This window comes from Dyadobacter luticola (genome assembly GCF_005860805.1).
In the GTDB taxonomy this organism is placed as follows: domain Bacteria; phylum Bacteroidota; class Bacteroidia; order Cytophagales; family Spirosomataceae; genus Dyadobacter; species Dyadobacter luticola.
The window spans coordinates 2,263,861-2,494,546 of sequence record NZ_VCEJ01000002.1; the positions used below are offsets into that span (position 1 = coordinate 2,263,861).

Below are 230,686 nucleotides of genomic sequence, written 5' to 3' on the forward strand. Positions count from 1 at the left end.
AGGTAATGCGGTGAGACAAACAGCTGGGCGGCCACATCTTCCACTGAAGGCAGGCCTTCCTCGCTAACCCTGTCGCTGTCAAAATAGTCGGTCAGGATCCGTTCGAGTTTTGCAAGTAAGTCGTTGTTGATATGCTTCCTGGTGATAAACTGCCTGTTATAAAACCGGTCGGCATAATTCAGGAGCACTTCGACCATCGAGATAATGATCTTTTGACTAAACTGGTCGGTATTTACCTGGCATTCTTGCGCAATGCTCTCGACGACCCCGCCCAGCAACTTTTCTTCTTTCTCAGACACAAAAAGGCCCTCATAAATTTCGTAGGAAAAAAAGCCGTAGTTCTTAATCGTCTTTCCAAATGGAAGGTCCCTGAGAAAATCGGGATGAATGAGCAGTATCCAGCCTTCAAGCGCATTGGCGTTAGTGGAAAGTATCTGACCGGGAGAAAAAAACGACACCTGACCTTCATCGAAATCCACATAGTTCTGGCCCTTCCGGATCTTTCCATCGAAACGTTTGATCAGGATAACAATGTAAAAATTGTACATCGCCTTCTCCGCAATTTCCTCGGTATAATCGCCCAGGTCTTCGCAGTTGATCACGCTTATCAGTGGATGGTGTGGCGGCGCTGTGCCCAATAGTTTATGAAATTCGGGGATGGAATTGTAGGTGGCCATTCCTTTTTTCTCTGCTTTCATAACAAACCGTATAACTTTTTAAAGTGTGTTTAAATCGATGACAAACCGGTAGCGCACATCCCCTCTGACCATTCGCTCAAATGCCGCGTGAATATCTTTCGCATTTATCAGTTCTACATCGGCCGTAATATTATGTTCAGCACAAAAGTCGAGCATTTCCTGGGTTTCCAAAAGTCCACCCGAGCCCGAACCAGTCACAGATTTGTTTCCTGCCAACAATGAAAACGGCGATAAGCTGAAAGGTTCGACAGGGATTCCGACACAAATGTGCGTTCCGCCGGTTGCTAAGAGCCCAAGATATAAATTTAGACCATGCGGAGCGGATACACAATCGATGATGAAGTCGAATGTCCCTTTCACGGCATCGGCATCCGAGGCATTGCTCATATCGATAAAATGATGGGCACCCAGCTCAAATGATGCCTCGCGTTTATCGGGCGAATTGCTGAGCACCGTTACGTCCGCGCCAAATGCCAGCGCGAATTTGACGGCCATATGCCCCAGCCCACCGAGCCCCAGCACAGCAAGTTTATGGCCTTTGCCGACATTCAATCTGCGAAGCGGAGAGTAAGTCGTAATTCCGGCACAGAGTAATGGCCCTACTCCTTTGGGATCGAGATTTTTTGAGACACTTAATGCAAACTTTTCATGAACGACCATGGTATTCGCATAACCGCCATAAGTTGGCAGCCCATCCTTACCCAGACTGTTATAGGTCCATACAGCCCCGTTTGTGCAAAGATTCTCATGATCGTGACCGCATTCCTTGCAAGTCCCGCATGAGTCGACCATGGTACCAACGCCAGCCCAGTCGCCCTCAGTAAATTTTTTAACGTGCGCTCCCACGCTGATAATCTCACCGACGATTTCATGCCCCGGCACCATGGGGAAGATGCCCGGATACCAGTCATTCCGGATCTGATGAAGGTCGGTGTGGCAAACCCCGCAATACATGATCCGGAGCTGGACATCGTGAGGCCCTAAGTCTCGAAGCTGAAACTCCCAGGGTGCCAGGTCTGCCTGCGGATCCTGGGCTGCGTAACCTTTTGCAATGATCATAGTTGCTTTCTTTAACCTTTGGAATGTTGATTTAAAACATTACAAAGGTCAGTGCCGGAAAGCAAATGAAAGTAACCCAATCGGGGCTTCTTGTAACACTTTCGGTTTGGACAATTAAAGATAGGTGAGTCTATTATTGACAAGGGACGGATGTATCGAAGGTACCTGTAGCATGACGAGACGAACCACCGCTCGCTCATGGGCACATTTCACATCTATTCCAACATCGTATATCTGATATTCCGGATCGCGACCGGGCCGTGATCACCCTGAAACATCAGTGGCCCGAGCGGGCGCTCGTCTTCGAATGCTGCTGACCGCGTGGGGCCGGTTACTTCAACATTTTCCTGAACTACGACATCATTGAGCAGGACTTTTATAAATTTCGCGTTTGTGATTTTCTTTCCGCTTTTGTCGAATCGCGGGGACTGGAAGGTAATCTTGAAATGCTGCCACGCTCCCGGCTCCTTGCAGGCATTTTGTTTGGGAGCAAAACCTTCGAAGCCTTTTTTGGGAGACCGGCTTTCGTCCCAGCGCTGGTAAATGCCGCCGCAATCGTAAAATGCTGGCGTTTTCACTCCCCAGCTATCAAAAATCTGCACTTCGTACCGGCCTTGCAGGTAAACGCCCGAATTGGATTGTTTGGCGACGGCAAAATCAAATTCCAGTTCAAGATCGCCATGCTGCATTTTGGTAAATAAATGTCCGGTATCCGGCTTGACGGGCAGGGCGAGGACAATTCCCATTCCCGGTTCAAAGCTTTTTTCGTCGGAAGTCGGACTGAAACTGACACTTTTGGCCAGCTTCCAGTTGCTGGTTGTTGGATCGAATTCGCTCAGACAGTTTAAAGAAATGGTATGTGAGCCGGTTCTCTTCTGCGCCGCACTTTCTAAAGAATAAAAAAGTACGATGCAGAACAGGCCGATGAAAGTAAATTTCATTTGTAAAAAAGTGGGTTTAGGTTGATATGGTACTTTATTGCCAGCTGAGCAGCTACACTTTGTATTTCCTGTAAAGCTCTCCCCAGGGTTCGCGCATGACGCGGGCACGCATCAGATTTGCCGCGAAATTATCTACAAACTCCTCTTTTTCCGGATTCCATTTCAAATCCTGGTTGAGCAGCAGGGCAATGTTACCCAAATGTGCAACCGTGACCGAGCGATGGCCGATTTCTGCCGGCGCGGCTGTCGGTTCTTTCGAAATTACGCAATCGACAAAGTTCTTGTAATGATTGTCACTTTTATACAAATGAATTTCCTGATCACCGATCACGGTCGTATCGATCTTCTCGGGCGTAACTTTATAACTGCCTCTGGAAACCCAAATCTGGCCTTCCGAACCATGGAATGTTATGCCGCGAGGCGCCACTGCAGCATCCGAGCCCACGATCAATTTCACCCCGTTTTCATAAATGCATTCAAAATAAAACTCCACCGCCGTATTCCAGACCGGATCTTGCGACCACTTTGCTTTGGCATTTTTCACTTGTACTGGTCCGGTATGATCGGTGCCAATCCCCCACTGCGCAATGTCCAGGTGATGCGCGCCCCAGTCGGTGACCATCCCCCCCGAATAATCGAGGTTCCACCTGAAATTGACGTGCGTCCTTGCCGGGCAATAGGGTGCTTCGGGAGCCGGACCGAGCCAGGTTTGATAATCAAAATCTTTCGGTACGGCCGTCGGCGCGGTTTGGCTGCCCGTTTTCCCAAAATCAGGAGTACCGCCAGGCAGGCCGCAGACCACCTTTTCCAGCTTCCCGATCCGGCCATTTCTCACCAGTTCACAAGCCCGGAGAAATTCTGGTCCGGAGCGTTGCTGGCTGCCTGTCTGGAACACTACACCATATTTTTTCACAGCGTCACTCATCGCCCGTCCTTCTGAAATGGTAAGCGATAAAGGTTTCTGGCAATACATGTGTTTGCCGGCTTTGGCCGCCATCAGCACCGGGATCGAATGCCAGTGATCGGGCGTGAGCACCGCTACGGCGTCAATATCCTTGCGATCGATCACTTCCCTGAAATCAAGAATTCCTTTGGTCGATTTATAAGTCTTACCGTTCTCTTTGGTATAAAAATCATCCACCAGCTCCATCAGGTATTCGCGCCCGCCGACTTTTCCATCCCAGTAACCCGTGCTTTTTTTATTGACATCACAAATGGTGGTGACCTGAACACGCTTGTCGGGAAGGAAACCTTTTACGTCATTTTCGGCCTGGTTTCCTGCACCAATAAATGCCAGGTTGATCCGGTCTGAGGGGCTTACAAATCCATTTTTCCCCAATGCCGAAGCGGGGATCAAGGTAGGGAATGCAATCGCCGAGGTAGCAGCACCGGCGGCGTTTCTGATAAAAGCTCTTCTTTTCATATTCATTTATTTAGTCGGATCCATGATCCCCATGTCTGTGTCGGGATTTTCCGGTATCCAGGCATTGAGTACGGCCACACTCAAATTTATATGATATGGGGCTAATAGCAAGTATTTGCTATTGTGCTATGTGTATCATTTACTGTCTTTTGCATTACAACTTACTGTTTGTAGTCTTACATCCGCGTTGGAAAAAAAGAAGGCACTGACTGCTGTAGGGACCCGTCATAAGAAATTTCACAAAAGACTTTACTACGCTCGGATGAAAACCATAAACTTCTACTGTACATTTTTATTGATCTTCTTGCTTCTGGCGGGCAGCAGCAGCATTCACGCACAAAGCTATTGCAGCTCTATGTCTTTCAATGCCGGCTATGGGTACATTTCCAATGTGACAGCAGGGACACTAAACAACTCGTCTAACTATGGCCAAACAGGAGGGCCGGGATCCACGGTTGGTAAATATTCGGATTACACAACGCTGGTGGCAGCTCCGGTTTTTTATCAGTCAACTGCCGTTTCTTTTTCGATATCAACGAGTGGAAGCCCCGTCGTCAACTCAACGACAATCTGGATCGATTTCAATCACGATGGCACCTTTGAGAATTCGGATGAAAGAGTATTTCAATCAGCAGTACCAACTCCCATCAATGGAACAGTCACCGGTTCTTTTACAATTCCTGCAACGGCATTAACCGGCACTACCCGGATGAGAGTTGTCAATAATGCCGGTCAGACACCCGTAGCTTCTGCTTGCGACACTTATAACGCGGGAGAAACCGAAGATTATATCGTAGACATCGAACCGATGCCCGCATGCAGCGGTGACCCGATTCAAACTAAAACAATCGCTACACAAGTCCCTGTATGCCCGGAAGCCAGGTATACCTTTTCTCTGAGCCCTGCCATCTACACGACTGGCAACACGTATCAGTGGTACAATAAAAACGGACCGATTGCAGGAGCCACCAGTGAAACATACACCGCCACAATCACAAGTCAGGATAGTTTTTATTGTGATGTAACCTGCCCCGATGGAGCAAAAACAACAAGATCAATTCCGGTTCCGGTCACGATATGCTATTGTACTTCCGCCGCTGAGCCTTCGGAAGCATTGGAAATACTGAATGTAACAGCAGGAACATTAAACAATTCTACCGCCCTTTTTCAGCCCGGCGGACCTGCATCTGTACCGGGAAGTTATTCTGACTTTACGCCTCTGGTAGCTGCACCTGTATTCAATCAGTTAGCCACCATCCCGTTTTCAGTATCCGTAGGCGGGTTTGGCTATTATAGCTATAATGCTATCTGGATTGACTACAATCAAAATGGCACTTTCGAAAGTCCAGGTGAATATATTCAGCTCGAAACAGGCTTTGCAGCTTTTACCGCTACCGGCTCTTTCACTATTCCTATAACCGCATTAACAGGTATAACCCGAATGCGGGTCATCACCAGCGAAAGACCACTCAGCTCTGCCTGTCAAAATTACGAGCGCGGCGAAACAGAAGACTATCTGATCAACATTGTACCACCTCCTGCCTGCAGCGGCAGCCCGGTTCAAACGAAAACCATAGCTACTCAAAATCCGGTTTGCCCCGTGGTAAGTCTTACCTTCTCACTCAGCCCTGATGTAATCACTTCCAATAATACCTATCAATGGTATAATGATGCGGGTCCGATTGCTGGCGCTACCAGTGACACATACACTGCCACAATCACAGGTGCTGACAATTATTACTGCGCTATAACTTGTCCTACCGGGGAGAGCACAACCAAGTCGACACCCTTCGCTGTGCAAGGTGCTTACCTGTATTGTCCCTGTACCTCCATTTCGGACGATGCAAATTCTGCCGACATAGCGAATGTTACGGTAGGCGACTTAAATAATTCCTCTACTTGCGGTTCAACCGGTGGACCGGGCTCTATACTCAGCAGATATTCAGATTACAGCTCCCTGGTTGCCGCGCCGAACCTTACGGCAGCAAATACCTTCCCGGTATCTATTGGAATAACAAATTGCGGAGGTTTCAATACTAGCCAAACCTCCGTCTGGATTGATTTTAATCACAATGGAAGTTTTGATGCACCAGAGGAAAGGGTGTATCTATCAGCCAAATACGGTTTATCGGATTATACTTTAACGGGATCTATCACAATTCCGGAAACTGCTCTGACAGGCTTAACGCGCATGAGAGTCATACACGGCTTGGGGGATGTGGCTGAATCTGCCTGCGGAGCCTATATTACAGGTGAAACGGAAGATTACTTTATAAATATTCTGGCTCCAACTTGCAGCGGCACTCCCACCCCAGGCAGTACAGCCGCAGATCAATTCATGGTGTGTACCAATACAAAGGTCGATCTTTATTTAACATCTCCCCCGACAATCACGGATGGTATTACCTATAAATGGTTTAAGGACGACGTTCTTATTGAAGGTGCTACGGATGCCACATACAGTACAGTCGTAACTGCAACAGCTACTTTTCATTGTGAAGTAACTTGTACCAACAGCGGACTGTCTGCGTCGGCAGAACCAGTTACCATTTACGTAAATCCGGTGTTTCTCCCAACAGCAGCCACGACCAATACACAAGATGTGGCCGCAAACCCGCTGGTTGCCAATAATTGTGAATATATAGCCAAAGTAATGCCTACAAGCGGCTTTACGGAAGCGACGGTCAAGAGCTGGCTGGAAACAACCCCGCCTTTCGGCCATGTTCCTCGGCATTATGAAATTACACCAAGCACCAACGCAAACACGGCAACTGGCATGGTAACTTTGTACTTTTCACAAGCCGATTTTGACGCCTATAACGCAACAATCAGCAGTGGCTTTTTACCAACCGGTCCAAATGATAACTCAGGTATCGCCAACTTCCAGATCGTTAAATTCTCAGGAACCAGTCCGACAGGCTTGAACTATCCCGGGCCGCCAACTTATATTCCAGGCGGATCAAGCTCTTGGAATTCGGAGGATTATACTTTTGTTTGGAATTCAAGCAATTCCATTTGGGAAGTTACATTTCCAGTATCCGGGTTCAGTGGCTTTATCGGGAAATCAATTGGACAAGCTTTGCCGGTTACATTAATTTCTTTTACAGGGAAAACAGTCGAGAAAATCAATCAGCTTACCTGGAAAACCAGCTCAGAAGTTGATTTTAGCCATTTCGAAGTTCAAAGGAGCGTAGATGCAAAAACGTTTGAAAAAATAGGCGAGCGGGTGCCGGACGAATCACGTATTTACTCTTTCGTAGATCAAAATGCACCCAGCGGAAAAGTATATTACCGCCTGAAAATGATTGATCTGGATACACGGTACAGCTTTTCGAAAATGATTGCATTGGGAGGTGATACCGAAAGCCCCGTAATTAACAATTTTTATCCCAACCCCACTACCAGCAAAGCCTATATCGAAATCAATACCACTGAGAAGGGCACATGGAATATAACGCATTATGATCTGACAGGAAGGGTGTTATCGCGTAAGCGCAAACTTTTACAGGCCGGGTCGAACATCATTACGATAGACAAGTTGTCTCCTGGTGTAAACATTTTAAAGTTTGACAACGGAAGTCTTTCTGAAACCAGGAAATTGATAAAAGAGTAATTTTTGCACGAATATTAAGAGGTTAACTCAGATCCGTTCTTCAAAGCAATTAGCATATAGTTCCTTGCGAAAGTAAGGAACCATATTTGTTTCTGTTACGCTCACATCAGGTTGAGAAAATAGATAAGATAGCGTCCAGCCAATGATCTGCCATTTCGGCCGCCTCACAGTTGCTCCAAATTTTGATCCAAACTTACCACGACCTATCTTACGGAAATCCCGCAAAAGAAGAAGCTAAGCCGTTATTATGAGATTTATTTATTGCCTTTTAAGCCTGATCTACATTTCTGTTGGAAATATTTATTCGCAAGTAGGAAAGCTGCCGACGAAATGGACGAAGCAAGCAATGGAATCTGCCATGCCGTTCAGCGAATACCCCCGGCCGCAAATGCAGCGCAGCGACTGGATGTGCCTGAATGGCAAGTGGGACTACCAGGGTGGCCCGCAGCTTGCTACCGCGCTCAATCCATCAAAACCGATTGATTTTGACCGGCAAGCGCAGCAAATTCTGGTGCCCTATTGCCCGGAGTCGGTTCTTTCCGGTATCGAGCGGAATCAGGAAGTGAATATGTGGTACCGCAAACGGTTTGAAATCCCGGCTTCCTGGAAAGGAAAGCAGGTCATGCTTCATTTCGATGCCGTGGATCACGATGCCACCGTTTTTGTTAATGGCCAGAAAGCAGGTTCACATGCAGGCGGTTACGATGCATTTAGTCTTAATATCACGCCTCACTTAAAGGCCGGAAATAATGTTTTGATCGTTGCCGCCCACGACCAGAATGACGGTAGAACGCCGTCAGGTAAAAATGGCCCGAGAGGCGACTATACCTTCACTTCGGGTATCTGGCAGTCGGTCTGGCTCGAACCAGTCAATACGAAATACATCAAAAACATCCGTCTGCTTCCAGACCTGGAAAATAGCCGCTTAAAAGTGCTTGTAGATGCCGATCAGGGTACGGTGACGGCCGTCGCCTTAGAAGACCAGAGGGTGGTTGCCCGGGCGACGGGTGAGTCGGGTACCGCATTTTATATTCCCATCCCTAATCCCAGGTTGTGGTCGCCGGATGAGCCATTTTTATATGATCTTAAACTGAGTTTGCAAGACAAGAGCGGAAATGTAACCGACGAGATTGTCAGCTATTTTGGCATGCGGGATGTCAGGTTAGGAAAGGTAAATGGTGTTGTCAGGCCTTTGTTAAACGGGAAGTTTGTCATGCAGGTTGGCTTGCTGGACCAGGGCTACTGGCCCGACGGCATTTTGACCGCACCCACGGAGGAAGCGCTAAAATACGACATTGATTTTACCAAAAAGGCCGGTTTCAATCTGATCAGGAAACACATGAAAACCGAGCCGCAGCGCTTTTATTATTGGGCTGATAAGTTGGGTTTATTGGTTTGGCAGGATATGCCGGCGATCTGGTATCAGGACGAAGACACATTAAAAACACGCACCACGTTCCGCACCGAGTTGAAGGCTATCATTGATGACCATTACAATTCCCCTTCAATTATTACCTGGGTGCCTTTCAACGAAAATTGGGGCGCCTTTGACGTGAAAGAAATCACCGACTGGGTCAAACGCTACGATCCCTCCCGGCTGGTCAATGGAAATTCGGGTTTTAATAATAATCCAAGTTATCAAAAAGCCTATGGAGATCCCGGAAACGGGGATTTCGTCGATACCCACATCTATGTCGGCCCCTATAAAGCGTCTGTACCGGACGAGAAACGAGCTGCTTCTCTGGGTGAATTTGGCGGCCTGGGTCTTTTTGTCAGAGGTCATATGTGGCCTGTCGAAAACAATGCGTATGATTATGAGCCAACCAGGCAGGCGCTCACCGACCGCTATGTAATGCTGATGGATCAGGTGGAACAGTTGATGAAATACAAAGGCCTGAGCGTTGCTGTTTACACACAAACGACCGATGTTGAGCATGAAGTCAATGGCTTATTAACTTACGACCGTGCGGTTGAAAAAATGGATATTGAAAGAGTTCGGGAGGTGAATCAGGCGGTGATCGACGCTGGAAGTAAATTAAAATAAACAGAACGCAGGCTGGTTGAAGAAGGTATTTTTATTTCCTTTTTAAAATGTTCGGAAAGAATGCAGCTACCATTCAACCACATTAAAAAGACACTTTTAAGCGAAGGTTATTTTACTGCCGGGATCGTAATCGTTTTCCTTTTATTAGAAGTATACATTTTACTATTCCGGCACATTGCGCATCAAGCAGATCTGGAATTATATTATCGCGTTGCATTCAATATTATAGAGGGGCAAATTCCTTACCGTGACTTTCCGCTGGAATATCCTCTATTCGCATTAATACCGATCGTCATTCCTGAAATATTTAATCATTTCCTGGAAGGTAATTTAAATCAGTACACTGCTTTCTTCGCAGCTCAGAATATTTTGCTGGGAATTGGAACCGGCATTCTGGTGATAAAAACAAGCCGTTTTGACTCAAAATCGAGAAGTTATCGATTTGCATTAATTTTTATTCTTTCGCTCCCTATTTTCCTTTTTCGCTTCGATCCTTTTCCGGCATTTCTTTCAAGTCTGGCGATTTTTTTCATGAGCAGAAAGCAAATTGCATCCGGCTTTGTTTGGTTGATATCCGTCGCTGTAAAGCTTTATACGGTGATTTTCTTTCCAATTCTTGCTCTATATTACTATCTCAGCAAGCAATTCATAAGTGCATTTAAACAGCTTGCAGGAATGTTGCTGGGTTCGGTTTTGGTTTCAATAGCATTAAGGTGGGTAGGCGCTGATAATGCTTTCGATTTTTTAAGCAATCACGTGCAGAGAGGGATTCATCTGGAAAGTCTGGCAGGAGGATTAATACTGTTGCTGCAGTCGGCGGGCGTCGGCTCGGTAAAGATTCAGCACGATTTCGGCGCTATGCATTTGCAAACAGCCTGGTCGTCGCCGGTTTTACAGTTTATTAAACTTCTCACACCATTACTTTTCGTATCGCTGCTTGGATATATTGGGTTGATTTTCAAGCGGGAAATAAATGTTCAGGGCAACATTGCTCTTCAAACAATTCTTATCGCATTTAGCACACAGCTGCTGTTATTTATCATTCTCAATAAAGTATTCTCCCCGCAATATCTTGTCTGGCTATTACCCTTCATTCCTTTTTTAGATCGTAAAACCTTCATCATTTTCACCGCCACATTAATGTTAACAATCCTGATTTTTCCGGGCAATTATTATGATTTGATTTTAATGAAGACTTATATGGTGATAATGTTAAATGTGCGGAATGTTCTGTTGATTTGGATGTTTGTCAGGCTTCTGAATTTACTTAAAAACAGCAGGCAAAACGGCGAACATTTTTTTCGTACACCGGGTTGAGATGCGCTTCACAATATCTTCATAAACGCAACCAACCCCTTCTTCTCCCCATCCGTCAAATCCAGCTTATCAAAAGGCAGCGTCTGGTTTTCCAACTTAAAACCTAACCCATTTCCCCCGCCCCGGTCGTAAAAATCCACCACTTCTTCCAGCGTTTTGAAAACACCATTGTGCATGTATGGTGCCGTCTTCGAAATGTTTCTGACCGTCGGGGTTTTGAAGGCGTGTAGGTGCGGGTCACGTTTGGTCAGCAGGAATTTTCCTACGTCCGGGTCGATTTCTTTGCCGGCTGCAGTGGCGGGGGTACCGAGGACTTCGCTTTCGGTTTCCTGGTAGGCCGGCGGCACGGTGCCGTTGAACAGCGGGAAAAAGTGGCAGGTGGCGCATTTACCTTTACCCATGAAAACATTAAAACCCAGCCTTTCTTCAGAAGTTAATGTACCCGTCTGGCCGCGGAAATAGCGGTCGAGTTTTGAATTCAGAGAAGTTAATGACCGGATATAGCTGGCGATGGCGTTTTTCAGGGTATGTTCGTTGACGCCGTCTTTATAGGATTTGGCAAATAATGCGGCGTACTCCGGCTCTTTTTTCAATGCTTCAACCGCCTCGGGCAGCGAGCCGTGCATTTCCTGCTCGTTGCGGATCACGTCACTCGCCTGGTCTTCCAGGAACGCTACCCTTGAATCGGCGAACTGGACGGCCTGGTAGGCGGAATTTAACAAGGTCGGCGCATTCCGGGCGATGCGTACGCCGTCGAAACCTACTGCAAAGCTTTTCGTTTCGCCATCGGTAAATGCTTTGTCGGGCTGGTGGCAAGTGGCGCAGGTGCGACCATTTTTTCCGGATAGAATCGGATTGAAAAACAACATTTTGCCCAGTGCAATCCGATCTGGCGTGGAATGCTGCTCGTCCAGGTTTACAAAATAGTCTGAGTTAAAAATCGCAGAATCGGTCAATGTTTTGGCGTCTGGCGATAGTAACCTGCTTTCCGTAAAAACAGCAATTTTTAATGCTTTTTGTGTATCCAATAACAAGCTACTCAGTGGGTTGGCTTTTTGTTTGATAAAATCCAGCCGGTCGAATGCATTGAAATTTTTTGCTTTCTGTAAGCTATTTATCGCATTTTCAAAGGTGGCTTCCAATCTTTGTGAAAGCACTTGATCATGTTTTTCAACACTGTAAAAACTTAAATGCTGCTGCAAACTTTCCAGCGCGCTCGCGGCTTCGGGGAAAGAATGAAATGCAACCGGCGAATCGAAACCGGTAATACCCAATGTTTGAATGCGGAAAACTTCCAGACGGATCGCATCGAAAATATGGCTGTCGGTCAACTGGTTACCTTCCGAAATCTTACGGAGCCGGTTCACATTGGCGCGGATCACGGCGGCGTGCTGCACGGCATCCGCGTAGTTTGAAGAATCGTCGCCGGGAAAAACCAGTTCTTCCAAAACCTGAAAACCTTCCGGCTGATTGACCCGCAGATCGTCGTCCACTTCCGGAATGTTCGGACCATTGAGCGCCTTGGTGGTTTCGGGACTGTAATAGGCCGAGAGAAATTCCACACGCTTGTACGCAAGCCGCGCGTGCCTGAATGCTGCCTGCACATCCTCAGCCGGTTGGCGGTTTTTAATGAGCGTTTGCATTTCACTGACCGCGCTGTCGAGCCTGGTGATATCTTCCATAAACTGCTGCTTCACAGCATCTGTGGTCGTCACTTCCGATTTGCAGCCCTGAAAGGCAGCGACCGAAAACAGGGTCAGGCAGGCAGATAACAGTATTTCCTGGAAATGCTTTTTAAAAAATAGAAAGCAATGTTGAAAAGTCTTGGCAGACATGGATTTTCTAACAGATTGGGATAAAACACGAAAACGCCTGACGGGAAATCCTGTCAGGCGTTGTAAAATCACAGTTATTAACGTGGCAAACCTTCGATCAGGATAAGCTGGCTGGCCTGGTTTTCGGCTTTACGCACCGATCCGCCGTCCACACCCTGATACTTCGCATCTCTCCATGTATGTGCCTGGATACCAAGCATAAATGTGTTCGGGCGACCGGTTACATTCGATACGTCGATCATACCGCTCGATTCCCATGAACCCAATTTTGAAGTTCCGCCTACATTGTATTTTGCAGCGTCGGCTTCATTTCTGCGGTGGTCGATTTCGAGTACCGGTACCAGATTTTTCGTATTCAAATTGTACTGATACACATAACCGTCATGTTTTTCGTCGCCGTAACCATTCGGATCTTCCATGATGTAGATGTAATTATTCGTTACACAAACATTATCAGGATCCTGAAATGTATTTGCGATGCTGGTTTTGTCGTCGCCGTCGAGCAAAACTTCCAGTTTACCTTTCGAAGGATCGTTGGCATCCAGCACCAGGTGGTAAATGCGGCCATACTTCGAGCGGGAATAATCAGCATTCACACCAGAATTATCCTGACCAGTCACTGCAAAAATCACTTCACGGCTGTTTGCGCCGCCGCCTTTGCGGTAATCCACATCTTCCACGCGGCCAAATTTGATCGCTTTCAGATCATTCACTTTTGCATTGATCTGCGCACCAGTCAATGTTTTGTGGTCGTCGATTTTTACAAATTCAACATTGTAAGACGAACCTACTTTCATATCCATTTCAGTCTGTTTGTCGTCGCTGCGCTTCAACATATACAGTGAACCATTTTCCAGGTCACCCACTGTATTGGACATATACATGGCTAATTGTCCACCATTTACATCCGAATCGTCATCGCCGATCATGATTACCGTTTTGCCTGGATAGGCTGTTTTTGGCAGCGGAAGGGCATTTTCTGCGCTCCATCTTCCTAGTGCCGGTACTTCGCGTGAAACGCTTGCCTGATTTACGCTGGCATCCACATTCAATGCATGAGTCCGTGATTCCTGGCCGCTTTCACCGCAGGTCAGGAACAAAGGGCCGAAACCGTGCTCCAAAGGCGTAACCAATGTAGCCGAGCACAAGCGCCACGTTCCACCATCCGAATTCAAAACATACTCCCCTTTTACAGGCTTGAATGCTTTGTCCAGCGTGATGCGCGATACCGCGAAATTGTCTTCATTGTTGACCAGGATGGTGTAGTTTCCGTCCGGGTTCTGGAACAAGCCAGCGCCATCGGCCGAGCCGCCGAAAACGTAGTTGGGAGATTGTTCGAGCACGTCGTCGCTGCTGAGGAGCGAGAAAGCTTTGGCATTGCCTGCGCCTGGGAGTAATTTGGCCAGTACCGGCGTCACCGAGCGGTTTTGCAGGGTAATGTCCGGGCTGTCCGGCATGCGATGATCTTCACAGCCCGATAATACGAGCAGACTCAAAAGAGCCGTTGATGGTAGTAGAAACTTCATGGTGAGTATGGACTTGTGTTATTGAGGCTGTAAAAATAACCTAAGCCCTCTTGCCCAAAATGAAGGGAATGTTACGTCATGTTACCTGGAAATTAAATCATTTTTTCCCGCGCAAAATACATCTTCTGACAACCTGGCAGCGTATGTTTACTGGTAGAGTTTTTTAGTTAAAAAAATATCATTTCAAATACAGCAAACAATTTAAAATCAGTAAAATATGAAGATCGCGCAGCTCTTTTTTTCGCTTCTGTTTTTATACTCCATTAACGCATGCAGCCAGGACCGCAAGAAATCCGGTTCCGAAAAATCTTCTTATCCGGTGTCGAAATCCGATGACGAGTGGAAGAAAGTTTTAACGCCGGAAGCTTACTCCATCATGGTGAAAGGCGGCACCGAAAGACCTTTCCAAAACCCGTACTGGAACAACCACGAAAAGGGATATTATGTAAGCGCCGCTACCGGGGATACTTTGTTCACTTCCGATACGAAGTTTGAATCGGGTACCGGCTGGCCGAGCTTTTACAAACCCTACAAAGACAAAGCCGTTAAAGTGGTAAGCGACAGATCATTAGGCATGGTGCGTGACGAAGTGGTAGAAAGCAAAACCGGCCTGCACCTCGGCCATGTTTTCGATGACGGCCCGCGGCCGACCGGCAAAAGGTATTGTATGAATTCCTACGCCTTAAAGTTTGTCCCTGCCAGTAAATAAAAAAAGTGCCGCCAGGCACTTCTGATATCGTCGCCCCGGGTTAAAATCCGGGGCAATAAAGTCACTGCTGATTAATACTCGAACTCCTTTTTTACCTTTTCAGCCAGTTTTTCCACCTTGCCTACAAAGTTCAGGCACTCTTCCTCACTCATGGTCTCCACGGTATGACGCACGGCGTTCATCACCATAAAACCGTCTTCATCTCTTTTTACACCTTTTTGATTGGCAATTCTTTGCAGGTCGGCCCAGTCTGGCGCCAGCTCTTCTGAGAAATATTTGGGATCAATAATGTTAAAGTACGAGGACTGCGATTTAAGCTTGTCTTTGAGGGTAGCTTTGGAGTCCTTCTTTAATGCATCGACGAACTTAGACAACTCGATAAGCGCGAAAACATTCGACTTTTTCATTTGTGATAACGTTGAGGGAGAAAACATTTAACACAAATTTAAAAATGATTTAGGTTTTACGACATTCTAAGACAAATTAATTACACAAACTGCTAAAAATCATAAAACTTCTCCTAACCTTCATTTCCAGCTAACTGTCAGGACGTGCCAGTTGCTATCGACAGTGTAGGCGAGGTCCATCTCATTCACCTGACAAATGGTTTTGACCAGCGCCAGCCCCAAACCGATGGAAGAAGAGTTGGTACTTACTTTTCTGAAACGCTCGAACATTTGCTCCGGCGCCACTTCGATGGGGTTACCCGTATTGCTCACAACCAGCTTGCCTGGTTCCAGGGAAATTTTAATCGTACCCTGATCCACATTGTGTCTTATCGCATTGGTTAGCAAGTTATTGACCAAAATTTCGGCCAGCGCCGCATTCATCACCGGCCCGGTCGGTACCAGCGAAGTCTGCATGTTGATCCGGCGGGTTTCGATCAGATCTTCCAGGTCGCGGAGCTTGCGGTTGATGATGGTAACCAGGTTAATTTCTTCGTTTCCGGCCAGGAACTGGTGGTTTTCAATTTTGGTCAAAAGCAGCAGCACATTGTTCAATTTGCTCAGCCGGTTGGCCGCCTCGCTCACTTCCAGCAGCGACATAATCTGCGGCTCACGCAAGGTTTCGTCTTGCAGCAACCCTTCAATTTTCGACATAATCACCGCCAGCGGCGTCTGGATTTCGTGGGCGGCGTTTTCGGTAAATTCTTTGAGGTTTTGGTAAGTTGTCGCGAGACGGGCGGTGAGCTGGGAAACGGATTTATTCAGCTGGTCAAATTCAATCGTCGGCTCTTTGGGAAACTGTAAAATTTCATGCGTTTCCAGCTTGTAGGCATCCAGACTGCCAAGTGTTTTGTAAAACGGCCGCCACACACGTTCCGAGAGCCAGTTGTTCAATAACAAAAGTAAAATCAGCAGCAGCGCCGCGATGAATGTCACCGTCATCACCACCGCCGAGAGAAGTTGCCGCCGCTGGATCAGCTGCTTACTGATCGTGACGCGGTACCATTGACCTTCGACTTGCTCATAAAATGTGAGCTGGCGGTACGGCTGAAACTCGCGGGTGGTTTTGTCAAAAAGCGTATTATCGGTGAGGCTGGGCTTGCGCGGAAAACGCACGGCATTGAGCTGCAAACTGTCGCCGAGTTGGAGAATGTACACTGGAAGCCGGTCGATGTTGCGAAGCTGCCAGCTCACTTTTGCCTGGCTGCTGAACAACTCCTGGTTCACCTCCCGGTCGATCAGAAAACGCACCGAAACGTAAAATAGGCTCGCGCCGAGCACCAGTGCGATGATGGATGCAAAGATGTGGTAGCGAAAAATCCGGATCAGCAGCTTCATTTTTCACTGAATTTATATCCCACGCCATACATCGATTTGAGGTAATCGGGGCAGCCTTTGTCCATCAGTTTTTTTCTCAGGTTTTTAATATGTGTGTAAATAAAATCGAAATTATCCATCAGATCGGCGTCGTCGCCCCAGAGGTGCTCGGCGATGGATTCCTTCGTCAGTACCCGGTTTTTATTGGATATTAAATAAATTAAAAGATCGTATTCCTTGCGTGTCAGCACAACCTCGTGCCCGGAAACCTGCACCAGATGCTGCGCCGGATCAATTTTAATTTCACCGAAAACAATGTTCTGGTTACCCTGAAAACTCCGTCGCCGGATCACCGCCTGCACGCGTGCATTGAGTTCGGAAAGGTGAAAAGGTTTGGTAAGATAATCGTCCGCACCCAGGTTCAACCCGACGATTTTATCATCTAGGGAATTTTTGGCGGAAATGGTAATGATACCTGTATCGGGATATTTCCTTTTCAATGCGCGGATCACGTCGAGGCCGCTGCCGTCGGGGAGCATGATGTCCACCAGCACGCAGTCGTAGCGGTAAATGCTGATCTTCTCGACGGCCGTTTCGTAGTCCGGCGCCCACTCGCAAATAAAATTTTCGCGCTGGAAGTAAGTGACAATACTTACTGCCAGCGCTTTTTCGTCTTCAATCAGTAAGAGCTTCATAGACTAGCGACGTCCACCTCTCATGCTGCCGCCACCGCCATATCCACCACCGCGACTAAAACCTCCGCCACCATAACTTCTCACCGCGCCGCCACCATTGTAGCTTCTTCCGGCACCGTTATAGCTTCTCATAGCGCCCCCATTGTAGCTTCTCGAAGAATTTCCGTTATAGCTGCGGCTGTAATTCTGCGAAGGCACCGCCGACCGGTAACGATAGCTTTGTGATTGCATCCGTCCGGCATCGTAAGTCCTGCCATATCTGGCCCCATTATAAGACCGGGATGACATAGCCGGGTTGAAATGTCTTACCGCCGCGTAATTAAATCCGTTTCTTCCATAATAAACCCTGCGTGCGCTCAGTGTATTGCGGTAGTAGTTGCCGTAAGTCCGGTACAGATGTGGGTAGTAACGGTACGCACCACCGAAAAACCAGTTAGAAAATCCGATGGACGGATAGCCGTACAAGCCCATTCCGTAATACATGCCGCCACCGAAGCCAAATGCGCCCGGGTACCACATCGCAGAGCCATACCAGGATGGATAGCCAAACCAGTAAGAATAAGGGTTGTTGTAATAATTGACTACTTTATCGCCAGTCGGCGCGGGGTAGCTATAACCTTTATTTGCCGAAGCATACTGCTGTTTTGCATCATTATATTCCTGCAAAGCCTGAGGGTCCTGCGACAGATCGTGCTCATAGTTAGCCAATTCCTGCTGATCGTCTTTTTGCAATTTATCGTGCAAATCGGCGAGGTTTTCGCGGGTGCCTTCGGGGTCACTTTTGTATGCATCACCCAGGCGGGCAGTCAAATCGGCGTGGTCACTCAGGATCGACAGTACATCCGGCATTTCTTCCAAAGTCCTGAAAGCATCCTGCGCTTCATTGTTCAGCGGGTTGATCAAATCCTGAAATGCGGTTACAGCCTGTTCATTCAGATTGTCAACCGTTACAAGATCCGAATGATGGTTGTTATACAATTTCCAGGCGGCTTCTTTCAGCTCCGGCGAAGCGTTCGGAGCGTTGGCTACCAGCCCGTCGGTCCGTTCTCTTGGTTCTCTTTTGGGCAAAGTCGCCAGCGAGTGCATCAGCTCAGGATATCTTGAAACCTGGTAAAACCACTCCTGTTTTTTCTGCGGATACCCGTCAATGGTTTCCCTGAATGCCTGGCCGGTGTTGTCGCGAATCTGCGCCAACTTGGCCAGTACATCGGGATATTGCGTAGCAGTCAGGATGTTATTTCTGACGTCTTCATCATATTGGGCCACCAGCGGTTCAATGCTTTGTTTAACCCGATTTTGCGGCTGGTCAGACAAATACTGCTGATCACTATTATTATTAGATTGACTGTCCTGGCTGAAACCCGGGAAGGAAACTGCCATCAACCCGACAGCCAATGTTAATGTTGGAAACAAGCGAAATTTGAAGGTCGAATCCCGGCGGCCTGCCTCTGCTAAATTGCCTTCTGCTAGCGGTTTCATATCCTTATGAGTTTAATTTTCCTACTCTTTTTTAACTGATTAAAGGTAGCACAGGAATCTGTTGAAATTCTGTACTACCCTTCAATCTTAACCCTTTACGCATTCATTTTTTTAAATTCTGTCCGGAAAATCCCGCATCAGTTTTTTGACACCCTTATTAATCCTTTTGTCCAGATTATTCGGGTTGCTGGCGTCGCCGGAGACTTCTTTTTGCCAGATAATGTCGCCGGTTTTAGCATCGACCAGGTCCAGTACCAATGTGCCGTCGGTGGTGTTGGTGGTGCGGTTACCATAACCGTACCCGCCGCCGTAAGGCATTCCCCAGCCGTAAGGATAACCCCAACCGTAGCGGGCAAAACCCATCATCGGGTAACCCATCATCGGATAGCCGCCACCTACATAATTGCGGCGCACGCGCTGGGTATACGTGTGAAATTGCAGTAACAAATCCGGGTTTTGCGTATCTCGCGTCAACCCTTTACTTGCCAAAGCCTGATCGAGCGCTTTTTGGATCCGCTGACGCGAATAGTTGCTGCTGTACATCGGGTTCTGGTTTTTCTTCATGTCCGGCACGATCCAGTTATAAGTCCGCGCTGGTGCGTTGTTCACTGCTTTTGGCCTGTCGTTACCCGCAAAAACGATGTTGCTCAAAACAACAAGCAATCCCAAAAACATCAGATTCCTTTTCATTTTTTTAGAGAAGATTATTTTTAAAAAAAACTCCAACTCACAATCCAACAGCATAATATTGAGTTTCCTGATTACCGGGATATACCCCCTCCATCATGACGCCTCCCCTCTTTCCTTCCAGCACTTTAACCGCCTCTTCCACGCTACCCACCGGTGTTTTATCTATTTTAGTTATAACGAAACCGTCCTGCATATCCGTATTCTGACGGACTTTTCCAGGGTTGATCTGGCTTACAATTACGCCTTTTTCAATCTCCCAGGCCCTTTTCTGCTGGCCGGTCAGGTTTTGCAATTCAATGCCCAGGTTGTCGAGCGTTTTCACGGCTGCGCTTGCTTCCAGCGATCCGGTATTACTTTTCAAAACCACCTTCACCACTTTGTCGGCACCGTCGCGGTTCACATTCACCATCACGGCATCGTCTGGTTTATGCTGCGCGATTGCTTCCTGCAACTGAGGCACGCTTTCGATCATCTGTCCGTCGATCTTAGTAATGATGTCACCGACTTTGATACCGGCATCACGTGCAGCGCTCTGGTCGGCAAAACTTTCGACGCGCACACCTTCATTCACTTTCAGATCATAGGTTTTCACTTTTTCGCCATCCACTTCGCTGATACCCACACCCAGGTAACCACGTTTCACAGAGCCGAATTTTGAAATATCCTCGACTACTTTGTGCGCAATGCTGGAAGGTACTGCGAAGGAATACCCTGCAAATGAGCCGGTCTGGCTGGCAATCGCGGTGTTGATACCAATCAGGTTACCGTTCAAATCCACCAGCGCGCCACCAGAGTTACCAGGGTTCACCGCCGCGTCAGTTTGAATAAAGGACTCGATCGGGGCTTTTGAATTCTCACCTAAAATATTGATGCTCCGACCTTTGGCACTCACGATACCCGCAGTCACCGTTGAAGTCAGGTTGAAAGGGTTACCCACGGCCAGCACCCACTGTCCCACTTTCACGCCTTCCGAGCTTCCGAATGAAAGTGCAGGCAAATCTTTGGCTTCAATTTTGATCAGCGCAATGTCCGTATTCGGATCAGTGCCAATCACTTTTGCTTTATAAGTACGTTTGTCGGCCAGGGTCACATCCAAGGTTTCAGCTCCCTGGATCACATGGTTGTTGGTGACAATGTATCCGTCGGGATTAATGATCACGCCGGAGCCGGAAGCCTGGGCTTTCTGGCCGCGTCCGCGCTGCGGGGTGTCTCCGCCAAACGGATTGCGGCCGCCGAAGAAATCTTTCAGCTCATCCGGAATTTCCTGCTGGCTCACAGTCCTTTCGGGTTTCAATGTGGACTTGATGTGCACCACCGCCTTCGTGGCTTTTTGGGAAGCATAAGTAAAATCGGCCGGGATCATGGCTACATTTGGCCCTGTATTTTTTTCATCAAAACGGGCTTTTACGATGTTCGGATTGGTATCGACCCAAGCCGTCAAGGTATCGGGCTTGCGGAAATGCTCATAAGTAGCAAAGGAAGTTCCGCTTACAAAGGCCACAGCAAACGCCGCCGCCGCAATTTTCTTAATATGAGGTTTTACAGACATTGTTGGGTTTGAATAACAGGTTGATTACTGAGTTTGTTGATTCAAATTTGCAAAGTCATTCTGGTGGGATTTTGGGGACAATCTGAAGGAAATCTGAAGTTTGCTCGAAAATGACATTTCTGAAAAAACTTTTTCCTCTTACTCCTAGGGGTTTTCGTCAGGTAGTTGCCTTTAGTGTGTAGACGCCAGGATAACTTATGTATAAACGCTTTACCGATGAACAGTTAGTGGAATCGCTCCGGCTGGGGAATGAAAAAGCCTTCGAGGAGATCTATCAGCGGTATTGGTACCGGCTGTATACCATTGCTTACCAGGAAACCGGCACCCGCGAGGAGGCCGAGGAGCTTGTGCAGGATGTTTTTGAAAATCTCTGGTACAAGCGCGAAGAATCTTTCATTAAATGTTTGAAGGCTTATCTGATCGTTTCCATGAAACACCGGGTGACGAACTACATTAAATCCGCCATCACCCAGCGCAAGTACCAGGAGTATCTGATCCTCCATGAAATCCGTCAATCGTATGGTACCGAGGAAATTGTAAATTTCTCGGACTTGTCGCAGGCGGTGGAGGAAGTGATGAAAAAGCTGCCTGAAAAAACCTGCGAGGTGTTTCGCATGAGCCGGTTTGAAAACAAATCGGTGAAAGACATTGCCGAAATGCTGAGCCTCACCGAAAAAGGCGTGGAATACCACATTACCCAGTCCCTCAAAGTGTTAAAAGACCATTTGAAATACTACAACTCAGACAATTAAGAACTGAAAAGCACAACTGATGAATCAACACGATTTCGATATACTATTACAAAAATACCTCGCGGGGGACTGCGATCCGGAAGAAGAGCGACAGATCCTGGAATGGTCCGAAAACGCATTCGGCCATGGTACGGCGGCGATTACGGCCACGGAACAGAAGATAGTGGAGCGCAGGATCTGGAAACGTATACGCACATCCGCACTTGGCAAAAAACCATTTTTGGTAAGTATTGGGTGGCAGTGGCTGGCGGTAGCAGCGACGGTGGTACTTGTTTGCGGGGCCGCGCTGCTCATGCCCGGTTTTTTTTCGCAGTTCAACCGCAATGTTTCATCCAATGCAGCCGGGTCGGAATTAGCATTGAAGGATTTTATAAAAGTGAGTAACAAAGGCGGCCAGCCTAAAAATGTTTCGCTGGAAGACGGCACCCTTGTAAAGCTCACGCCGGAAAGCAGCCTGAAATATCCCCGCCATTTTGACACCAACAAAAGGCAGGTAGAGTTAGAAGGAGAAGCTTTTTTCGATGTTCAAAAAGATTCGACGCGACCATTTTTTGTCTATACCGGCGAGCTGGTGACGCAGGTTTTGGGTACCAGTTTTAATGTTAAATCCTATACAAACGCCAAAACGATTGAAGTGAAAGTGGTGACGGGTCGGGTTTCAGTTTATGAAAACGAACAAAAAGCGCCGCATAACCGGAACGGTGTGATACTCAAACCGAACCAGCAGATCACCTTTGACAAGGAGTCGAAAAAACTGGTACCCGAGCTGGTGGAGGAACCGGCTTTGCAGGATGTGCAGGACAAGAAACTGGAAATGGTTTTTGAAGATGCGACTTTGCAGGAAGTGCTCTCGGTGATCCAGAAGGCTTTCGGCGTGGAGATCGTCGTGGAGAAATCGACATTGAATGATTGTATTTTCACCGGCGACCTCACCGGCCTGCCGCTGCACACGCAACTGAGGTTTATCTGCAAGTCCGTAAATGCGAGCTACGAGCTGCGGGGAACGACCTTTTTTATCAAAGGCGACGGCTGTAAAAAATAAAATCCTAAACCCAAAACCTGCCTATGTAGCATCCGGCACCACAAAAAAAGCCAACAATGTTGCGAGCATTATTGGCTTCGTAAGAGTCCGTTTCAGAACGCCAATTCTGAACTGGAAGCTAGTGTTAATGAGTCTGTAACAATTCAAAAACATTTAAAATTATGCAAAAAAATGTATCTGTCAAACGGTATATAACCAATGTCATGCGAATAACTGTTACGCAGTTACTGCTTTGTGCGCTGTTCTGTGACCTTTCTTTTGCGGTGGATACGCGGGCCCAGGAGGCGCTTCGGAAGGAGATTTCCATACAAATGGAATCCGCCGAGATGCGTCAGGTACTGGCACGGATCGAAAAGCAGGCGAATGTCAAGTTCATTTACAGCCCCAACAGCATCCAGGCACGCCAGAAAGTGTCGCTCAGTGTTGCAAAACGCCCGCTTTCCAGCGTGCTCGACCAGCTGCTGACGCCCATACAGGTTTCCTTTGAGGTAGTGGATTCGCGGATCTTGCTCCATAAAAAACCGCTGGAAGCCCTGGCCATACCCGTCGCACACGATCTTGACAAAACCATTTCCGGTATTGTTTCCGACGATAAAGGCGAAAGCCTGCCCGGCGTGAGCGTGATCATCAAAGGCACCCAGCGCGGCAGTATCACGGGCACGGACGGTAAATTTGAGCTGGCCGTACCGGATGAAGGCACGACATTGATATTCAGTTTTGTAGGTTATGAAAGTCAGGAAATCGCCGTCGGCACCCGCACTACCGTGGACATTACCCTGAAAGCCAGCATCAAAGCATTGAGCGAGGTGGTGGTGGTAGGTTATGGTACCCAAAAGAAAACTTCGGTGACTGCTGCCGTGTCCACCTTAAAAGGAGATCAACTCTCCGCGACGCCACTTACCAACCTGAGTAACGGACTCGGCGGACGCATTTCGGGGGTGATCGCCAAGCAGGCTTCCGGCGAGCCGGGACGTGACGGTTCCAGCATTTTCATCCGCGGCGTTTCTTCGACAGGAAACAACCAGCCGCTGCTTGTGGTTGACGGTATTCCAAGGAATTTCCAGCAGCTCGATCCCAATACGATTGAAACATTTACGGTACTGAAAGATGCCGCCGCCGTGGCGCCTTATGGTGTGGCTGGCGCAAATGGCGTAGTACTCGTGACGACCAAGCGTGGAAAAACGGGCACGCCTTCGCTGACTTACAATGCGTACGTAGGTTTCCAAAACCCGACGGTAATGCCGGATTATGTTTACGGCTATGATTATGGTTTGCTCAAAAATGCTGCCGCCAGGGCCGCCGGGCTGCCGGTACCTTATACCGATGAGCAGTTGCAGAAATTCAAGGACGGTTCCGACAATGATTCCTATCCTGCCAATAATTATGTAAAAGAGCTCGTCAACCGGAATGCGATCATTACCTCGCACAACATTGAGCTTTCGGGCGGCGCGGAGCGGATTAAATATTATGCAAGTCTGGGTTACCAGTATCAGGCAGGTATGTGGCCTTCTACCAATAATAAAAGGTACAACCTGGCGATGAACCTGGACGCGCAGGCGACAAAAACCACCAAGATATCTTTCAATTTGAACGGACGGGTCCAGAAATCGGAATATCCTTCGATCGGCACCTCGCGGATTTTTGAACTTGTGGCCTACGCCCATCCGCAAAACGGGCCGCTGTTTTTTAGCAATGGTTTGAATGGTACTTATGTGACCGGCAGCATTTATAACAGCGGTTACCAGAAAACCAATACCACGGCATTGTACTCGCAACTGTCTGTGGAGCAGCAGCTACCATTCATTCCCGGACTTTTTGCAAAAGGTACTATCGCGTACGACCCGGCCACGACGATGGATAAAATCTGGACCGCGCCGGTGCATCTGGCAACCATTAACCCGGTCACCAAAGTCATCACCGACGGTGTTTTTGGTGCGGCAAAAGCATCTTTGAGCCAGAATTACAAGGAGTCGCACCAGCTCACTTACCAGGCCAGTCTCAACTATGCCCGGGCATTTGGTAAAAGCAATGTGGGCGCGCTGGCCGTTTTTGAAGCCAAAGCCAATGATACCATCGCCCTGGGAGCTTCGCGCCGCAACTACAACCTCAACATTGACGAGCTGAACATGGGAAGTTCAAGCAATGCCGACGCGACGACCAACGGAACGTCCAGCTTCGGGCGGCAGATGGGCCTGGTTTACCGGGTTACTTATGATTATGCCGACAAATATCTCTTCGAAGCGAGTGGCCGATATGACGGCAGTTATTATTTCGCGCCGGAAAACCGGTTTGGTTTCTTTCCTGCGTTTTCGGTCGGCTGGCGGTTATCCGAGGAAAATTTTATCAAACAAAATCTGCGCTGGATAGACAACCTGAAACTCCGCGGCTCCTACGGTGAAGTGGGTGCGCTGGCTGGTAGCGCGTTCCAGTTTATGAGCACATACAGCGTCGCCGGGCCGGCTTATGTCATCGGCGGCAGCGCGGTTCAGGCGATCCGCGAAAGAAATCAGCCCAACCCCAACATTACCTGGGAACGCGCGAAGAAAACGGACATTGGTTTGGAAGGAACATTCTGGAAAGGCCTCCTGAATGCAGAAATCGACTATTTCCACGAAAAGCGCTCCAATATGCTCGTCGCGCCAGACGTGATCGTACCCTCGGAATACGGCATCGGGCTGAGCCAGGTGAATGCGGGGATCATGCAGAATCAGGGGATCGACCTCTCGCTGGGATCGTCGTACCGGTTTTCGTCCGACCTGCGCGTTTCACTGAATGGTAACCTGACTTACGCCAGAAATAAATTACTGCAAGTCTTTGAAGCAGGCGCAACTTACAACAACCCCAACCGCCGACTGACCGGAAAACCGCTCGGAACACAGTTTGGCTTCCACTCCCTGGGACTTTTCCAGGTAGCTGATTTTGACGATGCGGGAAATCTGAAACCGGGTATTGCCGTGCAGCCCTGGGGTGCCGTGCAGCCGGGCGACATTCGCTACGAGGATATGAATAACGATGGCAAGATCAACGACGACGACCGGACGCGGATCGGTGATGCCGTAGCGACGCCGCGCATCATTTATGGTGTTTCGCCAAGTGTTCAGTTCAAAGGTTTTAATCTGGATATTTTATTTCAGGGTGCCGCCAAAACCAACTTTTATTACTCCGGCAGCGCGGCCTGGGCATTTTCAAACGGCATGGGCGCGGTGAAGGAAACATTGGATTACTGGACACCCGAAAATCCCGACGCCACCTACCCGCGCATCACCAACGCACCGACGACCAACAACACGCAGACGTCGTCATACTGGGTCGGCGACGCGAGTTACCTCCGGCTAAAAAGCGCCACATTATCCTACTCGATCCCGGCAGATGTGACGAAGAAAATCAGAATCCAGAATGCGCGGGTATATGTTTCCGGACAGAACATCTTGACTTGGACCAAGTTGCGGAATTTTGATCCTGAAATCACTCAGGTAAATGCGTGGAGTTATCCGCAGCAAAAAGTAATGTCAGTTGGCTTGAATGTTACCTTCTAATCCTAAAACCCACCGATCATGAGACTACACAGGTTTACGAATTTGAATGGTAAAATCATTTTGCTGTTCATAACATTGAATATTTTTTCCTGCAAGCAATTCCTGGATGTGACCCCGAAAGACCAGATTTCGGACGATGCCGTTTGGACGGATACAGGCACTGCGGACCTTTTTTTAAACAATGTTTATTCCGGAATCGCGGGGCCTTTCAACACATTTGACCCCTGGGAAAATTTCACCGACAATGCTATGAATGGTGTGAATGGTCTGGCCAGCAGGGTTTTGTATTCGCCTGCGGTTTACACACCCAATGATGCGCCCAACTGGTGGAGCCAATATGCTAACATCCGCCGGGCCAATGTTTTCATTGAAAAGGTAACTGCCTCTACCCTGCCGGAAGACTGGAAAAAGCCGAAGATCGCCGAAGCCCGGTTCCTGCGCGCCTATTTTTACCAGCTTTTGTGGACGGCCCACGGCGGCGTACCGATCATTACCAATGCTTTGGATCAAAACAAGGAAGGTGACGGCATTTTCAGGGCTAGAAATACGGATGAAGAAACCTTCAAATTCATTGTGGACGAATGTGCGGCAATCCTGAATGACCTTCCCCTCAAAGCCGAGGCAGGCCGCGTTTCAAAAGCTTCTGCGCTGACATTGAAGGGTTTCTGTGAATTGTTCTGGGCAAGTCCTTTGAAAAATACGACAAATGATAAAGCCCGCTGGGCAACAGCCGCTGCTACCAACAAGCAGGTGATCGACCTCGGTTCACATAGTTTGTTTTCCAATTATGAAACTCAGTTTTATGAGGATAATAACAACAATGTGGAGGTAATTTTTGCCAAACAATACCTTGGTGGAACTGCCCTAGGCAGCGGGAAGGAAGGCCTGTGGGGACCGTGGATCGTGGGCGGCGTGCAAAAAGCGTATGGCGGCGTGGACCCGACCCAGGAACTCGTGGACGAGTATGCGATGGCGAATGGTCTGCCGATTACCGATCCTGCCTCGGGCTATGATCCACAAAAGCCCTATACCGGCCGCGAGCAGCGATTTTACCAGTCGATCGTGTACGATGGTTCTTTCTGGACGGGTGCCGAAATGGTCATGAAACAGGGCGTCGGTAGCCGCAATGCCACGGATTTGAGTAATACCAATGAGGCCACGAATACCGGCTATTATTTGCGTAAAACCCTGAACCCCAAGTATGCAGTGAACGGAAACAACCAGCTCAACAGTGGCAGCTTTATCATTTACCGCTACGCCGAAGTACTGCTCAGCTATGCCGAGGCACAAAATGAAGCCGTCGGCCCGGATGCGTCGGTTTATACCGCGATCAATCAAATTCGTACGAGATCGGCTTTGCCAGCATTGAAAGCCGGTTTGACACAAGCTGAAATGCGGGTAGCGATCCAGCGGGAACGTCGGGTGGAGCTCGCATTTGAAGAGCGGCGCTGGTTTGATTTGATCAGGTTAAAACTGGCTGAGAAGAATCTGAACGGCACATTGCATGCGATGAAAATTGAGGTAGTGGGTGGAAAAACGGTCTATACCGTGATCCCGGCGCCGGAGGGCGGCAAAAAGTTTTATCCTGAAAAAAACTATCTGCTGCCGATCCCGCAATCTGCTATCAATCAAAACACTAAATTGGTCCAAAACCCGAATTACTGATCTGATGCGTCGTAAACACATTTTAAATATTTTGCCTTTTTGCGTATGCCTGCTCGCCGCGAGCAGCCGGCCGACCGTTCACGAAGTACCGCCGGAAAAAGCATTGGCGACATTGCAGGTCGCGGATGGTTTTCAGATTGAAATGATCGCCAGCGAGCCGCTCGTGGCCGATCCGGTGGCGATGGAAATCGACGAGGCCGGGCGCATGTATGTCGTGGAAATGCACGGGTATCCGCTCGATAAAAGTGGTTCGGGTAAAATAAAGTTGCTGACGGACACCGACGGCGATGGAAAAATGGACCAGAGCGTGGCATTTGCGGAGGGATTAATGTTACCGACCGGCGTGATGCGCTGGAAAAAAGGGATCCTCGTCACTGACGCGCCGAATGTGCTGTATTTGGAAGATACTGATAATGATGGCAAAGCGGATGTGCGCGACACGCTGGTGACCGGTTTTGCATTGTCTAACCCCCAGCATAATCTCAATAACCCGACGCTCGGGCTGGACAACTGGATCTACCTCGGCCACGAACCGGCCGTGACGACGCAGACTTACAAAAGTGAGTTCGGTGACCGGGGCGGCGATGTGTATTATCCTGATAAACAGAACACGCCGCGCCTGCCCGACAATGCCCGCGGCCGGAGCGTACGCATGCGTCCCGACCGTGCGGGGCTCGAAATTTTGTCAGCCAACACGCAGTTTGGGCACACTTTCGATAATTGGGGAAGGTACCTGCTTGTGAGCAATGCCAACCACATTATCCACCAGGTGATTTCGGCGGCGTACTTAAATCGTAACCCGAGTTTGCTGGTGTCGAATGCAGCGCAGTCGATTTCGGACCATGGTACTGCGGCGGAAGTTTTTCCGATCACGCAAAACCCGCAAAACCAGCTCCTGACCGACCTGGGCGTTTTTACATCGGCTTGTGGATCAAAAACATATCAGGGCGGCATTTTTCCGGCTCCTTTTGACAGCGTGATGTTCGTAGCCGAGCCGGTGAGCAACATCATCCATGCCGACCTGATCCGCGACAAAGGCGCCACCTTCACGGCGAGCCGGGTTTTTCAAAACAAAGAATTCCTCGCCTCGACCGACGCCTGGTTCCGCCCGGTGAACATGTACATTGGGCCCGACGGCGCGCTGTATGTGGTGGATTATTATCGCCAGATCATCGAGCATCCGGAGTGGATGGCGGACGATGTGGTGAAATCGGGCCAGCTTTATAATGGGATGGACAAAGGCCGGATTTACCGGATTTCACCAAAAGGTACCGCCAAAGCGAGCTGGGCGAAGGATTTGAAAGCCGCCAACTGGACGAATGCATTTTTATTGGAAAAACTTGCCGACAAAAACATCTGGTGGCGGCGCAATGCCCAACGTTTACTCATCGACGTAAATGATAAAAACAACATTGCCGGGTTAGAAAAAATGGTTTTGGAGGACAAAAACCCGCTCGGCCGCCTGCATGCGATGTATACTTTGGAAGGTATGAATGCTTTGAAACCGGCGCTTTTGGTGAATGCTTTGAAGGATAACGAAGCCGGTGTGCGGGAGAATGCGGTGAAACTATCGGAGCCTTTTTTAAAAGATAGTAACCTGCAAAATGCGCTGGTATCCTTGCAGAATGATCCGTCTGCAAAAGTAAGGTATCAGTTGCTTTGTACGCTCGGGTTTCTGGATACGCCAGAAGTCATAAAAGCCAGGGAAAATCTTTTGTTTAAAAATCTGGATGATCCCTGGATGCAGGTCGCGGCGCTATCTGCGGTACCTTCTGCCAAAAACAATTTGTTGGGCGAGGTTTTGAACCGATATCAAAAAGGAAATCCTGCCTATGCTTCGCTCGTTGAAAAACTGAGTACGATGACTGGAAATGGCGGCACTGCGCCCGAGATTAAAGCAGCAATCAGCCGCGCATTAAAGCCGGATGCAGAAAATAAAGGTTGGCAGGCTGCTGTTTTGCAGGGATTGTCTATTGGTTTGAAAAACAACAAAACGGCGATGGCTTCTCTCAAGAGTGAGCAGGATTTGCTGGTGAATGCCGCGACGGAAAACGCTTCTCCGGCCGTGCGGCAGGGCAGTATTCAGCTTTTGCAGGTTGTAGGCATATCGGAAAATGCGACTACGAAAGCCGGTGTTTCAAAGGCGCTTAAAATTGCATCGGACAAAAATCTGAATGTTGACAATCGCACCGCGGCGATCAACTTTTTAGCATTGGATAATCCTAAAACCCACGCCGAAACGCTCAAAAAACTCATCGCCCCCACCGAGCCGCTTCCGGTGCAGCTGGCGGCATTAAAAACATTGAGCGCAATCCCGGATAATACGGTAAGTGTCTTTGTCACAGAACAATGGCCTTCGCTGACCCGGGATGTACGCAATGCGGCGATCAATACTTTTATGACAAATGAGTCAAGGATTGCGCTGCTGCTGGATGCGATTGAGAACAAAACCATTGACCCGTCGGCCATCGGCTGGCCCCGAAGCGTGGGGCTAATGGCGCAGGGAAATGCGGCTTTAAAAGCACGGTCGAGAATGTTGCTGACGAAGAAGGACGATGGCCGGGCGGAGGTGATAAAAGCTTATATGCCAGCATTATCGATGACCGGTAACATGGAAAATGGCCGCATGGTTTTCCAGAAAAACTGCTCAACGTGTCACCAGATCGGCGGAAAATCCGGCACGGCTTATGGCCCCGACCTGGGCACGATCCGCAACCGTCGTCCCGAATCGATCATGGGCGACATTCTGAACCCGAATTTGTCCATCGCCGATGGCTTTGATATCTGGTCCATCGAAATGAAGGAGGGCGAGCCGGTGCAGGGGCTCATCGCTACCGAATCGCCAACTGCATTGACGGTCAAAAATTATGGCGGGCAGGAAACGGTTGTCGCCCGAGCTAACATTAAGTCGCTGAAAGCATTAGGTATGTCAGTAATGCCTGCGGGGCTGGAAAATCAGATCAGCCAGCAGGAGATGTCAGACTTGCTTTTGTATTTAAAACAGGGCAAACAGGACACTGCCGCACATTAAGGTTATTATTTTATTTAAACTAAAAAACTGAAAATATGGCCTTGGATCGTCAGGCATTTTGTATCCCAACCAGAACCAAACTTATCCTAGCGTTGCTGGCAATATTGTGCTGCGCGAGTGCGCCGGCTATTGCAGTATTCCGTGCGGCGGTGGTAAAAGTGGACATTACGCCAACCGATTCACAATATTTGCTCGGCTACGGCCCACGCAAATCGGAAGGGGTTTATGATAAAATTTATCACCGGATCGTGCTCATGGACGACGGCGTGACGCAGTTTGCAATCGTCTCTTCCGACCTCGCGCTGGTAGCGCCTTCGGAATATGATAAGGTGGCGGCAAAACTCCAAAAAGAATTAAAAATCAATCCTGTGAATTTTTGGTGGACATTTACGCATACACATTCGGCACCGGAAGTTGGCCCGCCGGGGTTGCCAGCCGTGTTTTTGGGCGACCGCTACAAGCACGATTTTGACAAGGTATATACCGAAATGGTGGAGCAAAAGCTGATCGAGGGCATTGCAGAGGCCCGGAAAAAGCTTGCTCCCGCCAAACTCGGTACGGGCTGGGGTTTCGCCTCAGCCAACATTAACCGCCGCGCGAGACTGGCAGACGGCAAAATCACCTTGGGCATGAACCCCGACGGTCCCGTCGACCGGCGCATCGGGCTGATCCGGCTTGAAAAAGAAGACGGTAGCCTCCTTACCCTGATCGCGAATTATGCGATGCACGGCACCGTCTTCGCCGCAATCACCGAAATCAGCGCGGATGGGCCAGGTATCGTGGCCGAATATGTGGAAGAAAAACTGGGCGTGCCGATGTTGTATATCAATGGCGCAGCTGGCAACATTGCGCCACTTTACAGTCAGCAGGAAGCGCCGAGCGGGAAAAGGGTGTTGCCGCAGTTCAAGGTGATGCTTGGGGATAAAATTATCAAAGCCAACAAAGACATTCTGGCAATGACTTCGGACGTGAAATTGCGCACGAGCGTCATGACGGTGGAAACGCCGAGGAAAGCCGGGCTGGGCTGGACGGATGATATGCTGAACTACACCAGGACGACCAAAGAGGGCATTAACCTGGTAAAGCTGCCCGTGCGGTTTCTGAAAATCAATGAAGATATCGCGATATGGAGCGCCCCGCTCGAACTTTTTTGCGAGGTTTCCAATGAAATCCGCGACCGCTCGCCTTTTCCGGTTACGATGTATTTTGGCTACGGAAATGGGTGGCTGGGCTATATGCTGACCGAAAATGAATACGCGCAGGGCGGCTACGAATCGACCGTGACGCCTTACTCGCCCAAAGCCGCGCAGGACCTGACGGACGCGGTCATGAATTATTTACAGGGAGAAATGAAAAAACCTTGACCAAATGCTTAAAACAATGAAAATGTCATCACTGAAATGTTCCGCCTATTTATTTGCTGTCTCCATTTTAATGTTCTGTCCGGGGAAAACTTTGGCGCAGAAAGAGACATTTAAGTGGCCGGAAGGGAAGAAAATCGCATTAAGTCTTTCATTTGACGATGCGCGCGGAAGTCAGGCTACGACCGGGATCCCGTTTTTAAATCAATACAATGTAAAAGGCACATTTTACCTGGTACCATCGGCGGCTGAGAAGCAGCTGGAAGGTTGGAAAAAGGCGGTAGCAAGTGGGCAGGAAATTGGGAATCACTCCATCAACCATCCTTGCTCGGGCAATTTTCCCTGGGCGAGACCGAATGCTTTGGAAGGTTACACTTTGGAGAAAATGAAGGCTGAGCTGGTCGCGGCGAACGATCAGATCTATAAAATGCTGGGCGTGAAGCCGGAAGTTTTTGCCTATCCCTGCGGCGGGACTTTTGTCGGTCGCGGTGTGAATACCAAGAGTTATGTCCCGGTGGTGGCGGAGTTGTTCCTGACAGGTCGCGGCTGGCTGGACGAAGGGCCAAATGATCCGCAATTCGGCGATTTCGCGCAGCTGACCGGGATGGAAATGGATGGGAAAGATTTCGAGCAGGTACTTGCGATGATCGAGCAGACGCGGCAGAATGGTCAGTGGCTGGTTTTAGCCGGGCACGAAATAGGCGAAAGCGGGAGTCAGACCACGCGGTTATCGATGCTGAAAAAGCTGATTGAATATGCGCAGGATCCTAAAAACGGGATCTGGCTGGCGCCGGTGGGGACGGTGGCGAAGTATGTGAAGGCTAATCGGAAATGACACTGTGTATTAATGGCTTTGTCAGCCTGAGCGCCGTCGAAGGCCGTTACTGATGGGCACTTTGCTATTTGCACTGTGCTCACCGGCGAAGGCCTTCGACCGCACGGCGGCACGGTCCGCTCAGGCTGACAATGTTACGCTGCAACCGCCTGAGCAACAGGCCGTCCTATCTGCACATTCACCTGGATTTTAATCTTCTCTCCCAAAGCCAATCCGCCGGTTTCAGTCAAAGCATTGAAAGTCACGCCGAAATCCTTCCGGTCGATGGTCCCGGTTACTTCGAAACCGACTTTGATGTTGCCCCAGTTATCCTTTTCCGTACCGCCGTATTCTGCGTCGAGCTCCACTTCCTTCGTGATACCTTTGATGGTCAGGTTACCGATCAGCTTGTAGTTATCGCCACTCACTTTCTTGAAAGAAGTTGATGCGAATGTGAACTGCGGGTAAGTTTCCGCTTCAAAGAAATCTGCATTTTTCAAATGTTCGTCGCGGCCAGGCTGCCCGGTATCCACGCTGTTTACGTCGATGGCAAAAGTGATTTCCGCATCTTCAAACTGGTCGCCATTTGTCAAAACCTGACCGCTGAATGATTTAAAAGAACCTGTCACCGTAGAGATCACGAGGTGTTTTACCTTGAATAATACTTCTGAATGCAGGTTGTCTACATTCCAAACTGTCTTTTCCATATCTGAATATTTGATGTTTCTACAACAAAATTAATCGTAACAGAAACACGAGATCGACCAGTATTATAGAGGTTAGCGATACCCTGGGGTATAGTACATTTCCCAGAAGAAAGGATTTTTATTCTAACCGGATATTTCTTTTATTTACTAACTCACCTACTCACAACTTCACTTATGCTCCGGTTTTGCCTGCTTTTTTCTGCCGTTTTTTTGCTGGTCAAGAATGTATCCGCCCAAAATGGGTATACCTCCGATGACATGATTATCCAGAGGGTATCCGATCATGCATTTCAGCACATTACCTACCTGCAAACACAAACTTACGGCAAGGTACCCTGCAACGGAATGGTGGTTTTTGACAAAGGTGACGCCATCATTTTTGACACGCCCGTGGGTGATGCCACTTCGGCAAAGCTGATCGATTGGGTTGCCGACAGCCTGCATTGTAAAGTGAAAGCAGTGATCGCGACGCATTTTCATGAAGATTGCGTAGCGGGTTTAAATGAATTTCACCGCCGCAACATTCCTTCTTTTGGAACAAACAAAACGATTGCTTCGGGGAAGGCTGCAAAATTCCTGGTTCCGCAAAAGGGATTTGATAACAAGCTGGAACAGAAGGTGGGAGACCGGAAAGTAGTGACAGAATTTTTCGGCGAAGGCCATACCCGCGACAATGTCATCGGATATTTTCCCAGTGAAAAAATCATGTTCGGCGGGTGCCTGATCAAAGAAGTGGACGCAACAAAAGGTAATCTCGCCGATGCCAATGTGGACGCCTGGTCAGCCACGGTCACGAAAATAAAAACGAGGTACCCCGATGTGAAATTTGTGATACCAGGCCACGGAGACTCCGGCGGCATTGCGCTTCTTGATTACACCATCAAACTTTTCCAGCCAAAGTAAGGGACCTGCATCGCTAACAAAATGTATAGCGTGAAATTTGCACAGTGCGGGCTCCGATTTTGTTTCCAGAACAGACAAATTAATTTTTGAAAGCGATGGAAAATCAAATTTTGAACCGGAAACTGGTCAATATAAAAACCCCAAAAAGAGAACAAGGCTTCCTCGGCCCTGATCATATTGCGCGGGCAGTGGTAATGAACGACTTCACAAACAGCGATCCGTTTATCATTTTGATGGACGATTTTCTGGATAAAAAAGACGGCAAGCCAGTCGGCGGCCCGCACCCCCATGCCGGTTTTGAAACCGTTTCCTTACTATTGGAAGGCGAAGTCGGCGACTCGGCGCACATGATGAAAGCGGGAGATTTCCAGATGATGACGGCTGGCAGCGGCATCGTCCACACGGAATCCATCGACCGCGAATCGAAACTGCGGCTGCTGCAAATGTGGCTCAACTTGCCCAAAAAAGACCGCTGGACAACACCCCGCGTACAGGACCTGACATTTGAAAATGTACCGAAAGTGTATGACAAAGGATTGGAAATCAGGGTTTACAGCGGATCATTTGCAGGTGTTACTTCGCCGGTAAAAAATTACACGCCGGTAATCATTGCCGATATCCAGCTGCAACCCGGCGCAGAAACCATGCAGATATTGAAGGCTTCCTATAATGCATTTTTATATGTCATCGAGGGTAGTATTGAGGTGGGTGATGAACATAAAGCATTGCAAGATGGCCAGATAGGCTGGCTCAACAAATCAACCGAAGAAGGCGAAAGCACTTTAAAATTAGCAGCCGGGGCTAATGGCGGTCGGGTGGTACTATACGCTGGCCAGCCTCAAAGCGAGCCGATCATTTCCTACGGACCATTTATCGCCGACAAAGAGCAGGAAATCAAAGACTTGTATCGCGATTTCCGTCACGGCAAGATCAAGCATGTTTCAGAGTTGCCGGAAGAGCAGCGGTTTATGTATTAAACTTGATCCGCAATTAATGTAGTACACAATAAGCGCTTCTTAACCAGGGGCGCTTTTTTTTGTTTTACCGATAAATATTTCATCTCCTGCCGCAGGATAATTGGAGGCGCGCACAAGGCATTTTCGGCACACATAATTATGCCTTTCAAACTATCATTGCAACCCATTCCACACTGACACCGCCGTAAACCGCCTTCATGAATAACAATTACCTCAAAAGACATCAGGAGAATTTAGAATCTGCGAAGCTGTTGATTTACAGTCATTCGCACTATTGTAGTAGCGTGCATTGTTCTTATTATGCAGTATTTCAATACTTGTTGCACATTCACAAAACCAGGGATACAAAGATTTACCAGAACAGAGACAGGCTCGGAAACGTTGGGTCGCATGAATTGATTATAAAAGAGACTTTTTCGTTATTGCAAGCGAATGATAAAAAATCGGCAGATATCTTCTGGCGTGAAATGAAAGCGCTAAAAACCATGAGAGTGGCCTCGGATTACAAGGAAGCATATATTGATTTTACAGCGAGCAACAGTTCACTGAAAATGGCAGAAAATTTGATACATACACTTTCCAGCATTTTTAACCGATAAAAAATGAGAGGCGAGAAAAAATTGATCATCAAGATAATTGACAATCTGGCGAGGAAACATCAGGATATGTCTTTCAAGTATGGCTACAACGAGTCTTTTGCAGAGCACATTATTGAGGTGGAGCCGCTTGAAAGGTATAAGGCGGATGATTATATGGTCGATGAATGTGATGCGATCTCAAAATTTATCTCAGTCTATCCAGACAAAGAAATTGCCTTTGTGCATAACGATCTATTTTTGAAAGTCGAAAATCCGACCTACCACATCGGGCCAAAATCAGCCAATACAAAATTGCGAGCAATGCATTCCCCGGCAAGATCCTTTTGGTCAAACCTTGGCAGGGCACTGGGATTTTAACCGAATTTCAAAAAAGTCTTTTGGTCTCTTTCCACACACAGTCCTCCTACCCTGTCTCTTTCTTCCCAATAAGCGTTTTCAGCTCTGGGTGCGACATATTCAAAATTTCCTGACTACGATGCTTACCCACTCGTAGTCAGGATAATTCAAGAACCATTCTTTTTAAATTCTTAGTTCTTTTCCAGTTGAGTCAAAATCTGGCTCAATTTATCATAAATCAACGAAAGGTGCGGGCGGCCGCTTGGCGTAGTACCATTAGTGTTGTTAATTGCCTGCAAAATCAGGTTTTGCTGAGCCAATTGCAGTGCTTCAAATTTCGTCAGGTCAGGATATTTTTCCTGAAAACCTTCTGCCAGCTCATCGAGATTGTGGGAAGTCATTTGATTGGGATTTATGGGTTGATAATGCAATTACTCAACCCGACAACACCATCCCAGCCGTGCTTCGTTCCTCATTTGCGCTCTTTAAACCAGGGTTGAAATGTGGGCTACAAAAAAAAAGAAACCATGTTCTTTTGAATCATCGCTTTGTCGCTCGCGGAAGTGGCCAATTTCAGGGCAATTTCGAAATGTGCCAGTGCTTTCTCGTTATCCAATCCTGTATACAAATGTCCCAGCAGCGAAAAATAGAAATGATTTTCCGTCAGTTTCAATTTTTCCGCTTCAACAATTGCCTGCTTTTTACCCCTCGATTTGGCGACGGCGTAAGTACGGTTTAATGCGGCAATCGGTGAATATTCCAGGATCAGCAGGTTATTATAAAGGTCCAGAATGTTCTCCCACTTTTCGGGCGTATCTTCTTTTTGCGTATGCCAGTAAGCGATACCGGCTTCGAGATGGTATTTTGAAACTTCATTTCCGGTCGAAGCGGCTACCAGAAAATGTGCCCCCTGCTCAATCAGTTCCCGGTTCCAGAGTGACTCATCCTGATCTTCATATAAAATAATTTCACCATTTTCATTCATTCGCGCCTCGAAACGCGACGAGTGAAAACACATTAATGACAGTAGCGCATTCACCGCAGGCTTGTTCGTACTATCATTCAAAACTAGCAGATAAGTCAACCGCATCGCCTCGGCACAAAGGTCCTTGCGCAGCGTGGCATTTTGTGAAACCGAATAATATCCCTCCGAAAAAAGCAGATACAGCGCAGTTAGGACATTGTCCAATCTTTCTTTGATTTCAGCAATCGTCGGTTGCTCAATCTTGATAGCGGCGGATTTCAGCTTTTCCTTTGCCCGGTTAATCCTTTTATAAACAACTTCTTTATTGGTCAAAAACGCATCCGCGATTTCCTGGATCCCAAACCCGCAAAGCAAATGCAGCGCAAGCGCCACCTGTGATTCGGCAGAAATAACCGGATTACAGACCGTAAAAATCACCGCCAACTGACTGTCCGTTATGTTCTTATGCGATAAATCAATTTCAATTTCCTCTGAAAACGAAGTCTCGTATCTGACCCTATCAGCAATTTTTTGTTCGAACAAAGAATTCCGTTTGAGGTAATTCTTAGTCTTGTTTTTGGCGACGGTATAAAGCCAGCCAGCCGGATTGTCGGGGATTCCGTGCACGCCCCACAGCTCGGTAGCGGACAAAAATGTATCGCTCACAATGTCCTCTGCCAGCTCAACATGCTCAATCCCAAAGCGGTAACAAAGCACGCCGACAATGTTCCGGTATTCTGTCCTGAATAAATGCGGTATGAGAACCTGTTCTTCCATGGGTCAAAAAAATGCCTTCGCAAAATACGAAGGCATTCATTCAGTTCATTGCGGGGAGGGCATCGCCATGCGCACTTCCACCGTCGCGCCCCATTCCAGTACCGGGCAGCCTTTGGCAATTTCGACGGCGTCCTCATAACTTTCGGCCCGGATAAAGAACACCCCGCCGATCGATTCCTTGATTTCGGCATAAGGTCCGTTGATCACAACATTGTCTTTTTTGATCACGCGTCCACCCAAATCCCAGCGTTTGGGCGGCGCAACCAGCTTGTTTTGAGCAGCTATGCTGCCGATCCAGTCCTGGAAAGGCTTGATCGCGGCCTGCATTTGTTCCGGCGACGGGCTTGCATCTTTACTTGTAATGTCGCGGTGGATAGCTAAAAGGAATTCTTGCATGTCTTTGGCTAAATTGTTAAGAATGAAAAGATTAAAAATGATCTATTAAATATCGATCAACCAAACATCCCTACCTGGTAAGTCCCCGGTACATTCGGGAAAGAAATGTTGAGCCGGTTCCAGGTGTTGATGGTGGTTACAACCATGGTCAAATCCACAAGTTCTTCGTCGGAAAACTGCTTTTTGGCTTCATTGAAAACTTCATCAGGTACTTCACATTTTGTTACCGCCTCGGCCCAGGCGAAGGCAGCGCGCTCGCGATCTGTATAATAGGGTGATTCGCGCCAGGCGCTCAGGCCGTAAAGCCGCTGCTCGGTTTCACCTTTTGCCCGCGCATCTTTATAATGCATATCCAAACAATAAGCACATTGGTTGATTTGTGATACCCGAAAATTCACCAATTCATGCAAGCTCGCTTCAATGGTCGATTTTTTCAAGTAAGCGCCCATGCCGAAAAGTGGTTTCAAAGCATTTGCCCCTTTTTCCTGGATATTCAGTCGTTGTTCCATTTTTGTTTTTATTAATGTTAAAAACAGAGGACAATCGGATTTTCAGGATTGGACAAGTTTTGAAAAATATTTTTGAAAAAATAAAAAAGCAGCCGGAAAGGGCTGCTCTAATCTTTTAATCAAACAAAACTGGAAAATAAATTAACCTAACTCCTCTAAAACCCTTTCCAGCAAAGCCTTCGTCTGCCTGATGCCCTCATCATTTGTAGGCTTACTCATATCGCCGCCCATGTCCCGCATCAGCCCGCCTTCATATTCGACACCAACAATGCCGCCTGACCAGCCCGACGCTTTGATAATGTTGAACATTTTGATAAAATCCGTTTCCTTATCATTGCCTTTGTCGTCGAAACTGTGCGTTTTCGCGCTGATACCTTTTGCGTAAGGCATCATTTTCTTCACGCCTTCGTATTTTTCGTGTTCTTTTACGCAGGTCGTAGCCATAATTCCTTTCAAATCCATGGTGGCCGGCTTGCTTCTTTCCGCGCAGAAATTGCCGAAATCAGGCAGCAGACCTTTGTTTTTGGCAGGAAGCTGTTTCATCACACCCACCAGCCAATCAGGATCGGTGGATACGCCGAAGTGATTTTCCACGATCACATTAATTCCCGCTTTGCCGGCAAATTCCAACAGTTTTCCGTAACCGTCCACCGCAGCAGTCGCCAGTTGCGCCGGTGTCCCCTCTTCTTTTTTTCCCGATAACATGGCCATCGCATCGCCGAGGTTCACGCGAATGGATGTGCAGCCCAAAAACTTGGCGGCCTCTACCCAGGGATAATGTGCCTCCACTGCCTTTTTGCGGGCGGCGTCATCCAGGGCAGTCAGGTTTTCACCGTCTACCATGATCAAATGGTTTTTCATACCCAGGTCGTCGCAGCGCTTTTTCAGCTCATTGAGGTAAGTCTGGTCGGTGTGTTTGTTGTTGAAAAACCCGGAAACGTATTCGAGAATGCTGATATCATAATCGTTTTTCGCGCGGGCCGGAAAATCCATATTCGTCATTTTGCCGCCGTAGAGTTCGGAAGCAAAAGAAAATTCGGCGAGCGAAATGTCAAATGTAAACTTGGCAGCTTTGTTTTGGGCAAAAAGTGAATCCATAGATGCGAGGCTGAGACCTGCGGTAGCCAATCCAAGCTGGCTGATAAACTGACGACGGTTCGAATTCATAGGATTAGTTCAGTTAAAATCGGAGACTATTTGGTAAGAAATGTGATTGAAAACGGGACGAACAGCGCGCCTTTTGCATTGTCGTTTTTAAATACAAAAACCAGGTCGCTGACGCCCGATTGAGGCGAAATGGGTACATTGTACAGCTTCGGCGGCTTGCCGGAAGTCAATGCATTCGGGTCTGACGAAGGCTCGACAAATTCGGTCTTACCCAGCAGTTCACCGTCGGCGGTCCCTTTATGTACTTCAATAATTCCGCCCTGCGCATTGAGCTGCTCTTTCGGCGCGGCAATGACCATACTCAGCCCGGTTACATCAGTCAGGTCAATGTCTTTGAAAACCGCGGAAGTATTGGGCGTGGTGACAATCAGCAGGTTATTTTCGCCCATTTTAAACCGCATTGCATTTTTGGCCTCGTCCGCATTTCCAAAAAGCAGCGTCGGGCTCTTTAACGTCAATGTTTTCTCCGTCACCTGCGCAGGCATTCCGTTCGCACCATTGTCTTTATACGAAGCCATGATTTTGAAAACACCTTTATTCGCATCAGCACCGTCGGGAATTTTTACAACTACCTCACCGGAAGGCGGTAACATTTGTGCAGGACCTTTTTCATTAGCCAAACTAAGAATGTATTTGACCATCTGCCCAGCCTCCGGCAAACCGATCGAGGGATGCGCCGACATTGCCGTTTCGCCCCAAACACCTGCGCCGCCTTTGATAATTTTATCCGAAAGCGAAGCCACCGCACCATTGTCAGCCTTGTATTTCGCCGCCACATCAATAAATGCCGGCCCGATCGACTTTTTGTCCTGGAAATGACAAGCCTTGCAATCGCTTTTTTCAATTAACGCTTTTCCGGCCGTGAATGTGACCGGCGCTTCCTGGTGACCGCCCATATCGGCTTTTGGTTTGTCCTCAGCATCCTGGTAGGCGGCCGTGATCTTTACTTTTGAGGCGTCAATTTTCTTATTTTCAAGACTGCCGTCTTCCTGGTCGGACACATTTACCTTGTATTTCACCGGTTTATCAGGAAAAAAGAAGGTTTTGTTACCGCCCGTCAATTCCAGCGAAACCTGCGGCGGATCATTTCCAGCCTGGACGGTCATCGATTTCGAATCTTTCAAACCCTTCGAATCCGTTACCGTCAGCAGGACATTGTATGTCCCTTTTTTCTTGAATGTATAGGTCGGATTCGGCTCTGTGAGAATAACCGGGGTGCCGGCCTCAGAACTGATTTTCCACTGATACTGCAAGCTATCATTATCAAAATCTTTCGTGCCTTCCGACGACAATTTGACCGTGAAAGGCAGCGCTCCGGCACTTTTATCCGAAGCGGCTGCCACGAAGGGTTTGCGATTTCCACCATTGTACTCAATCCTGACCAATTTGGATTCGGGATTTCCCATAAACCAGCCCTGACCATATTCCAAAATGTACAAATCACCATTTGGACCGAAAGCCATGTCGATCGGATGTTCCAGTTTCAGGTTGGGCAGGAAGCGCTCCATTTTAACGTAATCGCCTTTTGGACTGAGCGTTACCGCAATAATCCAATCACGCATCCACTCGTAAATGAAGAGTTTTTTGTTGTAATAATCCGGAAAAGCCCGTTTGGCATTTTTAAAACCATCATTGTAAAATACCGGCCCGGCCATCGCACTCCGGCCACCCGATCCGAAGAGCGGAAACCGCTTTATTTCAGCTGCCGTATACCACAAAAAGGCTTTTTGCGCTGGCGGCAGCTCTTTCAAACCTGTGTTATTAGGAGAATCATTGACCGGTTTTTCAGGATTAAATTTTTCACCCGACTTTTTCGTCTCAAAATCATAGTTCCAGTAAGCTTTATTGTCCCCGACAAAATACGGCCAGCCAAAATTTCCAGCCTTCCTCGCCTGCCCGAATTCATCCTCCGCAGCCGGCCCTAACCCACTGGAATCCTTGCCTGCATCAGGCCCCACGTCGCCCCAGTACAGGTAACCCGACTTTTTATCGACTGAAATGCGGTACGGATTCCGGTGGCCCATCGTGTAAATTTCCGGGCGGGTTTGCGGCGTGCCTTTTGCGAACAAGTTGCCTTCCGGAATTGTATAGGAGCCGTCAGCCTCAGGGTGAATGCGCAGGATTTTGCCGCGGAGATCATTGGTGTTTCCTGACGATTTCTGGGCATCAAAAGGACTTCTTCCCGGACGCTCGTCGATCGGCGCGTAACCATCAGAAGCGCGTGGACTGGTATTATCACCGGTGGACAAATACAAATTCCCTTGCGCATCCCAATCGATGGAACCGCCTGTGTGACAGCAGTTATCCCGCTGAACCGGAATTTTCAGGATCACTTTTTTGGAATTCAGATCGAGCGTATTTCCTTTCAGCTCATATCTTGCCAGAATGTTTTCGGGGGTCGTGCCGGCGGGAGAATAGTAGAAATACACCCAATGATTTTTGGTAAAATCCGGGTCAATGTTCACGCCCAGCAGGCCATCTTCCGCCTCCGAATTGTCGGTATATTTCGTACTGACCGGTATAGTCGCTATCACCGACGTCTTTTTAGCCACAGGACTATACAGTTTCACTACCCCATGCCGCTCGATAAAAAGCACCCGCTCATCCGGCAAAATCGCCATTTCCAGCGGCTCGTTGAGATTTTCGGTGAGGACAACTTTTTGAAAACGGTTCTCCTCGGGCACTTGTGCGGCGAGATGTAGGGAGATCAAAAAAAGTAGGATGCAAGTATAGGTTTGTTTCATATAGGATTGGTTTATTGTAGTTGTCGTGCTTCGACCGCCCGGCGGCCCGGTCCGCTCAGCATGACATGAAATTAAATGACATATTCCAATAAAAAATTGAAATAATTCTTTCACAATGATAAAACAAAAATATCATTGTGTAAAATTTACGCATTGATATTTTTTGACAACGCTTAGTGATAAATGGATCAGGATTTAAAAGCTTATTTTGCCAAAACCCTCGCCGAAGTATCGATTGACTGCGTAATCTTCGGCTTTCACGCCGGAGAACTAAAAGTGCTGCTGTTGCGCTGGAAAGAAACGGATGGTTGGAGCCTGCCTGGCGGACGGATTTTCAAGGAAGAATCACTCAATGCTGCGGCGGTGCGGATCTTGCAGGAGCGGACAGGCCTGACGGAGATTTTTCTGCACCAATATTACACATTCGGAGATACCAACCGGAACACGCATTTCACCGAAATGGAGCTTTTGGAGCGATTGGAGGGATTTTTTGGTAAAGGAATATTTGACGAACTGCTGCACAACCGGGTAGTATCTGTCGGCTATTTTGCGCTGGTTGAATTCGCTTTGGTACAGGCCACGCCCGACTGGTTCACCGACGAATGCCGCTGGTGGAACATCGCCGACGTCCCAAACTTACTTTTCGATCACAATGATATGATCACCAGTGCATTACAGGCTTTGCGCCAGCAGATACGCAACCAGCCGATAGGTTACGATTTGCTTCCCGAAAAGTTTACCATGCCGGAACTCCAAAAGCTATACGAAACGATTTTGGACAAACAATTTGATCGAAGGAATTTTCAGAAGTTATTGATGAGCTACGACATTCTCGAAAAGTTGGACGAAAAGCGTGTCGGGGTGGCCAATAAGTCGCCGTTTTTATATCGGTTTGATAAGCAGAAGTACGAGAAGGCGATACATTCGGGGATTTCTTTTTCGATGTGAGGAAAACGCATTTTGTTATGCGCTTCCCTCAGCATTAATCACTTATGCAATGCTTTCCGCACTGCCGGAGCCACTTTATCACCAAAAAGCTCGATAGATTTCATCAAATCAGCATGCGTCGGAGCACCCACGTCGCAATGCAGCAGGAAGCGGGTGAGGCCGAACATTTCCTGATTTTGCAGGATTTTCTCCGTCACTTCCGACGGGTCGCCGACGAATAACGCTCCGTCGCTGCTGCGGCCACCTTCGAATTGTCCGCGCGTGTAGGGCGCCCAGCCGCGGCTACGACCGACACGATCCATTTGAGAAGCGTAATTCGGGAAATATTTATCGGCCAGTGCGCGGCTGTCCTCCCCTACCAAGCCATGTGAGTGCGTCGCCAGCTGCATTTTGGCTGGATCGTGGCCTGCGTTGAGGTATTCTGTTTTGTATAATTCAAAAAACGGCTGGAACTGTGACGGTCTGCCGCCGATGATGGCAATGATCAGCGGAAAGCCCAGTTTCGCCGCACGTACTACCGACGCTGGTGTCCCTCCGACGGCGATCCAGATATCCAGCTTACCACTGGCGGGGCGGGGCAAAACCTCCTGTTTGTCCAAAGCAGCGCGGTATTTTCCTTTCCAGCTGATCGTTTCTGTTTCGTTGATTTGTTTCAGCAAGTCCAGTTTTTCGGAAAACAAACCATTATAATCGTTCAAATCGTACCCGAAAAGCGGGAAGGATTCAATAAAGCTGCCGCGGCCCACGGTGATTTCGGCGCGACCATTTGAAAGCAGGTCCACAGTCGAAAAATTCTGGTATACCCGCACCGGATCATTGGAACTCAGTACCGTTACGGAGCTGGTCAGCTTGATTCTTCTGGTAACCGAGGCGGCCGCAGCAAGAATTATTTCCGGACTTGAAACCGCGAAATCGGGCCGGTGATGTTCGCCGATCCCAAACACGTCCAACCCAACTTCATCTGCCAGCTTGATTTCTTCCAGCATATCCTGCAAACGCTGCTGCGACGATTGAAACGATTTTGTAGCCGCATCAAACCCCAAATCCCCAAACATACTTATTCCTAATTCCATGATTTTTTCAGTGATCGATTGATAGTAGGGAAAGATGAGTTTGGGCTGAGAAAGTTCCCACGGGTGAGAGGCTGTGCGGGACGCGTCCTTCTGAAAACCAGGAATATCTTTACATTTGAAAAAAAGACACCCAATCCCAATGCGACCTTATATTTTTGGTCAGAAATGGTTGCTTGGTTTTGCCCTGGCGCTCATTTATATTCCTTTGCGGACTTACATTAATGTTCCGGAGCATATCTGGGAGATTACATTTAAGAAATTCCCGCTCTTTTGTATGGAAATCGTTATCAGCACGATCTTCTACACAAGCTGGATCTATCTGGTTGACTGGGGTTTACAGAAACTGGCCAAGTTGACCCATACTGAAAACTCGCTCGAATTCAAGCTTTCCAACCAGCTTATTACCCTGGTGCCAGCCATCCTGATGGCCATTTTATTTAACATGATATTGAGCTACACCTGGCGCATGATGGACCATTTTTGGAGTCATTTACCGCCCAGAAGCCACCTACCTTCCCCGCGTCCCGCAATCTGGCTCATCTGGAAACGTGCCAATGAAGCATTGACCATCCTTGCTTTGATTGCGGCTTACTATCTCTGCGTCAACAACCAGGTGCAGGAAAAGCTGAAAAAGCTGCTCCTCGACTCTGAAAAGCTGGAAAAGGAAAATATGAGCGCCCGGTTCTTAGCATTAAAAAACCAGATCAGCCCCCATTTTTTGTTCAACAACCTCAGTGTGCTTTCTTCACTCGTCGAGTCGCGGCCGGAGAAATCCAGCGAGTTTATCCAGCAGCTTTCACTGGCTTACCGGTACATTCTAGAACAGGCTGAACTTCACCGGATTAGTTTAAAAGAGGAGATCAAATTTCTGGAAACTTACACGTATTTGCTGCGAACGAGATTTAAGGATAAGGTAGAAATTGCCGTGCAATTGACGCCGGAAGATCTCGAACGTTACTCGGTGATTCCGCTCACTTTGCAACTTTTGATCGAAAATGCGGTAAAGCATAATACCATGTCGGTCAACAATCCGCTCGCAGTCAGTATTTCAATTATTGAGGGTATGCTGGTAGTGAGTAACCCGCTGCAATTGAGGAAATTGGACGAGCCGACGACGGGGCTGGGTTTGAAAAACATTATAAACCGCTACAAGCTGCTGCTCGACAAACAGGTGGTGATTGATAAAACGGGCGGCTTTTTTATTGTAAAAATTCCATTGATACCATGAATGTGCTGATCGTTGAAGACGAGGAATTAAGTGCCGAGCGGCTGCAAAACCTGATCCTGGGCATCGATCCGACCATCTGCGTCCTGGCGAGCATTCCTTCGGCATTTGAAGCGATTGCCTACCTGCAAAACCCAGCGAATATTCAGCCAGACCTCATTTTCCTCGACATTCACCTGGAAGACGATAACGGTTTCAAGATCATTGAAAGCCTGGATTTGCTGATTCCGATCATTTTCACGACTGCTTTCGACGATTATATGCAGAGGGCATTCAAGGCACACAGCATCGATTATCTCCTGAAACCCATCAACCCGCTCGAATTACAGGCATCTATATCAAAATTCAAAAGATTGCAACCTCAGCAGCAGACACTTAGCGAGACGACACTCGCTGAAATCTTGCCTGCATTAGCACCAGCGAACAAGTATAAAGACCGTTTTCTGGCGACGGCCGGCTCCCGGATTTTCAGTTTCAAAACCTCAGAGATCAGTTATTTCACGATCGAGGAAAGGGCTACATTTCTCCGCTTGTTCGACGGGCGACATTTTGCTGTGGAATACAGTCTCGAAAAACTCACGCAGCTACTCGACCCCGCCGACTTCTTCCGCGTCAACCGTACCCTTTTGATTTCTATGAATGCGATCCGCGACATTCACGCCATTTCGGCCGGGAAGCTTAAAATTGACCTGAATCCAGCTATGTCACAGGATGTTTTCGTCAGCTCCGACCGCATCACCGAATTCAAAAACTGGCTAGGCAAGTAACCTGGCTTTTACTTCCACCCTAGAAAAAGGCCTTTCCGACTCGGAAATTCGGCCTTCCGCTATTTAAAATTTCGATTGACGGGTTGATTTTTAAAATTGGTAGTGAAGAAATCCATGTCACTATGTCAACAATCCAGTTTAATGCCCGCAAGAAATTTCATCTGCTGCAAGCCAAAACCAGGAATTGGGAGACCAAACCGGAACATCTCGAACATTACAGGATCATTTTTGTCATGTCCGGGGAAGGAAATTTTATCCTGGCCGATCAGATCAGAAATTATGCGCGGCACGGGATTATTTTCCTGAAACCCGGGCAGCGGGTCATTTTTCAGGAGGACAGGGAGACAGAGGTTTTTATGATCGCTTTTGACACTTATCTCGCAGAAGATTTTCAAAGAAAAAAAGCTTATACGCCTGATTTTGCGGATACCTATAAGCAGGCCGAAAATCTTTGCAATGCGCCCCGACTGATCCAGGGCAAGGCGCTTCAAAATGAGCACGATGAACAAATGATCAATTATCTGATCAGTCAAATGTCATTTGAAGTGATCCAGCGGTCGGTTTCACATGTGAAATTGATCCAGGGAAGCGTCGATTTGTTTGTGACGATTTTGGCGCGTAACAATTTTGCCAGTAAGAAAATCGACGAAAAAGCTTCCCAGCAAACCGTGGCCGACGGCATGATCGAGTACCTCCGCCAGGAGCTTCACCAGAACAAAAGTATCCGCATACCTGAGCTGCTGATGCGCTTTAACATTTCGGAAGAAGCTGCTAATCTGTGCATTATGAATAAAACCGGCATGTCACTTCGGAATTTTATTTTTAAATACAAAGCAGATTTATTTAAAAGCAGGATGCTGAAAATTGACGTGCTGGAATTGTCGCCATACCTGCGGCCACATTAAAATTCAGATTCGCTGCGAAAAAGGATTTTTTATCTTTGCAAAAAACGGTGCATTCGTTTCGAAATCAGAGATATGCAAATCGTCCCGTCGCCTTCTCTCACCAATCTGGTCAGACATTTCCTGATCATTGAAACCGATTTAACGCAAAGACTACGCATTTTTTCGGACGGAAATACCGGCATCGTCTTCAACTACGGCGACCCGCTCCTGCACGAAAATCCACTTAACGGTGAAAAATCACTGCTTCCCCAAAGTTTTCTATACGGCCAGCTCGACCAGTACCAGCATGTTTTATCGACTGGAAAAGTACGTTTACTGGCTGTGGTACTGCATTCTCAAAGTCTTTCAGCCATACTGAGTATACCTGCTTCCGAACTAAAAAATCAGCTGCTTGATTTGAAATATTTCTTCGGGAATGATGCAGAAAACATTCCTGAGAAAATTTTTGCAGCCGATCATGTTGCAGAGAAATGTGCAGTGGTTGAGCATTTTCTAATACAGCAAGTTCAAAATACCTATATCGAAAAATCAGTGGCTGGCCGGGCTGTTCAATTGATTCACCAGCATCATGGAAATTTACCTGTCTCGCAGTTAATGAACGAGTTACAAGTCGGTGAAAGAACATTGCAGCGGATTTTTGACGCGCAGATCGGACTTTCACCGAAGCGGTATTCGGGCGTGATTCGTATGCAAAAGTTTTTGAAATTACTCCGCAAAACCTCGCCAGGAGCGCACATTGTAGATCCGGTTTTTGAATGTGGATTTTACGATCACGCGCATTTGATCCGGGAAATGAAGCAGCTTTCGGGCATTACGCCGCGTCAATATCTCGGTCAGAAAATGCTGGCGGCCAATTTTTTTCAGATACCTGCCTGAAAATGAATTCGTGACGGGTTTGTACAATTTTGGTAAAGCTTCAAGACCTAATTTTGAGGCGCTACCAAAAAAATTCAGTCATGAAACCTCTCAAAATAGCGACCGCACAATTTGAAAACCGCAGCGGTGACAAAGAATTTAACCTTGAAATGATCCGCCAGCTTTCGAAGGAAGCAGCTGCAAAAGGCGCGCAGGTGATTGCTTTCCATGAATGTTCGGTTACCGGTTACAGTTTCGCGCGGAACCTCTCGCGGGAACAAATGCTGGAAATTTCGGAAACGATTCCCGATGGTCCCAGCGTTCAAAAGTTGATCAATATTGCGCGGGATTGCAACATCGTGGTCCTGGCCGGACTTTTTGAAAAAGATGAAGACGACAAAATGTATAAAGGTTACGTCTGCGTCGATGGAAATGGCCTGATTGCGAAGTACAGAAAACTGCATCCTTTTATCAATCCGCATTTAACGCCCGGTGATGAATATGTGGTTTTTGATCTTTTTGGCTGGAAATGCGGCATTTTGATTTGCTACGACAACAACATTGTCGAAAATGTGCGCGCCACCAAACTCCTCGGCGCCGACATCATTTTCATGCCGCACGTGACGATGTGCACGCCGTCGACACGCCCGGGAGCTGGTTTCGTCGACCCGAAGCTTTGGTACAACCGCCAGGCCGACCCGACATCTTTGCGCCAGGAATTTGCTAGTTTGAAAGGTCGCGCCTGGCTCATGAAGTGGCTGCCGGCGAGGGCGTACGACAATGCGGTCTACGCCATTTTTTCCAACCCGATCGGCATGGATGATGATCAGCTGAAAAACGGTTGCTCGATGATCCTCGATCCGTTTGGCGACATTATCGCCGAATGCCGCGAGCTGGACAATGCGATTGCCGTCGCCACATTAACGCCTGAAAAACTGGAACTGGCTGGCGGTCACCGATATCTGCAAGCACGTCGGCCTGAGTTATATAGGGACATCATCGGCCAGGAACATGCTTCGGCGCAAAAAGTCGTCTGGATGCAGGGGGCTGATCAGAAAGCGTGATTATTGGCACCGGCCGGTCCACTTATCCAGATCACGTTTTTTAATGATCGCGTCAAATCTCAATGATTTGGCTTTCGGGCAAACATTGGTCGAAAAGGCTTTTTGCGACATCATATCTGTGTATTCGACGGCAAAAACAGGTTTATCCTTTGTAATAAAAACCTGCATATCCTGCTGCCAACCCTGATCGAAAGCATCTTCGGTCAGGGCCCAGTCAAACTTCGCGCTAAACTCCGGCGCCAGCTCAGGCACATTCTTCTGACCGATACCCAGGCCATTTTTATGCGCCATTGTGATCAGAAAATCACAATATTTCCGGGTATCACTTTCGCTGATCGGAAATCCGGTTTCATTGCTGTAACTGTCCAGATTATCCGGTTCAATTGCATCGAAGCCCTTCTGAATGATCATATTAAACCGTGAATTCAGCCAGGGTTTCAACTGATCAATCCGCCTGATATCCAGCCACTTTTCATCCGGCCACTCATCATACACTTTCCCGACGACGGCTTTCGGCAACAAATGCACATCCGGCCGGTCATTTTCAATCGTCCCCACAGACAAATACGCGATCACCTTCTTACCCTGTGCGTGCAGGGCCGCGACCTGCTCCTTGGTCGTAGTGAAAGCGTCCACATCCACGACATCGGCATCAAACTGGTCTTTATCCTCCAAATCTGCCAGATCCCAATCAAAAGAAACCCCTACCTGAGGCTTCCACCAATCGGTTTTATCAGAAGGTAGCGCAGTGCTGTCAACAATGTTGACCGTATCAACGTCAATCCCGTCGCTGCTGCACGAAGTGGCTAAAATGATTGGAAGAATTAAAATCAGGAGGCTTTTGAGTGCTTGCATTGGAGAAAGTAACGCGGGGTTGGTTGAACGTCTGGGTTAAACGTTGCGGCGCGTGCTGTTATTTTCTGTTGGGTGCAGGTCGAAGATTGAAATCGATTACTTGGCAAAGGAATGCGGGTATTTACCGCGAGATAACTTCCCGACTGCACTGCGCTCAGTCACATCATAACCCACTCAACTTCAAAGAATTAGGTGGAACCATTTGCCAGAGGTCCTTGCGAAGCTGCTGGATTTCCTGTAATGCCCGGCTGCCGAGGGCAGTTACTTTGAACATGCGTTTGCGCCTTCCGCCCCTGTCGGTACTTGCGCCGCCTAGCTCGGATTTCACGAAACCCTTTTCTTCCAGGCGAATGAGTGTGTTATGCACCGTCCCGAATGTCACGCTGCGGCCGGTATGTTCTTCCAGCGCCTGACTGATCGTGACGCCGTAGCCCTGCCCGTCGAGGATCGCGACCATCAATAAAACCACTTCTTCAAACTCGCCCAGGTAAGTCCGCCGCATGCGTTTTGCTATTTGTTTCTATTTTATCGAACAAACTTGTGCCAAGGTTTGAAAATCGGCTTTCTGAGCAATCGAGGTGGATTTTTGTTTATTTTGATAGAATGCATTTGTTCAACTGGGGACGGAGAACGTTCGTTATTGGACAGTGTTTGCGGTAAATTTTCGTTCGCATTTTCTTTTTTAGTCAAAACAAAAAATTCATGTCCGAAGCCACCCAGCACCCCGAAGATCTCCAAGCCTCCTTTATCCGTGCAGCGATCTGGTATGGAGATCTTGCTGAGGCGGATGCTATTTTGGCGAAAAATCCGGAATTGGCGGGGATGAGTGTTTTTACGGCGGCGATTTTAGGGAATGTTGGATTGGTTCATGATTTTTTGGCCACAGATAGCACGAATTACACGAATACGGCTGCGCCGTTTGGGGGAAATGCGCTGGTTTATCTTTGTATGTCTAAATATTTTAGACTCAATACTGAGCGGAGCGATGATTTTCTGGCTACTGCGCGGCTCTTTCTCGAAGGAGGCACCGATCCGAACTCAGATTTCTGGAGCACAGGAACTTATCCTGAATTTGAAACTGCATTATATGGAGCGGCGGGCATTGCACACCATGAAGGGATGACGAGGCTACTACTGGAATTTGGCGCCAATCCGAATGATGAAGAGGCCGTGTACCACTCGCCGGAGACGGATGAAAATGGTGCGATGAAGGCATTGGTCGAAACCGGAAAGGTTACGCCGGAAAACCTGGCGCTGATGCTCATCCGCAAGCACGACTGGCACGATTACCACGGCGCAAAGTGGCTGCTCGAACAAGGTGCCGATCCCAATCTGATCTGGCACGACACCTCACCGTTTCATCATGCACTGGCGCGGGTCAACCACATTGCATTTTTCAAGCTACTACTCGATCATGGCGCGAATCCGGAAGTATCGGTCGGCGGAATGACGGCGGCGACAAAAGCGGTGCGTCACGGCCGGGCGGATGTGCTGACGGAATTGCACAAACGCAACATTCCGTACACTTTGAAAGGCCTGGACAAATTGATCCAGGCGTGTGCGTTCGGCGATGTGCCAGAAGCGCAGGCGATTGCGAATGGTGCGCCTTATCTCGTAAAAAACCTGTTGGCGATGGGCGGCGAGCTGCTGGCACGGTTTACTTCCTGCGGTAATGCTCAGGGCGTCAATATGCTGCTGGATATGGGCATAAAAGTGGATGAGCCTTTTGAAGCCGGCGACAACTACTGGGAAATCCCGAAAGGTAGTCTGGCTATCCACATTGCCGCCTGGCTGGCTTATCCCGAAGTGATCCAACTGCTGATTTTTCGCGGTTCGCCTATTGAAACGCCGGATGCAAATGGTGCTACCCCGATGGACCTGGCCATACGCGCCTGCACGGGTTCACATTGGATGGACCGGCGGACGCCCAAATCGGTGGAGATACTACTCCGGGCCGGGGCGAAAGCAGATCACATTTCGCTTCCAACAGGTTATGCGCCGGTGGACGAACTGTTGGGCGCTGGCACGAACGTACCAAAGGATCCGGAAGATTAACCCGCTTATTCTATTACAAAACTTACGGAAAATATAATATTGCCGGGATTGCGCCGCACCCGAATTTTTCTAAATTTGACCGCACAAAGCGTGTCAAAACTATAAGCAAACTATTAATTTTTTGTAAAATGATGAAAGCGAAGCATTTACTATTAGCCATCCTGACCATCTGTCTTTTTTCTTTGACCTCGTTTAAAACATTCGCTGCGGATGAAATCGTTGGCAAGTGGAAATACACCGTTTCCAATGTGCCGCCGGAGTATGAGACAGGCGTCATGACATTTGAACAAAAAGATGGAAAATTGACGGGTTATCTTGGCGAAGCTGAGAAAACGGAATTTAAGGATCTGGTTGTAGATCAGGGAAAAGTGACATTCAAAATGGATTTCCAGGGCGGGACGCTTACCTTCACATTGGCGCAGGCAGGCGACAAACTTTCCGGTGTTATCGTCGGTCAGGACGGCGAATATCCCATCGCCGCGGTGAAGGAAGCTGCGAAAAATTAGGGCTTGATTTTTCAAGCTTTCAACTATTTTATTTAATAAAAAAGAATGTCCGCTGCTGATCTTTAATGTTCAGAATCGGACATTCTTTTTGATGAAAATGTACTTAATCAGCTCAATAACATTGAATTAAGATCCTGGTATAATTTTAGAAATTACAGATTCAGATACCTGAATTAGCCATGATCAAAAATTACTTTAAAATCTCATGGCGGAACATGCTTCGCAACAAAGCATTTTCCGCCATCAACATTGTCGGCCTCGCTCTTGGCGTGGCCGCTTGTATTTTAATCCTCCAATATGTTGCCTTCGAGCTCAGCTACGACAACTTTCACAAAAATGCGCCGAACATTTACCGTGTCCGGCAGGACCGGTACAACGAAGGCAAGCTGAGTACGCAGTGGGCAGCCGGCGCCTATGCCGTCGGGAATTCCTTCAAGGACGCCTTTCCCGAAGTGCAGGATTACGTCAAACTTTTGGGCCGCAATAACAGTCTGCTCGATTATGGCGACCGCAGTATCAAAATCGGCCGGTTCTATGTTGCGAGCCCGTCGCTGTTCACAATGTTTTCTTTCCCGCTGGTGGCCGGAGATCCGAAAACGGCTTTGAAGGAAACCAACACGATGGTCGTCTCGGAATCTGTCGCGAAAAGGCTCTTTGGCAACGAAAATCCAATCGGCAAAACTGTTAAAGCCAACAAACGCAAACCTTTTAAAATCACGGGGATATATAAAGATATGCCCGCCAACTCACACCTGAAATCAGAGATATTTGTTTCCTACGCCACTTTCAAAGCCGATGTAAAACCCGACGACCCGGATCAGGCCTGGCAGTGGGACGGCTGCCTGACGTATATCCAGCTACGGCCCGGCACCAATCCAAAAGCTTTGGAAGCCAAGTTTCCCCCGCTAATCGACAAATTGGCTGGCGCGGAGCATAAGAAATACAGATCGGCGGCGATATACCTGCTGCAACCGCTGCGCGACATTCACTTATATTCTCACCTGATGATGGAAGCCGAGGCCAACGGAGATGGCAAAACCGTGTACCTGCTGCTTGGAATCGCGTTTTTTATTGTCGTTATCGCCTGGGTCAATTATGTAAACCTGGCTACGGCGCGGGCAATTAACCGCGCCAAGGAAGTGGGTGTGCGTAAGGCGGTGGGCTCTTTGCGGAGCCAGCTCATAGGGCAGTTTATGACGGAATCCGTTTTGTTGAATGCTTTTGCAGTTGTTTTGGCACTGATACTTGTTGCGCTGGCGCTGCCTAAATTCAATGAGATTTCGGGCCAGCAGCTGTCCTTTGGTTTGTTAAAAAGCAAAATGTTCTGGTTGCCACTGGTTGGGCTTTTTGTGGTCGGGGCGTTCTTTTCGGGCATGTACCCGGCGTTCGTGCTGTCTGGTTTCAAGCCGGTTTTGGTTTTAAAAGGCAAAGTAATGGCCACGCGTCAGGGAATTGTCCTCCGCAAATCGCTGGTTGTTTTTCAGTTTGCAGCTTCGCTGTTTTTACTGGTCGGAACGCTGGCGGTATTTCAGCAGATCCGCTTTATGCGCTCGCAAAGCCTGGGCCTGAACATTGAGCAAACCCTGGTGGTTAACCCACCGATTGTCGCCGATGATTCCACTTATATGCGCCAGCTATCGGCTTTCCGCGATGAACTGCTGCGCAAATCCAATATTAAAGGCGTGACCGCTTCCAGCGTAGTACCTGGCACGGCTTCCGACTGGAATGCGGGTGGCATCAGGCTGAAAGGCACCGATGAAAGTCAGGGCAAACAATACCGGGTTATTGGTACAGATTATGATTTTCTCAAAACCTATGACTTGAAACTGATCGCCGGGCGTAATTTTTCCAAAGATTTTGGCACCGATCCCAAAGCAGTGATTTTCAATAAAATGGCCATTCAGCAGTTAGGCTTTCCGAACCCGGCGGATGCGATTGGAAAAGAAATTGATTTCTGGGGTGATGTTTTTACGATTGTTGGTGTGACAGATAACTTTCACCAGCAGTCTCTACGAGATGCTTATGAACCGCTGATCATCAGGCTGATACCAGATCTGCGTGGTTACTTTTCCATCAAACTTTCAGGCGGGCAGGCCAGTGCCGCCGTGGCTTCGATCCGCGAAGAATGGAACCGGTTTTTCCCGGGGAATCCGTTCGAATACGAGTATCTCGACCAGCATTTTAATGATCAATATAAAGCAGATCAGCGTTTTGGGCAGGTTTTCGGGATCTTTACCGGTCTCGCCATTCTGGTTGCTTGTCTCGGCTTATTCGGTTTGGCATCTTTCACCACCGCCCAGCGCACCAAGGAAATTGGTATCCGCAAAGTTCTCGGCTCTTCGGTTTTCGCGATCGTCGAAATGTTGTACCGCGAGTTTGTCGTCCTCGTCGCGATCTCCTTCGTAGTCGCCACGCCGCTCGCCTGGTATGCCGTAAGCCAGTGGCTCGATACCTACGCTTTCCGCACCGACATTCAATGGTGGCTTTTCCTGGTGCCGTTTGTTGCTGTGCTGCTAATCGCCTTAATCACAGTTAGTTTTCAAAGTATCAAAGCTGCGCTGACAAACCCGGTGACCTCGCTGCGAAGTGAATAATGTTACTTCTTACCAACTGAATTTCAACAACGAAACACCCTGCCGAGGAAGTGACATTTGAATGTTGGCCAAACCATTTTTTGGGTTGATCCACTCCGGCGAAGTCAATAATTGCAGTTGCCCGGCTTTTTCAAGCTGGGCAATTTGCGCTGGTGTGGGGGCCTTTGGTGAACCCATTTTTTTCCAGGCTTCATAAGCATTACTGTTCTGATTATCAATGCGGTAATGCTGCATTTGGATCCGCTGCGACGGTAGCCCGGCGATTTTAACTTCTACTTCGACGTCCCCGCTGGGCACATTATCATCATGATAATTCCAGACCATAACTGCTGCGGACCTGGCATTTTTGGAAGCCAGTGCATTGATATCCGCTGCGCCCCGTACACTTTCGTCCCGAACTTTTTTGTAATCATAAGCCAGGTTTTGTTTCACCTCGGCACGGTTTCCCTCCATCATTCCATACATTCTGAAAACATTCAGCACCGGCTTATCCACCCCATTTGTCGCCAGGTCCCGGAAGCCGCGAAACCACGCCTGGTCTTCAAATTCAAACGCCCAGGTCACTGCGCCAAGCAGGTTAACTCCCCGATTTTCAGCCAGATCGAATTTCCGCGCGAAGGATGCGGCTGTGTAACTAGAATACATCGTACCATTCCGATAAGCATTTTGCGGGTGCAGATCTTCCGAGCAAGCCGCACATCCTTCCGGGTCCGACTCGCCGATAATGATCGGTAACTTTTTCAATGTTGGAAATGACGCTACGGTTTCAAAACCTTTATCAATGTCGCGCAGCTGCGTGCCCATATTCATTTGTACATGCCCCTCCACCACTTTCGGCGCACCTTTCGCATGAAATGTGATAAAGTCGATCGGCGAGCCGGTTTTGCCGGTGACGTAGTTTTTGCCTTTGGTGACGTGTTCCAGGAATGTTTGCAAAAATGCCTGCGCTTTGTCCCACGAAGGTCCGGTCGTTCCCGGGCCGCCCATTTTGGCAGTCGGCAGGGCACGCTTTACGGCGTCGGCGGTGTAGTCGTACAGCTTAATGTACTCTTCCACAGTACCTTTCCAGTAACCAATGTTCGGCTCATTCCAAAGTTCCCAGTACCAGCTTTCCACTTCTTTTTGCCCATACCGCGCCACCGAATGTTTAACCCACTGAAAAATCAGCTCCGCCCATTTTTTATAATCATTAGGCGGATAAGCCCAGCCCGTATAAATGTCATTGTAATTATCGCCCGGCTTCCAGAAATGCCGGTAAGGCTGCGGTTTGGACGATAGCGCCTCAGGCATAAAGCCGATCTGCGCAATCGGATGCATGCCGCGTTCAATGTAAGTATCAAAAATTTTGTCTACAATCGTCCAGTCGTAGACTGGTTTTCCATTTGCGTCCTCGGTATAAGCATTGGTCGAACCCCATTTTAATGCAGCCGTCCCATCACCTGTCACCAGCAAACTATGCGCCCGCACATACACCGGCACCTTGTTCATCTGCGAGATTTCAGACAGCAGCTTTTTACCATCCTTCATATACGTATAGTTCGGCTCGTCATACCCAAACCACGCCCAAATCGGTTTCAGCGGCCCTTTTGATTTCGCGAGGTCTACTTCAATGGTGACTTTCTCCGGATTTTGGGCAAAAGAAGTGGTTTGCAGTCCGGAGAATAGGATAAGTGAGAGGGTTAAGGTGATACTGCTTTTGATAAACATATGGGTGGTTTTCTATGATATTCTCAAAAACAGAATTCACATTCAGTTTACTCTTTAAAAAAATGCAACCGGTGCATAATCCGTTGTGACCGCTCCATCATTGGTTTGGGTAGGGTTCCGCGTATTCAACATTTTAAAGCAAAGCAAAATAAGTAAAAATGACTGCAAAAAAATGCTTCGCAACGATGAGTCTGCTCTCCATTTTTCAAATCTTCTTTTCCTGTTCTGATAAAAAACCGGGTGTTACGGCTGCTGCGGGCTACTATTTTTATGATGAAAAATGGCACTACTATGGTGGATTCAGTAATGCATCTTATCTGGAAATTTCAGGCGCAGATACTGCTAGTTTTGAAAAGCTGGACGGAACATTTCCTCTGGCGACTTATGCCCGCGACAAAAATCTGGCTTACTATAATGGAAAAGCGATTCCGGGTGCTATTGGGAAATCGTTTTCGCGCATCAAAGGATATCTTTCCAAAGACGAGGCGCATGTTTTCTATCTATCGTCGATGCTGTCCGATGATCCAACGCATTTTGAAATAGTTGACGAAAATGTCAGCCGGGATAGCAGGCATGTATTTTGGGGAGACCATGTTATTTCCAAAGATCCGGTTCGTTTCAAACCGATTGGGAAATCGGCTGGACTTTCTTATTACACAGACAGCAAGGGAGTTATAGCCAACTCAAACCGACTTTCTGGCGCGGATGCAAATACATTTCAAATCCTGTCTCACGGCTATTCAAAAGACAAATCGAATGTGTTCTTAATCGACGGCGTCGAGCTGAAAACAATTAACGAAGCTGATCCTGCGACGTTCAAAGTGCTGAATGCCTACTATTCGTTGGATGCAAAGTACGTTTTCTGGAATGGTTTGATTTTAGAAAATGCCGATCCGGCTTCTTTTAGAATTTTGAATGAAGAGGTGCATTGCGGCGCCGATCACCAGCTGGCTTATCACCGGAATGTTTTTATTCCAAACGCGGATCCCGCCAGTTTTCCTAAAAATAAGCCGTGCAAATACTGTACGGACGAGAAAGTGGTATTTGAATGATTTAAGCCTTCATCAGAATGTAGAAAAACATTTCAGTCCTGATCCTGAAACCGAGCGATTCATAGATTTTGATTGCCCGCTCATTGTCTGCTTTGGCGTGAAGAAATGGTGTTTCTCCTGCCTCCTGGATGCGGTTGACCTGCCGTAGCAAAAGTCGGCGCGCATAGCCTTTTCCTAAATGTTCGGGATGCGTGCAGACTGCGCTGATCTCCGCGAAACCTTCCGGATGCAACCGCTGGCCTGCCATCGCGATCAACTTATCGTTCTCAAAAATCCCCTCATAATGTCCAAAGTCGATGGTTCTTGGAAGAAAAGGACCCGGATTGGTCAGTTGAGTCAGCGCCAGCATTTCAGGAATATGCGCCTCAGTGAGTTGCAGCGGCTCAGGCCCGTCGAAAAGTGGTTTTTCGGGGCCTTCATAAACCATTTGAAAACCATCCACTTTGGAAATCATCTTCCACGGCGCGGTAATTTCAGGGTTTTCAGTAGTTACCAAAATGGCAACCCGGTCATGATAAGGAAGTCGTTGATGCAAGTCCAGCAAATGTGCTTCCGTGGCAGAAGCGAGCGCAACGAAAGGTGAAACGTCCGGCAAAAAATAAGCAGAATGTTCGCTGGCAGCACCTAAATGTTGGTTTGCAGAGGACAGCGCATGCCAGGCCGGATTATCGAGTACATGCTTCATTTGACGACAACTTGTTTTCTGATATCCACCTTCGGGCCTTTCACCCTGATGATATACTGCCCCTGACCCAGCTGGCTCAGCGATACGCGGACACGCTTTCCAAGATTTTGCTTTTGCGTGATCAAAACCCTTCCAAAAATATCATAAACCGTCAGTTCCGCCTCGGCGATTTCATCCTTTGATTCCACATAAATTTCACTGCCGGTAGTGGCCGGATTTGGAAAAACCACCAGGTCAGAAACTTCTGCATTACTGATCACAATATCGTCGGAATAGGGCGAGTAGCATGTCAGCACGGTTTCTTCTAGTGTAAATGTCTGAGCTAACCTTCCGGCATATACTCCGGCGAGGTCGGTTTGCAAAGTATCCTGCGTCGCATTCAGGATCAGCTGGTCTTTTTTCCAGACGTAAGTCGCGCTTTCGATCCTTTCGCTGGGAATCAAGGTAATGTCAAAAGGTCCGATCTTTTCGATCGCTGGTTTCAAAAGTTCTTGCTGAACCACCACCGATGTCCTCGCAGATTCATCAGACACGCAGCCCAGCACATTTTCACTTTTAACAAAATACTCGCCCGAATGCTTGACCTTCAAGGAACTACCGGTTTGCACAGCGTCATTTTCACCCTGCGCGTACCAGCGATACTTGTCACTTCCAGCCTCGATGCCCAATGTCAGGGAAGAGTCGGCGCATATTTGCCGCGAGCCGGTTTGCAATAAAATTGGTGTGACTGGCTTGATAGAACCCTTAACTTCAATCCGCTGCGAACGCACCGTATTGCCATACTGGTCCTTCATTTTTGCAATATAAATTCCCGGCGAAGCGATCGTCAACGACCGGCCCGACTGCTCTGAGAGATTCCCCTCCTGGCCGAGCGACCAGTCGTACTGGCTGTACTGCTCAGGTAAGGACAATGTCAGTAAACCGTTGCCGGAATCGCAGTTCACCGTCACTTTCGGCACCTGCTGGCCTCCGAGCGGATTGACCTGTTTCAAAAAATTCTCCGTCAGCACATTATTCCAGGCGCTGGCCAGGACATTCAAGGCATCATTTCCGTAAAAGTGCGTACCGTCAACGCGCGTAGCGGGCAGGTCGTCCGTCTCGGGACCCGGGTAAACAATATCACTTAATGATTGAATGACAGCATTTTGTGCTGCAACAATATCTGCGCTGGTGGTAGACACGCCCGATCCGTTGGCAATGCGGGAAGTGCGGGAAACGATCCAGGGGATTTTGGTATTGGTATCAGCGCCCAGTTTTTTGATCACGAATTCAAGACTGGATTTGAACTGATCGTAACCCAAATGCACCGGGTAATTATCCGATTCGCCGAGCATCCACAAAATGGCCCTGGCGCCATACTGGCTGGCATAATGCTGCGTCGCGATCCGGAGATTTCCGTAAGGCATCTGATCGGGCAGGTAGTAGCTATCGGAATAAATGCTGGTCGTCGGCAGTCCCTGGCTGCTCGTCACCCAGTTCAATATCGAGGTGCCCGACCAGGCTGTGTTGATGAAAAGTACAGGAACATTCAGCTTTTTCGTCAGCATATCGCCCAGCATTCCCCAGCACCACGCCGTATTTCCGTTAGGCCCAAGCACGTGCTCGCTGTCTTGTAATTTTAATTGCTGGAATGTGGCAGCGGGCGGATCGCCTGCGCTGTTATTAATTTCGTTGTTGTAATTGATGTAGTTAACGCGGTCGTCGGAAGCGCCGGGCGGCAGTGGAAATTCTTTGAGCAGCTCGACTCCCTGGGCATTGGACTGGCCGGAAATGATGAACACTTCACCCACGCCCATTCTCTCAATTTTAGCGGTCCCGATCACATTGCCCGCCAGCGAGCCACGTACTTCCAGCGAGTACCAGCCGCCGATTACCGGAAGCGATCCGTTGAAAACGCCGCCTTTCGGTTGGTTTTCCAAAACAGTCCAGCCAGTTTCTTTACCTTGCCCATCAGCGACCGGCACTGCACGGGCTTCAATTTTGTCTACCTCAATCGTAAAACTGCCTGTCACCGGCACATTCGCCTTCCCGTCGTTCTGACGCTGGAAAATAGCACGTTCGGAAGGAAATGTGACCTGCACCTGGGCCGACACAAAGTGTGCAAAAAAACTAAAAACGGCTGTCAGGCAAACAAAACGCACCGCACCAAAAACTTCGGACTTCAAAATAGCCATCTTAATGAAAATGATAACCCGCCAGCCGGAAGCCAGCGAATTACAAAAATACATTCTCCCGATGTTTTTTCCGTTGTGTTTTTATCAAACGTGCTGAAAAAAATCCTAAATGGAAAAGTTTAAAAAAAATCATTTTACGGAAAACATACTGCTAACTGCCTCATTTGCGTGATTTTTCATCGCTATCACAACAAAATAGTACCCTCGCAGCATTCTGAGAAAATTTCTATTTGTCCAAAATATTTTCGCTACCGGTAAAAAAGCGGATTCCGATGAGTTCTGAGAAAATGACGTTAAATTTTGCCGGTTTCGCTGCTTTCTCCATGTTAAAATCAGATGGAAGCAACTGGACGCAGCTTTTGGCAATTTTTATTTTTGCGCCGGCCACCGTGCTCGGCGGCGCATTTGGTTTGAAGCGGAGCAACAATTAACATTTTATCAAATCACTGACCTTGAACCCGGTGCAATATCATCAGCACTTTTTGCCGGTATTTTGGATCTGACGAATCCCAGAATGCAGAGCCGGTTTTGGTTCGATAGGCAAATTCCACCGAAACCTTTATTTCATCCCCCTCCCAAACCCCACCCGGCGCGGTGTTGGACAAGTTAAAAGATTCAAGTATATGCTTACTCTCATCTTTCGGCGTAAAATCTATCCGGTCGATCTGATGCCCGTCTTTCGTCCCCAGCAAACCCCGAACATGGTCATTTTCCACACCTAACTTGCTCTTAACCTGCGCAGTTCCCTTAAATTCCTGCGACTCCGGATAGTCTTGAGGCACATAAGTAGATGCATCCCAGCGCTCTTCCTCCGGTTCAAAAATTTCCATCGTCAACTGCTTGGTCACCCCGTTCGGGTCCACGAAACTCCCCTCCCACTTGCCCAGTAAATTCTCCTTACCATAAGCCCAGGGCCGGTCAAACCGATGCCGCCAATACTCAAATCCCAGAAACGCCCCCATCACGACGCATATCATAATGATTCTTCTAATGCCGCTTTTTAGCATGGGGTTCGGTACCTAATATCACAATGGTTACAAGCTGCCATTTTCATAATATTTAAATAAAAATCACAGCCTGTCCCAGCCCGAATGCCGGGTAACCCTGCCTCCTGCAATCCTGGCGCCAGCATCCGCATCGAGCAAAATTTCACAATTCGGGTGCATCTGAACAATCGACGCCGGAATGTCCGTCGTAACCGGACCCCAGATCGCCTTTTCAACCATCTCGGCTTTGTGTGCGCCTTTTGCGATCAGGATCAGCTTTCGGGTATGCATAATGTTCTTGATGCCGCGGGTCAGCCCGCCCAGTTCCGTGCCTTCGGGTACCTGCGTTTCGCGACGGACGCGCGCCTCGAAATCCGGGTCCATCGGTGATACCCAGGTTTCACTTTCAAAAGGCGTCCCCGGCTGGTTGATCCCAATGTGTCCGTTTGCGCCTAACCCCAGCATTTGTAAGTCGGCCCCGCCCCGCTCGGCCAGCCGCTGCTCGAATAAAATCGCTTCCCGCTCAAAATCGTCGGACATGGTCGGCGGCATAATAAAATTTTCTTCCGGGATACCCAGCGGCCCGGCTATTTGGTTGAGGATCATGGTGTAACAGCTGCCGGCATATTCCCGCGGCAAGTTTGTCAGCTCGTCCACATTGAAAAGTGTGATCCGCGAAACATCAAAAGGATATTGGGCATAAATATGGGAAACGATCGCGTGCATCTCGATCGTGGTCTGGCCGGTGGAAAGCCCGATCACCGAATCCGGTTTTTCCAGCATCTGACCGATAATACGCCACGCCGCGGTAACATTGAACTCCTGCTCGTTTTTACAAATGGTAATTTTCATGAGGTATGGATTGGCCTTTCTAATTCGAAAAAGCCTTTTATGAATAAGGTAAATGTTCTTTAAAAAACGTATCGATCGCCTCCGCTGCTTCCTGTTCGTCCTCACCGTCGATGATAATGCCGATTTGGTCGCCGCCTTTTGTGGCCAGGGCCAAAATGTTCAGCACGCTGTTGAGGGCAATGGTTTTGGCACCCGTTTTCAGGCTGATCGTGGACTTGAATTTTTTCACCAGCTTCACCAGCGTGGTAGCCGGCCTGGCGTGAATTCCTTCCGGCGCGAGAATGGTGTATTCTTTTGTGATCATGTAAAATTGTCAGGGGATCATAGTTCGTAGATAGGCCTTAATTTCTTCCGAATCGCTCATTCTTTTGACCCGCTCAAACACCACCTTCGCGTCCAGAAAACTGCATTTAATGATTGCATTTTTGATCATTGGAATAGAAATCGCGCTCATGGAAAATTCCCGCAAATCCATTCCGATCAGCAGCAACGTGGCCAGCGGGTCAGCGGCCAGCTCGCCGCACATCGAAACATGCAGGTGGTGCTCATGCCCCTGCTCGATCACGTAGCTGATCAGCCGCAACACCGCAGGATTAAAGGGATCATACAGGTTGGAAACTTTATCATTCAGGCGATCGACAGCCAAAGTGTATTGCACAAGATCATTGGTACCGATACTAAAAAAATCGACCTCTTTCGCCAGCATATCCGCCATCACGGCCGCAGAGGGCACTTCTATCATGATACCTACTTCTATATCCGGCTTGAAATCAATGTTCGCTTCCGCCAGTTCCACCTTCGCCATTTCCAGCACTTTCTTGGCGTCCCGCACCTCCTGCACATGGCTGATCATTGGAAACATAATCCGAAGATCACCGAAAACACTGGCCCGCAAAATCGCTTTCAACTGTGTGAGAAACAGCTCTTTCCTATCCAGCGAAATACGTATCGCCCGGTAACCGAGAAACGGATTTTGTTCTTTTGGTAAATTAAAATAAGGTAAATGCTTATCCCCGCCAATGTCGATCGTGCGGATTGTAACCGGTTTATTCTGAGACTTTAAAGCAACTTTTTTATAAAACTCAAATTGTTCATCCTCCGTCGGCATCGACTCCCGGCCCATAAAAAGCAGCTCGCTGCGCAGCAGTCCTACACCTTCACCGCCATTTTCAAAAACCAGATCCATGTCCGCGGCTTCGGAAATGTTGGCGACCAGCGTAATCTTTTGACCATCCGTGGTTTTAGCGGAAACATCTTTCAATGCTTTCATCAAACCCAGCTGCCCTGAATACTGCTCCCGTCTCTGCTGGTAAATCCCAAGCGTTTCCTCGTCAGGATTGATGATCATTTCGCCCGATAAACCGTCCAGGATCAGCAGATCGCCCTGGTTAATGTGGGACAAATTGTGGCCCAGGCCCACCGCTGCGGGAATTCCCCTCGCTTTGGCGACAATCGCGGCGTGGGAAGTCGGGCCGCCTACGATCGTAGCAAAACCCGCCACATGGCGGATGTCCATCGAGATCGTATCGGAAGGTGAAATGTCCTGAGAGATCAGGATCGAGCCGGGTTCAATTTCATGTGGTGCGGCTTGGCTGACCTGTCCCAGATTTCGTAAAATGCGTTCGCCAATGTCCTCCATATCCGCGGCACGGCTGCGCATATATTCGTCCGTCATCGCCTGAAACATCACCACCAGCGCTGCAATCACTTCGATCAGTGCATCATTGACATTCTTTTTTTCGCTACTGATTTTGGTATGGACATTCTCCCTGATCTGGGGGTCGCCCAGGAATTCAACCTGCGTTTCGAGTATCGCAATGCTCTCTTCGGTCCAGGTATCGTCGGCCTCCGAAATCAGCGTTTCCACTTCCTCGATGGATTTGACAACCGCCTTGTCGAACTTACTCATTTCGATCGCCACGGCTTCCTCATTATCGAGCAGCAAACCCGTGAGGGCCGCTTTTTGCTTGTAAATCACATGCGCCTTGCCGATGGCAATCCCCGACGAAACGCCGATACCTTTGATCATTGTTGTTGCTTTCAGTGCCATCCGTTTTCAGTTAAAAAGGCCCAATACACTTCCCACAAAACCCAGCAACAGCAGGCCGATCAGCAGATATGTTGTCTTGATATTTTTCCTGACAAAATAATAAACCAAGAAGGTTAATGCGAGAGGTAGAATGTTCGGAACAATCTGGTCCAGAATACCTTGCACCGGCACCGCAGCGTCGGAACTTCCGATTTTCAGTGGTGTTTTGATGGACATCAGGAGGGCCGGCATGGCACCTACCACCGTCAATCCCAGAATGGATGAGCCCGATTTCAGTTTGTCCATCACATTACTTTTGGACAGCTCCTGTAAAAAACGCGTACCCGCCTCGTAGCCGATAAAAGCCAGCTTGTAGCGCAGCCACAAATGCGGAATGTTGAAGATTAGTAAAAAAAGCACTGGCCCCAGCAGGTTACCATTTAAAGCCAGCGAAGTACCCACACCCGCCGCGATTACTTTCACCGTACCCCAGAAAAATGAATCGAAAACCCCGGCCAGGGGGCCCATCAGCCCCAGCTTCACGGAGTTGATCGATTCAGGATCAAAATCCGGCTCGCGGCTGTTCTGCTCTTCCATCGCAGCGGAAATCCCGATGATCAATGTAGAGCCGTGCGGGGCGGTATTGAAGAACTGTAAGTGTCGTTTTAAAGCTTTGGACATCGATTCGCGGGTTTTGTATAGTTTTTTCAAAACCGGAATGATCGAAAATGCGAAGCCGGTATTTTGCCAGGTTTCAAAATTGAAATTCGCTTCCAGAGCCATCGACCGGATGAAAAGGCTGCGGATATCTTTTTTGGTTAAAACTGAAATCGCAGGTGGCGTAAGTACCGCAGTTTCTTCATCGTCAAAATCATCGAAGTCATCAAAATCGCTATCTGACACCGCCGGCGCTTCTTTGTGCATCATGCCCGTCACGATCAGCGCAATGATCACACCCAAGCCACCGATCGCGATCATAGGTAATTTGAGGTAGCTCGTGAGGATAAATCCCAGAAAAAAGTACGGGGCGACGGTTTTGTTGAACATTAAATTCATCAGCAGCGCAAACCCCAGCGCGGGCAGCATATTCCCGGCCACGCCCAGCCCGGCGTGCACCCAGGGCGGGATCGTTTCTACAAATGTCCTGATCGCATCGGAGCCCAGCAGCAGCGCGAGCAATGTTACCGCGCCCATCAATAAAGGTTTGAGCAGGCCTGACAAAATGTGCAGCCGCTCTACTTTTTTGTAATCACCGTCGTCCGCATATCTCGCAAATTTTTTATTCAAAACCGGCCTGAAAATAAATAACCCGCTGATAATCATCTCGGCCAGGATCGAAATCGGCACAGCCAAAGCTAATGCTACCGCCGCACCTTTACCGGAAATAATGGCGAATGCCGTGCCCAGAACGCCGCCGGTGATCACGTCGGGCGGTATTGCTGCGCCGACCTTAATGTTACCCATAAAAATCAGTTCCAATGTTGCGCCGATGACTACGCCCTGCTGCAAATCGCCCAGCACCAGCCCTACCAGCGGCCCGAGGACGAGCGGCCGGCTCAGCAATGTGGTGCCGAGAAAATCTTCCGAATGCCCAAACATAGCAATCAGCGTCAGGAGGACGTAGGTGGTCGTTTCCATCAGAGGGTATCTTCTACGAGCAGGATCTTATCCGTCGGCACCTGCCTGATTTCCAGGTTAATGCCCTTCAAAAGCAGCTCTCGGATGGAGGCAATGTCGGCATCATTGACGGATACCGCTTTGGAAATCGGGCGTGAACCTTCTTTCGCACGGATCCCACCGAAGTTGATCGATTGCAGCTCGGGCAACTCGTCGGCCAGCTTCGCCGCGTCCTGGATACAATCTACCAGAATGAAAATTTTCAGGTTTTTGGCACGCTCGTCCGTGATAAATGTGACCGCATCCGTCAGCGATTTGATGAGCAGCTTCGCCGACGCCGGTTTGGCGAGGTTCATGGTCATTTTCAGAAAATCGTCTTTGGCCACCCTATCATTCGCCACTACCAGACAATCGGCCCCGAGGGCGGGAGTCCAGGTAAGCGCAACCTGACCGTGCACGAGCCGGTCGTCTATCCGCAGTAATTTAATCATCGAAATCGTTCTCTTCTTTGGGGTTTAGTATTTGATTTACATAAACGATCTGTTCCTTTGCGGCCTCGATCGCCTGGGCAATGATGTCGGTCACCGGTTCTTCCTCGTCGGCCAGCAATATTTCGATCAGCAGCGGCAGGTTAAACCCTGATACGATATGTACATTCGGCTTAAATGCTTGCTGCTGCGCCACTTGCCTTAGTAGCTGGTTCGTCACACTTCCACCCATCAGATCAGTAAAGGCAACCAGCTCGTCTTTTTCACCAATATTTTCGAGGACTGCTTTCAGTTCGTCCTCAATACCCTTATTTTCCTCCGAATAAGCCTGTATCAGATACACATTTTCCATCGGACCAATGATCAGGTCGAGGGAAGATTTGGCGCCGAGGGAGAAAGTGCCGTGCGTGGCTATGAGGAATTTTCGCATGGAAAAGATACTTTTGAATATTCTGCCTTTGTAATACGGCAATACTTTATATTCTGTACAAAGGACCAAGTAGCAACAATTTAACCGGAGATTTTCACAAATAGCCCAAATTCTCTTCGGGTAAGTATAAAATTAACTAACAGTCATTTTCATGAAAAAATACGCTTCCCTTTTTGCCTTTATCCTGACATTCAGCTGCGCCTTCACCGATCTCCGGGCCAACATTATCATTCACGTCAACCAGGTAGCATTTGATAGTAAGGGTGCCAAAACAGCCGTGATTTCAGCTAATCCGGGTGAGTTGGGTATGGTCAAAGAATTTGAACTGTTTTCTTCAAAATCAGTAAAAAAAAAATTCTCCGGAAAGCTTTCGGCAGCGATGAAAATGGAGGAGTGGTTTCCGGGTAAAGTATATTATCGCATCGATTTTTCCTCTTTTGTTAAACCTGGAAAATATAAGATCAGGCTGAATGTCAAGGGAGTAACCCATGTTTCCGACGAATTTACGATCGGCGACCAGGCGCTGGAAAAAATGCTGGTGCCTGCTATCATTCATTATTTCAATAAACAAAGGGCAAACAAGCCGGAGGAGCTGGTGGCTGACAAGAACATTCAGTTATTCGGCACTGAAAAAAAGGTGGACCTGCGTGGTGGCTGGGACGATGCTTCGGGGGATATCAGCAAGTATTTTTCACATCTGGCCTATGCCAATTTTATGTCGCAGCAGCAGATCCCGCTCTGCACCTGGTCGATGGAAAATGCCGCTGAGAGCATTCCAAAGCTGCTTTCACAAATAAATGTCCTGGATTCGATGAAGCGGGAAGCGCTGTACGGGGCGGATTACATCGTGCGGTCGCTGTCTGACGAGGGCTATTTTTACATGACCGTTTTCAGCTATTTCAATCCCGATCCGAAAGCGCGCCGCGTGGTGGGCTTGAATGCCAACAGCGTCACCACCGACAAATATCAATGTGCTTACCGCGAGGGCGGCGGCATGGGTATCGCTGCGCTGGCCCGCATTTCGCGCTGGAAAACGAATGGTGACTTCACTTCGGAACAATACCTGGCCGCGGCCAAAAAGGCATTCGCACATTTACAGGTCAACAATTTGAAATACTGCGACGACGGCAAAGAAAACATTCTCGACGATTACTGTGCCTTGATGGGCGCCACGGAACTCTGGATGGCCACCGGCGACGCCGAATACCGGCAGGAAGCCAGAAAACGGGCGAATAACCTCACAAAACGCTTATCCCCAGCTGGTTACTTCATCGCCAATGATGCCAACCGACCCTTCTGGCACGCCTCCGACGCCGGTCTGCCGATCGTAGCATTGTGCCGGTACCTCAAAATTGAAAATGATCCCGGCTTCCGCACGGCGGCTTTGAATACCATTAAAAAAGCATTGGACTACAACCTGAAAGTGACCGGCGAAGTGAGCAATCCGTTTGGGTACGCACGCCAGTCATTTTTGTTTAAGGATAAGGTCAAAAACGGCTTTTTTATTCCGCATGAAAACGAAAGCGGCTGGTGGTGGCAGGGCGAAAATGCGCGATTGGCTTCACTGGCAACCGCCGCTTTGGAAGGACGATAAACTTTAATCGCCGTCAATCCAAACATTGACATAAAGGATTCGCTGGTCACATTTGCTTCGCGGCAAATATCCTGGATATTGGGCGGTAACCCGTACGAGGCGTGTTTTATGTACAAGTTCGGCCGGAACAACATGCCGTATATGAAATCCATGTACGGCCACGGCTCCGAGCGCGGCGGCATTTCCAATGGTGTTACGGGCAAAGACGGCAATCCCGACGGCAGCGGCATCGACTACAAAACCCAGGCCGAAGGCAACGAGTGGCGCTGGACCGAACAGTGGATCCCGCACGCAGGGTGGTTTTTAGCAGCGTTGACGGCGATGAGATCTGAGTAGCCTCAGCGCACCTTCACCATCCGGGATTGCGTGGTGGTTCTGCAATTGGAAATGCTTCAACCTAGTTGAGAATGACCATTTTACTGGTTTGTACCAATCCATTTTTTTGAAAAACCCCCACCTGGTAGGTACCATCCGGCAAACCTGACACTTCCACATTTCCTTTCGGCTGGCTGACCTCTTTCACCACTTTACCTTCGGCATTATAGATCCTTATCCATTCAATATCCTCATTTGCCACACCCCTGATCCCTATTTCTCGTACGTGCACTGCCGGATTTGGGAATAACGTCAGCCCGGCTTCATCGCCAAAACGCAGGTTGCGGATCGTGCTGTAAGCAAATGTACCGTCGGTATCCACCATTTTGAGGCGGTACAGGTTATCGCCTTTCGCAGGATTTTTATGGGTATAGGAATAGTTAGTAAATGTGGCGGCATTTTCAGCAGCGGCAACGCGGCCAATGTTTTTCCAGGCCTTGCCGTCGGTACTATGCTGTATTTCAAAGGCTTCACTGTTGATTTCAGAACTCGTCTGCCAGGTCAGGTATGCCGAATTTTCCTTTTTGTTTGCTTCAAAAGAAACCAGCGTCACCGGCAGCGCCCCCGCCGATTGACCGGAAACGAAGAACCCGCTAAATTCCGTAACCGCGAATTTGACCATATAAATGTTGCCGTCGGGGCTGGTCGTCACCTCCACATGGTCGATTACTTCCATTTCGCCGGAGTAGGTTTCGGGCAAACCGCTGGCGCTGGTGCCGTGGTAAGCCACCACTTTCAGTTTTGCCGGCAGCTTTGCATTATGCGAGTTTCCGTATGCGGCGTTGTAATCATCAAATTCCTGTTTGGTAAAAAGCAAAGTCACATTACCGACCATATTTCCCGACAAAACCTGCTGGGGCGTAATGTCTATATATCTTTTAACAAACACTTTGGTACCCGCAACCAGCGTCGGTGTGTTAGCCACGCGACTTGTAACGAGCATATTTGCGATGGTCGGCCCGTCGGTAGGCTCGATGAATGCGAGTGTCTGGCAATCCTTCGAGAATGCGGTTACCCCGCCGAAAACGAACAAATCAACCGATTGCTCGCCCGAAGCCAGGCTGGTCGCCTCGGGGATACCCTGAAACTCATAGGCGCCCATATCAATATTCGCATTAAAAATCCGCTGATTTCCATTCAGGTCTCCCGTCACAGGCGGCTCGTCGGTACCGTAGCCGCGGTTGATGGCCGGCGAGCAGGGTTTAAGGGTAAAATCAGAGTTTGGGTCGGTAAACTGCGGATCGATCGAGCCGTCCGGAACACCCATAGAGTCGTCCGCGGCCATACCCTGTACAATGCTGGTCGTAATTTCGAAACTGGTATTCACTTTGAAAAGCCCCGAACTGTTGCCCGAAATGATCGAATTCAGGATGCGCGAAGATGCCGGCGAAATGATTCCGATCGCCCCGCCTGTCGGTGCCGTATTTCTGGAAACCGTGCAGTTGATCATCGTCATGTCGTAGCCATCGCTCATGATTGCCCCGCCGGTTTCGGTAGCCGTATTTCCGATAAAAAGACAGCTGTAAAGATAGGAATACGCATATTCCGAGCTTCGCACCGCACCGCCGCTGCCGTCGAGCGCATTGTTCCCGGAAAAAATCGTGCTGTAAATGCTGACAAAACCGTCCGAATGAAAAATGGCGCCGCCGCTCCTGCTTGCCTGATTGTCAACAAAGGCGCAGTTGGTGATTGTCATGGAAACGCCAGCGAGATACATGCCGCCGCCATTTTCTGCCGAGCCGCCTTTGATCGTAAACCCGTCGAAAATGTCATCCACGCTGATGTTGTTATACAGATTCGTAATCACGCTCGCGCCATTTCCTTTGAGAATGGTAGCGCCTGCATCGTTTCCGCGCTGTATCGGCCTGGGACGCTGATCCGGGGCAGATTCGTTTCCGGCAAACCCGCCATAAAATTTCACGCCGTGGATCAGGTAAAAAGATTCTCCCGGGCCAGGCTGGTATTCTCCTTTCGCAACCCAGATCTCATCGTCCTGCGAGGCAGCATCCAAAGCTTGCTGCAAGGTGGGGAAAGCTGTTTCCCAGGTTAAACCGTCGGCATTTTCGGCTGTGTTTGCTGCATTCACGCGCCATTTTACCAGTGGTACCACCTCAAAAACACCGAGGTCAATTCTCGTACTCAATGTCCGGTTGTTGGCGGAAAGGTCATTGGGAAACTCACCATCGCCGGGGAAAATGTTCAGATCCGTCGCCGGGTCGCCTGCATTGATGGCGGGGCTGGTATTTCTCTGGCGGTAATTATGGTCGGACGGATTTTCAAACTGCGGATCGGCATCGATAATCTGCGTTCCGCCTGAAAATCCGCCCTGCACCAGCGAATATGCCACCACTGGTGTCCCGTCAAAAGGCGCTATGGCGCTGATACTGCTTATACCGCCAGCCGCCGCGTCGTCGGTATTGCTCCAGATAATCGTATTCCGGATCTGCGGCGAAGAGTTGCCTGCGTTCGCGATCGCCCCGCCGCTTCCTTCCGCGGCGCTACCGCTTGTGCTGTTTTCGGTGAAGGTGCAGTTGGTTAGTACCGGTGAAGAATTCTCATTAAAAATCGCACCGCCTGCACCTTGCGAGGAACCTTTTGCTTCATTTAAATAAAACAAACTTTGAATGATCGCCGGGCTGGAGTCCTTGTTATAAATCGCCCCGCCCCTTCCCTGCTCCCTGGCCGGGTCGGTTTTGTTATCGGTAAAAATGCAGTTCACGATCGTCGGAGATGAACTTACATTATACATGCCCGCACCCACACTCACCCCGTCTGCCAGAAAACCGGCACCTCCGGCAATGTAAAACCCGTCCAGCCGGGCCGTATTATCAATTCCGTTATTGTAAATCACCGTGTTGCCACGTCCTTTCAGCGTCGTGCGGTTATCCAGCACATTGCGGCCTAGGGGGCTATCTTCGAAGCCATAAAATCCGCCATAAACTTTTACCCCGCTCACCATCGAAAAATAACCGCCGTCGGTTTCTGGCTGATAGTCAGCCTTCGCCACCCAGATTTCCTTCACGGCAGGTTTATTGCGGGCGGCTTCGAAAGCAAAGTAGAGCTGTGGAAGTGCGCTATCCCAGCTGCCGCCGCTACCCGGCGAGTTCACGTTTTTATTGACATATAAAATCCCGTTTGCATCCGGCGTAGCTTCCGCTGCCGGATCGTACAGGCTCACGGTACCATCGATCACCAGGTCGTCGATTTCGGAATATTGCTGATTCCGGTCATTTCCGTTGGTGACGGCGATTTTGATCGTGATGGTATTCCGCAGCTTCGAGACAGTCACCGAGCGGGTAGCAGTGAGCAGGTTATTATCCGAACCAAAGGATGCACCGTAATTCTGCTCATTGACCTTGATCTGAAAAGTGGCGTTATCCCCGGATAACTTTTTAAAGGAAATGCTGGTAATCTCGGCCTGATAACGTTCCTGCATGGTCAGTGTCAGGACGTACGTGTGGTTTTTCCCGACTATGGCCAGGCCGTAATTGTTGTTGACCGGCCTGTAATAAAGCGATCCGCCCTCCGAATTCCAGGAGGCAGTTATCCTGCTGGAAATCGTCTGCGGGCTATTAACATTCTGGTTGTTGAAATTGTGGCTGTAAAGCTGCCCAAATGCCTGCTGAGGAACCAAAAACCCCATCAGCAATGTCACGAAAAGGGTTTTTAACAAAAAATAAAAATAAGCGTGTAAAGGTTTTGCTCTCATAGAAGTTGCTGGTTTGGTGTGAATAGTCTTAGAATTAGTGGCAGCAATATTCGGCTGAGCGCAGGCAAGTAATTGTCAATTTTTTACCAAAAACTATTCAATTTTCGTCAACACATGAATTCAGATTGGCTTTTTCGCATTAAATTGTGGATCATACCAACATTGAACACACTCGACCGGGCATCCTCTTGAAATACACATTCCGCACGCTTGTTTTATTCTTGCAAATCTTCATTTTCGGGGCGGCTTGTCATTTATCGGCGCAGCCCGTTAGCTTCCCGAAAGCCGAGGTGATTTCTGCCAAACAAGGCTTGCCGCAGGGATTTATTCCGGGAATTGTGCAGGATGCGCAGGGGATGATGTGGATTGCGACGCGGAACGGGCTTTGCCGGTACGATGCTCAGCATATCAAAGTTTTCCACCAAGCCTCGCCCGACGAACCGTCACTTTCTTCGCTCGGCCTCGAAAGCCTCAAACCTGGTACCGATAAGAAAATATGGGTGCTAACTGACCAGGGCGCACTGGACCTTTTCGACCCATTCACCGAAACACTGGTGAACTATTCAAGACAGGCATTTTTTCAAAAAGCATTTGGTAAAAGACTCATCAAGAGCATTTTCCCCGACCGGCAAAACAGGCTCTGGTTTGTGTCGGACACCGCGGACCTGGCGATGGTAAATGTAAAAACCAGACAAATAAGACGGTTTTGGGATGAAAAAAATAATGCAGGCCTGGTTCCCGGGAAGGTCCGGGATATTGCGGAAGGCCGCGACGGAAGTTTGTGGTTCGCGGCGAGAAAAGGGATTTTTATCCTGCCAAAAAATACTACACAACTCACCCGCTACGTATCTGCTGATCCGACATTTAAAAAGATTGAAACCAATACGTATGCCCTGACTGAACGTCCCGACGGTGCCGTGCTGCTCCTGTCGAAACAGGGAATCAGTAAACTGGACCCACATTCCGGCAAGCTGACGCATTATCCACTCCCGCCCGACCAGAAATCGGAGTACGAGCACAGTATTGTTCTGGACAGCAAAGCCAATGCTTATTTTTTCCGGATGACAACGCTTTTCCGGTTCAATGATGCAGACGGTGTGCAGGCATATCCGCTGATGGAGGAGGGTTTTTCCGAGTTTAAAAGTCTTTATATAGATCATTCCGACGTGCTTTGGGCAGGTACCAACGGGCAGGGCGTACGGAAATTCAATTTGCGGGCGGCTTACTTTACTACACTCCCCTACCGCGAATCTTTTGTGCCCGATCTGCTGAGACAATGTTTGAAACTGCCTGAAAGCCAGGTAGCTATGCTTCCGGAAAATCTGTTTAGCTACAATTTCAGGTACACTTATGATAAAGCGCAAAACCTGTGGTTCAGCTGCGGACAGACGCCTTTTTACAAGGTGAATTTTAAGGATAAAACAATGGAAACGGTTTCGTTTCCGGTTAACATTGCGCGCTCGGAGCGGTCGGAAATGGCGATCAGCCTGGCCACGGATCCCGATGGGCGGATCTGGGCGCTGTACGATTCTTTGCTGGTGTACTATGAAAACGGGCGGTGGCAGGATTTCGAATATCCGGTGCGCCCCGGCATCGAATCGGCTACGATGCAGCTGGTAGCCGATCGAGAGGCGCTTTGGGTGGCAACTTCCAACCGTGGACTTTACCGGATCGACCGCACTTCCGGCCAGATACGGCGTTTTGGCCACATAGCGGGTAACCCGAATTCTCTAAACAATGACAATGTTTACTGCCTTTTTGCCGATCCTCAAAATCCCGATTTGCTCTGGCTGGGCACATTTGGCGGGGGATTGAGCCGGTTTGACAAGCGCACAGGTTTGTTTAAAAACATCACCAGCCAGGACGGGCTACCCAACGACGTGGTGTATACCGCCATTCCAGACCACCTGGGTAATGTGTGGGCGGGTACTAATCAGGGCCTGGCGCAGGTGAATGCCCAAACTTTTAAAATCCGCATTTACACGCGGGAGGACGGACTTTTGGCCGACGAATTCAACCGGTTCCACGCTTTACAACTGCCCGACGGACGCATATTTCTGGGCGGGATTGAAGGAATCACCGGCTTCGATCCGCGCAAAAGTTATGTCGACCATTTTCAGCCCGCGACACTGATCACCGGCATTTTGATCAACAATACACCTATCGAGAATAATCGTGCTCCGGTTACGGCTATCGAGGAACTGGACCTGGATTTCAATCAGAACTTCCTGACGGTGGAATTTGCGGCGATGCAGTACAACCGCAGCGACAAAATCCGTTACCGCTATCAGCTTGCCGGGCTGGACGAACATTGGATCGAAACCGGGAATCCTGTCACCAAGTACACCGACCTTCGCCCCGGACATTACATTTTGCGTCTGAACGCTTCCAATACGGAGGGAATGTGGAGTAGCCAGGTCCGGACTTTGAAAGTGGTGATCCATCCGCCGTGGTGGCAGACCTGGTGGGCTTATATTTTGTACGCGATTGGCACGGCCACACTGATTTACTGGTTTTTGCGGGCTTATACCAACCGATTGAAACTGCGTCAATCGTTTATTTTAAAACAAAAAGAGCTGGAATTGATTGACAAAGAATCGCGGCAGCTGCGGGAGCTGGACGAGATGAAGACGCGCTTTTTTTCCAACATTACCCACGAGTTTCGCACCCCGCTGACATTGATTCTCACGCCGGTGGAGCAAATGCTTGAAGAAAACCGAAAAACCGAAGACCTCAACCGCCTCGGCCTGATCGACCGGAATGCACATCAGCTTCTGGGACTTGTAAACCAGTTACTGGACCTATCCAAACTGGAATCCGGCACGATGAAAGTGACCGAGTCACAGAGTGACCTCCATAATTTTGTGAAAGAACTTGTCGGCTCATTTCAGGATACTGCCGACGCCAGACATATCAGCCTGACCTATGCCTCTGAAACCCTCGCGACAGCCTATCATTTCGACCACGAAAAATTGGAACGCATCCTGAACAACCTGCTCTCAAATGCGCTGAAATTTACCCCGGAAAGCGGGCGGGTGAATGTTCATTTGGCAGGACATTCAAAAGGTATTACCCTCATCATCAGTGACTCCGGTTCAGGGATTCCTTCTGAAAAGTTAGACCATGTTTTCGAAAGGTTTTATCAGGTCGATTCTGAAACAGGCTATCGCCAGGGCACGGGCATCGGGCTGGCGATTGTGAAGGAGCTGGTTGAAATCCAGCACGGGAATGTGCGGGTGGAAAGTTTGGGTAAAGATTTGGGGACAACATTTACAGTGGAGCTACCTTACCGGGCGGCGGTACTGGCGCGGCAGGATGCGCCGGTTTTTGACGATAACCATTTGTCCGACAAAACATTAGATATACGTGCGTCAAACTCGGATTTGAAGATCCTACTTGTCGAAGACCATTTGGAACTGGGGGATTTTATTGCGGATAATCTGGGCAAACATTACCAGTGTTACCGGGCCGGGAATGGTGAGGAAGCTTTGAAAATCATGTCCGGGCTGATGCCAGACCTGGTGGTCAGCGACGTGATGATGCCGGTCATGGATGGTTACACGCTTTGCGGAAAGATCAAATCCGACCTGCAAACCAGCCACATTCCGGTGATCTTGCTTACGGCAAAAAGTACCGCTGAGAGCAAACTGGAAGGCCTGTCGCTCGGCGCCGACGACTACATTACCAAGCCTTTTCACCTGCACGAGCTGGAACTGCGAATTAGAAATACGCTTGAAAGACAGCGCAGGCTGCGGGAAATGCTGCACGCAAGTTTCACCGATGACAAACCTGCCGTAATCCAGCCCGAAAAAGCCACCGACCCTTTCCTGACCAAATTATACAACATCCTTGATGCCCAGCTGGAAAACACGGATTTTGGTGTGAATGAGTTGATTGCCGAAATCGGGATGAGCAGCAGCAGCCTCAATCGCAAGCTCAAAGCCCTCACGGATCTTTCCGCCGTAGAACTCATCCGCAACTATCGTCTGAAAAAAGCCGCCGAATACCTGGCAGCTGGCACCGGCATTTCCGAAACCGCCTACCTCGTGGGTTTTGACAACCTATCCTACTTCGCGAAGTGCTTCCGCGACTTGTTTAAAATGTCCCCGCGGGATTTTGCTGGGAAGGTAAGTAGTTGATTTTTAGACGGTATTTCTCCCAAAAGCCACACTCAAAGCATCCACAATCATATCACACTCGTCTTTTCCAATCACCAGTGAAGGCCGCATCGAAATCGTCTTCCACTTGCCGGTCACCTGCTTCGCCAGCGACACCGCCATTTCAATCGCTTCGGAGCCGCCGGGACAAAATAACACCCTCCTGAGCTCAGGAGGGGTTATTTGAATCAACTTCTTGGCAAGTTCAACCGCAGGAATGTTGGAAATCTTCAATGTATCTTATTCTTTATCCCACCAAACATGTGTTTTCAAATCGTCAGCACCCAGCCAGCTTACCGCCACTTTGTAGTTGGCTTCATTGATCCGCAATTCATCCGCGGGATACAATATCCGCCGCGGAATGTAACCCGGCCCCACCGGCCCTACCGGAATTTTCGGGAAGCCAGTCCGTCTCCACTCCGACCACGCTTCGTAACCCACTAGATACAGGGAAATCCACTTTTGCAGCGCGATTTTTTCCAGCTTCTGTGCCTGGGTTCCAGCATAAGCCACGGTCGGCTGCGTGTAATAGCTCGCCGGAGGAAGAATGCTGGCAGGCGTCAGTTTCAGGTAAGAAGTCGCATAGTTGCCTGGAATGCGGCTGCTGTAATATTTGAACTGGTCTTTGATCCCATTCAAATAATAGGTTTCCGCCGCAGCTGAACCGCCTGAGATATAGCCTTTTTCAGCAGCTTCCGCCAGGGTAAACTGCACTTCGGAATAACTGATGATGATACCCTGCCCTGCCGTCGGCGAAGCCAGGTCCGGCGAGTACTGGATCGACATCCACAACATGCCTGAGGGCGAAGTCGCATTGTTGTCCGGGAAGTTTCCGATACCATTTAAATCACCTGCGTACACAAACTTCGAAGGATCCGGACGGTTTCCATTTCCATCAATCGCGCTGCTGGCCGGAGTTGGTAAAGCGTAGACGTACAGGCGGTTATCATTCATGGATTTCAAATAATCCACCAACTGTTTCGAAACTTTCGTGCTCGTCCCGCCATTTCCTGAGCGGTAAAAGGGCGATTCGTTGGAAGGTCTGTCAGCCAGATATTGCAGTGCGGCCTGGTCTTCATAGGAAGTAAAAAGCGGATATTTTGTCGGATTTTCAACAATCGCTTTCATCGCTGCGGTCGGGTCAACTCTTTTGGATTGACGCAGTAACAACCTCAGCTTCAAACCATTTGCAAACTTTTTCCAGTTGGTCATATTACCGTTGTACAGAATGTCACCGGTCACAGGCTCGTTGGTACTGCCCAGCAAACTGTTCGCCTCTTCCAGATCGGCCAGCAAGCCTGCGTACACATCCTGCTGCTGCTCGAATTTCGGCGAGCTGATGCCCGTCAACTTCGCATTGGCAGCTTCCCGGAAAGGTATCGGGCCGTACAAGTCGGTCAGATTTTGAAACAACCATGAGCGCATGACCAGCGCAATGCCTTTGTAATTACTCTGGTTACGGGTTTCGGAAATGCTGATAATTTCGTTCAGATCACGGATATAATCGTAATAATTCCAGAAAAAATAGCTGCTCGCATCCGAGCGCGCCCAGTTGGAAAAGTTACTTGCATAATCGGACGCCAGCAGGTTGGCGGCAATGCTTCCGCGGGTGTAGGAATTGTCCAGATGATTATTCACCGAGCCGCGGATCACATTTGGCAGCAGCAGGCCCACATTCGTCACCTCGTCGGGTGAGTTAGGGTTTGTATTAATTTCTTCAAAATCCTTCGTACAGCTCACGGCCGACAGCAAAATAATGAAGAGTATATAGGTTAGCTTTTTCATGATTTTCAGGATTTTACATTAAAAATTAAGGTTCAGGCTCACACCCATTTCGCGCGTCGAAGGCGTACTCATGTTTTCAAAACCGGGTATCAAACCATTGCCCGCCGTCGCCGTAGCCACTTCCGGATCAAAATGCCGGTTGCTTTTAGGTGTGATCAGGAACAGGTTGCGGCCTGTGACCGAAATCCGTGCTCCTTTGATGTATTTACCTGAAATCCATTTGGTTGGCAAAGCATAACCCAGTGAAAGCTCACGCAACTTGAAGTAAGTCGAGCTGAAAAGCTGCGCCTCCGAAATGTGGTCCAAAGGTTTTTTGATAAAATACCGGGCATTGGTGCCATACACACCCTGGCTGTAAGTGCCGTCGGTGCTGGTATTATTTGGCTGAAAAGATCCATCCGCCATTTGAGCCGCGCCTGGAATGTAGTATGGATTGTCGTATTCGGTGCCCGGAGCCCTTGCCGAGCGTCCCAAGGCACTTTCTTCCAACTGACCTGCACCAGCCGCTTTGTTGAAAAATCTGGAAATAAACTCTCCTCCAAATTGTCCGCCAAACATGAAGTTCAGGCTGAAACTTTTGTAAGTCAGTTGGTTATAGAAACCGGCGATCCAGTCGGGATTGTAGTTACCCAGGTACATGTCTTCGGTAGTCGGTCTTGGATAGGCATCATTAAAAATAATCACCTGCCCTTTCATCGGACCATCCGGCACGCGCTGGTAACCCGGCCCCCAGATCGCCCCCATTTTCTGACCGACCCTTGCCTGGATCGAAGCGTCTTCGCCTGGCGCGGCCTGCACAATTTTATCTACTTCATCGCTCAGCGCCACCACTTTACCTGCATTGTGGGACCAGTTAATGTTGAAATTCCATTTGAAATTCGGCGTGCTGATCGGCGTCGCATTGATCATCACTTCCACACCCGTATTCTTCACCTTACCCGCATTGATCTGGCGTTGAGTTGCTCCTGAACTTTGCACCAGCGGCAGGCTGATGATCTGGTTTCTGGCGCTGATATCGTAATAAGTTACATCCAAGCCGAGGCGATTATTGAAGAAACCAACCGCTGCACCGAACTCGTAAGTCGACGTAATTTCAGGTTTCAAATTGGCATTCAGCAAGGTACTCGGCCCCACAAGCGCATAGTTATTGCCCCAGGGACTCGCATTGCCATACGTATTGTAGATCGAATACGGTCCGGTATCATTGCCGACCTGCGCCCAGCTACCCCGCAACTGCGCCGAGCTGATGCCTTTGGGGAGGTTCAGGATACTTTTCAGGTTGGTATTGAGGCCGACGGACGGATAAAAATAAGAGTTGCTGTTGATCGGCAGTGTGCTCGACCAGTCATTCCGCGCATTCACATCCAGGTATACCAGGTCCTTATAATTGAGGTTAACAACCCCGTACAAGCTGTTGATCCGCTTTTTGTAGCTGCTCGACGAGCCGGTCAGCGGGCTGGCGGTATTTTGAATGGTATAAATGCCGGGGATCAAAAGCTGCGGCGCAGTCGTGGATTCGCTATGGCCGATGTTATCGAAACGATTACCTCCGAAAGATACCGTGTAGCCAAAATCGCCTTGCTTGATTGCATTGGTGTAAGTCAGAAGGAAGTCCGTATTTCTCTCTTCATTTTTAATAGAAGTCGTTGAAAAAGAACCACTTTCCACATCCACTGTACTCACTGCCCAGCGCATCGGACGGAAATCATTATACAAATCCGTCGCCGAGCGAAGTTTCAGTTTCAAATGATCATTGAATGCATATTCCAGCGCAATGTTTCCGTAAATGCGGTCCTTGTTCTGGCCCTTGGTATCCTCGTATTGCAGGAAAAACGGGTTATTGTGGTTCTCGCCATAATTGTATTGAAACTGTCGAACACCTTCCAGCCCTGGCTGCCAATATTTTTTCAAACTGTTGATGTTCACATTCCGGCCCATCCAGGTAAAAAAGTACATGAATGTGTTGCGGCCGTAACCATTATCCGGGCGGTTATTGCTGTTTTGTTTTACGTAATTGATGTTGATAGAGGAAGTTAGCCTTTTCGTCAACTTGTAGCTACTGTTCAGACTTACCTGGTAGCGTTTCAGATCATTATTCGGAATAACACCTTTTTCATTCAGGTTTGTGAGGGAAAGCCGGTAGTCCCCGTTCTCATTTCCGCCGGTGAATGCCAGGTTGTTATAGTATTTTTTCCCTTGTGTAAAAAAGTCCTTAATGTTGTTAGGCTGTGAAACCCAGGGGGTTCTGAGCACATCGCCGCGGTTGCTAATCGCCACGTCGCCGCCGCGGAAGCCGTTGGTAGTAGGTGAATCAAACTGCGCCTCGGTGGTGCCAATGTTCATCCGCGGCCCCCAGCTTTCGTCATAATCGTCATTGTCCCCGTTCGGGTACGCCGACCAGCTCGCACCGAAGTTCGAACCTTCATATTTACCATTGTTTCCCTGCCCAAAATCATTCTGAAACTTCGGCAACCGGCCCACTTCTTCCACAAAAAGGTAAGAGTTGAAGCTCACGCCCAACCCTTTGCGGTTGCTGCCTTTTTTGGTGGTGATCACAATCGCACCCCGCGCCGCCCTCGAACCGTACAACGCCGCCGCAGCTGGTCCTTTCAAAACGTTAATCGTCTCAATGTCAGCCGGGTTGATTTCCGATGCACTATTTCCATAATCCGCACTGCCCGAGTTACTCGTGCCATCATTACCCACGGGTACGCCATCAATGATAAACAAAGGCTGGTTGCTCATAATCGAAAGCGACGATTCCCCGCGGATCGTGATCCGTGAAGAAGAGCCTACCCCACCCGCGCTGCTAATGTTCACCCCGGCAATTTTTCCCGAAAGGTTATTCACAAAATTCGTAGCCGGCGACTGGTTCACCACATCACCCGTGATCTGCTGAGTAGCATAGCCTAACGATTTTTTCTCCCGCGTAATCCCGAGCGCAGTTACCACCACTTCGTCGAGCACATTGGTATCTTCCATGAGTGTGACGGTCACCGTTTTCTGGTTTCCCACCGTCAGTTGCTGCGATATATAACCGATAAAAGAAAAAACCAGCACATCCGTCTCCGCATCTACGCTAATGCTGAACGTACCTTCTCCATTTGTAGCGGTACCTTTCTGACTGTCTTTCACCACAATATTTACCCCCGGCAAGACCTGTCCTTTGCTGTCCACTACCTTACCCTTTATTTCAATAACTGCCGACGGGCGCGAGACAACATCTAATAACGGTTCACGCTTATACGCAGCAGTTTTCTCACTTGAATTGGTCAGCATTCCGCTTTTTCCGGCGGGTAACTTTCCGTTACCCGGGCCAGCCAGCAGCGGTTCGGACGTGGCGGCCAGGATGCCCAGGGCAACAAGACCGTACCTCATCATCAAAATCGGTTTGGCAAACGTTGGTTTCATAATATATGGGTTTATTGTGTTCAATGCTCCTGCTGGCCCCGTTTTGGACAGGGAGTACGCGCAAATGTTTGGGCGATGAAAACCGCTCGTGAACCGCTGACTCTATGTTATATCTTGATACCGCTCTGCAACTGAAAGATACTATTGTTCAGTAATATTTAACCAATAGTTTCTCAATTATTTACAAATGCGAAGTTATGGGATTGAGATGTGTTGGAGGTTATGGGAATGTTAATTAATACTTAACTGTTCGTAAGGCGAAGAAATCGTTTTCTGAACTTATGTTCGTGATGAGCATTTCATAAAGCAAAAAGGCTCACCTTTTTTAAGAGCAGCAAGCACCGTTCACTCACAACCCCGTAATCGTATACAAAACCGTCGTCGTGTAAGTCTTCACAGGCAACGTAACCGACAAGCCCTCAATCTTATACTGTACCGGAACATTGTCGCGGCCGAAGCCCAGGCCGAGGAGACCGTTGAAGAAGAACTGGGGGGTGGAGGACAGCAGGATGTAGTTGGTGCCGCCGGAAATGGTGACCAGGCCAGTGCCGTCGCCGGTGCGCCTGACGGATAGTTTGAGTGCGGAGTTCCAGTTGGAGGTGGTGCTCATTGAAACGCTTACTGTCCAGACTACCAGCGAATTAATTTTGATTAATGTGTGTGAGGCGCCGGTGGTTTCGGTGTGTTCGTAATTTTTTCCCGCGCTGGTGATGGTGGATGATAAGGTGGGCACCGACCAGGTCCCGCCGGTAGAACTGTTGGATATGGTGATGCTCTGGCTAAAAACGCCCAGACTGCACAGCCACAAAAAACCGGTCAAAATGGCCTTTTTCATCAGTTATCGACCATCGTATAACGCACCGTCACACTGCTCGTACCACTTTTTACGCTGCTGTAATTCTGGATTTCGAGCGAGTATTTCAGTTTATAACCACTTGATCCGTAAGTATTTCCGGTATATGCACCTTTGCGGAATTGGAACTGCCTACGCCAATTGCGTTTCCGGCTTCCGTCGGGGCGGTCATGTTTAATGTTACATTGGTCGAGCTGCTATTTAGAATGTCGATCAGCGCTACAGAAGGCATTGAAATGCTGACATTTACATTGGCCGTACTCTGCCCCGCAGCCTTAAAAGGCGCACAAAACAACTGCAATATGTACAGCCCACACCTCATTTTTTGACCGATACTTCAAAACTTTTATCCGAGAAATGTATCCGCTTTTCATTCGGCTTCACCCGGAAAACCACATTCATATTTTTATCCATTTCCACATCTAGCGGCCGACTGGCATCTTCAATCACAAAGCGGTCCTGGTTGCCAGGCACAAATGCCGAGATTGTCCAGTTTCCGGGTTTCATTTCCTTGAAAGAAAAATAACCGTCCTCATTTGGCTCGGTCAGGAAGCTGGTATTTTCACTCGAAAGCTTAATTAAAACAGTCGGCTTATCATTAAAAACGGCTGATAGACCATTCTGGCCCGGTTTTACAAAATCCACTTTTCCCACGATCGAGCCGGTGCGGGTAAACGGAATGTCCACTTCTTTGGTACTATCGGCCTTCACATCGAGGTACATCGGAATGGTAATGTTAGGAATGACGCCTTCTTCGCGGGATTTGTTCTGGACGACGGCAAGATAGTAGCGGTCGGGCGCGATGCCTTTGAAAGAAAATTGTCCGGTACTGTCTGTCAGGAACTTATGGCTGCCCAGCTGCACCAGGTTGCCTGCTTTTGAAAATCCGGTCCCGGTCAGCCTGCCTCTCACAGCGCCCACATTGCGTCGGCGTGACAAAGGTACATTCAGTTTTAAAGCATATTTAATGGTAAAAAAAAGTGTGTTCTGGTCCCGGTTGCGGACATTCGGAATGTATGAACGTCCGCCTGTAAACGTCATCCGGTGATGTTTTAAATCCAGCACGACCGACGCATCGACATAACTTCTTCTGACAAAAAGCTCGTCGGGCGCGTAGTTGTTGCGGTACATAAAATTGGCGTACAAATTCTGTTTCACATTCACACGCGCATTTCCGCCATAAAAAAACAGGTTTTCGATCACGTCGGAAGTCGAAAACTTGCTGGTATGCTGGTGCTCAAAATAACCGCCGAGCCACACCGAACGAAAGAAACGGAATGCGGGCTGGACCAGGTTTGAAGATGATTCTTTCCTCGCTGTATTATCTGAAACCAAGTGATTACGGGAGTAGCCGTAGCGTCCCTGATAATACATCGTAAACTTCTCTGAATCAAAGTTATAGGAGACATTTCCAAAATTTTCGGTGTAGTGAAATGATGCGGGTGTCTGCCTGTCTTGTCTTTCCTGAGTGGAATAAAATACAAAAAACCGGTTCCGCCGGTTGTGCTGGTAGGAGGCAAAAGCCATGTAGCTGCGGTCTTTCGGCGAGATGCTGTAAAATGTGGCGTCAAGGCTTGGGTTAATGTCGGAGAAGTTGCCGGTTATGCCCAGCGTCAGTTTTTTGGTTATGTTAAACCCAATGTTGTTGTTGATTAAAAGACTGTTATGATAAAAACCATAGAAATTTTTTCCTGCATAAACCAGGTTGCTGGACACATTGATCCACTTGCGGTTGAGCTGAAATCTTGCGAAAGCGCCGTAATCGGTTTTTTGTTTGGCATTACCTACTACAAATTCCGTTTCCAATCTGAATGACGGCTTTCTAATCTCGCCTGAAATGCCTGCCAGATTGGACCAAAAATGTTCATTGCGCAAAACCACATTTTTGGACATATAGCTGAGTGCCAGCCCGGATGTTTGCCCGATCCTGAAATTCATCCGGCCGCCGTACGATTGTTTTTGGGTTTGGGTAAATCTGGCGTTTTGAAAAAACAAGGTATAACCCAGCTTTTTAAATTGCTGCTCCACTTTCGCGCCACGCCCAAAACGCCCGAATTCCATCAGATTATTGAGTTGCAAAACATAATCCCCGACCGAAACGACCGTCTTCTTTTTGTACCGATATTCCAGCGAATACTGGTCGTAGCCGCCGGCAGCCGGGAAAACGATCTGGTTCGGGCCGCGTACAACAAAGTCAATGTGGTGTTTTTCATTCTGGTCGAGATACCCGCGGCCGTTTGCAAAATACTGGTAAGCAATGCGGCTTTTCCCACCATAATCATAGTTTAGATAACCTCCACCTACTTCAATTGGCAAACGAAACCACGGGTCGATCTTTTTTATCCTGGAAGAAAAAACCGGCACCGCAACTACTTCATAAACATTCATTTGCAGGTCAGCAGCTTGCACTTGCAGGTCGGAGGAACTTTCCCAGGCATTTTTATCGGTAAATGGGATTACCTGCGTAACCTCGACATTGACCTGGGTATCCGGTTCCAGGAGCAGGCTGTCCTTTGCATTCCGGATTTGCCCGCGGTTGGTTTGGAGGTGGAATTTTTCAGCTTTGTTGCCTGAATTCCGGACCAAGTACTGCACCCGCAAAGTATCGCCTTCCCTGACAAACTCCGGGTGGTTCACAACAAATATCTCGAGTTTTCTGACTTCGCGGACGGTAATGGTCACCTTGGTTTCCACTACGTCGGCGCCGGACTGGATCTTGAATCGGATCACAAAATTCCCGGCAGTCACTTTCTCGGGTGCGGCAATCACAAAAAAATACCTGAGGTGATCCTGGGCGGTCACCCTCTCCGGTCTGCGCTGGGAAAGTAATTTCCAGTTTTCCGGAAGGGTAACCGACTCCTGAACCGAGTCTAACAGAGGATTATTGGATTGTACGTCAAAAAACAAGGTAAAATGCCCACCCGGATCAACCATCCCCGGCGTATTTGATAACCTGACCTGTATGGGCGCCTGGCCGAACAATTTCAGATTGATCAGAAAAACAAATATGAAAACGAGGCGGGCCAATGTGTGTTACTGTTATTCAATCTGTAACGAAATGTTCGAACCGAATAAATCCTGCTTGGTATCTGCGATAATGACGCAGTCGTATTTTCCTTTTGGTTGCGGAAGAACCCGCTACTACATTAATGTCGACGCCGTCCACGAGCGCGCTTGTTTCAACTTCCACTCTTTTCGTTTTTACGCCAGCCTGGATGGATGAATAGTTCAGCCAAAGTGTGTTGTTGTCGGCAGGTACCGCGATTTTTTCCCCGGCCTCGGTAGGGGCAATAAAGGAGGCGCTGATGTTTTTTGTTCCACTCGTTTCAAGGTCCAGAAGTGCCACGGTCGGGATCACTACAGTGAATGATGCTGGTCAATGTTCGTGTCGGTTTGCGCATAGCCGGATAGTGAAAAACCAAGACTAAGAACCAACATGATGACGGTAACGGAGGTAGATTTTACTAACTGCCCGAAAAAAATTATTTCCCCATGATTTCCCGGCGATGCGCAGTACCCCAGTGATGCAATTCTTCCAAAACCTTTTCTATTGATTTTCCGTGATCGGTGATGGCATATTCAACCGTCGGCGGGAAGGTATCGAACACCTGCCGCGTAATGAGTTTATTGGATTCTAACAATTTCAGTTCCTTCGACAAAGTTTTGTCCGTGATGCCCGGAACCTCCTTCGAAATCTGCTTGAACCGCCTGCTCCCCGACGAAAGGGCGAAAAGGATCAGCATTTTCCACCGTCCTTCCAGGGTGTCCAGCGCATCTTTGATCGCGAGTGCATTCATGGGGCATTTTCCGTCGCTCAGCATTCTTTTCCGGTTGTTGGTTAATCACATTACTATCCATTTGGAAAGCGCTATCCAAAGTGGAAGTGCTATCTCACGGAAAGTAAAGGTAGCTAGTTTTGCGGCATACCTCAAACGCATTTCAAATGTCAGCAAAAACAACACGTATCATCGCTACCGTACTTCTGGTTATCCCAATCATCGTTCTTAGCATCGGCGGCGTCATGAAAATCCTTGGCGCCGAACCCGAGATGGTGATGCAATTCCTAACCAAAGCAGGCTTCGGCCCCTACATCACCCTCCTCGGCCTCACCGAGCTCACCATCGCCGGCCTCCTCATTTACCCCAAAACCAACAAAACCGGCTTCCTCCTCGCCACCAGCTACTTCGCCGGCGCACTCTGCCTGGAAATCTCTGGCGGTCAGCCTACGGCTTCGGTGGTGTTTTTGGTGATGTTATGGGTTTCTATGTTTTTGAGGAAGCGGGAGGTGTTTGTTTGAGGGGGAATGTCCACTTTTCCTGCGGTCGGTTTCAGTTTTCCTGCGGTTCACATGCAGCGGAAAGGTCATTTTATCTTTGGAAAATCATTTTCAAACTAAAACGACTGCATTCGTGGAAACAACTCTTATCACCCAACTTAGCAAAACATTCGAAGAAGCAGCTCATGAGCAGGACGGCGTTGAATACTGGCTAGCCAGAGAATTGCAGGAATTGCTCGGTTATTCAGAGTGGCGCAACTTTTTAAAATCCGTTGAAAAAGCAAAAGAAAGTTGCAAAAACGCCTCTGAGAGCATCCAGGACCATTTTGTTGACGTCAACAAAATGGTCTCCATCGGTTCAGGTGCGGAGCGAAAACAAGAGGACATCATGCTCACACGCTACGCCTGCTACCTCATCGCGCAGAATGGTGACCCTAAGAAAGAGCAGATCGCTTTTGCGCAGAGTTACTTCGCAATCCAGACACGCAAGCATGAATTACTGGCAGAGCGCATTCAAATGATGGAACGTTTGCAGGCCAGGGAAAAGCTGGCGGCCACAGAAACGATCTTTTCTAAAACGATCTTCGAACGAGGTGTAGACCACAAGGGTTTTGCGAATATCAGGAGCAAAGGCGACAGCGCATTATTTGGAGGTTACAATACCAGTGAAATGAAACGTAAGTTAGGCATAACAGAAAGCCGTCCGCTAGCCGATTTTCTGCCGACAATCACCATTTCTGCCAAACAACTCGCTACCGACATTACAAATTTCAATGTTAATAAAAGTGATCTGCGCGGTGAAACACATATTTCGGAAGAGCATGAAAAGAATAATACGGATATCAGGGACTTGCTAGGCAAGAGCGGTATTAAACCCGAGGAACTGCCAGCAGAAGAGGACATTAAGAAACTGGAAAGAAAAGTAAAATCAAATGATAACAAACTGCTGAAAGACAAATTGAACGTGCCGAATAAAACCAATAAATAAAGTTTTCGACTTCCCTCAAATCAATATCTTTACAAAACTCAAACGCCTAAACCGACACCCATGAGCGAGATTAAGAAAGAGGATATCAAGCAGGAAGTATTTGATCTTTATGACGATTATGCGCATAACAGGCTGGAAAGGCGTGATTTTGTGCAAAAGCTTTCGGCTTATGCGGTCGGCGGCATTACGGTGGCATCCCTGATGAGTTTTTTGATGCCTGACTACCATGGTGCAGTCAAAATCCGTGCGAATGATCCCAGGCTGCAATCCGATTATATCACTTACGATTCGCCCAAAGGCGGCGGGAAGATTAAAGCATTGCTTTCCAAACCGGCCGATGCGAAAGGTAAGCTGGGCGGCATTATTGTTGTCCATGAAAACCGCGGCCTAAACCCGCACATCGAAGATGTGGCTAGGCGGGCTGCATTGGCGGGATTTGTTTCGATTGCGCCGGATGCCTTAACACCGCTCGGTGGTTACCCTGGTAATGATGACGACGGCCGGACCATGCAGGCCAAACGTGATCGCAATGAAATGAATGAAGATTTTATCGCCGCTTTGGACTACCTGAAAAACCATAAAGACTGCAATGGAAAGATTGGCGTGGTCGGTTTTTGCTTTGGGGGCGGCGTGGCCAATATGATGGCAGTGCGCGTGCCTGAACTGGCGGCTGCGGTACCATTTTACGGCGGACAGCCAGCAACCGAAGATGTCCCAAAAATCAAAGCCCCGCTGCTGATACATTATGCCGGCCTCGACACCCGCATTAATGAAGGCTGGCCTGCATACGAAGCTGCTTTGAAAGCTAACCACAAAGAATACACCGAATATATGTACCCCGACGTGAACCACGGCTTTCACAATGATACCACGCCTCGCTACGATAAAGCGGCTGCTGAACTGGCCTGGAAACGCACCATTGACTTTTTTACAGAAAAATTGAAAGCCTGATAAGCTGACGCTGGTAACAGGTTTTCAGCCGGATCACCGACATGTCGCCGCTGGAATACCGCAGCAGGTATAATTGGGAGGCGATCTTGATTTGAATCAGGTGCCTGATTGGAGGCAGTTTTCTATTTTCGTTTTTCCAAACAAACAAAATCATGGAACACAAAGCGTTATCGATCCGGCCATTTATTGGCGCGAAAAACTTTGACATTTCAAGAAGCTTTTATCGCGACCTGGGTTTTGAAGAAGTAGAGCTCGGGCATGATATGTCACTTTTTAAGGTTAGTCAGCTGGGATTTTATTTGCAGTCCGCCTACGTCAAAGACTGGATCGACAACACAATGCTTTTCCTGGAAGTGGACGATGTAAACCGGTACTGGAACGAACTGGTGGCACTTAACCTGCCTGAAAGATACGAGGGCGTGCGCCTTACCCCAATTAAAACGGACTATTGGGGCAAAGAATGTTTCTTGCACGATCCCTCAGGTATCCTCTGGCATTTCGGCGAGTTTTTAAAAAAATAACAGACCAGATTATTTCAACAAAAAACTACTGCGCACGCAGATAGCGGACCGGATTTGCGATGGCCGCTTTTAAAGCATGGCCTAAAACCGTTAGTGCAGTAATGATAGCCATCAAACCCAGCGCGCCAAAAACCAGCCAGCCGCTCATTTCAATGCGGTGCGCATATTGCCGCAACCACATGTTGGTAATCCACCAACCGAGCGGCGCGGCGACCACGAAACCGATGAGCATCAACCTGCTGAATTCTCTTCCAAAAACCCACAATAATTGCCCGGTCCGTGCGCCAAGTATCCTGCGCATCCCGATTTCTTTCGCACGGTTTTCGGCCATGAATGTGACCAAACCGTAAAGCCCCAGGCAACTCATGGCCACCGCGATGAAAGCAAAAATCTGTACAAAACCAGCCAGTAACCGCTCCATTTTTGTAAATGAATTTAACAGATCGTCGACGTTGTCCACTTTGTAAAGCTGGTCGGGTAAGGTGGTATCCCATACTTTCCGGACGGCTTTTTGGGTTTGGCTGGTAACATTCGGTGTGAATGTCAGTATTGCCATGGTGGTATGTTTCGGATCGTGAATGAGGGTGGCGGGGAGGATAGGCTGGTGCAGGTCGACGACACGAAAATCTTTTACCACGCCGACAATGATCCGGTCGGCATCTTGTATGCGCAGGCGTTTACCCACTACACTGCCGGCGGGCGCGACGCCGAGCTGCCGCACCAATGTTTCGTTCACCACTACCTCGCTGCCGGTGGTGTCGGCCACATTGAAATTGCGTCCTGCGACCAGTGATAAACCGAATGTCGAGAGGTAATTTTCATCCACGGCCCTGACGCGCGTCTCGAAAGGTTCGGGCTGGGTGGCGGTGTTGTAGCTGAAAGAACTTGGGCCACTGTACGGCGAGGCCGGCGGATCACTGGCGAAGCTGACAGACTCGACACCAGGCAGTTGCAGCCAGCTTTCGCGGAGCAAATCACGGGGCACATCCTGCTGGGGAAGCCACACGACCTGTTTATTTTTATGCGAAAATCCCCAATCCACCCTCTGCATGTGGCGAAGCTGCGCGGTGATGACGAGCACGACGATCAGGAAAAGCTGCGCGAGCAAAAATTGCCCGACGATCAAGGTCCTGCGCATTGTGAAACCTCTTACTGCACGCGTCAACTGACCTGCAATCGCCTTTTTTGGATCAAAACCGGACATCACCCAGGACGGGTAAAGCCCAGCAAGCAAAATGACTGCCGCGATGAGCGAAGCAAACCAGAGCAGCGCATTGGGCCTCAATAATTGCAGGACGGAAATGTCGGTATGCAATGTGGGATCCTGGTTGTTCAATGTTTGGTTCACGACCGGCATTGCCAGCTGCGTCAGTAACAATGCGACAAAAACCGCCGCAATCGTGAGCAGCGCGGTTTCAAACAGGAAATGTTTTAATAATTGAAAGCGGCTGCCGCCCACTACTTTACGGACACCCACTTCCAGCGCCCGACGCATGGCCTGTGCGGTGGCGAGATTGATATAATTAATGCAGGAAGCGAACACAAGCAGAATCCCGACGGCCATCAAAGCATATAACACTGGCCGTGGCGCCATGCCGCTCCGCTCGTGGTTGAGATCTGCGAGCGGGAAGAATTGAAATGCAAAATGCGACGCGTCTTCCTTAGACAAATGCTTTTTTAGGACATTGTCCAAAGCGCCTCGAAGCTGCTGCGGATTTGCTCCTTTTTTGAGCAAAACAAAACACATACTCTACAATCCCTGCCAGCCAGACAATGCAGCGGGCGACTCTAAGACGGGAATCGTGGCGTAGGAAACCAGGCCATCGTAGCGCAGCTGGGTGTTACCTGGTGGATTTTTCATAATGCCGGTCACGGTAAGGTCCACGCGGTTATCGAGCCTTAAAGTGCGTCCGATGGGAAGTTTTGTGTTAAAATATTTTTGGGCATACCGCTCGCTGAGCACGATGGAGTTCGGTGCAGATAATGCTGTCTTCGGATCACCGCTGACCCATTCCACACCGAAAAGATCGAAATATTGGGGCTCGGCATATGCCATGTTGCGGGCCTCATTGAATTTTTTCGCCCAGCCGCCTTTGCCATTTGGAATGCTGATGGTGCGGCCGAAGAACGTTTCCAGCCTGACAGCACTTTCCACAAAAGGATATTCCTGCCGCAGTACTTCGGCCAGCGGCCGTGGCGCGGCGTCGGTTTGCATGACCTGCTCGCGCTTTACGTCGGTCACCACCCAGTACGACCGGTCCATGTGCGGATGGTAGCGGTCGAAGCTGAACATATAATTGACGACCATGAAAATCACCAGGCCACTCGCCAGTCCAAGGCTCAGGCTGCCGACGCGGATAAAATTTGTCTGCCGCTCGCGCCAGACGCGCCGCCAGAAAAGGGTCAGATAATGTGATAGCATAGGTTCGGTTTAAGGATATAAATTACATTACAAATACAATTATATATAAATAAACTACATATAAAAATAAACCTAACTAATTTATCGCTGGCGTAACTTTTTTGGAACCCAGGTATGGCCCTACTTTGGAAATACCTGCGTCCGCATTCTACATTGGTTTTTTTCGCCTTGCTCCTTGCGGGAGCGGCCCAGTTGCTGACATTGATTGATCCGGTGATTTTCGGAAAAATCATTGATCAGTATAGCACCAATAAAAATCATCTTTCTGAAAATGAGCTGATCAGCGGCGTTACCCGCTGGCTTTTGCTGGCGCTGGGCATCGCGGTTTTGGCGCGGCTATCCAAGGCCGGGCAGGACTACATTACCCGAAAAGCCGTGGCACGCTTCGGGATGTATATCTTCAATGACGGGCTGAAACAGACATTGCGCCTGTCTTTCCAGGAATTTGAAGAGAGCCGCAGCGGGACTACCTTGTCAGTTTTGCAGAAAGTCAAAACCGACGCCGAGCGGTTTATCAACTCTTTTATCAATGTGCTTTTTTCGTCGCTGGTCGGTGTCGGTTTTCTGGTTTGGTACAGCATTAACCGAAACTGGCTGCTTGTACCGGTGTTCTTTGTCGGCGTGCTGCTGCTGGGATCACTTACCGGGCTGGTTTCCAAGCGGATCAAAGGAATTCAAAGGTCGATCAACCGGCAAACCGACCGGCAGGCGGGCGTGATTACCGAAAGTTTGCGCAACATTGAATTGGTGAAAAGTCTCGGACTGACATTCGCGGAGATCCGGCGGCTGAATGCTTTAACGCTGGGCATTTTCGAGCTGGAAATGCAGAAGGCGAAGAAGGTCAGTTTCCTCTCTTTTTTGCAGGGAAATATGCTGAATCTGCTGAAACAGTCGATTTTATTCATTTTGCTCTGGCTCATTTTTCGCAAAGTGCTGAGCACCGGCGAGCTGATCGCCATGCAGTTTATATCTACCGCCATTTTTACGCCTTTGCAGGAGCTGGGCAATATGATCATCCTGTACCGCGAAGCCGATGCGTCTTTGAAAACATTTGATTTACTGATGCAGAAGCCCGTCGAGAAGCGTCCGGAAAATTCTATTGAACTAGGCAAACTGGAAAGTCTGCGTTTCAGTCACATTGTTTTCCGGCACAAAACCGCGGGTTACAACGCAATTGACGACATTTCTTTCGCGGTATCGCTTGGGCAGACAATTGCTTTTGTGGGGCCATCGGGCTCGGGAAAATCGACATTGGTGAAATTGCTCGTCGGACTCTATACGCCGGTGAGTGGCGAAATATTTTTCAACGAAACACCCGCGACTCAGATTCGCTACAACCCGCTACGGCGGCAAATCGGCTTTGTGACGCAGGATACGCAATTGTATGCCGGTACCATTCGTGATAATCTATTACTTGTAAAACCCGCTGCAACCGATGAGGAAATCGAGGAAGCCCTGCGAAAAGCTTCCGCAACAGCATTGGTCGCCAAAGCTTCCGACGGGATTAATACAGTTTTGGGAGAAAACGGGATGAAGCTTTCGGGTGGCGAGAAGCAGCGGCTTTCCATCGCGAGGGCATTACTTCGCAACCCTCAGCTGCTTATTTTCGATGAAGCTACCTCCGCGCTGGACTCCCTCACCGAAGAAGAAATCACCCACACGATCCGCGAAATCTCCACCAGCCGCCAGCAAATGACCATCCTCATCGCCCACCGACTTTCGACGGTCATGCATGCGGATACGATTTTTGTTTTAGAAAAAGGAAAAATTTCGGAGTCCGGCTCGCACGACGAGTTACTGGAACAGAAGGGATTGTATTACTCGATGTGGCGGCAGCAGGTTGGGGAGCGGCGATGATGCTATCACTTAGTCTACAAGCATTTTTTTCAATGTTTCTTTAAGAGAATCGATTTCCTTCTTTGATAAAACACCAATTCTCCCGCTAATTCGTGTTTTATCCACCACTTTCATTTGATCCACGGCTATCGAACCGGCTCTTTCTGCCACAAAACAGAAAACCCGCCACGGATAAGATTTGATGGTCGAGGTTATGGGAATAATGATTACGGTGCGTAGAAACTGATTCAATTCATTAGGACTTACCACCACACAAGGCCGGGTCTTCGCTATTTCACTTCCGATCGTAGGATCCAGCAAAATCCAGTAAATTTCGTACTGGCGTACTTCACTTACCACGTCCACTCATCTTTTTCGAACTCCGTAGGCAGCTCGTCCATCAATAGTTTGTCATCACCTGCTGCATGCATTTGCTGCGCCGCTTCTGCCCAGCCAAGTCTTGGTTCTGGTTTGATGACAATTTTCCCATCTTCTACCTCTACATCCACACTGGATTTGAAAGACAAATTGAGTTTTCGCAAAAGATTTGCAGGAAGAATGATCCCCTGACTATTACCGATACTGATGATGTTCGCTTTCATAATGTTATAACGTCATTTAAGCTCTTAAACAAATATCGAAATAAATGTTATAACAAACGAATTCTTAAAGAACTCGAATTTATACGACGACATCACTACCGATACCTCCTCTTCCAAATCTTAAACCAATTCTTATTTGCCGGATAATTTCGGTGTGCGGCGAATTTATTGACCAAGATGGCGACGAGAAGTAAGATGAGGGCGCCGGTGAGGACGGGGCTGAGGACATACATATAGCCAAGGCTTTTGATTTTTTCGGAGCCGATGTTGGCGATGAGGGCGGTGGCGCCGCCGGGTGGATGCAGGGTTTTGGTCATTTGCATGGCCACGATGGATAGGGAAACGGCGAAGGCAGAGGACAGCCAGATTTCATTGGGAATAATATAATGTACTGTGACGCCAATGAATGCACAGATCACATGCCCGCCGATCAGGTTGCGGGGCTGGGCCAGCGGACTGTTTGTAATGCCGTAAATCAGGACCGACGAAGCCCCGAAAGAGCCGATCAGAAAAATGTTATCGCTGTCGGTAAACTGCGGATTGTTGATCAGCCCGATCAATCCGATACCTGCGAAGGAACCGATGAATGTCCAGAAATGGTCTTTAAAATCGACCAACGTTTCCTTGTACACCACATACCTAGCCAGGCGAATGTGCTTTCTAAAACGTCTTCTCAAACCTTTTAATTAAGATATAACCTATCAACCGTCAAATTTACCCAATAATCTGACACCCCTGTTGCCTGGCATACACCTTAAAGTTTTCTGATTTATTTTATTTAGAATGATTATGGTTAACTTTGCCCGCCTTCCGTAAAGCCCGAACATGCGAGGCGGTTGCATTTCAACATTTCTGTTTTTATGAAAAAATTATTCATTGCCTTTTTTGCCGCATTTTCGCTGGCTGCGCATGCCCAGCAGAATGTTCTTTTGGACCAGGGATTCTGGAAAAATTCGCCCGACGTAGCTGCTGTGAAAGCGGAGATTGAGAAAGGGGCCAGCCCGTCTCAGTTCAACAACAATATGTTTGACCCGACCGTACTTGCGATCAATGCTGGTGCACCAAATGAAACGGTGAAATTTTTGATCGAACAACCTGGCAATGCGGTAAGCAAACTGACGCACGACGGGCGCATTTACATGCACTGGGCTGCCAGCAAAGGCAATGTAGAGTTGATGGAGTACCTGATTTCCAAGGGATCAAGCGCCAATTTGATCGATGCCCACGGTGCTACGCCGATCAATTTTGCAGCCGGAAATGCCCAGCAGAACCTGAAAGTATACGACCTCTGCCTCGCCCACGGCGCGAATTTGAAAAAAGACCTGAACCACGACGGCGCAAATGCTTTGCTGATTGCTATTCCCAATGATAAGGATTTGGTCCTGACCAATTATTTCGTCTCAAAAGGCCTTGATATAAAGAGTGTTGACGCGGCTGGCAATAATGCATTCAGCTACGCAGCGCGCGGCGGTAATATTGAAATTTTGAAAACACTTTTGCAAAAAGGTGTACCGGCAAATCCTTCTGCGATGCTCATGGCGGCCCAGGGATCACGCCGCGGACCGAATTCCCTTGAAGTGTACCAATACCTCGAAAGCCTGAAACTGAACCCGAATGTGATCGGCAAAAGCGGTGAAAATGCGCTGCATTACATTGCCCGCAGGGCGAAACAGGACGATGTTATTACCTATTTTCTCTCAAAAGGCGTGGATATAAACAAAGCGGACGAGGACGGAAATACGCCATTTATGAATGCGGCTGCATCCAATTCCGACACGGCTTCCATCGCGCTGTTGCTTCCGAAATTGAAAAATATCAATCAGGCAAATGCAAAAGGCGTCACGGCGCTGGCGATGGCGGTACGCAGTAATTCACCGGCGGCAGTAAGTTACCTGCTTGGAAAAGGCGCAGACGTACATACGACTGACTCAAATGGTGACAATCTTGCTTTTTACCTGGTTCAATATTACAATGCGCAGCGCGCGGCCGATTTTGATGCCAAAGTAAAACTGCTCGCTGACAAAGGTTTCAAAGTGACTGAGCCTGAGAAGAATGGAAATACCTTATATCACCTGGCGGTAGCGAAAAACGATCTGTCCCTGGTTAAAAAACTGGAAGGGTACCAAATCGACGTGAATGCTACAAATAAGGAAGGCATTACGGCTTTGCACAAGGCGGCGATGATTGCGAAAGATGATGTGATGCTGAAATACCTTATCTCAATCGGTGCAAAAAAGGATTCAAAAACGAACTTCGACGAGACGGCATTTGACCTGGCTGGCGAGAACGAGTCGCTGACAAAAAACAATATTGCTGTTAACTTTCTTAAATAGATTTCATGTCTGCTTTTATAAAAACGGTGCTGATAATCGCAGTACTGACATTTGCCCGCCCGGCGGCCACTTTTGCCCAAACCAGCAAGTACAAATGCATGATCCAGATGACGAACTACCAGGGCGAAGGCGCCTACATTGTGGTGTCACTGATCAATAGTAAGGATGTGTATGAGAAGACATTATATGTGATGGGGCCGGATAAAAAATGGTACAAGGACTTGAAAGAGTGGCATAAATTTCAATCTAAAAAACCGGTGAACATCAGCGCGATTACCGGCGCGTCGGTCACTGGCGGAGACCGCTCGGTGAATGTTTTTGAAATTGAAACTGCCAAAATCAATGCGGGCTACAAGCTGCGGTTTGAAACTGCCGTGGAAGACCAGAAATACAATGTGAAAGATGTGGAAGTGCCGCTGACGACCGAGGCGCTTTCTGCAAAAACGGACGGCACGGGCTACATTCGCTACGTTCGGTTCAGCCCCAATTAACGCTCCGCGCATTTTATGACTATTTCGATATGGAGATACAGCCACCTTGCTTTGGCTGTATCTTCTTTTCTTTTATTGACACTGGCATCGGTCACCGGCGTGATCCTGGCATTCAAGCCTTTGATAGAAAAAAACCGGTCGTATCGTCCGGACGATTTCAACGAGATCTGGCTTTCGGAAACATTGCCGGTGCTGAGAAAAAAATATCCCGGTATCAGCGAGCTCAGTGTAGATGCGAACCAATTTATCCTCGTCAAGGGCAGCGATGCAAAAGGTGAAAAGTTGCTGGCTTATGTGTACCCCAGAACCGGGAGAATCCTCGGATCTCCGGAAAACCCGTCGGAATTTTTTGATTGGGTAACTGCATTACACCGCTCTCTTTTCTTGCATGAAGCGGGACGGTTTTTTGTTGGATTAACTGCTTTTCTACTTCTGCTGATCACCATTTCCGGCACGATCCTCATTTTGCAGCGGCAGCGCGGGCTGAAAAGGTTTTTTAACACCATTGTCCGCGAAAACTTTGCCCAATACTATCACGTCGTGCTCGGCCGGCTGTCGCTGGTGCCGATATTTATCCTTGCGCTTTCTGGCACCTACCTTTCGCTGGTGCGTTTCGAATTGGTAGACACGAAACATACCTCCGTCAATGTTGATTTTGATGCGATAAAATCGAAGCCTGCCGCCCGGGACAAAGATTTTGCGGTTTTTCAAAACATTAAACTTTCAGATGTGCAGTCGATCGAATTCCCTTTTTCGGAAGATGTGGAAGATTACTATACATTGAAATTGAATGATCGGGAGATAACCGTCAACCAGATTACCGGGGAAATTTTGGGAGAGGTGAAATATCCGGCGGCTTTGCGCCTGACGGAACTCAGCCTCGACCTGCATACGGGACGGACCAATGGTTATTGGGCGATACTTCTCGCGATTGCTTCGGGCAACATTCTGTTTTTCATTTATTCCGGGTTTACGATCACATTCAAACGCAGGCAGGGCCGGGTTAAAAACAGGTTTACAGCTGCGGAAAGTGAGTTTATTATTTTAGTCGGATCCGAAAACGGCAGCACATTCACGTATGCAAATGCGATTCATCAGCAGCTGATTTCCTCCGGAAAGTCTGCTTATGTAACTGAATTAGATAACTATGCTGTTTTTCCAAAAGCCTCACATCTCATCGTGATGACAGCAACTTACGGACTGGGCAACCCGCCGACGAATGCGCTGAAATTTGAAAAAAATCTGAAAAAATATCCGCAGCAGCAGCCTGTCCAATTTTCCGTTCTGGGCTTTGGGTCACACAGTTATCCTGATTTCTGCAAATTCGCTTATGAGATAGATAACCTGCTCGGCCAGCAATCCTGGGCGGTTCCGGTGCTGGAAATCCATACGGTGAATGATAAGTCACCAGCGGAATTTAGTCATTGGGCAGATAACTGGTCGCAATATGCGGGTGTCGGGCTTTCAGTTTCATCGGAGCTCATCACAGCACGGCAGGAACGTCCGCACACCTTGACGGTTGCCAGCAAAACCAGCATTTCCGGACCCGGGGAAGCATTTTTGATTAAGCTGCACCCTACCACCAGGATACCTTTCACCTCTGGCGATTTGCTGGCTATTTACCCAGCCGACGATCATCGCGAGCGGCTTTATTCCATCGGCAAGATCGGTAACTATGTACAGCTCAGCGTAAAACTGCACGAGCACGGGCTTGGGTCAACCTATCTTTACGGACTGAAAACCGGCGATGAGTTCCAGGCCCGCATTGACTCCAATCCGCATTTTCATTTTCCAGAAAAGCCGAAAACCGTCATCCTCATTTCAAATGGTACCGGCATTGCGCCGTTTCTGGGTATGATCGATCAGCAGGTAGCTGACTCAGATTGTCATCTGTACTGCGGTTTCAGGGACGCAAGATCTTTTGGTTTGTACAAAAGTGTTCTCGAAAGAGATTTGGAAAACCGAAAACTGAAAAGTCTGCACATTGCCTATTCCCGGCAGGGTGAGAAGCAATATGTGAAAGATCTGCTTGCGCGTGACTCCGAATTTTTGGCGCAAACATTATCCGATGGAGGTACTTTGATGCTTTGCGGCTCGCTTTCCATGCAAAACAATGTGGTTAGTTTGCTCGAAGAAATTTGTTCTAAACAACTGAAAAAGAACGTGAGCTACTACCAGTCGCGCGGCCAGGTACTGATGGATTGTTATTGAAATTTGCTGATATCCAGATTTTTAGAAGTGAAAACTTTCCCATCGTCGGTAATCATCAGGCAGCTGTAATCCGGGAAACGCCGGATCAGTTTTAATCCTGCCTCTTTTCCCAGAACCATTATTGACGTACTGAAACCGTTTGCACGCTCGGCACTCGGTCCGAAGACGGTGACGCTCGTCAGCCCGGTTGCCGGGTAGCCTGTGGCCGGATTAATAATGTGCGAGTAACGTTTACCCTTGAAGGTGACGAATTTTTCGTAGTTCCCCGACGTGACGACGGCACCCTGTTTAATGGGCAGCACGGCAAAAAGTTCTCCGGAATGTTTCGGATCATTGATTCCGATCACCCAATCGCTTCCGTCGGGCTGCTTTCCCCACACACTCATATCCCCCGAACCGTTCACGATTCCCGCATTGATCCCTCTTTTCAGCATCATTTCCCGGCATCGATCCGATGCATAACCCTCGCCCAGCGCGCCGAAACCGATTTTCATGCCTTTCATTTTCAAGAAAATAGTAGAATGTGCTTTGTCAAGTACAATGTTCCGGTAACCCACTTTGGCCACCGACTTTTTGATTTCTTCGGCAGAAGGCATTTTGGTCATCGAGCCATCGAATTTCCAGATCCGGTCCATCGCCGCGAAGCTGATATCAAATGCGCCGTTTGTCAGTTTTGAAAGATTCAATGCCCTTTCCGTCAACTCAAAAACCTCAGCATCAACCTTGACGGGCTTAATCCCTGCATTGGCATTTACTTCCGAAACCTCTGACGTAGGCTTCCAATCCGATATCAGGTTTTCTATTCGGGTTACTTCGTGAATCATCGTATCAATGTTCATCTCCGCGGTAAGGGAGTCTTTCGCTACGATGGTTATGTCAAACCGGCCACCCATGAGCAGAATGGTACGTTTCCGCAAAACCTGCGCCTGCGACGTTGAAATATAGAAAATAAGGATGCAGGTAAGAAATCTTTTCATTAAAACTGGTCGCGTGGATAGTATATGTGAAAACCGCTCAGGGCGCATTTTTTGTTCTTTGCTATTCAATTCTTCGCAGTCATTTTACAGTAGCCTTTTAAAGTACATAAGGAAAACGATTTTCAAAATTAGGATCGTAAATAAACTTTGACACTACGTGTCGAATGTTAAAATTCATTTCCCGATAATTAATTGATTTGTACCGGTGAATAATCGGATTATGCAAATTAAATCAGGAAGCAGCACATTTGTTCATATTCTCAGCCGCAATGGAAAAGAGAGTTGGGCGCCCGCCCGACATGTAATCCAAAGGTTAAGTAATAGAGGAACGTTGAGTAGATAGTGCAAATAACTTCTCTTATTTTAAGGGAAGTTATTTTAATTTTAAGGATGACCACCACTTTCCGAAGTATTTCGTAACCGTTAAATTATTAGATCGTACCGATGGTTAAACGGATTCGTGAAATGTAACTGGCAATTTCCATATTTGGTTTTAACACAAACCTAACATATAGAAAATGTCGATCGAGGAACTGGGATTATCCATTAATTGCGTCGCTTTCGTGGCGGTCGTCTCGAAGGATACCGTGGACGGAATGTTCAGAAGTACAACCTTCAAACTAAGTAGTCTCAGCAAAATCGGGCTGATATTAATTTTGAACCTGCTTATAGCGCAAGTTTTTGAGTTTAGCAATCTGATAACAGTTAGTAAAGTCATGATTGCCACACAAGCATTTGCATCTATTCTGTCTTTCGGATTTCTTCTTTTTATATTAGTTCTGAGGCGGGAATAAATTTATCTTTAAATCAAAAAGGCCAGCTTTATAATTGAATCAGTTTCAATTATAAAGCTGGCCTTTTTGATTATCAATTCTATTTAATTGATTTTATCTTTTCTATTATAGGCTATAAAAATTAAATAAATAAAAATAAGGATCGGAAATGACCCGATCAGCAAAGCCTGGTAAATGTGTAAATTCACGAAAAACAAATAAGAAGCCAAACCGCACGAGATGGTCAGAATTGTTGGCAGGATTAATTCATTTTGATCACGATCCGTTTTTCGGCTCGCTAATAATTTAAAAATCAAATAGCACCCACCCAGGACATCGATTACCGAGAATAATGTTATTAAAATTTTCATTTTCAAATTGTTTACTAATCGTCCAGGGAAGTAGACAGCTCTATCTGCACCAATGTGCCCAATGCTTCGCCGGCGTCATCATATTTATCAATAATTTTAACTTCCGCATGTTCGCCCTGCCTTCTGATCAGTTCCAACCTTTGCTGTGAGATCATCAGACCTTTGGAGACGTGCTTTTTGATACTGTTCGCACTTTTCTTTAACTCCATCGATTTTTTCCTGCCTATACCATTGTCCTCGATCGCACATTGCATTCGGCTATCATCCAGAATAGTGAATGAAATAGTCAAATGACGGTTGTCGGATTTGTGCATCAGGCCATGCCACAACGCATTTTCGACGTACGGCTGAAACAGCATGGAAGGAACCAGGATTTCATTGTCGAGAAGCTGGTCATCGCATTCTATCTTGAAAGTGAAACCGTTGCCAAACCGCATCAGCTCCAATTCGAGGTACAACCGCAGCACCGATATTTCTTCCTCAATCGCGATGAGGTTTTCGCCGGAATTATTCAAAATCAACCGGAACAGCTTGGCAAACTTGTTAAGATAATCCGCTCCTTCGCTGATCTTTCCAGTGACGATACATTCAAGAATACTATTGAGGCAATTGAAGACAAAATGCGGGTTCATCTGCGCGCGCAAGGCAATCAGCTGACTTTCGGCAAGCATTTTATTAAGCTGCAAAACCTGAATCTGGTTTTCCCGCGCCATTTGTAGCGCCAGCGCCTCTGCAATTTTTGTAGCGCTGATCGCGGCGATGGTCACCATGGTATTGAGATGCCGCTCCCGGAAAAAATCCTTCTTGCTATGTTCGGAGTCGATGACGCCCAACACTTTCCCCTCATACATAATCGGAACCGCCAATTCAGAAAACCGCTGCTCATCATCCATAATGTATCTCGGATCTTTCGAAGTATCCGCAATGATAAGTGGCTTGCCAGTTTGCGCCACCGTCCCGACTATCCCCTCGCCTACCGAAATTTCGATCGGATTATGTATTTCATGCCCTGTCAGATTTTTAGAACCGTACGCCGCTTTCTGCACCAGTTTGTCGGAATTTCGGTCCAGCAGATACACAACACAGTCTTCGAAATTCAGCTGCCCCATGCAATTTCTGGCAATATCCCAGCAAATTTCACTCACCGAATTCTCACCATAAGCCGAGTTCATGAAATAGCTGATCGTCTTGTCAATCTTCGCTTTCCTGACCCTTCTCAGATATGCGTTATAGATAATGCTCGAAAAAATAGTCGTTTGAATTGCGATAAGCAGGTAAAACCACCAGGTTTGCCACCAGTGCGGAAGTATTACAATGCCCAGTTTAGTAAAACTCCGCATCCAGCGACCTTTTCCGTCGGTGCTGCGAACCTTAAAAGTGTATCTCCCGGGCAGCAGGTTACTATAAGAAATCGAGAGCGAGCGGCCCGCATAGATCCAGTCTTTGTCTATATTTTCAAGCTGGTAACTGTATTGAAGCGAGGGAATATCCCGATGCCGCCGGGATGCGTACTGAAATGTCAGAAATGCATTATCGGGTTCAAGCTCTATTTCTTGCTGATTTCTGTAATTGCCCAATTCTCTGCCAAACGAACTGATCCCCGACAAAACCGGCGGATCAGAAACCCGGATATCCCCAAAACGGGACGGCGCGAGAATCACCAGGTGGTCGAGCATCACGGCATACAGCAGGCCTTTATGGAAAACAACGAAGTTCCAGTAATCCTGCAATGTTTTCCCCATATCCAGCTTGATCTTATTAGCCGTTTTCAAAACTGGATTTACCATCTGCAACCCCTCACCGTCTACCGTCCAGATGTTCCCGTTTGCATCTATATCGATGTTGTTGATCTGGTCGGAAATCAATCCATTTCCCGTATTGATGCTGTCCAGTAATGTACCTTTCGGGCTAAATTTGATCAATCCGCGGCCGAAAACTGTCGCCCAAATATTCCCTTTCGGATCTTCAATAGGTTTGTTAACGTAAAAGGAATTTGGATTGGTTACCGTAATCTTGGTGAACTTCTCGGTGCGGATATCAAAGCGGACAAATCCTTCACCTTCCATCGCAAACAGAATATCACCGTTGCGAAGCTGTAAATAGCTCTGAGCATACTGATATCTAAATTTACCCAATGATTCATCTTTTCCGTCAAAACGGTCAACTCTTTGAGAGTCAGGATTGTATCGGTAAATCGCGTCATCGTCAATCTGAAACCAGATTTTTCCGGTTTGATCCTGAAAAACGAAGCTCGCATAGGTGGCAGTTCCTCTCGGCGTATAACCGGTGAATTTCTTAATGTCCTTGTCGGGGCTGGTCAGGTGATAAATGCCATCGTGGCCCGCAAACCACCAGGTCCCGTCTTTTACTTTTACAGACATCACAAACCTGTTTCTGATCAGGTCTTCGTTTTGCGTCACAAAAAACCGCTTGTAAGTCCGTGCACTAAGATCATAATACACAATCCCGTCCTCCTTGCAGGCCATCACGTGCTGGCCGTCCACCTGAATGTGATTAATATGCGCAAAACCAGTATGATGAATAAACTTGAAGCTGGGCAATTTGTGGATGGCCACAAAAAGCGAATTGTTCAAATTTTTGCTGACACCATTGATCGTTCCCAGCCAAACATCACCATTTTCGTCTTCAAGCGCACTATTGAAGTGTCCGTAACCGATCGAGTAGGTCTCTTCCTGGCTGTAAGGAATTTTTTTAATCGGTTTTCCGGGTTCTTTGATGAAGGCGGCAAAAAGCCAGGTGGAAATCCAGAGCCGCTCTTTGCTGTCGACAAACAGAAAATTGCAACCGTCGGTGAGTTTGATACCGTCAAAATCGTTGTACTGCTCGACCTTATTGGTTTTCCTATTCCAGAAATACAGCGTTTTGGTAGCATTGGAGCCGTACCAGACATTACCCTGCTTGTCCAGCGTGATCGCATAAACTTTGGTCAGTTCCAGCAGCGGCAGTTTTTTCGGGTTTTTATATTGATCGTAAACGGCGCGATTTCGACAATCGAGGAAGTAAGTTTTGGTACCGCCGATCCAGAAGCCGCCGTCCGCTTCATCCCAGATGAATGCTGACACAATAAATCGCTGGTCCTCAATCATTTTCAATTCGGGGATGTACCGCAGTCCCCTCATCAGCTCTCCGCCGTGGAGCACATAAATTTCATTGGTGGTGATGACCCAAATCTTGCCCAAACCATCTTTGCGGATAGAAAGCACACTTTGATTTTTAACCGGCGCAAATCGTTTATCGACTGAAAACTTACCTGTATCCTTATTAAAAATATATATCCCGATCGTTGTGGCGACCATCAGGTCAGACTCGGTAGTATCTGCATAAATATCATTGACAACCAGCTCTTTCCTAGCGAGATTATTGACATACTTTTTAACAACCGCACCATCGTACCGGTTGAGACCATTGACTGTTCCAATCCATAAAAAGCCGTCCGGATCTTTGTGGAGGCATCTTACCTGCTTTGCACTAAGCCCATCCTCCCCCTGCAAGTTCTGAAATATATACTGACCCTTTCCCAGTAGCGGGATCAGAAAAATCAGTATACAAAGCAGTTTTCTCATGAGGTCGGGTTAGGTCTGAATTTCTTTCTTATCGGTTAATGATCACTTTTATCTGATTTGCTATTAAAAATCCGGCGGTGATGGATCACTTGGTTGAGCTTGTCTAAATATATTCTTTAACCGCTTTTTTCATGTATTGTAATTTTCCACCGGTCGCTCAAACTTATTTAACGGAAAAAGGCTTGCGTCAAAAAAAGAAGCGGCCCCTCCTGAAACTGAAAAGGTTCAAGAGGGGCCGCCTTGTGTGTTGTGATGTTGGTTAACGTCTGATAATCTTGATCGTCTTTTGCTCCGTCGCCGTTTTTACTGTCAGCAAATACAAACCTGAAACCGGAAGTTTGAAGGTATTTTCTTTTGAAGGATTTGCCTGCTGCATGACATTGATACCTTTTGAATCAACCAAACTCACCATCGAAGTCCGCTCCGGTAGCTTAATCTGCACATTTCCATCCGGTGACGGGTTTGGATATACGGAAAACTGAGTGATACTTTCAAACGCCGGAACAACAGAGATAATTCTGCTCATTGAAAATGACCCTATCCAGTCAAATTGTTTCAGTCGGTAATAACTGGTGGTACGCAATTCCCGGTCTGTGAAGTGATAATCTTTTTCTGTGTTGCTATCGCCGGCGCCGTCTATCCAGGCAATTTTTTCGAATATTTTTCCGTCGGTCGACTTTTGAAGTTCAAAACCCTTATTGCCGCTTTCCCCGGCAGTTTTCCAATGGATTTCAGCGTCGCCGGTGCTTGTAAGTTGGCCTTCAAAACTGATCAGCTTTACGGGTAGTACCGATAATTCGGGCTGTGTATTGATACTGCCCAGCACCCAATCGAGACTGACACCGCCCGCAGAAGCAGAATTAGAGGCTGCATAAATAGCGCCGGGGGAAATTTGTTGGGCTTGGAGCCGAAAGGCCACCAGGACGATCCCGAAAGTTAGATACAATTTTTTCATACTATTTTAAGTATATGGTCGGCATCCAAAGTAAGTGAATGTGATTAACACAGGAAAGCGGAAATGGCCGGTAATGAACCAACGGCAGATATCATTTAACTAACGGACAATTCGAGAGCCCTATGAAGGCAATTTCACGGAAAGGATTGCCTGTCAACAGCAACATTCGCTGGCCGGGATGACAAATCATCCGGTCGATGGCGAAGGGTATTTGAAGCGAAGAAACCTTTTCCAGCCGCTCGCCGATGTGGTAAAGTTCGAGGCCATGCATCCCTTTGTTCAGCACCAGCCAGTCGTCCATGATTGCAAAAGACCGAGTAGCGATGTCGATGGCGGAAACGAGATTAAAAGCCGTTTCGCCCACTTCAAACATTTGCAGATAACCTGTTCCGCAAATGATCAGGTAGCGTCCGTCCGAAGTGAATCCGGCCTGATAGCCAGGTTTTTGCAGATCTGTAACCTTGAAACATTTTTTAAAGCCCTTCTGGTTGAAATGCTGTACGTGCACTTCGCTGTAATTGGTGATATATACAATCAGGCTCATTTTCGGGTGGAGCTGCACATCTACCGGCACCTTTCCTTTCATTCTGATAGTAGCGAGAATATCCAGCGATTCCACAGCCATTTCGGCCATGGACATGGCCTTCCCTTCAAATGTAAAAATCTTATCATGGTGTCCCAGAACCGGTAAATGTCCCCGTACCAACCCGAAGCGATTGGCCATTTCCAGCGCAGAAGTAGACCCCGCCGGAACATCCAGCTCGTCATATAACTGCTTCGATAACAGCTTGAAACCGGAAATTCCCTGCGTGCGGATTTCTTCAAAAAGCGGATCGGGAAGTCGTTTATCATACATTCCCTTCATCTGGTAGGCCTCCACGTGATCATTTGTTTCCCAAATCGTTTTACGGTCAAAATTGCCGCCTGCTTCCAGCCAGACCACTTTCCAGGTGTCGGTCATGTAAAAGCCTTTTTCCTGATCCGAGACCCAAATGGCCTGGTTCTGGTCAATTTTCGGCGAGTCGGCTACCTTCAATAGTTCAAGTTTCATATCGATGATCCACTGGAATCCGTCCAGCCCGTTTACTGTTCTTTCAGATTTTTACAAACCTAATCGAAGCGATACGGTAGCTACTTTCCATTTATCCAGCGGATGATATGATTTATGCAAAGGCTTTTTGATCAGTATAATTCCGACTTTTCTGCTTCGTTTACGGAACCATTTATATGTAAACAGATTTTGATAGTTACGGTTTGAGGATGAAGACCTTTGACCCAAACCGCACCTTAAAACACTTTAACTTTGGAGAAAATGACTAGAAATGTTTTGCTAGTACTCGCAGGGGCCGCTTTTGCTTTCGCATCTTGCCAGAATAAATCGTCGGAAAGCACCGATACAGCCAGCGCCGACAGTACTTCCTCGGCACCTGTGGAAACCCAAAAGGCAAATTCTGATTACAAACCGGCATTTGAAGGCCAGACCCGGATCGCCGGCGTAAAATCCAAGACCGCTTACGAAGGCAAAGTACTTAGCAGCGACCTGAAAAACCCCTGGGGCATCACTTCGCTCCCAGATGGCAGGCTGATCATCACCGAAAAAGCAGGCGACATGCGCATTGCGACCACGGACGGCAAGCTGAGCGAGCCGATCACGGGTATCCCGGCGGTGAATGCAGAAGGACAAGGCGGTTTGCTCGGCATCCGCGTTGACCCTGATTTTGCGACTAACAGAATGATTTATTGGGTGTTTGCAGAAGCCCGGCCTGATGGTAACCTCACTGCGGTAGCAAAAGGAAAACTTTCGGCCGATGAGAAGAAAATTGAAGGCGCAACAGTGATTTACCGCGCTACGCCTGCATTCGCAAGCAATCTGCACTACGGTGGTCGAATTCTTTTTGACAAAAATAACAACCTGGTAATCAGCACCGGCGAGCGTTCGGATACAATCACACGCCCGCAAGCGCAACATTTAAATTCGAGCCTTGGAAAGGTGATCCGGATTACCAAAGATGGCAAGCCGGTGGCTGGAAATCCGTTTGAAGGTAAATCTGGTGCTAAGCCGGAGCTGTATTCCTACGGTCACCGCAATGTGCAGGGACTGGCATTTCATCCGGTTACCGGCGATTTGTGGGAAGTGGAATTTGGTCCAAGAGGCGGCGACGAGTTGAACCGTATTGAGCCAGGCAAAAATTACGGCTGGCCGACCATTACTTATGGTATCGAATACAGCGGCAAGAAGATCGGAGACTCTATCCAGGTGAAAGAGGGTATGGAGCAACCGGTTTATTACTGGGATCCCGTGGTTTCTCCGAGCGGCATCACCTTTTACAGTGGAAATGCGATTCCTGAGTGGAAAAACAATCTGTTTATCAGCGGTTTAAGCAGTATGCAGGTAACCCGGTTGGTAATAGAAAACAACAAAGTAGTGGGAGAAGAAAGGCTGCTGAGCGGCGAAGGGCAGCGTTTCAGGGACATTACCGAGGGCAAAGACGGCGCGCTTTACACGGTGACCGATCAGGGTAGGCTTTACCGGATCTCCAAGAAATAATTATTCTTAACTTTAAAAAAATGCCGCCTGGAATGATCCGGGCGGCATTACCGGATTTCCAACGCTCCTCTTTTACATTCAGAAAAGGTTTATGGTCGGGTTCGGAAGACTGCTCTTGCTGTGTTTCTGCTGCATCCTCTGGCAGGATGCGCTTGGTGCGCCGGGTAAGCAGCGCACTTATGCCGTCGTGATCGGTATCAGTCAATACCAAAATCCCGCCCTCTCCACGCTCCGGTTTTCCGACCGTGACGCCACTTTGTTTGCGGCCTATTTACAGTCCAAAGCAGGCGGCAATGTGCCCGCAGGAAATATCCGACTGCTACTCAATGAAAATGCCGGGATCGCTGCGATTTATGATGCCCTAAACTGGCTGCAGGAACATTGCGGCAAGGATGATAAGGCATATATTTATTTCTCGGGCCATGGCGATGTTGAGACCGAAAACAAGTTCAGTCTTGGTTATTTACTGGCCTACAACTCCCCGCCGAACAATTACCGAAACAATGCAATTGCCCTGGAAGACCTCAACAAAGTAGCCAACCAGCTTTCTACTGAAAACAACGTCACCGTCGTGCTCGTCACCGACGCCTGCCATACCGGCAAGCTGGCGGGTGATTATTATAAAGGCAAACAACTGGTTGCCCGACAGTTACAGCAGATTTTAAACAATGAAACAAGGCTCGCCGCCTGCGAGGTGAACGAAGAAGCGGCAGAAAGTGAAGACTGGGGTGGCGGTCGCGGGGTGTTTTCTTACTATTTATTACAAGGTTTGAATGGCCTGGCTGATCTCGACCAGAACGATACCATTCAACTCAAAGAACTCAATCGCTACCTGGATTCGGCTTTTATTACGGATAAAATTCTGGTCAGGAATGCACATAAGCAGCATCCGGTTTCCGATGGTAACCCCTACCAGACGATAGCGATGCGGGATATTTCTACCTTAAATAGCTTGACGGCAAATGTCGCCCGTAAACCCGGCGGCCCGCAGTCCGCAGTCCAGATTTTCGGATCGCTCGCGATCCAGCCGATCGACTATTTATTTACCTTAATAAAAAACCAAAATATTGCCAGTAAGCTGCATTTCAGCACTTATGGCCACATTTCACCTGATAGCCTGCCGCTCCAAATCGTGGAGGAATGTATCCTCTACCAGCAGCAGCTGGACAAAGAAAAGGCAACGAACCCGGAGCGAGATAAAACCTATTTTTTTGCCAGGACCGACAGCCTGCAAATGTTGAAAACCCAGTTTTCACGGAGCCGCAATTTGACCAGGAATTTCAACGAGCGCTTTGTGCAGCTGGTACACAGCCAGGCGCAGGAAATGGTCAACGCGTATTTGTCGGGTGACATTGATGAGTTGGAAAAACGGCAGTATTATTCGGATGACAAGTTTTACTCCAATTTTCTGAGCATGCTGCGGGTGGCCTTGCAGGTGTGTCCGCAGGATAATTTTTTGTATCAGTTACTAAATGTGCAGGAAGCCTACCTGAGCGGATTGTCGCTGCGGCTACAAATGGCTACGGCGCCCAAACCGGCCCCCCTGCTCGACCAGGCCTTTTCTTACCAGGAGCAGGCCTTGAAACTGGAACCGTATGCGGCTTACATTCACAATGAGCTGGGAAATTTGTACATACTCCGCAAAAAATACGCGCTCGCCGACCGGCATTTCGACATTGCACGGGAACTATCGCCGACCTGGGCGGTGCCGTGGAGTAACAAGATCCGCATCGGGCTGGCTACCAGAAATCTAAGGAAGGCGATAGAGGCATTGCAGATCTCGGATTCGCTGCAGCCCGACCTATCCTATTCTTTTGTCAATGCAGGTTTGGCGATGGAGCAGCACGGTAACCTGCTGGCTGCCGAAAGTTATTTCCTGAAAGCGATCCGCGAGAATGAGCGGCATTTTTTGCCTTATGAAAGACTGGGCAGCATTTATACCAGCACCGGAGACTATGGAAAAGCCGACTGGTACCTTACCGAAGCTGCGTACCGAAAACGCGGTTATTCGCTGAATATGGACTATTTCATCACCGGCCTGGCATCGACCGGCGCGCCTCCCCGCTATCCAGGTGATTGGCTATCGTGCGACATGTTCCGCGATGTGGCAGCACCAGCATCAAAGCCCTATGTGCAGCTCGTGGACGCATTGAAAACCATGCAGGAAAATCCGGAAAAGACTTTGCAGTCCTTGAAGCGGCTTTCGGCTCAGCATCCAAAAATGCCTCTTGTGCAACATTATCGGGGCAAAATGCTTTTTGAGCGTAAAAAATGGGCCGAAGCCGAGCCGATCTTGCTCGATTCGATCAATACTTACCAGCCTGACACCAGCCTGGCCGATTTTCTGCAAAAAAGCATTGGTATGCGCAGCGAAGCGGACACCTGTTTATTGGTGCAAATGATCGGATATCAGTACAATAGGCTCGAAGATCACTACCTGCTTGCAGCTATCAACGAACATTTAAAACAACCTGAAAAAGCATTGCAGCGATACCAGCAGATTTCTGACATTGAAAATAACCTACTGAAAGACCAGGCCACTTTTCAGGGGGATTTTGCCAAAACAGACAACCCCTGGTACGCGGAATTTTTACAGTATTCGCCTTACGCGCAGAACCCGGAATTGGCGCCATTTTTGCCGCTCCCGGAAATGGCTGGATACCTGAAAATAGCTAAAAATCAGGAAGATGCGGGTGATTATCTGTCTGCGGAAAAGACCTATCTCCGGCAGGTACAGCTGAACCTGGAAGTGGGAAACGCCAGGGTGGCTGCTTTGCAAAAAATGAACTTCGCGGTGAGTAACGCGAGGTCGTATCGGATTCAGGTGAACAGGCTGGCGGAGGCGGCGACTTTTCAGTTTTATGAAAGAATGGACAAGCTGTTTCCGCGGGATAGTGAGTGGCAGAGAAAGGCCGGAATATTCCTGTATAACCGGCTTGCGAGGGCTTTTAGTAATGTTCCGGCTGCCAGTTACGAGCTGGCTTACAAAATCCTGAAAAGTTACTCTTATCCGTTTTTGGCAAATGAAAGCTTTGGAACGGTACCGGGTCCCGGTGAAATTCAGGTGGCAATTCCGGGCACCGGAGAATTCCTGCAAGTAGCTTTTCCCGTATACGATCCGGCCCTGGTTTCCCTGGAAAAGTTGAAAATGGCGGTCCGACTGTCAGGAGATTTGGAACCTGATCCGCATTTGCTCGAAGCGATTGCCGATTTGCTTAGCTGGACAGGGAAGCGCAAAGAGGCTTTGGAAAAGTACCGGGAATTGATCGCGCGGCATCATCCGGACGCAGCGCTCCTTACCAAGATCATCAATTACAGCATTGCAGCCCAGGAACCTGATTTGGCCGTGCAGCAGCTGGAAGTTTTGTATAATCGGGGAGAGACAACCCGGGCTCAAAACATGCAACTGGCTGACTGGTATGCATTAAGCGGCCAACCCGGGCGTGCGACGATTATTTTGGAAAAAGAAAAAACAAAAAATCCGACGCTGCAAAATGAGGCTTCTTTGATTTTGGCAAAAACAAACCTGCTGGCCGGCCGCAAATCCGACGCCCTGACTTACCTGCAAGCCGCGCCCGCTTCCCTGCACGCCGACGCTGAAAACCGCAACCCGGCAAAAGCCGTACAAGATTATTCGCTCGCCCGGTTATATGCCCGTCAGCGACAAAAAAATAAAGCATTTGCTGCGTTATACGAATCACTAAAAAACGGGTTTACGTCGGAAAACGTCGTGGCAACCGACCCTGCCTGGGAACGTTTGCGCAAGTCTGCCCGATGGAAAGAAATGATGAAGCAGTACCCGTTCCAGCCGCGCGAAAAGTTTTATAAGCAAGACCACGATCGGGACTGGTATGGCACTTTGGATCAGTTACTTAGCGAATAACATTCACTTTGAAACCTCAAACCGCGCGGATTGCAGCCGGCGATTGTTCACGCAGGGGCCATCGCCTTTACAGGGTGCCGAGAGCGACAGTCGGGTTGCCTTGGCGCGGGTATTTGCCAGCAGGCTCAGCCAGGTAACATTACTCCCCGAGCCGTATAGGACATTGCGCATTTCGGACGTAAACGAATGTGTGAAATAGCCGCCCAAATCCGGATTTCCCACTGCAACCTGGTACTTGTCGGCCGATCCGATAAGGATAGAAACCGGCTTTTCGGGAAAGAAAAGTTGTGCCACCAGATATGCATTGATTTGCGGCTGGTAACCGGGAGGATCTTTGACAACGAGCGGATCGGGGCCGAGGGGCGCCGTCACGCCCACGTCGCTGTTACAGCAGTCGCTGACGCAGAGCGTGACGCGGGCTTTCTTTTTGAGCAGCATTTTACTAACTGATTCCAGGCCCAGGTTATTTTTTCCCAGATCCGCATCCTTATTAAGTCGCAGCGACATCCTGGGATACAAACTTTTATCGTCCGTATACCGAAAACCGTGGCCGCTGTAATAAAAAACGACAATGTCGATGGCAGTGGGACGTATACCGGCCAGCGCACTTTCAACCGCTTTAATACTGAGGCTGGGACCAGAAATCTTATAAACCTGGATCTCCATGTTCATATCAGCCGCCAGCTTCGTGAAAGTGCCGGTTACTTTGTCCAGATCAATTTTCGTCGTCTCCCCGATAACCTTGTCGACGGTATTGGCGACGCTGATGAGGTAAAGCTTTTCTTTTCTCCTGGGCAGGCTGCCTCGCTGCCCGGTATTGCCGGTTTGGTAAAGGATGTCGTTGAAAATGTCATCCGATTCATTGTAAAAAACCCGCACGAGATCGGTTTCGTCCCGCAGACCCGTGGCACTTTTTTGCTGGTTTACAAGCATTTCCGAGGAAATCCAAGTACCGTCGGGTAAATGATATTCAATGTTTATTGGAAGATAATACAGGTTTTCGCCCGCTTTTTCTTTTTTAAATAAAATCCTGGGTGCGTGAAAACCATCGATGGTAGTAGCGAGAATGGGCAGTGGCTCACCGTCCGGAATAAGGTAATGATCCGGATTTTGGATGCCCTGGCTAATGTCCGTCGAATCAAGCAGGCCGACTTCCAAAAGCCTCTTTTCACCCGATGCGGGATCGACATACCGGACCCGCGCAATGCCGGAACCGTTATTGGCTAGTGTTAAAAAGGTATAGTAAGTGAGGGGCGATTTTCCTGGGGGCGTTATTTTATTTTCAAAATAAAAATATGACTGCCCAAATGCCTTTAAACCAAACCCTAATACCAAAAAAACGAAAAATCCGGCAGCAAAATACCTGAGGCAAAACTGCCTGAAATACCTGCAACCGGATTTCTCGTTCATAAAATTCTACTTCGTTTTGCGGCCCTCAGGACGGTCAGAGGCAGAAGAATCCACAATCGGCATCGTGTCTGGCGGCATTACCATGCTGGTGTCGACCTGCGAAGTATCCACCTGCATCGTATCCGCAGCGTCTGCTTCTTCGGCTTTCTTTTCGCTGCTGCATGACGTAAACATCCACGCGGCGACTAATCCGGTAGCGAGCAAGCCGGAAAACTTGATTTTGTTCGTAATTTGTGGCATATCGGTCAGATTTGGTTGGTCAAACTAACAATTTATTCTTAGAATTGTCAAAAATTAAAGAGATTATTTTCAATTTTTGATTTTCAGTACGCTAATCCTCGTCAAATCAAGTTGTTCGCATCATTTTATCTGGGTCAAACCGTGGGACGGTTAACGATTCTGCTCTGCCTGACAGCGGTGTTATGGTGCTTCTATTTGCCCGATGCGAAAGGCCAGATCAGCAACCTTCGCGTACTCAAAGAGAAGCAAAGTAAACTCATTAAAAATCCTGATTACCAGCGAGATACCGCTTATTTGAATGTCATAAACCAGATTGCTTTTCTGTATGCCGACAGCTATCCGGACAGTGCTTTGATACTCCTGAAAACAAATGTGATCGGCTGCCAGCAGGCTTCTTATCAAAAAGGTGAAACCGACAGTTATAAAATTACCGGTAATGCCTATATGACAAAGGGAAATTTTGAGGAAGCGCTCAGTTGGTACCAGAAAAGTTATGAGCTGGCGGAGCGCATTCATTATCAGGCTGCATTTCCCGGGATAAGAAATAACATTGGGCTGCTTTATACGAGCCAGGGAAATTATGCGGCGGCGTTGAAAGAGTTTTATTCGGCTTTGAACGCTGCCGAGGCGATCCACGACAAATTCGTCATGAGCAGCACGCTCAACAATGTAGCGATCATTCATTTTTATCAGGGAAAAATGGACTCGGCCGACAGTACCTACAAACAGACGCTGGAAATCGCCAAAGAAATCAAAGATACCATCGGTATTATCCTGGCTTACAACAACATTGCCGAAGTGAACATTGAGCAAAAGGCTTTGCCGCTCGCATTGAAAAACCTGAATACCGCATACGCGCTCGCCCGCGGCTACAACAATCCGGAAATGCTCACGATCGTATCACATTCGCTGGGCAACACGTATTTTCAGATGGACAGCCTGACGAAAGCGGCGGGGTATTTTGAGGCTGCTTCCAAACTCGCGCAGCAGCACGATTACAGTACTTCGGCCTGTAAGGCGCTGATCGGGCTTGCGCGGATTTACCAGCGGCAGGGGCTTTTGAAAGAAGCATTAAAAAATGGCCTGGAAGCGCTGGAAAAAGCGAAAGTGATGGGCCACACCCAGCTGCTCCGCGACGCCAGCGAAATTGTGTCGCGGATTTATGAAGATATGGGCGACGGCAAAAATGGCCTGACTTACTTCAAGCAATTTAAGATTTACTCCGACAGCCTGCGTAACATTGAAAGTCAGCACATTGCGGCGGCTTATGATGCCAATCTGGAATTTTCAAAAAAAGAAAGCACCCTGCAGCAGCAGAATTTGCAGCAACAGTGGATGCTCATCGCGGGCGGCGCGGCATTGATCCTGACCATCGTGATCCTGGTGATGGTGAACCGCAACCGGCAGCGGCTCGATAGTACCTATAAAGAATTGCAGCAGAAGAATGTGGAGATCGAGTCGCAGCGGAACCGGGCGGAAGAAGCATTGAAAGAATTGAAAGCGGCTCAGGCACAGCTGATTCAATCCGAGAAAATGGCAAGCCTCGGAGAAATTACGGCAGGTATCGCGCATGAGATCCAGAACCCCCTGAATTTTGTCAACAACTTTTCAGAAACCAGCATTGAGTTGCTGGACGAGATCAAGGCCGAGCTGGCCGCGGGCAATCCGGAGCTGGCGATGGAAATTATGGAAGACGTGGTGGGCAATCTGGAACGTATCCACCAGCACGGCAAACGCGCCGATTCGATTGTAAAAGGCATGCTGCAGCACAGCCGAAACAACAGCGGGCAAAAAGAGCCGACCGACCTGAATGCGCTGATCGACGAGTTTGTGCAGCTGAGTTACCACGGCCTGCGGGCGAAGGACAAAACATTCAATTCGGCGATTGATAAAGAACTCGACCCGGCGGTGGACAATATGCTGCTGGTGCCGCAGGATATGGGCAGGCTGATCCTGAACCTCGTCACGAATGCATTTCACGCGGTGCAGCAGAGGCAAAACCAGGGAAGCGATGCGACTTACCGGCCAGTAGTAACAATTGTCACGCAAAAACTGCCTCACAAAGTCAGGATCACGGTGAAAGACAATGGTACCGGCATTCCCGAAAATATCCGGAACAAGATTTTCCAGCCGTTTTTTACCACCAAACCTACCGGCCAGGGCACCGGTCTCGGCCTTTCGCTGAGTTATGACATTGTGACAAAAGGGTACGGCGGCAGCATTGACGTACAATCGACATTAGGCGAGGGCTCGGTGTTTACGATCGAGTTGCCGGGATGATTTTTGAATAAAGAAAACCTTACGCCGCGCTCGTGTGTTGATCTGAAAAATCATTACCCGATCGTGAAAAAAATACACTTCATCTTCCTCCTGCTGCTTGCCTCCTGTACTGCGAAACTTCCGCAACAATACGTTACCAAAACCCTACCCGATTCACTGCTGCCTGCCCGGCGGCACGTTGCTTTTGAAAACGAGGTAAATTTCCGGGACCTGGGCGGCTTTAAAACAACCGAGGGACGTACATTAAAGTGGGGGAAAATTTACCGGTCGGATAATCTTTCCGAATTGAAAACCAGCGAATTTCCCAAATTTGAAGATTTGCACATTAAAACGGTTTTCGATCTTCGGACCAACCAGGAGATTGAGGGAAAAGAAGATCATTTGCCAGCAGGCGTAACGCACCTGCACACGCCGACCGTCGCCGATGAGGCCGGGCAGATTGCCGGACTGAAAAAACGCGTCATCGATGGCGGGCTCGATGAGGCGGAGGCAAGAAAAATCACGACAGACTTTTACAAAGATGCCGTGAGCGTGAATGTGGATTCGCTGCGGGGCATTATCCACCGCATTCTGGATCAGAACGAGCCGGTTTTGTATCATTGCTCTGCCGGGAAAGATCGTACCGGCATTGTTTCCGCATTGATTTTGTCGATCCTGCACGTGGACCGCGAGACGATCATGAAGGAATATTTAATGTCCAATTATTACCGGGCGGAGAAAAACAGCAGGACTTTGGGAAAAGCCAAAGCCGGGAAGATCATCAAGCGAAAAATGGATCTGGATGCGATAACGGTGCTCATTACGGTGGACGAAAGTTTCATGCAGGCGGTGTTCGATACCATCGACCAGCGCTATGGCGGGATGGACAATTTTATCAAAAATCAGCTGGGTTATGACGCTACTGCACGGAGCGAATTAGTTTTGAAATATACCGACTAGTCATTATCCTATTTTGCTCCAATTTTACCGGTGGCTTACTGGCATCTGCCGATAGTTAAATGGAATGCAATGCTTAATCCGATTATGTTTTAATTCGGATTAAGCATTTGTTTTTATGATAACCCACCTTAAACCATCATTGCAGACATTTTATGAACTGGAACCTCCAACAACAGAGACAGAAAGCATTTTGCGAAGCCATGAGCAGTGAATTTTATGCAGTTGCGCCTGACCAGAAAGTCGGGATATCGCGGAACATCCTGGAAGCAGCGCTTCCGATTTACGGTCTGCGGATCGCGCCGGAGGGCGACAGTAACGGCTGGTATATCTGGGCCGGCCGGGAATTAAGCCTTTTCGAAGATTTTTTCCTGCCACTCCATGTAAAGCATCTCGACGATTGGAGCCCCGACGTCGTAAAATTCCTTGCCCTCGCCCCGGGCTGGCGCTTCATCAAAGCCGGTGATTACGAGAATGTCTGGTTTGATGAAAATCTGCTGCCTCCGGGAAATGTGGCTGACCAAGCTTAACACAATTTTCTTCCGCCAATCGCCTGGCGGTATCTGTCAGGCGATTGATCCTTTTTTTACATTTTCAAAAAAATAAATCTGCCTCGCTTGGTAATCTCAAATCCTTAAACTTACTTTGTCTATATAATTGATAGACTATGGCTTCGAACCACCCGCAGCTGTATTAAAACACAAAATCTTTCGCAGATATGAAAGCGATTATTTTACGTGACGCAAGCCTGGCTGCCCGCCCAGGCCAGGTGGTGAATCTTATGCTGCAGCACGCGGCTTCCCACATTACATTTCCGGCGACATTCCGCACCATGCAACATTGTTGTTGCTGACCCCGCATTCCTGCGCATCTTTTATTTTTCAGTAATTCAATTTCCAATTTATCATGACACAGGCCGACGTAGTCCTGCTGGCTAAAAAAATAGCCGTGGGAATATTCCTGACCATTGTGCCCTTTCTGCTGATTGTCGGCGGAATCTGGCTCGCGTATACACTGATCAGTTAGCGTATCATTTCACTTTTTACCATTATCACAATGAAAATCGAAAAAGAAATCCCGCAGCAAATCAAACGGGATGCCGTCATCAGTGTGCTTCTGTATGTCGCACCGATCGTATTGATGTTTGCCTTCTTTTATTTTACGGGCCAAAAGCCCTGGCAGGGAAGCAGTGGGCTGCCTTTCAAAGTGCCGCAATTTTTGGAAGCGATTTTTAAAAACCTCAGCTCGTGGGGCTTGCCAGTCATCGTACTGGTAATCGGCGTCGTCGAATTTATCCTCGGTCTGTACGAAAACAAATGGACCAAAAATGAAAGCGTGCTCGACATTGTTTGCTTTGTGATTCCCAAAATCGTTGTGAAGCCCGTGGTAACCTATTATAGCTTGCAGCTGCTCCCACAAATTTTGCCTGCTGCCAAAGATGTATTTTCCTGGGTCCCTTTCTGGTGGGCTTTCGCGATTATCGCCGTCGCCGACGACCTGACGCAGTACTGGTACCACCGCCTGCACCACCAGCTCCCCTGGTTATGGCGTTTTCACCGCACCCACCACAGCGCGCCGTACATGGGAATGGCGATGGCGAGCCGCCAGAATATCATTTATACCATCTTTTTCTCGCAAACTTACCTTACCGCGGCATTGACGTATGTTGGCCTGGGTTATGCGGCACTTTTTGTTAAAGTGATCAAATCGCTCATTACCACAGGCGCACATTCGAGCATTCCCTGGGACAAGCCTTTTTACGAAATCAAGTGGCTCAACCCGATCGGCTGGGTACTGGAACGGCTGATCTCGACCCCTGCCACGCACCATGCGCACCATGCCGATTCGAATGATGACGGCATCGGACATTACAAAGGAAATTTTGGTAACATGTTCTTTATCTGGGACATTATCTTCGGCACCGGCATCATTACAAGGAAATATCCTTCGGCGTACGGTATCAAACATTATCAGGAAGAAGAATGGTACGCGCAGTTTTTGTGGCCGATTCTTAAATCCAAAAAAGAAGGCAGCGAGCTCTCCGCAGGCGGCCCCATGGTAGGCGACGAAGTAGCCCCAAAAGAAATTGTTATCGAGCCGATCGGGCTGGAAGCACGCGTCGCGAGTTAGTTTATTTTACCAATTTTTTACAATCTGATGGACAAGAAAAAATTTTACCTCCTCCTATGGCTGGTGGTGCTGACTTCTGTTGCCAGCCATGCCCAGGACGTTATTTCGGGCATTGTCAAAGACGAATCGGGCCAGGGATTGCCGGGTGCGACAGTCGTTGAAAAAGGGACTACCAGGTATACGCTGACGGACATTGACGGAAAATTCAGCATTCCCGCTGCTAAAACATTCCCTTTTACGCTGCAAATCAACATTACCGGTTTTCAGCAGCAGGAAATTGAGATTTACGAATTGACTACCGAGGCCGTGGAGATTGCCCTCAAAACAGCCAATGTGCTCGATGAGGTGGTGGTGATCGGTTATGGCGAACAAAAGCGGAAAGACATTACCGGCTCGGTGGCTTCGGTGCCGATCGAGATCAAAAGCCAGCCGGTAGCTTCTGTGGAGCGCCTTCTGCAAGGTTCGGTGGCCGGAGCGGTGGTGACGCAAACCTCCGGCCAGCCGGGCGGGGGCGTCAGCGTGCAGATCCGGGGTAACAATTCCATCACCGCCGGCAGTGACCCGCTTTACGTAATCGACGGTTTCCCGATCAACAACGATTATTCCCTGGCCGATGCAGGCGTAACCGACGGTTCGAAAATCAACCCGCTGTCAACATTGAATACCGCTGACATTGAGAACATTGACGTACTGAAAGATGCGTCGGCGACGGCGATCTACGGTTCGCGCGGGGCAAATGGTGTGGTGATTATCACAACCAAAACCGGGTCGAAAAACAAATCGTCGATCAACTACGACGCTTTTTACGGAAGCCAGCAGGTGATCCGCACAATTCCTTTGCTCAATGCCGGACAATGGTGGGCGCTCCGGAAAGATGCGGCTGCCAACTCCGGAAAAACGGCTTCCATCCCGATTGTGACCGGTTATTCGCTGGATACGACCGGCGCAGGTACCGACTGGCAGGATGCTGCATTCCGGCGGGCTTCCATGCAAAGTCACAACTTGTCGATCCTTTCCGGATCAGACAAAACCAAGCTGGCGGTTTCGGGTAACTATTTCAAACAGAATGGTATACTTCAAAATACGGATTTCAGAAGGCTTTCGGCCCGGGTGAATGTGGATCACCAGTACAATGATCGCTTCCGGATTATGGCCAATCTCAATGCGAGCAATATCAAAGCGAATGTGGCTCCCGCGGCGATCGTCGGTAACCTGCTGCAAACGCCGCCTGCCCTGCCGATTTATCAGGATAACGGCACATTTGTGATCAACAGCCCGTTTGAGTCGGCCCTTCAAAACCCAATCAATTCGCTTAATAATCAACTGAATGAGACGATTACTAACCGTTTTCTTGGCAACATTTCGGGAGAATATACGATTATCGACGGTCTGAAAGCGAAAGTGCTGATCGGCGCCGACGTGGTGGGTAACAAGCAAAACCGCTACCTGCCAAGTACTACGGCAGAGGGTCAGGCGCTCAGCGGCGACGCAATCGTAGGTTCGGTTTTCACGACTAACTGGCTGAACGAAAACACATTGAGTTACGACAAAGATCTTAATGAGAAAAACCGGGTGAATGCGGTAGTGGGTTTTACAGCCCAGACTTCTAAATCCAAAAGTACGGTGGCAGAAGCCGCGGGTTTTGCGACGGATGCATTTTCTTATAACAACCTCGCGACAGGTATCACCAGCATAGCTCCCCGCTCGGCAGCCAGCGAATGGTCTCTGGCTTCCTATCTCGGCCGGATCAATTACGCTTACGATGACCGCTACCTGCTCACATTCACCTTGCGTGCCGACGGCTCATCGCGCTTCGGGAACGGAAACAAGTGGGGATACTTTCCGTCGGCGGCTTTAGGGTGGAATTTGAATGAAGAGAAATTTTTTCAGCAGTTTAAAAAAATCAGTCTTCTGAAACTGCGTGTGAGCGCCGGAACCACTGGTAACCAGAGCATTCCGCCTTACCAGTCACTTTCGCAGCTGGCTTATTTCCGGTACAATTTCTCCAACACGACTGTATCTGGTTATGCCCCGAATACAGTCCCAAACCCGAACCTTGGCTGGGAAAAAACATTCCAGGTAGATGCAGGTTTTGACCTAGGTCTTTTCAAAAATCGCCTCAACATTATTGTTGATTATTACCATAAAAACACCACTGATTTGCTCCTGAGCAGAACAGTGGCAGGTACTTCGGGACTTTCGGATTTTTACAACGGACAGGCTTCGACGATTTACCAGAACATCGGACAGGTGAGCAATCAGGGGATCGAGCTATACGTGAATTCTCAAAATACGACGGGTGCATTCAAATGGAACACGGTCCTGATTTTTGCTAAAAACAAAAACAAAATCCTGGATCTGGGCGAGGGCGTAAGCCAGATTATCCCCAACATTACCAACCCGTCCATCGCCAAGGTAGGTTACCCGCTGGGATCATTTATTGTGTATAAAACCGACGGCATCATACAGCAGGGCGACGCGCCGCTGACGCCGCAGCAAAACAAAAGTCCGGGCGGCCAGAAATACAAAGATCTTAATGGCGACGGCGTGATTACCCAGACCGGTGACCGCTATGTGATTGCAAACCAACCCGGGTTTACAACTGGTTTGACCAACACATTCAGCTACAAGGGGTTTGATCTAACGGTTTTTTTGCAGGCGTCGATCGGCGGAAAGTTGTATAACCAAAACCGCGCAAACCTTGAACTGGGAACCGGCTATGTGAATGCCTCGACGGTCATGCTGGATCGCTGGACGCCGACGCATACGGATACCGACGTGAAAGCAGCCTTCCAGGATCCTGCCATCACGCCATCCGACCGCTTCATCGAGGATGCCACTTACGGTCGTTTGAAAAACCTGTCGCTGGGGTACAGCCTGCCGAAAAGCCTTCTTTCCCGGGTAGGCATCGAAAACCTGCGGGTGTATGTATCTGCACAAAATGCGATCACATGGACCAAATACAGCGGATATGATCCTGAGGTGAGTTTAAACGGCCAGTCCCTGATCACCAAAGGGGTTGACTCCGGTGTGTACCCAAACAACAAGTCGTACCAGGTAGGTTTGTCGCTCTCTTTCTGAGGCGCTACCAGCACATGTTTAAATGATTAATCGAGAAAAAAATGAAAAAGTCTACATATATCCTGCTGGCAATGATGGCGACCGGCCTCAGTTCGTGCAGCGAATTTTTGAAAGAAGAACCTGAATCTTTTCTTTCGGAAGACCAGTTTTACAAGACACAAACCGACGCGATAAATGCCGTGAATGCGGTGTACTTTTTCCTGAATTCGGGCGGAAGCAACATTCAGACGCCTTATAATACCCTTTTCAACACCGGCATGAACATGGCCGGCGACGATGAAGATCCGGGACCGGGCGCTACCAATGCGGATGTGCGCTCACTTTCGGTGCTGGCACATTCGTCGGGCAACCTGCGGATCTATGAAATCTGGCAGCAGCATTATGCGGCGATCAAGAAAGCCAATGTCGCGCTGGAAAAAATCCCGGAGATCCAGTTCGACGAAGCGCTTAAAGCACGCCTGATCGGCGAAGCGAAGTTTTTGCGCGCGCTTTATTACTTCAACCTGGTGCGTTTATACGGCGATGTTCCGCTGGTGACCGGGTACCAGAAAGATGTGAATGCAGCCAGTTATGAAATCGCCAAATCGCCTTCGACCGAGGTGTATGCACAGATCGAGAAGGATTTGAAGGAAGCGGCGGCAGCATTGCCGGCAAGTTACGCCTCTCCCAACGTCGGCCGGGCAACTGCCGGGGCGGCCAAGTCGCTGCTGGCAAAAGTGTACTTGACGAAAGCTTCCCAGCCTTTGAATATCACCGCACATTACAAAGATGCAATTTCTACTGCCGAGGAGGCGCTTTCACCTGCTGACGGTGGTACCGGAACCTACAATTATGACCTGGTGACCAACTATGCGGAAGTCTTTTTACCTGCATTTAAAAACAATAAGGAGCATATTTTTTCTGCGCAGTTCAAGTCCAATTCCCTCAACCAGGGGAATGCGGAATATCCGCGCGCAATCCTTTCCGGAATTCCGGGTCTGACAGGAAACTATGCGCACATGGTGCGGTTCTACACCGTTGGAAATGATAAGTTTTTCAGCATTTACAAACTTTTCAAACCGGGAGACAAGCGGCGTGACGTGACTTTTGTACGCAGCTTTACAAGTCCTTCAAACGGAAAAAAATACGCGCTGCCGATTACAAATACGTCGATCGCCGGCGACTCGACACCCTTTTGGAATAAGTGGCTCGACCCGGCCTCTGCAGCGGTAACCAACCAGTCGGCGGCCAATGTTCCAATCCTGCGGTATGCCGATTTATTGCTGATCCACGCGGAGGCTGAGAATGAAGCAAACGGTCCGACCGTGAAAGCGTACAAATCTTTAAACCGTGTGCGCAACCGGGCCGGGCTCCCGAACCTGACTGCCGGTTTGACCAAAGATCAGTTTCGTGACTCGGTGTACCTCGACCGTCGCCTGGAACTTACCTACGAGTACCAGCGCTGGTTTGACCTGATCCGCCAGAAGGATGCGGCGGGAAAATCGACTTTTGTGGCGAACCTGCAAAAGGTGGGAAAAACGAATGCAGCCGAGAAGCACAGGCTGTACCCAATCCCCCAATCGGAAATCGATAACAACAAGCTGTTGAAACAAAATCCCGGTTTTGAGTGAGCTGAGTCGGTATTTTGCTACAAATTGTGACCGTTAAATAATTCCAATATTCAGATACCGGGAAATGATAGTAAGGTTTAAATTCAGCCCATGCGGATTGGTAAACATCTTTTAAATTGATGCCTGGTTCTACTCAACGTTTATTACTAGGTCAGCTCTTCGGGGCTGGCCTTTTTTGTTGCGTAAGTAACCGGTGCGCGTGGAACGGTTTTTAATGTATGTTTCAGACAGAACATCATCAATTACTACTATGAAACCTGAAATCAAAAATATGGCAGGTGGGTTGGCCGGGGCGCTCATCCTGAACCTGGTCCACGAAACCGCCAAGAGAGTGTCTCAAAAAGCACCGAGGATTGACCTGATCGGGGAAGAAGCGCTGACGAAATCCCTGAATGCAGTAGGGGTATCTGCTCCTACCGGTAACAAATTATTTGGTACGACATTAGCGGCGGACCTGATTGCAAATGCTACATATTATGCCATGATCGGGAAAGGCCCGAGGAAACATTTGCTACTACGCGGCGCAGGATACGGACTTTTTGCCGGACTGGGCGCAATAGGATTTACACAAAAACTGGGACTGAGCGATAAGCCCGTCACCAAAACCACCGAAACAAAAGTGATGACCGTAGCCTGGTATTTGCTGGGCGGACTGGCCGCAGCGCTGGTGATCAAGAAGGTGGGAGAAATCGACGACGAGCGGAGCGGTATTTTGGAGCTTGCCTGATATTTAAGTTAATAAAAAATGGGCAGCCGGAATATCCGGCTGCCCATTTTTTATGTCAGGGCTTGGCCGGCGTTTTCTGATCAACTTTGATCTGCTCGTTTTTATAATTACCTGTTTTGCCCGTATTATTTTTCATGTTTTTAGCAGCTGAGCCGCTACCCGATTTCAGGGTGGTGTCTGATTCAGTCATATTTTTTCTGCGGCGATCACGTGCTTCTTTAGAATTCAGCATGGATTTGGAATCATTGTCTCCGGAGTATTTACCTACGTCATTCGCATTTTTGTGCTCCTCTCCGCCAGGCCTGTTACTTTCGTCGTTTTCACTGGTTTTCTGTGCCTGCTGCCCACCCGGGCCGGTCGCGCCTGTTGCAGCCGCTCCTGCTTTGCCCGAAGGATCGGCATTCGCTGCGCCCGGACTGGCAGACTTTCCTCCGTTTTTGTTTGTATTTTCAGCCGTGCTGCCTTGCTTGCTTTGAGCGGCAGTTCCCGTATTCTGGCCATGACCTCCTGCATTCGCATTTGGCTTTGCCGGGGTGCTGGACTGCGTACCCTGTTGTGCAAAAGATGCCGTGGCTGCACATATCGTGAATGCTGCGGCGAATATGAATGACTTCTTCATGATGCAATGTTTTTTAGTTTGATGAATTTAAACTCCCGGCGTATCGACCAAAATTATGCCAGCAAGCTAAATGTTATTTTTCGATTCGAGGAAGGCACAATAATTGCTTGCCCGTGATCAAAATTCATTTCATCAACATTCAACAGAAACATGCAGCTGATTCCTAATTACAAAAGCTTCGATCCATCGGTACTTTCGAGAAAAAACTTCTTGTCGATGACCTCCAAATATGTGGCCGCGGGCGCTATCGCCAGTGCCTTGTCGGGCAAACCGGAAAATGCCAGCGCGCAGGAATCGCCCGCCAGCATTCCCGAAGGTGTGGAAGATCCGATCGTGCTCGAACAGTGGAAATCGAAATACGACCAGGATACCGGCCCGGTACCGACGCCTCTCCCACCCGACCGGCGAATTGGTTATGCCGTGGTTGGTTTGGGCCATTTGTCCCTGGAGCAGATACTTCCTGCATTGAGCAGCTGCAAAAAGTCAAAACTGACGGCGCTCGTGAGCGGTAGTCCTGATAAAATGAAAAAGGTAGCGGCGCAGTACGGTGTAAAACCGGCTAATTGCTATTCCTATCAAACGTATGATCAGCTGAAAAATAACAAGGAAGTGGACGTGATCTACATTGTGCTGCCCAACTCGATGCACAAGGAATTTACCGTCCGTGGCGCGGCTGCCGGGAAACATATTCTCTGCGAAAAACCGATGGCGGTGAGCCAGCAGGAATGTCGCGAGATGATCGCCGCCTGTAAAAAAGCAAATGTGAAGCTGATGGTCGCTTACCGGATCCAGTACCAGCCGCACAACCGCACGCTCCGTGATATTCTGAAAAAAGGCGAGTTCGGCAATGCCAAATTTGTGGATGCTTCCAACTGCCAGAGCAGCGCCAACCCGGAACACTGGCGGCATAAAAAAGCGTTGGCTGGTGGTGGCGCATTACCCGATATCGGACTGTACTGCCTCAACACCACCCGATTTGTGCTCGGCGAAGAACCGACGGAAGTGTTTGCATACCAGTACAGTACACCGGGAGATCCTTTGTTTAAAGAAGTGGAAGAGCTGATGTCGTGGCAAATGAAATTTCCTTCCGGCATCATTGCCAGCTGCTCCACACATTATCACGTCCACGAAAGCCGGTATTACAGGGTTTTATGTGAAAAAGGCTGGCTGCACATGGACAAGGCCTATGCCTACAAAGGTCAGCAACTTTCCACCGCCCGCGCCGAGGGCATGCAGGAGCTGCACCAGCAAATCGGACTGGCAGAAAAAGATCAGTTCGCCCTGGAAATGGATCATTTTTCAGGGTGTATCATTGAAAATAAGCCGCCTTACACGCCGGGCGAAGAAGGTTTGCAGGACCAGATCCTGATGGAAGCGATTTATCAGTCGGCGAAAGAAGGAAAGCCGGTAAAAATAGCGGCCAGCACAGAAATCCCGCGCGGCCCGGAGCCGAAATCATAGGGAACCCGATGCCAATGCCAATGCCAATGCCAATGCCAATGCCAATGCCAATGCCCGTCAGCTTAAGCTGACGGAAAATAAACATCTCTCACATACATTCCCTTGCCGCCAGCTTTAGCTGGCGGATAAAGGAGATTTTATAAAGAAAAACCAGCAGGATGAGTGCTGGTTTTTTTGTATAAACAGATTTGGATATTTATCCTGCCGGAAGTTTTTAGTTAAAAAGAATACCGCAATGTCACGCCATAAGTACGCTGGTCGCCAACGATACCGGCGTATTGTCCGTAGCTGCCCGGCGCTGCCAGCAGCAGTTCGTAGTAGTTTTTGTTAAACAGGTTTCTCGACCAGATGAAGAACGACATACCATTTGAAGCCCGAAAACCCAGTCTTCCGTTTGTCAGACCGTATCCGTCAATGTTCAGGTATTTCGACGGCGACGGGCTGGAAGAGAATTTAGAGCGGTAAAATTCGTCGATACCCAGGAAGTAATTTCCTTTTAGGCCCAGGAAATTACCTTTCACGGTAGCTTCGCCACCAACAGATCCCGACCATTTGGAGATACCCGGCAGCTCGCCGCCTGAAATATCCTTAAATGCCTGTGGACCACCCACTTCTTCCAAAGGCACCGGCGCATTGGCAAATTTCACATACTTACCATCGGTATAAGCCACCGCCGCATTCAGCGACAAATGTGTCCACCGGATGTTTCCGTCCAGTTCAATTCCCTGCACACGCACTTTTTCCGCATTCGCCAGGTAACCGCGGTTTACTCCCGGCTCAGGCGTCTGCACCTGCGTCTGGAAGTTTTTAATATCTGAGCGGTAAATGGTCAGGTTCAATATTGAATTAGCGCTTGGCTTGGTTTTGAGGCCCAGTTCTTTGTGCTCCACGTGTTCTGGTTTTACATTCGCCAGATCCAGCAAGATCGCTCCGTTTGCAGTTGGCAAACCGCCTACGTTTACACCAATCGGCTTATAACCAATCGAGTAAGTCGCAAAAGCATTCACTTTATTTGTGGCCTTATATTGCAGCGACAGCTGTCCCGAGAAATTTCCCTGATCGTAATTGGTATTAAATGCCTGGTCGGAATAAACACCTTTTTTCAGCGCAAGTAGTGCAGCATCAGTGGTCTGCAAACCGCCGTAAGCTACGCGGTTATAGTCCACCACCTTCTTGTCGTAGTTGTAACGCACGCCCGGCAGGATGTGGAAGTTGTTTGTGATCGCCCAGTCAACGTTCGCGAAAACGGCCAAGCTGGTGCTCTTAATGCGGTTGGTAGTGCGGATACCGAAGTTGTCGAACAAGCCCGGGGTCTTCCAAAGCTCACTGGTGGTGCTTTGTGCAAAACGCCACTGTGCCGAGCCAGCTTCCTCTGTCTGCACAGGATCGGATTTCAAATCCTGCCACAAACCGAACAAACCTACCACGCCACTCACTTTCGGAGAGATTTTGCCAGAATAACGCAATTCCTGCGACCACTGATCGTGTGCCGAGTTACCCGAAGAAATCGTAAATACCGGCAAACCAATGTAATCGCGGTCATTCAGCGGCGTCCATTTCCAGTAGCGCCAAGCCGAAGTGGAAGTCAATGTTCCGTTTCCGATCTTAATATCTGCATTCACAGACACCCCGCCGAGCTGGTTATCCGCTTTGGAAGGCGTGTCGAGATCCAATTTTCTTTCAAATGCGCTGGAATAAGGCAGTTTGTAATTCAAATCGGCGATGATCGCGTTGAACTGGCGATAAGCTGGCCGCAATGTGGGTACCACGCCCGCCACTGGCCAGCCGTAGCCATTTGGTTTCTGGTCCGAGACGTCACCGATCACGGTAATGGCGACCTTGGAACTTGGTGTGTAAAGGATCTGGCCACGCACCCCAATGTTGTTGATATCATTGATCGGCTGCTGGGTATGTACATTGTAAAACAGACCATTACGCTGCGTTCCGGTGAAAGAAACCCGCGCCGCCAGCTTTTTGCTGATCGGACCAGTGATCGATCCTTTGGCTTGTACATAACCGAAATTTCCATAACTCAATTCAAAGCTACCGCTCGGATCGAAGCTTGCTGCGCGGGTCGTAATGTTGAATGCGCCGGAAGTCGTGTTTTTTCCAAACAATGTTCCCTGCGGTCCGCGAAGGACTTCAATACGTTCAATATCAATAAAATCCAGCGCAGTAGCTGCCGGGCGGGCGTAGTAAACGCCGTCCACATAAAAGCCCACACCCGGATCGATACCATCATTGGTCAACCCGTAAGTAGAACCCAAACCGCGGATATTCAATGTCGTATTCCGCGCATTGGAAACGTAAAGCTGCACGGTCGGCACCAATTCTTTTAGTCTGTTAACATTAAAAGCACCCGCATCCTCCGCCGTCGAACCCCTGATGACGGTGATGGGGATAGGCACTTCCTGCGCCGATTCCTGGCGACGGCGTGACGAAATAATGACATCGTCCAGCTTGTCAGCAGCCGGATCGAGTTTAATAGTTACCTCACTTTCGTTAACAACCACCTCTTTTTTGGCATAACCTAGAAAAGAAACTACCAGCGTAAAAGGTAACTTCTGGCCGGTTTTGAGATTAAATTGTCCGTTTGCGTCAGTTGCGCCGCCATTTGTGGTTCCTTTGATGGTGACGGTGGCGCCTACAAGTGGGGTGTCGGTGGTGGCGTCGAGGACGGTACCGGTCAATGTGGCATTAATGATAGGCTGGTCTTGCGCCTGGGATAAATAAGTGGTAAAAATGAAGCTGAGAAGCAGGATGGTTCGCAATGTAATTTTCATGATCGGCTATTTTCTTGAAATGCTTTGTTGGTGTTAATTAAAATTCTGGTTGGCGGGAATTCCCATTCATTTCAAAAGCGGCAACATCGCGGATCGACTATTTGTAGAATGTTCTTCAAGGCTTTTGTTTTAAAGATTTGCGCAAAACTAATGAAAGCGATTTAATATATAGAATTGGTAGAGTATATATTTTTTTCATCATCGTAAAAAACCAGATCTCCAACCACCGTGGTTGCTCGCGAAAGTTTAAGATTTATTTGTTTCGTTTATTTCGTTTGGTAAATTTGAAGAAATTTACTCACGGCATGGAAACAGTATTCGAAAGACCCACAAAACGCGAACAAAAAATGGCCAGCGAATCAGTAATAAAATTTACTTCAGCCATATCACGACGTAAGTCAGATAGCGTTAATGTTCGCATTCAGGAAAGCGAGGAATTGTTTGCGATTCCTCGTAAAGCACTTGAATTTCTGTCACTTATCCTTTCCTTAATGGCAGAAGGAAAAGCTATTTCCCTTATACCTTCCGCATCAGAACTCAGTACGCAACAGGCCGCCGACCTACTTAATGTTTCCCGTCCACATATCGTGAAGTTGCTCGAACAGGGTGTAATTCCGTTTAAAAAAGCAGGCAGTCACCGCAGAATTTTATTAGAAGATCTTATGAAGTATGCAGGTCAGCTAAAAGAGACACGTGAACAAAGTTTCAAATTCCTTGCCGAACAAGCGCAGGATCTAAACCTGGGTTACGAATGATTCATTCTGCGAGGTTTACAGCAATTCTCGATGCCTGTGTTTTATATCCTGCACCGATTCGAGACTTGCTTTTACATCTTGCAGATGCAGAGCTATATACGCCAAAATGGACCGACCAAATCCATGAAGAATGAAAGCACAACATCCGGACTTCTTCATCACCAACCTCATCGAATTAAATCCACTAGACGCGCTAGCTGCTTTCAAGAACCAGGTTGCAAACCTTAAAAATCCGCCTGTAACATTGGAGAAAGTATTGGAAATTTTGATAAAGTCGGGTCTTAAAACTGCGGCCGAAAATTTTGCGCGACTGCTCCAAGCGTAATGATATATCAACCAGAATTTTGGTAGTGCTACGCTCCTTCCGTAAATTTGATTTTTACAAAAATCAAAATGACCAATACAACCTCTTTCGAAGAAGTATGTCTCCGGCTTTCGAGTGGGCTGTCTTCTGATTTGAGTGCTTTGCTGCCTGGGGATATTCAGCAGGAAGTGGGGCATTTTAATGTATTTAATCTGACAGGTTTGCCGCAGCCCAGGGAAAAACCTACGGTACCTTTTGCCTGTCGTGCGTTTTATAAAATCAGCTTTTTGACCGGACATTCCATTGCCGAATTTCCTGATCGTACCATTGAGATCGTGAAGCCGACCTTGATTTTTTCGACGCCGAGATTCCCTTTCAGCTGGCTACCGGTTGGGACGCAGACGGGACAGTTCTGTGTTTTTTCGGCGGAATTTTTGCACCCTACCAAAAGTGGTGTGATCCTAGATGAGCTGCCTATTTTTAAATCGCCGGAGCCGCCAGTTTTTGCAGTGTCGGAAAGTGAAGCATCAAGGGTTCAGGGCATTTTTGACAATATGGTGGCCGAAATTGGCTCCAACTATGCCTATAAATACGATCTGATGCGGGCATACACATTGGAATTGATCCACCTCGGCCAGAAGTTGCAATCGACCACACTTTTGCATCCCAATCACAGTGCTTTCGCCAGAACGACGTCCCTTTTTATCGAGCTGCTCGAACAACAGTTCCCGCTCGAAAACCCACAGCAAAAAATAGCGCTCCGCACCGCCAAACAGTACGCCGACCACCTCGCCGTGCACGTCAATCATTTAAACAAAGTACTCAAAGAAACCACCGGCCTCACCACCACCGAGCTCATCGCCGGACGCATCGTCCAGGAGGCCAAAACTTTGCTGCGACACACCGACTGGACCATCGCCGAAATAGCCGATAGCCTCGGATTTTCTGACTTTGCGCACTTCGCCAAATTCTTTAAAACCGAGACTTCTCTCTCCCCGGGTGCCTTCCGCCGACAAACAGAAAGTTCGAATTATACATAAAATTGATTGACGGCGACAAACCACCGCAGCATTGTTTGACGGACTTTTGTATTGTTTTTAAACCAATACAAAAAGTAAAATGACAACGCAAAAAATAGCACTCATTACCGGCGGCAGCCGCGGCATCGGCAAAGATATCGCCTTGAATCTGGCGCAAAAGGGCGTCGATATACTGTTCACTTACCACAGGAACAAAACCGAAGCAGACGCTACTGTGGCAAGTATTCAATCGCTTGGTCGCAAGGCAGTTGCATTGCAGCTGAACAGTGCAGATACCAGCAGTTTCGAAGCCTTCTTCCAGCAAGTAAGCACTGCATTAACAGAAACCTTCGGCGCTGATCGCTTCGATTTCCTGATCAATAATGCAGGTACCAGCCTCACCGGCTCCGTGGCGGCAACCAGCGAAGCGCAGTTTGATGAAATGATGAACATTCACCTCAAAGGCGTTTACTTCCTGACACAGAAAGCATTAAACCACATGCATGACGGCGGCCGGATCGTCAACATTTCGTCGGCCGTTTCGCGTCAGACCTTTCCCGGCGTGTCGGCCTACGCGGTCATGAAAGGGGCGGTCGATGTGTATACACGCTATCTGGCGCTCGAACTAGGCTCCCGACGCATTTCTGCAAACGTGGTAGCCCCCGGCGCGATTTTCGGCGGCGGCGCGATGACGGATTCTCCCGAAACGCGCGAATTTGTAAAAGGCATCACTGCCCTCGGCCGCGTTGGGTTACCCGATGACATTGGCGGAGTAGTCGCATTTTTGTGCAGCGAGGACGCCAAATGGGTCAATGGTCAGCGCATTGAAGTGACCGGCGGCGTCGGGTTGTAATACTCGCCGTTAATTTTTCGAATATTAATTGAATGCTGTTTAAATCAATTTCCCTAAATTTCTTTTATAATGTCAGATCGCGGTTGAAGTTTGCCGGATCAACAGGAAATTTTTCGAATGTTAGCGGAATTTGAACATTACCTTAAAGCACAAACCGGCCTGCCGGAAGAAACGATACGACAAGTAAGTTCCCTGGCGACGAAGCACACGTTGCGTCGCCAGGAACCTATTTTAAGTCCGGGTCAGGTTTGCCAGCATAAGGCATTTATTGTCAAAGGCCTGGTCCGAACATTTAACCTTACAGCGGATGGCAACGAACATATCTTACAATTTTCGCCAGAAAATACCTGGACGTTGGATGTAGAAAGTTACGACAAGCAGGTGCCTTCGCTGGTCAACATTTCGGCGATCGAACAGAGCCAGGTTTTATTATGGCACAAAACCGATTTCGACGCTTTGCTGACTGCTATCCCGGCTTTTAAACAATTTTCCGAAAGATTAATCTCGCGGAACATTTACTACAACCGCCAACGGATCCTCACGATCCTGGGCGGCACCCCCGAAGAAAAATACGAAGATTTCATCCGGACTTTCCCCACGCTCCTCTCCCGCCTCCCGCTCCACATGATCGCCGGCTACCTCGGCATGTCCGTCAAAACCCTTACCCGCATCCGCCACGCGCAGTTGCAGCGGAGCTGAAATTATGGACAAATGACCTTGTTTAACCCTCGCCCCGCGCCCAATTTTGCATAAAATTAAAATGTAATCTTATGCGGGTATTTGTTACGGGGGCCTCGGGATTTGTGGGCTCCGCAGTTGTGGAAGAACTTTTGAAAAATGGGCACGAGGTACTGGGCCTGGTACGCTCTGCACAAGGGGCTGAAAAAGTGGCGGCGACCGGCGCCACGGCTTTGGAAGGCGATGTGAATGATCCGGAAATTCTGCGCCAGGGTGCTACTGAGACCGACGCGGTCATCCACACGGCATTTAATCACGATTTTACGCAGTACAAGGCTGGCTGCGAAGCGGATCGGAAAGTCATCGAAACATTCGGGGATATATTGGCGGGTACCGGAAAGCCGCTGGTAATCACTTCTGCGCTCGGATTGCTGCATTACGGCCGGCTTACTACGGAAGATGATGTGTTACCGGCTGGTTCGGATGTAGTTCCGCGAGCCGCCTCGGAGGAAGCAGGGCAGGTTGCGACTGCGAAAGGGGCCGATGTGTATGTGGTTCGTCTGCCGCCGAGCGTGCACGATGCCGGTGATTATGGTTTCGTACCGATGGTGGTGAGGGCGGCGCGTGAAAACGGGGTATCTGCCTACGTGGGCGACGGCAGCAACCGCTGGCCAGCCGTGAAGCGCCAGGATGCAGCTGCATTGTATCGGCTGATCGTTGAAAAACGCCCCGAATTGAAAACATTTCATGCCGTGGGCGAAGAAGGGGTGCCCTTCAAAAATATTGCGGAAGTAATCGGCGAGGGTTTAAATCTGCCGGTTATCAGTAAAACCGGCGACGAAGTAGCGGCACATTTTGGCTGGTTTGCGCATTTTGCAGGACTGGAATGTTCGGCTTCAAGCGAAAAAACCCGCGCTACATTAGGCTGGGATCCAAAGGGAACCGACCTGCTCACCGATATTGCGGAAGCAGGTTACCTGGCCGGTTAAGACAGATTTCTAAATATCCAGGGGAACCGTCGGCACGCCGACCCGATTTTCCAGCAGCGAAACAGCCTTCCCGATCACCATGCTTTGAAAATGTTCCGAAGCGCGGTGGGCGGCGAGGGCTGCTTCGTCTTTGTAGCCTTCATACAAAATGATCGTGTTTTTGTCCGCCATACCCTGGTGGATTTTGTAAAAAAGATTACCCTCCTCCTCCCTGCTTTTTACCGCAAGTTCTCTGAGAATGTCCAGCACAGCATCAATCTGGCCATCTTTGGCCTGCCAGGTCGCGAAAAGGTAGATAGGTTCGTCGTTCATTTTCATTCGGGAAATGTATAAGTAATGCCGTCAAATGTTTAAGCCGGTGCGTGCTTGTTACCTGAAATTTGTATATCAAAAAACGAGAAAAAATGAACACGAAAAATCAAAATTCAAAAATAGTGCTGGTGACTGGCGGGAGCCGGGGGATTGGTAGAAGTATTGCTTTGAATGCTGCAAAGCGCGGACTAGGGGTTATTTTGACTTATCATTCCAACGCAGGGGCCGGAGAAGCTGTGGCGGCGGAAATTAATGCGGCGGGTGGGAAGGCGGTTGCTTTGAAGCTGGATTCTTCGCAGGTTGGGTCGTTTGCCGGTTTTAGCGAGCGGGTTTTGGAAGTATTGAAGCAAAACTGGAACCGCGAAAACCTGGATTATCTTGTCAATAATGCCGGCATCGCACAGCGGAGTTTGATCGCCGATACCACCGAAGAAATTTTCGACGAGCTTGTGAATGTGAACTTTAAGGGCGTATTTTTTCTTACCCAGAAGCTGGTACCGCTCATCGCCGACGGCGGGCAGATTATCAACATTTCGTCCGGTCTGGCGCGGTTTGCATTTCCTGGTGTGGCAGTTTACGGCGCCTTGAAAGCCGGAATTGAAGGCTTGACACGCTATTTTGCCAAAGAATTTGCCAGCCGGAAAATCCGCGTCAATACCGTAGCTCCCGGCGCAATCGATACCGAATTTGGCGGGGGGAAAGGAGACGAAGCGCATCGCCAGCAGATCGCCGGCATGACGGCACTGGGACGGTTGGGAGAGGCGGAAGATGTAGGCGTTTTAGTCGCTTCGCTGCTTTCGGACGACAGCCGGTTTGTCAATGCACAGCGTATTGAAGTGGGTGGCGGGATTTACATCTAATGTTGGAAAAAAATCTGAGAAGATGGAATATGTAGATATCAAATCCATTTCGGAGCTGCACCGGTTTTTCAACTACGAAAAGCCGCTGCACCCGCTGATTTCGGTGGTGGACCTGGCGAAGGTTGATCGTTCCCAGCGCAAGCCGGACATGTTATACCGACTTAATATGTACTCGGTTGCTTGTAAGCAGATCGAAGGTTCGTTCAAATACGGACGCACGAATTATGACTTTTCGGAAGGCACATTAATGTTCACTGCGCCTTACCAGGTGTTAAATCCTGGTCTTGAAAACAAGGTGCAAGGCTGGGGAATCTACATTCACCCCGATTTTCTGAATGCCAGCAGCAAAGGCACCAAACTCACGGAATATTCTTTTTTCGGCTATGATGTACATGAGGCGCTGCATATTTCGGAAGCTGAGAGAAATGTGCTCCAAGATTGTGTCCGCAACATTGAGCGGGAAATTTCTATGAACCTCGACACACATTCGCACAATCTGATCCTTACCAATCTGGAACTGCTACTCTCCTACTGTTCAAGATTTTACGACCGCCAGTTCCTGACCAGACAACATGCCAGTAACGACATTGTCGAGAAATTTGACAGGTTGCTGCATGATTATTTTGCCAAGGATTCCCTTATTGATTCAGGCGTTCCGGATGTCGGTTATTTTGCTTCAAACCTCAGTTTATCAGCAAACTATCTGACCGATCTTTTGAAAAAATACACCGGAAAATCCACCCTGGAACACATTCATTTAAAGCTGGTGGACAAGGCGAAATCGATGTTGTGGAGCACCGAAAAATCAGTCAGCGAGATTGCTTATGATTTGGGTTTTGAGCACCCTTCCCATTTTACCAAACTTTTTAAAAACAAAACCGGGACGTCGCCAAAGGAATTTAGAAACCTAAACTAATCATTCGGCCGGCATGGCACTAATACCCCAGGCCATATTCGGCTGCGGCCCCATTTCCAGCACCAGCGAGCCGCCTTTCAATAACTCGGAAGCCTGGAACCAAAAGTTTTTCAGCGGCTGACCATTCAATGTTGCACTTTGGACGTAAACATTTTTGCGCGAAGTATTTTTCGCTTCGATGGTAAAAGTTTTGCCTCTGCCAAATTGCTGCCCCAGATCAATTACCGCTTTTTCAAACATCGGGCTGCCGATTTCGTAGATCGGGTCGACGCGGGTGCCGCCATCGGTTTGGAAAAGTCCGAGTGTCGCCATTACAAACCAGGCGCTCATTTGCCCCTGGTCTTCATCACCGAGATACGCATTCGAAACTTCGTGGCCATAATACCTGTCTACCACCGAGCGGCTCCATTTTTGTGTCAGCCATGGCTTTTTAACCCAATTAAAAAGAAACGCAAAGTGCATCGACTGCTGGTTGCCCTGCACCACCGGAAAGTCCCAATATTGGTCATTCGGACCATTATAGCGCCATTTTACACTTTCTCCAAACCCCCAGTCGAGCCTTTTTACAAATTCATTTTCACCGATGGTTTTGGCCAGACCAGGCACATCCTGCGGCACAAAAAAAGTGAGCTGCCAGGCATTTCCCTCTACGTAATGATGGTTGGCACCTGATTTAAAGGGATCAAAATCAGCCAGCCAGTTACCTTTTGCGTCTTTCATCCGGGCGAATCCGGTTTTCGGGTCGATCACATTCTTCCACCAATTCGCGCGGTCGCCGAAGGTCTTGAAATCCTCTGTTTTATTTAAAGCTTTGGCAAATTGGGATACCGAATAATCGTCGAAAGCGTATTCCAAAGTGTTTGAAAAACGCCCCTCATCGTACGGTACATACTTGTGTTTCAGATAGGTAACCAGGTCATCATTCCCGGCGCGGCCGCCGCCCACATTCTCTGCCGGCGTCGTTTGCATTTTGCGCACCGCCTCATACGCTTTGTTCACATCATAACCGCGGATGCCCATCTGGTAAGCGCTCACAATCAGCGGACTTTCATGCTCGGCCACCATCACCGGAATGTACTCCATCCCCGCCGGACCCTTCGCCAGCCAGCCACCACGTTCATACATAGCTAATTGCGACTTCACCCAGCGGTTCGACCACTCCGGCGTAACGAGGTTCCAGAACTGGTTCAAATTCCAGAAAGTGTTCCAAAACGCATCACAGCCGAGCGCGACATCATCTTTATCTTTAAATTTATTGACATGTTCGTCCGCATCCCGCCAGCTTCCGTCCACATCGCTGAATGCATTCCGGCTCAGCGAGCGGTACATATTGCTGTAAAAACGCTCTTTTTCGCGCTTATCATTACTCGTAATTGCCACCCGGCCCAGCAGATCATTCCAGACTTTTTCCTGGTTATCCCTTACCTTTTGAAAATCCCAGCCGAAAGGATCCGAAATTTCGGTTTTCAAATTCAGCCCCGCATTTTCGACGCTTACATAAGAAATCCCCGTGCGCACCTGCACGGCCTTGTTTGTTTTTGTATCAAATTCCAGAAACAAACCTGCACTTTTCGCACTGTCCGCTGCGAGGTTGGTTTGTTGTTTTACTACACCATTTAACCAAATCCCATAATTCTTGATCGGCTGGTCAAACTCCATCACGAAATGTACAATGTACTGCTGGTCAATCCCGCCCGACCAAACATCCCGGGAAAGCTGCTCGCTGTAACCTTCAATTCTTCTGTCACTTACCTTGTCAACTTTTACCTTTTTTAAGCCATAACCATACTCGGTAGGCAGCTGCAGGTCAACCATGATGCGACCGGTTTCGCTGCTATTATAGGTGTATTTTTGAAATGATGCGCGGGATGTGGCGGTCAGTTCGGCGGTAATGTTGTTATCGGTTAAATGCACTTTGTAGTAACCCAGCGGCGCCTGCTCGGTGCTTTTATCAAACCTTGAACGGTAGCCGCTATCCGGGTCGGCTTGGTCGCCGATTTTCGTCTCCACTGGTCCGGCGGTCGGAAAGATTCCGAGACCGGTCATCGTCCACTCGTGAATGTGGCTGAATGTGCCAATCGACTCAAACGTAGGATCATAGCCCGCTTGCCAGCCGCCATTTTGGTTATCCGGACTCAGCTTCACCATACTAAAAGGCATCCATGGCCCCGGCGCAATCATCCAGCGCGAATGTCCCGCGCCAAGCATCGTATTCACATATCCGGCGGGCGTTTTCAGCTTTTGCTTGGCACGCACTACTTTTCCGGATTTAATCAATTGTTTATCTACAAAAACGTGATAATCCGCTGATCCTTTCTGACTAACCGCTGGCATCGGCGCTTCCAGAATGTAGCGTTCCTGTTCCAGTTTTTGGGTCAAAATCGACTTGCCTTCCAGCTTCACCTCAATCACCGGCTCACCTTGCAGCTGACTCACATCGACCAAAAGCGGCTGGACCATTTTCGCATCCACATTTAATTCATAATCAGCCGCTTCCACATTTCGGAGCAATGCTTTTCCCGGTGTCGCCAGCGTAGTTTGTGCAGGGCCTTCCAGTTTAATCTGGTCAAAAGCCAGCCAGCCGCCCTGCAATGTGGTCATGACGATTTCATTGACACCGGTTTTGACCAGGTCATTCGGAATGTCAATTTTAACAAGCTGCTCTTTCGGATTAGCATTAAACTTCCCCGGATCTTTACCACTCGAACCTTTCGCCAGCTTGAATTCCCAGGATTTTCCGTTGACAAGAACCTTAAAAAGAGGCGCATGAAGCGAATCCGTATCCAGCACATCCACCACGAGCTGCCATTTTCCAGCCGCCGGCTTATTTTTTATATCAAACAAAACCGTCAAAAAATGTGAACGGATACCCGAGGTGCCTCCTGTCCCGCCCCAGCCATTGACCGGCCCTGGAATCACATACGGCCAATCTTTCTGCGCCTCGGAGCGTCCGACAAGGAAAAAATTGTCCTCATAACCAAAATCCTTTTCCAGGAACCGCTTGAATTCGCCGGGCGCCAGTGCCATACCGGTGGGTGCATTATCGGCTTCTCCGATCTTCCAGAGCACTTTCTGCTGCGCGAAAACCGGCCCGAAAGTAAATGCAGGCCATAGCAGAACGGCCAGCGTCCTTGTGAGAAAGCGGATTTTTCGGAACATTTGGTTCAGGATTATTTAGTTTACAAATACCTCATCAACAAACACCCAGGCCTTGTTGCCCTTCCCCGGATGCCAAGCCGGCAGTTTGGCCAACGACTTGGCTACCAGCTTAATGCAGCTCAGTTGCTGCGGTGCGAATGTCGCTTCAAACAACATTGTTTCGACGCCCGGAATGTCTTTTGCCGGCATTTCAGGGTTAAGTGTTTTAAGTAGTTTCAAAGACTTTTCGTCCGCGCCACCCCAAACCTCGATTTTTGTCGGCGGGAAAATAGAGCCGCCCAGGTTACGGAGCATGCTCAGCGTGATTTTGCTGGCTTCGACCGGCTTGTTGAAATACAGATATCCCTGAAAATCTTCATTGTAACCCAGCCACTTACCACTGTTCTGCTCGTTTTCACTCTTCACCTCGTCGATCAATGTCGTGCCACCCTTTCCGGCGTACCGGCGGTCGGCGGGCTTTTCCAGTCGCGCACTGTCAATGTGGATTCCGGCGATAAAAAAGCGCTTTTCGATCTTTTTGCTGCCATACCAGCCCTGCCGGAATGCGCGGGCCTTCAATGTTGTGTTTTTGTCCAGCGCAAACGGTTTTGTATATGCCGGCGAGGCCAGGCTGTCCGGCTCGGTACCGTCAATGGTGTAGCGGATCACCGTCTGCGGGATCTGGTGCTTCATCGAAATCAGGGCGTTTTTCTTGATGATCTGGTTTTCATTTTCAATCATCGGAGGCGTCAGGGGCAATACCACCGTGTCACTTCTAAACCCGGTTTCGAACGCAATTTTTTGTCCCTTTTTCAATGCGGCAAGCTCGTCATTGCTGAGGGCCGTACTCCATATATATACTTTTTTCAAGCTTGGGAATGTTTCCAGCGCCTTCACGTCGGCGGCTTTCACGGCGGTACCACTTAATGAAAGCTCTTTTAGATGGGTTAGTTTTTTCAGTTCGGACAATGATGCGCCTGTCACGTCGGTAAAATTCAGGATCAGCCTTCTCAACTCGGGAAACTGCGCCAGTGACTTCAAATCGGCATCTTTGACAGGCATCTTGCTCAAATCCATCGAAACAATCTGCGTTTTCAGAGGTGCCAATGCTTCGATTTCTTCACTCTTGAAGTTGGCACTGTTATAGAAATTCACAAACAATGCAGGCGACTCGGCGGAAAGCGGCCGGATCAGACGATAGGAAGTAGTCAGCTTTTTAACATCCTCAGGATCAGCGGCAGTAAAATCATATTGTTCCTCCACACGGCCGCCGCCGAGCACATTTTGCGCATAAGCATACACCGGATTTTGCGGTGAAAGTGCACTTACTTTTTGGTCAAACCTTGAACCACCTTTCACCCAGGCAGCCAACAGCACTACTTCTTCTTCGGTAAGCTGCACTTTCCCCCGAGGCGGCATGTGCTTTTTATCATCCAGCGGCAAATGTACCCGGCTAATCAGCAAGCCCAGGTCGGCTTTGGTCGTATCCCAAAGTGCGCCGTTTTTGCCACCTTTAAGCAGTAAAGCCTGCGTCTGCATTTGCAGGTTTCCCTTCGATTTTTCTTCATTATGGCAGGAAAGGCATTTTTGTTCCAAAACGGGTTTGACCAGATGTTCATACACTTCCGCATCTTCCAGCGCGACTTGCGTACCCGCTGTTTCCGATGGGCCAAGCGGCGAAATCAGGAAATCTTCACCGTGGGTCAGGTTTCCGCCCAAATGTCCGCCGATGAATAAGATGAGCAGGAATGCTGCTGCTACGATTTTGGAAGGTATTTTCCAGGGAGTCAGGTATTTGCGGGAAGCATACCAGCCAATACTCAGCAGCGAAATCGCCACGCCGAGCCACTTATGCCAGAGCAATGTGCCGGATTCGTAGCCATCTTCTTTGGACAAAACAAAACCTGAAAAAGCAGCGATGGCGGCAGTAAGGGCACCGATTATCAGCAGACTTTCAGCCACTTCCGCATTCCAGCGCGTCGAGTCTGGTTTTTCGACGACAAATACCCAGATACTGTACAGAATGAGCGCCACGAGGGGAAAATGCAGCACGAGCGGGTGCATCCTTCCGAGCGCCTGCATCCAGAAAGGTACCTGAAAACGGCTTTCAAAAAGCAGCAGAAAAACGAGTAAAACATTCAGGAAAAAGGCCAGATTGAATGCCAGGCCCTTCCAGTCAGAAAAAAAACGACGCACTTTTATTTAGGTTTTTGGTTGCCACGAATGCACCGCTGCGGTGTATTCGTGGCATTAAAAAATCAAGCAATAATCCCCTTAACCAGCTTCCCGGCCACATCTGTCAGCCGATACCTGCGCCCCTGATGCTTGTAAATTAATTTCTCATGATCCAGACCCAGCTGGTTTAAGATCGTGGCGTGAAAATCGTGCACGTGCACAGGGTCTTTGGCAATGTTATATCCGAATTCGTCCGTTTCGCCGTATACGACGCCCGGTTTGATGCCGCCGCCAGCCATCCACACCGTGAATGCCCGCGGATGGTGGTCGCGGCCGTAATTATCTTTGGTCAATGTGCCCTGGCAATAGTTGGTACGGCCGAATTCACCGCCCCAGATTACCAAGGTTTCATCCAGTAATCCCCGCTGTTTCAAGTCCGTCACCAATGCCGCCGACGCCTGGTCCACATCCATACATTGACCTTTGATCTCATTTGGAAGCCCGCCATGGCTATCCCAGCCCTGGTGGTACAACTGCACAAACCGTACGCCCTGCTCCGATAGTTTCCTCGCCAGCAGGCAGTTAGCAGCGTAAGTACCCGGCACCAGACATTCCGGCCCGTACATTTTCACGATCGACTCCGGCTCCTTGCTCATATCCGTAATCTGCGGCACGGCCGTCTGCATCCGGAAAGCCATTTCGTACTGCTGCACCTTGGCCGTAATTTCCGGGTCACCAAATTCATTATACGTACCTTCATTCAATGCAGCCAGTTTGTCGAGCATATTCCGACGCTGTGTGCGGTCCATCCCGTCGGGATCATTGAGATACAAAACCGGATTTTCGCCGCTGCTGAACTGTACGCCCTGATGCACCGAATCCAGGAAACCATTGGTCCATAATTTGGAATAAACCCCCTGACCATTGCCTTTTCCGCGGGATAGCAGCACGCAAAAACCAGGCAAATTCTGGTTTTCACTCCCCAGCCCGTAGCTCAACCACGCGCCCATACTCGGCCGGTTGCCTACCTGCGCTCCGGTCTGAAAGAATGTCAGCGCCGGGTCGTGATTAATCGCCTCGGTATTAAGGGTTTTGATAATGCAAAGATCATCGGCAATGCTGGCCATGTGCGGCAGCAGCTCGCTCATCCACGCACCACTTTTTCCATGTTGTTTAAAACTAAAAACCGACCCAGCCAGCGGAAATTTCGCCTGGTTGGCTGTCATACCCGTCAGCCGCTGACCTCCCCGGATCGACTCTGGCAGGTCCTGACCGTGCATTTTATTTAGCATCGGCTTGTAATCAAACAAATCCAGCTGCGACGGCGCGCCATTTTGAAACAGATAAATAACCCGCTTCGCTTTGGGCGCAAAATGCGGCAAACCCGCCATCAGCGCGTCGGAATCCAGCTCGCCGCCACCTTTGAAAAGATCCGGTATCAGCAGGGAGCCGAGCGCGACGCTGCCAATCCCCAGGCTCAGCTTCGAAAGGAAGTGCCTGCGGGTGGTATTCATGCCATGATCAAAAACTTGTTTTTCCATTTTTGGCTGTTAGCGATACGCTTTTAGCTTTTGGTAATTGTCTCTTCCATATTGTACAGGGTATTGATCACCCGCATCAACGCGGCGGCCTGCACCTCATTCACTTTTTCATTACGCGGGAATTCTCCCACATTCAAAACTTTGAAAGCCAGTTTCTTATCTTTTGCAAAAAGCGAAGCCTCACCATTATAATATTCCATTAACAACTTCACTTCCTTGTCTGTAGGCTTGCGGCAAACAATCCGCTGAAATGATTCCTGAATGTTGGTTTCAATGTTAGTAGATTTCGCAGTCAGCCTCTCAGCCAAAACCCGCGATGCTTCCAAAACTGTCGGATCATTCAGCATCACCAAAGCTTGCAATGGGGTATTTGTTTTCGACCTTTTCACCTCACAATGGTCCCGGTTGCTCGCATCGAAAATGATCATCGATGGCGGCGGCACGGTCAGCTTGATGAAGGTATACATGCCGCGACGGTACAAGGCGTCTTTCTTATCCTGCTGATACGTTTTCAATGTCCCGCGACCGGATGTTGCCGCTTCCCACAATCCTTTCGGTTGGTAAGGTTTCACACTCGGCCCACCGATTTTGGGCACCAGTAATCCGCTGCTCGACAGCACCATATCCCGCACCAGCTCGGCCGGCAAGCGATACCTCGGCCCGCGTGAGAGGTAAATGTTATCCGGATCGGCTTTGAGTTTTTCATCGGTTACTTTCGCCGATTGCCGGTAAGTAGCCGAAGTCACGATTTGTTTGATCAGCCTTTTGATATCCCAGCCATGATCCATAAAATCCACTGCCAGCCAGTCGAGCAAGGCAGGATTTGAAGGCAAATCGCCCTGCATCCCGAAATCGCCGGTGGTTTTTACAAGACCTCTTCCAAAGAATTCCTGCCAGATCTGATTTACAAAAACCCTGGCCGTGAGCGGGTTGCTTCTATTCGTTGTCCATCTGGCAAGTCCAAGACGATTTTGCGGCATTTTCGTCGTGTCAAATTTCATCACCGCTGGCAATGCTACTGCGGTGACCACCCGCCCCGGCGCATCGTACACGCCGCGATTTAAAATGTGCGTCGGGCGTAAGGTATCCCGGTCGCCAAGCACCGAAACCATCAGCTGGTTCGTATCGGGCTTATTGATGAATGATAATAAAGTGCGGGCTTCCTGGTCCGAAATGTGCAGGATCGGGTTCTTCGCGGTTTTGGTTTGCGAGATATCTCCCTCAAAACCAAGCTCTTTTGAGTTATTAAAAAACGCAAAAAGCCGATAGTAATCTTCCTGGGAAATCGGGTCATACTTATGATCGTGACATTGCGCACACTCGACCGTCAGCCCCAGCACGCCGGTACTGAATGTTTTGGTTTTATCAATGTTGTATTCGATCCGGTACTCTTCGGGGATCACGCCGCCTTCTTCGGTGTATTTATGGTTTCGGAAAAATGCCGTTGCCAGAATCTGCTCTTTGTTCGCATTTGGCAACATATCACCCGCAATCTGCCAGGTCAGGAATTGATCGTAGCGCATGTTTTTGTTGAAGGCGCTGATCAGCCAGTCACGCCATGGCCACTGGGTGCGGACTTCGTCGTCCTGGTAACCATAAGAATCGGCATAGCGGGCTACGTCCAGCCAATACACGGCCATTTTTTCGCCGTACGTTTTTTGGGCAAGCAGCTCATCCACAACCTTTTCATAAGATTTTTCCCCACCGTCGGCTGCAAATTTATTTTGCATTTCAAGGGTCGGCGGCAGACCGGTAATGTCCAGCGCAACCCTTTTCAGCAAATGACTTTTATCGGCTTCCTCATTAGGTTCGAGGCCGATGGTTTCCATTTTTTGCAAAACAAAATGATCAATTTCATTTTTAGGCCAATCTTCTTTCGACACCTCGGGCAATTTTGGCAAAACCGGCGCAGCAAACGCCCAATGTTTCTCATACTTCGCGCCCTGCTCGATCCACTCCTTCACCAACCCAATCTCATTTTCATTCAAAAGCCCCAAATGCGACTCCGGCGTCGGCATCTGGTAAGCCGGGTCCACCGAAGTAATCCTTTTGTAAACCTCCGACTGCTCGGGCTTACCGGGAAAAATCGCGAACCCTTTTCCGTCTTTCAGCTTAGCATAGGCACTTTCGGGCATGTCCAGCCGCAGACCAGCTTCCCGCTTTTTGGCGTCGGGACCGTGGCAGGCGAAACATTTATCGGATAAAATAGGACGGATATCAAAGTTATAGCTAACCGGCCCGGAAGAACGCTGCTGCAATGTCCCGTTCTTTTTAAAACAGGACAAAACCGAAAACGCCACCAGGCAAACGAAGGCCAATAGGAGAATAAGCTGCTTCTTCATGGGTCAAATACCGACCTGAAAATTCGGACTCAGGATTATATGTTTGTACAAACTTTCTTTAAACGTGTAGTGTGGAGCGGCAACAGTGACGGTGCAATGCCCGTCACTGGTTCAAAGTCCGTCTACCAATATATCTAATATAACCTATTCAAAATTACCTGGCTATCAGTAACCTGGGTTCTGTTTCAGTACACCATTGCTTTTTCTGATCTCCGTATTCGGGATCGGAAAAAGGTAGTAGTAGTCTCCTTTCCAGGGTTTGCGGACTTCTGCCTCTGGGATCACGCCGTAGGTGTAAGTCATTTTTCCAAGCGCGTCGCCAGGTTTCGTGCCAGTCCAGTCCATGGTCACCTTGGTCAGGCCGCGGATCGCGATGTCCACATTACCCGGCGCCGCTTTCCAGCGCATCAGGTCAAAAAAGCGGGTATCTTCCAGGTGCAGCTCTATCGCACGCTCATTTCTATAATCGCGGACCAGCGCTGCGCCGGTACTTTTAATGTCTGGCATATTCACCGATGCGCGTTTCCGGACTTTGTTAATGTATTCTCTCGCAACCGCTTCGTTACCCAGCGCTATTTCTATTTCGGCATAGTTCAGGTAAAATTCCGTGAGCCGCATGAACACCACGACCTGGTTGTAATCATTGTCAAAGCTCGCGCGCGGCCCGGCAAAATCGTCGGTTTTTTTGAAGGTATAACCCGTCTGCACCCGCCAGTGAAATGGCGTCAGACCTTTTACCCAATACGTTTTGGAATCCCGGCCGAAGTCGAAAAGGTTTTGTCCGTTTTTCGGGTCCACTTTATTGGGATTAATGTACGGCGGCGCATTGTCCGGGTTCGGGTTGGCGTCTTCCCAGTATTCGTAAAGTCGCTGGGTACTTTTGGAGCCGTCGATAATGTTCAGCGGACCAGCGCCGGGGTAAATCACCGCGTCGTAAAATCTTGGGTCACGGTTTTTTTCCGGCTTTTGCGGATCATATCCCGAAGCCGCATTCACGGTCACACCATCGGCCGCATAAGGATACTGGCCATTTGCCATCTGGAACATATTCACAAAATTCTGCGTCGGCACCAGGCGCTGCTGCGCATCAAATCCTGCCGGCCAGAAATCGTAGTTATAACCCCAGCCCGGGATTCGCGTTGCCGGTGTAAACGATTTACCAAAAATCGTCTCATCCGTTTTCAAAGGCTTTTTAAAAAGCTCGGCATACTGGGGATGCAGGGTGAATCCGAGATCAAAAATTGCTTTGGTCGCAGTTTCAGCGGCTTTCCATTTGGCAATATCATTATTCGGGTTGTTGAGCGGGCTCGCCAGGAACAGCAGCACCCGCGCCTTGAATGCCAGCACGGCGGCTTTGCTGATCTTGCCGGTATTCACAGGCTCACCGTCGAGCAGCGTCGAGGCTTCTTCCAGCTCGGCCAGTACAAACTGCGCACATTCGTCAAAAGTATTCCGTGCTACGTCAAAACTCTCGGCATTCAGCTGGAAGCTGTTTTTGATGATCGGCACGCCGCCAAAAGTCCGCATCAGCTCAAAATACATCCAGGCGCGCAGGAAATGTACTTCACCTTTCATCGGGTCCAGCGTTTCGGCTGCGATGGTAGAACTTTCGATGTTCTCAAAAAACACATTGGCCTTCCGAATATAGCTGTATTCATAGTCCCAGAGCGGAATCGGCGTGGCGAGCTCTTTCGCCACCGACGCCAGATCATTCACATTGTCGGCCGTCAGGTTTCCTTCCAGGTAATTGCGGATCCCGGCCGAGCGCTCGTGCGTTTCCGGTTGGTTTACAGCAATGTCCGTCAGCGCGTCCAACCCGCCGGTTCCTGGTGCCCAGGGTGGTTTGATACCATTATAAACATTGTAAACATAATTTTGCAAAAACACCGGATCATTAAAAACCGCCTCATCGGAAATCGCATCCAGCGGCTTCTTATCCAGGACATTACATGAAGTGGCAGTAGCCATCATTGCAATGAATGATACCGACAGCGTCCGCTTCATGAATCTGTTTTTATGGAAATATTTCATAGGTTATCTCTGATTTAGAAAGTAAGGTTAACTCCGAAGCTCAGCGTTTTCATGTTGGGATAAGCCCCGCCGTTTCCGCTCAGGAATTCCGGATCACCGTTACCGAATTTTTTAAGCGAATTGAAAATCATGAACACATTATCACCCGAAACAAACACCCGGAATGCGGCGATCTTCACTTTCGAAAGCACGCTTTTGGGCAGCGTATAACCAAGCTGTACGTTTTTCATGCGCATCCAGGTCGCCGTGCGGTAGTAGAAATCGCTGTCGTTGCTCGCAAATCCGGTTGGTGCGATCATCGGCAATTCCGCATTGGTATTGGTCAGCGAATAACTGTTCAGCGCCACATATTCCAGACCATTACCGCCGGCCCCGGAGTTGAACCCGTTGCTCAGGCGGAACTTCGCGCCGCTCTGGCCTTGAAGTAATATATTCAGGTCAAAATTCTTATAGTTCGCGCCGATGCTCAACCCGTACTGCGTGCTCGGAAAAATCGTGGTAACATTGTTCTCGTCGGTATTATTGGTCGTGTTAAACATATACCGGTCGTTGCTGTCGATCACTTTATCCCCGTTCAAATCGGCGAAGATCAAACCGCCCAGGGACGCGCCCGGATAGTTCACATTGTTGTCGAGATCCTGCTGCGTGCGGTAAATGCCGATGGATTTATACAACAGCCGCGATCCGAAAGGTTGTCCTTCCAACCTTTGATAATCTTCCGCCTGTGGTGTTTCATCGAAATAAATGATCTTGTTTTTATTATAAGAAATGTTTCCGTTGACGCGCACCGTCAGGTCGGAGAAATTGTGGCGGTACCCAGCCTGCAACTCGATGCCCTGGCTGTTCATTTTTCCAATGTTTTCATCAGGCAAAAGCAAACCGGTGTAGCTGGGAATTGAAGCTTGTCTCCTACCCAGAATGTTGGATGTTTTGTTCTGAAAAAGGTCCAGTTCGAATGTCAGCTTATTATCCAAAAATGCCGCTTCCAAACCCAGGTCTGTCTTTTCACTTACTTCCCAGGTAATGTTCGGGTTCGGAGTTGACTTCACTGCGATACCCCGCGCATCCACGCCATTTACTACCCACCCAGCATCATATCCGTAGGCCGCGATGTATTGAAAAGGATTTACACGATCGTTACCCAGCTTACCCCACGACGCCCTCAGCTTTAAATTGCTGATCACATTTTTTGGAATAAATGATTCATTGCTGATCACCCAGCCGGCCGATACTTGCGGGAAAAATCCAAAACGTTTGTCTTTCGGGAAGATCGGCGAGCCATCATACCGGGCGCTGAAACCGAAGAGGTATTTTTGTTTAAAATCATAACTCACACGTCCGAAGAAATTCTGCCGGGCTGACTCCGTCGCGCTGCCGCTGTTGTTCCAGTTGAGGCGGTTGGTTGTCCCTGCAAAAAGCTGATCGATCAGCGGAGAATCATACCCCAGGCGCTGTGCCCAGAAGGTATTGTCGTCATAAGTCATCTGCTCGTAAGCCACAAATGCCGATACTTTATGATCCTTTCCAAATGTCTTGTTGTAGTTCAGTTTCACGTTTCCGGTGATCCGAACACTCTGTCTGAAATCCTCCCGAAGCCCGATATCTTCCACCGATCTTGAAGTTTTTTTCACGATAGAACCATCCGGGGCGCGCTCATAATAAGGCCACACATAATTGAATTGTTTGTCATACCCGATGGTTTTCACCACCGACAAATAGCCATCCAGGCTCAATCCCGACACAAAAGGCGTATTGTATTTGAAACGCAATGTACCACTCGCGACGTCCGCCTTGTACTTGCGGTAACCCGGGCTGAGTAACCGCGCGGCAGGGTTCAAATGTGACCAGCCTTCCCCCGGATACCGGTAATCGCCGCCAATGTAAGCTTCCTGCAAAGGGCTGGTACTTGCCAGCGAGCCTACTTCGCCACCAGGGCCGCCCTGAGGTGTTTGGGTCGCTTTTTCGCGTACCGAAATATCGAGACCTACTTCAAAATCTTTGGTGACGGACACATCAATGTTACTCCTGATGTTGTACTGCCTGAGTTTCGATTTGTTATCGCCGCGCAAAATCCCGCCTTGTGAAGCGGTACCGAGGGAAACAAAATACCGGACTCTTTCCGTACCTCCCCGCATCGTCAGCGAATACCGGGTTTGCCTTACCGGCGGGCCGATCAAAGCTTTCCACCAGTCCTCAGGCCGTCTTGTCCCATTTTTGAAAGACTCTACCAATGCATCCGGAAAATCGGGCGGTGTGCCTTCCAGAGCCCTTCTGTCATTCAGCACCTGCATATATTGAAATGCATCCGCCGACTTCACTTTCATCGTCGGGGATTGCCAGGATTGGGTGGTTGAAAAATCAAACGCAGGCTTGCCGGTCACTCCCCTTTTGGTCGTCACCAGGATTACCCCGCCTGCCGACTGTGCACCGTAAATCGCCGCGGACGCATCTTTCAATACGGAAATGGATTCTATATCATTGGGGTCCAGGCGGTTCAACCCATCCGGATCTGCATTGGCAACCCCGTCAATTACGATCAGTGCTGAGGTATTTCGGTAAGTACTGGCGCCACGCACCAATATTTGCGCATCGTCAAACCCCGGCGCTGCGCTTCTTTGTGTCACATATACCCCCGCCATCCGGCCTGCCAGCGAGTTGGAAAGCGATGCGGCGCTGGATTTTTTGATCTCAGTACCCGTCGTTTGCACCACCGCATTCGTCAGTTCCGAGCGTTTTTGCGTACCATAACCTACTACTACTACATCATTCAGATCCTGGGCCGATACATCCAGCTTCACCGTCAATGCGGTTTGCGAGCCCACCGGTATTTCTTTTGAAACATAGCCGATGTAAGAAAAAACCAGCACGCTGCTTGCGTCCTTCACCCGGATGGTAAACTTGCCGCCGGGATCGGTTACCACACCATTTGTTGTACCTTTTTCAAGCACATTCACACCGGGAATACCCGCATTGTTTTCATCATTTACTGTTCCTGAAACCGTCTGTTCCGCAGAAACCGACGGTTTCGGTCCATTTGGGATACCCGGCACACCGGCCGGTAGAATGCTTTCGGCATGCAGCGCCGTGGCGAGCAAAATCACCAGCGCAAAAGCTGCGAGTGACCTGCGCCGTCTGTTAGGAAGTAGTTTTGATTTCATAAGGGTCGGTTAGGAGTTAAAATCATTCTGGATTCTGTCATTATCATATCGATGGTTAAGTGGTAACATACTTGATAAAAACAATTCACCCTTCTAAATGGAAGTTTTAGGAATAGTCAGCACACAATGCACTCGTTTTCAAACTGTTTCTTATATGTACAAACATATAAACATAATTTTGAACAAACAAGGAGTACTAATATATTTTGATGAAATAATACATTTTATCAAAAATCGGGAAGGTTAGGGAAGGATATCCAAGATGCTGCGAACTGAAAAAGGGCGCACTTCTTTAACTCGAAAAACCAATTCTTCAAGCTAACCAGATACTATATACGCAGAAGAAAAATAGTGCTTACTCCCGGACGCTTTCGACAGTATAAACGAAGCTGTCGGCGCGGTAGTAGCCGAGGTTGTACTCGATGGGCCGCTCGCCCTGGTCAAAAACGAAACGTTTCCGGAACAATATTGGGCTTCCTGGCTCTACTTCCAGCTTGGAGGCGATGAACTTGTCGGCAGCGATCGCGCCCACTTCCTCTTTGGACAATGTCGCGACCACCAGATGGTCCCTTTCCAGAATATCGTACAGCGGACGTTTGAAATCCTCCTCTCCGGTGAGGCCTACCCGCGGGTGGAAATAGGAAATGAAATAAACAAAAGGCCCCTCCACTTTTCCCCTGAGACGTTCCAGTTTCAGGATTTTCTTATCGGCATCAATGTCAAAAAAGTTGGCGATCTTTTCGTCCGGCGTCACCCAGGTTACATGCAGCTCGAAGTTTTTAACATTAATCCCCCGCGCATTCATCTCCTGCGTAAAGCTAAGCCAGTTCTTTGATTTTGAACTGATTACCGGCTCAGCCACTTTGGTACCAATCCCCTTTTTACGGATCAAAAGTCCTTCATAGACCAGCTTGTTCAAAGCCTGTCGCAAAGTCGATCTGGAAATAGCCAGCTGCTTGGCCAGCTCCACCTCGTTGGGCAGAAACTTTCCGTTCAAATGTTCCGGATCGTTGATCATTGTGCGTAGCAGGTTTTCGGCCTGGATATGCAGAGGGACCGGACTTTTGTGATCGATGCTAAATTTCATGTTGGGAAAAATCAAATAGGCGTGACAAAAATAGCAAATTCAGGGGCCTTTCTAAAACCGCCTAAGTTCTGATATAAGCCTTGATCGTCGCGCACTGCTGCCCCGCCGACTCGCCAAAAGGCGCCACCGTATAAGCCGGAACATGCGCCGGGACAATAAATGTTTCCGCATAATGTACCACATAGGGCTCAAAAAGCCCCTCCGGACTCTCCACAACCACTTCCCGACCTTCCACCAGGTTCACCACATTCATATTTCCATCCGTATAATGTGTCACTTTCGCATCGAACCAATGCCGCCGGGTTTCGATGAATTGCGTGGCATACAAGCCGGTGGATTCTTCCCGGACGTGACCATTTCGCGAAATGTCGGTCACATTATTAAACAGGTTTTTCTTCACCCAATCTTCGTCCCGCGTGTAATCGATCACGTTTTTCCCATGCTCAATGTTGATTGGCCGTGGTTTTCCGTCCAGCCCCAGCCTGCCCCAATCCCACAACTTAAAGGTAAAAATGTAGGGCGTAGCCGAAATTTCGAGCACCACCGCGTTTTTGCCCGAGCAATGTATGGTACCAGCCGGGATCAGCACATGGTCGTGTTTTTTGACGGGCAACTTGTTCACATATTTTTCCGCATCGAAATCGGTCATCCCGCGCTGCGCTTTTTCGAGATCCGCGATCATTTCAGCGGCATTCACATTTTTGTGCGTACCAAGATATACGCATGCATCTTCCTGGGCTTCAAGGAAATAATAACTTTCATCCTGGGTATAGCTCATGCCGAATTTTTCCTGAATGTACGCCCGCGTCGGATGTACCTGCAAGCTCAGATTTCCACCGTCCATGGTATCCAGAAAGTCAAACCGGATCGGGAATTCCGCCCCGAACTCATTATAAATCAGCTCGCCCAGCAATTTTTTAGGCCTTGTCAAAACGAGATTAATCGACGGCAGCTCGAACAAATGTTCGCCCACTTTAAAAAGCAGGCTGTTTTCTTCGGGCACACAATCAAAACCCCAGGCATAATTCACCTCGTCCCGGTCGAGATCCACCACTTCTTTCAGCCACTGCCCACCCCAGGGACCCGGGTCAAAAAATGGCACAACACGAAATGGCCGCGATACTGTCTCGTCCAGACCTTTTTGGTACGTGCTCGCGCTCAGCATTTTAGGCGCGTCCGGAATGTTGGCGTCGAGGAAATAATCGATCTGATCAAAAAATGAAAGTTTGTGCCGGTCGAAAACGCGCCAGTCGAGAAAATAGCCTTGCTTGTATTTTAAAGCAAAACTTTCGGCGAGGTTATCACTTCCAAAATTGCCTACTTCATTGCGTTTCATCCTCTTCTGGATTTCCCAGCGCGCCAGGTCGGCGTAGATCAAAATATCGGGTTTCGCAAAAAGCGCAGCACCTTCGCCGCAAATCACTACGAGCCCGGAATTAATTGCTTTGATCTCTTCCTGAGCACTTTGTAATTTATCTGCTTCAAAAAAATCCGCCATTTCAATGTTATTGATCTTACCGAAAACCGGATCATCCGTAACATACGGAAATACCATTTCGCGGATCAGCTCAGGCGTTTTCAGAAAATCGTTGGTGTTGAACAATGCGGTGATTTCCAGGTTCGCCTTCACAACATTCAGCATCTCCGCCACATTCACGCCGTGATATAAGTCCATGCAAATGACCGTCTTAACCTGATTTTTGGACTGAATAAGACGGGTAACTTCCGAGAAAATGCGCGCCCAGCCCGTAAAACAGAGATCTGACGATTTGCTGATTTCTACAAATGGAAACTTGTCGTAACTGGAATGCATCTTTAATGTGTTTTTTGCTTCAATAATTCGTAAACCCCCAAAATTCCCGCATACTCCGGCTCGGCAGCGACTTCCAGCTCCACATCGGAGGCGTTGATCCACGCATGTTTGTCGAGCATTTCTTTGATATAGGGTAAAATAATGTGGCTGCTTTTCATGATCCCGCCGCCAAAAATCACCTTGTCCGGATCATAGGCATGGACGAGGTTGATCACACATAATGACCAGACTTTCAGGCATCTGTCTTTTAATTTCACGGCCAGCGGATCGCCTTTTTCTGCTGTTTCAAAAAGACTTTTAAAATCAATTACTTCCACTTCTGCCAGCTTGCTCGTCGGATACTCCGCCGATTCCCGCGCCAGTTTTGTCAAAGCCCAGGTCGAACTTTCACTTTCCACGCATCCAATATTGCCGCAGTTGCAAATGTTACCTTCGAAGTTGATGGTAGAATGTCCGCCCAGATTTCCACCGACGAAATTCTTCCCGCGCAGCGGCTTACCGTGGATCAAAACCCCGGTGCCCACACCCGTACCGAATGTTACCAGCACCAGATTGTCGCTTCCACGCCCGGCGCCATGCTGCCACTCCCCGATCAAAGCAGCCCTGGCATCGTTTTCCACCACCATCGGCACGCCAAAATGTTTGTCGGCCCAGGCATTCAAATCCACATTTTCCGCGCCGGGATACTTGACGTACCTGGACAAAATTTGCCCGGAATAAAAATTTACGATTCCCGGAAACGCAAAACCGATACCCGTCAACCGATACTTCCCACCCGCCAGCATCCTCCGCATTTGCACCGCAATGTCCACCAGCCGTTCTTCAAATGTCAATGCGGAAGCTGCCTCAATGTTACTGTCGGCCAGGATCTTACCTTCGTTAACCAGCCCCAGCTTGATCCGCGTCCCTCCAAAATCAACCCCGATAAAAATATCTTTCATTTTAAATTTTTGTCATCGCTAAAAAGCTGCTACCAGCTTTTTTCAATTTCTTCCAAAGTCCTCCCCTTCGTTTCCGGGATATTTTTAAATGTAAAAATCCAGATAATGACCGCATTCACCATGAAAATCCAGAATGTCACCGCACCGCCAAAGTTTTTCAAAAAATACGGCGTCAGCTGCGTGATTGCTACCACACCGATCCATAACACCAACGTAGCCAGCGACATAGCTATACCTCGAATTTTAGTCGGGAAAATTTCTGACATCATTACCCAGGGAATCGGCCCCAGCGACACAGCGAAACTGGCAATGTAGCCAAGGATGAAAATAAGCAGCCAGGGGCCGTTTTTGAAATTGAAATAAAAACAAATTCCCGTCGCGAAAAGGCAGATCACCATCCCTGCAACGCCCCAGATCAGCAGGCTCCGCCGACCCGCACGGTCAATAAGCCAGATAGCGACAAGCGTGAAAAGCAAGTTGACGACGCCAATGATAATGGTTTGCATAAATGCCGATTCCGCGCCAAAACCGATGCTTTTGAAAATTTCCGGCGCGTAATAGATGACTGCATTAATACCCGTGATTTGGGAGAAGAGCGACAATATCACACCGATCAGCAGCGGCTTGCGCAGTTTTTGGTCCAATAAATCTTTGAGGCTGCCCTTTTCGTCGTGCAGACTTTCGGCTATCTCCGCATAAATTTCCTCCGCAGCTGGTTTTCCATTGATTTTTTCTAAAATCCGTTTTGCCTCAGCATCCTTCGATTTCGACGCCAGCCAGCGCGGACTTTCGGGCACAAAAAACAACAGGATAAAAAACAGCGCAGCCGGAATTACCTCCGAGCCCAGCATATACCGCCAGCCGCTTTCAATGTTCCAGGCCTCGTCACCGGCCTGACTAATTTTCAGGTTAATCACATAGATAATGTTGATTCCCAGCACAATCGCCAGCTGGTAAAAAGTCACCAGCCGTCCCCGGATGTTCGACGGCGCGATTTCGGAAATGTACATTGGGCACAGCATAGAAGCCGCCCCGACGCCGATCCCTCCGAGTAAGCGCATGATTATGAAGCTCGTAAGATCATTCACCACCGCCGAACCGTAGGCCGGCAGTGCAAAAAGTATCGCTGTGGCGATCAGAACCACTTTCCGGCCATATTGATCACTGAGATATCCGGCAGACATAGCACCTAAAACGCAACCCCAGATCGCACTGCTCGCTGCCCAGCCAACCATGAGCGGCGAAAGATTGAACTTGATTTGAAGATAACCGATCGCCCCGGCGATCACCGCTGTGTCATAACCAAAAAGAAAGCCGCCAAATGCTGCGACGCTGGTCAGCAGCAGAATGTACGGTGTGTTTTTGGCCGTAAAAGTCCTCGTATCTTCGGCAGTCATTTTCAGGGGTTTGTAGGTTTAGGTTGTTGCTTGAATTTGACCCGGACAAACCGCGGACGATAAAGGTCAGGCTTCCTTTGGATCATTTCCATGAACTTGAAACTGTTGACATTATACGAAATCAGCAGCTCGCCCGGTGCCGAAAGTGCCGCGTGCGCCTTGGCATTGTAGGTGATCAGGTCGGGATCATTGATGTCATTTGTTGTTTTATAAAGCACAATCCGCGGCCCGAAAGGCCCCACCGGCGTCGGCCCGACCTGCAAACAAATTTGCGGAAAAATGCTTCCCAGCTGATACACCAGTGCATATTTACCTTTGGCTAACCTGCTCACGCTCATTTCATTTGAAACAGAATCACTGAGCATCGCCGCCGATTTCACTTCTTTCGACCAGCTTTTTCCATCCCAAAATTCCCAGGTATCGAATTTTTCAATATCCGCCGGGAGGGTTCTTGCCGCCACGAGCTTTTTGTTCAAACCCTGAACACCATAAACATATACGAACCCATCGCCATCCACTTCGCCGGCAGATTTACTATTATTAAACACCGCCGCGCCGAAAGAAATATTTTCCTGTCCACTTTTACTTTGATTAAAAGGCAACTCCGTCTGCTGCTGATTTTTGTAAGGAAAGTCACTTCCAGCAGGCACCCTGATCAGCGCATTCCCCGTCTCTTTGAACGGAAACTGCGAATTGTCGTGGGTATTGGTGATTTTAAAAGCGAAAATAAAAAGGTCTTTGTTCGCATCCGGATTTACAAAACCGTCACCCAGCCAGAAATACGTATCCTTATCAGGCTTATCGGTTTTAGGAATAAAAATGGCCTTATACGCACCATTTTCTTGCGGCATATTAAAGGTAATGTTCGCAGGATCAGGCTTTTTACCTTTCAAAACTGCTACCGAATTATTTGTCATGACCATACCGGGCTGCAAAGAATCGCCGACGATCTCACCGATCGTGGTATCGCTGAACAGAAATAGCAGGCTGTCATTTTTCTCCGAATCCTTACCAGAAAGTGAAACTGAATAAGTACCGTCGCCACCAAACCAGCCCGATTTTCTTAAAAACAGGTTTGTCCAGGCCGTGTCCCGCTCCGCGGTGAATTCCTTTTCGTTTATCTCCACACCCTCCGCCCCGTTTTTCCCTCCCGAAGATTCTCCGCCGCAGGAAGAAAATCCTGCCGCCAGCAGCAACATGCCATAGATCATCCATCGTTGCAATTTCATTCAGCAGGACAAATTGAGGTAGTAAGAAAGGCAGATATGTTCGTATGTATGAACATTTAAAAGTATGCAAAAAAATATTAAAACTAAAACAATAAGTTTTTGTGGCTGGGAGAATAATGTTTTTCTTTAAAATATATCTGACATTCCCCCCATGCACACCATTTTACCGTTTATACTGGCGATGATCGCGGTCATCGTTTTACTGAATATCCGGGCTGTAAAACTCAAAATTGCCTACCCGATTTTGCTGGTGATCGGCGGGCTGCTGATCAGCTTCATCCCCGGCCTGCCCATCGTCAAAATCGATCCTGACCTCATCTTTTTCATCTTCCTGCCGCCCCTGCTTTTTGAGGCGGCTTGGACGATTTCGTTTAAAGAAATGACGAAATGGTGGCGCATTATCGGCAGTTTTGCGTTTCTGGTCGTGTTTTTCACCGCATTATCCGTCGCTGTCGTCGCGCATCATTTTATCCCTGGCTTCACCATTGCGCTGGGTTTCCTGCTCGGCGGGATTGTGTCGCCGCCTGATGCCGTAAGTACCGGTGCCATCACCAAATTTGTGACCATACCCAGAGCTACGTCAGCGATCCTGGAAGGTGAAAGTCTGCTGAATGATGCGTCTTCGCTGATCATTTTCCGGTTTGCGCTGGTGGCGGTCGGTACCGGGCAATTTATCTGGCAGGAAGCGACAATGACCTTTTTGTGGATGGTTGTGGGCGGCGCAGGACTCGGTTTGCTGCTCGGCTGGCTGCTGATCCAGATGCACAAACGCCTACCGACGGATACTTCTTCGGACGTGGCGCTCACTTTGGTTGAACCCTATTTAATGTATTGGCTGGCGGAAGAGATTCATTGTTCAGGTGTGCTTGCCGTGGTCAGCGGCGGCTTGCTGATGTCCTCCCAGCGACTGGTTTTCCTCAGCAGCGCGAGCCGGATCCAAGGTTATAATGTCTGGGAAAGCTTTGTTTTTATATTAAATGGCATTGTTTTCCTGATTATCGGGCTGGACTTACCCGAAATTGTCGACGGCCTGCGGGCGATGGGCATTCCTGTCAAAACCGCCATCGGCTACGGCTTGCTGGTCACGGGCGTCATCATTGCCACACGAATCATCAGTTCCTACGCCGCGTTGCTCGCGACGCTTATTTTCCGGCCGTCCGTGATGCCGCGCGCACGCACCCCCAGGAGACGTTTACTGATTCCGCTCATGCTCGGCTGGACCGGTATGCGCGGCGTAGTTTCTCTGGCTGCCGCACTGGCCATTCCGGTCAGCCTGGATAATGGTTCCGCATTTCCCCAAAGGAATCTGATACTCTTCATCACATTTATCGTAATTCTGCTAACACTTCTGGTACAGGGACTTACGCTGCCTTATGTGATCCGCCGTACCGGCGTTTTTGAGGGATTAATGGAGGAAGAGCAGGAAAATGAAACCCGCCTTCGCATGAAGCGCGGCCTGAAACAGCATGTTTTGGAATTCCTTAAAACCAAATATGAAAACATGCCTGAGAGCCACGCTGGAATGCAAAAAAAATCATCCAGCAGTGGGAGGAACGCGCAAAGGCGACCGACGATAGCTGGATGAATGTGAAATCGAAAGCGATTTTTGTAGAGTTGCTGGAAGTGCAGCGCAATTATCTGGTGGAACTGAACAAAGACCCGAAAATCGATGAGGAGATAATCCGCCAGCAACTTTACCAGATCGATCTGGAAGAGGAGCGGCTGAAAATCATTTAGTTAAAAGACCGCCGGAATTCCAGTGGTGAAAAATTGGTCTTTGTCTTAAATAACTTGCTAAATGATTGCGGATGCTCGAAACCGAGTTCATACGCCACTTCGCTGACGGTCAGGCTTGTGGTCGATAATTTTTCTTTCGCCTTCTCGATCAGCTTGTTATGGATGTGCTGCTGCGCATTCTGGCCCGTCAGTGAGCGGAGCATATCGCTGAGGTAGCTGGGCGAAATGTTGAGTTTTTCGGAAAGAAAATGGACGCTCGGAATGCCCTCTTCCGTCGTTTTTTCGCCATCGAAATATTCGTTTAAAGTTTCCTCCACCTTTTCCAAAAGATTGTTGCCCGATGCTTTCCGGGTAATAAATTGTCTTTTGTAAAACCGGTTGGCATAATTCAGCAAAAGCTCGATCTGCGAAATCACCACATCCTGGCTGAATTCATCGATCCGGCTCTGCAACTCGCCGCTCATAATGTCGAAAATCGACATGATGACCGTCTTTTCCTGCTCCGATAAGTGCAGGGCTTCGTTGGTCGAGTAGGAGAAAAAGCCGTATTGTTTGATTTTTTTGGCCAAAGGATAGTTGAGCAGGAAGTCGGGGTGGATCAGCAGGGTATACAAAGAACATTCTTCGTTCATATTGTCATAATGCGGGCCCAGGATCTGGTTTGGTGCCGCGAAAAGCAGCCCGCCTTCGTCAAAATCATAGTAATCTTGCCCATACCGCAACTTCCCACTCAACTTGCTTTTGTAGGAAATTTTATAGAAAGTAAGCACATGCGAAGGCCCGAGCCGGCAAGGCTCCACGGGTGTTAACCGGTTGTCTATCAGGCTGATCATAGGATGCAATGGTTTGGGTAAACCAAAAGCATTGTGCGCATCAGAGAGCGACTCGAATCGCAGGGGATTACTTTCTTCCTTTTTCATTTTAAATCGATTAATTGTTGCCTTGTGCTGCGCTCGCTACTTCATCCCACTCTTCCCAAACCGCAATCCGCTCGGCATAAGTTTCCTTGATACCCGGCAAGTTGTGGCTTCCCAGGAAAAATCTGAGCGGTGGGTTTTCAGCATCAACGATTTTCAGGATTGCATCGCCTGTTGCTTCCGGGTCACCCCTTTCGAGCGACATCAACTGCTTGAAAAACTGGTCTTTGAAATCACCATAAATGTCGAGTCCCGCAGAAAATTTGAGCGACTGCTGGCTGCCGAATTCAGTAGCATAAGCACCTGGCTCAATGATGGTTACCTTGATATTAAACTGCTCGATCTCAGCCGCCAGACTCTCATGGATCGCCTCAAACGCCCATTTTGAAGAGCAATAGTAGCCGATCACCGGGTAAGTAATATGACCAACATTGCTCGAAGTACCCAAAATGTGCCCACCGCCCTGCTTCCGCAACAGTGGCAAAGCAGCCTGAATCACGGCAAGCGGGCCGAAAATGTTCGTCTCGTAAAGCGCCCTCACCTCGTCGGCATTGGCTTCCTCGATGGTCCCCACCAGCGAGTAACCTGCATTGTTGAGCACAATATCCAGCCTTCCGAAATGTTCAAAAGCCTGGTTAACAGTCGCTTTTACTTGTTCGGGATTTGTTACATCCAGTTCCAGCGGGAGTACCAGGTCACCATATTTTTCCTTGAAATCCGCGATACTATCCAGATTCCTTGCGGTGGCGGCTACCTTATCGCCACGTTGCAAAGCCGCCTCCGTCCACACCCGGCCAAAGCCGCGGGACGCACCTGTTATGAACCAAACTTTACCGGAAGTCGCAGATGCCGAGTACGTTACTGCATCTATATTTTCATTTTGCTGTGCCATCATTTTTGTGTTTGAATTTATACAACAAATGTCGCCCGCCTAAGCCGCCTGCATGTAGTCAAATTGAGGGATTTTGTGTTCAAATCGAGGATCGAGCTACCCGCATTTTCCGCCAGAATTTGGCAATATCCGTTTGCAAACGTTTACAAACGACTATAAACGTTTGCAAACGGCATTGTTTGAAAGAGGTTATTCATCTTTGCTTTTGCAGGTGCAAGCTGCTTGAACAAATGTTTCACATTGATATCACCCGCCATGAAGATTTTAAAAAGTTTACCATCGACCTTTTTATGCGTGATGATCTTTCTCACCTTTATTCAGTGTCAGGATCAGCCAGTCAAGAATGAATCTATCAGTAAGCCAGACGATTATCTGATTGAAAGTAGCCAGGCCCAATATGTGGCAAGAAGCTTTCTGGCGATAACAGAAGCGAATTCGGGGATACGAAATGGCAGAACGTCGGCAGTTCAAGGATCTTTAAAGGAAATCATTGAAACTAAGACTATCTATGATCGAAATGGCAATCCGGCCATGTATTTGATATCCTTTGGCAAAAGGATTGGCGGCAATGAAGTTTTGAAAGATGGCTTTGTGATTGTCGCCGCCGACAAAAGGATCCGGCCTATTCTGGCCAAGTCGGACTCAGGCTACTTTGATCTTGAAACTGATAATCCGGGGATTAAAATCTGGCTTGAATATGTAACGAGCGCCATAGCCGACGCTAAGAGAAATCAGCCGAAGCCGTCCGGTGGCGCAGACATTTTATGGGATCAATATCTTTTGGACAAAAATGATGGACTGATTAATGGAAGAACCGAAGACTGCACTGACCCTCCCTGCCCCGGAGATCCCTGTCCCCAGGATTATTTTTATCAATCAGCGATCCTGACAACAACTGATTGGCATCAATTCGGTCCCTACAATATGTTTTGCCCAACATCCAACAATGCCTCATGCGGAGCTTGCAAGATTTCTTCCGCTGGTTGCGGTGCTGTCGCAGCAGCTCAGGTAATGAATGTTTATCATAAACCCGCAACCTATACCATCGCACCAGCAGGGCCGGTAAATTATGTATACCCGTTACAAAATAGTTTTGCTAATGTTTGTACATCTGCCAATGTAAGAGCTCGGGAGATTGCTGCACTGATTCGTGCTGCGGGAATGTGGGAAAATATGCATTACGCTTTCAATAAATGTAATTCATACTGTCTAAGGGAAGACATCAAAAATGCATTCGCATCCGCTGGCTATTCAAATGCTGGAAAACGGGTAAGCTGGCTAAGCAACTACGCGACCGTAAATTCGGAGCTGACAGGAGGACATCCGGTAATTATGGATGCGACAACAAAATTTCTAGGCTTTGGCGACTGGCACATTTGGGTGATTGATGGTTATCAGAATTACATCACGTATCACAAATCTGATCCGCAAAACCCTATGAGTTCTTGTCTGGGAACAGAATACGCATACTATCACATGAATTGGGGATGGAATGGAATAGTAGATGATACGTGGTATGGTATGAATAACTTTACAGTTGATGGAGTGAAGTATGATTTTGACATGAATGTTACATTAGGCATGAGGCCATAAATGAAAGTCTATGAAAAATTTTCTCATACTTTGCTTGATCGGGTTGTCTCTTACCTCTTGCGAATTCGATTATAAAAGCGCTAAAGGAATTCGCACAAGCAACAGAACCTACATCGGAGTGAAGACTTACGATAAAAAGTCTGGCAACACAAAAATTTTCTCGCCAGGGATCAATCAATTGTTGGTGTTCACAGGTGATACCATGCAAATCATACGGAACGACACAGTCATTGAAAGACTGACCAGTTATGGCTCTAAAAACTGGATCGGGAAAAGGAAATACGGCAAAGTACTGTTCGGAGGGCTTTCCAAACAGGGACGTAAATCCTTCATTATAGAAATTCTGGATCCCAAAAATTTCCTTTCCGGCGATGTGATCCTCGGCACGATCATGCAAGGAGATTATGATGAAAAGCTGGATACGACGCAGACGTTTTATTCGTCGCCACCCTGAAAATGAGTGCGTCAATCGAATTAAAATGTGTCATCTGCATCGCACATTCCAAGCACTATCAGTTGACGTGACTGGAAATACCGCCGACTTCCCGGATCAATTGACCCAGCTTGGAAGCCACTTTCTGATGACCGGCAGCATTCAGATGTCCGTCGACTGGAAAATAATCGTGGGCAGTCAGAAAGTCGGCGGTCCGCAGGAAGTGTAATTGGGTGTCGCCAGATTGTTTGGCTTGCGCTTCGAATGCGTTGATTAATTCCGGTTTTGTATAGCGACCGTCGAGGTGCATGACGACGATGTTGCCGGAATAGATTTCTCTAATTTTCTTTAAAACATGGTAAAAATTCTCGGTATGCTCGCGGACTTTGGATGAGGATTTGATTTCTGCTGGTTTATTCTCTGCGAGTGGCTTGCCTGAGATCCAGGATGTTAAAGCGGCTTGGCTGTCAGACCAAACTTCAAGGGGATTTGTAAATATTCGTTTCAAGATATCCTTTTCACGCAGGAAGAAATAAGTGTAGCGCATTGGAAAATAGCTTTCGTTGATACGATTGAAAATGGTAACCTTTTCGAATTTTTCAGGAGTGAGGCGTTGCGAAGGGTTGGCTTCTCTGAGATGGGCAACGTTTTCTTCCAGATCATTATCACAATACTGTATCACCAGCAACTTGCATGAATCACGTTGCAACTTTTTAAATAACAACATTTCCCGAAAGGTACCGTAAGAAGAAATCCCGGCATTGAGTGCCTTCACTCCTAGTTGTTTTTCAGTTAAATGAGCGAACGTTTTGTCCTGATCTATCCCCCAACCCATCGTAAATGAATCGCCAAGAAAAATTATTTCAGGATTTTCCAGGGACTTCTCGTCATCACGGACACCCAAACTATTGATTTGATATTGGTTATGGTATTCGAGCGAGGAATGCGCACCTATACTGCCCGGCCAGAGCGTGTAGCCCAGATCGTTATTGAAGCTACTGAATTGCCGGTTAAATTGAATCACATCGCGGTAATCGATCCAGCGTTCTAAAATCCCGATGTGATGAACATTTGCAACCTGGTTTATCCGGATGAAATGACGGATATATTGCCAGTTTATAGCCTCGGCAAGTGGAGGCAGCGCGAGGCAAACTACGAGCGGAAGCCTCAACATTCTGCCCAATCCATAACAAATCATCAACAACGAGGCAGGTACCAGTGCTTTGAAAAGCAGGATTGTCCAGATAAAGTGTGTGAATGCCTGCCATCGGTATATGGTAACCGAAAGCAGGAACAAGCCGGTCATCGCCATGACCAGCCGCGTTTGGGTTTTTGACATGATAGAAAAGGGTGATCCTGCTACCAAATTAGAATGTAACCGGAAATCTATGCAACCCGAAATGTCAAAAATTTCTTATTAATTATTTAAATAATGTAAAACTCGCTGATAATCAATTGCGATCGCGGCAAAAAGACAGCGCATAAATTAGTAACCGGTTGCGGCAGGTATTCCTACCACGATAAAATTTAATCCCGATAGGTGATTTCGGCCAGCTGATCGATCAGCTCGTCGGTTTGGTCCAGGTACGCGGCTTCATCGAGCAAGCCTTGCTGGTAAGAGTGGTAGAGCACGTCGAGATCAGCTTTTATTTCGCGGCGGCGGCGTGGGCGGGGCGGTTTTGGTTTGGGCGGAAACTTCACTTCAATCCATTCAGCGATCTTGCTGATCATGAAGACAAAAGTTCCGGCAACAATAAAAAGTAGCAGTTCGTATAGCAGCACGTTGATCCCCTTTTTGAACCCTAACCAGGTACCAATCATAAACTTAATAAAAACGCTGCGGGGAGACAAAGCCACTTCCCTACTTTTTGTTCTCAGACTTATAAAAAAAGGCGTCCCATGAAATTTACCAAACTTGTCCCAATTCATGACTAAATTTTTCTGTCTGATTTTTATCTGGCTTAATGTCAGCAATTGTGTTTTTGGTAAAATTTTACAGGAAAAACCGGTTGCTAATCATACCTGGATCCGCATTTCCTTTGGTCATCGCGCGACTAACATGATCACAAAGTCAGTTCGAATCTTGCCGGGCTCAGCTGGCATGCAGGTTTCCGAAGTAACCGGTTCCATGCTGGAGAAGAATGATCAGGCTGGCGAAAAGTCGCTGCTGCATGTTGGAAAAACGGATGTGGACATGCTAAATGTGTCTGTCAACTGGCATTCGCCGGTGGCGGAAAAGCTGAAACTGGCTTCACATAAAGATCAGTATACCATCAATAATGATGCGATGTGGGGGTACCTGATGCGAAACGGCTCCCCCGGCCAGTCAGCCCGAATGCACGACGATACCTGGAACCAGCCCGACGCGCCGAAACTGACAATCCAGCTGGCGGAAGACGGCACAAAAGGCTTTTCAATCGCGATCGAACAGCTCCTGCGGCACGGCGCAATGTGGCTGCCAGAGCATGATTGTTACATCACATTAACCGAAAAACCCGTTGATTTTCAGCAACATCTGGCAACATTGACTGGCAAGCGAACATTGGATCTCGTGAACAGTTCACCCGATGCCTCTTTGAAAGAGTTTAAAAATAAATGGGAAGATTTCGGAAATCCACTGGCTTGGAATGTTTCGTGGCAAACCCGGTACCTCGGCACGACGGGACATTTGGTCGTCACTGCGGCCGCGCATGGCTCGATATACAAATTTGCAATAGACCGTTTTGCGAATGTCCGACCGGATTTCGCCTCGCCGCATCAGTTTAAGCTGGATTTCAGCTGGCCGGAAAGTCAGTGGAAATCACAGCGGATTTTAAATGGTTTACCGATTTTAAAAACACAATTTGAAAAGAAAGGCCAACATTTGGAAACCGAGCAATTCGCCGCGCCGCTAACTAAGTTGCCCCAAGATGGCGGCGGGGAAATTCCGAGCGTTTTGCTTGCCAAAATGCGTTTCTCGGGCAAACCGGGGCCGGTTTCTTTTGGCTTAAAAATAGCGGGAGTTAAAAATGGGGTAACATTGGAAGCAAAACAATCCGGCGATCACTGGAATGTGGTGGAAGCGGGTACCCATGCAATTTGGTTAAGTGTAAATACAAGTTCAGGATTTTCTGTAAAAACTGCGAAATTGGTCAATGACCTAGATTCTTCTATCACGGTTCAACTGACATTTAATGGAGAGTTAAATGCCACCAACGCGAAGGAAATTTTGGTTAAACTACCTTCTCCTACCGTCGCTGCTGCTGATAGTAATTTGCTCGAAAACGTGGATTTTTTAGCTAAAAGAAAATCCGTCGCGGATTATTGGGAAAACCGGCTCAACCAAGGCGCGCATTTCGAGGTACCGGAAGAAGCAGTAAATGAGCTTTTCCGGGCCAACCTTTGGCATGCGCTCATTTTACCGCGCCACCGGAAAGATGAGAAAGGCAAGTTGCACATGGATTTGCCTTATGCCAACACGGCTTACGGCCAGAAAAATGCCGATTGGCCGGTGAACCAGGCGGTTTATGTAGATTATATGTTGTACGGATTGCGAGGCCACCAGGCAATGGCGGACGCCGAGATCAGCGCCATGTTCGACAGTCAGCAGCAGCCCGATGGTCGCATCGGCGGGTTTGCAAATTGGGCTGTATATTCTCCCGGACATTTGTATGCGATAGGCAAAAATTATCTCCTATCCCATGATCGTGAACAGTTTAACAGGCTTTTACCCCAATCGCTCAAAACCGCAGACTGGTGCCTCGCACAACTCGTAAATGCAAAAAAAGCGAACGCAGCCAGCGGGCTGATCCGTGGTCCGCTCAATGATCTAACGCATGCTGATCGTGAGTGGGCATTTTCGCAGGCTTATTTTGTGGCGGGACTGGAAGTGTTCGGGCAGGCCTTGGCAGTGCACGGTCACCCACGTGCGAAGGAAATGCTGACCGCTGCGGCACAGCTGAAAATTGATGTTGAAAAAGCATTTTCAAAAAGCAGCGTCAAATCGGCCGCGGTGCAGCTAGCCGACGGAACCTGGAACAATTTCGTTCCGACGGACGCGATGATCAACCGGCGGCTCATGGATCAATGGTACCCTTCCGACGTCGATTGCGGTCCGTTGCACCTCGCCCGGCTGAACGCCATCGACCCGCGCGGCTGGCTCACCACCGCCATGCTGCACGACCACGAAGACAACCTTTTCCTGAAAAACCAGGGCGCGGCTAACGAACCGATTTACGTCCAGCAAGCCACCGCCTACCTCCTCCGCGACGAGCCAAAAGCCGCCATCAGAGCTTTTTACAGTCTCATGGCCAGCGGGTTTTCCCACAACCAGCTCTCACCTCTCGAACACCGCTGGGCCTGGGGGCAATACTACGGCCCACCCAGCACCGACGGCGCGTGGTTCGAACTCTACCGCAACATGCTCATCCATGAAACCGATTCTACGACCTTGATGCTTGGTCAGGCAGTGCCCAGGAAATGGCTGGAAAATGGTCAGGAAATAAAAGTAAAAAATGCGCCGACGAATTTTGGGAATGTTTCGTATAGCATTAAAAGTCAGGCTAATGCCGGGACAATTACTGCCGAGATAGCGTTATCAAACCGCAACCCGCCGGAAAATCTGGTGATACGTTTCCGCCATCCGAAGAAAAAGTTGATCAAATCTGTATTGGTAAATGGTCAGGTTTGGAAGGATTTTGATGTTAAAAAAGAGTGGGTGAAAATGATAAAGCCGACGGCTGGAAGTTATCGGATTGTCGCGAAGTACTGACAATTTTGACCTTCAACCTACATAAAGAGGATGGTAACAAACCACTTGCATTAAGCGAAATCAAAATAGAAATCCAAGTTGAACAAGTACCCGCTCTTTGGCGATGACATGTCCCGAAGCGCTTTTTTGGGCGACCGGTTTTTGTCCTGTGATCCCCAATGTCCATTTGTTGGAGAAAAATGTTACGCCTGCGGTGGCATTCAGCATTTTGCCGCCCGTAATTTCCAGCACTTCGCCTTTTTGCACACCATGCGCCGCGTGCTCGCCATACACCCCGACGCTCGGCGTCAGAGAAATTTTGCCAATTTGAAATGAGCGGTACAAATCCACGGTACCATAAAGCTGGTTACCAAAGCGATAATCCTGCGAATTGGTCGTGTTGAATTTCCGTGAAATGTTTGTTGCAAAGCCCCACTGGTCTTTGTTGACCGTATAAAAGGCACTCAGGATAAAATCAGTGCTACCGGTACCCAGCTGAAAATTGGCATTGGCTACTTCCAGCGTATTGTTTTCGTCAAATTTGAAATTCCCGGTAGGCAATTTAATACCGCCGCCGACCATCAAGGTGTGTGAAAAAGAGCCGGAATTTTCGTTGTCCATGAAGGTGTTGAACAGGTTATAATTCGCCAGCACCGTGATATCGCCCAATCCGTTTTGCTTTTTCACATCCGCGGAAGTCACTTGTTTATCGGTTCGGTAAGGGACAAAAGCCATCACCTGCACGCGTTTTACAGGAAAAAATCGCGCGTAAACTTCACCAATGTTGAAGGATTCGTCGGTACGGAGCACTTTGCTGTCGCGGTGGGTGACGAAGTTAAGATGCTGGTAACGCAGCCCGATCACCGACTTGTGCGACTGCGGCAAAAGCCCGAAATACGACCCGCTATTGGCACAGCCGCAAATGTCGCAGGCCATGGAATTGAAGCTGAAAGCCAGTAAAAGGCAAAGAGAAAGAATATGTCTGATCTTCATATCAATACTGATTTCTAATTTAAAAATTAGTCCCGACGCCAGGGTCGGAAAGCTTGGCATTTCGGATAAACTGCTCATCATTCAGCGAGCGTAAAAAAGCGATGATCGATTTTTTCTCCGCATCGCTCAGCGTAATTCCCGGCTTTTCTCCCTGACGGATAAATACCGAATCCAGCGTGGCCGACGGCTTGATGCTGTCAGAATAATGATCCAGCACTTCTTCCAAAGTATGAAACCGCCCGTCGTGCATGTAGGGTGCTGTGAGTCCGACATTGCGCAGGCTTGGCACTTTGAATTTGTACAGATCTGCATTATTTGCTGAAATCCCGAAACGTCCTTTGTCATCAATCCTGAGCGGCACCAAACCATTGTTTCGGAAACTATAATCCGTGAACAATTCTCCGGCGTGGCAGCTGCTGCATTTGGCCTGAAACAAAGCCATACCCTGCTTTTCGTCCGCATTCAGCGCAGACTGGTCGCCCATTTTATAATAATCGTACCGCGACTCGGCCGAAACCATAGTGAGCATGAATTGCGACAACGCTTTCATCATCCGCTCCGACGTAATTTCCTCGGTACCAAATGCTTTCTTGAACATCTGCGGATAATCGACCGCTTTTTTAGCCGTAGGAAGCGGGGTAGCCTGCAACTTGGTGATCACATTCTTGACCGTTTCATCCATTTCAACCGGATTTTGTATCGGGTTAAAAGGCAGCAGATCCAGGTCGTGCACGCCGCCGTCCCAGAAAAAGGAAGTATTCCAGGCCATATTTTGTACGGCGGGAGAGTTTCGCGTACCCAGCAAATCGTCTACACCATGGCTCAACTCGTGGCCGTGGTGCGTGAATGCGGCTTCCTGCTGATGGCAGGTGCCGCAGCCGATCTGATTGGTGCGGGAAAGTATCCCGTCGTAAAACAAAAACCGGCCGAGCTCGACCCCTTCTTCTGTGAGCGGGTTCCGGCTCATATCGTACACAGGATCAGGGAAATGCTTGGGTTTTGTCCAGGCAATCGGTGTAGGGCCAGTCGATACGGGCTCGACTGGCTCTTGATCCTTCTGGCACGCCAGCCCGAAAAAAATCAGGAAAAGTGCAGCCAGGGCATTTGTGAAATGCCTGGTTATCAGCACAAAATTTCCTTTGAAGGGCGCAGACATCCGGATCAGTGAATGTGGTCTACATTGAACATCTGCGCATAATTATCCGCCACCTCTTTCGACTTTTCGGGCTGCTGGCTCATAATGCTCGTGTATTCCTTGATGGAAACATTTGTCCCGGGACCTTTGAAAAATTTCAGCACATCCGCGAAAATGTGGACTTCCGGCGCATCGTCTTTCGTCACATTCGCTTGCAGGTTATTGAAACCAAGTTTCACTACCCGCGTATTATTCACCGTTTTGATATCGTAGCCGCCAAAAAGGCCGATATGGTAGTAGAATTTACCATTTGCCGAAGTCGCTTTGGAGGAAGTACCCTCCATTTTCATGAAAATATAACCCGAATTCCAGGCCCAGTACATGCCGTCTTCCATCATCGAGCCGCCCGGATCGAGCACGCCAGTCCTTTTTTCAATCGGCATCGTGTTGCGGGCGCTGTCCACACCCACCATAAATTCGAGGCCGGTATAAGTAGCATAAGGCACATTGTTCAGCTTCACAAGCTGCGATTCCTTTTTATCTTCCATGATCAGAAAATAGCTGGAATCCTGAGGTACAGTATAATAGGTACCATCCTGGCGCAGCAGCTTAATGTTGGAAATGTAGTAGTTGAATTTCGTCAGCACAAAGTCTTCGCCGGCACCATTCGTGCTGGAACCGCCGCCTAAAACCAGGTTTTTATCCCCGACAATGTTATCAAATTCAAGGGTGATCGCGCCTGCATCACCGGTAGCAGGATTGGGATCGGTATCGACGTCGGTACATGCCGCCAACATAAAAACGCATAAAATAGCCGCCAGCAGCGCTGGCATCGCCTCTTTCTTTTTCATTCAGGAAAAATTAAATAATGGATGAATGTCAATGACTTGAAGAGCCATTGGACATAATGTTGCTTAAATCACGCCGGGAATGTGATCAGCAGAGAGGCGGGTGAAAAAAATCGAGGACGAAGTTTTGTCCTTTTAAAGCGTTGTGGAAAGCGAAGGTAATGTGATCAGTGGTGGAGACGTAAGGCTGATCAAATTGTAATCTGAATGTGAAATCGGTGATGGGCGTCTGGGCTGAAAGCAGTTTCGATAAAAAATCATTTTCAGCTTGTCTTTCTTCCTGTTTTCGGGCTTGCTCAATTTTCTTCGCCAGATAACATTTACCATCGCAATGCAGCTGCGGGCGGTTTTTGTTGACGCAATAAGAGGCTATGATAAAATCTTTGCGGAGCTGATAATCAAGATAAACCACCGGCACAATGCAGGTTTTTACCAACATTACTGTCAGTAAAAGCAACCCGATAATTTGTTGTGCAGAGGTTTTCAATATGGGATTCGCAGCTGGATGAAAAACCGAACGCCCAAATATAACATCGAAATGCTACACCGCATTGTGTATTTGGAGAATATTCTGCGAAAAATCAGTGACTCGTCACCAATCCGCCCGACGATTTCCGTACGCCTTTATCTTGCAGCATTTGCCCGATAGACCGCGCCATTTCAATGGAGGCTTCGATCTCGGATTTGCGGATCGCCACGCTTTCAATGTTAAAGCCGAAAGGAATGCCACGCTCCACGCAGTAAGCGGTCAGCTCGGAAGCAATGTTGAGGCAAATCCCGACAGATTTTTCCAGCATATCTTCCGCCGCTTTCAATTCCTCCTGAATGTGATCCGGAATATGAATGCCAAGCCAGCCCATAAAATCCAAAGTTTTGGCTGATCCGCAGGCTGTTATGGTAAAAATGATCGTCGGTGGAGCAATCTCTTTGTTTTTGCAGGTATTGGAAAGATCTTCAATCACCTGCTTCGCATATTCCAGATCAAAAACACATTGCGAAATAAAGTACGACACGCCGCAGGTCATTTTATCCAGGATCCGCACGTCTTCATCCTTCAAAACTTTATGTCTTTCAGGAATCGTCACCGCGCCGATCACCGACGTTTCCTGGTGTTTTTCCCAAATCTTGTATGCTTGTGGCAGACTGGTTTTTACTGGAAAATCGGGCGCTGGCACACCTACAAAAACCGGATAAAATTGCTGGTTATGCAAATCTTCGAGCCAGCTTTCGAGTTCTTCGGCAGAGAATTTCCCGGCAGGCCGGTAGATGATTTTTGGAATGTTGAGGCCACCCAGATGTTCCGACGCAAAAGTCAGCGGATCCAGCGCATTGATAAACGGAAAAGGCCTTTCCTCGCTCGTCCGGGCCGATTCGTCCTGCACATCATATACTACGAGCGCATCGATATCCAGTGAAGACAGGCGTTCCAGGGTTTTTTCAGCAATTTCTGCAACACGCTCGGGCGTAGTACCGGCTTTGGGCGGTGTGATTCCGTATAATATCACTCCAGATTCTCCGGATTTGATCTTTTCTAAAAACATAGTGGTCTTTTTGTAGCCAATCAAAAATCTATGCAAAACTATCAATGATGGATTTAATTTCTACAAAACGAACAAATTTAAGATACCAAATGTCGGTTAACCCAGCATTTCCAGATCATTTATCTCTTTCACTCATAAAATTCCATCCCGAAAAGATGAAAATCCGCGACGGTAACTTTCCTAAATTTGCAGTCCTCGTCATCCGTTTTTGATTTGCAAAGACTTTTTACCAAACCGTACTTACCAGTTCGATCATTCTCAATGAAAAACATTATACTCAGTTTTTGTACCCTCATTTTCTCCGCGCATTTTTCTGTTTTTGCCCAAACCGATAAAAAGAAAGATTACGATAAAGTCTTCGATCTCAATGAAATCACCGTCGGTGAGCGCAAGAATGTGATCCATACCGAGCGGCTCCCCGACGTGCATAATACCTACATTACGGCTGGTAAAAAAAGCGAAGTAATACAGCTCGACGGCGTGAATGGTAACATTGCCGAGAAAACCGGCCGCCAGATTTTTGCCAAAATCCCCGGCGTGTTTGTGTACGATATGGACGGCAGCGGCAACCAGGTCAACATTTCAACCCGCGGGCTTGATCCCCACCGGTCGTGGGAATACAACATTCGTCAAAATGGGGTGATCACGAATTCCGACATGTATGGCTACCCGGCCAGTCATTACAGCCCGGCGATGGAATCGATCCAGCGGGTGGAGCTGGTGCGTGGCACGTCGTCGCTGCAATATGGGGCGCAGTTTGGCGGGATGATCAATTATGTGACCAAAACGCCGGATACGACGAAGGCGATTACATTTGAGACGATCAATACCGCAGGTTCTTTCGGACTTTTCAGTTCCTATAATGCCATCGGCGGGAAGGTGGGCAAGCTGACTTACTCGGCTTATTATCAGCGCAGACATTCGGATGGTTATCGTAAAAATGCGAAGTCTGATGCGCAGTCGCAGTTTGTGAGTTTATCTTATGAGTTCAGCAAATCGCTCCAAATCAAGGCGGAGCTCGGCCGCTCGGAATATGTGTACCAGATTCCCGGCCCGCTCACCGACGCCATGTTCCAGGCCGATCCGCGCCAATCTACCCGCTCACGAAATTATTTCAATCCGGACATTTATGTACCCTCGATCGTCATCGACTGGAAAATCAACCCCAACACCCAACTGAAACTGACCAGCTCGGGCGTATACGGCGCGCGTAACAGCGTAATGTTCGATGCATTTGCAAATGTACCCGACACGATCAGCCGCGTCACAAATGCTTTCCGCGCACGTCAGGTGGACGTTGATAATTTCAAAAGCTTCACCACCGAGTTGCGCCTGCTGCATCAGTACGATGTCCTGGGTTTCCGGAATGTGGTTTCGGGAGGCATACAATTGATGCACAACAACCTCCGCCGTCGTCAGCTGGGAAAAGGTACCACAGGCAGCGATTTCGACCTGACCGTGACCGACCCTGCATTTGGGCGGGATATGTATATGAAAACGAATAATGTCGCGCTATTTATCGAAAACCTCATTTTTATCACCCCGCGACTGACCGTATCACCCGGATTTCGTATTGAAAAAGGCAGCACAGATATGACGGGTAAAATCAGCTACTACGACCCGACCGATTTACCAAATACGATCAAACACAGTTTTCCGCTCTTCGGCATCAGCTCGCAGCACCGCATTGATGAGACGAGCCGCGTGTATGCAGGCTTTTCGCGGGCCTATCGCCCGGTGGTTTTTAAAGACATTATCCCCGGCTCGGTGCTGGAACGCGTGGACAAAAACCTGAAAGATGCGTACGGCTACAACCTGGAAGCGGGCATCAGCGGCAACATTCGTGAAGTGCTGAAATATGACATTGGGTTATTTCAGGTGATGATCAACCACCGGATGGGCACCGTGGCGATGAAAGACGACGACGGCACCGCCTACCTCTACCGCACCACTACCGGCGACAGCAAAACCCGTGGCGTGGAGGCATATATCGAGTATAGTTTGTTTAAAAGTTATGAGCAATCGGTGCCGGCTACCGAGTTGTCGGTTTTCACATCGACCTCTTATTTCGACGCCAAATATGTGCGCGGCTCGGCGGTTTTGAATGGTGAAAACAAGGATGTAGCAGGTAACCGCGTAGAAGGCGTCCCAACCTGGATCTCACGAAATGGTTTGCAGTTTTTGTATAGAAAATTATCGGTGACGGCCCAGTACAGCTACGTCAGTTCCAATTTTGCCAACCCGATCAACACCGTGGAACCTTCGGCAAATGGTACGACCGGAAAAGTGCCGGGATATGGGCTGCTGGACTTGAATGCCACATTGCGGCTCGGCAAAAGCTACACATTACGCGCCGGCGTGAACAACATTGCGGACAAACAATACTTTACAAAACGGCCGACGATGTACCCCGGAGCGGGCGTCTGGTCTTCGGATGGGCGGAGCTTTAATGTTTCTTTTGGGATAAAAATCTAACTTTGCAGCGATCTTAACTGACAACACCAACTTTTGAGATCGCTCATCAACTAACATTTTGCATGTTTCCCTCCGATTTAGTTCAAGAACAAGAAAGTAAAACCATCAAAAAAAGCGCGACCAAAGCGCTGGAAGCAGGCCAGCGATATATATATGTTGTTTACGATCCGGAAGCGACGGATCAGGAGTCAGCCCAGCAACTAGCCTTTATCGAACAACGCTTTGAAAACAGTCGAACTCCCGCCCGCCAGGTCACCAACGAAAAGCATTTCAAAACGTTAAGAGAAGCAAAAATCTTCGTCCGCAACAACTTCGCCCTCGGCGCCGAATACTTCTCCTCGAAGCAGCTAAGTAATCCGGATAATGTATTTTACACGCTGGCTGATAAGCTGGCTTATTTTATGGCTTAGCGGGGTTTGGGGACGTAGCTTCTGATTCTTGCTTTTTTGGTAAATATTTTTCCCTGGATAGTTGGGCCTATTTCTCATTCCAAATAATCCGGCGGATAAAGCTTTTGACCGTATTTTTCGGCGATGGCGTTGATTTTTTGCATGTCCGGCGGCTGATTTGGTTTGTCTTTTGCAGCTTCGGCGAGTTTTGCTACTTCTGTGAAAAACTCTTCCAGTCCTGCGGGTACGACGGTGCACAAAAGCCGGGCAAGCTTGTCGGAATTATTTTTGAAACCGTGCACGATCCCGCCGGTTGGTATGGAGGCATAACTTCCGGCCGTGGCTGTATAGCGTCCGGTTTCTGTCTTTATTTCAACTTCCCCTTCCAAAACATAAAACGTCTCATGAAAACCCGCATGCGCGTGCGGCCCCGGTCCACCACCCGGCGGAACGGTCATTTCGATCGTCGCATACGCACCGTCCGTCTCACTTCCTGAAACCATAATCCGATAGCTCCCGCCAGCGATAGACAAAACCTCGCCTTGCCCTGCCGCTATAACATTTGCGTTCTTTTTTTCCTGCTCCATATTTTGAGATTTTTTAAAAACAATAAAAATCAGCGTGGCTTTGAGAAAGTAACTCCCCCGTTTTAGGTCTCCTAACATAGTTTACACCGTCCGGGGGACTTTCGCCAACCTCAAACCATAACAGAGCAATGCTAGCTAAATTTCTCATAACGGAAACTTTAATAGGCATACGAATATTTGCAGGATTTTGGTGGGAAGCAAATTTGGCATCAGGCAACTTATAAGTCCAGTCGAATGCTCCGAAATGACATTCGACTGATGATCTTTTTATTTCCAGAAATCTCACCTATCTTAGTGTACACAAAATCGTACACCCATGAGAATCATATCAGCCAGGGAGTTTCGGGGAAAACAGAAAGATTATCTGGATTTGGCCGAAAAGGAACGCGTGATTATTCACCGGGGGAAAAATAAGAAATCAGTTCTACTCACGCCAATTGATGAAAGTACTGAAACTGATGTCTTTTTTTCGGATCCACAGGTATTGAATGCCATCAAAGAGGGCATTGAGGACGTGAAGGCTGGAAGAGTGACTTCCATTCGCGATCTCAAAAATATATGGGCAGATATTCTGTAACCTTCTCTGACAAAGCAAAAAAAGACCTTTCTTTTCTACACAAATCCGGCGGAAAAGCTATTGTAAGACGCATCGAGCGCATTTTTGAGCAGCTCGGAGAAGATCCCTATAATGGTATCGGCAAGCCGGAGCAACTCAAAAACAATCTTTCCGGATTATGGTCAAGACGCATTGATAAAAAGCATCGTCTTGTTTATCAGGTCATTGAACGTACTGTTACTGTTTTCGTAATCGCTGCAAAGGGGCATTATGATGATAAATAGATATACTAATCATTAATGCTTGTATCCTGTTTGCATTTCGCGAACTAGAAAACAAAACCTTCCCAACGTTCCCTTATATTTGATTTTCGCAAACGTCACCACGCCATGCCCATCACAACCCTCGACGATTTTTACCGCGAAGCTGCTGAGTTTTCAAAAAAGGATTTAAGCGAGCTTATTCCAACCGGCATTACCAAGGAAATCGGGCATTTTAATGTCTTTGATGTTGCCGAAGCTTTAAAGATGATCAAGGAGAGGCCGCATATGACTTATAACCGGCGGGCTTATTATAAAATTAACCTCGTGGATGGGAAAAACCGGGCCGAGTATGCGGACAAAACGATTGATATTGAGCAGCATGCGTTGATTTTTGCGACGCCGAAGGTACCGTACAACTGGGTTCCGCAAGGGCCGGTACAGGGTGGCTATTTTTGTTTGTTTACGGCGGATTTTCTGGCGCAATCAAAAAGTGGCGTGGTGCTGGATGAATTGCCAATTTTCAAGCCGGGCGGATTTCCTTGCTTTCATATTTCTGGCGAGGAAAAGGCTGACATTGAGACGATTTTCAGGAAAATGCTGAAAGAATTGAGTTCCAATTATGCCTTTAAGTATGACCTGCTCCGCAATTATTTGATGGAGCTGATCCATTTCGGCCAGAAGCTGCAGCCGGCGACGGATTTGTACAATGCGCATAACGCTTCGGCGCGGGTTTCGTCACTTTTTGCCGAGCTGCTCGAACGCCAGTTCCCCATCGAATCACCCCTGCAAAGCCTCAAATTGCGTACAGCAAAGGATTATGCTGACCAGCTTTCGATCCACGTCAACTACCTGAACCGCGTTTTGAAAGAGCAGACCGGGCAGACGACCAAGGGACACATCAGCAACCGGCTCGTGCAGGAAGCCAAGATTTTGCTCAGACAAACCGACTGGAATGTATCTGAAATCGCATATAGCCTCGGCTTCGAGGAAGTGGCCCATTTTTCCAATTTTTTCAAGAAACAAACCGCCGCTTCTCCCCTCGCCTTCCGCAGCTAGGTTTCTTTTTTGCAAACATCGTTTTGATTTTTGCAAGTGCTGACCGGGCTGCGCTGCTGAACTTTGTTCCATCAAAATTCAACAGGAATGGAACTTAGCAACAACACCATATTAATCACCGGCGGCACGAGCGGCTTCGGTTACGAATTCGCCTCGCGGCTCATTGCGCTTGGAAATACCGTCATCATCACCGGCCGAAGTGTCCAGAAATTGCAGGAAACCAAACAAAAACTCCCGGCAGTTCACATCATACAAAGCGATGTAAGCAAGCCGGACGACATCATCAAACTGCACGAGCAAGTCATCACGCAATTTCCCAATCTCAACATTCTGATCAACAATGCCGGCGAAATGCGCAAGCTGATCCTCCATGAAAACCACACGCCTGACGACATTACCCGGGAAATCGAGATCAACTTAATGGGGCCGATCCGCATGGTGCAGCAATTTCTGCCACATTTGAAAAAGCAAAAATCCGCGGCAATTATGAATGTGACGTCGGGCATCGCGCTGATGCCTTTTCCGATTTCGCCGGTTTACGGGGCGAGCAAATCAGGGCTGCGGTCTTACACCAAATCACTTCGCGTGCAGTTGAAGCATACCAATGTGAAGGTTTTCGATCTGGTCGCGCCGGGGTCATCCACGCCTTTGAATGAAAAATTTATGGATAGTAAAGACTTCAATTCGAGCTTGGTAGTAACGCCCGAGAAGATCATTGAGGCGGCGATTAAAGGTTTACAAAAAGATAAGTATGAGATTTATCCCGGTCTCGCAAAGGTAATGCATGTAATGAGCCGACTGGCACCGGGGTTCCTGCTTTCGCAGGCGGCGAAAATGGGCGCGGAAGAAATGGCAGGCAAGTAACCGTTCAGTATTATTCTGAAACAGAATCTAGGTAGAATTTCCGGTTTGGCGGTTCTTGTTAGCATTTCAAAGACTCATTCTAACTCGTAAATCGCTTAGCCATAATGAAATACCTGTCATCCACATTTGCAATACTGCTCATTTTTTCCGGCTCGCTGTCGGCTCAGAACATTCCGGCAAAATCCATGTATCTGAACCAAAATCCACCAGGACAAACGGCGGCGGTTTTCGCGCCTGGCCTGGTTTCTTCCAAAGAACATTACGAATATGGTTCGACGTTTTCGAAAGATGGAAAGGAGCTGTTTTACGCAGTGATAATTAATGATAAGCCGCAGATCCGGTGTATCAAATTTGAGGAAAATGCATGGTCTGCGCCCAAAACGATTATCGGCAGCGATAAATATGAGCACAATGATCCATTTCTGTCGCCAGACCAAAATCGGTTGTATTTCATTTCAGACCGCGCGATGGACGGGAAAGGCGAGAAAAAGGATTTCGATATCTGGTATATCGAGCGCACTTCGGACGGCTGGTCGGACAAACCGGTCAGCGCCGGACCGGGCATTAATACCCCGAAAAACGAATATTATATGTCCTTCACAAATGACGGCACCATGTATTTTTCGTCTAATGGGGGCACAGATATGGCAACGGATAAAAATTACGATATCAAATCCGCGAAATACTCAAAAGGAGAATTTCAATCTTCGGTGAAGCTGCCGAAAGAAATCAATACGGAACATTATGAAGCCGATGTTTTCGTATCACCTGATGAGCAATATGTTATCTTCTGCACCGAGCGTCCGGGTAATTTTGGAAAAGGCGATTTGTATATCAGTTTTAAAACCAAAACCGGCGAGTGGCTACCTGCAAAAAATATGGGCAATAAAATCAATAACGAAGGCTACGAATTTTGTCCGTTTGTGACCAGCGACGGCAAGTACCTCTTTTTCTCCCGTGACGGGGAGATTTTCTGGATCAGCGCATCGGTGATTGATTCGCTGAGATGACATTGATCCGGAGGTTTTTACTTCAACATTTAAATATACCAAACCATGAAAATCATCAGTGGAATCCTCATTCTCATCACCGCTTTTCTCAGCCTGAAACACGGCTGGGAAGGATTACAGATAGATTCACATCCCGAACAGTTAAAAATGGCCACCGACCTGGGTGTGGGCAAAACCGGCGTTATGGTAGTAAGTGTACTTAGTCTTGCAGTCGGCATTGCTATTTTATTTCCGCAGACCTTTTTTATCGCCAACCTGGTCAATGCAATTACCATTGTTCTAATTATGGCATTCTCGTTGAAGGGCGGAAATTACAAGATGGCTTTGATGGAAATTCCGTTTCTGGCGATCCCGCTGGTGCTGATTTATCTCGGGCATCCTTTGAAGAAATAGAAAAGATTTGAGAATAAATCAATTTAAATTCCGAAACTGCACCGGCGTTTTGCCTGTCTTCTTTTTAAATAGCTTATTAAAATACTGCGGGTATTCAAAGCCCAGCGAATAAGCAATTTCGCCGACGGATTTTTTGGTACTGAGCAGAATATTTTTAGCCTCTTCAATTAAATATAAATGAATGTGGTCCTGGGCATTTTTGCCGGTTTCCTTTTTTAATAAATCACTGAGATAACCTGGTGATAAATGCACTTCTTCGGCCAGGAATTTCACGGTCGGCAGGCCTTTTTCTGAAAGACTGCTGCCGTGAAAATATTCGTTTAGTGTTTTCTCGACCTGCACTACCACCGAATTGTTCGAGGTTGTCCGTGTGATGAACTGACGTTCGTAAAACCGCATACAATAGTTGAGGAAAGCTCGATGGTTTTCGGTGCCTTCGGTATCACTATCCATTTCCAGCACCTGGCCGGGCGCCAGGCAAATCATGCTGCCGTCCTGAAAATCGACGGGTTTGCGGCCGTAGCGCATGTTGGTTTTGGGATAATGTTTGAAAATGACGGAATAAAAATCCGGCGTCACCCGCACATCGTCCATCACATGGTCGCGCAATTTGCCGAAATCCACCACCGCCACCAGCGGATGCTGCGCATGGCCGGCCAGCTTGAAAAACGTGAATACGTCGGATACACTGCGAAAATGAACGAGCTGGCTCATGGGTTGGGTTGTTTTTTACAAAGATATCAAAGTGCAAACTGGCTTTTGATCGCGCCCATCAATGTGGCATCGTCGAGCTGCTTGCGGTTGGCGATAATTTCGCGTGCATCTTCTCCGGCCGTGTAACGCAACTGGCTGGTACCGTCGGTGGCGGCTTCATAAATCACCTCTGCCACCACGGTAGCCGGCGACGCATTTTGGAACATATTACCGACGGACCCAAGAAACCTGGTCACGAGCGGCTGATATTCCGTCATGGTCTCATCATTGCTAAAGTCGAGTGAACGTCCGACAAAATCAGTAGCGATCGCCCCGGGTTCCACGATTTTGACCTTCACGCCAAACTGCTCTAATTCAAAACTCAGTGACTCTGAAATTCCCTCAACCGCGAACTTGGTGCCATGGTACAGCGCGCCGAGCGGAAAGGTAATCTTGCCGCCAATCGACGAAATGTTGACGATCACCCCGCTGCGTTGCTGGCGAAAATGCGGCAGCACAGCCCGGGTCACATCCAGTAATCCGATAACATTCGTATCAAATTGACGAACGACATTCTCTCTCGAAAATGCTTCCAGCGGCCCGTATGCGCCATAACCAGCATTATTCAACAATACATCAATACTTCCGAATGTTGCAATCGCTTCATTGACTGCCGCATCGATCGACGCCGGATCGAGTACATCGAGACGGGTTACCAGCACATTTTCCAGTGCCGCCAGTTCCACACCGGTTTCAGGGTTACGCATCGTGGCTACCACATTCCAGCCGTTTAAATGAAATAATTGTGCGGTTTTTTTTCCGATACCGCTGCTTGCTCCTGTTATTAAAATGGTCTTTTTCATTTTTTCCTTTGTTAAAGTGATGATACAAAGGTCATCCAGCAAGACCGGCAGGATATAATACAAATCCACGGAAGTTGTATGCTTTTCGCGGATCGGCAAAATTCAAAGGCTCTTACTTAAAACAACAACAAATTCTCCCTCTTATAATATTCCCAAAACATAATTGCACAATTCTTCAAAATCGGCAAATCAGAATAATTATTTTACTCAAAGTTTGAAATTTAATATACCTTACATAAATTACGGGTACGTACACGGTTTTTCTTATTACTCAGCTTTTTTAGTCACCTAACCTTTAACCATTATGCGTCACTTTTTACCGCACAGCGGCAGGAAAGGACAGGGATACCTCTGCGTTTTCCTGGCTTTTTTGTCCTACACCGCTCAAATTCACGCCGCCGCCCTCCCCACCGGGAAGGTAACCGTCGCGCCCGCCAGCCGGGCGATCCCGATCAAGGGAAAAGTAGCCGATAAAAAGGGCGAAGGTCTTCCCGGCGTCAATGTTATCATCAAAGGCAGCGAGCGGGGAACTACCACCGACGTCAACGGAACATTCAGCATTGATGTGCCCGGAGAAAGCGCAATCCTCATTTTCTCGTATGTCGGGTACGTTACCGCAGAGTTGAATGTGGGTAGCAAGTCGCAGATCGATGTGGTGTTGCAGGAAGATTCCAAGTCGCTGGATGAGCTGGTGGTCATCGGGTATGGTACCGCCAAAAAGAGCGATCTCACCGGCTCTATCGCCCGCATCGACGCCACCACTTTTCAAAGCCAGCCGATGACGCAACTCACAGATATGCTCACGGGTACGGTGGCCGGTTTGCAGACCACACAAAGCACTTCGGCAGCCGGTGGAAGTTCCATCGAGATCCGGGGTGAGAACTCACTGAATGCTTCTACTTCGCCCATGGTCGTCCTCGACGGGGTGATTTTTAATGGCAGCATCAATGATATCAACCCAAACGACATTGAAACCATCGACATCTTGAAAGATGCAAGCTCGGCCGCCGTATATGGGGCGCGTGCAGCAAATGGGGTGATTCTGGTGACGACCAAGAAGGGTTCGAGCGACAAGCCGCTGATCAGTTTTTCTACCAAAATCGGCGCTACGCAGGTTGCTTCCAACAAAGTAGCGGTGCGCGATCCGCAAAATTACCTGGATTTCCGCCGCGATTTTCTCCGGACCTTGGGTGGTACCCAGCCGCCTTATTATTATTTCAGCCCTAACCAGCTTCCGGCGGGCGTCACGCTGGATCAGTGGCGCGCGGCCAGTAACAATCCCAATGCCGACAACAACCGCGAGTGGCTGAGCCGCCTCAACTTTTTTCCCGAAGAAGTGGAAAGTTATATGTCGGGCCAGACCGTGAACTGGGCCGACCAGGTTTTTCATACCGGTTTGCGACAGGAATATGATCTGAATGTGAGCGGGCGTACCGATAAGGTGAAATATTACTGGTCGCTGGGTTATCAGGACAATGAAGGGATTATCCGTGGCGACAAATTTTCTACCCTGCGCTCGCGACTGAACCTCGATTTGAAAATGACGGATTGGCTGAATGTCGGCATCAATACCCAATATGCTTTCCGTAACGAAAGCTCGGTGACGGCTTCTGTGGGGAATATGTACCAGGTAAGTCCTTATGCCAAAATTTACAATGACGACGGCACCGTGAAATGGTATCCCCACGGCTACATTGTCGCCAGCCCGCTGATCAATTACAAAGGTCAGGACCGGCTTTATACCACAAATAGCCTTTTTGCCTCACTTTACGCGGATGTGAAACTGCCTTTCGGGATCTCCTACCGGCTTTCTTTCCAGCCGCGTTCTTCGCTGAGCAAGGATTACGATTACTGGTCGCCGCAAACCATAACAGGTGGCGAAACGTACGCGGGCGGTTTTGCGACGCGCGAAAATTACATTTCGTCGGAGTGGCTGATGGATAACCTCATTAAATGGAACAAACAGTTCGGCGTGCACCATTTTGACGTGACGCTGCTCTATAACCTGGAACAGTTTAAGTCGTGGAGCGATTCTACCAGCAACCAGGGTTTTCAGCCGAGTTCTAACCTCGGTTTCAACGGATTACAGTATGGAAGCAAACCCACCATCAATAATAATGATATCAAATACACCGGCGACGGTTTGATGGCGCGGCTCAACTATACTTTGCACGATCGCTACCTTTTTACAGCTTCGGTACGCCGGGACGGTTTTAGTGGTTTTGGTCAAAAAAATCCTTACGCCTATTTTCCAGCCGCAGCATTGGCCTGGCAGCTTCACAAGGAGAAATTCTTTAAGTCCAATTTGTTCAACCAGTTGAAGCTGAGGACTTCCTGGGGTCGAAATGGTAACCGCGACATTGGTCCGTATGCATCATTCTCGCAGCTCGGCGCAATCCAATATTACAATGGTACGTCTACGGCAGTCGGCGTTTACACGTCGTCATTAGCCAATCCCGGACTTTCGTGGGAAGAAACCCAATCGCTCAACTTTGGTACCGACATTAGTTTGCTCGGCAGCCGGGTGAATGTTACGGTGGATTATTATCAGGCCGAAACCCGAAAGCTGCTGGTCAACCGCTCGCTGCCGACGGTTACCGGTTTCAAGCAGGTGACGACCAACATTGGCTCGCTTTCCAACCGTGGACTTGAAATGACCGTGAGCACCGTCAATGTGCGCAAACCAAACCTTACCTGGAATTCGGCGCTCAATTTTTCTTTTAACCGCAACAAAATCCAGCGGCTTTTTGGCAACACCGGCAGCTATACTTTACAGGGCCAGTCGCAGTCGGGCGAGATACCGGATTATACCAACAAATGGTTTCCCGGCAAATCCATCGACGCGGTGTGGGATTACGATGTAAAAGGCATCTGGCAAACCGAAGAAGCGGAGCAGGCGAAAAAGTTAGGGCTTTCGCCAGGCGATTACAAAGTGGCCGACTTGGACGGAAATGGTGCTTTGGAAGCATTGCAGGACAAAACGTTCATCGGCTATACCACGCCACGGTACATGCTGGGTTTGAGAAATGAGGTAACATTCTTCCAGCATTTTTCGGCCTCGGTTTTCGTCCGCGCAGACCTCGGCGGGATCCGTGCATTTCCCTGGGCGATCTCGGAATATTCGAGCTTCGATCGCCGCAGCACGGCCAACTACGATTATTGGACACCGGAAAACCGATCGAACGATTATCCGCGGCTGGGTAACAACAAATCACCTTACGGCGGCGGCCTGATGCCTTACAAGCCGACGGGTTTTGTGCGCATCCAGGATATTTCGCTTTCCTACAATGTGCCTTCCAAAATTTCGGAAAAGATCAGGTTGAACAATGTGCGCGTCTTCGGTGCGGTGCGCAATGCATTCACCTTCACCAAATGGCCCGGCTGGGACCCTGAATCCGGCGACTCGCCGATGCCGAAAACGGTGACATTCGGTCTGAACCTATCCCTATAACACATCTTAGAATATCATTATGAAAAAGAAAACCATACTCATATCCAGCTTTAAGACCGCCCTTTTTTGCGGCGCACTCTTGCTGCATTCCTGCTCGAAGGATTTTCTTAAACCCGAGCCACTTTCGTTTTTTACCCCTGAAAATGTTTTTGTAAACAAGGAAGGCTACGAGGCGCTCCTGGTAACAATGCGTAAAGACCTGACACGTGAACAAACTGCCCAGAAAAACTTCATGGCGCACCAGTCGGCAGCCTCTGAATCAGGCGTTCCCTGGCTGCAAATGGACTTTTCGATGCTAACGCCGAACTCCGATAACTACCAGCAGTTTGTAGCGCAGATCAATGACATTTTCGCCATGGTGAAAAATGCAAATACGATCATCAGCCGCATCGACAACATTACCTGGAAAAGCGAGCAGGACCGCAACACGATCCTCGCCGAAGCGCTTTGGCACCGCTCCTACTGGTATTACCGGCTGATCGGAAATTACGGTGACCTGCCTTTTGTGCAGGAAGAAGTCAGTGGTGCAAAGCTGGATTTCAAGACACATTCTCGCTGGGCGATTTTGGATAAAATTCAGTCCGACATGGAGTTTTCAACCCAGTGGATGCCTGTGACGGCCGCGCCGGGGATACCGACAAAAGGCGCTGCGGATCATTTGCTGACAAAGATTTACCTCGCCAATATGGAGTTTGCAAAAGCAGTCGAAGCCGCGACCCGCGTGATCAACGGACCTTATGCCTTGATGACAACCCGCTTCGGCGCGGAGGCTTCGGCAGCAAATAAAAATGTGATATGGGATTTGCACCGGCCTGATAACAAGAACATTGCAGCCAATAAAGAAACGATCCTGGCTTTTGTAGATCGCTGGGAAGCGCCGCAGACCGCGCGGACTGCCGGACTTTTTACGATGCGGGTGTATCACTGCGCGTGGTACAACAATGTGGTGGCGAAAGATAAAAACGGCGGCCTGGGTATGATCGCCGCAGGAACATTATATGACTCTCTCGGACGCGGCAACTGCGACGTGGCCCTGAGCGATTACCAAACGTACAACATCTGGAAAGAAGACGGTTTTGATTACAAAACGACGCCCGACCTCCGCCGAGCCGACATTAACTGGTGGGACCGCGAGGAGCTCTTTTACAACAATCCGGCGTCGGTGCAGTACAAGCAGCCTTTTGACCCGAAAAATATGGATGCGCCTTCGGAATACTGGGCGCGGATTTTTGCAATGCCATGGTACAAAACGTACGTGCCAAACAAAGTGGGCCAAACCGGCGTACCTTACGGCAGCAATGGTGACTGGTACATTTTCCGGCTAGCCGAAACTTATCTTTTGCGAGCCGAGGCTTATTACTGGCTGGGACAAACTGCCGCCGCAGCCGCTGACATTAACCTGGTCCGCACCCGCGCCAAAGCCCAGCCGATCACCGCCGGGGAAGTGACGATTGATTACATTTTTGACGAGCGTGCGCGGGAATTGTTTGCAGAGGAGCCACGGCAGAATGAATTGAACCGGGTATCTTACATTATGGCTTCAAAAGGGCTGAACGGATATAGCCTGGCTACATTGTATCAGAAAAACTGGTTTTACGACCGGATTATTAAATACAATAATTTCTATCAGCATTACGGAGAGGTTTTTCAATTAGGTCAAAGTCCTAAAATTATGCCGTACAGTTTTCAGTGGCCGATTGATGATAAAATGATCACGGCGAATGCGCAGGGGCGGATTAATCAAAATAAGGGATATGTCGGGTCGGAGCGGAATGAGGCTCCTTTGGAGACTGTCGAATAGTTTTTGTTTGCCACGAATGCACCGCAGCGGCGGCCGCGAATACACCACGAATAGCATTCGTGAAACATTTGTGTATTCGCGGCAACAAAAAAGACGTGATATTCTAAAACTATGAAAAAACTTCTGCTACTAATCCTGGCCCAAATGCTCGCCGGGAAAACAAACGCCCAGCAAACCCTCACGACTGACGGAGCGTGGTGCTGGTTCAGCGATCCGCGGGCGGTGTATGCCGATGCGATGGGGAGCAGGATTATTACCGGGTGGGTGACGAAGCAGGGTGACATTCAGGCTGCGATGCTCGATGCAAGTTCAGGAAAATCGGAAACTGTTACGTTATATGAAAAGCTGGAAGTGGACGACCACGACAATCCGGCATTTGCCATTTTGCCAGACAAAAACATCATTGCGCTTTACACCTGGCACGGCCGGAACGAGGAGCCGAAAGGGGTAATCCAGAACACCACCAGCAAACCCTTGGACATTTCAACATTCAGCAAAGCCAAAGTTTTTAAACCCAAAACCGACTCGCTGCTAGCGCTTTACAAGAAGGATACCTATACCTACGCCAACCCTTTTATCCTGAAAAAAGAAAAAAACAAGCTGTACTGCTTCGGGCGCTGGATTGGTTACAAACCGAATATGATCACCTCCACGGATAACGGGCAAACCTGGTCGGAGCCGAAGGTGGTGATTACCTCCAAAGTGCTGGATACCAACAACCGGCCGTATGTGAAATACTGTTCTGACGGAAACGCCCGCATTCACCTGATCTTCACCGACGGCCACCCGGCGGTAGAGCCGCTGAACTCGGTCTATTATTGTTACTACGAAAACAATGCATTCTGGCGCGCGGATAACAGCCTGATCTGTAAGGTCGATGCGCTGCCTTTTCATCCTTCCGACGCCACATTGGTTTATAAAGCCACCCCGGAAACCGGCAAAGCCTGGATTTTCGACATTACCGCCGACGCCAAAGGACGGCCCGCAATTTTGTACGCGCGCTACCCGACCAATGAACAGCACCAATATTTTTACGCCAAATTCGATGGCAAAAGCTGGGTAGACAACAAAGTCGTTGAGGCGGGAAAATGGTTTCCGCACACCCCGGCCGGGCAGAAAGAGCGGGAAGTGAATTATTCGGGCGGGATGACATTCGACCCGATTTCGCCGGAAACGATTTATTTCTCCCACCAGATCGACGGTATCTTCGAAATCTCGCGCGGCGTGACGCAGGATGCCGGAAAATCCTGGAAAATTTCACCAGTGACAAGAAATTCTGAATTGGATAATGTGCGGCCGTTTGTCCCTCGAAACAAAACGGCCAAAAACAAAACCGTGCTGCTCTGGATGCAAAACCGGTCGTACATTCATTACACCGACTACGACAGCAGTATTCTGTACAAAATCATTCAGCCATAGTCGCCGCTAAACCGGCTGCCGGATACAGAATACGGTCATTTAATCAAAACCAATTCTACTGCACGGATATCAGCGAACTTTGGTCCTTTAATATCCGTGGCGGTTAATTTCAGCTCGCCCCTGCCCTTTTGCAGCTGCAACTCCCCAACTGTGAAGGTTTTAAATACTTTTTCATAAGATTCGGCATCCCGCTTCACCCGGTCGGGGCTGTCGATCAGCGGCGGGTCAAATGCTTCCGGAAACTTGCCGGAAATGCGGCTTTTATTCAATGTTAAGGTGAATGTTTCGCCCGGCTCGGGGCTGGTGTATTGAACATTTACACGGTATCTCCCGGCTGTATTCACCTCCACATTCCAGCTCGCGTAAGAGGTAGTGTCACTCCAATTAGCGATCCACGAAGAGTTCGGCGCGGAGGCGCTGTAAGACAATGTACCGCCTTTGGAACGGTGTAAAACCGCATCCTGCGAAGGCAGTACCGTCTTTGGAAACTGCCTGTAACCGACCGGAATCGGACGTAAAGTATCCACATTCTTCATCATTTCTGCATACCAATTTTCCAGATCATTGGAAAGTGATTTCGCCAGTTCTGGTTCTTTGCCCGAAATGTCATTTTGCTGGGTCGAGTCTTTTGAAATGTCAAATAACGCACCGCCGGAGAACAGGTAAGCGCCCTTTCTCACGCTTCTATTTTTATTGATAGAAGAAAAAAGAATGCGCTCGGGCACCGGAGCAGCGCCGGTCAATGCTGGTTTGAGACTGATGCCGTCGAGAGGCTTGGTGCCTTTGGCAGAGACGCCCGCGAGGTCGGTTAATGTGGGCAAAATGTCAATATAAGCCGCATTTCCCTCCACGATTTTGCCCGGCTGGATTTTCCCTGGCCAGCGAATCAGGAATGGTACGCGCACGCCGCCTTCATCCGCCACGCCTTTGCGGCCCTTCATGTCCCCATTCCACCGCCAGGAATTCGGACCGTTGTCGGACATATAAATGAGGATGGTATTGTCGGTCAATTTCAGCTCTTCCAGTTTGCTCAGGATGCGGCCTACATTATCGTCAATGTTCTCGCACATCGCGAGGGCCGAAATTGTCACTTCCAAATCCTCGGGATTTTTGCTGTTGGTTTTCATCGTAATGCCGCGCGCCTTCACCCGGTCATAATATTTGTCCGGCACCTGAAAAGGCGAATGCGGCGCATTAAAAGGCACATAACATACAAAAGGCTGCGATTTATTTTTCTCAATAAAAGCCAGTGCCTTGTCAGTCAGGTCGTCGGTAATGTACCCCTTGCTCCGCTCCGGCTCACCATTATGGTCGAGCATGGTGTTAAAATAATTGGCGTAATGCCCGCTCAAAAACCCATAAAATTCATCAAACCCGCGACCATTCGGATGGTAGGGATACTGGCTGCCATTATGCCACTTCCCAAATGCGCCGGTCGCATAGCCCGCTTTTTTAAACAGATCCGCCAGCGTTACCTCATTCAAATTCATGAATTCCTTTGAGTTAGAAACCCCCGAAACCCCGGCCCGGTAATGATAACGCCCCGTAAGCAACCCGGCCCGCGTTGGCGCACAAAGCGGCGCCACATAAAACCGCGCAAACCGCGCCCCCTCCTTCCCGATCCGGTCAATGTTAGGTGTGCGAATATTGGTATTCCCATTGATGCTTAGATCCCCCCAGCCCTGGTCATCGGAGAGAATGAAGACAATGTTTGGCTTTCGGGACTGGGAAGTCGTTTTCTGACAAAAAGCGACCTGGCCGAGCAGCAGGAAGAAGATGATTTGAAGAAAAAGTAATTTTCGGGTATTCATAAAAACTTTTTTTAGTCTACTTAATCAAATCCCAATCCACCACACCCACCTTTTTTGCCCAATCAAGATACTCCTTTTCCAGCGCTTTCACTTTCTCAGGATATTTTGAAGCCAGATTTTGTGTCTCGGTGCGGTCGGATTTTAGATTGTATAACTCCCATGGCTGGTGGATTTCGGCTACTAGTTTCCAGTCGCCGCTGCGCACGGCGCGGCTGCCTTCGTGTTCCCAGAAAAGGGTGCGGGGAGATGTTTGGGTGTTTGATGTTAATGTGGTTCTCAGACTTTTTCCCGGCAGTGGCGTGAGCTTTTTACCAAGGAATTCCTGGGGGTAAGTTACGCCTGCCCAGTCGAGACAAGTTGGTAACAAATCGATTAAATGCGCCACCTGGGCACTTTTTCCTGCATGGATCTGCCCTGGAAACCAGGCGATAAATGGGGACGCGATGCCGCCTTCGTGCGTATTTCTCTTGAATAAACTGAAAGGCGTGTTGCTGGCATTGCCCCACTCGGGATAGTAGCTGTCGATCGACGCCGCCGAGCCGGGCGTGCCATTTTTTTGCACCACATCAGGCAAATCCTTTGCCCTATCCGCACTACCGCCATTATCCGAAACAAAGACGACGAGCGTATTTTTATCCTGCTGAATGTCTTTGAGTTTAGTCAAAATGTCGCCGATGCCCCGGTCCATGCGATCGATCATCGCGGCGTAGATTGCCATCCGCGTGTCCCACATTTCGCGCTCCGAAGCTGTAAGTTCTTCCCAGTCTTTGGCGCCGCTGAACCTGGGTGACAATTGCCAGTTTTTATCCATAATACCCAACTGCTTTTGCTTGGCAAATCGCGCTTTCCGCAGCGCATCCCAGCCTTTCAGGTACTTGCCTTTATACTTTGCAATGTCCTCCGGCAATGCCTGGATCGGCCAGTGCGGGGCGGTGTAAGTCACATACAGGAAAAAGGGATGCTCGCTATTCTTCACCTCGTCCAGCGATTTTACAGCAAAATCCGTGATTGCCTGCGTCAGGTAGCGCGAGGTATCCTGCCGCTCCATTTTTTGACCATTTAATAAAAAAGTCACCTTGCGCCCATCATTGTAAATCGGCTCCGAATTAAAGTAGCTGCTCCCGTTATTGAGCATCGTAAATGACTTGTCGAAACCCCGGTTATGCGCCAGCGCCGAGGGAACCAACCCTACATGCCACTTTCCGGAAACAATTGTGTGATAACCTTTTGTCTTCAAAAGCTGCGCGATCGTCGCACTGTTTTCGCTCAAAAAACCCTGGTAAGCTGGTGTACCTTTGTCCTGCACCATATCACCGATCCCCGCCTGGTGCGGGTACAAGCCGGTAAGCAGCGCCGCCCGCGACGGACAGCAGCGGCCGCTGTCATAAAACGAAGTCAGCCGGATACCCTCCCCCGCCAGCCGGTCCAGATTGGGCGTTTTGATTTCGGAACCGAAACAACCCAGGTCAGAAAATCCCAGATCGTCGGCCAGAATGAAGACAATGTTCGGAGAACGTTTGTGGAGTTGTGCATGCGCCGGCACGATGCTGGCCAGCGTGAACGTGATATATAAAAATCTAAATCTTAAAATCTGATACATGGAAATATGGTTAGCCCCGAGAAGAAAGATGCGAGTTGCTGGCTGCGATGCAAATCTAGAAAAACTATTTAGTCTACTAGTTTTGTAGTGTATAAAATTAACAACCAAAATGTTCATCCTCGAAAGCTTAAAACTATATCCCCCAAAATAAATTTGGAATTTAAGACCGATCGGTCTATTTTTGTAAGGTTAACTTCAACACCATGGGCAAAGCAGAACGTACCCGGCAATTTATCATCGAGCAATCCGCACCTGTTTTTAATGTGAAAGGCCTCGCTGCAACCGCCATGAGCGACGTGATGGGTATCACAAAAATGGCGAAAGGTGGCTTGTACGGGCATTTTGAGAGTAAGGAAGACTTGTCGCGGGCGGTGGTCGATTACAACATTTCACTGCTCATTTCAAAGGTAAGCCAGGTGGTGGCTGGGGCGGAAACTGCCAGGGAAAAGCTGTTCGCCATGCTGGATCTCTTCTCGACGCCCGTGCAGTTTCCGGTGGAAGGCGGCTGCCCGCTGCTGAATTTTGGTGCGGAATCCGACGATACCAATCCGGAGATTAAAAAGAAAGTCCGTGAAACCATTTTAGGCGCCCAGAAACGGATTGCAAACATTATCCTGGACGGTATCGAAAAAGGAGAATTTAAGCCGAATTTCGATAGTAAAACGTTCGCTATCAAAACAATGACCATCATTGAAGGAGGCACGTTGATCGGGCGGGTGCTGGGTAGCAACAGCCAGATGAAGCTGATGATGGACATGCTTAAAAAAGAAATTGAGGAAGAACTTATCTAATTTTTTTTACCTAAAAATAAACCGATCGGTCGATTATGGAAAATGTTGCACCTTTTGCTTATGGGCTTTTTACAGCAACCGTGATATTGTCGGTTTGGCTGTTTTGGAAAGCCGCCCGGTATTCAAAACCGGTTCTGCTAATCTTGCTTGCCTGGATTTTGCTGCAATCCGTTCTCGGACTGGCAGTATTTTACGAAGACAGTTCTTCTCTCACTTCCCGGTTTTCGCTCCTCGTTGTCTTCCCCGTCGTTTTCCTAGGTTCCCGGTTTTTCACCAAAACAGGAAAAAAATTTATAGATAGCCTGGATATCAAAGGATTAACCATTTTTCACATCATCCGCATCCCGGTCGAAATTACCTTGCTCTATCTTTTTTTGGGCAAAACAATTCCGGAAGCGATGACTTTTGAAGGCCGGAATTTCGACATACTATCGGGACTGACTGCACCGGTGGTTTACTACTTCGCATTTATCCGGAAAAGCATCGGACCGAAAACCCTGATCGCCTGGAATGTTGCCTGTATGTTGCTGCTCATCAATGTAGTATCCAGCGCAGTGCTCTCTCTACCAGATCGCTACCAGCAATTCGGATTCGAGCAGCCCAACATTGCGGTCGGTTATTTCCCGTTTCTGCTACTGCCGGCTGTACTAGTTCCTTTGGCTTTGTTTTCCAGCGCGGCAGCTATCCGTCAAATGGTCGTGCACAAGAAGATAACTCACCAACCCTGATTTTTTTCAATAAAAATATACCGATTGGTATATAAAAGAACATACAACTGACAGACTTCAAAAAGATTCGCATCCAAATGAATGCTTTTAAAAGACAAATACTGATCGTCACGGTCATTTCCGCGGCGATTATGGAACTGATCGACATTTCGATCGTCAACGTGGCGCTTTCGCACATGAGCGGAAATCTGGGCTCGACTTTGGAGGATACTTCCTGGGTCATCACCGCTTACGCCATCGCGAATGTGATTATCATTCCGATGACCAGCTTTCTGACCACCAACCTCGGCCGCAGAAAGTACTATATCGGCTCGGTCATTTTGTTTGTCCTTTGCTCCCTGATGTGCGGAAATTCAACAAACATTTGGGAGTTGGTTATTTTTCGGTTTTTTCAGGGGCTAGGTGGTGGCGCGCTGCTTTCGGTCTCAGCAGCAGTGGTTTACGAGCTCTTCCCAAAAGAAAAACAAGCTACCGCCAGTGCATTATTTGGTCTCGGCGTATTCATCGGCCCTACCATCGGCCCAACACTGGGCGGCTACATTACTGAGTTTTCGTCCTGGCCGTGGATCTTTTATATCAATGTACCGATCGGCATTCTCGTAACTATTTCCTGCATCAGCCTCCTGACCGAACCCGCCATCACCCACGCCAAAAGTAAGGTCGACTGGCTCGGAATAACATTATTAGCGATCGGGGTTGGCGCGATGCAAATTGTGCTGGAAAGGGGCCAGACCGAAGACTGGTTTGAAACCCGGTACATTGTGGTGCTGACGGCGGTTGCGGCGCTAACATTAACGATGTTTGTTTTCTGGGAATTACGCATCAAATATCCGGTTGTAGACCTCAGGGTTTTGAAAAGCAAGGAGTTACTGATCGCCGCGATACTTACCTTTGTGACGGGCGTAGGCATGTTTACCTCTATTTACCTCACACCGGTTTTATCCCAGCGATTGTTTCTGTTATCACCTTCGCAGACTGGCGTTTTGCTGCTCCCGGGCTCCCTGGTGGCGCTTTTTGTCCTGATTATTTCCGGCAAAATCCTGCAACGCGGCGTGTCCCCGGCGGTGATTGTGTTCGTCGGGTTTTTGTGTTTTATTTATTTCAACTGGCTGATGTCGCGGATCAGCCTGGAAACTTCGTCGGCTTACATTTCCATCGCATTGATATTTCGTGCGGCAGGAATGGCGCTGCTCACTGTGCCGCTGACTACACTCGCGGTGTCGTCCCTGCAACCGAAAGATATGCCGCAGGGCGCGGCGCTGAACAATATGATGCGGCAGCTTGGCGGCTCGTTCGGCATTTCGATCCTTAATACTTACATGTCCCGGCGCATGGCCGTGCACCGAACCGATCTTGTCAGTGACATTACCGACCAGAATCCCGTCGCCGTCGAAAGGATTTCCGGCCTGATGAAAAGCTTTGCCCAGCGCGGGCTCGGGCAGCAGGAATCGTATGTGAAAGCACTGAAAGTGATTGACAACACCATTCAAAAACATTCCCTGCTGCTGAGCTACATCGACGGCTATCTCCTGATCGGGCTATTTTTTGTGCTGGCGATCCCGCTGTTAATGTTGGTGGCACAAAGACAAAAAGGCCCGGTGGTGATTGTTTCCGCAGATCATTAAGCTAACCTTTTCCTGCAACATTCCCTTACTTCCAAACCAGCGTCGCCACGGCATTGGGATCGATGGTATAGCTAAACTGACTTTCACCCAGATTCACCGTAAACTTCTTGTTATCCACACCCTGATTCAAAATCACCAACACTTTTGAACCGTCGGTGTTGACAAATGCGACGTGCTCTAACTGGCTCGCCGCGCTCAGGCGGTCAGATTGCACACGGAATGCGCCCGGGCGGACGAATTTGGACATGTGCGCGATGGTATAATACTCCACGTTTTTGGTAATGCTGCCATCGGCTTTGATCGTCACCACGCCGCGGCAATTGTCGCAGCCCTTATTTTTCGGGCCGTCGGCTTCATCCAGTGCGATGTTCCAGAGCAGCGCATTTTTCGACCAGTTATTGGCCGTGCCGATGAAAATGTTCGACATATTCCATTTCAGATTGTCCGAGAAGTTAGCCGCCCAGCGTCCACCCGATATCTCCGTGAAATACAAACCTTTATCCGGAAACTGGTCATGCACCTGACCCATCGCCGAAACATTCCCGCCATAAGCATGAAAAGCGGAACCCGCCACGTACTGGCTTGCTTTCGGATCATTCAAAATCGACATCGGGTAACCCGGCCGGTCCCAGTTATGGTCGTATAAAAGAACTTTTGTTTTAATGGATTTTGATTGAAAAAGCGGCCCCAGGTTGTTTTTAATAAGGGTTAATTGTGCAGCAGAATCCATCCCCATCGAAGGATAAGCCGCCTCATGCAGTGGCTCATTCTGCACCGAAAGTGCATCTATTGTAACGCCCTGGGCTTTGTAGGCATCCAGATATTTCACAAAATAATTCGCGTAAGCACTATACCATTCCGGTTTCAGACTTCCCCCGGCCAGTTTGCCGCTCGTTTTCATCCACGCCGGCGCCGACCAGGGTGTCGCCATGAATTTGATCGCGGGTTGCAATGCTACCACAGATTTGAGCACCGGAATCAGGTCTGCCTGGTCTTTGGCAATCGAAAATTTCTTCAAGTCCGCATCCGTCTGCCCGGCAGGCAGGTCATCATACGTGAAATCTTCCAGCGAAAAATCCGACGCGCCCATCGTGATCCGCAGGTAGCTGATACCGATCCCGCTTTGTGCATCAAACAAATCTTTCAGCAAAGCTTCCCGCTGCGTAGCATTCAATTTCTGGTTGATCAAATAAGCCGAAGAACCCGTCATCGCTGCCCCGAAACCGTCCATTTCCTGCAACTTCGTGGAAAAATCAATGTTGATGAGGTCAGCAGCCGGCGATACTGTGCCGGTTTTCACAATCGAAAGTGGATTTTCATTTTTGAGCAATTTGCTTTGCGTACCATTCGTCACCCACACCGCCACTTTGTTGGCAGCGGTGGTATCCGTCGGCTTGGGATCCTCATTCACCGGCGCCTCCGCCGAGCAGCTGCTGAGTGCAAGAGCCAGGCTGGTAACCGTCGCTATCATAACGTTTTTCATGATTTTGAGTAAAAAAGAAAGCCGCGCCCGGAGAAACATTTTTCAACATTCCCACTCAGGCACGGCTTCCAATGAAGCTAATAACCGTTATTTTGTTTCAAATTGGCATTTTTGTCGATCTCTCCCTGCGGGATCGGCCAAAGCAGACGGGTGTCGGTCAAGTTATAGTTCAGCCTATTTCCTGCGCCATCTTTCACCGCCTCCATCACCGGCACCACGCGGCCGGTGCGCACCAGATCATACCAGCGCTGGCCTTCAAATGCGAGTTCCAGGCGACGTTCTTTTTCGATCGCCAGGCGCATCGAAGTTTGGTCCGTAGCTGGTGTCGCGGCGAGTTTCGCACGGGTACGAATCTGATTTACCAAAGTGCGGGCACCGGCTAAATCCCCGGTTTCATTCAAGGCCTCGGCTTTCAGGAGCAGCACGTCAGCCAGGCGGTACATGATAATGTTCTGCGAAGCATCGGTATTGCGCATTTTGTAGGCAAAAGGAAACTTCGTCAAAGCCCAGTATTTATCCGACCATTTACCGGTAACGTTGGCCGTATAAATCGTCGAAGCTTTGCGCACGGCGTCTTTTTCATCGTCAAAAGCCTTGATCAGATCATTGGAAGGCGTATTGAATTTCTTCCAGTCGGTGCCGTAAAACATAGACGAACCCCAGTTTCCGCCGGTCGACCAATCTTCAAAATTCAGCTCAAAAATCGACTCCGCGCTGTTTTCATGCTTGCCGTCCCAGAGATCTTCAAAATTCGGCATCAATTTATACCCCAGCGCGATCACCTTATCTGCATTCTCTTTCACTTTCGCCCAGTCCTTGCGGGTGGCATATACTTTCGTCAGCAAGGTATAAACCGCACCCGGCGTGACCGTCATTTTGTTCGGCCCGGTTTTGGGAACAGCCGTAGCCGCCTCATCCAAATCCTTGATAATCTGCGCATAAACTTCTTCCGCCGCACTTCTGGCCGGATAAAGCTGACCATAAATTTCATCCACATTCTCGGAAGTAATGGTTGGCAGCTCGTCCACGACCAGCGGCACATCGCCATAAATCCTGACCAGATCAAAATACGCCCGCGCCCGGATAAACTTCGCCTCGCCGACGATCTGCGCCTTACGCTCAGCCGACAAAGATGCGTCCGTCACTTTGGGCACATTGGCGATTAGTGAGTTAGCGCTGGCGACATGGTTATACAGATAAGACCAATCCCGCGCGGCCACTGCATTGGTGGAAAGAATGCGGAATTCATCCACTTCAAACCACGCAGCATTATCGGCACCGGCATAAGAGTTGTCCGACTGGCCGTCGCCGAGGATAAAATAATCCATCACATAATATTCGGCCGAGCCACTTTTGAAAATCGCGTAGCTGCCGGCCAGGGCGGCTTCGGCGGTGGCGGCATTCCTGATAGCAGAACCCGCAGTTCCGGTACCGCTGCCGCCTACAGTAGTTTGTGAAATCGGTTGTAAATCAAGTTGGTCCTGGCAGGAAGGGAGCAGCATCGCGGATGCCAGTACCAGTGCTATATAATTGATCTTTTTCATTATTTTTTCAATTAAAAAGTAACATTCAAACCTGCTACAAATGCGCGGGAAACCGGGTAAGTACCGTAGTCGATACCGAGCGTGGCGCCGCTTCCTGTGAATGCATTCACCTCAGGATCAAAGCCTTTGTATTTGGTCAGCGTGAAAAGGTTTTGCGCAGTGAGGTAAATCGTCGCCCGGCTCAGCTTGATCTTCTCGGCAAAGCTCTTGTTGAGCGCGTAAGAGATTGTGGCACTTTTCATGCGCAGGAATGAAGCATCCTCGATGAAACGCGACGAGATCAGCGAGTTGTTTACATTGCCGTCGGTCGCCCTCGGAATGTCCGTGATATCGCCCGCTTTTTTCCACCGTCTCAGCACTTCCGTTGACTGGTTTTTGCTATCATACATTCCTTCCGTTTCCAGTCTCGAGGCATTGAAAGCCTTGTTTCCCTGCGAACCCTGGAAAAGAAATGACAGGCTGAAACTTTTGTAAGTCAGGTTGTTATTCATCCCGTAGGTAAATTTCGGCTGCGCGGAACCCAGGATCGTGCGGTCGGAAGGAGAGAAAGAACCGTCACCATTTACGTCGCGGTAGATCATATCGCCGGTTTCAGGATTGACGCCGTCGGCAATGTAGCCGTAAAATGTACCCAGCGAAGCGCCTTCCTGCAAAATAATGATCTGATCACTGCGACCTTCCACATCTGCATACCGGTAAATTTTGCTCAGTTGTAACTGAGTGATCTTGTTCCGGTTGAACGCAATGTTGAAATCTGTTGTCCACTGAAAAGCCGATTTATCGAAGTTAATGGTCGACAAAACGAATTCCAGACCCTTGTTTTGTAGCTTCCCGGAATTTCTTGGCATATAGCTGTACCCGCTCGTATTGGGCAGCGGCACATTCAAAAGCAGGTCATTGGTTTTTTTCAAATACGCATCCGCCGTGAATGTCACGCGGCCTTGCAGCATGCTCAAATCGATCCCGATGTTGCTTTGCGTGGTGGTTTCCCAGCGTAGATCCGGGTTGGGCGCATATACCGGCGGCGTTACAGCCGGGCCTGATGGCGGCGTGGTAGGCGTGCGGCGGGTGTAACTGTTCAGACCGTAAGACGCATAATTCGCCAAACCTTCCTGGTTACCATTTTGACCCCAGCCACCGCGCAGTTTCAGGTCGGTGATGAACTTTACATCCTGCATAAAAGGCTCTGCCGAGATACGCCAGCCCGCAGATACCGACGGGAAAAAGCCCCACTGGTTTCCTTTCGCGAGTTTGGAAGAACCATCCGCACGGAAGTTGGCGGTAATGAGGTACTTACTATCAAAATTATACATCAGGCGGCCCAGGTAGGAGTTCAAAAACCACTCCGATTGCTCGGTGTACGCATCCGTAATTTCATTCGCGGCATTCATCGTTTTTACAATACCGTCGGCTGGAAAGTCGCGTCCGGCGATGTAGGAGTTGTTCCAGGTGTTTTTCTGGATGGTGGTACCACCCAATGCTGAAAATTCATGCTTATCCCACTTTTTCTCGTAGTTCAAAGTATTTTCCCAGAGGTAAGTAAATGAATTCGAGCGCGTTGCATTTCCTAAGCCGTGCGTACTTCCGTTGGCTCCCCAGCCTTCCGTAGTGCGGTACGGATCGAGGTAGTAATCATTGGCGTGATTCATGAAATCAATCCCAAAGTTGGAGCGGAAAACCAGCCCTTTGGCCACCGTAAAATCGCCCGCCACGTTACCGAAAATCCGGTTATCCTTCGCCGACTGGGTCGGCCCGAACATGGCGGCCAGCGGATTGTCCCAGCCGGCTTTCAATGGATTGGTGGAGAAAATGGTACCCCTGATCGAATCCTGGGAGTAAACGCCCATCGTCGGCGGAGCGCCTAGTGCGCCGAGTACCACTGCATTACGTCCCGCATTATTGTTGTCTTTCACGTCGCGGATCTTGGCATTGGAGTAGCTGACATTGGTTGTCATCTTAAACCAGCTTTTGATCTGGTTATCCAGGTTCATGCGGAACGAATACCGCCGGTAGCTCGCAGGCTGGATAATGCCTTTATCCTGCGTCATCGCGCCGGAAACGAAGTATTTGTTCTTGTCGGTACCGCCTGAAAATGAGAGCTGGTAGTTCTGGTTGTGACCGGTTGTGAAAACTTCTTTGTTCCAGTCGGTTGTCTGGCTGCCCACGGTCACATTGTGGCCCATTTCGTTCATTAGATCAGCGTATTGCTGCGGGTTCAGCACATCGATCTTTTTCGCCATATTGGAAAAACCGTAATAAGCCGAAAAATTCACCTGAGACTGGTTTGCCTTCCCTCTTTTCGTCGTCACGATCACCACTCCGTTTGAAGCTCTCGCTCCATAAATCGCTGCGGATGAAGCATCTTTCAACACCTGAATGCTTTCAATGTCATTCACATTCAAATCGCGGGTATCCATCGTGGGCACGCCGTCGATGACGTACAAAGGTTCATTTCCGGCTTGAACAGACGTAGCACCACGTACGCGGATAGACAATGCGCTACCCGGCTTGCCCGAAGGCTGCGTCACCTGCACACCCGCCGCTTTTCCCTGCAACGCCTGCGCCGCCTGCAAAATCGGCCGTTCCTCAATGTCTTTCGTGCTAACCGACGCAATCGAAGTTGTAACATCACCGCGCTTTTGCGTACCATAACCGATCACGACAATTTCGTTCAGCGTTTTCTGGTCGCCGCCCAACACCACATCGATTTGCGTCTGGTTGCCTACCGCAATTTCCTTCGTTTCATAACCGATAAAAGAAACCACAAGCACCGCCTCACCATTGGGCACGGGGATTGAATAGTTTCCTTCCACATCCGTGACCGTACCTGTCTGCGTTCCCTTCACCAGCACGCTCGCCCCGGGGAGGGACTGTTTCTGCTGATCTCTGATCACCCCTTTTACAATAATCTCCTGTGCGTTCGCCAGGCCGATCGTTGCGAAAATCAGGACAATGAACATCGTAATTCTCTTTCCCATAGATTGTTAATGAATTTATTGGTAACTAATCGGATAATTTATTGGACAATTCTACGCAGCAAATGTAGGGATGTTTTCAGAAAATCAATAGTCCCGAAATTTTATAAATAGCTGAAAAATAGGTAGTTATATCAGAATTGATACGGTTCAACACCGGAGCAGGTAACCGCCGATATACCTGATTTTCAGTTTATATCAGGACAAAAATGCGATGAGGAGAAGGATCGGCTGATACGCCTGCCAACCGTGGATTTTTAGCAAAAAAATGTGAGAACTTTTCAGGCAGGTTCGAGGGAATGATCCAGCACAAGCAGGCTCCACCCCTCTCCCGACCTGGAAGCGGCGATTTCCTTGCGCCGGTCCTGCATGACTTTTTTGATCCGGCTGGCATAGGCCCAGCAAGTGCCCTGGCGGATCGAGAGAATTTCTGACAGCTTGTGAGAAGAGATTTTGCCTTTGGTCGTATACATCAAAAAGACCATATAAAAGGCTTTGTTGATCGGAATGCGGGTGTTTTGGAAAATGGTATGGGAGATCACCGATTCGTCGTAATCGCATTTGGCGCAGCGGCGGCTATGGGGTGAATGTCCATGAAAATAATGGTCGTGACCACATTTACGACATTCATAATGTCCACTGGCGGCATCGTTGCCCCACTTCATGGAAGCAAGGAACCGGAAACAGCTATCATTATCCGGATAAATCTTGCTAAATTCTTCAAAGTCCACCTCCGCCGACATCACGCGCGCCTGCGTCACCTTGACGACGCTGGTATGCAGCACTTCGTTATCCTTTTCCAGCAGCAGGTTCATTTGCAGGATCTCCTCTTTCTGCTGCTGCAAAAGCGCATTTACCTCGGTCAGCTCTTCATTTTGCGCTTCAATGATGGCCGATTGTTCCAGCACCTCCCGCGTCCGCTCCTCCACCTGCGCTTCTAGCCTGACATTCAGCGAATCTTTCAGCTTTTCATTCAAATGCATCTGCCGGATGATCTGCCGCTGCGCCTTTTCTTTTTTTGTTTTCAAAACCCGCACCTTATCCCCGATCGCAAAAGACAGGAAGATCATTTCCAAAACAAAACAAATACTCAGACTATAATAGGTGACTACGCCAAAGTTCAGACCTTCCACATGCAGCATCAACAACAACTTGTGAATGAACCCGATAGAAAGAAATGTATATCCCAACACAAAAAACCGCGCAGGATGATAACCTTGCCGGTAAATGTAAATGCCGGTGTAAAATGCGACGGCGAGCGGCACCAGCTCCACGAATTTGTAGCTAAACCAATCGGTATTGAAAAACAGGCAGATCAGGAAAAACAAGGTCCGCAGCCCCATAATCCAGATAATGACGCGGTCGAGTACCGGCGCTTTTTTGTGGGTGTAAAGCAGCGTACGGGTGAATTGTAGGGCGAAAATGCTGACCCCGTACAAGGCGATTCCGTAAGCATACTGGTTCCACTCCGGCGCATTGGGCCACAAATATTGATAGGCAACACCGTCGATACACATTTCAAAAAGGCCGACGCAAAGGTTGTAGAGCACATAATATAGGTACTGGATCTGCCGCACGGCCAGGTACATCATCAGATTATAGAAGCTGAAAACCAGCACCATACCATAGAAAATCCCGAAAATAAAGTACTCGTCCAGCGCATACTGGATAAACCGGTTTACCGAGCGAAGCACAATGATAGTGTCGGCGATCTGATGGGATTTCACACGGAAATAATACGTACCATCGTAGGCAGCGGTGTTGGCAATGTTGAGCTCAAAATTCTTGTGTGAATATTCCCGGTTCCGGAATGGCAGCTGGTCGCCCATGCGGCGGGTGGTGTAGCCGCCTTTTCCGTCGGGAAGGTAGGCGGTGATATCGTCGATGGTCTGGTCAAAAAATTCGAGTACCCAGTTTTTGCGGCTGTCGGGATTATGCAGAATCCTGATCCTGAACCAGTAAGTCGATTCCAAATTGTAATTCTGGGGCGTATTGGTGACGCTGTTGATGAAACGATCGCTTGATGCTGGCGACAAAACGTCTTTGAAAGAATAGCTTCCCGCCTTGTCTTCGAGGTACTGAATCTCTTTGCCAGTAAAAATATGCTGATCCTGAGAGTCCGTCACTTTTAATGTACGCTGCGCGAATGCTGGCACCAAAAAACTGATTACCAGCAAGATGGCAATCAGAACCGTATGGATATATTTGGAGGATGAAGGTATTTGCATGAAGTTATAACGCAGGTGCGCCGGTCAAATGTGTGTACCGATTACCCGGAAAAACTTTCGCTGATCGCTTCCAGGTAAGCTTCGTGATTGCATTTTTTAAAAACAATATCCTTGCATTGATTAAACCTCATAAATGCCCGCAGCGCCTGAACCAGCTTTTCAATGGTTTTTTCTTCCAGATCAACCGGCTCGAAATGCAGATTCTGGACGATCAACGTTTTCTGTTTTCGGTCGGCCTTTGAATCCATTCTTGCGATAAATGTATCCCCGGCGATGATCGGCAGTGAAAAGTAACCGTACTGACGCTTCGGCGCGGGCACGAAACATTCAATCTGATAATCAAAATTAAAGAAGTCTTTCAGGCGGTGGCGGAAGACATTCAGGATGTCGAAAGGTGAGAGAATGAAAACCTCGTCGGAAATTTCAACATCGATCTTCTGCTCCGGAAGCATATAAAACGGGCCTTTCAAACCTTCGACGGCCACGGTTTTGACCTCGCCGCTTTTCGCCATTTTTTCCAGCTCCTTTTTTACCAAATTGCCCTTTACGTAGCGGGCGCGCCACGCAATTTCCTTGACATACGCGATGCCGAAAGCGCCTAATGTGCGCCGGACCACAAAACGTGCGAATTCTTCGTCGGTCGGTAAGGTAAGATCAGTTTCGTGCGGCACCACATTCACCGGCAATACATATACTTTCTGGAAAGATTTGGTGCGGTTGATCATCAGGCTGCCGTCCAGGTACAATCTTTCGAGCGCGACTTTGGCCGGGCGCCAGTCCCACCAGCCGGTGCTGGCTTCCACGCGGTCGTTGTCAAAATCCCCCACCATAAGCGATTCTTCGCGCTCCGCCCGGTCGAGTACTTCCTGCATGAGCTTGATTTCGGCAGGCGTGAGTGGCTGGCGCTGTCTCTTGAATGCGTTTTTAACCGGTAAAGAAAACCGGAAATCGTGCATGGGCAGGTAACCTGAATCCGACGTGAAATATTCGAAAATGCTCCCGTCTTCACAAAGCTCCCGCAGCCAGTCAGTCTGATAATCGGGAATCCGGGCGGCCATGACGTGGTGATGCGCCCGCTCGACGACGTAATTGGTGTCCAGCTGCACAAATCCCAGGTGGTCGATTAATCTGTAAACTGCTTCAATTCCTGTCCCAAACTGTGCTTTCCGGGCAAGTCCGGCTGCATTCAGAATAATTTTCCGCGCCTGCGCTTTGGTAATGTTGATGATTTCCATCCTGCTAAAATAAAAAAAGACTGCCCCATTTTGAGACAGTCTTTCCGGCATTACAGCATGTTGATCAATAATAATTGTAAAAGTTGTATGCGGCGAGCTGCGTGGTAGACGACCATCCTGAGGAAACAATCGTGCTGGAACCGTTTGCCTCGACCCGGTACAAATTCCCCATATCAGCCACGTATAATTTCTTGTCCATGCTCGTCACCATCTGCGCGGCGGCGGTAAATGATGGCGAAAAGAGCAGCGCAAGGCCATTTGAAGGGTGCAATTTGTAGATCCCAAAGGTTTTTCCGGGCGTGGTTTTTACATAATATAGATATCCGCCCAGCGCAACAAGCTCCCTCGCATCGGCCACCGCGCAGATCTGACTGTAAATTCCCGTGTCCGGCGTCACGCGGAAAATGCCGTTTAAAGTCATGATATAAAAGAACCCGTCGGTGTAAACAATGTCCGTGGCAGGCAGCCAGATTTTGGATCCGATCGCCGAAGACGCACCCGTATCTGTATTTACTTTGATCAGCGTACCGTCATTGATCACATATAAAAACCCTTGCAGCAGTACCATCGCCTGCACTGCATTGTAGCCGGTCGCGATCACTTTCTGGTTACCATTCAGCGGGTTGATTCTCAGGAGCGAACCATTTTGCGCAGCATAAAAAAAGTAAGGATCCGCCGTAACTGCGCGCGTACTTCCCCAGCCTGCCGTAAGCAACGCTTTACTTCCTCGGAGCGTGCTGGCAGCGTACAAATTTCGGCCGGCTATTGAAAAAATATTGGAATACATAGCGGTGAGGCAGCGGATATCATTGGGCGATAAATTGTCGCGTTGGATCGTGAATGTCTGGCCGCTTTTGGTCGTCATGGTCGGCAAATTGTTGCCTGAGCAGTAGTACGAGTCCATCATCATGACCGAGCCCAGGTCCATTTTGTCAAAATCAAATCCTGCATCACCCGACTGGTTGTGCATCAGGAAATTGGGTTGCAAACTAGCAGGAATGTTGGCAAAGTTGACGGTAATGGTCTGGTCCCGGTCGTTGCGTGTGTGCTCGTGAAACAGGCCTAATGTGTGACAGATTTCGTGCAGCACCCCGCCTTTGGAATAAGCCAAACCCAATGTTAAGAACTGCTGCCCGCCGGTGACGCCCACCGAAGACGAATATCCGCGGCCCAGCTTGAATGTCACGTAGTTATATTGGTTTGAGCGGTACACAAACTTGACCGGTACCGTGGATTCTATCAAAGCCATGGCGCTGTAAATGACGGAGGAATTGGTGACCGATTTGTCGATCGTGTAATACACAATCCCGTTCTCCCACCGCTGGCTGTTGAGCGATGCCCCGGTACCTTCCGTTTTTGCCCCGGTGTCGGCGCCAAGTTGTCTTTTTGACAAAACAATATCACCTTCCCAGATGGCCTCCTGGTTGATTTCGGTATATGTAATGTTCTGCCCGAAGAGCGTCCCCTTCTTTTCCTCGCCGGCTTCTCCCGGATAAGCTACCTCCGAAATGACTTTTTCCGACGGCTTATCGGTGGACGCTACCACCACATTTTCTTCTTTTAACTGAGAACAGGACGACAGGTGCAGGACGGTCAGGACGACGAGCGATGTTTTGGCTAGTGATAAAATGTTTTTCATTTCGATAGGATTTTGGATTGGATACAAATGCTGTTATGCTTATCGAAAGTAGCGCGGGCCGGCAGGTAGGGCCGGGAATAATCGACGAACGGCGGTCGATAATCGGGGAACGAAAATAAATGGGCACTTTTCCGTAAGTTGTGTCAGTTTAGTCACCCGCATAAACCACCATTTTTTCAAGATATGAAACTCATCTACTTCCTTCCGCTGGCAATCCTGGCGATAGTTGCCTGCCAGAAAAAGTCGGATTCAGCTACTAACCGAGTCGTGATCACGGGAATTGATTCAACCAAAAAGCCCGGAGACGATTTCTTCACGTATGCCAATGGAATCTGGTTTGACACCATCAAAATTCCCGACAGCCAGACGGGTGTAGGCTCTTATTCATTTCTCAATTATCCCCAGCGCAAGCGGCTGCAAGGTATTTTGGACAGCATTTCGGCAAGCAACAATGCCGCAGGAAGTGTGGAGCAAAAAGTAGGCGATTTTTATGCTTCGGGTATGGACACGGCGAAAATCAACCAGCGCGGTCATGAGCCGATCAAGCCGCTGCTGGCCCGCATTGATGCATTAAATGACATTCCGGCCATGATGAAACTGGTGGTGGAAGAGCAAAAAGCAGGAAATAATTCGATCATCAGCTTCTACGTCGGTCCCGACGATAAGCATAGTACCGTCAACATTGCGCAGTTTTTCCAGACGGGTATTGGGCTGCCGGAAAGAGATTATTATTTCAAAACAGACTCGACGACGGTCGGTGTGCAGAAGGCTTATCAAACTTATATGACCCAACTTTTTCAACTGTCGGGTGCGGACGCAGCTACGGCCGGAAAAAATGCGGCGATTGCTTATAACATTCAAAAACAGCTCGCCGGCGCGCACCGGACCAATGTGGAGCTGCGGGACGTAAAAGCGAATTACAACAAACTTTCCGTCGCGGCACTCGCTAAAAAGCATCCGAACCTGAACTGGACGGCGATGCTCAACGACCTGGGCGCCAAGGTAGATTCGGTAAATGTGGGCCAGCCAGGGTATTATGATAAGCTCAATGCCATGCTCCAATCTGTCCCGCTTGCTGATTGGAAAATTTACCTAAAAGCCGTCGCTCTGACCAATTATGCCAATTTCCTGAGCCGGCCTTTCGAGGACGCTTCTTTTGCCTATACCAAAATCCTGACCGGACAAGCTACCCGACAAACCCGCGCGGAGGAAATGACGCAGGCTATCGACCAGTCGCTCGGGGACGCGCTGGCGCAGCTGTATGTGAAAAAATATTTCCCGGAATCGGCACGAAAAAGGATGGCTGTTTTGGTGGATAACCTCAAAAAAGCCTTCGAAGCGCGCATTGACCGGCTGGATTGGATGAGCGATTCGACCAAAGTAAAAGCGAAAGACAAGCTGCATGCCTTTACGCAAAAAATCGGTTATCCGGATAAATGGCGCGACTATTCGAAAGTGGCGGTGAAGCGGGATACTTATTTTGAAAACCGCTTGTCGGCTGATAAAAACGAATATTTCTACAACCTGGATAAGTTGGGCAAGCCCGTCGACCGTACCGAGTGGCATACTACGCCGCCGACTGTGACAGCCTACAACAATCCGCCGCTCAATGAAATCGTATTCCCGGCAGGTATTTTGCAGCCTCCCTATTTCGACGTCAATGCCGACGATGCGCTGAATTACGGCGGTATCGGCATGGTGATCGGCCACGAAATCACACATTCATTCGACGACCAGGGCGCGCAGTACGACAAAGTCGGCAATGTCACAGACTGGTGGACGAAAGCGGATTACACCAAATTCAAAGCCAAAACCCAGCAGGTAATCGACCAGTATGACAAATTCACTGTCCTGGATTCCATGCACATCAAAGGTGCCCTCACCGTCGGCGAAAACACGGCAGATATTGCGGGCGTCGCCATCGCCTATGATGCATTTAAAATGACCGAGCAGGGAAAAGATACCACCAGGCTCGACGGATTCACGCCCGATCAGCGGTTTTTTATCTCGATCGCCCGGATCTGGCGCGTCAAAACGCGGGATGCCTATATGGCGATGTACGTCAATACCAACCCGCATTCACCGGCAAGGTGGCGGGTGAATGGCCCGCTGATGAATTTCACGCCATTTTACAAAGCATTCAATGTGCAGCCCGGCGATAAAATGTTCAAGCCGGAGAAAGACCGGATTGTGGTTTGGTAAAATGAAATGTTGAATGCAAAAAGGGCAGCCGACTTGGTCAGCTGCCCTTTTTTATCGTAAATACTGCTACTTAAATTACTTAGCTCCCTTCACAGCTCTGATAGGAAAGTCGCCATATTGAGAGGAAATTAAGCCTTTCAAAGTATCTCCTTTTTGTTCCAAAGCATATTTGAAAACGCCGCCCTGGTTTTCGGTGCTGAATGTAACTTTCCCGCCGCCGACCATCAATTCCTTCATTTCTATCTTTTCGCCGCCCTCGACGTATCCGGTGGTTTTGTTGTCTTTCATTTCAAAAACCAGGAATCCTGATTCATATTCAGGTGGCACATCGCTGATCAGGTATTTCCAGGTACCTACAATGTCGTCGGCAATGATCGCTCTCCGCGCCGCGATGGACAGGAAGCTAATCGCAATAATCATCAGGAAGTAATGCTTTGTTTTCATGTTCATTCAAATGTTTGAGTTTGACAGCTTTGATAAAAGCCCGAAAAATTTAATACAAATTCTCCTTATTCTATAATTTTTTGACATTATCCGTATAGAATTTTATCAGAAATGATTTTTAGATATTATATTACGAAAGATTTCGTATACATCTTTCACTAGCCAGGCCATGATTAAAAGCTACCTCAAAACTGCCGGACGCAGCCTGCTGCGCAACAAACTTTTTTCATTTATCAATGTTATCGGACTGGCTATCAGCATGTCCGTCGGATTGCTGCTGATTGCGTTCTTACTGGACCTCCGATCTTACGACCGCTTCAACAAAAATGGTGACCGCATTTACCGCATCACAAATGTGGCCAGTTTTAAAGGAGAGCGCGACGGTAAGTTTGGGACGACTTCTATCAAAACCGGAAAACTGATCCGGCAAAAAGTGACGGGCGTGGACGAAGTGGCAATTCTTCGCAGCGACTTCGAGCAGGATGCGCAGGTAGGTGATAACATTCTGCCTGTCAAAGGCTTTTGGGCAGAATCCTCCATTTTCAGGATTTTTAGTTTGCCTATGCTGGAAGGTAACCCTGAGACCGCGCTGAAAGACCCCTACTCGATCGTCCTCACCGAAACCGCGGCCAAAAAGCTTTTCGGAAACCAGGCTGCGCTCGGGAAATCCATCCAATTCGACTCGCTCGACTACCAGGTCACGGGCGTGATGCAGGACGTACCCTTCTTTTCGCACATCCATTTTGAGGCGCTGGTATCATTATCGACTGCTCAGCAACTGAATTTGAAAGATCAGAATTTTGAAAAATGGACGAGCATGTGGTCCAACTATGTATATGTGCTCTTGCCTGAAAATGCGGATAAAAAAGTTGTTCAAAAGCAACTGGACGCGATTGCGCGGGAAGAAAACCAGGCGGACGAGAATACGAACATTCAGCTTGAACTTTTGCCGCTATACAACATTGTGGTCGGCGAAAACCTGAGCCGGTCGATGGGGCCAGGCGGGCCGCATGTGCCGCCGGTGGCGCTCTGGATATTGGGCGGGCTGGCTTTGGTGGTTTTGTTATCCGCTTGTTTCAATTATACCAATTTATCAATCGCCCGCGGCATGCGGCGATTTAAGGAAGTAGGCTTGCGGAAAGCGATCGGTGCGGGGAAAAATCAGGTACGCCAGCAGTTTCTGGCAGAGGCAGTGATGATTTCGCTGGCTGCGCTTTTTCTTTCGTTTTTCCTATTCCTGTTTTTGCGGCCGCAACTGATCAACCTTGCACCCGAAATGCAGCGGCTCGTCAAGCTCGATCTTAACCCGGTCACGATCATTACCTTTATCATTTTTTCAATCACAATCGGCGTGATAGCAGGCTTCATGCCCGCGATTTTCTTTTCCAAAATCAGTGCGATCAGCGCATTCCGGAATGCCACCGGCCCTGCAATGCAATCCGTCAAGGCTTTCAGGCACATTACGCTCCGGCAAGGGCTGGCGGTGGTCCAGTATACGCTCACATTGATTTTCATCACCACAACCGCCATCGGTTATGTGCAGTACAAGAATATTCTCGCATTCGATCTCGGTTTTAATACTGATAACATTCTCAATATCAACATGCAGGGAAACAAGCCCGATGCATTGATGAAGGAACTGGGCGAAATGCCCGAGGTAACTGCCCTGTCGCGGTCGATAATCATTACCGCCGTGGGAAATGCCTGGGGAGGCAATATGAAGTACCGGAATTCGCAGGATTCGGCACTGGTGCTCACCAACCAGGTCGACGAAAACTATCTGAAAGTGCACGAATACAAGCTGATCGCAGGCGGAAATTTCCAAACGCGGCCTGCCAATTTCAAAAGTGCGCACGAGGTGATCGTCAACCAGCAGGTTTTGAAACGCTTCAACATTGGCGGCGGTGATCCCGCCAGGGCGATCGGCGAGGAAATTACATTCAGCAATTTTGGGGTTAGCGGACTCAGAATGACCATCGTCGGCGTCATGAAAGATTTTCACTACGGCAAAGTCGACAACGTAATCGGGCCGGTGGCGCTGATGCCCTGGACGCCCGAAGACCGGACGATTTTGAATGTAAAACTGAAAAGCAGCGACATGTTGGCCACGCGTGCGAAGATCGAATCGACCTGGAAAAAAATTGACCGCGTGCATCCGCTGGATGCCAAGTTTTATCAAGAAGAAATCGAAGAAGCGTACAGCGAGTTTTCTGCGATGATCAAAATCATCGGTTTCTTATCATTTCTCGCTATTTCCATCGCCTCGCTAGGCTTGTTCGGCATGGTGGTTTTCACGACTGAAACCAGGCTGAAAGAAATCGGGATCCGTAAAGTGCTGGGAGCCAATGAAGGTAGCCTGATGTTTTTGCTGAGCCGCAATTTCTTGGTTCTGCTATCGATTTCAGCAGTTATCGCACTGCCGGTTACTTACCTGTTTTTTGAGAAATTCATCCTCCGGAATTTCCCCTACCACACGCCGGTGCAGATCGTCGAGCTGTTTATCGGGTTGATCGCCGTGCTTGTGATCGCATTCGTTATGATCGGGTCGCAGACTTTACGGGCCGCGCGGACCAACCCGGTGGAGGTTCTTAAAAGTGAGTAGGAATTTAGGGCGGATTGCCCTATCTTGAATATTATGAAAAACGAAACTGCTATTTTGGCCGGCGGTTGCTTCTGGGGAGTGGAAGAACTGATCAGGCATCAACCCGGTGTTATTTCGACCGTTGTGGGCTATACGGGCGGCGATGTGGTAAATGCGACCTACCGGAATCACGGAACCCACGCAGAAGGGATTGAGATTGTTTTCGACCCGGAAAAGATATCTTATAGAAAACTGCTGGAATATTTTTTCCAGATCCACGACCCGACCACCCGCAACCGGCAGGGAAACGACATCGGTACCTCTTATCGCTCGGCTATATTCTATCTCAATGAAGAACAGCACGATACGGCGGTAAAGCTCGTCGAAGAGCTGGAAGCCTCAGGCCGCTGGCCAGGAAAATTTGCGACCGAAGTAGTGCCTGCTACCGATTTCTGGATCGCCGAAACCGAGCACCAGGATTATCTGCAAAAACATCCCGGCGGCTACACCTGCCATTTTGAAAGGCCCAGCTGGAAGTTGGAAAACTAAGATCGAGCTACATTGAAGGGGGAAGTCAGGCCGTCGGAAGTTGGCACAATTTCCCCTTCAATTTGGCCTGTTTTGCCTACTTGGGCCGCTGCATAGGTTGCCTTCGATCATTTTAAAATCTACCAACAAAAGCTTCCCTGGGCCACATTCCGTGAAATCAACACCGGCGGCCATCAGTTTGATAATGATCTGCGGATTGTAGCAGCGGATATCAAAGCGCTGCAATTTTAACATTAATGTATTTCAGCAAAACTGAGAATAAAGTAGCTGTCAGATTTCATCGTGATTTGAGACAGTTACTTCAAAATCCCGTGCTTCCGGTTCTGCGCATTATTTTCAAACTCAATCAAATAAGGATTACTTTTTGAATATCTCAGATACAAGGTATCCCCCTGCTTCAAATCGTAGCTGAACCGGACCTTACTTTGCAAAACTTTGCCATTTGCGACATAAGTGAAATTCCGGTAAAAATCTCTTCGGCTTCGCAGATACCTGCTCGAAATATCGGTCGCAATGCCGTAAGTGCTGACTCCATCCTGCTCAATTTTTTTGGTTTTAACAGAATAAAAAATTTGGGCATTGACATATAAGATCAACCCCACGAAAACCAGCCGGCCGATAAAAAACCCTAGAATACCTGCCGCCGTATCGGGGATCCAGCTATCGAAGCTCTGATACAATACCAGGCTGGCGACGACGACCAGCAGAAAGGGTACGAATGAAATAAACTTGTTTTCACCCATGCTGCCGTAAATGCCGAAAAAGGAAAACAATAAGATACAGCCTGCTAGAATGCTCCGACGGATAGTCATTTTGGAATAATGTTGCCTGATAACAAACCAATTTCGTTAATTGCTGAAAATTCATATCCACTTCCAACATTATTTAATCCTGAACAAAAAGCTCATGACAAAATCATTCCTATCTGCACTGACCGGCCTGGCTATTGGCGCCATCTCATTTGCCCAGGCACAAACCATTGATCTGAAACCAGTTTGGGAAACCGACACGACCATCCGTACCCCGGAATCGGTTTTGTTCGATCCTGCACAAAAAATCCTTTACGTGGCTTGTATCAATGGCGGCCCGAAATTGGAAAACAAAAGCAGCTTCATCGCCAAAGTAGGTCTCGACGGTAAAGTGAAACAGCTGAAATTTACCGAAAACCTCAATTCCACAAAAGGAATGGGCATGTTGGGCAAGAAATTATATGTAACCGAAATGACGCAGGTTGCTGAGATTGAGCTCGCTACGGGCAAAGTTTCAAACCGCTACCCGATCGAAGGCGCGAAGTTTTTGAATGATATTACAGTCGATCCTAAAAAAGGCATCGTATACATTTCCGACTCGGGTGAGGGCAAAGTCTGGGCGATTGATAAAGGAAAAGTCGTACCGGTGATGTCCGGCGATCCGCTGAAAGGAACCAATGGTCTTTTGTTTGAAAACGACGCACTGCTGATCGGAAATGGCGACGGCACCTTGTACAGCATGGATCTGCAAAGCAAGAAACTGACTTCGGTCGGTAAAGTGAGCGGCGGAATCGACGGCATTGTCGGTTTGGGAAACAAGACTTACATCGTCACCGAGTGGGGCGGAAAGATCTGGTACGTAAAAGCCGACGGCACAACCGAGCTGAAAATGGATACCTCAGCCGACAAAATCAACACCGCGGATCTTGCCTACGATCCGACAACGAAAATGATCTACGTCCCGACTTTTTTTCACAATACCGTAAAAGCATTTTCGCTTAAATAATTTTTTCAAAGACAAAAAAAGAGGTGTCCCGAAAAGGCACCTCTTTTTTTGTTGGGGCTTGCAAGCCTATTATCCGATTTCTACAACTGAATCCTTGACATTGGAGCGCTCGGGACTAAAAATGAGAGCAAAAAGCAGCATCACATAAAAGCGTTTCATGGTATTATTGAGAGGGATGGAGGTTGAGTATAATTTTTAATTGTAATTATACAAAAATCCCAAAACTCTTCAAAGTCGTTTGCAAGTATCTCCATGTTAAATTTTTCCTTCCGTCACTTGCCTGATCACACGCAGCCAATTTAAGCCAAGAATTTTCTTAATGCGCTGATCTGTGTAGCCGAGTCGCTGCAATGCCAGTGTTATCTGTGGATAATCACTGATATCCCTAATTTCCCGCGGAAGTTCCGGGCCGCCGTCAAGATCGGAGCCGAGGGCAATGTGGTCTTCACCCACAAGGTTTACACCGTAGTCGATCACCTTCGCAAGCTGGTCCACGTGCATCCAATATTCATCGGGGATGGTTTGGTTGTAGGTAAAAGGCAGTTCCTTCGCAAATTCTCGGTCCACGTCGTCAATGGTTTTTGAAGTATCCTGCGTCAGCAATATCCGCGGCGTTTTGGGTTGAGGGTTCGGCTGCACCCGGATCGGGTTGTTCTTCCGCTGCCATGCCCAGTATTTCGGATTGTTAAAAAGACTGCCAAAATGCACGCCGATCACGCCGCCTTTCGCCGCGATGGCTTTGGCCGCCTCGTCGGAAATACATCGGGGATGATCGACAATTTTGTAAAAACCCCCGTGACTGTAAATCACCGGATGTTTGCTCGTGGCAGCTGCCTGTAAAATGGCAGCATTGGAAGCATGCGCCACATTGATCACCATCCCCAGGTTGTTCATTTCCCTGATCACCGCCTTGCCGTGGTCATTGATCCCGCCCCAGGTATACACATCATTACAGGCATCGATAAAACCATTGGTCGTGCTATGGGCCGTCAGCTGCATGGAGCGGAGGCCCAATTTATATAGTGATCGCAGCAAATCCAGGTCACCATAAAGGTCATAACCGCCTTCCAAATCCAGGAAGGCCGCCATTTTTCCCTTTTTATTAATCCGCTCAATATCCGAAGCCGTCAGCGCCAGCTCAATCACCGCATTGTTTCTCTTAATCTGATCCAGCGCAAGGTTCACCACCCGAAATGTATTCTTGGTCTCAAACCGGCCCGGATAATAATTCTCCGGCGTATAAACAGAAAAAAACATCGCATCCAGCCCACCTTCCTTGGACCGCGGCAAATCCACCGTACCATCCTTGTATCGCTGACCAATATCGGTTTTCAGGATCAGCTCTCTGCTCATCACGTGCGTATGGCCATCCATCACAAAGGCATCGCGGTGAAGGTCTTGGGGTAGGGTTATGGCTTTGACGGCGGGATATTGTTCTAGCATAATATCTCCGGCTACCGGTAATAAAGTCAGGCTTTTTATAACATCTCTACGATTCATTTTTTCTAGTTCATTTTTGCTTGATTTCTAACAATTAAGGCACCTAACTTGTCAGGCTGAGCGGAGTCGAAGCCCTGTCACTGGCTCGGCAGAAAGCAAGGAGAGCGTTGTGCCAAGCCAGTAGCTGGGCTTCGACTCCGCTCAGCCTGACAAGGTTAGTGCAACGCGCATTGCCACATTTCGTTGGCTGTTCAGCTAAATGCGACAAGGTTTTAATAACTTCTTCCCCCTTACTCCGCAAACCCCCGCATGTAAGGCACATTTGGCGGCCTTTCGCCTTTGCTGAACTGGGCGCCCCTGCTCGTCTTGTATTTCATGTTCATAAAAGGCGTCTCTATCCTCCGCCCTATCGCGGAGTATTTTCCGTTTTCCCAGTTGGATTCCATGTTATAGGACGTGATGCCAGTCGATAAAAGCAGCCGCTCGGCGTTGAAGGGTTCTTTGCCGGTGACCATCATTTCGGTGATCCAGTGGGGTTGTGAATTGGAGGCGTGGTATTGGGAGAACGGGCCGGGCCAGTCTAGCATGGAGACGACGGTCGCTTCTTTCTGGCCGGAGATTTCGGCGGCGTAAGTCCAGCCTACATCCCGGGCGTTGTATATCGCGGCTTTTGTGCCGTCGTTATATTCCACAATACAGACGTTCGGCTTTTCGATTTCCTGAAAATGTCCGGGTTTGAGGTCGAATTTTTTCCTGACTGATTCCAGCAGATTTCCGGCCCACGGATTTTTTTCAGTCCACTTCCAGGTTTCAGGGCCGCGGATACATTGTACGGATTTCACACCTGACTCGCCACCTTTTCGTCGCTCCACAAATGCCTGCAAAACATCCACGCAGTGAAAAAGCGCACCTTCATCAACCGCGCCGCCGAGCATTACCGATGTTTTGATCGGTGTATCGGTATCCAGTTCAATCTCAGGTTTCCGGAAATAAACCGGTATTGAAGAGCCACCGGTGAGCGGGAAGTTCAGCTCCCGTGATTTGTCGAACATCCACTTCGCCTCGTCCCAGCTGATCGACAGGTGTTTATCATTAAAAATCGGCACCGAGCGCTTACTTTGTTCGAAAACCCGGATCACCTGCTGGTAGATCCACCACCTCGGCAGCATCCACTGACCTTTAATGTTGGTGGGATAGTCGCCATGCTCGCCGACGATCACCACGCCATCTACTGCCAGCTCTTTGCCACCCAGCGAAACCGCCTCGCCGACGGTTTTGAAAACCGGAATGTTCTTCTCTTTACAAACTTTCTGACCCAAAGTGCTGGTCTCGAACTGGTGCATATACACCGAGACCACTTCCACACGCGACGGCTTGTGCGCGCCTTCCCACCAATATCCGTCCATGAGTTTGGCGATGATCCAGTCGGCGTGCGAGCGGGTGGCGCCCCAGTAGGTGACGAGGCAGGCGATGCGCGGTTTGGCAGGCGGATTTTGTGAAGTAGCATTGGCAGAAAAGCCAGTGAGGGTAGCTAAACCGGCCAGACCGGTCAACCCGAGCATTTCGCGCCGGGTGATTTGTGGGTTAATGTCCATAAGGATGGTGTTTAGGAATATTTACCAATGTATAAATTTTATTTTTTACACATTCAGATATCCTGACACAAAGAGTAAATTGGTGAACCTTAACTAAATCTTCTGCCTATGAAACTGATCTACGCTTTTTCACTGATCGCCTTGCTGGCTGGCTGTGGTAAGTCCAATGAAAAATCCACCGGCGACGAGTCACTGCAATCCCAGGCCCAGGCTTATCTGGATAGTTACAACCAGGAATATCAAAAATTAAGTACTGCCTCCAACGAAGGCCAGTGGCGGCTGAACACGCACATTGTCAAAGGTGATTCTACGGACTCCAAAGCGGCAGCGGCTTATGATGAGGCAGTTGCCAAATTTACCGGCAGCACGGCCAACATCGACAGCGCAAAAAAATACCTCGCCCTGAAAGAAAAGCTGAGCCAGATCCAGGTAAAACAATTTGAATACATTCTGTTCGTCGCTGGGAATAATCCTGCCACTGCCGGCAAACTGGTGAAGGAAAGGATCGACGCGTCCAATGCCCAGCTCGAAAGACTTTACGGATTTACCTACACATTAAATGGCAAAAAGGTATCCACGAATGATCTGGACGCAATCTTAAAAAGTTCTTCCCCGCTAAGCGAACATTCGGCCGCCTGGGCAGCCAGCAAGGAAGTGGGCAAAACTTTGAAAGACGGTTTGGTACAACTTCAAAACCTGCGAAACGGCTGCGTAACCCCGCTGGGCTACTCCGATTTCTTCGCCTACCAGGTCAGCGAGTACGGCATGAATTCAAAGGAAATGCTGGATCTGACGCAGGGTTTTATCAAAGATGTTTGGCCGCTATACCGCGAGCTGCATACATGGGCAAGATATGAGCTCGCAAAAAAATACCAAAAACCGGTTCCGCAATACCTGCCCGCCGACTGGCTTCCCAATCGCTGGGGCCAGGATTGGAGCGCGATGGTGAATGTGGAAGGTTTGAACATTGATCCGGTTTTGAAGAAAAATGGTCCGGAGTGGATTATGAAAAAGGGGGAGGAATTCTGGGTCAGTCTGGGTTTTTCAAAGCTTCCACAAACATTCTGGGAAAAGTCGTCACTGTATCCTCTGCCTGCCAATGCTGTATTTTCCAAAAACAACCACGCGTCGGCCTGGCATATCGACTCTGACAAAGACGTCCGCTCTCTCATGAGCGTGGAGCCGAATACGGAATGGTGGACGACGGTTTTGCATGAGCTGGGCCACATTTATTATTATATGGAGTATTCCAATCCGCAGGTCCCGATTGTCCTGCGCGGGGGTGCCAACCGCGGCTTTCACGAAGCATTTGGCAGTATGATCGGGCTGGCCTCGCTGCAAAAACCGTTGCTGGAAAACCAGGGACTGATCGCAAAAGGTGTGGCGACAAATGACACATTAAAACTTCTGGGCGAGGCACTTAGCTATGTGGTGAACATTCCGTGGGGCAGCGGGGTGATGACGAATTTTGAGTACGAACTCTACGCAAATCATTTACCTAAGGAACAATACAATGCGAAATGGTGGGACCTTGTGAAAAAATACCAGGGCATTGTGCCACCGCAGGAGCGGAAAGATGCGGACGGCTACTGCGACGCAGCAACCAAAACGCACATCAATGATGACCCGGCGCAGTATTACGACTATTCGATCAGCAACATCCTGCTTTTCCAGGTCCACGACCACATTGCCAAAAACATCCTGAAACAAGATCCGCACGCCACCAACTACTGGGGCAGCAAGCCCGCCGGCGATTTCCTGCGCAAACTCATGCGTCCCGGCGCGACGGTCGAGTGGCGGGAACATTTGAAATCGGCGGTCGGCAGTGAGATGAGCGCCAAACCGATGGTCGATTACTTCTCCCCGCTGATGGCCTATTTGAAAAAACAAAATGCGGGAAGAAGCTATACCTTGCCTGAAAAGTTGTGATAACCGAAAGCTGACTAAACAGGCAGATATACCCGGAATGTTGCGCCCATGCCCGGCTCGCTGTTGGCAGTGATTGCGCCGCCGTGATTTTGCACGACTCTTTCGCTAATCGCCAGCCCGATACCCGTACCGGCAAATTCGGTGCGGCCGTGGAGACGCTGGAAAAGCTGGAAAATGCGGTCCAGGTATTTCTCGTCAAAACCCACCCCATTATCGGTCACGGAAATGCAGTGATACATCATCGCCGACCGCGCTGGCCTGACGTGGGCAGGAAGTTCGCTCACATTCAGCGTATTATTTTTAATTTGGATTACAGGGGTTGCAGCATTCCCAGAGCCGTCCACCCGGCTGAATTTAAGTGCATTGGAAAGTAAATTCTGGAAAAGCTGGGTAAGCTGCGAAGCGTCACCGATTACACTCGGCAACGCGCCTATCTCGATCTTCGCATTGGTCTCCTGGATCGTCAGTTCCAGTGTGGTCAAGGCCAGGCTGACCACGTCTTGCAGCGGTATGGTATCGTGGATTTCGTGGTGGGTTGAAATCCGGGAAAAATTCAGCAAATCTTCGATCAATGCCGACATGCGACTGGCGGCGGCCTGCATCCGCTCGACGTAGGCATAACCATCGCCGATCGAGCCGCCGTAGCGCGCCAGCAGCAAGCTGCTGAACTGCTGGATTTTCCGGAGCGGCTCCTGCAAATCGTGGGACGCGACGTAGGCGAAAGTTTCGAGGTTACTGTTGGACCGGAGCAGGCTGTTGTTCACCTCCTCCATTCTTTCGTTTATCGCCATGTACTCGTCATTTCCCGCTTCGAGCTCTTCATTTTTCGCGGCAAGTTCCTCATTGATAGAGGCCAGCTCTTCGTTGGCGGCTTCCAGCTCCTGGGTACGCTGGTGCACGAGCTGCTCCAAATCCCATTGAATTTTCCGCTCCTGGGTCAGGTCGCGCATACTGCCTACCAGCTTGTCCGGATTGCCTTCCTTGTCGAAATACATTTTTGCCTGCGCCCGCACAATGCGCTGTCGACCAGTTTGTTGGGTGACGACGGTGTACTCTTCGTCCAGAAACCCGATTTCCGGGTCGGAAGCCTTTTGAACCGCCATTTTTAATCTCTCCCGATCATCTTCGTGGATCGGATTGTACAAATGTTCCCAGTCAATGAAATCTTCTTCAAACTCGAATAACTGCCTCAAACGCTCTGTGTAAACCGTGATACCGGTTTTCATATTGAGCTCCCAGATGCCCATATCCGCGATTTCGATGGCGCCCCGGAGCGTCGATTCCTTTTCTTCGAGTGCCCGCTGAGACAAAATCTGGGAAGTTACATCGATAGCAATGTCCAGGATCCCGTAAATTTCACCGGAAGTATTGCGGAGCGGCGTATATGAAATATTGTAATAGTTACTGTTCAAAACACCATCCTGGACAATTTTGACCAGAGAAGCGGGCGAAACGAAGGGGACGCCTGTCGTAAATACATCGTCCAGGATCTTTAAAAATGGCTGGCCTTCGCTCAGCAGTTCAGGCATTGCTTCCCGGAGCGGCAGTCCTTCCACGCCCGGTCCCTTGCCGACGATCTTTATAAATGTCTCGTTTGCACTTTCAATCACCAGGTCACGACCGATGAAAAGGCCGATCCCCGCCGGTGCCGCAGCAATCACACCACGCAGCTTTTCTTCGGTTTGTTCCAATTTTTTCCGGGCGATCACCTGCTCGGAAATGTCCGTCGCAGCCTGGATCACGCCCGTAATTTTGCCGCCTTCCCAGAGGGGCCTGTATGAAAGATTGTAGAAATAATCGCTGAATTTGTCGCCCCGGCTGTGGGTGACCATGATTTCCTTGCCCACATATTCGATCCCCTCAAAATACGCCCTCCGTACCTGCTGCCAGGCAAATTCCCCTTCCAGCTCGGGCATGAAAGACAAAAACGGCTGACCAATCACGTCCGCCCCGCGCCCGATCAGCTCCATCATCGGTGGGTTGATCTGGTCAACAATAAAATCGTCACCGCGCACGACCAGTACTGCGCCGGGAAGCTGGTCTACAATGCCACGAAACCGGGCTTCACTTTCAGCCAATGTCTGGCTTTTCTCAACTACCTGCTGCTGCGCCAGCACAGACTCCGAAACATCCTGCGCAACCCCGCCGAAGCGATAAACCTCTCCCGACTCGTTGAAATAAGCCCTCCCATGAAACCTGACCCAGCGCAAAATACCGTCGTCGACGCCGGAAACCCGCAAAGTTTCATCATACAAACCATTTGAGCCAGGCGTGCAGGCCGCTTCCACCGCTGCGCTGGCGCGGGTTATGTCATCAGGGTGAATGTGGGTAATTACTTCGCTATACGACAGCCTGTTGTCTGTCGACAAACCAAACAACTCGCGGCACCTGTCGTCCCAAAAAACTTCATTAGTAGCTCTATCAAGTTCCCAAACGCCGAGGCCCGCGGCTTGCAGGGCGAAATCAATGTCGAGTCGTTGGTGCAGGGTGCGTGCAAAATGTCTGGGTTGCTGATCGTGGTTCATGGGCTAAGTAGTCTTCCGGCAAGTTATTATTTTTTTAAAAATATCAACGGCGTCGGCGACATTCAGTAAATCCCACGCCAATTATCGTTTTTACACCAAAGTATTTTTCCCAAATCAAATAATTACATTCAAGATGAGAAAGTTGGTTTTGTTTTCGCACATTTCGCTGGATGGTTTTGCAGGAGATAAAAATGGCGGGCTCGCATTTTTATCGTACGATCATGAACTCCAACAATTTGCTGATGAACTGATTCAGACAGTGGGCACGCCGGTTTATGGGAAAAACACCTACAACTTGATGGCGGGCTACTGGCCTACCATGTTCGACAACCCGAATGCTTCCGAGCGTGAACTGGCACATGCAAAGTGGGTGCAGGAAGTCCCCAAAATCGTTTTTTCGACCACATTGCCCAGCGCAGACTGGGAAAACACAACGCTGATCCGGGACAACGTAACAGAAGAAATCAACAAACTCAAACAGCAGCCCGGCAAAGACCTGGTCATTTTCGGCAGCCCAGGCCTGGCCAAAAGCCTGATGAACCTGGGCCTGATCGATGAATACCAACTGACACTGCACCCGATCATTCTCGGGGAAGGAAACAGTTTGTTCGACGGCAATGTGCAATTAAGCAAGTTGAAATTGCTGGGCTCAAAAACGCTGGGCTCCGGCGTGGTAACATTGCACTACAGCGCGCGGGAGTGAGGTTTTTATAATGTAATGCCCTGTTAAAAGAAGTGCGGGGGCGGCGCATTTTTACTTCTGAGCTTATGCACATAGTTCGAGGGACTTTCGCCGAACTGCTTTTGAAAGTCGCGTGAAAAATTGGTCGGTACGCTATATCCGACCATATCGGCTACTTCGTTGATCTTGTACCGGTTTTCGGCCAGCAGCTCGGCGGCGCGTTTCAGGCGCGACAGGTTGATCAGCTCATTCGGGGTCATGTCCGAGATACCCTTGATCTTGCGGTACAAAGTGGGCCGGCTCATGTTCATCATCGACGAAAGCAGGTCCACATCCAGGTTACTGTCCGAAATGCGGCGGGAAATGATGTTGTTCAGCTTTTCGAGGAAATTTTTATCCGCTGTCGAAAATGCAATTCCTTTAATGTGCGTCAGGGGCGAGCGGGCGAAATATTCCTTGATAATGTTCCGGTTGTTGATCAGGTTGCTGATCTGCGCGGCTAGGTGATCCAGTGAAAACGGTTTTTCAATGTAGGCATCCGCGCCCACTTCCAGGCCTTCGATTTTGGAATTGATCGAATTTTTGGCAGTCAATAAAATGATCGGAATGTGGCTGAACTGCACGTCGTGCTTCATTTTCCGGCAAAGCTCGATCCCGTCCATCACCGGCATCATAATGTCGCTGATCACCAGCTGCACATTGTCCCGCTGCATGACTTCAATCGCCTGCTGCCCGTCCACAGCCCGCATGACGTGGTAAGTGGCACTCAGCTCGCGGCTCAGATAATTCAAAATTTCCACATTATCCTCCACGACCAGGATGACGGGTTTGGCCGGGTCCGCAGCCTGATTGGCCTCGTCATCGTCCAATAAATCTACCGGCTCCGCAACGGTTTCCCCCTTCAAATCCATCTCATAATCCTGGTGGATCGGCAGCGAAAGCAGGAAGGTATTCTGCTGGTTGTCCTGGCGTTTCAGTTCCAGTTTCCCTTTGTGCAGCTCCGCCAGCGACCGTGCCAGCGGCAGCCCGATGCCCGTCCCCTGCTGTTTCTGGCTTGATTCGCTCCGGAAAAATGGCTCAAAAATCTTCTCCCGGTTTTCGTTTTCAATCACAAAACCATCATTGCTGAACTCAATGTGAAACAGCAGGTCGTCACTGTTAAATGGCAAAAGCTTCACGCGCACCTGGTGATCCGCGTATTTCACGGCATTATTGATGAGGTTACTGATGATTTTTTTGCATGCCTCAATGTCGACGTAAGCCTGCAGACTGATCCTGGGAAGTTCTATGTGGTAAGCAATATTCTTCTGCTCAGCGGCCGGCCTGAACGTAGAGAAAACATCGCTCAGCAGCTCGTTAATGTCTGTTTTCGTAAAATTGAGGCTGAAATTGTTGGCCTCAGCTTTCCGGAAATCGAGCAGCTGGTTGGTCAGGTCAATGAGCCGGTTTGCATTTTTATCGATCATAGTCAGGTTTTCAAATGTTTCCGCATCGGCATGTCTGCCGGATAACAATTTATCGAGCGGCATTTTGATCAGCGTCAGCGAGGTCCGGATCTCGTGGGCGACGTTTGTAAAAAAATCGATCTTGGCATTGTAAATCTCGCGCTCCTTCCCGATCTCAATCGCCTCAATCTCACGCTTATTCTTCTCTGCCACAGCCAAATGATAGTAACGAAAAACGACGATCACAATACCACCGAAAATGAGACTGTACAGCAGGTAAGCCCAGCCGGTAGCCCACCAGGGCGGCAGAATGTCAATGTTCAGCCGTGTTTCCCGGTTGTTCCAAACCTGGTCGTTGTTAGAACCCCTAATCCTCAACACATATCGCCCCGGCGGTAGTTTTGAAAAAGTGATTTTTCTGTTGTCCTTTAAAGTAATCCATTGCGTGTCAAGACCTTGCAGCTGGTATTTGTAGCTGTTCATCTCCGGCATCACATAGCTTAGCGCCGCTACGTCAAAGCTGAGACTGGACCGGTCGTAAGGCAGCTTGATATAGTTGGTATAAACCGGGGAAGATGTGAGCGGCAATTTTTGATCGCCGATACGCAGCTCCTCATTATTCGCCTGGATACCTGTAATATAAACCGGCGGCACGTAAGCGTTTTTGACAAATAAGCTCGGTTTGAAGCTGATCAGACCGGCTACCGTCCCGAAAAACAGCGTCCCGTCGTCATCTTTAAAGGAAGAGTTGTAATTAAACTGCACGCCCGGCAAACCATTGGATTCATTATAATTCGTGAATCTGCCGGTCTTCGCATTCAACATGGCCAGCCCGCGCGAAGTGGAGATCCAGAAATTTCCAAGATCATCTTCCAGCACCCTGAAAACCTGGTTATCCGGCAGTCCGTTTTCAATGCGGTAGTTCTTAAATTTCTGATGGACCGGATCGTAGCGCGACAAACCCAGCTCGGTACAAAACCAGAGATTGCCATCTTTGCTCTGGTACACGCTGTTGATGTAGTTGTCCAGCAGGCCGTCGGTCTTGCCGGCTACGTATTTGATCCTCCCTTTTTTATTGGTTTTTGGATTAAAATAAAAAATCCCGCCGCCGTAACTCACCACCCAGAGCGTCCCCCGCTCATCTTCCAGAATGCCCTGGACTTGCGAATCCACAAATTCCATCCGCGTAAAATCGTCCGTTTTCCGGTTATATTTAAACAACCCCGACCAAGTCCCGACGAGTATTTCCGAAGCTTTGGTTTTGTATAAGGTTACCACAAAATTACTGCCGAAAGTATGGGGCATACTGGTGGTATAATGCCGCACGATCTTGCTGGTTTTCAGGTCCATCACGTCCAGCCCGTGCTCATAGGTCCCGATCCAGAGCTTATCGCCGTCGGCTACGAGGCCATGGAGATTGTGGTAAGCAATGCTGCCCGGTTTTCCGTCCGGCAAAAACGATTTGAATGTGCCGGTTTGGAGGTCCAGCTGGTTCAGGCCGGCGTCTTCGGTGCCAACCCAAAGTTTGCCGTACTGGTCTTTGGTGATTTCATGCACGAGGTTTCCGCTGATGCTGTTGCCCGGCTGCTGGAAGTACTTTTGAAAACGGTTGAATTCGGAGGAATAATAGTTAACGCCCCCGAACTGCGTGCTCACCCAGATCCCGCCTTCCCGGTCCTTGATGATCGCATTGACAATGTTGTCCGTGATCGAATAAGGGTTGTATTTCTCCTTCACGATCTGGTCCATTTTCTTCTTTTTCAAATCCAGGATAAACAGCCCCGACTCGGAGCCGAGCCAGTATTCGTCCGTGCCATTTTTGAAAAAAGTATGAAGGTAAACGTCTTTTTTCTGACCCGTTTGTTCGGAAATGTCGGTGATTTCGCCTGTTTTGAAGTTCAGCAAATGCACCTTTTTCATGTTGCCGATCAGCAGGGTTGAATCGGAAACCGTGTGCACCCGCATGTTGGAAAAAACTTCCTTCACCCGACCTGCGAGATTAAACTCCGCCACCTTCCCGGTCTGCGGATCGAAACGCCGGATCAACCCGTTACTGCTCGCTACCCACACTTGCCCGCTCGCCGAAATGTGGGTAGAAACGGTATTTTCAGCATGGGGAACCGCTGTGATCGTCCCTTTTTTTGAATCAAAACGGTAAAGCTGGTTGTCCGAAATAATCCAGATGCCACCCGATTTGTCACCCCTGACCGACCGTACTTCACCGGTGCGGATCAGTTTGAAAGGTTTGAACTGATCGGTGACCGGATCATAAATGTAGATGCCTTTGTGGGTGCCTACCCAGAGCTTTTCGTGCTGATCTTCATACAAAGCAAACACTGAGTTACTGCCCAGGCTCGTGGGATCATCTTGTCGGCTCCTGAAAATCTTGAAGGTGTTTCCATCAAAACGGTTGAGCCCGTTGCGGCTGGCGATCCAGATAAAGCCCTTTTTATCCTGTAAAATCTCACCGGTAGTATTGCCCGACAACCCGTCGGAGACCTGGTAACTTTTGAAATAGTAATTCCCGCGCTGGCCCAAACAGGCCAACCCGAAAAAGAGGCAGCAAATGGTTGTAAAGAGATTTTTCACACAAGCTTTTGAAGACCAGCCGCCATCACAGAGTTACCGGTTTTTTAACAGATTATAAATATATCCCTGCAAAATCATTGATAGTTTATAAGGCTGCATGTTGAGACAGTTTGATCTGAAATTGAGACGCGCAGATCATTCAATTAAATGGCAATCAATGAAATTCGCAACTCTTTAAATAAATCCAATTTATTAATCAGATAGTAACAGTACGGACCTAACTAATCCGGTTAAACAACAATTTTAATGGAAAATAATTTGTACAAACAGGCAAATGCTGCTGAAAAGCCGGCGCCGCGTCGCTGGTCTGCCAGTGCTGCGCTCGCAATGCTTCTCGGAATGCTGTTTGCGCTGTCGGGCATGGCCCAGGCTCAGACTGGCACTACGCTCACCGGTAAAATTTCTGACAAGCAAGGCGCGCTGCCGGGCGCTTCGGTGGTGGAAAAAGGCACTTCCAACGGAACTACGACGGATACCGACGGAAAATTTACGATCCAGCTTGCCGACGGTGCCAAAACGATCACGGTTTCCAGCGTGGGTTATGTGGCGCAGGATGTGGATGTGACCAACAAATCGAGCATTGAGGTTACTTTGGTGGAAGATCAGAAAACCCTGAATGAGGTGGTCGTGATTGGCTACGGCTCTCTGACCAAACGCGAAGTGTCCAGCGCAATTACCCACCTGGGTGCTTCTGACCTGCTGCGTGTGGGCAGTAACAACCCGCTGATGTCGATCCAGGGGAAAGTGGCAGGGCTTTCGATAACGAACACGTCCGCTGCCGACCCTAACTCTTCGCCTAACATTCAGCTGCGCGGCGCCTCTTCCCGGAGTGCCGGTTTGGGACCTTTGTATGTCATCAACGGCATTCCCGGTGGTAACATTGATAACATTAACCAGAACGAAATCGAATCCATCGACGTCCTGAAAGGCGGCGCGGCTTCAGCGATTTACGGAACACGCGGAAGTAACGGGGTGATCGTGATCACGACCAAAAAAGGATCGGAGCAGTCGCGCCTGTTCTATGACGGCTACACGACTTTTGACTACAAAACCAACCAGCTCGACGTACTTTCCAGGGACCAGTTCCTGCAAAACAAGCGCGGCGTGGACTTTGGCGGCAACACCGACTGGATGAAAGCGGTAAGCCGGACGCCCGCTTTTTCGCAAAAGCACACGTTGCAGTTTTCGGGCGGAAATGGCAAGACCAATTATTTCAGTTCCATCGATTTCCGGGATGCGAAAGGAATTGACTTGCGTGCCGGCAAGAAAGAATATGGCGGCCGGGTGAACATTAACCATACTACGGCCAACAATCTGTTTGCGCTGACATTCAGCGTGGCGCCGCGGTATGCCAAAACGAGCGAGGCGGATTACAGCGGTTTCAATTATGCACTGACCCTGAACCCGACGCTTTCCGTGCGGGATTCTACCGGCAAGTACGCTTACATTAACTCCGGATTTTTTGCCAATAACCCGGTAGAACAAGCCAAAAGCGTAATCCGCGGGGAAGAAATCAAATTCCTGGATGTGAACGGATCGGCCAAATGGAACATTCTCGAAAACCTGAACACAACCGTGACATTCGGTGAAGTAACCCGTTCGGCGCGGGCGCAGCGCTTTGTGCCCTCCAACATTACACCGGTTATCAACGGAAACGGACGGAACACGGCTTACCAGGCGCTGAATGAAAACGATCAGAAGAGCTTGGAGTGGCTGGGCAACTATTTCCTGGATGTAAACAAACATTCGATCAAGCTGCTGGCGGGTTATTCGTACCAGCTGTTTACCAGCTCCGGTTTCGATGCGAGCAACGAGAAATTTCCTTCTGACGTCCTCACTTACAACGGTTTAGGAACCGGATTATGGAACCTTGAAAAAGGCATCAACAATGTTGGTTCTTACAAAAACAGCTCGAAGCTGATCGCCTTCTTCGGACGGGTTAATTACGATTTTGACCAGAAATACTATTTCTCTGCCAGTCTCCGGAGAGAAGGTTCTTCCAAATTCGGCTACGACAACAAATGGGGATATTTCCCGGCCGCGTCGGTGGCATGGCGGGTAACGCAGGAAAGCTTCCTGAAAAATGTTCCCTGGCTGAACGAATTGAAAGTACGTGCGGATTACGGGCAGACGGGTAACCAGGATTTTGATCCTTATAAATCTTTGGATACCTATGGTGGCTACGGATATTATCCGTTTAACGGAAATTCCTACCAGGTTTGGGGGCCGAACCAGAACACGAATTATGACCTGCGCTGGGAAAAGGCGATCAACTTCAATGCCGGTTTGGATTTTGAGCTTTTCAGCAACAAAGTCTCAGGTAGCGTGAACTATTATGTACGCACCAACAAGGATTTGCTTGGAAGCTACAATGTATCCAACCCGCCGAACATTCAGGGACAGACCTTTGCGAATGTGGGTACCATGCGGAATACCGGGGTTGAATTACAGCTGAGTGCGACGGTGGTGAACAAAGGCGCTTTCAGCTACAACCTGGGCTTGACCGGTGCCTGGAACAACAACCAGTTTGTCTCCTTCTCTAATAATCTTTACCGGGGCCAGCCGTATGTTGATGTTGTGGGTATGCCCGCGCCGGGAAGTCCGGGAACACTTCAAAGGTTGCAGGAAGGCACACGGATCGGGAGCTTTTATGCTCTTAAATCGGCTGGTGTGAATGAAAGTGGCGCCCTGCTGGTCTACAAGAAAAACGGCGAGGTCGTACCAGCCAATGAAGCCAATAATGACGACAAGCAGTTTGTCGGCAATGGTCTTCCCAAGTTTACGATGGGTATGACGAATTCATTTAAATACAAAAACTGGGACCTGAGCGTATTCCTGCGCGGCACATTTGGCTACAAACTGTTCAATACCTACGCTTTTTACCTGGGCACACCAGCGGCGCAGGAAAATGCGAATGTGCTGACATCGGCGTATGACGGCGGAAAATATTCGAAGCTGACCAGCACAACCACGTATTCTTCCCTTTCGGATTACTTCCTCGAACCGGGCGGATTTTTGAAAGTGGACAATGTGACGCTGAGCTACACCCAGTCGCTGAAAACGAAATTCATGCAGTCGGTGCGCATTTATGCGACGACCAGAAACCTGGCAACCTTCACCAAATTCAAAGGCGGCGATCCCGACCTGATCAATGTGAACGGACTGTATCCGGGTGTTCGTACCAACAGCGACAACAATGGTACGCTGGATTACTATCCTTCCAGCACGCAGCTTCTGCTGGGATTGCAGCTCACTTTTTAATTCTGAAATTACTAATTGCCAAAAATGAAAAGGACCCAGATTTCAAAATATATCACAAGGTTTGCTGCCTGTGCACTGCTTTCGGTGACGGCGGGCTGCACCAACCTGGACGAGGTTTTATACGACCGGATCACCTCCGGAAACTTCCTGCAAACCCGCGACGACGTGACGCGCGACTTTCTGCGGGCATTTGAGCACAGCTACTGGAGTATCCAGGGCGGAAGCACATTTATGTTACAGGAAAACAGCTCCGACGAAATGATGACCGTCAACCGCCAGGGTGACTGGTTTGACGGCGGGCAGTACCAACGCGTGCATTACCACACATGGACACCCCAGGACAGCTACACCAGCGACGCCTGGAATGCCCTTTACGGCGGGGTAACATTGGCGACCAACTCGCTGGAAGATTTGCAGGGGATTACCGATCCTTCCAAATTCGAGATGTCGCGTGAGGAGCTCGACGGCATGATCGCCGAGCTG

At 48.7% G+C, this 230,686-nt stretch carries 174 protein-coding genes (2 of these 174 running past the window's edge); 83 read left to right on the forward strand and 91 right to left on the reverse strand.

What is annotated here, in order from left to right; genetic code table 11:
- From FEN17_RS09545 to FEN17_RS09560, 4 genes are all read right to left on the reverse strand, one after another.
- Positions 1-698, reverse strand: partial view of a helix-turn-helix domain-containing protein gene (locus FEN17_RS09545; protein ID WP_138365024.1) — the 5' portion only. It extends 214 nt beyond the left edge of the window; only the first 698 of its 912 coding nucleotides appear in the window; its start codon is at positions 696-698; its stop codon lies beyond the left edge, outside the window.
- Between the two features lie 18 nt (positions 699-716).
- The gene (locus FEN17_RS09550) at positions 717-1,757 is read right to left on the reverse strand and encodes an NAD(P)-dependent alcohol dehydrogenase (protein ID WP_138365025.1); all 1,041 of its coding nucleotides are present in this window, start codon (positions 1,755-1,757) and stop codon (positions 717-719) included.
- 215 nt (positions 1,758-1,972) lie between these two features.
- Positions 1,973-2,698 (reverse strand): 3-keto-disaccharide hydrolase, encoded by a 726-nt coding sequence (locus FEN17_RS09555; protein ID WP_138365026.1) that lies wholly within the window; start codon positions 2,696-2,698, stop codon positions 1,973-1,975.
- Between the two features lie 52 nt (positions 2,699-2,750).
- Positions 2,751-4,121 (reverse strand): Gfo/Idh/MocA family protein, encoded by a 1,371-nt coding sequence (locus tag FEN17_RS09560; protein WP_138365027.1) that lies wholly within the window; start codon positions 4,119-4,121, stop codon positions 2,751-2,753.
- Between the two features lie 130 nt (positions 4,122-4,251).
- Here FEN17_RS09560 and FEN17_RS09565 point away from each other — a divergent pair, with 130 nt between their 5' ends.
- The 3 genes from FEN17_RS09565 to FEN17_RS09575 all read left to right on the forward strand — a co-directional run bounded on the left by FEN17_RS09565 (position 4,252) and on the right by FEN17_RS09575 (position 11,095).
- Positions 4,252-7,734, forward strand: coding sequence for a GEVED domain-containing protein (locus tag FEN17_RS09565; RefSeq protein WP_138365028.1), 3,483 nt, complete (start codon positions 4,252-4,254; stop codon positions 7,732-7,734).
- 247 nt (positions 7,735-7,981) lie between these two features.
- Positions 7,982-9,778, forward strand: a complete 1,797-nt coding sequence (locus tag FEN17_RS09570; protein WP_138365029.1) for a glycoside hydrolase family 2 protein — start codon at positions 7,982-7,984, stop codon at positions 9,776-9,778.
- A gap of 60 nt (positions 9,779-9,838) precedes the next feature.
- Entirely contained in the window at positions 9,839-11,095 is a 1,257-nt protein-coding gene (locus tag FEN17_RS09575; RefSeq protein ID WP_138365030.1) for a glycosyltransferase family protein, read from the forward strand.
- An 8-nt stretch (positions 11,096-11,103) separates the two neighbouring features.
- On the opposite strand, the gene FEN17_RS09580 is transcribed toward FEN17_RS09575, so the two are convergent.
- Together FEN17_RS09580 and FEN17_RS09585 are read right to left on the reverse strand one after the other, a co-directional pair.
- Entirely contained in the window at positions 11,104-12,930 is a 1,827-nt protein-coding gene (locus FEN17_RS09580) for a cytochrome c peroxidase (protein ID WP_138365031.1), read from the reverse strand.
- Positions 12,931-13,007: 77 nt separating this feature from the next.
- A complete protein-coding gene (locus FEN17_RS09585) occupies positions 13,008-14,456 on the reverse strand; it encodes an alkaline phosphatase PhoX (protein WP_138365032.1) in 1,449 nt (482 codons plus the stop codon).
- A 217-nt stretch (positions 14,457-14,673) separates the two neighbouring features.
- On the opposite strand from FEN17_RS09585, the gene msrB reads away from it, so the two are divergent.
- Positions 14,674-15,165, forward strand: a complete 492-nt coding sequence (gene msrB, locus FEN17_RS09590) for a peptide-methionine (R)-S-oxide reductase MsrB (protein WP_138365033.1) — start codon at positions 14,674-14,676, stop codon at positions 15,163-15,165.
- A gap of 71 nt (positions 15,166-15,236) precedes the next feature.
- On the opposite strand, the gene FEN17_RS09595 is transcribed toward msrB, so the two are convergent.
- From FEN17_RS09595 to FEN17_RS09620, 6 genes are all read right to left on the reverse strand, one after another.
- Positions 15,237-15,572, reverse strand: a complete 336-nt coding sequence (locus FEN17_RS09595; RefSeq protein ID WP_138365034.1) for a hypothetical protein — start codon at positions 15,570-15,572, stop codon at positions 15,237-15,239.
- 120 nt (positions 15,573-15,692) lie between these two features.
- On the reverse strand, positions 15,693-16,949 hold the full coding sequence (locus FEN17_RS09600) for a sensor histidine kinase (protein WP_138365035.1): 1,257 nt from the start codon (positions 16,947-16,949) through the stop codon (positions 15,693-15,695).
- Entirely contained in the window at positions 16,946-17,623 is a 678-nt protein-coding gene (locus tag FEN17_RS09605; RefSeq protein ID WP_138365036.1) for a response regulator transcription factor, read from the reverse strand. The genes FEN17_RS09600 and FEN17_RS09605 overlap by 4 nt, the downstream gene beginning before the upstream one ends.
- Before the next feature lie 3 nt (positions 17,624-17,626).
- On the reverse strand, positions 17,627-19,102 hold the full coding sequence (locus FEN17_RS09610) for a hypothetical protein (protein ID WP_138365037.1): 1,476 nt from the start codon (positions 19,100-19,102) through the stop codon (positions 17,627-17,629).
- Between the two features lie 111 nt (positions 19,103-19,213).
- Positions 19,214-19,792, reverse strand: coding sequence for a DUF4136 domain-containing protein (locus tag FEN17_RS09615; protein WP_171037883.1), 579 nt, complete (start codon positions 19,790-19,792; stop codon positions 19,214-19,216).
- Between the two features lie 37 nt (positions 19,793-19,829).
- Positions 19,830-21,341 (reverse strand): Do family serine endopeptidase, encoded by a 1,512-nt coding sequence (locus FEN17_RS09620; RefSeq protein WP_138365039.1) that lies wholly within the window; start codon positions 21,339-21,341, stop codon positions 19,830-19,832.
- Between the two features lie 197 nt (positions 21,342-21,538).
- On the opposite strand from FEN17_RS09620, the gene FEN17_RS09625 reads away from it, so the two are divergent.
- From FEN17_RS09625 to FEN17_RS09655, 7 genes are all read left to right on the forward strand, one after another.
- Complete coding sequence (locus tag FEN17_RS09625; protein WP_138365040.1) at positions 21,539-22,093, forward strand: RNA polymerase sigma-70 factor; 555 nt, start codon at positions 21,539-21,541, stop codon at positions 22,091-22,093.
- 19 nt (positions 22,094-22,112) lie between these two features.
- Positions 22,113-23,135: a FecR family protein gene (locus tag FEN17_RS09630; RefSeq protein WP_138365041.1), complete on the forward strand. Its 1,023-nt coding sequence runs from the start codon at positions 22,113-22,115 to the stop codon at positions 23,133-23,135.
- 161 nt (positions 23,136-23,296) lie between these two features.
- Entirely contained in the window at positions 23,297-26,671 is a 3,375-nt protein-coding gene (locus FEN17_RS09635; RefSeq protein WP_138365042.1) for a TonB-dependent receptor, read from the forward strand.
- Positions 26,672-26,689: 18 nt separating this feature from the next.
- Positions 26,690-28,336 (forward strand): RagB/SusD family nutrient uptake outer membrane protein, encoded by a 1,647-nt coding sequence (locus FEN17_RS09640; RefSeq protein ID WP_138365043.1) that lies wholly within the window; start codon positions 26,690-26,692, stop codon positions 28,334-28,336.
- A 4-nt stretch (positions 28,337-28,340) separates the two neighbouring features.
- The gene (locus FEN17_RS09645; protein ID WP_138365044.1) at positions 28,341-31,367 is read left to right on the forward strand and encodes a PVC-type heme-binding CxxCH protein; all 3,027 of its coding nucleotides are present in this window, start codon (positions 28,341-28,343) and stop codon (positions 31,365-31,367) included.
- 35 nt (positions 31,368-31,402) lie between these two features.
- On the forward strand, positions 31,403-32,731 hold the full coding sequence (locus FEN17_RS09650; RefSeq protein WP_138365045.1) for a neutral/alkaline non-lysosomal ceramidase N-terminal domain-containing protein: 1,329 nt from the start codon (positions 31,403-31,405) through the stop codon (positions 32,729-32,731).
- A gap of 22 nt (positions 32,732-32,753) precedes the next feature.
- Positions 32,754-33,563: a polysaccharide deacetylase family protein gene (locus tag FEN17_RS09655; protein ID WP_138365324.1), complete on the forward strand. Its 810-nt coding sequence runs from the start codon at positions 32,754-32,756 to the stop codon at positions 33,561-33,563.
- Between the two features lie 134 nt (positions 33,564-33,697).
- Here the strand turns inward: FEN17_RS09655 and FEN17_RS09660 are convergent, their stop codons facing one another.
- Positions 33,698-34,249 (reverse strand): YceI family protein, encoded by a 552-nt coding sequence (locus FEN17_RS09660; protein WP_138365046.1) that lies wholly within the window; start codon positions 34,247-34,249, stop codon positions 33,698-33,700.
- A gap of 174 nt (positions 34,250-34,423) precedes the next feature.
- On the opposite strand from FEN17_RS09660, the gene bla reads away from it, so the two are divergent.
- The 3 genes from bla (at position 34,424) to FEN17_RS09675 (ending at position 37,085) form a co-directional block, all read left to right on the forward strand.
- Positions 34,424-35,152, forward strand: a complete 729-nt coding sequence (gene bla / locus FEN17_RS09665) for a subclass B1 metallo-beta-lactamase (RefSeq protein ID WP_138365047.1) — start codon at positions 34,424-34,426, stop codon at positions 35,150-35,152.
- A gap of 95 nt (positions 35,153-35,247) precedes the next feature.
- Positions 35,248-36,129, forward strand: coding sequence for a pirin family protein (locus FEN17_RS09670; protein WP_138365048.1), 882 nt, complete (start codon positions 35,248-35,250; stop codon positions 36,127-36,129).
- A gap of 602 nt (positions 36,130-36,731) precedes the next feature.
- Entirely contained in the window at positions 36,732-37,085 is a 354-nt protein-coding gene (locus FEN17_RS09675) for a hypothetical protein (protein ID WP_138365049.1), read from the forward strand.
- A gap of 170 nt (positions 37,086-37,255) precedes the next feature.
- Here FEN17_RS09675 and FEN17_RS09680 read toward each other — a convergent pair whose 3' ends face one another.
- From FEN17_RS09680 to FEN17_RS09705, 6 genes are all read right to left on the reverse strand, one after another.
- Positions 37,256-37,465: a hypothetical protein gene (locus tag FEN17_RS09680; RefSeq protein WP_138365050.1), complete on the reverse strand. Its 210-nt coding sequence runs from the start codon at positions 37,463-37,465 to the stop codon at positions 37,256-37,258.
- Between the two features lie 107 nt (positions 37,466-37,572).
- Positions 37,573-38,805 carry an RNA polymerase sigma factor gene (locus FEN17_RS09685; RefSeq protein ID WP_138365051.1) on the reverse strand — a complete coding sequence of 411 codons (1,233 nt, stop codon included), beginning with the start codon at positions 38,803-38,805 and terminating at the stop codon, positions 37,573-37,575.
- Between the two features lie 45 nt (positions 38,806-38,850).
- Positions 38,851-39,201, reverse strand: coding sequence for a YciI family protein (locus FEN17_RS09690; protein ID WP_138365052.1), 351 nt, complete (start codon positions 39,199-39,201; stop codon positions 38,851-38,853).
- A gap of 56 nt (positions 39,202-39,257) precedes the next feature.
- On the reverse strand, positions 39,258-39,710 hold the full coding sequence (locus tag FEN17_RS09695; protein WP_138365053.1) for a carboxymuconolactone decarboxylase family protein: 453 nt from the start codon (positions 39,708-39,710) through the stop codon (positions 39,258-39,260).
- 141 nt (positions 39,711-39,851) lie between these two features.
- Positions 39,852-40,877, reverse strand: a complete 1,026-nt coding sequence (locus FEN17_RS09700; RefSeq protein ID WP_138365054.1) for a sugar phosphate isomerase/epimerase family protein — start codon at positions 40,875-40,877, stop codon at positions 39,852-39,854.
- Positions 40,878-40,903: 26 nt separating this feature from the next.
- The gene (locus FEN17_RS09705) at positions 40,904-43,621 is read right to left on the reverse strand and encodes a PQQ-dependent sugar dehydrogenase (RefSeq protein ID WP_138365055.1); all 2,718 of its coding nucleotides are present in this window, start codon (positions 43,619-43,621) and stop codon (positions 40,904-40,906) included.
- 183 nt (positions 43,622-43,804) lie between these two features.
- Here FEN17_RS09705 and FEN17_RS09710 point away from each other — a divergent pair, with 183 nt between their 5' ends.
- The gene (locus FEN17_RS09710; protein ID WP_138365056.1) at positions 43,805-44,569 is read left to right on the forward strand and encodes an NUDIX hydrolase; all 765 of its coding nucleotides are present in this window, start codon (positions 43,805-43,807) and stop codon (positions 44,567-44,569) included.
- 38 nt (positions 44,570-44,607) lie between these two features.
- Here the strand turns inward: FEN17_RS09710 and FEN17_RS09715 are convergent, their stop codons facing one another.
- Positions 44,608-45,642 (reverse strand): LLM class flavin-dependent oxidoreductase, encoded by a 1,035-nt coding sequence (locus FEN17_RS09715; protein ID WP_138365057.1) that lies wholly within the window; start codon positions 45,640-45,642, stop codon positions 44,608-44,610.
- 139 nt (positions 45,643-45,781) lie between these two features.
- Between FEN17_RS09715 and FEN17_RS09720 the strand changes: the two genes are divergently transcribed.
- The 5 genes from FEN17_RS09720 (at position 45,782) to FEN17_RS09740 (ending at position 50,458) form a co-directional block, all read left to right on the forward strand.
- Positions 45,782-46,870 carry a sensor histidine kinase gene (locus FEN17_RS09720; RefSeq protein ID WP_138365058.1) on the forward strand — a complete coding sequence of 363 codons (1,089 nt, stop codon included), beginning with the start codon at positions 45,782-45,784 and terminating at the stop codon, positions 46,868-46,870.
- Positions 46,867-47,634 carry a LytR/AlgR family response regulator transcription factor gene (locus FEN17_RS09725; RefSeq protein ID WP_138365059.1) on the forward strand — a complete coding sequence of 256 codons (768 nt, stop codon included), beginning with the start codon at positions 46,867-46,869 and terminating at the stop codon, positions 47,632-47,634. The genes FEN17_RS09720 and FEN17_RS09725 overlap by 4 nt, the downstream gene beginning before the upstream one ends.
- 122 nt (positions 47,635-47,756) lie before the next feature.
- Positions 47,757-48,539 carry an AraC family ligand binding domain-containing protein gene (locus FEN17_RS09730; RefSeq protein WP_138365060.1) on the forward strand — a complete coding sequence of 261 codons (783 nt, stop codon included), beginning with the start codon at positions 47,757-47,759 and terminating at the stop codon, positions 48,537-48,539.
- A 72-nt stretch (positions 48,540-48,611) separates the two neighbouring features.
- Entirely contained in the window at positions 48,612-49,415 is an 804-nt protein-coding gene (locus tag FEN17_RS09735) for a helix-turn-helix domain-containing protein (RefSeq protein WP_138365061.1), read from the forward strand.
- Between the two features lie 80 nt (positions 49,416-49,495).
- The gene (locus tag FEN17_RS09740; protein ID WP_138365062.1) at positions 49,496-50,458 is read left to right on the forward strand and encodes a nitrilase family protein; all 963 of its coding nucleotides are present in this window, start codon (positions 49,496-49,498) and stop codon (positions 50,456-50,458) included.
- Here FEN17_RS09740 and FEN17_RS09745 read toward each other — a convergent pair whose 3' ends face one another.
- Both FEN17_RS09745 and FEN17_RS09750 read right to left on the reverse strand, forming a co-directional pair.
- Positions 50,459-51,313 carry an endo alpha-1,4 polygalactosaminidase gene (locus FEN17_RS09745; protein WP_138365063.1) on the reverse strand — a complete coding sequence of 285 codons (855 nt, stop codon included), beginning with the start codon at positions 51,311-51,313 and terminating at the stop codon, positions 50,459-50,461.
- A gap of 163 nt (positions 51,314-51,476) precedes the next feature.
- Positions 51,477-51,815 carry a PadR family transcriptional regulator gene (locus FEN17_RS09750; protein WP_138365064.1) on the reverse strand — a complete coding sequence of 113 codons (339 nt, stop codon included), beginning with the start codon at positions 51,813-51,815 and terminating at the stop codon, positions 51,477-51,479.
- Between the two features lie 200 nt (positions 51,816-52,015).
- On the opposite strand from FEN17_RS09750, the gene FEN17_RS09755 reads away from it, so the two are divergent.
- The 3 genes from FEN17_RS09755 to FEN17_RS09765 all read left to right on the forward strand — a co-directional run bounded on the left by FEN17_RS09755 (position 52,016) and on the right by FEN17_RS09765 (position 56,468).
- Positions 52,016-53,368, forward strand: a complete 1,353-nt coding sequence (locus tag FEN17_RS09755) for an ankyrin repeat domain-containing protein (protein WP_138365065.1) — start codon at positions 52,016-52,018, stop codon at positions 53,366-53,368.
- 128 nt (positions 53,369-53,496) lie between these two features.
- On the forward strand, positions 53,497-53,874 hold the full coding sequence (locus tag FEN17_RS09760) for a DUF2147 domain-containing protein (protein ID WP_229208752.1): 378 nt from the start codon (positions 53,497-53,499) through the stop codon (positions 53,872-53,874).
- 179 nt (positions 53,875-54,053) lie between these two features.
- Positions 54,054-56,468, forward strand: a complete 2,415-nt coding sequence (locus tag FEN17_RS09765; RefSeq protein WP_138365066.1) for an ABC transporter permease — start codon at positions 54,054-54,056, stop codon at positions 56,466-56,468.
- 9 nt (positions 56,469-56,477) lie between these two features.
- On the opposite strand, the gene FEN17_RS09770 is transcribed toward FEN17_RS09765, so the two are convergent.
- Entirely contained in the window at positions 56,478-58,175 is a 1,698-nt protein-coding gene (locus FEN17_RS09770; protein WP_138365067.1) for a GH39 family glycosyl hydrolase, read from the reverse strand.
- A 158-nt stretch (positions 58,176-58,333) separates the two neighbouring features.
- Between FEN17_RS09770 and FEN17_RS09775 the strand changes: the two genes are divergently transcribed.
- Positions 58,334-59,227: a DKNYY domain-containing protein gene (locus FEN17_RS09775; protein ID WP_138365068.1), complete on the forward strand. Its 894-nt coding sequence runs from the start codon at positions 58,334-58,336 to the stop codon at positions 59,225-59,227.
- 1 nt (position 59,228) lies between these two features.
- Here FEN17_RS09775 and FEN17_RS09780 read toward each other — a convergent pair whose 3' ends face one another.
- On the reverse strand, positions 59,229-59,912 hold the full coding sequence (locus FEN17_RS09780; protein ID WP_138365069.1) for a GNAT family N-acetyltransferase: 684 nt from the start codon (positions 59,910-59,912) through the stop codon (positions 59,229-59,231).
- Positions 59,909-62,140, reverse strand: a complete 2,232-nt coding sequence (locus tag FEN17_RS09785; protein ID WP_138365070.1) for a T9SS type A sorting domain-containing protein — start codon at positions 62,138-62,140, stop codon at positions 59,909-59,911. The genes FEN17_RS09780 and FEN17_RS09785 overlap by 4 nt, the downstream gene beginning before the upstream one ends.
- A gap of 218 nt (positions 62,141-62,358) precedes the next feature.
- Here FEN17_RS09785 and FEN17_RS27260 point away from each other — a divergent pair, with 218 nt between their 5' ends.
- Entirely contained in the window at positions 62,359-62,517 is a 159-nt protein-coding gene (locus FEN17_RS27260; protein WP_171037885.1) for a hypothetical protein, read from the forward strand.
- 12 nt (positions 62,518-62,529) lie between these two features.
- Here the strand turns inward: FEN17_RS27260 and FEN17_RS09790 are convergent, their stop codons facing one another.
- From FEN17_RS09790 to FEN17_RS09820, 7 genes are all read right to left on the reverse strand, one after another.
- Entirely contained in the window at positions 62,530-63,063 is a 534-nt protein-coding gene (locus FEN17_RS09790; protein ID WP_138365071.1) for a hypothetical protein, read from the reverse strand.
- Positions 63,064-63,156: 93 nt separating this feature from the next.
- On the reverse strand, positions 63,157-63,924 hold the full coding sequence (locus tag FEN17_RS09795; RefSeq protein ID WP_138365072.1) for a 6-phosphogluconolactonase: 768 nt from the start codon (positions 63,922-63,924) through the stop codon (positions 63,157-63,159).
- A 37-nt stretch (positions 63,925-63,961) separates the two neighbouring features.
- Positions 63,962-64,228, reverse strand: coding sequence for an HPr family phosphocarrier protein (locus FEN17_RS09800; RefSeq protein WP_138365073.1), 267 nt, complete (start codon positions 64,226-64,228; stop codon positions 63,962-63,964).
- Between the two features lie 9 nt (positions 64,229-64,237).
- Positions 64,238-65,974, reverse strand: coding sequence for a phosphoenolpyruvate--protein phosphotransferase (gene ptsP / locus FEN17_RS09805; RefSeq protein ID WP_138365074.1), 1,737 nt, complete (start codon positions 65,972-65,974; stop codon positions 64,238-64,240).
- Positions 65,975-65,980: 6 nt separating this feature from the next.
- Complete coding sequence (locus FEN17_RS09810; RefSeq protein WP_138365075.1) at positions 65,981-67,591, reverse strand: PTS system mannose/fructose/sorbose family transporter subunit IID; 1,611 nt, start codon at positions 67,589-67,591, stop codon at positions 65,981-65,983.
- Positions 67,591-68,061: a PTS sugar transporter subunit IIB gene (locus FEN17_RS09815; protein WP_138365076.1), complete on the reverse strand. Its 471-nt coding sequence runs from the start codon at positions 68,059-68,061 to the stop codon at positions 67,591-67,593. Before FEN17_RS09815 ends, FEN17_RS09810 begins: the two co-directional genes overlap by 1 nt.
- Positions 68,054-68,488, reverse strand: a complete 435-nt coding sequence (locus FEN17_RS09820) for a PTS sugar transporter subunit IIA (protein ID WP_138365077.1) — start codon at positions 68,486-68,488, stop codon at positions 68,054-68,056. The genes FEN17_RS09815 and FEN17_RS09820 overlap by 8 nt, the downstream gene beginning before the upstream one ends.
- A gap of 151 nt (positions 68,489-68,639) precedes the next feature.
- Between FEN17_RS09820 and FEN17_RS09825 the strand changes: the two genes are divergently transcribed.
- A complete protein-coding gene (locus tag FEN17_RS09825; protein WP_205748115.1) occupies positions 68,640-70,082 on the forward strand; it encodes a glycoside hydrolase family 9 protein in 1,443 nt (480 codons plus the stop codon).
- A gap of 132 nt (positions 70,083-70,214) precedes the next feature.
- On the forward strand, positions 70,215-70,418 hold the full coding sequence (locus tag FEN17_RS27460; protein WP_205748116.1) for a hypothetical protein: 204 nt from the start codon (positions 70,215-70,217) through the stop codon (positions 70,416-70,418).
- A 61-nt stretch (positions 70,419-70,479) separates the two neighbouring features.
- Here the strand turns inward: FEN17_RS27460 and FEN17_RS09830 are convergent, their stop codons facing one another.
- On the reverse strand, positions 70,480-74,166 hold the full coding sequence (locus tag FEN17_RS09830; protein WP_138365078.1) for a T9SS type A sorting domain-containing protein: 3,687 nt from the start codon (positions 74,164-74,166) through the stop codon (positions 70,480-70,482).
- Positions 74,167-74,312: 146 nt separating this feature from the next.
- Between FEN17_RS09830 and FEN17_RS09835 the strand changes: the two genes are divergently transcribed.
- Positions 74,313-78,305: a hybrid sensor histidine kinase/response regulator transcription factor gene (locus tag FEN17_RS09835; protein WP_205748117.1), complete on the forward strand. Its 3,993-nt coding sequence runs from the start codon at positions 74,313-74,315 to the stop codon at positions 78,303-78,305.
- 3 nt (positions 78,306-78,308) lie between these two features.
- Here the strand turns inward: FEN17_RS09835 and FEN17_RS27465 are convergent, their stop codons facing one another.
- The 4 genes from FEN17_RS27465 to FEN17_RS09855 form a co-directional block, all read right to left on the reverse strand.
- The gene (locus FEN17_RS27465) at positions 78,309-78,557 is read right to left on the reverse strand and encodes a hypothetical protein (protein WP_205748118.1); all 249 of its coding nucleotides are present in this window, start codon (positions 78,555-78,557) and stop codon (positions 78,309-78,311) included.
- Positions 78,558-78,563: 6 nt separating this feature from the next.
- Positions 78,564-80,108, reverse strand: coding sequence for a SusD/RagB family nutrient-binding outer membrane lipoprotein (locus FEN17_RS09845; protein ID WP_138365080.1), 1,545 nt, complete (start codon positions 80,106-80,108; stop codon positions 78,564-78,566).
- Positions 80,109-80,126: 18 nt separating this feature from the next.
- The gene (locus tag FEN17_RS09850; protein ID WP_138365081.1) at positions 80,127-83,519 is read right to left on the reverse strand and encodes a SusC/RagA family TonB-linked outer membrane protein; all 3,393 of its coding nucleotides are present in this window, start codon (positions 83,517-83,519) and stop codon (positions 80,127-80,129) included.
- Positions 83,520-83,868: 349 nt separating this feature from the next.
- Positions 83,869-84,354, reverse strand: a complete 486-nt coding sequence (locus FEN17_RS09855) for a hypothetical protein (RefSeq protein ID WP_138365082.1) — start codon at positions 84,352-84,354, stop codon at positions 83,869-83,871.
- 140 nt (positions 84,355-84,494) lie between these two features.
- Here FEN17_RS09855 and FEN17_RS27265 point away from each other — a divergent pair, with 140 nt between their 5' ends.
- Entirely contained in the window at positions 84,495-84,701 is a 207-nt protein-coding gene (locus FEN17_RS27265; RefSeq protein ID WP_171037887.1) for a hypothetical protein, read from the forward strand.
- Here FEN17_RS27265 and FEN17_RS09865 read toward each other — a convergent pair.
- From FEN17_RS09865 to FEN17_RS09875, 3 genes are all read right to left on the reverse strand, one after another.
- Positions 84,691-87,399: a peptidase associated/transthyretin-like domain-containing protein gene (locus FEN17_RS09865; protein WP_138365083.1), complete on the reverse strand. Its 2,709-nt coding sequence runs from the start codon at positions 87,397-87,399 to the stop codon at positions 84,691-84,693. The genes FEN17_RS27265 and FEN17_RS09865 overlap by 11 nt on opposite strands.
- A 16-nt stretch (positions 87,400-87,415) precedes the next feature.
- Entirely contained in the window at positions 87,416-87,730 is a 315-nt protein-coding gene (locus tag FEN17_RS09870; RefSeq protein ID WP_205748119.1) for a hypothetical protein, read from the reverse strand.
- Between the two features lie 124 nt (positions 87,731-87,854).
- A complete protein-coding gene (locus tag FEN17_RS09875; protein WP_138365085.1) occupies positions 87,855-88,193 on the reverse strand; it encodes a winged helix-turn-helix transcriptional regulator in 339 nt (112 codons plus the stop codon).
- A gap of 95 nt (positions 88,194-88,288) precedes the next feature.
- Here FEN17_RS09875 and FEN17_RS09880 point away from each other — a divergent pair, with 95 nt between their 5' ends.
- From FEN17_RS09880 to FEN17_RS09895, 4 genes are all read left to right on the forward strand, one after another.
- Positions 88,289-88,669, forward strand: coding sequence for a DoxX family protein (locus FEN17_RS09880; protein WP_205748120.1), 381 nt, complete (start codon positions 88,289-88,291; stop codon positions 88,667-88,669).
- A 112-nt stretch (positions 88,670-88,781) separates the two neighbouring features.
- On the forward strand, positions 88,782-89,636 hold the full coding sequence (dinD, locus tag FEN17_RS09885) for a DNA damage-inducible protein D (RefSeq protein WP_138365087.1): 855 nt from the start codon (positions 88,782-88,784) through the stop codon (positions 89,634-89,636).
- A 60-nt stretch (positions 89,637-89,696) separates the two neighbouring features.
- Positions 89,697-90,587: a dienelactone hydrolase family protein gene (locus FEN17_RS09890; protein ID WP_138365088.1), complete on the forward strand. Its 891-nt coding sequence runs from the start codon at positions 89,697-89,699 to the stop codon at positions 90,585-90,587.
- A gap of 152 nt (positions 90,588-90,739) precedes the next feature.
- On the forward strand, positions 90,740-91,108 hold the full coding sequence (locus tag FEN17_RS09895) for a VOC family protein (protein WP_138365089.1): 369 nt from the start codon (positions 90,740-90,742) through the stop codon (positions 91,106-91,108).
- A 25-nt stretch (positions 91,109-91,133) separates the two neighbouring features.
- Here FEN17_RS09895 and FEN17_RS09900 read toward each other — a convergent pair whose 3' ends face one another.
- Entirely contained in the window at positions 91,134-92,843 is a 1,710-nt protein-coding gene (locus FEN17_RS09900) for an FtsX-like permease family protein (RefSeq protein WP_229208753.1), read from the reverse strand.
- 15 nt (positions 92,844-92,858) lie between these two features.
- Positions 92,859-93,530, reverse strand: a complete 672-nt coding sequence (locus tag FEN17_RS27645) for an ABC transporter permease (RefSeq protein WP_229208754.1) — start codon at positions 93,528-93,530, stop codon at positions 92,859-92,861.
- A gap of 114 nt (positions 93,531-93,644) precedes the next feature.
- On the opposite strand from FEN17_RS27645, the gene FEN17_RS09905 reads away from it, so the two are divergent.
- On the forward strand, positions 93,645-95,387 hold the full coding sequence (locus tag FEN17_RS09905) for an ABC transporter ATP-binding protein (RefSeq protein ID WP_138365090.1): 1,743 nt from the start codon (positions 93,645-93,647) through the stop codon (positions 95,385-95,387).
- 9 nt (positions 95,388-95,396) lie between these two features.
- On the opposite strand, the gene FEN17_RS09910 is transcribed toward FEN17_RS09905, so the two are convergent.
- From FEN17_RS09910 to FEN17_RS09920, 3 genes are all read right to left on the reverse strand, one after another.
- Positions 95,397-95,726, reverse strand: a complete 330-nt coding sequence (locus FEN17_RS09910) for a type II toxin-antitoxin system PemK/MazF family toxin (RefSeq protein ID WP_138365326.1) — start codon at positions 95,724-95,726, stop codon at positions 95,397-95,399.
- Positions 95,720-95,968: an AbrB/MazE/SpoVT family DNA-binding domain-containing protein gene (locus FEN17_RS09915; protein WP_138365091.1), complete on the reverse strand. Its 249-nt coding sequence runs from the start codon at positions 95,966-95,968 to the stop codon at positions 95,720-95,722. The genes FEN17_RS09910 and FEN17_RS09915 overlap by 7 nt, the downstream gene beginning before the upstream one ends.
- 95 nt (positions 95,969-96,063) lie before the next feature.
- On the reverse strand, positions 96,064-96,645 hold the full coding sequence (locus tag FEN17_RS09920) for an HPP family protein (protein ID WP_171037888.1): 582 nt from the start codon (positions 96,643-96,645) through the stop codon (positions 96,064-96,066).
- Between the two features lie 183 nt (positions 96,646-96,828).
- Here FEN17_RS09920 and FEN17_RS09925 point away from each other — a divergent pair, with 183 nt between their 5' ends.
- The 3 genes from FEN17_RS09925 to FEN17_RS09935 are packed head-to-tail and all read left to right on the forward strand — an operon-like array spanning position 96,829 to position 101,003.
- Positions 96,829-98,301, forward strand: a complete 1,473-nt coding sequence (locus FEN17_RS09925; RefSeq protein ID WP_138365092.1) for an ankyrin repeat domain-containing protein — start codon at positions 96,829-96,831, stop codon at positions 98,299-98,301.
- 5 nt (positions 98,302-98,306) lie between these two features.
- Positions 98,307-98,792, forward strand: coding sequence for a DUF2271 domain-containing protein (locus tag FEN17_RS09930; protein WP_138365093.1), 486 nt, complete (start codon positions 98,307-98,309; stop codon positions 98,790-98,792).
- A 15-nt stretch (positions 98,793-98,807) separates the two neighbouring features.
- Positions 98,808-101,003 carry a PepSY domain-containing protein gene (locus tag FEN17_RS09935; RefSeq protein ID WP_138365094.1) on the forward strand — a complete coding sequence of 732 codons (2,196 nt, stop codon included), beginning with the start codon at positions 98,808-98,810 and terminating at the stop codon, positions 101,001-101,003.
- Here FEN17_RS09935 and FEN17_RS09940 read toward each other — a convergent pair.
- The gene (locus FEN17_RS09940; protein WP_229208755.1) at positions 100,997-101,980 is read right to left on the reverse strand and encodes an FAD:protein FMN transferase; all 984 of its coding nucleotides are present in this window, start codon (positions 101,978-101,980) and stop codon (positions 100,997-100,999) included. The genes FEN17_RS09935 and FEN17_RS09940 overlap by 7 nt on opposite strands.
- Before the next feature lie 518 nt (positions 101,981-102,498).
- Between FEN17_RS09940 and FEN17_RS09945 the strand changes: the two genes are divergently transcribed.
- The gene (locus tag FEN17_RS09945) at positions 102,499-102,774 is read left to right on the forward strand and encodes a hypothetical protein (RefSeq protein ID WP_138365095.1); all 276 of its coding nucleotides are present in this window, start codon (positions 102,499-102,501) and stop codon (positions 102,772-102,774) included.
- 364 nt (positions 102,775-103,138) lie between these two features.
- On the opposite strand, the gene FEN17_RS09950 is transcribed toward FEN17_RS09945, so the two are convergent.
- The 3 genes from FEN17_RS09950 to FEN17_RS09960 form a co-directional block, all read right to left on the reverse strand.
- Positions 103,139-106,708, reverse strand: coding sequence for a sensor histidine kinase (locus tag FEN17_RS09950; RefSeq protein WP_138365096.1), 3,570 nt, complete (start codon positions 106,706-106,708; stop codon positions 103,139-103,141).
- Between the two features lie 259 nt (positions 106,709-106,967).
- Positions 106,968-107,663: a T9SS type A sorting domain-containing protein gene (locus FEN17_RS09955; RefSeq protein WP_138365097.1), complete on the reverse strand. Its 696-nt coding sequence runs from the start codon at positions 107,661-107,663 to the stop codon at positions 106,968-106,970.
- A gap of 91 nt (positions 107,664-107,754) precedes the next feature.
- Positions 107,755-108,714: a hypothetical protein gene (locus FEN17_RS09960; RefSeq protein ID WP_138365098.1), complete on the reverse strand. Its 960-nt coding sequence runs from the start codon at positions 108,712-108,714 to the stop codon at positions 107,755-107,757.
- Positions 108,715-108,975: 261 nt separating this feature from the next.
- Here FEN17_RS09960 and FEN17_RS09965 point away from each other — a divergent pair, with 261 nt between their 5' ends.
- Complete coding sequence (locus tag FEN17_RS09965; RefSeq protein ID WP_138365099.1) at positions 108,976-110,211, forward strand: PQQ-dependent sugar dehydrogenase; 1,236 nt, start codon at positions 108,976-108,978, stop codon at positions 110,209-110,211.
- A gap of 91 nt (positions 110,212-110,302) precedes the next feature.
- Positions 110,303-114,094, forward strand: coding sequence for a TPR end-of-group domain-containing protein (locus FEN17_RS09970; RefSeq protein WP_138365100.1), 3,792 nt, complete (start codon positions 110,303-110,305; stop codon positions 114,092-114,094).
- A gap of 3 nt (positions 114,095-114,097) precedes the next feature.
- On the opposite strand, the gene FEN17_RS09975 is transcribed toward FEN17_RS09970, so the two are convergent.
- Together FEN17_RS09975 and FEN17_RS09980 are read right to left on the reverse strand one after the other, a co-directional pair.
- Positions 114,098-115,504 (reverse strand): caspase family protein, encoded by a 1,407-nt coding sequence (locus FEN17_RS09975; protein WP_138365101.1) that lies wholly within the window; start codon positions 115,502-115,504, stop codon positions 114,098-114,100.
- Between the two features lie 6 nt (positions 115,505-115,510).
- A complete protein-coding gene (locus tag FEN17_RS09980) occupies positions 115,511-115,744 on the reverse strand; it encodes a hypothetical protein (RefSeq protein ID WP_138365102.1) in 234 nt (77 codons plus the stop codon).
- Between the two features lie 141 nt (positions 115,745-115,885).
- Here FEN17_RS09980 and FEN17_RS09985 point away from each other — a divergent pair, with 141 nt between their 5' ends.
- The 7 genes from FEN17_RS09985 (at position 115,886) to FEN17_RS10015 (ending at position 126,508) form a co-directional block, all read left to right on the forward strand.
- A complete protein-coding gene (locus FEN17_RS09985) occupies positions 115,886-118,024 on the forward strand; it encodes a tetratricopeptide repeat protein (protein ID WP_138365103.1) in 2,139 nt (712 codons plus the stop codon).
- Between the two features lie 63 nt (positions 118,025-118,087).
- Positions 118,088-118,963 carry a tyrosine-protein phosphatase gene (locus tag FEN17_RS09990; protein ID WP_138365104.1) on the forward strand — a complete coding sequence of 292 codons (876 nt, stop codon included), beginning with the start codon at positions 118,088-118,090 and terminating at the stop codon, positions 118,961-118,963.
- A 152-nt stretch (positions 118,964-119,115) separates the two neighbouring features.
- Positions 119,116-119,490, forward strand: coding sequence for an immunity protein Imm33 domain-containing protein (locus tag FEN17_RS09995; protein ID WP_138365105.1), 375 nt, complete (start codon positions 119,116-119,118; stop codon positions 119,488-119,490).
- A 526-nt stretch (positions 119,491-120,016) separates the two neighbouring features.
- Positions 120,017-121,090 (forward strand): sterol desaturase family protein, encoded by a 1,074-nt coding sequence (locus tag FEN17_RS10000; RefSeq protein ID WP_138365106.1) that lies wholly within the window; start codon positions 120,017-120,019, stop codon positions 121,088-121,090.
- A 27-nt stretch (positions 121,091-121,117) separates the two neighbouring features.
- A complete protein-coding gene (locus FEN17_RS10005) occupies positions 121,118-124,171 on the forward strand; it encodes a SusC/RagA family TonB-linked outer membrane protein (protein WP_138365107.1) in 3,054 nt (1,017 codons plus the stop codon).
- Between the two features lie 41 nt (positions 124,172-124,212).
- Positions 124,213-125,781, forward strand: coding sequence for a RagB/SusD family nutrient uptake outer membrane protein (locus FEN17_RS10010; protein ID WP_138365108.1), 1,569 nt, complete (start codon positions 124,213-124,215; stop codon positions 125,779-125,781).
- Between the two features lie 250 nt (positions 125,782-126,031).
- A complete protein-coding gene (locus FEN17_RS10015) occupies positions 126,032-126,508 on the forward strand; it encodes a hypothetical protein (RefSeq protein ID WP_138365109.1) in 477 nt (158 codons plus the stop codon).
- A 55-nt stretch (positions 126,509-126,563) separates the two neighbouring features.
- Here the strand turns inward: FEN17_RS10015 and FEN17_RS10020 are convergent, their stop codons facing one another.
- Positions 126,564-127,127, reverse strand: coding sequence for a hypothetical protein (locus tag FEN17_RS10020; protein WP_138365110.1), 564 nt, complete (start codon positions 127,125-127,127; stop codon positions 126,564-126,566).
- Between the two features lie 150 nt (positions 127,128-127,277).
- Here FEN17_RS10020 and FEN17_RS10025 point away from each other — a divergent pair, with 150 nt between their 5' ends.
- Positions 127,278-128,588, forward strand: a complete 1,311-nt coding sequence (locus tag FEN17_RS10025; protein WP_138365111.1) for a Gfo/Idh/MocA family protein — start codon at positions 127,278-127,280, stop codon at positions 128,586-128,588.
- A gap of 218 nt (positions 128,589-128,806) precedes the next feature.
- On the opposite strand, the gene FEN17_RS10030 is transcribed toward FEN17_RS10025, so the two are convergent.
- Complete coding sequence (locus tag FEN17_RS10030) at positions 128,807-131,371, reverse strand: TonB-dependent receptor (RefSeq protein ID WP_138365112.1); 2,565 nt, start codon at positions 131,369-131,371, stop codon at positions 128,807-128,809.
- A gap of 305 nt (positions 131,372-131,676) precedes the next feature.
- Between FEN17_RS10030 and FEN17_RS27650 the strand changes: the two genes are divergently transcribed.
- From FEN17_RS27650 to FEN17_RS10060, 6 genes are all read left to right on the forward strand, one after another.
- Complete coding sequence (locus tag FEN17_RS27650; protein WP_229208756.1) at positions 131,677-132,126, forward strand: helix-turn-helix domain-containing protein; 450 nt, start codon at positions 131,677-131,679, stop codon at positions 132,124-132,126.
- 130 nt (positions 132,127-132,256) lie between these two features.
- Entirely contained in the window at positions 132,257-132,451 is a 195-nt protein-coding gene (locus tag FEN17_RS27655; RefSeq protein ID WP_229208757.1) for a VapC50 family PIN domain-containing toxin, read from the forward strand.
- Positions 132,452-132,519: 68 nt separating this feature from the next.
- A complete protein-coding gene (locus tag FEN17_RS10045; protein ID WP_138365113.1) occupies positions 132,520-133,470 on the forward strand; it encodes a helix-turn-helix domain-containing protein in 951 nt (316 codons plus the stop codon).
- A gap of 79 nt (positions 133,471-133,549) precedes the next feature.
- Positions 133,550-134,302 (forward strand): SDR family NAD(P)-dependent oxidoreductase, encoded by a 753-nt coding sequence (locus FEN17_RS10050; protein ID WP_138365114.1) that lies wholly within the window; start codon positions 133,550-133,552, stop codon positions 134,300-134,302.
- A 117-nt stretch (positions 134,303-134,419) separates the two neighbouring features.
- Complete coding sequence (locus FEN17_RS10055) at positions 134,420-135,001, forward strand: Crp/Fnr family transcriptional regulator (RefSeq protein WP_138365115.1); 582 nt, start codon at positions 134,420-134,422, stop codon at positions 134,999-135,001.
- Positions 135,002-135,072: 71 nt separating this feature from the next.
- Positions 135,073-135,969 (forward strand): SDR family oxidoreductase, encoded by an 897-nt coding sequence (locus tag FEN17_RS10060; protein WP_138365116.1) that lies wholly within the window; start codon positions 135,073-135,075, stop codon positions 135,967-135,969.
- A gap of 9 nt (positions 135,970-135,978) precedes the next feature.
- Here the strand turns inward: FEN17_RS10060 and FEN17_RS10065 are convergent, their stop codons facing one another.
- Positions 135,979-136,281: a putative quinol monooxygenase gene (locus FEN17_RS10065; RefSeq protein WP_138365117.1), complete on the reverse strand. Its 303-nt coding sequence runs from the start codon at positions 136,279-136,281 to the stop codon at positions 135,979-135,981.
- A gap of 92 nt (positions 136,282-136,373) precedes the next feature.
- Here FEN17_RS10065 and FEN17_RS10070 point away from each other — a divergent pair, with 92 nt between their 5' ends.
- Both FEN17_RS10070 and FEN17_RS10075 read left to right on the forward strand, forming a co-directional pair.
- Positions 136,374-137,141: an SDR family NAD(P)-dependent oxidoreductase gene (locus FEN17_RS10070; RefSeq protein ID WP_138365118.1), complete on the forward strand. Its 768-nt coding sequence runs from the start codon at positions 136,374-136,376 to the stop codon at positions 137,139-137,141.
- 22 nt (positions 137,142-137,163) lie between these two features.
- A complete protein-coding gene (locus FEN17_RS10075; RefSeq protein WP_138365330.1) occupies positions 137,164-138,057 on the forward strand; it encodes a helix-turn-helix domain-containing protein in 894 nt (297 codons plus the stop codon).
- On the opposite strand, the gene FEN17_RS10080 is transcribed toward FEN17_RS10075, so the two are convergent.
- From FEN17_RS10080 to FEN17_RS10130, 11 genes are all read right to left on the reverse strand, one after another.
- Complete coding sequence (locus tag FEN17_RS10080; RefSeq protein ID WP_138365119.1) at positions 138,058-141,216, reverse strand: glycoside hydrolase family 92 protein; 3,159 nt, start codon at positions 141,214-141,216, stop codon at positions 138,058-138,060. It lies immediately after the preceding gene.
- A gap of 15 nt (positions 141,217-141,231) precedes the next feature.
- A complete protein-coding gene (locus tag FEN17_RS10085) occupies positions 141,232-143,391 on the reverse strand; it encodes an FN3 associated domain-containing protein (protein WP_138365120.1) in 2,160 nt (719 codons plus the stop codon).
- Between the two features lie 62 nt (positions 143,392-143,453).
- Positions 143,454-144,911: a DUF1501 domain-containing protein gene (locus FEN17_RS10090; protein WP_138365121.1), complete on the reverse strand. Its 1,458-nt coding sequence runs from the start codon at positions 144,909-144,911 to the stop codon at positions 143,454-143,456.
- Between the two features lie 23 nt (positions 144,912-144,934).
- The gene (locus FEN17_RS10095) at positions 144,935-147,253 is read right to left on the reverse strand and encodes a PSD1 and planctomycete cytochrome C domain-containing protein (protein ID WP_138365122.1); all 2,319 of its coding nucleotides are present in this window, start codon (positions 147,251-147,253) and stop codon (positions 144,935-144,937) included.
- Between the two features lie 165 nt (positions 147,254-147,418).
- Complete coding sequence (locus tag FEN17_RS10100) at positions 147,419-149,257, reverse strand: RagB/SusD family nutrient uptake outer membrane protein (RefSeq protein ID WP_171037889.1); 1,839 nt, start codon at positions 149,255-149,257, stop codon at positions 147,419-147,421.
- A 41-nt stretch (positions 149,258-149,298) separates the two neighbouring features.
- On the reverse strand, positions 149,299-152,442 hold the full coding sequence (locus FEN17_RS10105; protein WP_138365124.1) for a SusC/RagA family TonB-linked outer membrane protein: 3,144 nt from the start codon (positions 152,440-152,442) through the stop codon (positions 149,299-149,301).
- 355 nt (positions 152,443-152,797) lie between these two features.
- The gene (locus tag FEN17_RS10110) at positions 152,798-153,529 is read right to left on the reverse strand and encodes a GntR family transcriptional regulator (protein WP_138365125.1); all 732 of its coding nucleotides are present in this window, start codon (positions 153,527-153,529) and stop codon (positions 152,798-152,800) included.
- Positions 153,530-153,590: 61 nt separating this feature from the next.
- Positions 153,591-155,342, reverse strand: a complete 1,752-nt coding sequence (locus FEN17_RS10115; RefSeq protein ID WP_138365126.1) for a class I mannose-6-phosphate isomerase — start codon at positions 155,340-155,342, stop codon at positions 153,591-153,593.
- Positions 155,343-155,344: 2 nt separating this feature from the next.
- Complete coding sequence (locus tag FEN17_RS10120) at positions 155,345-156,283, reverse strand: ROK family protein (protein WP_138365127.1); 939 nt, start codon at positions 156,281-156,283, stop codon at positions 155,345-155,347.
- Between the two features lie 29 nt (positions 156,284-156,312).
- A complete protein-coding gene (locus FEN17_RS10125) occupies positions 156,313-157,680 on the reverse strand; it encodes a sugar porter family MFS transporter (protein WP_138365128.1) in 1,368 nt (455 codons plus the stop codon).
- Between the two features lie 2 nt (positions 157,681-157,682).
- A complete protein-coding gene (locus FEN17_RS10130; RefSeq protein WP_138365129.1) occupies positions 157,683-158,909 on the reverse strand; it encodes a DUF5005 domain-containing protein in 1,227 nt (408 codons plus the stop codon).
- A 151-nt stretch (positions 158,910-159,060) separates the two neighbouring features.
- Between FEN17_RS10130 and FEN17_RS10135 the strand changes: the two genes are divergently transcribed.
- Together FEN17_RS10135 and FEN17_RS27660 are read left to right on the forward strand one after the other, a co-directional pair.
- Positions 159,061-160,494: a Na+/H+ antiporter gene (locus FEN17_RS10135; RefSeq protein ID WP_229208758.1), complete on the forward strand. Its 1,434-nt coding sequence runs from the start codon at positions 159,061-159,063 to the stop codon at positions 160,492-160,494.
- 2 nt (positions 160,495-160,496) lie between these two features.
- Positions 160,497-160,646 carry a hypothetical protein gene (locus FEN17_RS27660; protein WP_229208759.1) on the forward strand — a complete coding sequence of 50 codons (150 nt, stop codon included), beginning with the start codon at positions 160,497-160,499 and terminating at the stop codon, positions 160,644-160,646.
- On the opposite strand, the gene FEN17_RS10140 is transcribed toward FEN17_RS27660, so the two are convergent.
- Complete coding sequence (locus tag FEN17_RS10140) at positions 160,643-161,566, reverse strand: helix-turn-helix domain-containing protein (RefSeq protein ID WP_138365130.1); 924 nt, start codon at positions 161,564-161,566, stop codon at positions 160,643-160,645. The two genes, FEN17_RS27660 and FEN17_RS10140, sit on opposite strands and share 4 nt — an antisense overlap.
- A gap of 10 nt (positions 161,567-161,576) precedes the next feature.
- Positions 161,577-162,458 carry an SDR family NAD(P)-dependent oxidoreductase gene (locus tag FEN17_RS10145; protein WP_310589753.1) on the reverse strand — a complete coding sequence of 294 codons (882 nt, stop codon included), beginning with the start codon at positions 162,456-162,458 and terminating at the stop codon, positions 161,577-161,579.
- A gap of 252 nt (positions 162,459-162,710) precedes the next feature.
- Between FEN17_RS10145 and FEN17_RS10150 the strand changes: the two genes are divergently transcribed.
- Both FEN17_RS10150 and FEN17_RS10155 read left to right on the forward strand, forming a co-directional pair.
- Positions 162,711-164,048, forward strand: coding sequence for a C10 family peptidase (locus FEN17_RS10150; protein WP_138365131.1), 1,338 nt, complete (start codon positions 162,711-162,713; stop codon positions 164,046-164,048).
- A 202-nt stretch (positions 164,049-164,250) separates the two neighbouring features.
- Positions 164,251-164,502: a hypothetical protein gene (locus FEN17_RS10155; RefSeq protein ID WP_138365132.1), complete on the forward strand. Its 252-nt coding sequence runs from the start codon at positions 164,251-164,253 to the stop codon at positions 164,500-164,502.
- A 58-nt stretch (positions 164,503-164,560) separates the two neighbouring features.
- Here FEN17_RS10155 and FEN17_RS10160 read toward each other — a convergent pair whose 3' ends face one another.
- Both FEN17_RS10160 and FEN17_RS10165 read right to left on the reverse strand, forming a co-directional pair.
- Positions 164,561-165,820, reverse strand: a complete 1,260-nt coding sequence (locus FEN17_RS10160; protein ID WP_138365133.1) for an SGNH/GDSL hydrolase family protein — start codon at positions 165,818-165,820, stop codon at positions 164,561-164,563.
- Between the two features lie 188 nt (positions 165,821-166,008).
- Complete coding sequence (locus tag FEN17_RS10165; protein ID WP_138365134.1) at positions 166,009-166,410, reverse strand: hypothetical protein; 402 nt, start codon at positions 166,408-166,410, stop codon at positions 166,009-166,011.
- Between FEN17_RS10165 and FEN17_RS10170 the strand changes: the two genes are divergently transcribed.
- Positions 166,409-169,231: a hypothetical protein gene (locus FEN17_RS10170; RefSeq protein ID WP_138365135.1), complete on the forward strand. Its 2,823-nt coding sequence runs from the start codon at positions 166,409-166,411 to the stop codon at positions 169,229-169,231. The two genes, FEN17_RS10165 and FEN17_RS10170, sit on opposite strands and share 2 nt — an antisense overlap.
- Before the next feature lie 60 nt (positions 169,232-169,291).
- Here the strand turns inward: FEN17_RS10170 and FEN17_RS10175 are convergent, their stop codons facing one another.
- The 5 genes from FEN17_RS10175 to FEN17_RS10195 all read right to left on the reverse strand — a co-directional run bounded on the left by FEN17_RS10175 (position 169,292) and on the right by FEN17_RS10195 (position 173,727).
- Entirely contained in the window at positions 169,292-170,203 is a 912-nt protein-coding gene (locus FEN17_RS10175) for a transporter family protein (protein ID WP_138365136.1), read from the reverse strand.
- A 19-nt stretch (positions 170,204-170,222) separates the two neighbouring features.
- Positions 170,223-171,359, reverse strand: coding sequence for a cytochrome-c peroxidase (locus FEN17_RS10180; protein ID WP_138365137.1), 1,137 nt, complete (start codon positions 171,357-171,359; stop codon positions 170,223-170,225).
- 5 nt (positions 171,360-171,364) lie between these two features.
- Positions 171,365-172,189, reverse strand: a complete 825-nt coding sequence (locus FEN17_RS10185) for an MbnP family protein (RefSeq protein ID WP_229208760.1) — start codon at positions 172,187-172,189, stop codon at positions 171,365-171,367.
- A gap of 85 nt (positions 172,190-172,274) precedes the next feature.
- Positions 172,275-172,673 carry a hypothetical protein gene (locus FEN17_RS10190; RefSeq protein WP_205748121.1) on the reverse strand — a complete coding sequence of 133 codons (399 nt, stop codon included), beginning with the start codon at positions 172,671-172,673 and terminating at the stop codon, positions 172,275-172,277.
- A gap of 94 nt (positions 172,674-172,767) precedes the next feature.
- On the reverse strand, positions 172,768-173,727 hold the full coding sequence (locus FEN17_RS10195) for a methylenetetrahydrofolate reductase (protein WP_138365139.1): 960 nt from the start codon (positions 173,725-173,727) through the stop codon (positions 172,768-172,770).
- 261 nt (positions 173,728-173,988) lie between these two features.
- On the opposite strand from FEN17_RS10195, the gene FEN17_RS10200 reads away from it, so the two are divergent.
- Both FEN17_RS10200 and FEN17_RS10205 read left to right on the forward strand, forming a co-directional pair.
- Positions 173,989-176,202: a TonB-dependent receptor family protein gene (locus FEN17_RS10200; RefSeq protein WP_138365140.1), complete on the forward strand. Its 2,214-nt coding sequence runs from the start codon at positions 173,989-173,991 to the stop codon at positions 176,200-176,202.
- 62 nt (positions 176,203-176,264) lie between these two features.
- Complete coding sequence (locus FEN17_RS10205) at positions 176,265-176,612, forward strand: hypothetical protein (RefSeq protein WP_138365141.1); 348 nt, start codon at positions 176,265-176,267, stop codon at positions 176,610-176,612.
- 74 nt (positions 176,613-176,686) lie between these two features.
- Here FEN17_RS10205 and FEN17_RS10210 read toward each other — a convergent pair whose 3' ends face one another.
- Positions 176,687-177,178, reverse strand: coding sequence for a cupin domain-containing protein (locus tag FEN17_RS10210; protein ID WP_138365142.1), 492 nt, complete (start codon positions 177,176-177,178; stop codon positions 176,687-176,689).
- A gap of 316 nt (positions 177,179-177,494) precedes the next feature.
- Between FEN17_RS10210 and FEN17_RS10215 the strand changes: the two genes are divergently transcribed.
- The 6 genes from FEN17_RS10215 (at position 177,495) to FEN17_RS10240 (ending at position 181,320) form a co-directional block, all read left to right on the forward strand.
- Positions 177,495-177,755 carry a type II toxin-antitoxin system Phd/YefM family antitoxin gene (locus FEN17_RS10215; protein ID WP_031529489.1) on the forward strand — a complete coding sequence of 87 codons (261 nt, stop codon included), beginning with the start codon at positions 177,495-177,497 and terminating at the stop codon, positions 177,753-177,755.
- On the forward strand, positions 177,737-178,018 hold the full coding sequence (locus FEN17_RS10220; protein ID WP_138365143.1) for a Txe/YoeB family addiction module toxin: 282 nt from the start codon (positions 177,737-177,739) through the stop codon (positions 178,016-178,018). The genes FEN17_RS10215 and FEN17_RS10220 overlap by 19 nt, the downstream gene beginning before the upstream one ends.
- Positions 178,019-178,123: 105 nt before the next feature.
- Positions 178,124-179,053, forward strand: coding sequence for a helix-turn-helix domain-containing protein (locus tag FEN17_RS10225; protein WP_171037890.1), 930 nt, complete (start codon positions 178,124-178,126; stop codon positions 179,051-179,053).
- Positions 179,054-179,140: 87 nt separating this feature from the next.
- Positions 179,141-179,917, forward strand: coding sequence for an SDR family oxidoreductase (locus tag FEN17_RS10230; protein WP_138365144.1), 777 nt, complete (start codon positions 179,141-179,143; stop codon positions 179,915-179,917).
- A 104-nt stretch (positions 179,918-180,021) separates the two neighbouring features.
- Positions 180,022-180,927, forward strand: coding sequence for a PD40 domain-containing protein (locus FEN17_RS10235; RefSeq protein ID WP_138365145.1), 906 nt, complete (start codon positions 180,022-180,024; stop codon positions 180,925-180,927).
- A gap of 45 nt (positions 180,928-180,972) precedes the next feature.
- Entirely contained in the window at positions 180,973-181,320 is a 348-nt protein-coding gene (locus FEN17_RS10240) for a hypothetical protein (protein ID WP_138365146.1), read from the forward strand.
- Between the two features lie 18 nt (positions 181,321-181,338).
- Here the strand turns inward: FEN17_RS10240 and FEN17_RS10245 are convergent, their stop codons facing one another.
- Complete coding sequence (locus FEN17_RS10245; RefSeq protein WP_138365147.1) at positions 181,339-182,034, reverse strand: helix-turn-helix domain-containing protein; 696 nt, start codon at positions 182,032-182,034, stop codon at positions 181,339-181,341.
- A gap of 26 nt (positions 182,035-182,060) precedes the next feature.
- Positions 182,061-182,876: an SDR family oxidoreductase gene (locus FEN17_RS10250; RefSeq protein ID WP_138365148.1), complete on the reverse strand. Its 816-nt coding sequence runs from the start codon at positions 182,874-182,876 to the stop codon at positions 182,061-182,063.
- A gap of 304 nt (positions 182,877-183,180) precedes the next feature.
- Between FEN17_RS10250 and FEN17_RS10255 the strand changes: the two genes are divergently transcribed.
- The 3 genes from FEN17_RS10255 to FEN17_RS10265 all read left to right on the forward strand — a co-directional run bounded on the left by FEN17_RS10255 (position 183,181) and on the right by FEN17_RS10265 (position 189,547).
- Positions 183,181-186,327 (forward strand): SusC/RagA family TonB-linked outer membrane protein, encoded by a 3,147-nt coding sequence (locus FEN17_RS10255; RefSeq protein ID WP_138365149.1) that lies wholly within the window; start codon positions 183,181-183,183, stop codon positions 186,325-186,327.
- 19 nt (positions 186,328-186,346) lie between these two features.
- Positions 186,347-188,128 (forward strand): RagB/SusD family nutrient uptake outer membrane protein, encoded by a 1,782-nt coding sequence (locus FEN17_RS10260; RefSeq protein ID WP_138365150.1) that lies wholly within the window; start codon positions 186,347-186,349, stop codon positions 188,126-188,128.
- Between the two features lie 111 nt (positions 188,129-188,239).
- The gene (locus FEN17_RS10265; RefSeq protein ID WP_138365151.1) at positions 188,240-189,547 is read left to right on the forward strand and encodes a BNR-4 repeat-containing protein; all 1,308 of its coding nucleotides are present in this window, start codon (positions 188,240-188,242) and stop codon (positions 189,545-189,547) included.
- A 35-nt stretch (positions 189,548-189,582) separates the two neighbouring features.
- Here the strand turns inward: FEN17_RS10265 and FEN17_RS10270 are convergent, their stop codons facing one another.
- Together FEN17_RS10270 and FEN17_RS10275 are read right to left on the reverse strand one after the other, a co-directional pair.
- Positions 189,583-191,358, reverse strand: coding sequence for a sulfatase-like hydrolase/transferase (locus FEN17_RS10270; protein WP_138365152.1), 1,776 nt, complete (start codon positions 191,356-191,358; stop codon positions 189,583-189,585).
- A 16-nt stretch (positions 191,359-191,374) separates the two neighbouring features.
- A complete protein-coding gene (locus tag FEN17_RS10275; RefSeq protein ID WP_138365153.1) occupies positions 191,375-192,958 on the reverse strand; it encodes an arylsulfatase in 1,584 nt (527 codons plus the stop codon).
- Between the two features lie 203 nt (positions 192,959-193,161).
- Here FEN17_RS10275 and FEN17_RS10280 point away from each other — a divergent pair, with 203 nt between their 5' ends.
- The 3 genes from FEN17_RS10280 to FEN17_RS10290 all read left to right on the forward strand — a co-directional run bounded on the left by FEN17_RS10280 (position 193,162) and on the right by FEN17_RS10290 (position 196,102).
- Positions 193,162-193,749, forward strand: coding sequence for a TetR/AcrR family transcriptional regulator (locus tag FEN17_RS10280; RefSeq protein ID WP_138365154.1), 588 nt, complete (start codon positions 193,162-193,164; stop codon positions 193,747-193,749).
- Between the two features lie 35 nt (positions 193,750-193,784).
- Positions 193,785-194,477, forward strand: coding sequence for a hypothetical protein (locus FEN17_RS10285; protein WP_138365155.1), 693 nt, complete (start codon positions 193,785-193,787; stop codon positions 194,475-194,477).
- 77 nt (positions 194,478-194,554) lie between these two features.
- The gene (locus FEN17_RS10290; protein ID WP_138365156.1) at positions 194,555-196,102 is read left to right on the forward strand and encodes a DHA2 family efflux MFS transporter permease subunit; all 1,548 of its coding nucleotides are present in this window, start codon (positions 194,555-194,557) and stop codon (positions 196,100-196,102) included.
- 25 nt (positions 196,103-196,127) lie between these two features.
- Here FEN17_RS10290 and FEN17_RS10295 read toward each other — a convergent pair whose 3' ends face one another.
- The 6 genes from FEN17_RS10295 to FEN17_RS10320 form a co-directional block, all read right to left on the reverse strand.
- Complete coding sequence (locus FEN17_RS10295) at positions 196,128-197,585, reverse strand: glycoside hydrolase family 30 protein (protein ID WP_138365157.1); 1,458 nt, start codon at positions 197,583-197,585, stop codon at positions 196,128-196,130.
- A 77-nt stretch (positions 197,586-197,662) separates the two neighbouring features.
- Positions 197,663-199,129, reverse strand: a complete 1,467-nt coding sequence (locus tag FEN17_RS10300; RefSeq protein ID WP_138365158.1) for a RagB/SusD family nutrient uptake outer membrane protein — start codon at positions 199,127-199,129, stop codon at positions 197,663-197,665.
- An 11-nt stretch (positions 199,130-199,140) separates the two neighbouring features.
- Complete coding sequence (locus FEN17_RS10305) at positions 199,141-202,107, reverse strand: SusC/RagA family TonB-linked outer membrane protein (RefSeq protein WP_229208761.1); 2,967 nt, start codon at positions 202,105-202,107, stop codon at positions 199,141-199,143.
- A gap of 278 nt (positions 202,108-202,385) precedes the next feature.
- Positions 202,386-204,332 carry a 7TMR-DISM family protein gene (locus FEN17_RS10310; protein ID WP_138365159.1) on the reverse strand — a complete coding sequence of 649 codons (1,947 nt, stop codon included), beginning with the start codon at positions 204,330-204,332 and terminating at the stop codon, positions 202,386-202,388.
- 41 nt (positions 204,333-204,373) lie between these two features.
- Positions 204,374-205,618, reverse strand: a complete 1,245-nt coding sequence (locus FEN17_RS10315; protein ID WP_205748122.1) for a winged helix-turn-helix domain-containing protein — start codon at positions 205,616-205,618, stop codon at positions 204,374-204,376.
- Between the two features lie 13 nt (positions 205,619-205,631).
- On the reverse strand, positions 205,632-207,206 hold the full coding sequence (locus tag FEN17_RS10320; protein WP_138365160.1) for a M12 family metallopeptidase: 1,575 nt from the start codon (positions 207,204-207,206) through the stop codon (positions 205,632-205,634).
- Positions 207,207-207,389: 183 nt separating this feature from the next.
- Between FEN17_RS10320 and FEN17_RS10325 the strand changes: the two genes are divergently transcribed.
- Complete coding sequence (locus FEN17_RS10325; RefSeq protein ID WP_138365161.1) at positions 207,390-209,408, forward strand: M13 family metallopeptidase; 2,019 nt, start codon at positions 207,390-207,392, stop codon at positions 209,406-209,408.
- A gap of 75 nt (positions 209,409-209,483) precedes the next feature.
- On the opposite strand, the gene FEN17_RS10330 is transcribed toward FEN17_RS10325, so the two are convergent.
- Positions 209,484-209,852 (reverse strand): hypothetical protein, encoded by a 369-nt coding sequence (locus tag FEN17_RS10330; protein WP_171037891.1) that lies wholly within the window; start codon positions 209,850-209,852, stop codon positions 209,484-209,486.
- Positions 209,853-210,021: 169 nt separating this feature from the next.
- On the opposite strand from FEN17_RS10330, the gene FEN17_RS10335 reads away from it, so the two are divergent.
- Both FEN17_RS10335 and msrA read left to right on the forward strand, forming a co-directional pair.
- Entirely contained in the window at positions 210,022-212,454 is a 2,433-nt protein-coding gene (locus FEN17_RS10335) for an ABC transporter permease (RefSeq protein WP_138365163.1), read from the forward strand.
- A gap of 33 nt (positions 212,455-212,487) precedes the next feature.
- The gene (msrA, locus tag FEN17_RS10340; RefSeq protein WP_138365164.1) at positions 212,488-212,982 is read left to right on the forward strand and encodes a peptide-methionine (S)-S-oxide reductase MsrA; all 495 of its coding nucleotides are present in this window, start codon (positions 212,488-212,490) and stop codon (positions 212,980-212,982) included.
- Between the two features lie 296 nt (positions 212,983-213,278).
- Here the strand turns inward: msrA and FEN17_RS10350 are convergent, their stop codons facing one another.
- The gene (locus FEN17_RS10350; RefSeq protein ID WP_138365165.1) at positions 213,279-213,794 is read right to left on the reverse strand and encodes a hypothetical protein; all 516 of its coding nucleotides are present in this window, start codon (positions 213,792-213,794) and stop codon (positions 213,279-213,281) included.
- Between the two features lie 94 nt (positions 213,795-213,888).
- On the opposite strand from FEN17_RS10350, the gene FEN17_RS10355 reads away from it, so the two are divergent.
- Positions 213,889-214,737, forward strand: a complete 849-nt coding sequence (locus tag FEN17_RS10355; RefSeq protein ID WP_138365166.1) for an SMP-30/gluconolactonase/LRE family protein — start codon at positions 213,889-213,891, stop codon at positions 214,735-214,737.
- 255 nt (positions 214,738-214,992) lie between these two features.
- Here FEN17_RS10355 and FEN17_RS10360 read toward each other — a convergent pair whose 3' ends face one another.
- A complete protein-coding gene (locus FEN17_RS10360) occupies positions 214,993-216,237 on the reverse strand; it encodes a dipeptidase (protein WP_138365167.1) in 1,245 nt (414 codons plus the stop codon).
- Between the two features lie 230 nt (positions 216,238-216,467).
- Positions 216,468-217,772, reverse strand: a complete 1,305-nt coding sequence (locus FEN17_RS10365; protein ID WP_138365168.1) for a hypothetical protein — start codon at positions 217,770-217,772, stop codon at positions 216,468-216,470.
- 108 nt (positions 217,773-217,880) lie between these two features.
- Here FEN17_RS10365 and FEN17_RS10370 point away from each other — a divergent pair, with 108 nt between their 5' ends.
- Entirely contained in the window at positions 217,881-219,701 is a 1,821-nt protein-coding gene (locus FEN17_RS10370) for a M2 family metallopeptidase (protein ID WP_138365169.1), read from the forward strand.
- A gap of 14 nt (positions 219,702-219,715) precedes the next feature.
- Here FEN17_RS10370 and FEN17_RS10375 read toward each other — a convergent pair whose 3' ends face one another.
- The gene (locus FEN17_RS10375) at positions 219,716-222,226 is read right to left on the reverse strand and encodes a PAS domain-containing sensor histidine kinase (RefSeq protein WP_138365170.1); all 2,511 of its coding nucleotides are present in this window, start codon (positions 222,224-222,226) and stop codon (positions 219,716-219,718) included.
- Between the two features lie 133 nt (positions 222,227-222,359).
- On the opposite strand from FEN17_RS10375, the gene FEN17_RS10380 reads away from it, so the two are divergent.
- Positions 222,360-222,929 (forward strand): dihydrofolate reductase family protein, encoded by a 570-nt coding sequence (locus FEN17_RS10380; protein ID WP_138365171.1) that lies wholly within the window; start codon positions 222,360-222,362, stop codon positions 222,927-222,929.
- 23 nt (positions 222,930-222,952) lie between these two features.
- On the opposite strand, the gene FEN17_RS10385 is transcribed toward FEN17_RS10380, so the two are convergent.
- Positions 222,953-226,942: a hybrid sensor histidine kinase/response regulator transcription factor gene (locus FEN17_RS10385; RefSeq protein ID WP_205748123.1), complete on the reverse strand. Its 3,990-nt coding sequence runs from the start codon at positions 226,940-226,942 to the stop codon at positions 222,953-222,955.
- Between the two features lie 246 nt (positions 226,943-227,188).
- On the opposite strand from FEN17_RS10385, the gene FEN17_RS10390 reads away from it, so the two are divergent.
- Positions 227,189-230,203 (forward strand): SusC/RagA family TonB-linked outer membrane protein, encoded by a 3,015-nt coding sequence (locus tag FEN17_RS10390; RefSeq protein WP_229208762.1) that lies wholly within the window; start codon positions 227,189-227,191, stop codon positions 230,201-230,203.
- Positions 230,204-230,227: 24 nt separating this feature from the next.
- On the forward strand, positions 230,228-230,686 hold the start of the coding sequence (locus tag FEN17_RS10395; protein ID WP_138365172.1) for a RagB/SusD family nutrient uptake outer membrane protein. 1,269 nt of this gene lie beyond the right edge of the window; the window shows 459 of its 1,728 coding nt (coding positions 1-459); its start codon is at positions 230,228-230,230; its stop codon lies off the right edge, out of view.

Excerpts from the sequence above, each read along its gene's own strand:
- FEN17_RS10270 (WP_138365152.1), bottom strand. The coding sequence starts at position 191,358 with ATGAATACCCGAAAATTACTTTTTCTTCAAATCATCTTCTTCCTGCTG.
- FEN17_RS09815 (WP_138365076.1), bottom strand. The coding sequence starts at position 68,061 with ATGATTAAATTACTGCGGATAGACGACCGGCTCGTGCACGGTCAGGTT.
- FEN17_RS10165 (WP_138365134.1), bottom strand. The coding sequence starts at position 166,410 with ATGAATTGGGACAAGTTTGGTAAATTTCATGGGACGCCTTTTTTTATA.
- FEN17_RS10115 (WP_138365126.1), bottom strand. The coding sequence starts at position 155,342 with ATGCATTCCAGTTACGACAAGTTTCCATTTGTAGAAATCAGCAAATCG.
- FEN17_RS10045 (WP_138365113.1), top strand. The coding sequence starts at position 132,520 with ATGACCAATACAACCTCTTTCGAAGAAGTATGTCTCCGGCTTTCGAGT.
- FEN17_RS09850 (WP_138365081.1), bottom strand. The coding sequence starts at position 83,519 with ATGAAACCAACGTTTGCCAAACCGATTTTGATGATGAGGTACGGTCTT.
- FEN17_RS09555 (WP_138365026.1), bottom strand. The coding sequence starts at position 2,698 with ATGAAATTTACTTTCATCGGCCTGTTCTGCATCGTACTTTTTTATTCT.
- FEN17_RS09765 (WP_138365066.1), top strand. The coding sequence starts at position 54,054 with ATGATCAAAAATTACTTTAAAATCTCATGGCGGAACATGCTTCGCAAC.
- FEN17_RS09890 (WP_138365088.1), top strand. The coding sequence starts at position 89,697 with ATGAGCGAGATTAAGAAAGAGGATATCAAGCAGGAAGTATTTGATCTT.
- FEN17_RS10245 (WP_138365147.1), bottom strand. The coding sequence starts at position 182,034 with ATGAGCCAGCTCGTTCATTTTCGCAGTGTATCCGACGTATTCACGTTT.
- FEN17_RS09810 (WP_138365075.1), bottom strand. The coding sequence starts at position 67,591 with ATGGAAACGACCACCTACGTCCTCCTGACGCTGATTGCTATGTTTGGG.
- FEN17_RS09785 (WP_138365070.1), bottom strand. The coding sequence starts at position 62,140 with ATGTATTTTTGTAATTCGCTGGCTTCCGGCTGGCGGGTTATCATTTTC.
- FEN17_RS09915 (WP_138365091.1), bottom strand. The coding sequence starts at position 95,968 with ATGAAAGCGAACATCATCAGTATCGGTAATAGTCAGGGGATCATTCTT.
- FEN17_RS10020 (WP_138365110.1), bottom strand. The coding sequence starts at position 127,127 with ATGAAGAAGTCATTCATATTCGCCGCAGCATTCACGATATGTGCAGCC.
- FEN17_RS10160 (WP_138365133.1), bottom strand. The coding sequence starts at position 165,820 with ATGTCAAAAACCCAAACGCGGCTGGTCATGGCGATGACCGGCTTGTTC.
- FEN17_RS10065 (WP_138365117.1), bottom strand. The coding sequence starts at position 136,281 with ATGAACGACGAACCTATCTACCTTTTCGCGACCTGGCAGGCCAAAGAT.
- FEN17_RS10335 (WP_138365163.1), top strand. The coding sequence starts at position 210,022 with ATGATTAAAAGCTACCTCAAAACTGCCGGACGCAGCCTGCTGCGCAAC.
- FEN17_RS09755 (WP_138365065.1), top strand. The coding sequence starts at position 52,016 with ATGTCCGAAGCCACCCAGCACCCCGAAGATCTCCAAGCCTCCTTTATC.
- FEN17_RS09610 (WP_138365037.1), bottom strand. The coding sequence starts at position 19,102 with ATGAAACCGCTAGCAGAAGGCAATTTAGCAGAGGCAGGCCGCCGGGAT.
- FEN17_RS10295 (WP_138365157.1), bottom strand. The coding sequence starts at position 197,585 with ATGAAAAACGTTATGATAGCGACGGTTACCAGCCTGGCTCTTGCACTC.
- FEN17_RS10390 (WP_229208762.1), top strand. The coding sequence starts at position 227,189 with ATGGAAAATAATTTGTACAAACAGGCAAATGCTGCTGAAAAGCCGGCG.
- FEN17_RS09605 (WP_138365036.1), bottom strand. The coding sequence starts at position 17,623 with ATGAAGCTCTTACTGATTGAAGACGAAAAAGCGCTGGCAGTAAGTATT.
- FEN17_RS10005 (WP_138365107.1), top strand. The coding sequence starts at position 121,118 with ATGGACAAGAAAAAATTTTACCTCCTCCTATGGCTGGTGGTGCTGACT.
- FEN17_RS10370 (WP_138365169.1), top strand. The coding sequence starts at position 217,881 with ATGAAACTGATCTACGCTTTTTCACTGATCGCCTTGCTGGCTGGCTGT.
- FEN17_RS10320 (WP_138365160.1), bottom strand. The coding sequence starts at position 207,206 with ATGAAAAACATTTTATCACTAGCCAAAACATCGCTCGTCGTCCTGACC.
- FEN17_RS09935 (WP_138365094.1), top strand. The coding sequence starts at position 98,808 with ATGACTATTTCGATATGGAGATACAGCCACCTTGCTTTGGCTGTATCT.
- FEN17_RS10095 (WP_138365122.1), bottom strand. The coding sequence starts at position 147,253 with ATGAAGAAGCAGCTTATTCTCCTATTGGCCTTCGTTTGCCTGGTGGCG.
- FEN17_RS10275 (WP_138365153.1), bottom strand. The coding sequence starts at position 192,958 with ATGTATCAGATTTTAAGATTTAGATTTTTATATATCACGTTCACGCTG.
- FEN17_RS27460 (WP_205748116.1), top strand. The coding sequence starts at position 70,215 with ATGCCGTATATGAAATCCATGTACGGCCACGGCTCCGAGCGCGGCGGC.
- bla (WP_138365047.1), top strand. The coding sequence starts at position 34,424 with ATGCTCCGGTTTTGCCTGCTTTTTTCTGCCGTTTTTTTGCTGGTCAAG.
- FEN17_RS27260 (WP_171037885.1), top strand. The coding sequence starts at position 62,359 with ATGAGTTCTGAGAAAATGACGTTAAATTTTGCCGGTTTCGCTGCTTTC.
- FEN17_RS09820 (WP_138365077.1), bottom strand. The coding sequence starts at position 68,488 with ATGCGAAAATTCCTCATAGCCACGCACGGCACTTTCTCCCTCGGCGCC.
- FEN17_RS10380 (WP_138365171.1), top strand. The coding sequence starts at position 222,360 with ATGAGAAAGTTGGTTTTGTTTTCGCACATTTCGCTGGATGGTTTTGCA.
- FEN17_RS09780 (WP_138365069.1), bottom strand. The coding sequence starts at position 59,912 with ATGAAGCATGTACTCGATAATCCGGCCTGGCATGCGCTGTCCTCTGCA.
- FEN17_RS09640 (WP_138365043.1), top strand. The coding sequence starts at position 26,690 with ATGAGACTACACAGGTTTACGAATTTGAATGGTAAAATCATTTTGCTG.
- FEN17_RS10185 (WP_229208760.1), bottom strand. The coding sequence starts at position 172,189 with ATGAAAAAGAAAGAGGCGATGCCAGCGCTGCTGGCGGCTATTTTATGC.
- FEN17_RS09725 (WP_138365059.1), top strand. The coding sequence starts at position 46,867 with ATGAATGTGCTGATCGTTGAAGACGAGGAATTAAGTGCCGAGCGGCTG.
- FEN17_RS10230 (WP_138365144.1), top strand. The coding sequence starts at position 179,141 with ATGGAACTTAGCAACAACACCATATTAATCACCGGCGGCACGAGCGGC.
- FEN17_RS10360 (WP_138365167.1), bottom strand. The coding sequence starts at position 216,237 with ATGAATCGTAGAGATGTTATAAAAAGCCTGACTTTATTACCGGTAGCC.
- FEN17_RS09580 (WP_138365031.1), bottom strand. The coding sequence starts at position 12,930 with ATGTCTGCCAAGACTTTTCAACATTGCTTTCTATTTTTTAAAAAGCAT.
- FEN17_RS09645 (WP_138365044.1), top strand. The coding sequence starts at position 28,341 with ATGCGTCGTAAACACATTTTAAATATTTTGCCTTTTTGCGTATGCCTG.
- FEN17_RS10215 (WP_031529489.1), top strand. The coding sequence starts at position 177,495 with ATGAGAATCATATCAGCCAGGGAGTTTCGGGGAAAACAGAAAGATTAT.
- FEN17_RS09715 (WP_138365057.1), bottom strand. The coding sequence starts at position 45,642 with ATGGAATTAGGAATAAGTATGTTTGGGGATTTGGGGTTTGATGCGGCT.
- FEN17_RS09635 (WP_138365042.1), top strand. The coding sequence starts at position 23,297 with ATGCAAAAAAATGTATCTGTCAAACGGTATATAACCAATGTCATGCGA.
- FEN17_RS10325 (WP_138365161.1), top strand. The coding sequence starts at position 207,390 with ATGAAACTCATCTACTTCCTTCCGCTGGCAATCCTGGCGATAGTTGCC.
- FEN17_RS09775 (WP_138365068.1), top strand. The coding sequence starts at position 58,334 with ATGACTGCAAAAAAATGCTTCGCAACGATGAGTCTGCTCTCCATTTTT.
- FEN17_RS09625 (WP_138365040.1), top strand. The coding sequence starts at position 21,539 with ATGTATAAACGCTTTACCGATGAACAGTTAGTGGAATCGCTCCGGCTG.
- FEN17_RS09550 (WP_138365025.1), bottom strand. The coding sequence starts at position 1,757 with ATGATCATTGCAAAAGGTTACGCAGCCCAGGATCCGCAGGCAGACCTG.
- FEN17_RS09695 (WP_138365053.1), bottom strand. The coding sequence starts at position 39,710 with ATGGAACAACGACTGAATATCCAGGAAAAAGGGGCAAATGCTTTGAAA.
- FEN17_RS09795 (WP_138365072.1), bottom strand. The coding sequence starts at position 63,924 with ATGAAAATTACCATTTGTAAAAACGAGCAGGAGTTCAATGTTACCGCG.
- FEN17_RS10310 (WP_138365159.1), bottom strand. The coding sequence starts at position 204,332 with ATGCAAATACCTTCATCCTCCAAATATATCCATACGGTTCTGATTGCC.
- FEN17_RS09950 (WP_138365096.1), bottom strand. The coding sequence starts at position 106,708 with ATGAGAAAACTGCTTTGTATACTGATTTTTCTGATCCCGCTACTGGGA.
- FEN17_RS09760 (WP_229208752.1), top strand. The coding sequence starts at position 53,497 with ATGATGAAAGCGAAGCATTTACTATTAGCCATCCTGACCATCTGTCTT.
- FEN17_RS10100 (WP_171037889.1), bottom strand. The coding sequence starts at position 149,257 with ATGAAGCGGACGCTGTCGGTATCATTCATTGCAATGATGGCTACTGCC.
- FEN17_RS09745 (WP_138365063.1), bottom strand. The coding sequence starts at position 51,313 with ATGCAAGCACTCAAAAGCCTCCTGATTTTAATTCTTCCAATCATTTTA.
- FEN17_RS09735 (WP_138365061.1), top strand. The coding sequence starts at position 48,612 with ATGCAAATCGTCCCGTCGCCTTCTCTCACCAATCTGGTCAGACATTTC.
- FEN17_RS09720 (WP_138365058.1), top strand. The coding sequence starts at position 45,782 with ATGCGACCTTATATTTTTGGTCAGAAATGGTTGCTTGGTTTTGCCCTG.
- FEN17_RS09700 (WP_138365054.1), bottom strand. The coding sequence starts at position 40,877 with ATGAATTCGAACCGTCGTCAGTTTATCAGCCAGCTTGGATTGGCTACC.
- FEN17_RS10285 (WP_138365155.1), top strand. The coding sequence starts at position 193,785 with ATGGAAAATGTTGCACCTTTTGCTTATGGGCTTTTTACAGCAACCGTG.
- FEN17_RS09965 (WP_138365099.1), top strand. The coding sequence starts at position 108,976 with ATGACTAGAAATGTTTTGCTAGTACTCGCAGGGGCCGCTTTTGCTTTC.
- FEN17_RS09690 (WP_138365052.1), bottom strand. The coding sequence starts at position 39,201 with ATGCAAGAATTCCTTTTAGCTATCCACCGCGACATTACAAGTAAAGAT.
- FEN17_RS10170 (WP_138365135.1), top strand. The coding sequence starts at position 166,409 with ATGACTAAATTTTTCTGTCTGATTTTTATCTGGCTTAATGTCAGCAAT.
- FEN17_RS10075 (WP_138365330.1), top strand. The coding sequence starts at position 137,164 with ATGGAATATGTAGATATCAAATCCATTTCGGAGCTGCACCGGTTTTTC.
- FEN17_RS09650 (WP_138365045.1), top strand. The coding sequence starts at position 31,403 with ATGGCCTTGGATCGTCAGGCATTTTGTATCCCAACCAGAACCAAACTT.
- FEN17_RS10255 (WP_138365149.1), top strand. The coding sequence starts at position 183,181 with ATGCGTCACTTTTTACCGCACAGCGGCAGGAAAGGACAGGGATACCTC.
- FEN17_RS09750 (WP_138365064.1), bottom strand. The coding sequence starts at position 51,815 with ATGCGGCGGACTTACCTGGGCGAGTTTGAAGAAGTGGTTTTATTGATG.
- FEN17_RS10240 (WP_138365146.1), top strand. The coding sequence starts at position 180,973 with ATGAAAATCATCAGTGGAATCCTCATTCTCATCACCGCTTTTCTCAGC.
- FEN17_RS09615 (WP_171037883.1), bottom strand. The coding sequence starts at position 19,792 with ATGAAAAGGAATCTGATGTTTTTGGGATTGCTTGTTGTTTTGAGCAAC.
- FEN17_RS10015 (WP_138365109.1), top strand. The coding sequence starts at position 126,032 with ATGAAACCTGAAATCAAAAATATGGCAGGTGGGTTGGCCGGGGCGCTC.
- FEN17_RS10175 (WP_138365136.1), bottom strand. The coding sequence starts at position 170,203 with ATGAAGATCAGACATATTCTTTCTCTTTGCCTTTTACTGGCTTTCAGC.
- FEN17_RS09875 (WP_138365085.1), bottom strand. The coding sequence starts at position 88,193 with ATGCTGAGCGACGGAAAATGCCCCATGAATGCACTCGCGATCAAAGAT.
- FEN17_RS10265 (WP_138365151.1), top strand. The coding sequence starts at position 188,240 with ATGAAAAAACTTCTGCTACTAATCCTGGCCCAAATGCTCGCCGGGAAA.
- FEN17_RS09800 (WP_138365073.1), bottom strand. The coding sequence starts at position 64,228 with ATGATCACAAAAGAATACACCATTCTCGCGCCGGAAGGAATTCACGCC.
- FEN17_RS10155 (WP_138365132.1), top strand. The coding sequence starts at position 164,251 with ATGCAAATCATACGGAACGACACAGTCATTGAAAGACTGACCAGTTAT.
- FEN17_RS10305 (WP_229208761.1), bottom strand. The coding sequence starts at position 202,107 with ATGGGAAAGAGAATTACGATGTTCATTGTCCTGATTTTCGCAACGATC.
- FEN17_RS09705 (WP_138365055.1), bottom strand. The coding sequence starts at position 43,621 with ATGAAACAAACCTATACTTGCATCCTACTTTTTTTGATCTCCCTACAT.
- FEN17_RS10315 (WP_205748122.1), bottom strand. The coding sequence starts at position 205,618 with ATGCCGGAAAGACTGTCTCAAAATGGGGCAGTCTTTTTTTATTTTAGC.
- FEN17_RS09680 (WP_138365050.1), bottom strand. The coding sequence starts at position 37,465 with ATGACTTCCCACAATCTCGATGAGCTGGCAGAAGGTTTTCAGGAAAAA.
- FEN17_RS09855 (WP_138365082.1), bottom strand. The coding sequence starts at position 84,354 with ATGAAAAAGGCCATTTTGACCGGTTTTTTGTGGCTGTGCAGTCTGGGC.
- FEN17_RS10180 (WP_138365137.1), bottom strand. The coding sequence starts at position 171,359 with ATGTCTGCGCCCTTCAAAGGAAATTTTGTGCTGATAACCAGGCATTTC.
- FEN17_RS09655 (WP_138365324.1), top strand. The coding sequence starts at position 32,754 with ATGTCATCACTGAAATGTTCCGCCTATTTATTTGCTGTCTCCATTTTA.
- FEN17_RS10135 (WP_229208758.1), top strand. The coding sequence starts at position 159,061 with ATGCACACCATTTTACCGTTTATACTGGCGATGATCGCGGTCATCGTT.
- FEN17_RS10105 (WP_138365124.1), bottom strand. The coding sequence starts at position 152,442 with ATGAAATCAAAACTACTTCCTAACAGACGGCGCAGGTCACTCGCAGCT.
- FEN17_RS09740 (WP_138365062.1), top strand. The coding sequence starts at position 49,496 with ATGAAACCTCTCAAAATAGCGACCGCACAATTTGAAAACCGCAGCGGT.
- FEN17_RS09670 (WP_138365048.1), top strand. The coding sequence starts at position 35,248 with ATGGAAAATCAAATTTTGAACCGGAAACTGGTCAATATAAAAACCCCA.
- FEN17_RS10125 (WP_138365128.1), bottom strand. The coding sequence starts at position 157,680 with ATGACTGCCGAAGATACGAGGACTTTTACGGCCAAAAACACACCGTAC.
- FEN17_RS10055 (WP_138365115.1), top strand. The coding sequence starts at position 134,420 with ATGTTAGCGGAATTTGAACATTACCTTAAAGCACAAACCGGCCTGCCG.
- FEN17_RS09830 (WP_138365078.1), bottom strand. The coding sequence starts at position 74,166 with ATGAGAGCAAAACCTTTACACGCTTATTTTTATTTTTTGTTAAAAACC.
- FEN17_RS27655 (WP_229208757.1), top strand. The coding sequence starts at position 132,257 with ATGAAAGCACAACATCCGGACTTCTTCATCACCAACCTCATCGAATTA.
- FEN17_RS09970 (WP_138365100.1), top strand. The coding sequence starts at position 110,303 with ATGGTCGGGTTCGGAAGACTGCTCTTGCTGTGTTTCTGCTGCATCCTC.
- FEN17_RS10290 (WP_138365156.1), top strand. The coding sequence starts at position 194,555 with ATGAATGCTTTTAAAAGACAAATACTGATCGTCACGGTCATTTCCGCG.
- FEN17_RS10365 (WP_138365168.1), bottom strand. The coding sequence starts at position 217,772 with ATGGACATTAACCCACAAATCACCCGGCGCGAAATGCTCGGGTTGACC.
- FEN17_RS10205 (WP_138365141.1), top strand. The coding sequence starts at position 176,265 with ATGTTTCCCTCCGATTTAGTTCAAGAACAAGAAAGTAAAACCATCAAA.
- FEN17_RS09560 (WP_138365027.1), bottom strand. The coding sequence starts at position 4,121 with ATGAAAAGAAGAGCTTTTATCAGAAACGCCGCCGGTGCTGCTACCTCG.
- FEN17_RS10060 (WP_138365116.1), top strand. The coding sequence starts at position 135,073 with ATGCGGGTATTTGTTACGGGGGCCTCGGGATTTGTGGGCTCCGCAGTT.
- FEN17_RS10080 (WP_138365119.1), bottom strand. The coding sequence starts at position 141,216 with ATGTTCCGAAAAATCCGCTTTCTCACAAGGACGCTGGCCGTTCTGCTA.
- msrB (WP_138365033.1), top strand. The coding sequence starts at position 14,674 with ATGAAGATCGCGCAGCTCTTTTTTTCGCTTCTGTTTTTATACTCCATT.
- FEN17_RS09585 (WP_138365032.1), bottom strand. The coding sequence starts at position 14,456 with ATGAAGTTTCTACTACCATCAACGGCTCTTTTGAGTCTGCTCGTATTA.
- FEN17_RS10250 (WP_138365148.1), bottom strand. The coding sequence starts at position 182,876 with ATGAAAAAGACCATTTTAATAACAGGAGCAAGCAGCGGTATCGGAAAA.
- FEN17_RS09570 (WP_138365029.1), top strand. The coding sequence starts at position 7,982 with ATGAGATTTATTTATTGCCTTTTAAGCCTGATCTACATTTCTGTTGGA.
- FEN17_RS09895 (WP_138365089.1), top strand. The coding sequence starts at position 90,740 with ATGGAACACAAAGCGTTATCGATCCGGCCATTTATTGGCGCGAAAAAC.
- FEN17_RS09975 (WP_138365101.1), bottom strand. The coding sequence starts at position 115,504 with ATGAACGAGAAATCCGGTTGCAGGTATTTCAGGCAGTTTTGCCTCAGG.
- FEN17_RS10225 (WP_171037890.1), top strand. The coding sequence starts at position 178,124 with ATGCCCATCACAACCCTCGACGATTTTTACCGCGAAGCTGCTGAGTTT.
- FEN17_RS09960 (WP_138365098.1), bottom strand. The coding sequence starts at position 108,714 with ATGAAACTTGAACTATTGAAGGTAGCCGACTCGCCGAAAATTGACCAG.
- FEN17_RS10210 (WP_138365142.1), bottom strand. The coding sequence starts at position 177,178 with ATGGAGCAGGAAAAAAAGAACGCAAATGTTATAGCGGCAGGGCAAGGC.
- FEN17_RS09845 (WP_138365080.1), bottom strand. The coding sequence starts at position 80,108 with ATGAAAAAGCTAACCTATATACTCTTCATTATTTTGCTGTCGGCCGTG.
- FEN17_RS09825 (WP_205748115.1), top strand. The coding sequence starts at position 68,640 with ATGAAAAAATACGCTTCCCTTTTTGCCTTTATCCTGACATTCAGCTGC.
- FEN17_RS10110 (WP_138365125.1), bottom strand. The coding sequence starts at position 153,529 with ATGAAATTTAGCATCGATCACAAAAGTCCGGTCCCTCTGCATATCCAG.
- FEN17_RS09620 (WP_138365039.1), bottom strand. The coding sequence starts at position 21,341 with ATGTCTGTAAAACCTCATATTAAGAAAATTGCGGCGGCGGCGTTTGCT.
- FEN17_RS10330 (WP_171037891.1), bottom strand. The coding sequence starts at position 209,852 with ATGAAAACAAAGCATTACTTCCTGATGATTATTGCGATTAGCTTCCTG.
- FEN17_RS10030 (WP_138365112.1), bottom strand. The coding sequence starts at position 131,371 with ATGAAAATTACATTGCGAACCATCCTGCTTCTCAGCTTCATTTTTACC.
- FEN17_RS10150 (WP_138365131.1), top strand. The coding sequence starts at position 162,711 with ATGAAGATTTTAAAAAGTTTACCATCGACCTTTTTATGCGTGATGATC.
- FEN17_RS10280 (WP_138365154.1), top strand. The coding sequence starts at position 193,162 with ATGGGCAAAGCAGAACGTACCCGGCAATTTATCATCGAGCAATCCGCA.
- FEN17_RS09600 (WP_138365035.1), bottom strand. The coding sequence starts at position 16,949 with ATGAAGCTGCTGATCCGGATTTTTCGCTACCACATCTTTGCATCCATC.
- msrA (WP_138365164.1), top strand. The coding sequence starts at position 212,488 with ATGAAAAACGAAACTGCTATTTTGGCCGGCGGTTGCTTCTGGGGAGTG.
- FEN17_RS09980 (WP_138365102.1), bottom strand. The coding sequence starts at position 115,744 with ATGCCACAAATTACGAACAAAATCAAGTTTTCCGGCTTGCTCGCTACC.
- FEN17_RS10070 (WP_138365118.1), top strand. The coding sequence starts at position 136,374 with ATGAACACGAAAAATCAAAATTCAAAAATAGTGCTGGTGACTGGCGGG.
- FEN17_RS09925 (WP_138365092.1), top strand. The coding sequence starts at position 96,829 with ATGAAAAAATTATTCATTGCCTTTTTTGCCGCATTTTCGCTGGCTGCG.
- FEN17_RS10140 (WP_138365130.1), bottom strand. The coding sequence starts at position 161,566 with ATGAAAAAGGAAGAAAGTAATCCCCTGCGATTCGAGTCGCTCTCTGAT.
- FEN17_RS10010 (WP_138365108.1), top strand. The coding sequence starts at position 124,213 with ATGAAAAAGTCTACATATATCCTGCTGGCAATGATGGCGACCGGCCTC.
- FEN17_RS10195 (WP_138365139.1), bottom strand. The coding sequence starts at position 173,727 with ATGTTTTTAGAAAAGATCAAATCCGGAGAATCTGGAGTGATATTATAC.
- FEN17_RS09770 (WP_138365067.1), bottom strand. The coding sequence starts at position 58,175 with ATGTTTATCAAAAGCAGTATCACCTTAACCCTCTCACTTATCCTATTC.
- FEN17_RS10200 (WP_138365140.1), top strand. The coding sequence starts at position 173,989 with ATGAAAAACATTATACTCAGTTTTTGTACCCTCATTTTCTCCGCGCAT.
- FEN17_RS10050 (WP_138365114.1), top strand. The coding sequence starts at position 133,550 with ATGACAACGCAAAAAATAGCACTCATTACCGGCGGCAGCCGCGGCATC.
- FEN17_RS09955 (WP_138365097.1), bottom strand. The coding sequence starts at position 107,663 with ATGAAAAAATTGTATCTAACTTTCGGGATCGTCCTGGTGGCCTTTCGG.
- FEN17_RS10350 (WP_138365165.1), bottom strand. The coding sequence starts at position 213,794 with ATGACTATCCGTCGGAGCATTCTAGCAGGCTGTATCTTATTGTTTTCC.
- FEN17_RS10260 (WP_138365150.1), top strand. The coding sequence starts at position 186,347 with ATGAAAAAGAAAACCATACTCATATCCAGCTTTAAGACCGCCCTTTTT.
- FEN17_RS10355 (WP_138365166.1), top strand. The coding sequence starts at position 213,889 with ATGACAAAATCATTCCTATCTGCACTGACCGGCCTGGCTATTGGCGCC.
- FEN17_RS10130 (WP_138365129.1), bottom strand. The coding sequence starts at position 158,909 with ATGAAATTGCAACGATGGATGATCTATGGCATGTTGCTGCTGGCGGCA.
- FEN17_RS09575 (WP_138365030.1), top strand. The coding sequence starts at position 9,839 with ATGCAGCTACCATTCAACCACATTAAAAAGACACTTTTAAGCGAAGGT.
- FEN17_RS09930 (WP_138365093.1), top strand. The coding sequence starts at position 98,307 with ATGTCTGCTTTTATAAAAACGGTGCTGATAATCGCAGTACTGACATTT.
- FEN17_RS09995 (WP_138365105.1), top strand. The coding sequence starts at position 119,116 with ATGAACTGGAACCTCCAACAACAGAGACAGAAAGCATTTTGCGAAGCC.
- FEN17_RS09675 (WP_138365049.1), top strand. The coding sequence starts at position 36,732 with ATGAGAGGCGAGAAAAAATTGATCATCAAGATAATTGACAATCTGGCG.
- FEN17_RS10235 (WP_138365145.1), top strand. The coding sequence starts at position 180,022 with ATGAAATACCTGTCATCCACATTTGCAATACTGCTCATTTTTTCCGGC.
- FEN17_RS10090 (WP_138365121.1), bottom strand. The coding sequence starts at position 144,911 with ATGGAAAAACAAGTTTTTGATCATGGCATGAATACCACCCGCAGGCAC.
- FEN17_RS09790 (WP_138365071.1), bottom strand. The coding sequence starts at position 63,063 with ATGATATGCGTCGTGATGGGGGCGTTTCTGGGATTTGAGTATTGGCGG.
- FEN17_RS10025 (WP_138365111.1), top strand. The coding sequence starts at position 127,278 with ATGCAGCTGATTCCTAATTACAAAAGCTTCGATCCATCGGTACTTTCG.
- FEN17_RS09710 (WP_138365056.1), top strand. The coding sequence starts at position 43,805 with ATGGATCAGGATTTAAAAGCTTATTTTGCCAAAACCCTCGCCGAAGTA.
- FEN17_RS10375 (WP_138365170.1), bottom strand. The coding sequence starts at position 222,226 with ATGAACCACGATCAGCAACCCAGACATTTTGCACGCACCCTGCACCAA.
- FEN17_RS10220 (WP_138365143.1), top strand. The coding sequence starts at position 177,737 with ATGGGCAGATATTCTGTAACCTTCTCTGACAAAGCAAAAAAAGACCTT.
- FEN17_RS09905 (WP_138365090.1), top strand. The coding sequence starts at position 93,645 with ATGGCCCTACTTTGGAAATACCTGCGTCCGCATTCTACATTGGTTTTT.
- FEN17_RS10300 (WP_138365158.1), bottom strand. The coding sequence starts at position 199,129 with ATGAAAAAGATCAATTATATAGCACTGGTACTGGCATCCGCGATGCTG.
- FEN17_RS09730 (WP_138365060.1), top strand. The coding sequence starts at position 47,757 with ATGTCAACAATCCAGTTTAATGCCCGCAAGAAATTTCATCTGCTGCAA.
- ptsP (WP_138365074.1), bottom strand. The coding sequence starts at position 65,974 with ATGGCACTGAAAGCAACAACAATGATCAAAGGTATCGGCGTTTCGTCG.
- FEN17_RS09940 (WP_229208755.1), bottom strand. The coding sequence starts at position 101,980 with ATGAAAAGATTTCTTACCTGCATCCTTATTTTCTATATTTCAACGTCG.
- FEN17_RS09595 (WP_138365034.1), bottom strand. The coding sequence starts at position 15,572 with ATGAAAAAGTCGAATGTTTTCGCGCTTATCGAGTTGTCTAAGTTCGTC.
- FEN17_RS27645 (WP_229208754.1), bottom strand. The coding sequence starts at position 93,530 with ATGCTATCACATTATCTGACCCTTTTCTGGCGGCGCGTCTGGCGCGAG.
- FEN17_RS09685 (WP_138365051.1), bottom strand. The coding sequence starts at position 38,805 with ATGGAAGAACAGGTTCTCATACCGCATTTATTCAGGACAGAATACCGG.
- FEN17_RS10000 (WP_138365106.1), top strand. The coding sequence starts at position 120,017 with ATGAAAATCGAAAAAGAAATCCCGCAGCAAATCAAACGGGATGCCGTC.
- FEN17_RS27650 (WP_229208756.1), top strand. The coding sequence starts at position 131,677 with ATGGAAACAGTATTCGAAAGACCCACAAAACGCGAACAAAAAATGGCC.
- FEN17_RS10145 (WP_310589753.1), bottom strand. The coding sequence starts at position 162,458 with ATGATGGCACAGCAAAATGAAAATATAGATGCAGTAACGTACTCGGCA.
- FEN17_RS09945 (WP_138365095.1), top strand. The coding sequence starts at position 102,499 with ATGTCGATCGAGGAACTGGGATTATCCATTAATTGCGTCGCTTTCGTG.
- FEN17_RS09630 (WP_138365041.1), top strand. The coding sequence starts at position 22,113 with ATGAATCAACACGATTTCGATATACTATTACAAAAATACCTCGCGGGG.
- FEN17_RS10120 (WP_138365127.1), bottom strand. The coding sequence starts at position 156,283 with ATGAAAGATATTTTTATCGGGGTTGATTTTGGAGGGACGCGGATCAAG.
- FEN17_RS09660 (WP_138365046.1), bottom strand. The coding sequence starts at position 34,249 with ATGGAAAAGACAGTTTGGAATGTAGACAACCTGCATTCAGAAGTATTA.